Genomic DNA, 230686 nt, shown 5'->3' with positions numbered 1-230686 from the left:
GGAATCTCCAAGGGTTTCTTCTTCGTCTTCGTTGTTATTCAATTTTCAAGATGCCTTACCGCTATCCCCCCTTAGCTCTCGCTTTCGGGACAGCTCGTTTATTATATCACTTCCGGCGCAGGTTGTCAAGCGAAAAACTGTGAACTTTATATTAATTCATCGCTCCGTTTGCTTCCTGCCGCTTTCGGCGACTTATTCATTTTATCACAACCCGGCATTATTGTCAACACCTTTTTTGCGATTTTTTCAGGTTTGTCACTCTTGCTCAACAAAAAGCCAAAACATACGTCTTATACTATTGAATTTGTACATAACGATACAAATACTTTCTGTATTTTTACGTTTTACAAGCAAAAGTATGTATAAAACTGACTATGCAGCGCAAAATACTACTATCTATAAACAAGGAGGCTTCAAATTGAACAAAACAACAGGAATTTATAATTTTCTCAGGACTGCCGTTATAAGCTTAACCGTTTTGACCTTGCTTGCAGTCTGCGGACTTGTTTTTATTAATAATGAGCAGCCGGCGCTGTCACAGGTAGGCTCCAGCGGAAAGGAAGTTACCGCTATTCAGGAAAAGCTGAAGGAACGCGGACTGTTCAACGTGGGAGTGACCGGCTATTACGGAGAAGAAACTCGGAAAGCCGTACTCAGATTCCAGAAGCAGCAGGGCATTAAGCAAACCGGAGTAGCCGGACCGGCAACTCTCAAGGCGCTAGGTATCTCTATCGGCTCCATTCCCAGCGCAACCGAGGCAAATATCAATCTTCTCGCAAGAATCATCTCCGCCGAAGCCAGAGGCGAGCCTTATACCGGACAGGTAGCCGTAGGAGCGGTTATCCTCAACAGGATCGAACACCCCTCTTTTCCCGACACCCTTGCCGGAGTCATTTACCAGAACGGCGCCTTCACCGCTATAGTAGACGGACAGTTCAACGAGCCTGTTGCGGATTCGGCGTATAAAGCGGCAAGAGACGCCCTCAACGGATGGGATCCGACCGGCGGCTGTATCTACTATTATAACCCGGCCAAAACCTCCAACGCGTTCATGCATTCAAGACCTACCGTAACGGTCATCGGAAGTCACCGCTTCTGCAATTAACAAAAACCGGCAGAGCCAAAGCCCTGCCGCATACATAATAACCGCGTTTATGTTCATTCGCTGTCCACAAGATAATACTTGCGTATACGCGTTGAAAAAATCTCATACAGCAGTTTTGCGGCCGCGGCTGCTCCTATAACTGAAATGGCGGCGATAAAAAATTTAACACCCTTGCTCATATAATAACCTCCGGCTGATCGTTTGCTTAAAGCTAATACCGCCCAAAACCTGTGCGGCGCTTTATATATAGTATACATCATTTTATCAGTAAATTCAAGTAGTTAAGAAAATTTTTTGACATACGTCCAAAAAAGCTGAAGGCTGTTTCAAAAATTTTGATTTGCAAAAATAAGAAATGTATGCTATAATAATTTCCGACCAGAAATTTTTACTTATATCTTCATGTCGTTAAAACGGATCGCTTTGCGTTTGCTTTTAGGTATCCGCAAACATTTACATATTATGAGGTAATATTGCTATGTCCGAAGCCACACCAAAACAGAGCAGCTATAAAAAGCTCTTTTCAAATACTATTATATTCGCGATAGGCTCTTTCAGTTCCAAGATACTGGTGCTTCTGCTGGTAAAGGTCTATACCACCTACCTGTCTCCGCAGGAAATGGGCGTCAACGACGTTATCACCCAGATAGCGAACTGGCTTCAGCCTATCGTAACAATGACTATAAGCGAAGCGGTAATACGCTTCGGGCTTGATAAAGCCTATGATAAGAAAAAGGTCTTTACGCTGGGAAATATCGTCTGCCTCTTCGGTCTGGCTGTTCTGGCGGTTATTCTTCCGATAGTAACCGTTTCCGGAATAGCCGACAAATACCTCAGCGGATATTCCTTTCTGCTCTACGTCTACATATTCATGTCCAGCCTGAAGCTTGTCTACTCCACCTTTGTCCGTTCAATTGAAAAGGTCAAGCTTTTTGCCGTCAACGGAATACTGACGACCCTCTTTACTCTTTTCGGCACGATTCTCTTTATATGCGGATTTAAAATGGGTAATACGGGTTATCTGCTGTCCATTATAGTATCCGACTTTATATCTATTATTTTTCTGACCTTTGCGGCGAAGCTCTGGCGTTATATTGACTTTAAAAAGCCGGACCGCGAGCTTCTTCATACCATGCTGAGATATTCCGTCCCGCTCATTCCCGCCCAGCTGCTTTGGCTTATAACCAACAGCTCCGATTCGTTTATGACCACGCATTATCTCGGCTCCGAGGCAAACGGCATACTTTCCGCTTCCTACAAAATACCCAATCTTGTAGCTACGGTTTACCTGATGTTCGGACAAGCGTGGAATATGTCCGCCATCATGGAAAACGACTCCGACGACCGCAACGAATTTTACGACAATGTGTTTAAGCTCAACCAGTGCCTGCTCTATATAATGGCGGCAGGCTGTCTGCTTATAGTTCAGCCGCTTACCGGCATATGGCTAGGCGACGCGTTTCAGGATTCGGTGAAATATTCTCCGATACTTATTTATTCCTCGGTATTTTCATGCTTTACCACCTTTATGGGGTCTATTTATCTGGCTTCAAAGCAAACTAAGCGTTCGCTTGTTACAAGCCTTTTTTCCGGAATAATAAACGTCGCCCTGAATATTGTGCTTATCCCGAGAATAGGCCTTTACGGACCGGCTATCTCAACCGTCGCCAGCTACGTTACAGTTTTTATTATAAGAGCATACGATTCCAGAAAGCTTGTGCCGTTTGATCTTCACATCGGAAAGATCATTGTTAATAATATTCTGCTGATAGCAATGGTTCTGATCAACGTGTTCCAGTTTATTTACGGCTACAAGACCCTTTCGCTGATAGCGCTTCCGATCCTTTTCCTGATCGTTTTTCTCCTTAACTTCCGAACCTTATGGAAAGCCGCCGAAAGACTGCTGCCGGCAGGAATAGCGAAAAAGCTCCATCGCCTCGGCGCGAAGCGTATAACCGTCTTATGTATTGCTTTATGCGTTTTCGCAGCGATTGTATATCTGACAAACGGCATTATCTTATATCCTATTGCCGCCGCCGCGGTAATCGCCGGGCTGCTGATAAACAGAAAATCAGCGGTTTACGCGGGAATATCGCTTGTATTTCTGACAAGCTGGGGAATCTTCGGCATTGAAACGGCAGTAGCGGCCGCTTCGCTGTGCCTGCTTGTTCCGCTTGTAATATACCGCAGAAATACCGAGCTTATCGTCTGCACCGCTGCCGCAGATATTCTTCTGTTTATAATCGGAGGAATCTATCTTGCCGTTTTCTGTCTTATGATAGAGCTTCTCGCGGCAATCGTTATTTTCAGAAAACAGCTTTATCACGCGCTGGAAAAAATAATGTTTAAATAACGCCTAACGCGTCAAACAGCCATGCTGTTGATATAAATGCGGTATAAAGTCCCTGCCGAATTTTAAGCAAGGGACTGCGCGCCATCAAAAACTATACGGAGGAAATAAAAATGGCAGAACTGAAATTTGAAATCACAAAACATCTGGGAATACTTTCCGAAAACGCAAGGGGCTGGACCAAGGAGTTCAATATGGTCAGCTGGAACGACAGAGAGCCGAAATACGACCTCAGGGAATGGAGCCCCGACCACACAAGAATGGGAAAGGGTATCACGCTTACCGAGGAGGACATAGCTACTCTGAAAGCTATCCTTAACGGCGAGGAGATAGAGGACGATATAAACGAGGACGATATCCTCTGAATAGCGCCGATTTATTCTTTAATTCGGAGTAAAGCCCGCTGTAAGCTTGGCTTTTCATCGGCTGCGACGAAGCAACCGCACCAAACGCCGTCTTTTGACAGCGAAGAGCTTCTGGCTCCTCAGTCTTTCAGCAGGGGATTAATTTCCCTGCTGAAACCCTGAACGGAACCCGCCGCCTAAAAGAGGCGAACGCATTCTAAAGAAGGCGGAGGACATTGGCGCTAGGTTATATTAACCGTTTGTAAAGATTCTTTAAAATGTTAATTGATAATTGAATGTTAATACTTCGTTCAATATAGTCTGTTATAATTTACAAGAATAATATTGTGAGATCGACGTTTCTCAAATCCATATAAACGGAGGAGTATCACCTAATGGAGCAGCACGGAATAAGCAAGCTGGATTTAAAAAGAAGAAACCGAATGCAGGTTCTGAAAATCCTCAAGCAGAGAGGTCCTACTTCAAGGATCGACATTGCAGGAACCTTGGAGCTTACCAGAGCCGCGGTTACGATCATTACAAACGAAATGATCGAGCAGGGAATTATACAGGAGATCGGCGAATATAAGCACATTACGGAAAAGGCTCCGAGGGGAAGAAAAAAAATACTTATTGATATCAATCATCACTATAAATTCGCTCTCGGAGTAACCGTTGAAGAGGATATCGTAAGCGTCGGACTTTCCACTCTGGCAGGTGCGGTGCTTGACAAGCGCAATATGACTATAAACCCCTTGACAGAGCGCCAGACCATTTACGATTATATCGAACGCTCGATAAGAGAGGTGCTGGGGGATAACTGTCTTGACAAAAACTCGATCCTCGGAATAGGCTTCGGAATTTACCCGACCATGTTCACGCGTCTGGACATCGACGTCAAGGACGGCGTTCCTGATTATTCCAAAGTAAGAGCGCTGGTATCGTCCTATACCGAGCTTCCTCTGGTGTTTGACAATTCCGTTAAGGGAACCGCTATGGCTAATATAGATTTTCAGAAAACCAAAGACCCTAACCGCCAGAATATAGCCTTCCTCCAGTACGGAAACAATATGAACTTTGTAGTTACAAACCTGAACGATCCCATAATTTCCTACGACAACCGTACAAATTTTGTCGATAAGATGATAATAAATCCGACTTCCGCGGAAAAATGCAGCTGCGGCAGACGAGGATGCGCTGAAAACGAACTGACTCCAAAGGCAAATCTCCGTAAGCTGAATCTTATCTTTTCCAGCGAAAACACTCCCTTCCTTTATCAGGCGGCAAAAGGAAACCCGCAGGCAATAACCGCGGATATGGTTTACGCGGCTTATGAGAAGGGCGAAAAGCCGGTCGTGGAGATTATCGACAATTCTTTGAAGCTTACGGCTGTTCTGCTGAACAACCTGTATTTTTCGACAAATCCTCAGAAGCTGGTGCTGCACCACTTCAAATTCGGCCCCAGCGAAGCTGACTTTTTCGCCAAGCTGAAAGAGTATGTCGCCTCGATAGGAGGAACCGTCGTATCCAGCAAGATAGAGCCTTCGATCATCGAGGACAAGCACCGTTTCCTTGCCGGCTGCGCGTTGGCTATAAGAGAGCTTTTCTTTAACAAGGGCGGCTTTGACAAATAACAATTACTTTAATAAAAGGCTTCCGCAATGCATAAACTGCGGAAGCCTTCTTTAATTATTTCCGTCTGCCTTCTATTCTCTCGGCTATAAAATCCTTTACGCTTTCGGGAGCTATATCAAGCACTGCCGCAAATTCCTGATAAACCGTGTGCTCGGCGGCTTTCATAGCGTTTTCCTCCGCGGCTGTAAGATGACCTCCCCTGCTCAGTCTGTCCTCCCGTTTCAGATACAGTGATTTTATAAGAGAAATGATTTTTTCGCAGTCGTCGCTTTTCAGAACAGAGCTGAAAATAAGCTTGTTTTCGTTTCTGTCTCCGCATTCACACGGCGCAATATCCGGAATCGAATCTATAAGGGCATAAATCTCCTCTTTCGTCATAAGCCTCCGAAGTCTTTTATCCGCCGTATCGCACGGAACGTAATATATTGATTTGTCTGAATCCTCCGGCTCCAGCACGATATAATCCCGCTGAGTCTTTCCGTCAAAGCAGCGCCTGACTATTTCCTTGAACCGGCATAATCCCGCCGCATGATACATTACATATTCATTCGGTAAAAGCTCCATTTCAGCCTCGTCCTTTCCTGCTTAAGCAATGCCTGTCCGCGCCTGCGGCCGGACATTTTATCTGTACGCTCCGCCGCGCGGCATATTAATTCCATATTTATATTGTAACATATTTTAATATTTTTTGTAATAGGCTTTTTGCACAAAACGCAGACTTGCTGAATGCACATATTTACCATGAAATTCGCTTTGAGCCGTATACGCCTCACAAAAAAACAAATCCCGCAGACAAAAGCCGTCTGACTTTGTCCGCGGGATTTCATCTGAAACTACTTTTCAGTATTGAATTCCTTGTTTCTGTTCTCGATAAGCTTTTTGGTTTTTCTGGCGTGCATTTTCATAACTATCCTCTCGCACAGATCCACCAGTTTTTTTCTTAAAGGCATAAATACGTAGAAAAATTCTCCCGCATAGGTCACGACCTCTCCGTTAAAGCCCTTTTTGAACTTGTATACGCCGTAGTTGGGATGGGTTTCGTCCTTATAAAAAGGTATTCCCTGAAAATCATATATGAAATTATTGTTCTCAATCGCCCAGTTTATCATCGTCCACTGCATAAGATAGTTGGGATAGGTATTTCTGTGCTGATTGGAGGACGCGCCGTAAACATAGCAGGTCTTTCCGGCATACTGAGTAGTTACCGCTCCGGAAACGGGAATCTCCTTGCCGCTTTCCTCGTCCTTCAGATAGCACATAAACAGCCGGCAGTGCTCCTCGCCCAGTCCGTCAAGCATTTTTGCAAAATACTCCTTAGAGCGTATCGAAAAGCCGTCGCGTATGCCCGTCGCCTGCATCATAGGATAAAAATCGTCGAGAGCTTCCTTACCGCACGCTCTGCATACGACTCCCTTTCTCGAAGCCTTTCTTATCCTGTTTCTCCAGTCCGATTTGAAGGTAGCCATAACCTCGTCTGGAGTTCTGCCTTCAATATTTCTCAGCATATAGTTGTTTCTCGCCTGAATGGTGGAAAGCTCGGGAGCGTCGTAAATGTGAGTAAAGCCCATGCTTACTATCATTTCCGAAAGCTCCCTGTCCTGCTCCTCAAAGCAGGGATCCCACATAAACTGATAGCTCTTATACTTCTTTGCAAGAACCTTTATCCCCTCAAAAAGATCCTGCATGATCTCCTTATTGCTCCAATCGCACACAGGACCGTGAGGAGCGTAAAGAAACGTACAGCCGAAAATAGGTATCTTCTTGATTATGACCAGACAGGTTCCCTGAATTTTTCCGTCCCCGTCCCTTGAAATCACAGCGTCCCAGCCCCATGTGTCCTTTACCTTGGGCCAGCGCAGCGACTGCATAAAATTTCCGTACCTGCTGTTTTTGGCAAAATCCTCATATTCCTCAAGCAAGGCCTTGTCGTTCTTATTTATTATTTCCATGCTTTTGCAGATCCTCTCATAATGTAATAATCCTCAGACTTTTATTCTATAGCCTCAGGCTTCAAAAATCAATAGCTTTATTTTTCAGCTTTACCGGCTTAATTCTGCTTTTTTACAACTGCGTATTCGTCGCCGCTGCGGTAATAAGGACAGTTAAAATCAGAACAGCTTAAAAACTTCTGCATTTCGTCCTCATCAAGGTCGATATCGCATACATAACAGCCGTATTCGTCGTCATAGCCGTAATTTGCGCAGGTTTCACAGCATGAGCCCGACGCGCCCATAACAATCATTCCTCTCCTCCGCCGCGCTTTCGCTAGCAGCCGCACAAACCGCTCCGGCGCTTACAGTCCCGCCGGGGCAGCCCTTCGCTTTTGTTTTTATTCCCCCGCCGGTAAGCAGGTAGCTTCGGTATACCATATTCTTTAGCTCAGCCTCCGAAACGTCGCTTTCAAGATAAACCGAATTCCAGTGAGTCTTGTTCATATGGTAAGCCGGAACGACCCCCTTGTACGCCCTCCTGAGCATATCAGCCTCCATGGGCTCGCATTTCAGGTTTACAAAGTATTCCTTACCCGGCTTCATTATAACGGCAAACCATTTCCGGCTTTTTTGATGTCTGGCAACGACCGTTTCAAAATCCCCTTCAAACGGCATATCCGTTGCCGCTCCCGCCAGCGAACCGCAGTATTCTGTAAGCTCTGCCTTAGTCATAATCCCTCCGTCATCTTTTTGCCAGCCGTATTATGCCGAGTATGCCCAGTATTATCATTGCCGCGGCGGAAACAACCATGCACACCCATCCGGAGGTCTGAGAGCCGACAAACTCAGTCATCGTCTGATCTCCCACCAGCTTCCGCGCCGCGGAATCCATTTTCAGCCCCGACAGCAGCAGGACCGCCATAAATCTGAAATTTATAAGACACAAAAGCGCACTCAGCAGCGAAACAACGCCCTGAAACAGCACGGTAAAATTCCCCTCCCGCTTATAGCAGAGAAAGGCCAGCGCCGCGTGGACGATGCAGCTTGCGGTAAAAACCGCAAATCCGGCGGTTATGACCGACGCCTTGACGGGGCTTTCGTCCTTGACGAGAGAAGGCATAAGCGCTATGACCGCCGCCGCAAAGGCAAATGCGCATATCATTGAAACAACCGCGGCAACGCGGCTTTTCTTATCTCCCTTTTGAAGTACGTCTTTTTTTATCTGCTTCGGCATAAACGCTTCTCCTTAAATTCAATCAAAATTATATAATAACCGGAAACAATACTATAATAACATATTTTTCAGCAAAAATCAATATCAGCCTGAAAATTAAACGCCTTTTCCGGCTGAACCGCAATATGACCGGCGTGCGCCGGCTGCAAGGGCGGCAGGATAAAGCAGGAGCTTATTTATATCTCCGTCCTGATCCTCCGCCCGACGGTCATAGAGCTTTCTGTAACCTCGGTATCGTACGCTAATATCTCCACGCCTTCTCTTTCAGCTTTTTTCAGCGCCTCGGCGAATTCGGGATGGGTTTTCCTATTTGGTCTGAAGCAGTCTGCCCCGCTCATCTGAACAAGAAACAGGATACAGGCTCTGTAGCCCTCGGAAAGAGCCGAAATAAGCTCGTTTATATGCTTCACTCCTCTTTCGGTGGGCGCGTCGGGAAAAAGAGCGGTATTGTTCTCTTCCAGAGTCACTCCCTTTACCTCCAGAAGTATCTTTTCTCCCGAAGCCTCTATGTAAAAATCAATGCGCGAGGACTTATAGGAATATTCCGGCTTTATAAGCGTTACCCCGCTGAAAAGCGCCGGTATCGCCTCAAGCACAGCCCTGTTCGGCGCCTGACTGTCCATATTTATCAGACGATCCCCCTTATATACGGCAACAAGGTCATATCTGGTCTTTCTCGCCGGATTCGGACTTTTCTCGCAGACAACAGCGCTGCCCTTCAAAAGCAGCTCTTTGCACCTGCCGGTGTTTTTCACATGGCAGATCTCCTTCTCGCCGTCTATTTCAACCTCCGCGATAAATCTGTTAGGGCGGCTTATAAATCTGCCCTTCCTTATATCAGTGTAGTTCAAGGTATGACTTCCCTTCATGCTTTTTATTTATTGTAGCATAAAATACCCGATATTACAACGCCGCGGAAAAGGTATATTCCGGCAGTACGCGCCGAGCGGCGTTCCTCACAAACAAGACTCCGGTACAATATTTACAAAGTATCTATTGACATTTCACAAAAACGTGGTGTATAATGTCTTATATGCAATATGCTAAAGGCTGTGACGGAAACGTGATCCGAAGGATTTTTCAAAGAGAGCAGATGTAAGGTGTAAGTTCTGCGTCAAATCACGGGTCAGTATCATTCCCGAGCCTGCCGCTGAAAGACCTTGTCCGTAGGACGGCACGGAGTCCCGCCGTTATAGGGGTAATGAGCGGCGCGCCGTTTTGCGGAGCGCAAGCAGAGTGGTAACACGGAGAATTATCTTCGCCTCTGTCAGCCTTTGGCTGCGGGGCGGAGTTTTTTTATTATAATTTTAAGAGGGATGGTTGCAATGCTGACACTCGACAAGATCTATCACGCGAGACACGTTTTAAAGCAGGTCATAAGAGAAACCGAGGTTATTAAGGCGCCTAAAATAAATCCTAAGGCGAATGTTTATCTGAAAACCGAAAACCTTCAGATAACCGGTTCTTTTAAAGTAAGAGGAGCGTATTATAAAATTTCCCAGCTTTCCGACGAGGAAAAGGCTCACGGCGTTATTGCCTGTTCGGCGGGAAATCACGCTCAGGGCGTGGCGCTTGCCGCTACCAAAAACGGCATAAAGTCCATTATATGCCTGCCGGACGGCGCGCCTATTTCCAAGGTGGAGGCTACCAAGGGCTACGGCGCCGAGGTCTGTCTTGTCGAGGGCGTTTATGACGACGCTTACAACAGAGCCATACAGCTGAGAGATGAAAAAGGCTATACCTTTATTCACCCCTTTGACGACGAAAACGTAATAGCCGGTCAGGGAACCATCGGTCTTGAGCTTATCGATCAGCTTCCCGAGCTGGACGCCGTAGTCGTTCCCGTAGGCGGCGGCGGACTGATTTCCGGCGTTGCCTTCGCGCTGAAGTCTTTAAAGCCGGACATAAAAATATACGGCGTTCAGGCAAGCGGAGCTCCCTCAATGGTCGAATCCCTTGCCGAAAACAAAATAAAGTGTCTTGATTCCGTAGCTACTATCGCCGACGGTATCAAGGTCAAGGAGCCGGGAGAGCATACGTTTGAGTTCTGCAAGAAATACGTTGACGAGATAGTCACCGTTACCGACGACGAGGTTTCCTCCGCTATCCTTGCTCTTATCGAGCAGCACAAGCTTATAGCGGAGGGCGCGGGAGCCGTATCGGTAGCGGCGGTCATGTTCGACAAGATCCCCGTGGAAGGGAAAAACGTGGTTTGTCTTGTTTCGGGAGGAAATATCGACGTAACTATCCTGTCGAGAGTGATAAAGAGAGGTCTGCTCAAATCGGGAAGAAGCGATACCCTTACTATCCAGCTGGAGGATAAGCCCGGACAGCTCAAGGGCGTTTCAGAGATACTTGCAAATCTGGGAGGAAACGTCGTTTCGATACATCACGAAAGGGCAAGCGAGGACAGCGATATCACCGACTGCCTGCTCAGGATCGTGCTTGAAACAAGAAACTTCGAGCATATAGCAACTATAAGACAGGCGCTTACGGAAGCAGGCTTTAATATAGTAAATAAATAACGGAGGCAAGCATGGAAAACCTAACCTTTAAAATGCTCAAAACAAAAGTAGCCGAAAATAACAGCGAAGAAAAATCCGAAGGCTATACAATAGTCGTAAACGGTCAGCTCAAGCAGTTGTTCGACCGCATGATCAAGCTTGACGGAGAAAAATATCCGAATTACGCTCAGATCATCGCAAGGTGTCTTACTAACGGAATAAACTCTGTCGTAAACGATCTGAACAAATGATTCCGCAGACTTTGCGGCAGGCTGAAAAAACAATAAAGGAGTAGATATCAATGTCTGAAAAAGTTTATACCAAAAACGCGCCGGACGCGATCGGTCCGTATTCACAGGCTGTTAAAGCCGGAAATCTTGTTTTTACCTCGGGTCAGATAGCGATTAATCCCGCGACGGGAAACGTGGAAGCTAAAACCATTGAGGAGCAGACTCATCAGGTATGCAGAAATCTTGCCGCCGTTCTGGAGGCTGCCGGAACCTCTTTTGACAAAGCGGTAAAAACCGTATGCTTTTTAAAGAATATGTCCGATTTCGCCGCTTTCAACAGCGTTTACGGCGAGTATTTCACCTCCAAGCCGGCGCGCTCCTGCGTTGCGGCAAAAGAACTGCCGAAGGACGTTCTGGTGGAAGTAGAGGTCATCGCCGAGCTTTGATCGGAGCCTTTCGTTTTTAAAATCAGTGCAGGGCGGCAGCTTGCCGCCCGTTTTTTACGGTCGGGGTGAGGTTAAGCTTGATTAACGGAAATTATATAAAGAACAAGGCTGAGTCCGCAGGCAAATTTGTATCCGCCTTTGTCAAATGGGTGCTTATTTCCACAGCGGTCGGCGCCGCCGGCGGAATTGCGGGCTCGCTTTTCCATATGGCGGTAAACAAAGCGACGGAAATAAGAGAAAGCGCGCCGTGGCTTGTCTGTTTTCTGCCGCTGGGCGGTATTGTCATAGTGTTTCTCTACAAAGCCGCGAAAACCAGCGGAGACGCCGGAACAAACCTTATTATAGGCTCTATCAGGACTCATACCCACGTCCCTGTGCTTATGGCTCCGCTTATATTTATCTCAACCTGCATTACCCATCTTCTCGGCGGCTCCGCGGGACGCGAGGGAGCGGCGCTGCAGCTCGGCGGCTCCATAGGCGCCAAGGCAGGGGAGCTTCTGCACCTTGACGAAAAGGATACGGGGCTTGTTATCATGTGCGGGATGAGCAGCGTATTTTCCGCGCTTTTTGGCACCCCGCTGACCGCCTGCTTTTTTGCCATGGAGGTAATAAGCGTAGGCGTGATCTATTATGTGGGACTCGTCCCCTGTCTTGGCTCAGCCCTGGTTGCATATAAGGTCTCGCTTTTGTTCAGAGTTGAGCCTACCCGTTTCAGCATTTCGGAATACGTTCCGTCGCTTGATTTTACCTCTGTTGCGCAGGTAGGAGCGCTTTCGGCGCTCTGCGCGGCGGTAAGCATACTGTTCTGCATGACGATGAAATATACTCACGACAATCTGAACTCGCTTTTTTCAAACGCGTATATCAAAGCCCTCGCAGGCGGAATATTTATAGCGGCGCTGACTTTTATTCTCGGCACGTATGACTATAACGGCGCGGGAATGGGAGTGATCGCCGGCGCGCTGGAGCAGGGCAGCGCCGATTGGTACGATTTTATCTTCAAGATCATATTCACAGCCGTTACCATAGGCGCGGGCTTCAAGGGCGGAGAAATAGTCCCTACGATTTTTATAGGCTCCTCCTTCGGCTGCGCCGCCGCCCCTCTGCTCGGAATGGAGCCGCGGTTCGGCGCCGCTGTCGGGGTGGTCGCCCTTTTCTGCGGAGTAGTAAACTGTCCGGCGGCGGCTATTTTCCTCAGCCTTGAAATGTTCGGCTCTGAAGGGCTTCTCCTGTTCGCGGCGGCAAGCGGCGTAAGCTATATGCTCTCCGGCTATTACGGGCTTTATTCCAGTCAGAAGATCGTCTATTCAAAGGTGAAGCCTGAATATATAAACGTCAACGCCAAATAGAAGCTGCGCTTACGGATTTTTCAGTGCGTGCGTCAGCAGTTTAAAATCTGTGAAAAAAATACGAAAAGCTATTTACAAAAAACATTTTCAGTGGTATAATATAATAGTTAAAGCAGACTTGATTGTGAATTTTTTCACATATTGATTCGCCGCTTTGTAAAAAAATGTCCTGTGCGTATTGAGAGGCATGAGGGCATACGGATTTTGTACTTGTCAAAGGTTCAAAATATCGAGAAAGGAATGATTCTAAAATGGCAAGAAAAATGAAAACCATGGACGGAAACAACGCTGCTGCATGGGCTTCGTACCCGTTTACAGAAGTCGCTGCTATCTATCCGATCACACCTTCCTCAGTTATGGCTGAGGTTACGGACCAGTGGGCCGCCAAGGGTCAGACAAATATTTTCGGCACTCCCGTAAGGGTAGCTGAAATGCAGTCCGAAGCGGGCGCTTCCGGTACTGTTCACGGCTCGCTCGCGGCAGGCGCTCTTACAACCACCTATACCGCTTCACAGGGTCTTCTTCTGATGATCCCCAATATGTATAAGATCGCCGGAGAGCTTCTCCCCTGCGTAATCCATGTTTCCGCAAGATGCGTAGCTTCTCACGCGCTTAATATTTTCGGCGACCATTCCGACATTTATGCCTGCCGTCAGACCGGCTTTGCAATGCTTTGCTCCTCAAACGTTCAGGAGGTTATGGACCTGGGAACCGTAGCTCACCTTTCAACTATCAAGGGAAGAGTTCCTTTCCTTCACTTCTTCGACGGCTTCAGAACCTCTCACGAGATTCAGAAGATCGAGGTTTGGGATAAGGACGACGTTGCTTCTATGGTCGACATGGACGCCGTACAGGAATTCAGAAACAGAGCTATCAATCCTGAGCACCCGGTTCTCCGCGGCTCCGCTCAGAACGGCGACATCTTCTTCCAGGCACGCGAGGCCTGCAACCCCTACTACGACGCTATTCCCGGCGTAGTCGAGGAATACATGAACAAGGTAAACGAGAAGATCGGCACCGACTACAAGCTGTTCAACTACTACGGCGCTCCCGACGCTACTCATGTTATCGTAGCAATGGGTTCGGTATGCGATACTATCGAAGAAACAATAGATTACCTCAACGAAAAGGAAGGCACAAAGCTTGGTCTTGTCAAGGTAAGGCTTTACAGACCCTTCTGCGCCGACAAGCTTGTTGAAGCTATCCCTTCAACCTGCGAGCAGATCTCCGTTCTCGACAGAACCAAGGAGCCCGGCTCTCTCGGCGAGCCTCTTTACCTCGACGTTGTCGCCGCTCTCAAGGGCACTCAGTTCCACGATATTCCCGTAGCCTCCGGAAGATACGGTCTCGGCTCCAAGGATACTACTCCGGCTCAGATCAAGGCGGTTTACTGGAACGCTTCATGGAAGGATACCTACAAGCCGAGATTCACTATCGGAATCAAGGACGACGTTACAAATCTTTCTCTTGACGCTGAGGAAAAGCTTGACTCCGCTCCTGCCGGCACGACCGCCTGCAAATTCTGGGGACTGGGAGCCGACGGTACCGTAGGCGCCAACAAGAACTCCATCAAGATCATCGGAGATCATACCGACCTCTACGCTCAGGCATATTTTGCCTACGACTCCAAGAAGTCCGGCGGCGTAACCGTATCGCACCTGAGATTCGGCAAAACCCCTATCAAGTCCACATACCTTATCAACCAGGCTGATTTCGTCGCCTGCCATAACGAGTCGTATATTACAAAGTACGATATGGTTTCCGACATCAAGCCGGGCGGAACCTTCCTGCTCAACTGCCAGTGGACGGAGCAGGAGCTTGAAAAGCACCTCCCCGGCCAGGTAAAGAGATATATCGCTCAGAACGGCATTAAGTTCTATACAATCAACGGCGTAAAGATCGGTAAAGAGATCGGTCTTGGCAACAGGATAAACACCGTGCTTCAGTCCGCCTTCTTTAAGCTTGCCAACATCATTCCTATCGAGGACGCGGTAAAATATATGAAGGACGCCGCAACAGCCTCCTACTCAAAGAAGGGCGACGCTGTCGTAAAGATGAACCACGACGCTATCGACGCCGGCTATCAGCAGGTCGTTGAGGTCAAGGTTCCCGAGGCATGGAAAAACGCCGAGGATACCGCGATGGGTATGCCGAAGGCTAAGTGCGCCGACAAGACTCTTGAGAAATTCGTAAACGAGATCCAGATCCCCTGCAACGAGCAGAAGGGCGATTCGCTCCCCGTTTCAACCTTTGTTGATATGGCAGACGGTACGTTCCCGCAGGGTTCAGCCGCGTTTGAAAAGAGAGGAATCGCGGTTGACGTTCCTAAGTGGATTCCTGAAAACTGTATCCAGTGCAACTTCTGTTCATATGTATGTCCTCATGCGGTTATCCGTCCCTGCGTAATGACTGAGGCTGAGCTTAAAAAGGCTCCTAAGCTTGCGCAGGACAAGGCTGTTCCTATGACCGGAATGCCCGGCTACTACTTTATGGTAACAATGTCCGCTCTGGACTGCACAGGCTGCGGCTCCTGCGTAAACGTATGCCCTGGAAAGAAAGGAAATAAGGCTCTTAACCTTATGCCTCTCGAAACACAGCTTGCAGAGCAGGAAGTGTTCAATTACGCGCGCACCCTTCCCGAAAAGCCTGAGATTCTTGAAAAATTTAAGCAGACAACCGTCAAGGGCTCTCAGTTCAAGCAGCCGCTTCTCGAATTCTCGGGCGCCTGCGCGGGCTGCGGAGAAACACCCTACGCTAAGCTTGTAACACAGCTGTTCGGCGACAGAATGTATATCGCCAACGCAACCGGATGCTCTTCGATCTGGGGCGGCTCCGCGCCTTCAACTCCTTATACGACAAACAAGAACGGCAAGGGTCCGGCTTGGGCTAACTCGCTGTTTGAGGATAACGCCGAGTACGGCTACGGTATGTTCCTTGCTCAGAATACTATCAGGCAGAGAACTATCGGCAAGATTCTTGAGCTTGAAAAGACCACCAAGTCCGCTTCTCTCAAGAAGGCTATCGAGGGCTACCTCTCAACGATCGACGACGGCGCCGCTAACTCGCCTGCTACCGACGCTCTTGTAGACGCTCTCAAGAAGTCCAAGACCAAGGCTGCCGAGGAAATTCTTAAGGACGCCGATTATCTCCGCAAGAAGTCCCTCTGGGTATTCGGAGGCGACGGCTGGGCTTACGATATAGGCTTCTCAGGACTTGACCATGTTATCGCTTCCGGCGAGGACGTAAACATCTTCGTATTTGATACCGAGGTTTACTCAAATACAGGCGGACAGTCCTCCAAGTCTACTCCTACCGGAGCTATCGCTCAGTTTGCCGCGGCAGGTAAGGAAGTAAAGAAAAAGGATCTTGCCGGAATCGCTATGAGCTACGGCTATGTATACGTTGCTCACATCGCAATGGGCGCGGATTATAATCAGTGCATCAAGGCAATTTCCGAGGCTGAGGCTTATCACGGTCCTTCGCTTATCATCGCATACGCTCCGTGTATCAACCACGGCATCAAGGGCGGTATGTCCATAGCTCAGACTGAGGAGAAGAAGGCTGTAGAGTGCGGCTACTGGCACCTTTACAGATTCAATCCCGCGCTCAAGGCTGAGGGCAAGAATCCGTTTACTCTTGATTCCAAGGCTCCAAGCAAGGATTATAAGGACTTCCTTATGGGCGAGGTTCGTTATAACGCTCTTGCAAGACAGAATCCTGAAAGAGCTGAAAAGCTGTTTGATAAGGCTGTCAAGAACGCCGCGGACAGATACGATTATCTGGTTAGATACGCTAAGCTTTACAATAACGAAGAAAAGTAATCAGGGCTTTCAATATCAGAATCCTCCGTGCGAATTTGCGCGGAGGATTTTTTATATAATTTATCAATTTTACTGACAAAACCGCTTCCGTACATAAAACAAAAAGCAGGTATGTTATAAAAAATTTTCAAAACCCCCTTGACTCTCAACCTAACTTAAGGTTTATACTTGTATACATAAGGTACCTTAAATTATCAACAGGAGGCTTAAGCAATGAAGATCGGAGAGTTTGCCAGAATCTGCAATACAAAAATATCCGTACTAAGACATTACGATAAGGAAGGTCTGCTGAAGCCTGAGTATATCGACCGGTTTACAGGCTACCGATATTACTCGGCTGAGCAGGTTGAAGTGTTTTTCCGGATAGCCGCTTTAAAAAAGGCAGGCTTTTCCCTTGCGCAGATAAACGAATTTATATCTGAAAAAAGAAGCAGCCAGGAGCTGATAGAGCTGTTCAGACTGAAAAGAGCCCAGCTTTACGCGGCGCTTTCCGACCTTAAAGAAGCCGAAAAAACTTTGTTAGGAGCTGAGCTTATGATTAATGTGATTTTTATTGAAACCAACGAGGGTTTAAAGGCTAAAAGCGAAAAGGTAGACGGCAGCGAATTTAACAGCGCCTGCGAAGCAATCGAGCAGGCTGTCGTTTCACAGGATTGTCAGCGTATTTCAGAATATCGCTCATTCGGAGAGCCGGGAACAAATCAGATAGAGGCTGTCTGCGATGTTGTAAGGCTTAACGGGACGGAAACGGAGCCGAGAGAAAATACAAACCTGCCCTTTGAAGATGATCCGCTCGTTGTGGGAAAATGGGAAACCATAGGCGAATACGCCGTAAAACAGGATTTTTTCGCGGATAAATTCTGTACCGAAAGCCCGTATACCGAAGCGCCCAAGGAAATTTATTTTCTTCCGGAAGGAAAACGGTACTGGTGCTACGGCTGGACTAAAGGCAGGCTGCTTATTGACACCGGCGAAAGTACAACGGTAAACCCCTATGAAATCGAGGATTACAACGGCGATCGTTATATGTTTGTATCTCACAAATCATATAATTACCGCAGAGGAGGAAAGCCGACGGTTCTGGTGCTGCGCCAGCTTGACAATAAGGCGTATTCGGCGGAAGGTCTGGCGAAAAAAGATGATATATCAATGCCGTTTGCAGACGACAGACGAGTAATAGGCAAGTGGAAAGCTTTTGATTTCTGCCGTACAAAGGAGGAATTTTCGCCTGAACGCAAAAGCGAACAAAAGCTGCATTTCAGCGAGCTGGAATTTCTTGAAAACGGAAGCTGTATAAGCAGATACGGCGATGAAATAATAAGCGGAGATAATATGCAGGTCTGGACAAAAGGCTATGTTCTGAGAAAATGGAACAGCAGCGCCTGCGCCTATGAGATACGAACGGTAAACGGAACGGATTATCTGATTATTGAATGGAAAAGCGGCGACTACATATGGGGCGGCTTTGATACGGATTATTACGTCTTTATAAGAAGCGTCTGAAATTAAAGCAGACCTGTAACAGACCGCGCCCATACCTCTGAACCGCAACCCCCGTACCTTACATATTCTCAACAATATATACCCGTTATTTCAAACAAAATCCCTGTCATTAAAAGATTATATACAAATCCAAAAGCATATGCACAAATGTTCTACGTGGAACAATAAAAAATCGCTGCTGCCGGACGATAATCCAGAAGCAGCGTTTTATTTACATTTCATTCGGCATGAAAAAACACTTTTTCATATCTATATTTCCGTTTTCCAGAAACGGCACTCCGTCAGCTTCAAGCAGGCTGCGGTGAAGCTGCTCCCAGCCCTTTATAAGCTCGCCCTTACGGTTTACTACCCTGTACCAGGGCAGCTGCTCCGGGCAATTGCTCATCGCATAACCCACAAACCTCGCGGCGCGCGGTCTGCCCATTGCGGCAGCTATCGCTCCGTAGGTAGTTACTCTTCCCTTCGGGATAAGCGCAATGATCTCATATACTATTTGTGAAAAGGATTTTTCCTGCTCCATACTGCCGATCATTCCTCCCGAATGTAAATAAAATCCAAAGGCGGAGCAAAGACGGCGCCGCGTTATTCCGCAGAGCCGGTCATAGTCCGCCGTTGATTCCTGATTATTAGTATCCGCTGTTTTGACCGCAATTATTCGTTTGTGGTAACGGTAATGTTGGGAGCGGACGACTCTCCGTCGGAATTGGCCTTTGCCGCCTCCTCACGCTCTTTTCTTACTCTGATGAGGGTCTGCTTGATGGACTCAAGCATCTCCTTTGTAAATGGAAGATTCTGGTTCATGGGATTTATTACGAATCCGACAACATTCGGCGTCTTTTCTGTCAACGCGGCTATATCGCCGAATTTCATTGCAAAGCCCTGGTAATTCTGCTCCGTCTTGAATTTGGCAAGCTCATCCGCGTCGGTAAACACAGGGAAAAACGTTCCCTTTTCCTTGTGAGTGATAAGCAGGAATTTTGCCTGAGGCTTGTCCTCAAATTTAACGTGGTTTTCCGCGTCGGCTACAAGCTGAGTGTTTTTGTTGATGACCGCGGGAACAAGGAAGGTTCCTCTCAGCGCGGTATTGATCACCTTGTTCTGAGTTTCTGCCTTAAAGTCCTTTCTCATCTCGGCGATCGCCTCTACAAGAGCGGAATTTTCAATTACTGTTTTCTGATTTTCATTTGCCATGATTTAATACTCCTTAATTTAAATTAATTGGTTTCTTCCAAATTGGTTTCTATTATGAATTTAGGACGTTCTTTCGTTTCAAGATAGATCTTTCCGATGTATTCTCCGATAACTCCGATAGCCAGCAGCTGAAGTCCGCCCAGCGCCCAAACCGAAACGACCGTTGTAGTCCAGCCCGCGACGGTTTTGCCCATGCACCAGATCACAAAGAAATAAATCAGCATTATTATTGAAACGAGAAAGACCAGCAGACCCAGACTTGTAATCAGCCGTATCGGCTTTACGGAAAGAGAGGTTATTCCCTCTACCGCAAAGGAGATCATTTTCTTCAGCGGATACTTGGATTCGCCCGCCTGACGTTCGTTCCTTACATATGTAACTATATCGCTTTTAAAGCCTACCATGGGAACGAGTCCCCTCAGAAACAGGTTGACTTCCTTAAATTCAGAAAGAGCCTCCACCGCCCGCCTACTCATAAGGCGGTAATCGGCATGATTATAGGTTATCTCCACGCCCAGCTTCGCAAGCAGCTTATAGTACGCCTGCGCCGTTCCTCTTTTAAAGGCGGTGTCCTTTTCCCTTGAGGAACGCACTCCGTAAACTATATCGCAGCCCTCCGCGCGTTTTTCCAGAAAGCCGTCGATCGCGCCTATATCGTCCTGTAAATCCGCGTCCATTGAAATCAATATATCGGCGTAATTCTTAGCGGTCATAAGTCCGGCAAGCAGAGCGTTCTGGTGACCTTTGTTTCTTGACAGCTTCAGTCCGGTAAACATGGGATTCAGGGAGTGAAGCTTCTCAATTATTTCCCACGTTTTGTCCTTTGAGCCGTCGTCAACAAACATTACCTTGCTGTCTGAGGATATTTTTCTGTCCGAGATAAGCGCGTCCATTTTCTTCATAAGCGCTTCCGCCGTAATGGGGAGCATTTCCTCCTCGTTATAGCATGGAATAACCAGATACAAAGTTTCCATCTTCCGTTCAGTTCCTTTCAGCTGTTACTTTTAATTTGAAGCAAAGCCCGATGCAAGCTTGCGGGACATCAGCGCTAGGTTATATGTATATTAAACAATCTCTCTGTATTTTCTCTTGCTTTATCAACAAGCTCCTGAGGCGTTACGCCTATCAGCGCGGCGCCCGCTTCCGCCGTATATTCTATCATATCGCTGGTGCAGCGCTTACCTCTGTAAGGCTCGGGAGCCATATAGGGACAGTCGGTTTCAAGCAGAATCCTATCCGTCGGAACCGCGCAGAACGACTTTTTTACCTTTTTAGCGTTTTTGAACGTAAGTACGCCGGTAAAGCCCACATAAAGTCCAAGACCCACAAGCTCGCGCGCAACCTCCGGCGAGCCTGAAAAACAATGCACGACTCCCCTCGGTCTGTATTTACGCATTATCTCCAGAAAATCGGCAGTCGCGTCCCGGCAGTGAAATATAAGCGGCAGCCCATGCTTTTGCGCAAATTCAATCTGGTCGCACAGCAGTCTTATCTGAAGCTCTCTGTCGTATCCGTCGTAATGATAATCAAGACCTACCTCGCCGACGGCAACTATCTTATCCGACCGCCCTGCAAGCCCTTCAAGTATGCCGATATAGTCTTCAGGCAGCCTGTCGCAGCACTCGGGGTGAAAGCCGACGGACGTATAGTAATTCTCGTAGGTTTCAGCCATTTTTATTCCATAAAGCGCCGACTTTTCATCGGTGCAGGCATGAATAAGCAGACCTACCGCGGAGTTTTCGCCCAGAAGCATAGCGTCAAGCAGCTTATCCCTGTCCTTATCAAAGGCGCTGTCGTCGTAATGACAATGAGAATCAGCAATTCCTTTTATAAGCTATCAGCCCCTTCGTTAAATGTATACGTTGATATTATAACACACATTTCAGTTTTTGTAAAGCGTTTTTTAGTAGAAATTGCACAAAAACAATATACCCCTTTAACGCTCCCACATAACGTTTTATCTTAACGGCTCAGAAGATCGGCTGTGTATAAGCAATCGGACGAACGCAGATACCGCCCCGCGTTCGTCCGATTTACATAATTAATTTATCAGCATAGCCGCTTCAGGACAAGTCTAGCTGTCCAGCGTATAGCCGAAGCCTAATATCTGCATGGCGTTGTCCTCAGAGCCCTCAGCCATTGATATTTCAATCTCATATTCCGTATTTTCAGCCTGCATTCCGATATTGATTATCTGAGGATTGCCCCAGCCTGAGGGGGAAACAGGGTCTACGTCCAGCTCGTTATAAAGCTCTCCGTTGCAGGTTACCTTTACATGAACGGGACCGAAATTTCCCTGCTTCATTTCCTTATAGATAAGATAAACGAATTTTCCGGTAAATTTGAATTTAAGCGGCTCGTTTCCCTCGCCGGGCGAATAACTCCAGCCGTCTGTAAAGCTTGCAACGTCGGTGCCCTCTGTCCAGCTTCCGAGAGATTCAGGAGTAAGACTGGTATTCTCATAAAGGTGAGCGCCGAGCTGTCTGGGCGAATAAAAGGGTTCGGAGGGATAGACGTATTCCTCCGCCTGAACGTCCATGACCGTATCAAAATAGTAATCGACCATCTCCGCCACCAGCCTATGCCCCTCGGTATTGGGGTGCGACTGGTCGTCTGAGAAGTCCTCCCACTTCATCTGGTTGTTTTCAAACATATAGCGCAAGGCGTCGCAGTAGGAGATCATAGGCAGGCTGTAATGCTCTCCTATAGCTTTCATATAATCCTGAGCGGAATAATCCTCCGCCGTTACAGAAAACAGCAGCACTACGGCAACGTCCCTTTCAAGAAGCTCCCGCACTATGCTTTCGTAGGCGTTCTGATATTCGGCGTCCGTTCCGTCGTTTACGGCAAATTCAATAAAGCAAACGTCCGGCTCGTATTGCAGCACATCTCTTTCAAGCCGGAGTATTCCCAGCGTAGAGGGAGTTCCGCTGAGACCGGCGTTGCAATACTCAACGTTATCGCCCGTACCGAATTTCTCAGCAAAATAATCATATGTAAGCTTCGCGTAGCAATCGCTGTCGCCCGCGGTAAGACCCTCTGTAATGGAGCCGCCGAGATAAGCCACTGTCACTTTCTCGCCGGACTGAGCCTTTTTGATTTTTTCCTGCATTTTTGAAGTGTTTCCATAGGAATACATAGCCTTTCTGATCATTGCTTCATGCCATTCCTCGGGGGTTTCCGGCGTTTTCTCCGCCTCGGACACGACGGCGCCGGATTCAGCCGTGCTAACGGAGCTTCCGTCCTTTTCGCCGCAGCCTGCCAGGCAGGTAAGCGAAAGTTCTGCCGCAGCAAAAAAAGCAATTGCTTTTCTGAAATCCATAATTTCCTCCTTAAACGTTTTCAAGCCGTATATACGCAAAAAAGCATGGACAAAGCCATACTTTTTCGCATATAGTCTATAAATAATTTTAGTTCGGTACAGCAAAAAGTACGGCAAAAACCGTACCTTTTGCTATTTTATCAGTTGACAACCGCCTTTTCGGTTTCCTTATCAAAGATATGGATTCTGTTAGGATCGATAGCGATCTTGATCTCATCCTGCGGTCTTGCAGTCGAACGGGGTGAAACTCTCGCGGTAAGAGAAATACCCTCGCAGGTAAGGTACAGATAGGTTTCAGCGCCCATCATTTCAGTTACTTCAACAGTCGCGTTGATAACGCCTGTCTTGGCAGTTGAAAGGAACATCTCCTCATCGTGGAGACACTCGGGACGTACGCCGAGAACGACTTCCTGATCCACCAGCGGCTCAAGAACCTCAGGGTCAGCCTTGGACTCAGGCACTTCAACGGTATACTTAACGCCGCGGGACGTCTTTGTATCCTCAGAACCGAACTCAACCACATACTTTCCGTCTATCTTGAGCAGCTTAGCATCGATAAAGTTCATCTGAGGCGATCCGATAAAGCCTGCAACAAACTGGTTTACAGGATTGTTGTAAAGATTTGTCGGAGTGTCAATCTGCTGAATATATCCGTCCTTCATTACAACGATTCTGTCACCCATCGTCATAGCCTCTGTCTGGTCGTGGGTTACATAGATAAACGTTGTACCCAGCTTCTTATGAAGCTTTGAGATCTCGGTTCTCATCTGAGCACGGAGCTTAGCGTCAAGGTTTGACAAAGGCTCGTCAAGAAGGAATACCTGCGGCTCACGCACGATAGCTCTTCCAAGAGCAACACGCTGTCTCTGACCGCCCGAAAGAGCCTTCGGCTTTCTGTCGAGAAGGTGAGAGATGTCGAGGATTCTTGCAGCCTCCTCTACCTTTCTGGCGATTTCGTCCTTAGGAACCTTACGGAGCTTAAGACCGAACGCCATGTTCTCGAAAACCGTCATATGAGGATACAGAGCGTAGTTCTGGAAAACCATCGCGATATCTCTGTCCTTAGGAGCTATATCATTAACAAGTCTGTCGCCGATATAAAGTTCGCCTTCGCTGATCTCCTCAAGTCCGGCGATCATTCTCAGGGTCGTGGACTTACCGCATCCTGAAGGGCCAACGAGAATAATAAACTCCTTGTCCTTAATTTCGATGTTGAAGTCGGAAACCGCGATTACACCGCCTGCATACTTCTTATAAATTTCTCTTAATGATACACTTGCCATCTTTATAAGAACCTCCCTATTGAAATTTTACTAATTACCATATTAGCTATACTAATATCATAACAAATTTTTCATATGCACACAAGAGTTTTTTTCACTAAACTTTATTATAACTCTTTATAAATAATGACGAAAAATCAACAATGTTTTCCATTAAATGTAAACCAAGCCGCTATCGCGCCAAAAGTTTTTCAACATCTTTGTGCAAAATCTCCAAACACTTTCCAAGAGGCAGGTCGGGGTCAAGAGGCAGGCTTCCGATGGAAATTCTTCTAAGATAAACCACCCTGTTGCCGAGCGCCTGAAACATTCTTTTCACCTGATGAAACTTGCCTTCGTGAAGCACAAGCGTACATTCAAACGGGTCTTTGCCGCCCTTGAATTCCGCCGGCAGGCATTTTTCGTTTCCGTCAATGGTCATTCCTCCGGCAAAGGCTTCCGCATAGCCTTCTTCCCACGGCTTTTCAAGCCGCGCAAAGTAGGTCTTGGGAACATGGCTTTTCGGCGAAAGCATTTTATGCGCCAGCTCTCCGTCGTCGGTAAGCAGCACAAAGCCCTCGGTATCCTTATCCAGCCGTCCGGCGGGAAACAGTCCGCTCCGGCGGTATTCCTCAGGTATTATTTCAAGAACGGTCCTTGATCTGCCGCCCTTTGAGGAGCATACTACTCCCCGCGGCTTGTTGAGCATGATATACAGGTGTTCGCGGTAGCTTATTCTTTCTCCGTTCACACATATTTCGGCGCGGCTTTCGTCTATATGGGTATCAGGCTTTTTTACGGTCTGACCGTTTACAGAAACCATGCCCTTACGGCAAAGCTCCTTTACCATGCTGCGGGAAATATCCGGACGCTGAGAGGAAATAAATTTGTCCAGGCGCATAATATCTCCTTTTGACCTAAAGGCTTTATAAATACAAAAATAAAACAAAGCGACGCCGATCCGATGGCGGTATGCGAAACATAAAGTTTACATTTCAGATATACCAGTAATCCTACACAAAGCCGCTGACCATAACGCACGCTGTTTTTTCCGTTATAATTTTTTGAATCTGATAAAAATATTATATCACACTGCAATACAAAAGTAAAGGGCGGATAACTATAATCCGCCCATGCAAATCAGACTATTTCACTTCGGAATTTTTCAGTCCCTGAATAAAGCCGTCAAGCTCGGTGCAGCAGACGTCGCCGCCGATCAGAACTCCGTCGCATATCATAAGATTGCAGATCATGCAGTCCTTATCCTCGTGTCCGCTGTAGTTGTACACCTGATAGGTATAGACCTCCACCGTTTTTCCTTTGTATTTTTCCAGATCGAAGCCCTGCTTTTTCTGAAGCTCGTTGTATTCCTCATAAACGTCGTTGAATTCCTCGGGTATTGTTATGACCTTACATTCGGTGTATTTCTCCGAAACCGCCCAGCCCATGGATTTCAGAAAATCCTGACGCTGGGTCTCGGTTTTAAGAGTATAGACCGTCGGCTTGCCGGCCTTGCCGATGATGACCGCTATGACCACGATAACGCACAGCAGTATCGCTACGGCTCCCGCCAGCGCAGCGCAGGGCTTTTTGACTTTTACCGTTTTAACAAACATAAATTTCCCTCATTTCCGGACGCTCGTCAGCCACGTCCTGTTTTTTGTAAATATATATGCCTTGGTTTTTTGTTTGATTACACAGGACGAGCCGGAGGGATAAAAAATTTTTTCCGTAGCATATTAATTAAAGAATACGCTCAGGGAGGAACGGCTGTGAAAAATTCGGGAAAATCAAGGCTTCTGGCAATGACGGTTCTTATTCTTGTATCGGCGGCGGTCTGCGTCGCGGTGCTGTTCAACGTTCAGCTTTACGCGGTTTACGCCGTATGGAAAACTCCGAGGATCACGAAGGTAAGGGAGGATATTCTTGCCGCAAGAGGAAACATTTACGACAGAAACGGCGTGCTGCTTGCCGGAACGGATAAAAACGGAGAAAGATACTATCCCGAAAACACCGCCGTTCATATTATCGGAGCTCTCAATTCCTCCGGCGAGGCGCAGGGCGGGATAGAGCTTGCTTACGACTCTTATCTTTCCGGCGAAAACGGCTACGCGGAGCTTGAATATACCACCGTAAAGGGAGAAACGTATCTTTCCGGCGAAAGCGTCGTTCCTGCCCGAAACGGAAAAAACGTTTATCTGACCGTTGATTCGCGGCTTCAGCTTAAGGCCGAGGATATTCTGAAGAGCGCGCTCAGCGAATATGAAAGCGGCGTAGTATACGAGGACTGGGCTCCCGCCTCCGGCTCAGGAGGGGCGGTGACGGTTCTGGACACCGATACGGGCGAGGTGCTTGCGATGGCGTCCGCACCCGATTTTGAGCTTGCTGACTTTTCTGAGAATTACGATGAAATAATTGAAAACAAAAACTCTCCGCTGTTAAACAGAGCGACTCAGGGGCTGTACCGCCCCGGCTCAACGCTGAAAACCTGCACCGCCATAGCCGCCTTGTCCGAGGGAGTTATAACTCCGAGCACTTATTTTTTCTGCAAGGGATATTACGACCTGTCGGGAATGAAATTTTCCTGCATGAACGAGCACAGGTTCACAACGGTAAGAAAAGCGCTGGAGGTAAGCTGCAATATATTTTTCTACAAGACCTCTCAAAGGCTGGGGATAGACAGTCTTGTACGGTATGAAAGAATGTTCGGGCTGGGAGAAAGTCCGGACTTCGAGCTTCCCGCTTACGGGGGACGCCTTGCCTCCCCTGAGCTTTTTGAAAGCATGGGAGAAATATGGACGGAGGGGCAGCTGCTTCAGGCTGCGATAGGTCAGTCGGAAACCGCCTGCACTCCTTTGCAGATGGCTCTTATGGCTGAACAGCTCGCCAACAGAGGAGTAAGATTCTCGCCGAGTATCGTGCTGAAGATAACCGACGAAAGCGGCAATACTCTTTATTCCTCCGGCACGAGAATAGCCGCTGTCGCCGAGGACATAAACGGAGCGTACGAAACCTGCGTAGAGGGAATGACCGATTCCTCCAAATACACCTACGGAGAATACGCATTGTCGCAGCTTGGGGAGCAGACGGCGATAAAAACAGGTACGCCGCAGTCTCCCAGAGGCTACGACAGCGCGGTAATAGGATTTTATCCCGCATACAAGCCTGAAATTGCCTTTTCAGTAATTCTTGAGGGCGGAGCAAACGCAAAAAACACCGTATTCGGACTGATAACCTCCTGGTCCTAGCGCGGACGGCGCAATTCGCGATACGCTCGCAAGCTCGCTTCGGAAAGCTGTATAATACTGGCTTGACGCCGCGTTTTTTACAATTGACAATTAATTTTGCGTGTTTAAGTCCTAGCGCGGACGGCGTAATTCGCGATCCGCCCGCAAGCTCGCTTCGGAAAACTGTATAATACTGGTTTGACGCCGCGTTTTTTACAATTGACAATTAATTTTGCGTGTTTAAGTCCTGGCGCGGACGGCGCAATTCGCGATACGCTCGCAAGCTCGCTCGGAAAGCTGTATAATACTGGCTTGGCGCTGCGGTTTTTGCGTTAAAAAGTTATTTTGTTTGTTAAATCTCGGTTAAAACGGACATTGCGCTTTTTACCGAATTGATAATTATCAGAAATATATTGTGCAATATAACTAATAAACACGCAAAAAATTATTATGAATTAACGATTTTATACTTTTTTATGATTTATGCTTTGACAATTTTAAATTATGTGGTAAAATAATAATAGGTAACGTCAGACGGCTCTGCGGAATAATTGGTATTTTTTACCGAGAGCGTGCCGTACCTGTGTAAATATAACATTTCACACTGCGTTCAGGCGCAGTTCTGATAAACGAAAGGAGCAATAGGAATTATGTCGAAGATTATTGCGGTTACATCCGGTAAAGGCGGAACCGGAAAATCCTCTATCAGCGCCTGCCTCGGCTACGCTCTTGCCAAGCAGGGAAACAGAACCCTTATTATCGAGCTTGACTTCGGACTGAGATGTATGGATATCATGCTTGGAATGCAGGGGAATATAACCTACGATCTGGGAGATGTTCTGGAAGGCACCTGCGACGTTTATAAAGCTACGACGACTGTAAAGCTGGCGTCTAACCTCAGCGTGCTCTGCGCGCCTTCCGATCCGTTCGTTCAGCTCAAGGCGGAGGATATTGAGAAGATCACTTCCGAGATGAGAAAATATTTTGAGTACATAATTATCGACACCTCCGCCGGAATCAACGGCTCGGTATTCGATATCGTCACAAATTCAGACCTGATACTTATAGTTACTACTCCCGACCCCGTCTGCGTGCGCGACGCAAGAATGATGTCCGACGAGTTCTATAAGAGAGGAAATCAGAAGCAGCGCCTTATCATCAACAAGGCAAGCAGGAGGATATTTGAATTTGACGAAATGGACGATCTTGACGCTATTATTGATACGGTAGGCGTTCAGCTGCTGGGAGTTATTCCCGAGGACAGCGCGATTCCGCTGGCGACCGGCAAGGGCGCGCCGCTTTCGTCAAGCTCCATGGGCTTTTTGGCTTTCTCAGCAATTTCAAGGAGAATAAAGGGAGAGCATATACCTATTTCCATTAAAATCTGACAAGCTTCGGCTTTTTGAAAACAACTACACGAATTGGGGGGACTAAACTTGAATATTGCGCTTATCGCTCACGATTCCAAAAAGGAGCTGATGGTACAGTTCTGTATCGCCTACTGCGGAATACTGAGCAGACACAACCTATGTGCGACCGGAACCACAGCAAAAGTAGTAAGCGAGGCTACCGGACTTAAGATCCAGCGTTATTTAAGCGGATCTCAGGGCGGAGATCAGCAGATCGGAGCGAGAATATCCTGCAATGAGATTGATATACTGCTGTTTTTCAGAGACCCTCTCTCGCCGAAGCCCCACGAGCCTAACGAGTTTAACCTGTTAAGACTGTGCGACGTTCACAATATTCCGGTTGCGACGAATATCGCCACTGCCGAGGCTCTTATTCATTCCCTTGAGCGCGGCGACCTTGACTGGAGAGATATTGTCAATCCCGCAAGGTATTGAGCAGCGCTGTACGGTGAAGCTTCAACGGCTTCGCGCGCCGATTTGTCCGCGCGCAATCGCTTTTTTAAATCTGAATAATCAAATGCTATGACGGGGAGAGTAGATTTATTTTAAGCTTGTCAGCGAGGGCGGAGGGTGAAAGCGCCTATGCTTTGATAAATTGAAGGACGCCTCACGAGCACATATTTGTTTAAGGGTATGCGTAACCTCTGCGTTAAAGAGAAGATGAGCGGCTGAGTTTCGCGCTGCGCGGACTTGGCAATTAGGGTGGTATCACGATCACGGTCGTCCCTTTTTAAGGGGGCGGCTTTTTTATTTTACCCTCAATCAGATCTCCGTCACATAATAAAGGCGACAGGAATTAAATACCGGCGCTTGACGAATGGTTCTGATCAGGGTATTATATAAACTGATATATTTTTTAAAAGAAAGGATCTGAAATTATGGCTTTATCGGTACAAAGACCTAAGGGCACACAGGACGTTGTTCCTTCGGAGGTTTATAAATGGCACACTGTCGAGCATATCGTCAAGGACACGGCGGAGCAGTTCGGCTTCAGGGAGATACGTATTCCCACCTTTGAGGACACCGGTCTGTTCGTGCGTTCGGTAGGCGACACTACCGACGTGGTGCAGAAGGAAATGTACACCGTTTCAGCTACAGGCGACAGCACCTTTACGCTTCGGCCGGAGGGAACGGCGGGAACTATAAGGGCGGCTATAGAAAACGGGCTGCTGAACGAGGGCTATCCTCAGAAGCTGTTCTATATTCTCTCCTGCTTCCGTCATGAAAAGCCTCAGGCGGGACGTTTGAGAGAATTTCACCAGTTCGGCTGCGAAATGATAGGCGCGGAGGGTCCCGCCGCGGACGCCGAGCTGATCGCGCTTGCTAAGTCGGTCATAGACAGGGCGGGGCTTAAAAACGTTGCGCTTAATATCAATTCCATCGGCTGTCCCGAATGCAGGGCGAATTATCACAAGGCCTTAAAGAATTATTTTTCCCAGTATAAGGACAAGCTCTGCTCTACCTGTCAGGAAAGGCTCGAGAAAAACCCTATGAGATTACTCGACTGCAAGTCGGAGGAGGATAAGGCGCTGGCGGAAAAGGCTCCGATAATTCTGGATTATCTCTGCCCGGACTGTCAGAAGCATTTTGACGGTCTAAAAAAGAATTTAAAGCTTATGGGAATAGATTATAAGATCAACCCGAGGATTGTAAGAGGACTTGATTATTATACCCGAACCGTATTCGAGTTTATTACCGCCGATATCGGAGCGCAGGGAACAGTCTGCGGCGGCGGACGCTATGACGGTCTTATCGAAACGCTCGGAGGCAAGCCCGCTCCGGCGCTGGGCTTCGGAATGGGTCTTGAACGGCTTATTCTTACAATGCAGAAGCAGGGCTGCGAATTTATGGAGCCTAAAACCTGTGATATTTATATTGCGGCTATGGGCGAAAGAGCGGCTGAGGAATCCATGGACATAATCTCCACGCTAAGGTCGGAGGGATATTTTGTCGAATACGACCTTGTCGGCAGAGGACTGAAGGCTCAGATGAAATATGCCGACAAAATCGGCGCAAAATACGTTATGGTGCTAGGCGACAACGAGCTTGACGAAAGAAAGGCAAAGGTCAAGAATATGAAAACCGGAGAGCAGACGGAGGTAAGCCTTGGCGAAACGCTGCTTGACGATTTTGCCGTCTGCTACTACGATACGCTGATGGAGGAGGACGAAATGTTCCGCGGCTTTGTTGAAGCCTTCGTAGAAAAGGAATAGAACTTACAGAGTTAAGCCTTAAAAACAGAAAGGAAGATAAAATATGAGATGCGAGCAGTGCGGGAAGATAGCCGTCTGCGAGATAAAAACTCCGATGGAATACAGCGTCGTGCTTGAAGCGTTCGACAGAATGGTAAAGGCAGGAGAGCTGGAGATAGTGTATCAGACCTGCCCTATGGATATGATACTGCTTAGGAACGGAAAATTTTTCGCGGAAAAGCTTTTTCATCAGTTCCGCTGCACAAAGTGCGGAACGATTTACGGAATGCTTGTCAACACAAAACGCGGAGGACAAATAAAGATCAACGAAAAGGCGTTTGATCCCGCGGATTATCCCGATAAAGAAAAGGAAGATAGCGATGCTGCTGATACTGCCCGTTAGCTATGAATTTGAAACGAGCCTCAGTCCAAAAAGAGCCGCCCGTAAGATCGACGGTGAAATAGTTGAGCACTTCCCTACCGTAAACATAATGTCAACGGGCAGATTTATGAAAAAACACCGAAATGAAACGGTATTTTACGGCAGACGCTCCTCTCAGACCGAGTTTCAGATCTTTCATCATCAGGCGAAAAAACGGGACGGAGGGACTACGGGCTTTTACGGAAGGATAGAGAAAACCGAGAACGGCTCAAGAATCTCGGGAAAATTCAGAAAGCCGCTTTATACTTATATTTTCGGTGTGCTATGGACGCTGATAATAGCGTTTATCACCCTGACGCTTATTGCTCTCGGTGAAAAAACGGGAGCGGTCTGCTTTGCCGCACTCTGGGCCGCGGGAGTATTCTTTATGTTCTGGGACAACAAGAAAAAATATCTCAGGGCGTATCTTGATACTTTTCCCCCGGCGGAAAGCGGCGGCGATCCGCAAAAAATAAACTGCAAAGGAAGTAATATAAATGAAGCTTGACACAATGAAGGGTCTGAAAAGAACACATTACTGCGCCCAGGTGCCCAACGACCCGCGGGAGGTAGTAGTCTGCGGTTTTGCAGACAGGGTAAGGGATATGGGAAACCTTATTTTTATTAATCTCAGGGACAGAACGGGAATCGTTCAGCTTGCCTTCAACGACGGCACCGACAGAGCCGTTTTTGAAAAGGCGCAGACGGTCAGAAGCGAATACGTTCTTATGGCAAAGGGCAGCGTTCAGAAGCGGGAAAGCGTAAACAAAAAGCTGAAAACCGGCGAAATTGAAATTATGGTAACCGATCTGAGGATACTCTCCAGAGCTGAAACCACGCCTTTCGAGGTCACAAATTCCGACAAGGTGAACGAGGAGCTGAAGCTGAAATACCGTTACCTTGATCTCAGAAATCCGAGATTGCAGGAGAATATGATAAAGCGCCATAAGATCGCTCAGGTCACGAGAGAATATTTCTACGAAAACGGCTTTCTTGAAATTGAAACTCCTATGATGATGAAATCAACTCCTGAGGGAGCTAGGGATTATCTCGTTCCGTCGAGAGTTCACGAGGGTAAGTTCTACGCTCTTCCGCAGTCGCCTCAGATATACAAGCAGCTGCTGATGATCTCCGGCTACGACCGCTATATCCAGCTTGCGCGCTGCTTCCGGGACGAGGACCTGCGAGCCGACAGACAGCCGGAATTTACTCAGGTAGACCTTGAAATGTCCTTTGTTGACGCCGAGGATATTCAGGAATGTGTGGAGGGCTATATAGCAAGGCTTTTCAGCGAAGTTATGGGAACCGAGATCAGGCTTCCGCTTGAAAGAATGACCTTTGCCGACGCTATGAACCGCTTTGGCTCAGACAAGCCCGATACCCGCTTCGGAATGGAGCTCCAGGATATTTCCGACACGGTAAAGGATATTGATTTCGCTGTGTTCAGGACGGCGCTTGAGGAGGGCGGCTCTGTCAGAGCGATCAACGTTAAAAACGGAGCGGCGACCTACACAAGAAAAGAAATCGACAAGCTTGTTGAGCACGCCAAGGGAATAGGCGCAAAGGGTCTTGCGTATATCCGCTGGGCTGACGAGCCAAACTGTTCCTTCAAGAAGTTTCTGGGCGAGGGCGAGCTTGAGAGAATATGCTCTGCCACTGGAGCTGAAAAGGGCGACCTTGTGCTTATCTGCGCGGACAGGAACAAGGTGGTATTGCCGACATTGGGCGCAATCAGGCTTATTGCCGCAAAGAGAATGGATATTATCCCGGAGGACAGGTATAATTTCGTATGGATCACCGAAATGCCGTTTTTTGAGTACGACGAGGAAACCGATACATGGGTCGCCGCTCATCATCCGTTTACAATGCCTATGGAGGAATGTCTTGAATATCTTGACAGCGATCCTGCAAACGTGAGAGCAAAGGCATGGGACCTTGTTCTTAACGGCACGGAGCTTTCCAGCGGGTCTATGAGAATTACCGACTTTGAGCTTCAGCAGAAAATGTTCGAGGCGCTGGGAATGACCGATGAGGAAATAGAGGCGAAGTTCGGCTTCCTTGTGGACGCTTACCGCTATGCCGCTCCTCCTCACGGCGGCATGGGAATAGGTCTTGACCGGCTTGCAATGATCATGTGCAAGGCGGACAGCCTGAGGGACGTGGTAGCCTTCCCGAAGGTTCAGAACGCAAGCGAGCTTATGAGCGCCTGTCCGTCGGAGGTTGACGAAAAGCAGCTTGAAGAGCTGCATATAAAAACGGTAACTGTTGAATAGGACGTTTTCAGAGGGAGGTATTCAGATGAGCGCAGGCTGTGCGTTTTCTCCCGGGGAATACGAGCGGAACATCCTGCGGACGGTTCCGTTTTATAGGAATATGCTTTCGCTGACCGTGGCGCTGGCAAAAACGTCGGCAAACGGCGCGGTACGGTGGCTTGACGTAGGATGCGGCAGCGGAGCGCTCGGAGAAATAATACTGAACGACAGCGCTGTCACGGTTGAAAGACTGGTCATGTGCGATATTTCAGACGAAATGCTGAATATAGCCCGCGACAGACTTGAAAAAACCGAAGAAAAAACCGAGCTTGTAAAACGCTCGGCGCTGGAGCTGGATTATAACTCGGAGTTCAATGTTGTTACCTCCGTTATGGTCAGTCACTATTTTTCCGCAGAGGAAAGAAAGCTTGCGGCAGAAAACTGCTATACCGCGCTTGAAGCCGGAGGTATTTTCATAGTCTTTGAGAACAATGCTCCTGAAAATTCGGAAAACGAAAGGCTTTTTCTGGATATGTGGAAAAGCTTTCAGCTGTCGCGGGGCAAAAGCGAGGAAGCGGCAAACGCGCATTTAAAAAGATATAACAGAGAATACTTTCCCATTACTGCCAAAGAGCATACCGCTCTGCTTGAGTCCTGCGGCTTCCGCAGAGTCGAAACGGTCTGGACCTCATATATGCAGGCAGGCTTTATGGGGATAAAATAATCAGCTGAAGGCGTTTATCAGTTGCAATTGTCGCAGCAGTATGTTATAATGTATTAAATTTATCATAAGAAGCTACAAGGGCTGTATTTATGCGTCTATGAATACGGGCAGCAAAAGCGAGGTGCGGTTTATTATGGCTATAAAAGAATCCGGCGAGGATTATCTGGAAACTATTCTTATTCTTCATGAGAGAACGGGGTACGTCAGGTCTATTGATATTGCGGCGGAGCTTGGATATTCCAAGCCAAGCGTAAGCAGAGCCATGGGAATTCTCAAGGAAAACGGTTTTATTACCGTCGAGCCGGACGGTCAGATTGTTCTGACAAAGCAAGGCTATCTCAGAGCCAGAGAGGTTTACGACCGTCATCTGCTTATTGCCAGATTTCTGCGCGACGTTCTTGGCGTAAGCGAGGAAAATACCAATACCGACGCCTGCAAGATTGAACACGTCATCAGCCATGAAACGTATGAAAAGCTTAACGTGTTCGTAGACGCCTATCTTGACGGCTGATAAAGCTGACGGAAAGACGGCAGCGGCAGATATCATATAAGTATGCGCAGCGGCGCGGCTTGGCTGATCACGGGCGGCTGTTTTTCAGAGCACAGATAAAAACTTTCTAAAACCGTTTCCGCAGAATACCGGAAACGGTTTTTTGCCGCTTTGATACATGGCTTTTGTGCTGAAATAAAAAGTTAATTAATTATTTATTGCGTCAGGTTGACTTTTCCGGGCAAATGGTGTATATTATTAAGAATAATATAGTAAAAAATTTTTGGAAAAGCTAATCGATGTGGGAGGTTGTAAAATGCTTAATGAAAACAGTATGAAAGAAAAATTCGGAAAGGAAGGACTGACCTTTGACGATGTTCTTCTTATTCCCGCAGAATCGGACGTTACTCCTAATATGATAAACCTGAAAACCAGACTTGCAGGGGATATTACGCTCAACAACCCTATCATGACCTCGGCGATGGATACCGTTACGGAATCCAAAATGGCTATCGCCATTGCAAGAGAGGGCGGCATCGGAATTATTCATAAGAATATGACCATCGAGCAGCAGGTCGAGGAGGTTGACAAGGTAAAAAGATCGGAAAACGGAGTTATTGTCAATCCTTTTTCTCTCACCGGCGACAGAACCGTTGCCGAAGCCGACGAGCTTATGGGCAAGTACAAAATTTCCGGCGTACCTGTCGTTGACGAAAAGGGCAAGCTTGTAGGTATTCTTACAAACCGCGATCTGCGTTTCATTACTGATTTTGATATTAAGATTTCCGACGTTATGACCAAGGAAAATCTTGTTACGGCTCCCGTCAATACAAATCTTAAGCAGGCTCAGAAGATCCTTATGAAGCATAAGATCGAAAAGCTGCCGCTGGTAGACGATCAGGGTATGCTCAAGGGACTTATAACCATCAAGGATATTGAAAAGGCCGTTCAGTACCCCAATTCCGCAAGAGATAAAAACGGCAGGCTGCTCTGCGGCGCCGCTATCGGAGTAACCGCGGACGTGCTTGAAAGAGCCAAGGCGCTTATTGACGCTCAGGTAGACGTGCTTGTACTTGACTCCGCTCACGGACATTCCAAGAATATTATTACCTGTCTGAAGAAGGTGAAGGAAGCCTTCCCTCATATTCCGGTCATCGCGGGAAATATCGCTACAGCCGAGGCTGCCGAGGCGCTTATTGCCGCCGGAGCAGACGCTCTCAAGGTAGGAATCGGCCCGGGCTCTATCTGCACTACCCGTGTGGTAGCCGGTATCGGCGTTCCCCAGATAACCGCGGTTTACGATGTTGCCTGCGCCGCCGCGAAGCATGATATACCGGTTATCGCGGACGGAGGAATCAAGTATTCCGGCGATATAGTAAAGGCTCTTGCCGCCGGCGCGAACGTTGTAATGCTCGGCTCTCTGCTGGCAGGCTGCGAGGAGGCTCCGGGCGAAATGGAGATCTATCAGGGACGTTCCTTTAAGGTATACAGAGGAATGGGCTCGCTTGCGGCTATGCAGCAGGGCTCCAAGGACAGATATTTCCAGGAGGGAGCGAGAAAGCTTGTTCCTGAGGGCGTTGAGGGACGTGTTCCGTTCAAGGGAGCTGTTTCCGACACAATCTTCCAGCTTGTGGGAGGTATCCGTTCAGGTATGGGCTACTGCGGCTGTCCTGACATTCAGGCTCTGCATGAAAAAGCAAGGTTTGTAAGGATTACAGGCGCGGGTCTTAAGGAATCTCATCCTCACGATATTTACATAACCAAGGAAGCGCCTAACTATTCGGCGCAGATCTGATTTCATAGAAAGCAAAAGCGGACGGCATAGTTTCGTCCGCTTGTTTTATATATAAAAAACAACCTGTCTTCACATGATATACAAGTGAAAACAGGTCTGAAAGCAGAGGGAACGATAAGCCGTCCCTCTGCTGTTTTTTATATGGCAAGCGGCTCCGGCCGTTTATCTCTGTTACGAAATAAGCCAGCCAAGAACCTCGAAATTCTGAGCTCCGCCCTCGTCCACCGTAACGGTAACGGTATGCTTGGCCGACTCTTCAGACGTATAAAGCTCGCTGTTTGTGGCATAGTCGCCCCAGCCGCCTGTGAAGTCGCCGTTCACGCTTGCTACGTCCTCGCCGTCGATATTAACGGTTACGCTGCCGGTATTTCCGTCAACGGTTTTGTAATAGAGTATACCAAGGTTTTTGAATTCCATTTCAAATGTAATTGAACCGCCGGAATTGGTAGCCCAGCCGTTTGCAAAATTCCACGGAGATGAAGCCTCTGTAAAGGAGCCTTCGTCGGTTACCGTAACCGAATCGGCAGTTGTTTTGTCGGCTATAAGCGCATCGGCGTATTTATCACCCGTAGGCGACTCCGCGTCAAACGCTGACGGCTCTCCCGCGGAATCCGCGGTTTCCAGTACCTTTGAGGCAAAGCTTGTAAGCATCTGACCCAGCATTATGTGACCCTGGTCGTTGGGGTGAATGTTATCAGGAGAAATATCCTTCCATGCGATATTTCCCGCTTCTACCTCAGGAAGAACAGCGTCATGGTAGGAAATTATCGGAATATTGTAGGCAAGACCGATCTCGGAGTGAACGTTCTGTGGACAGGTTCCGTCCTCCATGGTCATTTCAACAAGCACAACAGCCGGATTATTTTCAGCGGACAGGCACTTTCTGATAAGGCTGTCTATAGTAGACTTGTAAAAATCATTGTCTACGTCGTTGATAAATTCAATAAAGATAATGTCAGGCTGAGCGTCCAGCACGTCCTTCTGAGCCCTGTGAACGCCGAGGTAGGAATCGGTCGCGCCTATTCCCGCGTTAGTAACGTCAACATAGAAGCTTACGTTCTCTTCCCACCAGGTCTTGAACTGGTTGACATACTGATTTGAAGAGGACGACGCCGACGAACCGGCGGTGATAGAATCGCCCATAAAGGTGATCTTCGTGGTTTCCTTAGGATTGTCCTTTGCGTATTTCAGCTTGGCGGCGAGCCTTGAGGTATCCCCCTCGTTAAGCACTGAACGGATAAGCATATTCTCCGTACAGCCCTGAGAAACGTCTACAGCGCCGTCGTTTACGGGCGCTTTAAGCTCTGCCGCAGAATCGCCGGAGCCGGAATCCGCAGCGCTTTCAGACGCCTGCGACTGATTAGCCGAGCTGCTTTCTTCGGTTTTTGAGCTTGAATCTGAACCGCCGCAGCCGGAAAATGACATCGCGGTCATCATCAACGCAAGTGTAAATGCAAGCTTTTTTTTCATAGAGTTTTTTCCTTTCTTTACTTTAAGGCAGCTTTTATGCCTTAAATACTTTCAGCAAAATTATTATACATCAACAAAGCCGGATTTGCAAGCGTTTTGCACAAAAAATCTGTATTTTGCATGAACATTTTTGTGAAAACGATTACTATTCTTGACAATAAAGTGTACAAGGTTTAAAATAAAAAATAGTATTATGCTTTTTAGCGGCACAATGGGCAAACCGCCCAAAACCAGCATAAACGCTTGATTTATCGGCGTATGCAACTGTGATTTCAAACGCCCCAAACAACATTTTGACGTTTTTTTGCCGTCCGCGCTTACAAAACGAATTTATGTGGAGATACGGCAGAATATACAGAGATACAGAAAAACATTGAAAACAAAGTACTTTTCCTCGCTTCTATAAACCCTTATAAGAAGTTATAAGCTGATTTCCGTCTATAAAATCAATAAAAACTAATAAGATAAATGTAGTAAAACAATAAATATGATAATCATAGATATATTAGATTATTTATGCGTTTAAATTTACTCATAGTTTTTCTATGGAAAATATTTTAAGTAAAGTGAGAATGACATGAATGGAAAATTTGTATTTTGAACTTATGAATGAAGTAGATAAAGTAGGAGTTCTAACTTTAGCACAGAGAAAAAGGTTATGGAAGGAGTTTGATAATCTTTCATTTAAAAATGCTACTTCTGGAAAATCGAAGAGAATACAGCTTGCAATAGAATGTATTAGAAAAGCTACAAATAATTGGGATGAGATAAATTTAAAAGAATCTGTTAATAATATATTACAAAATGTTGACCTAGAAAATTTTAATGATAATTATAAAGAAAAATTAGAAGAGTTTTATTCAATGTGTGAAAGGGAAGTTGCCAGGACAAATATTTTTACTATTAGCTATTTGCAACAAGCAGTTAGTCATTTTATCCAAATATTAGACGAAGATGAACCATTGATTGATCAAGATTATGGTACAATTGATCAGGATAACGATTTAGAATTTGATGAATTGGATACTTCTTATTGCACATCTATAGTTTGGAAATATCAAGACAAGCAGAATCAAGAAGAGGAAAGAAATAATAAGGAAAAAGAATTTTGGAAATGGTATGTGAAAGAAGCATCAAAAATTCAAGGTATAAAATGCAAATATGAGCCTGATATTGTAGAGTATACTAAAAGTCGTTCTCGAGAAATAATAGAATCCTTAGAAGAATTAGTAAAAAAATAAGTAGTGAATATAAATTTATTAGTTATGAGAAAAAAGATATGACTATAATATTATGTGTATTGAATTTAAATGATAATGCTGTTTGTCCAGTTTGCAAAATGAAGTCAAGTCATTTTAAAAATTTTTATGGTATGATGGATATAGGAAAAATTAAAGACTGGAAACTACAATTAAAGATTAAAGAACGGCTGTATTATTGTGAAAATTCGCAATGTAAAAAAGAAAATTTTATTCCAAATGCTCAAGTTGATTACAAAGAAAAGATAGCCAATTTTTCATATGTTGTAAGTATTCCAGAAAATAAAAAAAGAATCTGTGAGTTTTTTGATATAAATTAGGCTGAAGTTAAAATAATTAGCAGCTATATAAATAGATAAAAAAATAGTATTATGCTTTTTAGCGGCACAATGAGCAAACCGCCCAAAACCCGCATAAACGCTTGATTTATCGGAGTATGCAACTGTGATTGCAAACGCCCCAAATAGCATTTTGACGCTTTTTGCCGCCCTAACTCAATAAGACAATGTAAAACGATACGGGCAGATATATGTATAGAGGGAGAAAGCGCTCGCTGCTTTCGCTATCTTGGTTGCCACACCAGCAGGGGCAGACGCACTTGCGGGCGGCGTGCTCTGCTACTTCATACAAATGCAGGGAAAATGATAGAAAAATTCATATATAGGTGCTATAATATAAACATACAAAGTGGCAAATTTGAAGTTGGAGGACATTTATATGCAGTATTCAGTATGTAAAAAATTTGACATAGACCAAATGTGCCATCTGCGAAAAAGTGTTGGATGGAATGAATTAAAAGCAATGATGTCAAATCCCCAAATGGAAAATCTTTTCAGTATCATATGTACGGAAAACGGAAAAATGATAGGATTTTTGAATGTTGTAAGCAACAATGTGACTGATGCTTACATTCAGGATGTTATGGTTGCACCTGAATTCCAGGGAAAAGGCATAGGTACAGAGCTTATGAACAGGGCGATATCAGAAATCAAGGCAAGAGGCATCTATATGATTTCTGTAATATATGGAGAAGAAAAACTACGCTGTTTTTATGAGAAATTTGGTTTTTGCACCATGCTTTGCGGCCAGTTGGAGACCAGATTTGAACAATGACATAATGCGCAAAATTCCAGTTTGATGTGGGTTTGGGATATTCCCAACAAGCCAAAAACTCTCATTCTGTCGCGGACGAAAACGAGTGATTTTTACGGAAAGGGAACCCCTTTCCTATGCTTGCTACGGAACTTTTTGTAAAGGAACAGAAGGGAAAGGATAATCTGAACAGGTAGCAACTTGCTTTGAAATGTTACGCAGTTAATAAGACAATGTAAAACGATACGGCAGATATATGAAAAAACATAATATGCGAGCGATATAGCGCGTATATTGTAATCATTGATAAATCGTCAATTTACGGAGGCGCTTATGAAACGAGAATTAGGGATAGCAAGATGCGGTCTTGCCTGTTGTCTGTGTTCAGAAAATGTAAAATGCAACGGCTGCGGTTCAAATGAATGCCCTGATAACGACAGGTGCGAGAATAAAAGATGTTCTGTTGAAAAGGAAATCTCTCATTGCTATATGTGTCAGGAGGATTGCAGAAAGGGATTATTAAGCAAAATCAAGCCATATACCTTCACCATGTTTATAAAAAAATATGGAGAAGATAAATTGTTAGATTGTTTGGAAGAAAACGAGAAAAGAGGAGTTGTATATCATCGAGACGGCATAGACGGCGACTATGATGACTTTGATGACGCGGAGCAGCTGATGAATTTCATTTTGACGGGAACGCGGTAAATGCCATGACAAGCGGTAACATGATTATGCCGTGTTGCAATTGTGCGTATCGTTTTATTCGCGGCGCTAAAATGAAATCCGGCTTTACAGGATCAGCTTGCGCGGAGATATAAAACGATAAACATAAATATACGAAAAGTCTTAGACATTTGCTATAAACGCTTACAAAGGCTTATAAGACAATTTTCGTCTATAAAATCAATAAAAAATAACGGCGTAACGGCTGTGTAAATGGAAAGGACAGCTTTTAGGCAATACGATCGCTGCTTAAATGTCCGATAATTTTACGGGGCGAGCGCCTGCTGAGAAAGGCATGGGAAAAGTATTATGGAATCACTTGAAAATCTGAAATTTATACCGGCGGACGATAAAAGAATATCATATATGGGGAGAATAGGGTGGGAAGATAAGTCCGCTCCCCAGATCGTTTTTGCCGGAACGTCTATAACTCTTGAGTTTTTGGGAACAAGGATCTCCGCCGTCATTTTCAATCACAGATTTTACAATGTTATGGAGCTGGGAGTAATCGTTGACGGCAGGGAGTATAAGGTCGGATTTGACACAAACTATGAAAAGTTCAATCTTACGCTTGCGGAAAACCTTGCATACGGAAGGCACAGAGTAACGCTGTTCAAACGTCAGGACGCAACCCATTATTTTGACTTTTACGGTTTTGCCGTAGATGAAAATGCCGAGATACTTCCTGCCGCGCCCCGGCCTGAAAGGCGAATAGAATGCTACGGCGATTCGGTTTCAGCGGGCGCGGTATGCGAGGCGACCGACTATACCGCCAAATGCGATCCGGAAAATAACGAGGGACAATGGGACAACGCATGGCATTCCTATTCCATGATAACCGCGAGAAATCTCGGCGCGGAGATAAACAATATCGCTCAGGGGGGAATTGCGATTTTTGACGGAACCGGCTATTATCACGCTCCCGATCATATAGGAATGGAAACGGCTTATAACAAGGTCTGCTATTTCCCTGAGGCAGAGGGAGGCTTTTCGGACTGGGATTTTTCCGGCTATATCCCCCATATTGTGATTTTCGCCGTAGGTCAGAACGATCAGCATAATGAAAAAGACGGCGATCCTGACATAAGCGATCCGCTGTTCAGGGAAAAGTGGAAAAACAGATATAAGGAAATCATCAGAGATCTGAGAACAAAATATCCGGACTCGCAGTTTATACTGCTGCTTACGGTTCTTATGCATGATCCCGAGTGGGACAAGGCTGTTGACGAAATAGCCGGAGAGCTTAATGCCGAGGGTGACGCAAAGGTTTCGCATTTTATGTTTACACGCTCGGGCAAAGCGACTCCCGGTCATCCCAGACTCTCGGAGCAGTATGAAATGGCTGAGGAATTAACGGCGTACATATCAAAAATGGGCGACGCTGTATGGGGACAGAATAAATAAAGCCCGCTTTTACAGCTGCTGCAAGCCGCTGCCGCATATCTTCACAGAAAAGAATCAACGGCGGCGGTCAAGCTGTGTTTCCGCTGCTTTCAGCGCATATATCTTAATTCCGCATAAAAAACCTGAGTTTTTTTATCAAAGCTATTGACAAACCTTTTGTTTTATGTTATAATTCTCATGTTGCAAAAACGGAGAAGTCGCCTAGCCCGGTTTATGGCGCACGACTGGAACTCGTGTATGGGTTAATAGCTCATCGAGGGTTCGAATCCCTCCTTCTCCGCCAATCGTAAACCGCCTATTTACGTTAAATTCCGTAGATATGCGGTTTTGTTATCACCCGCTATTTGATAAAATGCGCCGAAATCATAAAAATTATGACACAAACGCAATATATATGCCACAAAATATGACACAAAAAAGCAGAATACTATTGACGAATTTAGTAAAATGTAATATTACAAACCTACAATAGGTTTTTGGTGAGACAACATCGGTATGTTGTCTCATTTTTTTATCGAAACAAAAAAGCCCTCCCGAACCTCGAGAGGGCTTTCGCCATATCTCACATCAAATATCCGCTTTGTTGATCCACCCAGTCACATACAGTCCGATCGGTAATTTGCCGCAATTACTCTTTTTGTTGGTAATGCGTATACGATTATTAACTACAGCATTGTCGTAAATGTAATAAGCGCCGCTCTTTTTTACGCCGGATTTGGCTGTCGCGGAAACGTACAAGGTCGTATTTTTAAGCGTTATCTGCGTGCCCTTTGTATAAGACTTAGCCGAGGTCTGCGGTTTGGCAGACGATGAGGACGAAGCTTTTTTAAATCCGTTAAAGCCGCCTTTTTTGATCGTCGTCGGGTAATCAACATAGCAGTAATCGCAATCCACGTTGCCGGATATACCGCTTACTTTTCCTTTGCTGCTGTACTGCCATATGCCGTAGCTTCCGCTGTAATTGCATTTGCTGCTGTATTCGGCTATCCACAGCGCGTAGCGTTCAGCTACATCGGCGGATATATATGTCTGCAAAGGCGAACGGCTGATATAAAGCCCTGTAAAATATCCCGCCTCCTCAAGCGAGTTACAAAAAGCTTTTACTATGCTGTCACAGAAGCTTTTGCCTTTCGCGAACTGCTTCTGTTCCTCCAAGTCAAAGAAAATCGGCATTTCAAAAGTTTTACCCTTTATCGCGGCAAGACATGATTTTGCTTCCTGCTTTGCCGCTTCAACGCTGTCCGCATAGCTGTACCAGTACGGTCCGACATTAAGTCCTGCCGCTTTAGCGTTCTTGTAGTATTCCTCGAAACGTGGGTCGATCTGCTTAGGATATGCCAAAGCGTTTCCGTAGCCGGCGCGGATTATTACAAAATCAATACCCGCCGCCTTTACTTTTTTGAAGTCTACCTCGCCCTGATAGTATGATACGTCTATTCCTTTAGTTTTCATATTTATACCTCCGTTTTACTTATTCTTATCTTCATTTTTCAACACATCTATCGCCTTTGTGATTATCTCGGGGACTGGTACTCCCATAAGTCCGGCGTTTTCGATTATGGAAAGGGTCTCGTTCGCGATAAACGCTATGCATACGCAGTCCTTGATGTACGCGGTGCCCAGAGCGATGTCCAGCCTGCAAGCCACCAGCAGGATAAGCAGTATCATCCCCTTGCGGCAAAGCCCTTTGAAGCCGGCTCTGCTTTCAAGCGCGCCGCTTTCCGACTTGCCCGATTTCTTGAACACCCCCGCTACTATCAGCCCCGTTATGTAATCGACCACCATAAAGATTATCAGCGTCGTCATTGCGCTGGTCCAGCCTCCAAACAGGGCGGCTATACCGCCCCCTATCGTTCCGACAACGGCAAGCGCCGCCGCTTTTAATTCGGTCATATTGGTTCACTCCGTTTCTTTGTGATTTTTCTTGATATATTTTCAGCCTGCGAACTGAAAATCCGGTTCAGCCCGGACTTTACAGCCGGTACTGATCATCAGCTTCATAGAGAACACCCTTTCATAGCATATTTTTAGATATAATAAAAGCGTCCCGATTGTTCGGAACGCTGATATTCGTGTTTGAAATCTGCACAAAATTATCTTTACTTATTTGTTTACATTGAGCAATTTTCAATTATCTGTTGCTTTATGTAAATATTTATGGTAAAATATCAGTATGAAAATTATAGGAGAGCTATCAATGGATTTTGTATTTTATCTTTTAATCCCTGTTTTAATTGTCTGGTATTTCACGAATTTTCTGAGCAGTTTTGATTCCGTTTAATTCAGGCATTTCTACATCAAGAAATAGGATATCGTATTTTACCGTTTTTTTATTATAAACCTGTATCAGATTTTTTCCGTTGGAATATCTGTCAATCATAAATTCAATTCCTGTTTCAAAAGAAAAACGCGTAATATATTCCTTGATTCTTTTTATTTCTGATAACTCGTCATCACATACAGCAATTTTCAATAGCATTATGATTCTCCTTATTTGCATTTTACCTAACTATTTTAGCACATATTTGATTTTAATTCAACTAGTGTAATTACCATTCAAGGCTTTAAAATTATCTTTCATTCTGTCGTTATTAATAATTGCCATGCGAATATATCAATGACGTCGGACAAGTAGACAAGGCTGTTACCGACAGAACTATCGCGCTTGACGCGCTGAAATCAAAAACAAGGGTACAGATTTTCTGCACCCTTGTTTTGTTGCTATTCCAACCAGTTATGCAAATCCATTTTGATATCATCTTTTTTGTGTACAATGTAAAAAGGACACCATAATATTTGATAGTTCTGTTGTTAGTCAATATAATACTGCGTTGGAAATTGTCCATAAGTATCGTTTATAAAAGTAAAGAATTGAACGCCGCAAAAACAACAGCATAGGCGATAATATCAAAATTATCAGTACATAACAAATCCTGTAAGTAAATCGCCATGCCGCCCGAATCAATTTGACAGTAAGTCGGATATATTAAGCAAGGCTGAGATCGCCCGCTTCGGAGCGTAATCCGCGATCCGTCTTTCTTTTTCAGCCCTATTTCCTATTGCAAGTTTGAATCAGACGGCAGGGATTTCAATTTTCCTATTAAAGCTGTCAAGCACAAGCGCGGCGACGATTCCGAACGCAGCGCAGATAAGATTTACGGCGCAGGAAACAGCGCTTACGCCAAAGCTGCGGAACGGAATAATTACAATAGTTGCAGCCGTAACTATACCGATAATACCGTGAAAAGCCATACTATAATGATTTTCTATCAGACCGCTCACCGCTTTTGCCAGTAAGACCGCCGTCAGCAGCGCGCCCGCTCCAGCAGGGATCAAAACGCCGAAATCAAAATTGCCGATCCCTGTTACCAACGGAGTATAAAGCCCCAGAGGCATAAGCAGCGTTGAAAAGCTCATTCCCGGCGCAATGACGCTCAGGGCAATGCAGAAGCCGCAGAACAGATACCATTTAAAATCAGGTATGATTGCGGCGTGGATAAGCTTAAGACCAAGAAGCATAGCAAGCACAGCCGCAAAGCAGACACTGAGCGAGATAAAGGAGCCTTTGCTTCGTCCTTTTTCTCCCGCCTCCCGAAAAAGCGACGGCAGCATTCCTCCTATCAGACCCACAAACAGGCATACGGAAGGCTCCGGATATCTGTCCAGCAGAAAGCCCAGCAGCTTTGCTACGACGACAAATCCGAAGCCGCCGCCTAAAATCAAAGGGATCAGTGTACGGAAGCGCTTTTTCAGCGTCTGAACCGGATGTGAAAGCAAGTCCATGATCGTTTTGTATACGCCGAATACAACGCACAAAACGCCGCCGGATATTCCGGGAAGCACCGCTCCCAGACCGATAAGCGCCCTGTAAAAATCTCAGCCCCGCCGCCGTCAGAATACCGATTCTATTTTCCGCGGCTTTTGCTTTACAAATACTGTTTTCCATAATATCCCCTCCTCATCAGTCTTTTTTCTCTTTTCCGGGTCATACCGTTTTTTTCTGCAGGCGGAAATTTTGCCTGAATGACCCTGCCTTTTATCCTGTCCATAAAAACGCCTCCCTGTTATTTACTGCGTTCATTATAAAAGACAGGCATAAACCAGACTTAATCCAAAGTTAAACAGGAGATAAAATATGAGGAATACAAAAAGGCGCACGCTGTCGCTTTAAGACAGCATACGCCGGTTACTGTATTTATAAGGCTCCGTTTTATTCAGACATATCCGATATCGGCGCGGCTAATGTGCCGGCAGCGGATTTCTCGGCAAACGCACGGTACTTACCGTCCTCTGAAACGATACCCCGCTCCCCAAACCGTTTCAATATAACGGGGTTCTGAGGGGTTCTTTTCGATTTTTTCCCTCAGCCTGCCGATATGTACGGCTACTGTGGCATTGTCGCCCATAGCGTCCATGCCCCAGACCTTTTCATAAAGGGTTTCCCTGTCAAAGACCAGATCCGCATTGAGCATCAAAAACAGCAGCAGCTCATATTCCTTGTTTTTCAGCCCGATCTCCTTGCCGTCCACATATACCCGACGAGTTCCTATATTGACGCTCACGCCTCCGAGAGTAATCTCCTGCGGCGCTTTTCCTCCGGTCAGCCGCTGATACTGAGCCAGATTTGCCTTTACCCGCGCCACCAGTACGCTGGGAGAAAAAGGCTTTTCGATATAATCATCCGCGCCGAGCCCAAGTCCGCGGATCTTGTCAAAATCCTCCCGTCTAGCCGTTACCATAAGAATCGGGACATCTGTTTTTTCCCTCAGCTTCCGGCAAACCTCAAAGCCGTCCAGCTCCGGCAGCATAAGGTCCAGCAGAATAAGATCGTATTCGTTTGTACAGCCCTTTGCCAGGCCGGAATTACCGTCCCCTGCTATTTCCGTCTCAAAGCCGTTGATCGCAAGATAATCTCTCTCAATAGCGGCGATGGCAGCGTCATCCTCTATGATCAGTATTTTCGCCATCTGCTTCACTTCCTTCCTCACATGGCAGACGTATTTCAATTCTCAGCCCGCCAAGCTTGCTTTTCTTTGCCTGAATACTTCCTCCGGCGCGTGTGATAATATTTTCCGCGATAGCCAGCCCCAAGCCGCTGCCCTTATGCGGATCCTTTCTGGCAGGATCGCCGCGGTAAAACGCCTCGAACAGTCGCGGCAAGGCTTCCTCCGGTACGCCGGGTCCGTCGTCATCAAAGGTCAGCATACAGTCTGAGCCTTTCTTTATAAGTTCAATACGGAGCAGACCGGTTTTCCTTTGCTTATATTTAAGGCTGTTTTCCATGATATTGGCTATTACTCTGTCCAGCTGGAGCGGGTCTGCCGTTACAGTTACAGGCGTCAATTCGGTTTCAAGGTGCAGACCATGCCGTTCATATTCCTCCTTTGCTTCCGCAGCCGCTGCCGCCGCCTTTTCGTCCAGCCGAAGCCGGACCGAATTGTCCGGACAGTCCCCGAGTTCCATTTTTGAAAACAAAAATAGCTGGGACACCATATGATCCAGATCCTGTGCCTTTGCCTTGACGGTAGTAAGGTAGCTTCTCTGCGCCTCCGGAGTTCTTGCCACACCGTCCAGCAGTCCTTCCACATACGCCTGAATCGAGGTCAGCGGAGAGCGGATATCGTGGGATATTCCGGCAAGCAGTTCCTTCCTGCTCTGCTCCTGCCGCTGTATTCTGTCAACAGATTCCTTTAAGCGTACAGCCATTTCGTTGAAATCTCCGCAAACCGGCAAAAATTCATCGTTACGGTCATATTCTATATGAAAGTCCAGATTGCCGTCGCGTATCTCATGTACGCCGTTTGTCAGAATGTCCAGCGGCTTTTCGATACTTCGGAAAACAAACCTTGTCAGGAAACGGTTTGTCAGCGCAACAGAAAGGGAAATTGCCAAAATAATCAGAACGGCAGAAACAACCAGCGCTGTCTTAAGTTCCGCATAGGAGCTTTCGCTGTTGTTGCCTCCCAGCAGATAGATTATGTACTCCTTTCCGTTTATCGTTTCACAGCCCTTATACAGGCTCCTGCCATTTTGAGATACCACTGAATTTCCTGCCAGAGCCTGTACCGCCTTCTCCAGCTCAGCGTCATTTTTATCTGTCTTTCCGAAGGAGTAGACAACAGCTTCGCCGCAAAAAACCCGCGCAGTCATTCCGTTGTTTTCCAGCAAAGCGTCCAGAAAGGACAGCTCCGTTCCTTTGCTGAGCTTATGCTCGACGGCTTCGGTAACGGCAAGGCATACCCTGTTGAAATCCTCCGTATCGCGCAGATCCAGTCCCGCTCCGCCAATTACAAAAACAAGTATAACGCCCACGCATAGCAGACCGACCAGCGCCGTTGCAATGACTGGAACGAGAATCATCAGAATATTGGATATAAACAACCTTTTACGAATCGTCACGCTCCCGCCTCCTTTCACAGATCTAAGTTTATTATAGCATACGATCCCACAGCATTCTTAAACAGGGAATAAACTGAGCAAAAAATTTGTTAAATAACTATGCCGGCGGAATCGCAATTAAGCTAAACGGCGATTACAGTGTAAGGTCAGTTTTGCCGGAGGAGAGAATACAAACACAGCCGCAGAGGGGTAAATCTCTGCGGCCGTTATTTCGGACAAATATATACCGGATCAATTCATTGCTGCCGAAAAAGCTTACTGCTTTCTTCCGATCAAAGTAAACTCTCCCGGCAGCTCCGGGTTTATCCAAGACGGGTGTTCATCAAATTTTTCTAAAGTGAATCCGTTCCGTATTACAGCATTTATAATCTCGCTTACAGTATATTTACGGTAGCTGCATAACGGAATCCGCTTTCTTAGCTCATCTTCATAGAATCTTGTATGCGCCATCTCTCCCTCAAACACTTGAGTTGAGAAATAGCTCATTGTCTTTTGCTCAAGTCCAAGCGTATCCTGTATTTTGGTATACGGATGAAAATCACTGCATATCATTTTTCCGCCATGCTTAAGCAGGGAATACATAATTTTCATAAACTGCATTATATCATGAAAATAATGCAGTACACCGCCCTCCATAAATACAACGTCATAATAATCTGCATAGACGTTCATATTGATTTCCAGAATATCGCAGACCTGATACCTGATATTGACGTTGGCGTTATCCGCAACCTCAAGGGCGTATTTTTTATTATCTTCTGAAATATCAAAGACAGTGACCTCTGCTCCCAGCAGTGCCAACGGAATCGCCTTTTTACCGCATGAACCGCATATATTAGCGACTTTAACGCCCTTATAGGAGTCAAAATACTCCGCATATTTCTTCAATTGACCCATCGGATTTTTTATATCGGCTTTTGCCCTTTCTTCCGGCTTACATTTCCGGCGCCAGAAATTATATGCATCGAATTCCCAAGCCTGCTTATTCTGTCTGCTGTATTCTACCATGCTCTTCTCCTTAAAATCCGATTTGTCATTAAGCTTAATCATAAAAAAAAGAAAGACCGCGGCGCTGCGATAAAAAAATCGTCACAAAAAATCCGAGAAAGGCGCCCGTCTTTCATGAATAGTATAGCACAGGATATGAAGCTTTGTCAATCCCTCACTAAATAACGAATTTCAGTCAGCGGCAGGGAAAAGACGGTCAAAAAGCCTTTGTTATATGGTTCCATGGGGACGGTCTGACTGCGCCGGAGTATACAATTTACAATCAGGCAAACGATATGATATTTCCGCATATGAGCGAAGGCACGGAATTTTCTCTATTATTTTTATCAGCGTATCCCTTTCAGTATTTTTATTATCCTAACGCTGTCTTATGGTTGAAATGAAAACTAAAATGTGGTATAATTTAATTTATAAGATCAATGTAACCTTTTAAGCTTTCTAAGGAGGAAATATAATGAGCGGTGTATTAGAGCAAATAAAAACCAGAAGAAGCGTTCGTAATTTTAAAAAAGATACGGTGCCTCAGGAGAGCCTTGATAAAATAATCGAAGCCGGACTGTATGCAGCAAGCGGAATGGGAACTCAGAACACTATAATCATTCAGGTTACCGATAAATCTGTAAGAGATAAAATTTCACAAATGAATTGTGAGATCGGAGGCTGGAAAGAGGGATTTGATCCGTTTTACGGCGCCCCTGCAATACTGATCGTTCTCGCCAAAAAGGATTGGGCTACCCGTGTTTATGACGGCAGCCTTGTTATGGGGAATCTTATGCTGGCAGCGCACGAGCTTGGTATCGGCAGCTGCTGGATCCACAGGGCAAAAGAAGAATTTGAAACCGCATGGGGAAAGGAGCTTCTCAGATCGCTTGGAATTGAAGAGGAATATGAGGGGATCGGGCATTGTGCACTGGGATTTACCGACGGCGATTATCCCGAAGCCAAGACAAGAAAAGAAAACAGGGTTTTCTATGTAAAGGATGCTTGACCTATGAAGCATAAAGTAAAGGTAACGGTAATTGATAAAAAACTGTATCCTGATCTGCAGCGGCAGTATTGCGCTGATCCGGATTCGGGAGAATGCCCGTGCTATAACGTCGGCGATGAATTCATTTTTGAGCGTGACGAAAGCAGGGACGATTTCTGGTGCATGGGACTGAATACTTTATCCAAAACAAGCGCTGACCCCGACACCGTTTCAGGCGGTCCGAAAAAACCGCACTGCTCTGAGGCATGGGACGCAATCGCCAGATATATTTATGCCGGATTACAGGGCGGCTCTATCATGAGAGGGTGGATGAAAGAGGAAAACACCATGATAACCTGCTGCTCGGACGGAACAAGGCCGGTTATATTTAAAATTGAACGGATAGATGAGCCGTAAAGCTTTTTCCCAAAAAACATAACAGCCGCAGAAAAGCCGCGGCTGTTATGTTTTTTATTTATCCGTTCTGCTTAATTCCTGTGCAGCAGTTGTAAAACAACAACGTTTGATATAGCTTTAAAGCTATTGATATATAGAATAATATATATTTTACATTATAAGAATTATGATGTATAATGTAAACAGAAAATAAATCAGATAAACTTTCGTTTATACCGCACAAAAAAGTCTGTAATGACTTTTTTGCAGTGCTCAACGGAAGCTGTCATATAACGGCTTTCGTCCCAGGATAAAATAATACAGCGGGTCATATGCATATCGCCGATACTTCTGAAAACCAGAGAGTCCTTATAAAAAGAACTCCATGTGTACTGCGGAACAAAGGCAATGCCCAGATTTATTTTCAGCAGATCCCGCATTATATTAGGCGAATCAACGTAGGTTGAAATATTCGGCGCAAAGCCGAATTTATCGCAGTAGTAGGAATTTATATTGTAAAGATTATGTCCTTTGCTGAGACTTATAAAGCTTTCATTTATTAAATCTTCCATAATAATATGCTCTTTATCTGCAAGCCTGTGATCAGAAGGAAGTACGATCCCTATCGGCTCTTCCATAAGCACGATCTTTGATCTCATAGGCTTGCAGGTATAATCGGCATAGATTTTCAGATCCAGCGGTATAGTTTCCTCCATATCGGTATGCTGTAAAAGCTGAAGATGAATATTAGGATATGAGGCTTGGATCTCGCTGATGATTTCAGGCAAAAGCAAAGACGTCGCCTGAACGCATATGCAAACATTGGTCAGCTGCTCGTCCTTGTAGGCGCTCAGCTCCCTCATGGCGTTGTCAAGAGCTTTAAATATCTCATTTGTGTATTTCAAAAATATTTTTCCCGCGTCATTAAGTACGATCTGCTTTCCTACGCGGTCAAAAAGCTCTGTGCCGACCTCGTTTTCAAGCCTTTTTAACGTCTGGCTCAACGAGGGCTGAGCGATAAAAAGCTGCTTGGCGGCAGCAGATATGTTTTGGGTCCTGGCAATGGTTTCAAAATATTTAAGCTGCTGAAATTCCATACATATCACTCCATTGCTATTAATGTTAATCAGTATATAGCTTACAAGCTATATTATAACATACAAAAAATCATATTGCAATATAAATTTCCGGAGGTAACGATTATGAATAAGAATGCCGAAGAACTTAACCAGACGCAACGGGATAAGATCCAAAAGCTTGAAGCCTACCGCAGAGCCAATCTTACGGCGCAAAAGGGACAGATCGTTTGTGCCGGCTCATCGCTTATGGAGATGTTTCCGATCGAAAAGCTGCTGAAAGAATCCGGCAGCGACAGGATCGTGTATAACAGAGGCATCGGCGGATATGTCACAGCCGAGCTGTTAAACGCGGTCGATGTTTGCGTCACCGACCTGATGCCGTCAAGGGTCTTTATTAATATCGGCACCAATGATCTGAGCGATTCCCGTATTCCGATGGATACAATAATGAAAAACTATGATGCCATAATCACAAAAATCGAGGAGACTGTGCCGGAGGTTGAAATATACCTTATGGCATATTATCCGGTAAATCGCGAAGCGGCTTCACCTGAAACGGCGGAATGTCTTAAAGAGAGAAATAATGATAAAATAAGCAGGGCAAACGAGCTTGTAAAGCGGCTTGCCGAAAAGCACAGCCAGCGTTACGTCGACATAAACGCAAATTTAAAGGATGAGAAAGGAAGGCTGAAAGCGGAGTATACTACTGAAGGTATTCATATCAAAGAAGAAGGTTATCGGGCAATTTTCAATGACTTTATGAAGTATATCAATGAGCCTGAATGGACTGAATAATTTAGGAGGAATAACTATGGAAAAAATGGGAAAGAAAATTGCGGCTGCGGCCGCTGCGCTGCTGCTTGCGGTAAACGCGTCGCAAATCCCCGGCTTTGTTTTTGATTCAGCGCAGACTCAGTTTACCGCATATGCCGTTGAGGCGCAAAGCGGTGAAACAATTTTTGAGGATCCGTCAGAATATCTTATTTCAAGCGCTTTAAGCGCCTGGAAATCCAAAAGCTACAGCCTTAAATATTCTGACACAGTTAAAGCGGGCGCGGAGTTTTCAGCCGATATCAGAGTTGACAATGCTGAAAATATCGGAACCTTGAAAATTCAGCTTCACCTTAACTGGAAAGAGGCCTTGTGTATCGTATCGCTTACAAAGGACGACTTTACAGACGGCGTTGCACATATTACAGCTAACACAAACGCGGCATTTACAGCAGAGGTAACTTCAATGCAGGTAAAGGCTTTCAGCTCCGACAGCGGAGAGGCAAGCGTGTATGTATCAAACGTATCGTTTAAAAACGGCGTCCCTTCAGATAACGCAAGGCTTTCTTCGCTCAACTATCAGATCGGAACAGATATGGCGATTCCCGTAAGCGATTTTTCAGCCGATAAGCTGAGCTATGACGTTACCCTTCCCTACGGACTTGCAGACGGCACAGCCGTAAGCCTGACTGGCACGGCGCAGGACATCGGCGCTGTGATCGGAAATGCTTCCTGCATTATTGAGAACGGCAAGGGCAGCTGCACGCTCAACGTTACTGCTGAATCAGGAGCGCAAAACAGCTATACGGTAGCGTTTACAGTTTCAAAGGATATAACGCTTGATTCCGCAGAGCTTGCCGATCCGGTATGCGCGTACGGAAAACCGGCTGAGGTCAGTGCGGCGGCGTCGGCTGACGGAAATTTTGAATACGAGTATCAATGGTATGTAAATTCATCTGCTTCAACTGTCGGCGGCACGAAGATCGAAGGCGCGACTTCAAAAGCTTATACTCCGCAGATGAGCGATATCGGCGGCTGGATATACTGCGTTGTAACCGCAAAGTCGCCCGTAAGCGGAACGGCGGTGACTGCGCCGTCAAGGGTCTTTGCAAGCGACAGCACGCTTGTAAAAACAGTCGTGAGAGATACGGACGGTGTAATCGACGGAACGACAAAAGCTTTGCAGGTAACAAACACCATTCCATACGCGGGTAAATTCGATACGGCAAAGCTTTCGCGGGGCGGTTATTTCAGAATCGAATACACAGGGGGAAGCGAAGCGCCTAAGCTCAATTTCAACACCTGGAACTGCGACTACAAGCCGGCTGACATTACGGCTTCAAGAACGGGCGGAGACGCGGAAAACGGCTACTGGGCTGAATATTCATACGAGGACTGTATAGCGGCATGGGGCGACGAGAATTTTACATATCTTAAAGCGCTGCGTGTTAAGTATACGGCAGACGATTATGCCGACGTCGTGATCAAGAATATTTCGTGGAACGGCTACCCTATTTCATATGGTGAGCTCGGAACGCAGGTTGACTGCTCTGTAAGCTCAAGCGCCACAACGGGCAGACTTACCTGGATATACACAAAGCACGTCGGGGGTTCATTTGATACAACAAGGCTTCGTGAGGACGGAGAATTTTATGTCGAATACAGCGGCGACTATGAAAACGCGGTTTATCTTATTGCAAGCAGCTATTCGGACGCAAACTCAACCTATGCAAAAATTCCGGCGACTGAATACGGAAAGACAGCGGCAGGTTATTACGCGAAATTCTCTGTAGCCGATATTGTAAAGAAATTCGGAAGCAATTTCAGATATTTCGATCAGCTGAGGCTTTACGCCGGAGATCCTGTTACAGACGCGGATATTCCGGTCGACGCAGGCAGCGCAAGAATCTATCTCTTTGAAGGCACAGGCGAATATGTCGACTACGTTGAAGACGTTCTGACAGTTCCATGGGAAAAGTATGAAAACAAAGAAAAAGACGGAGTGGCAATAATCGGCGCAAGTATTACTCAGAATCCTATGGTCAACGCGAAGGCTCTTGAGGGCGCGCCGTTCTATAAGCCGCTGGGCGACTGGAACGCTATTCTTGACAGAACTGACTGTGTAAACTACGGTATCGGCGGACAAACCACCGATCAGGTCGCTTCACGGTTCGACGAGGTACTGAGGTGGGATTTCAAGAAGATCATTATGCAGTGCGGCACAAATGATTTAGGTCTTGAGCCTACCGACGAGGCAGTTGTCGAAAGAATAAAGGGCAACTACAGAATAATGTTTGAAAAAGCCAAGAACAGCGGCAAAGATATTGAAATTTATGTTTTCAGCATAATGGCGTCTACGCCTGAAAACTACGAGGGCAAGCAGAACAGGATCGTTATGGTGGATCAGGCGGTAAAAGACCTTTGCGACGAATACGACTTTGCTTATTATGTCGATACATATACTCCTTTCCTTTATACAGGAGAGGAAACGCCAGAGGGCTGTACGCACCCCGGTGAAAACCATGTAAATCCCGACCTTGTTCTCGACGCTATTCATCCCAATGCCAAGGGCTACGAAATTATAGGAAATCTTCTGAAAGAGTATATAAACAAGACAAATGATTCAGACGGAACATTATCGGGTCTTTCCTACAGAACAGCCGACGACGAGGGAAAGACAACGGTAACAGGTTTTTCAAGCGGTAAAACTGACGCTGTTGTATACGATACGAAGCTTCCTTACGGCACGCCGAAGAACGCGCAGGTCAAGCTGTACGCGACCGCGTCGGACAGCGGAGCGACGGTTACGTCCGCTGACGGCGAGCTTACCGACGGATATCTTTTGCTCACGCTTAAGGACGGCAAGGCAGCCGCGTCTGTTACCGTTACCTCCAAGGACGGCGCTCAGAGCAATACCTATACGGTCAATTTCTCCGTAGGAAAATACATTTATGAAAACAGCGAGGTTCATAATGTAAGCGTTGATCTGTCTGATAATTCAAGCTGGCCGTATTGTCAGTATGACGCGTCATATAACGGAACTGTTTACGCGGGCGCTAAAATTGAATACGACCTGACGCTTGACGGAACCTTCACAGGCGAGATCTATAATGAAGCCGATTTCAACTGGGTCAATATCGGAAGCGTAATTCTGAAGCCTGATGATTTTGATTCTAACAAGGTTCATGTTACAATCACAACAGACAGAGATTACGATGGCATAAGCGGGCTTCAGATAAAATTCGGCAATACGTCAGGCTGTGATTATAAAGGTAATATCGCAATATCAAATCTTACGGTAACCAACGGACCTGACCCCGACAGCGGCAGCGAGGATAATGACAGCGATCCCGAAAGCAGCGCTGAAAGTGAAAGCAGTTCTGATAATTCATCCGATACAGATAACAACAGCTCTGAAAATGACAGCAGTTCCGCTGCCGACAGCATAGCTTCCGAATCTGACGGAAGCAGTGTAAATACGGCAGACAAAACTGACGATAAAACAAGTATGCCGTCTTCAAACGGTATGTCCTCAAATCCGCCGACAGGCGCAAAAGGCATGGCCTTGGGCGGACTGACTGCGATGGCGGCGCTTATGACGATTTTCAGAAAAAACCATAAGGATAAATAAAAACTATAATGAGAGCCTGTGCCGCTGAAATACACAGCCCCCAATTGTGCGGACAGCACAAAAAGCCCCGTATGGCAGGTAAGATTAAATTTTAAGCAACAAACTGATTTCGGTATTCCAACGGAGTCAGTTTTGCTTTTAGTTGCAACCTTTCGTGGTTGTAAAAGTAAATGTATTCATTTATGAGGAGGCTCAACTCCTCATAAGACTTGAGTTTTGTTCGGTAAATACACTCGGTTTTAAGAATTGAAAAGAAATTATCGGCTAAAGCATTGTCATATGGGTTTCCCCGTCTTGACATTGACGGCGTTATGCCATATGATTGCGTTAGCTTAAAGTACGCTTGTGAGGTATACAGAAAGCCTTGGTCACTGTGGAGTTGCAGCTCTGCGGTGACCTCTTCCTTTCTTTTGGCAGCATATAGGTTTGACAGCACTTTTCTTGACATTCTCTTATCTTTTCAGTTAAAGGCAAATCCTTTGCAGGTGTAATATCCGCTTCTTGAAACAGAGAAAAATCTACACGTTTCACTAATTGAGTACTTATTTTTATGACGATAAATCACCATAAACTTTATGCTTGTCCTCACTTCCTTCCTGTGAGCGAGAGAAAATCCCGCATCAGTTCATTTTTCATTTCCAGTGATTTTATCCTTGCTTCTTTTCGGGCGAGAATATATTTTAGCTCGGCAACCTTTTCATCTTCTGAAACAACATAATCTTTAGGCGGTCAGCCTTTTTTCTTAAGCGCTACACTTGCTTCAAGTTTTCTTTTATTCTTATAATGACGATTGATAAAATTTTTCAATTGCTTCATTACAAAACCAAACATTTCGCAAACTTGTCGATTGCTTTTACCATTCTCTTTTTGCTTTAATATTTCTTTTTCATAATCTTTTGGATATATACTAAAAAAGTGGACAAGTAAGATATAATAAAAACATCAAAATAAAAGACAAGTAGGAGGAATAAAAAATGTCAGGAAAAAGCAAACCGAAGTACACAGAGGAATTCAAGCAAACAATCGTAAATTTATATCAATCAGGGAAAACCTATTCTCAGATAAGTCAGGAATACGGAATATCGCACAGCGCCTTAGCCAACTGGATAAAGAAGTATTCAGAGGTCAAAATGGACGATAACACTATTCTTACCTCCAAGCAAATCAAGGAGCTTCAGAAACGAAACGCACAGCTTGAGGAGGAAAATCTGATATTAAAAAAAGCCATTGCGATATTCACGCCTCACTCAGACAAAGATTAAAAGCCGTTAAGCTGCTTTCCTGTGAACACAAAATCACAACACTTTGCCGTGTTCTCGGTGTAAACCGAAGTACTTACTACAAATACATAAATCACCGTGAAAGCAACCGCGAAAAGGAAAACCGCCATATACGCAAATGTATTCTTGAGCTTTATACAAGAACTAAAAAGCGTTTTGGCGCTGAAAAAATGAAAATTTGTCTTAAGCGTGATTATCGCATAAACATCAGCGCCGGCAGAGCGTACCGTCTGATGAAGAGTATGAACTTACCTAAAATGAGCACTGTTAAGCCATTTAAGCACAAATCAAAATCGGTTTCCAATGGAGAATGCAAAAATATTTTGTCTCAAAATTTCAATCAATCTGCTCCGAACAAGGCGTGGGTATGCGACTTTACGTACATAAGAGCAGCGGGAAGATTTTATTATTTATGCGTAATTCTCGATCTGTTTTCAAGGAAGGTGATCGCATACAAATTATCAAATAAAATTGATACTAAACTTGCGATAGATACCGTTAATTCGGCTGTTGCCGCAAGAGGCAAATCCATAGGTATAATATTCCACACGGACAAAGGGAGCCAATTCACATCCTCTGAATTTCGCAGACATCTGGACAATCTGAACATGATTCAGTCCTTTTCGGCAAAGGGGCATCCTTATGATAATGCTGTTATGGAATGCTTTTTCAAATACTTGAAAAAGGAAGAGGTTAATCGTAAGGCTTATTCTTCTTTTGAGGATTTAAACCTTGCTCTTTTTCAGTACATTAACGGTTTTTACAATTCGGTAAGACCTCATTCTCATAATAACGGCTTGACTCCTATTCAAGCTGAATTCAATTTTTTCTGATTTTTCTTGTCCACTTTATTGACATTGGTTCAGAATCTCTTTTTTAATTCTCTTTTCTCTTTTCTTGTCTACTTTTTTGACTATGGTCCATCGTCAAGGGTATCGTTTTTCAGCCTTAAAAATTCGTTGCCGTAAAGCGTAACGACCTTTTCCACGCTGACATAATAGGTATTGTAACCGTCCCTCTTGTGATTGAGCGTACTGTTAAAATGCAGTCTTTTCATTCTTATTCCTCCGTTATATTTATTTGCGGTTTCTATATGCCTTTTGCTGCCGCCTCCTTCAGGGCATAAAAAAAGACCGCTTTGTTTAACATCACTTTCGTGATATCAGACAAAACGGTCCTTGAAATTTTGTATACTATTTTTTATATTTACAAAGAGCATATCTGAGATTATCTTTCTCAAATATGCCTCAATCTTCTGAAATATTTAAATGTCGTGAGTTCGAATCCTTTCAGACGGTGTTTTTCGGCTTTTTTCATCTATGGTTTTTAACTTCTTTTTTTCGCCGTTTGGGTATCAAAAAAGCCCGCAGCTACGGGCTTTTTGGCACTTTCATCTATTTTGTCAGTGCTATATGGCAAGCACTGACAAAATAGATGAATGATAAAAGTGGACTAAAGGGTTCGGATTTCAGGTTTTTTGCTTTTTCTTTCTGAAATTTAGTTTTTTTATTTTATAAAGCGAATTTTGTCCAATAATATAAAATGAAAAAAGTCCGCATTTACGGAATTTGCGGCATAAAATGCAACGCAGTTTGGACCTAAGGGTTCAAACTGCGTTAGGGGTATTAACCACCTATTTTCCTTGTTTTCGCATTGCTTCAACAGCGTTATCAATGCTATCCGAAACATTAGATTTAGACCATTCAGACCAAAACTTAATTGTCGCACTATTGGGTTCGATTTTAGGTTTATCAATAAGAATTCTGCTTGGCAATAAACTTGCGTCTCCTACAGCAATTGCTTCACCGACATCAAGAATAGGTAATAAATCTGCAAAGTTTCCTATACTGTCAGGAAGTAATTTTTTTATTACATTCTGATCATCTGAGTTTGTCAATCTCATAGCAATAAAATTACTGCTTTGACTCAAAACAGTATGATTTACTTCAGAAGGTCGTTGACTGATAACTACCAATCCTACACCGTATTTTCTTCCCTCTTTTGCTATCCTTTCGAAACTATGTAAGCTTGAAACTTCAACGCTCTGCTGTGCATTTGCCGGAATATACAAATGAGCCTCGTCACAGAAAATTGCAATGGGATTAAGTTTATCTTTATCCATCCATTGTTGCACAGAAAAAATCAATCTTGCAATAAGAGAAACCATCAACGGTAAAATATCCGATGGGACTTCTGAAAAGTCTATAATTTTAACTCCTCCGGACTGGCTGGCAGGTGACATTAATTGTTTGCAAAGCTTATTCATATAATCATATTCTAACAATGATTTATCACTTGAAAACATAAAGTTCAGCCGCTTATCAGAAACTTTGGAACTAAGACGTTGAATAAATCTTGACAGTTTTCCGTTAAAGTCACCATTTTTTTCACGGCCGCCATCACCTTTTACGCGTTCTGTATTTTTACTATCTAAAAATGATAGTACATTATTTATATTATACGGAATAGGGCTATCAATCGTAATACCATCAGATAAATTAATACCTTTCTCCGATATATACTTATTCTTTTCTTCCATAACCGCCCTACTGAACATCATAGCTTGATTTGGAGCATTTGAATCGCTTCGATCTAACATCAAAGCTATCATTTCATCATAATTAAGTAGCCAGTATGGTAAAAACATAATTTCGTCAGAAAGCAAATCAGATGGTCCAGCTATCCTATAGTGTTTAATACCATCTCCAACTATAGGATTATATTCTCCGTGTATGTCAAATAAAATAGCATTGCACGACTTTAATTCAGATATTTTTTCAATTAAAGCAGCAACCGTATATGATTTACCAGAACCAGTACTGCCTACGATAACCGCATGCCTTTGAAACAGCTTGTTTCCATCAAGCCATGCAGTAGCTTCATCATTTATTGCATATCTTCCTATACACAATGGCTTTTCCATCCCAGAATCAATTCTAGAAATTGAAGCCATAAAATCTGTTAGCATCTTACTTGCAAGAATAAATGCTTCTGAGTCAATTTCAGGAACAGATTCTAAAGTTCGTTTAAATATATTTCGTTTTGTACCTTCTCTATCAAGAAATGTACCGACCAAATTGATTTTAACAATGTCAGCAGATAACATTAATTCATCTTCATCAAGATCTATTTCACTACTGAATTTTCTCATTATTTTACTAACCATACCGATTAGGATTTGTCCAGATTTTGAGGATCTAATAGCAACAAAGTGATTTACTTGTAATTTAGAGAGTTGCTCAGCATCGTCAACATGAACAATTACAATAGAGGTATCAACACTTTGAACTTTACCAAATGGTTTTTTATCTGAGAAATCTAATATGCTCATATAAGTTATCCTCCTAGTCAATTATTCTCATAAATCCATCAATAGACCAAAAACAACCATCCAAAACGGTTATTTCCTTATTAATACAGAATTCAGTAGTATTCGGCTTGTTCCCTTTTTGTATTGTAACAAAATTTTTAGCATTATTAGTTATGAGATGTGTAGCACTATCAGATAGTTGCATAGTAACAATTACAATCGGAATATTTTGCCTAATCCTCGTAATTATTTTTTCCTGTACCTGTTCATCGTTAAATCCATACCCAATACAGAGAAAAGAATTTGCTTTTTCTATCATTTTGTCTGAAATGCTTAACAAATTTCTCGGATTTCCTTTAAGTACAGCTTGAAATTTTGACAGTCCTGGAGTTATTATCTCTGGGACAAGTCCAAATGGTATCTCATTCATTAAAGGAATGTTTAAAGGAGCACCATGTATATCTCTAAACATATCTAATGATCCATGTACTTTTATTACGTTGACTATATCTTTATTAGGAAATTCATTACAATAATCTTTTAAATATAGACCAGAAAATCCCGTACAAGTTGGCAACTTTACAGAATCACAAGCATACTCAATCACTCTATCATAATTTGTTGTAATAACATTAACACATTTAGGATGTGTCTGATAGAATTTTTTGATTAAACTCCCTATAGATAAAACTTTATTAGCCAAAAATACACTTTTAAAGAGATCAAGGTCTTTTTCAGATATTAATTTCCATGTTTCTTTTCTTATATCTTCAATTATACCATCATCAAGTGATAATTTGCTTAATGCTGTTTCAAGATCTTGTCCATCATTAAGGTTTTCAACAAATTGATTCCAAGAATAATTTCTGCTATATTTTGAATCAAGTGAATTGATTAAGTGGATTCCTAAATCCCCCATACTAGGTAAACCATATGGTGCTGATCCTCCACTTCCTACTAAAATTAATGGTGGATTTGACAATGACCTTTGTATCAATTTGAAAATTTCATCTTTATTCATGACTTTAAACTCCTTTGTATTAGTGCTTGTTTTGGATACAACCCAAGATAACTACAAATTATCGGAGGTTTAATAATGAATGGTATTGTTCTTATATGTGATCAAGTTGAAAACAGAAACAATGTTGATATTACATCAACCAATTTAGAATTCACATCCCCTAAATATTTAGCTGCTTTTTCTGAAGCAGCTAAAAAAATAACTGATAACTTCTTCATATATAGGTCTCCTAGCGAGTTTATTGATAATATAGCTAAACATACAGGAGACTATGTATTTACAGCAATCTGGTCAGGAGAATTGTCTAGAAATAGGAAATTAATCCTACCTGCAATCTGCGAAGCATACGATATTATATATGTCGGAGCTGATGCATACGTTCAGGCAGTGTCCCAAGATAAAGAACTTAGTAAAATACATGCTAAACAATTTGGTATAAAGAGTGCCAAAGGTGTAGTTATCTCTCAAGGTCAGAAGTTAAATATGCTGGACACGCTAAGTTATCCTGTAGTAGTAAAACCTAATTTTGAAGGAAGTTCAATAGGTATTTCAGACAGTAACCTTGTATACACGCGTGAAGGTGCGAAAAATCTTGTAAAACAGCTACTTCCATTGTATCACAACATAATGGTTGAAGAATTTATCAAGGGAACGGAGGTAGCAATTTGCTGTGCTGGGACACCGCAGGCAATAGAGTTATGTGAAGTTGTAGCTCTTGAACTAGACGGGTCTCTTGAAATGAATGACCGTATTTGGGGTTATGAAAGCAAAAAATGTTGCAAATCGCTAGTAAACAGAAAAGTTATCACAAAGGATATCTCGGATGAAATAATCTCAGCCGCTAAGAGACTATTCTCTGGGCTCGGAAAAGTAGACTACATGCGAATAGACGGAAAAATATACAATAATGAGTTTTATCTTATTGAGTATACACCAGATTGCAGCCTACATCCAGATTGTTTTATGTTAAAAGCATTTAAACATAATAACTTATCATATGCAGATATGCTTAGTGTTTTTATCAACAGTGCAATTAATAATCTTCGGTGTAATCGACCTCCCAAAAACTAAGCATGACAATGTGCCATGGTTTACTTAGCAAGAACTCTTCCATGCAGTTACTAGGTGCTTGTCCATTTAGCCTTTTACGGAGTACAACATCATGCTCACTGTACTTTTGGGCTTGTTTTTTGTATTTTTCAGACTTATCTCTATCAAAAGTTTCGGTTGCAACAGAAAGATTAAATGAAACAACTGCAAGAAGGTGTTTATCAACTATTTGAGGTAGCATCTGCTCTAAAGACGCTATACTGGCTTTTAATGCTGGTATGTTTTGCTGCTCAAAATATACAATTACTTGATTATTACAGATAGCTGCATTTGAAAACCATCCGTTTGATGCAGAGGAAGCTTCTCTTAGTAATGTTTCTGTAGGTTCTCTATATATCCCTCTGAGTAAATCCACAACAGCTTCGTTATTGCATAGAATGTGTTTAAACCTGTTTTCGAAAAGTTGTCTAGCATCATTTATCATTTCAGTTGCCATATCTAATTTTCCTGTTATTGCATAAAGAAATGACAATGAAATTTTGGATTTTGCTGCTTGTTCTGCCATATCGTACTCTTCGAATATCTTTACACTTAATTCAATGTCTGGGATAGCTTCTAGCCTTGATTTATAAACTTCTGAAATTCTAAGCAGGTAACCGTAATGCTTGGAACCCTTTAGCTTATCTCTATTTTTTTCTATTTCATCTAGAACTATCTTTATCTCGTCGTATTGATTATTTGTTCGCATTGAAACAATCAAAAAGATATAGTAATAAATTAGACTTGAGTTATTATGTGCTTTAGCAATGTTCGATTCTACAAATTCTTTTAATTCGTGATTTTTATTACATAGATAAAGTAGCTTACAATACAGATAATTGATCTTCGTGCATTCATTTTCTGTTTCTTTGAATATGATTGGTTTTATTTGCGTCCAAACATCCCAAGCCTGCTGATAGAGTTCCAACTCACAACAAATCTCAATAATATTATAAAAAAGAAGAGTATATTCTTCTTTGATTTCTATACACTGTAATAGTTTTTCTAGGCAATTCCACACATCAACAGGGCTACTGAAGTTTCCCGCAACCATCCCAATACAATCCAGTAGGTAAGATAGATCGACGGGTAAATATAATTTAAAAATTCTTACTAATATGCATATAGTTTTCTCAACTTTCTTTGTGTTATCATTGTAGTCAACATTGCATATATTATCTTTACAAAAATCCGAGGCACATTTCGCTGCCAGAGCAATAGCTTTATTATTTTTGTTTTCTGATATATAATTCAACCACTTATCATGTGCATATCGGTGATAAAATGTATACTTTTCTTCTTCTACATTTCTAAGAATCTGTTTTTCTATTAAGGACTTAAGTGCTTTATCAATTAAGTAGTTGTTTTCCTTTGGCATAGCTAAATTATAAATAAATATAATTGTTTTATACAGAACACAACCAGAAAATATATCAACTAATGATAGAATAAACAATTCTGTATCCGAAGCAGTATTAAAGCCACTTGAGTGACTATTTGCGCTTATCTTGTTATCTTTACAGAGCAATTCATATGTCTTATCAATAAGATTCTCTATATTTATGTAATTAAGTTCATTACTCATACTTACGTAAATATCATTTATAGACAGTTCTTTATCATTCACACTTTTTGATATAGTGTTTTGCAAAATATTCATTGTAAAGCAGAAAGGTAATGAGCCTAATTTAATCGGAAGAACACTGCAATAGCTATTAAAATATTTTTCTAAGCTTGAATATTGATGTTGTGAAAAGTTAGCGTCCATGTTGTATAGGAAAAAGAAAATGCATCCATTATCCGTACAATTTTCAATTGTTTCGAGAAGATTTTGCTGTGTTGCTGAATCCATATATTGAACATCATTTAGTATTAACGCTACTTTATCCTGTGAACATACATATTTTAGATAATCGCAGCCGTAAGTCATAGCAGAAGAAGTTCCTTTTTGTAAATCTGTATATTCAATCGGTGTACCCCAAAGACGTTGTATTGTCTTTAAAGCTACTGAAAATACCCATGAGGCAGAAGGACCTTTTTCAGATAAGGATAACAGATCTTTTTCGGCATTTCTATGTCTTATAGCACGATGGTTCTTTGCAAACGTACTATAGCACATTCTCTTGTTATTGTGACGTTTGTAAGAGTCATCCAAATTACAGACAATATTATATAAATATTCTCCTTTCACCTTTATACTATCTTCGTTAATTCCTTCAGATTTAATATCTAATATATTATATGAAGCAGGTAGTCGTTCACAAACTTTTTGTACGAGGCTACGTTTTCCTACACCTACTGGTGCTTTAATTATTATTATTGTGGATTTAGAGGTACTATTAATAAAGCTGAGTATATTTTCTGTTTCTTTATCCCTGTCAAAAATTATATCCTTCACAACAAAACCTCCGATAATTTGTAGTTATCTTGGGTTGTCCTTTTTATAAAATTACACACCATAATTCTACCTATGTCATCATATTTTCAAGATTTCACCGAGAAACCATTTACACAATTCGACATTCATAGTTTTATAGTATATAATATAAATATCTAAAAAATAAAGGAGTCAACCGCAAATGTTAAATCTTACTTTACAAACTGAACTTTTCCTAAACTGCTGTAAAAACAGAAAAGCTCTTAACGATAAAACCATAAAAGCCTACAGAACCGATCTTAGGCAATTCACTGAATTTACGAACAATACGTTCACTAAAGAATCAATCTACCTGTATATTGATATGCTGCATGAACAGTTTAAGCCAAAAACGGTAAAAAGAAAAATTGCAACTGTAAAAGCTTTTACCCACTATCTTTTAATTGAAGATGTTATTGATATAAATCCTTTTGACAAAATCGAAGTTTCTTTCAAAGAACCTGTTATTCTTCCAAGAACAATTCCTTTGAACATAATTAACAGCATTCTTATCTGTGCCTACAATTTGCAGTCACAAACTAAAACTAAATATCAAAAAAAAATTACCACCCGTGATATTGCCGTGCTTGAAATACTTTTTGCAACAGGTGCAAGGGTATCTGAAATCTGCAATCTTAAGTTGTCCTCTGTAGATTTAACCAATCATACTGTAAAAATCTTTGGCAAGGGTTCTAAAGAAAGGATGATACAAATTGAAAACACTGATGTTCTGCGGGCGCTGAACAACTACTATGAACTATTTCAACCAGATATAAAAGAATGCGGTTTCTTTTTTATAAATAAACTGCATCATCGCTTGTCTGAACAGTCTGTTCGTGAAATCATCTGCAAATACACCGCTATGACAGAGTACGATATACATATCACACCTCATATGTTCCGTCATTCTTTTGCTACTCTGCTTCTGGATGAAGATGTTGATATTCGTTACATACAAAAGCTGCTTGGACACAGTTCCATTACGACCACACAAATATACACTCACGTTGCAATGGCAAAACAGAAAGAAATTTTATCGGTTAAACATCCTCGCAACAAGATAATTGTAAATGCAAAATAATACAATTATACTTGTTAATACCCATTATACACCACGCTTATGTTAAATGCAATACATTTTGCCAAATACAGAGCATTTCCCTTACGTTTTCTATAAAATTGTATAATTTACTATAATATTTTTGTAAATAATGACCATAGATTAAAACCATTTTATAAAAGATAATGCTAATTATGGTATTACCATATTTCATAACAGCAGTCTTATTTGTATTATGATGAGCCGAGATGGTTTGTTAAGGGGAAAAGATAATTTGGATAAATATAAGGATACAACGTCGATCAGCGCTGTATCCTTATAATTTTTGTTATTTATTAAGAGCGGCTTTTATCATATCGTCTGACAAGCCAAGTTCTTTTAATCTTTTTGCTATTTCCTGTTCCTTTTTTTCCATGCCTTTTTCTATACCGATCTGCTCGCCCTCACGTCTTGCATGACCTAACGCGCTGGCTTCATCGTGCAGCGCCTTTTCTCTTAATCTCGCAAGCTCCTGTATTTTCTCATCCTCGCTCATCTGGTGTATCACCATTACCGCTTTCTGTATCTCCGGCACATTTGTCTGTCTCAGCATTTCCAATTCCTCCTCGCTCTCCGCGTTTATCAGTTGAAGCCACAACTCCATGCGGTTATTCTTATTTATCTTCTTGTTTATCTTTTTAAGCTCAAAAAAGTGTATCGCGCACTTATCCGTCAGCAGCTCGTGCCTGTTTACTTCCAGTACCTTGAAGCATGAATGAAATTCAGGACATTCAAACATATTGAAGTTTATTATATTGATCGATATGCTCTGCTTCAGATCGCCGTATTCGTCGCCGCTTTTCAGATCTCCGCTGTACAGCTTAGACCAGTAATACAATACGCGGTCGTTGAAGTCAGGCTCGTTCTTTATCTGCATTTCCACATTGACCAATTTATCGTCCACCTGCATTTTCAGATCAAGCCTGCTGAATTTTCCAGTTATCGTTTCCGGCAGTATTTCGGAGTTCTGAATCACTATCTCTTTTATCGAATCATACGGCAGTTCAAGCATAGTCGATAAAAAGCTATGCAGTATATCCTCGTTTTCCGATTTTGAAAACATCGTTTTGAATATTATATCCAGCTTTGCTTTCACTATGTTTCTGTCCATTGGTATCAGCCTCCGTTACGTCTGTTTTCCGTCCTTTTTCTAACTTCATTATATCATACTATGCCAATCATTGCAAGCTTTATAAAAGTAAATTTTACTTCGGTCCCAGTGGAGCCGAAGTTAATGAAACAAGGGCACAGATAACTGTACCCTTGTTTTTGCTTTCAGCGCTAAAGTCAAGTCGGAAGCAGTGAAAAAAACCATGAAGATGTAAAGGAGGTTACTTCTTTCTTGAGGCGATAACGCCGATTGCTGACAATAAGATTATTCCCGCTGCCGCAGCCGAAGCTGCTCCGGTGTTGGGGTTAGACGTTCCGCCGGCTCCTGAGTTATTGGCATTTTCTGTTATCCCCGCCTTACTGTCGGAGCCGGCGGAATCCGTCTTTGACGTGATGTCGTTTGACGAATCGTCGGTTTTGCTTGACGAATCATCGGTCTTTGAGCTTGATTCATCGTCTGTTTTTGATGACGAATCAGCGTCTGTATCGGACGAGCTTTCGGAATCTGGCGTTGATTCTGAATCAGGAGTTGATTCTGATGAAGGCTCTGACGAGGAATCGTCCGTCTTTTCAACCAGACCCGCAACAGCCGTTTCAAGCGCTGTTTTAGCGGCTTCAATATCTGCCTTTTCAGAATCCTCCGGCAATTCCTTTGCCGCTGTCAAAGCTGTTGTCAGTTCCGCATAGCTGTCCTCGGTGTAATTGTCGGATTCAATTTTTTCAGCTTCCGCTATTGCCGCTTTCAGTTCGTCAAGCGCGATAGTTCTGTCCGTAACCGCCTTGACTACCTGTCCGACAGCATTGATATATTCCACCTTTGTTACTGCATAAACATAGTCGCTGGCGTTTGCCCATGCCCATGTATACGCTACAAGCTTCACATCATCGCCGGAGTTGATTGCATTTGTCAACGGCAATTCAATCGTAAATCCCTTTGCTCCGGCTGTCTGGGAACTGTCTGTTCCGGCAAACTTCATGTAGCTTTCCACTCCTGCGATTGCAGCCTTTGCTTCTATGCTTGCGTACTGGTTAAACGAAACATCGTCAGCGCAGTCGAACGTTATCTTGATTTTTGTCGCTCCTGCAACAGCTTCGTCCGCCGTAAATTCTCCGAGGGTGGTTTCAACGGCGTTTTTCTGAATTACAGCTATCGGCTCTCCGGGTTCTTCTACATTCTGAGGTTTCAGTTCCAAGGTACTCATTGCCGCTTTTAAATCCTCAATGGCGGCAATATATTGTGAAACTAAACCGTCAGTAATTGACTTTGCGTTTGTAATAGCCGTTTCTACTGCCGACCAGCTGTCTTTGGTATAATCCTTTTCATTCAGAGCCTCTAACTGATCGATTATTCCATTCATTTCAGTTATCTGAGCTTCAGCGCTTTTCTTCGTTACTGCCGCCTGTGCCGCCTTTAAATCTGCGCAAGCTTTATCTATTTCTTCCTGAGAAGCGCCTTCATCATAATATACTGTACTTGCGGAATTTGCCGCAGCTCTTAAATCGTTTAAATTATAATCTATATCCTTTTTCCCTTGTATAAAGTTATTTTCCTCAACCAACGCATTTTTAAGTTCAATTACATTAGTTGTTTTTAACTTTATATTATTATATGCCGTATTCAGATCTTCAAGAGCCTTATTTACTTCTGCTTGAGTATAATTATCCCAAACATTCACCCTTATCGCTGCTGAAAGAGCATTGCTTAAAGCGTTAATGCCTGTATACAGACCTCTATCTAATCCTAAACCATTTATATATGCACTGATTTCTTCTATTTTTTCATTAAGAGCTGTTTTATCAACGATTTCCTCAACATTATCGAAAGCAGCAGCTAATGAATTAGTGGCATTATTTACTTCTTCCTGTGTTGCAGACGCATTATTATACACGATCTTTGCATTTTCAAGCTCTGTTTTCAAAGCTTCGATGTTTGTATACTTAGTATCACCTATTCCCGAAAGAAAAGTTTCTACTTCATTTATTTTAGATGATAATGCAGATTTATTTACATCTGAACTTGAATCCTCTCCTAATGTCGGATCAATCATAATAACCCCGGGCCATTTTAATGATTCCATTGTAGATTTTACATTATCATTCTTTACATATGCTGTCGCTGTTGAGGGAACATTTTTGAATAACGAACTCTTAACAGTAATTGACGGCTCACTAATTGAATTAGCGTATATATATAATTGTTCTAATCCGGTACAATTATTAAATCCATACGAATCAAATTTTAGATCATCTCCGGTATATTCAATTACTGCGCATTTTAATGTTACTGTTTCTCTGCAAATATATTTAGGTATAGCCTTATATCCTTTCGGTATAATCAGCTTTTCGATCGAAAATGTTTGACTACTGGTTGTTCTGAATAATGATTGTCCTATAACGAGCGTTTCATCATCGGCTTTGTAAGTAATACCGTCAATTACTATTTCACTTGGTAATGTTACATCTGTAACGGTATTATCGAAAGTCGCTATTGTTGCTACTCCATTTTCAACCGTATAAGTAAAATTAGCAGAGTAATCTGTATTTTCCGCTATTGCAGAAAATCCAATGGAATTAACTCCGATCAGTCCCACAAGCAAAACGCCTAATGCACGTTTTAGAGCTTTTAGTTTTTTCATATTTACCCTCCCATATCATGAAAATGGCGTTTGTTATTTAATAACAAACGCCATTTTATTTTACTTTTATCCTTAAGCTATCCTATAATAGAACTCAATAATACTTGTCCCGCTGTCGTTACATTATTATTCGTCCTATCAAAAATAGCGAAACCATATTGTCCGGAATTACCGTTATCCCAATAAGCTGTTACTATTCCCAATTCAGTTGCAATAGCATTAAATGATACTATATATTCTTCTCTGCTATCAATATTATTCTTATCAATCGCGCCATATTCACCGATTACAACCGGCATATTCAGTCCGTTTGCAAAAGTAACTATTTTCTGCAATTGACCTTCCATATACTCTGTATCAGCATCCCATTCGCTTGTACCATTTTCATTTAATGCGAAATCATATGGATCATAGTAATGAACAGAAAGCATTAATCTGTTTTCAATTATAACATTGCTCGCTGTTTTATCATCTGGTTTTGCAAAACCATTAACAGTGTTATCAATGTCTGCGTTATAACCATTTAAAATCAGTATGCGATCTTGATTCTTTTTGTTTTCTCCGCCGGAATTTCTAACAGCAGTAACAAATGCCTGATTTAAGGAATTTACATTAGCAATTTCAGACGTGCTTGGTGTAGAGTTGTAATTGCCATTATTCAACTCGTTAAAGCCTTCAAAAATAAGCTTCTGATCGTAGTCTGCAAACGTATTTGCTATTGACGACCAAACTCCCGCAAATTTGTTTTGAACAGCAGTAAACTCATCGCCTGTCTTTGTAATATCAAGCCACATATCCTCAACGCCGTTTCCGCCGTCGTTATGTATGTTAACGATTACAAAAAGATTCGCAGAAATTGCCGCGTCCACTACCTGTTTTACTCTTGCCATATATGCGGAGTCGATAGTGTACGTTCCGTCGGCGTTCTCAACGATCTTGTCCATGTAGGACACAGGGATTCTTACGGTATCGAATCCTGCCGCCTTAACAGCGTCGAACATCTCCTTGCTTACAGGAAATTTGTTATTCCAGAGAGTTTCTCCGACTGTTCCGTCGCTTGTTGAATCCAGTGCGTTACCGAGATTCCAAGCCTTGCCCATCATGCCTGCAAGCTCATCAGCTGTCTTTCCGCTGACTTGTGCCGGAATAGGCGAGCGGTTATCGTAGATTTTAACTTCTGTAACTGTACAGCCGTCGAAGCATACGTTGAATTCTGTCAAATCTTTGCTTACATCAAACGTAAATGTTCTTGGTCCTGTTTCCGTTACCGGAATGAAAGAGCCTCCGATTTTAGCGCTTCCGCTGTACAATTCAGCCTGCATATAGCTTCCGTCTGCCGGAATTGAGGAGTAGTTTGCCGTTACCTCAACCGTTGGACTTCTGTAGCCTTCCAGAGAGAAGTTAAAAACATAGATACTGTCCTCGCCGCCGGAAAACCAGAAATCAGGATTGCCGGATTCCAGAGTAAGCTCGGAAGCCGTACCTTTCGTCCAATTACCTTTTATCACTGTAGCTTCAGGCGTCTTGTCATAGATTTTGATCTCCGTTACCGTACAAGCGTCAAAGCAAGCCGCAATCTGATGCGCTTCTCCGCTGATACTGTAGGAATAGGTCACAGTTGAGCCTGCCTCAGCTTCCTTATACCCATACTGCTCAACAGGAGTAAAGGTTTCATTTTCCTGCTGATAGTTTTCCGCATAGTATAAAGTCGCTTCTTTAAATGGGTTTGTTCCCAGATCGCTGTCATATGTGACCGTTACGTCGATCGTCGGATTGGTAAAGCCGTAAGCGGAGAATCCGTTCAGATAGATGTTGTACTCATTAGCGTCAACTACCATATCTGAATCAGTGCTTGTCATAGCCGAAGCCGTTCCTTTGTGCCACGAGCCTGCGATTGTTGTTTCCTGACCTTGCTTGTCGTTGAGTATTACCGAGTTGACCTTTACCGAGCCTGTTCCGAAGTTATCGGTAATGAGATTAAAGCCGTAAAAGTCCTTTCCGGTAGTCAGTGAGCTTTCAATGTCGCTCAGTTCAACCGTATCAGTGTACTCCACATTCAAAGCCGGATTATCCTGTCCGATAGACGTTTTGTTCCAGCCGCCCCATTCGCTGTCGAATGCCAGTATTCCGAAGGTTTCCGCAGGCGTTTCGACAGCTGATACATATTCGTAATTAAGTTCAATGGATTCATAACCCAAGCAGTCGCTCCGGAAAAAAGTCTCCAAAGTCTTTCCTTGCGTATATGTACCGTTGATCCCCATGTCTTTTGCGGATACGCTATCCCCAACAGCCACAGTAGCAGCCATTGCCGCAGCAGACACTATTGATAATATTTTTTTCCTGAGCATAATTACTCCTTTCGCTATAACTGCGTATACGAATATATAATAATTTCCGGAAATTTATTATCTTTTATCTTAAAATTTTTCTTTAGCGCCCTTTTTACAATATTCTATTGTCAAGCTTCAAACAGCTAAATAAAATTAACATTCTATTTTCCTCTATCAAATAATTATTTGATATAATAAGAAATACCATACACTAAATCGTTTTACGAAAAACCTTAACAGGCGTATGCTGCGCTAACACGCCAGCCGATTGACGTATTTGCGTTTTAATTTTTCCGAGGAATGGACATAAGTATTCAGAGTTATTTTTACATCTGAATGTCCTAAAAGCTCGCTTAAAGTCTTAATATCAAACTGCTTTTCCACGCACATTGTAGCGTAGGTATGGCGCAGAGCATGGAATGATATATCGGATATTTTACATACCGCAAGAATTTTCTTGAATTTATGCTGTAATGTTCTTGGCTCGGTTGGTTTTTCCTGCCGGAAAGAATAAAAATATCAGGCTTCTGCCTGAACTTTTTCAGCATTTCAATAATAAATAACGGGATGTAAACTACCCTGACAGAGCTGTCCGTTTTAGGCGTATCAATGGAGATAACGGTTTTTCCGTTGCCTAAAGAAATACGCTGAACGGTTTTGCTGACTGTAAGACAACCCCGTCTGAAATCTATGTCCTTCCATTGCAGACCGCAAAGCTCGCCTACCCGTAAACCTGTATAAAGGCAGAGCAGAACACATATATTTGTTAAACTCTGATTGTTCAAAAGGTACTTTTCAAGCCTTTTGCGTTCCCTGTCCGAAAGCGTTTTTGCTTCGGGCTTCTTTATTTTCGGAACGGTTATTCCGTCGCAGATATTTTTAAGACCGTATTCAAGCTGAGCGTATTTTGCGATAGCTCTTAACGCTTTGATAATATCCCTTGTCATGCTGACGGAAAGTCCGCCTTTTCCGTCCTTTCTGCCGGATTCCGTAAGCTTTGATATGTATTTATTAATGTAGCTTTTATCAAGCGATTCATACTTCAAATTTCCTAACGCCGGAATTATATGATCGTTTAAAAGTCTGCTGTAATTAGCATATGTAGACGGTTTAACGGTCATCTTTTTATTTTCAAGCCATTGTTCCCCAAGGAATCTTATTGTCATATTTTTCTTTCCTGAAAGCCTGAACATAGTTATTAATTCTCCTTTTCCCCTTTGTCGAATTGTAGGTTTTTACACCATATACAAAAATCGACATTTAATTAGTGCATTTTGCACAAGAATTCCGTGCCTATTTTTGGTATATTGGCAATTTACAATATTAAATTAATATGTTATACTGTAAACAGTTAAATAAAATCAATAAAAACCATAAAACGATTTATTTTACGACATCTTTCGACGGGTATCTTTTCGGATATCCGTTTTTTATTGAATTAGTTTTAACTATGTTTTAATTATATATCAACAAATTAGGCTTTTCAAGAGGAAAATTATTCCGACAGAAAAAGCCTGCCGTTACCAGCAAGCTTTTATTGTTCATTATGATCTATAAGCCACAGCAGAAGATCTTTTACAGTCATATTCCCATCTGCCAGCATTAAACCGATCTTTATTAATTCATTTTGCGTATATTTAAGAGTAACGCCGTTAAGCTCTAAGAATATCAGCATTACATGAAGTCCGATCCTTTTGTTGCCGTCTATAAAAGGGTGATTGGATATAATGGAAAATGCAAGCTGTGCAGCCTTGTGCTGAATTGTTGGATATAGATCCTCTCCGTCAAAGGTCATAAACGGTGAATTTACAGCGGAGTCAAGAATTCCTTTATCCCTAATACCGTCTATGCCTCCGGTTTTTGCAATAAGATCAGAATGTATTTTTACAATCTGTCTTTCCGTAAGCCTTATCATTTTGCAAGCTCCTTGTATGCTTCCTTGTTCTGTTCTATTATTCTATGCGACAGTTTGGTTATATCCTCATCGTCAGCTTCCTGAATTTTCTCAGCTTCTGAAAACTCCATAATAATATATCTCGGCACATTGTTTTTGAGAATTATAGCCGTCCCATTTTCATCTACAAGTCTTGCAACCTTTGAAAAGTTTTGATTTGCCTCCGATATACTGACTAAAGATTTAGTATTGATAGTCATATTAAATCCCTCCTTCCATATATATTATATACTAAAGTTAGGATAAATTCAACCTATTTTGAAAATTAATTTTCTATATTTGTCTTAACCTCGATCCCGCCCTTGAAAATTATGAGCAGCTCCGTCTTGCTTTTAACCTTAATGCATTCTACAAGCTTTCGGATTATGACGTTATCAAAAAATTCAAGCCTTAAGCTTTCATCCTTTATCATATCCATAGCCGAATCGATTTTATCCTGCGTATCGGCTGATAAACGCATTTTTTCTTTTAAGTCCTCTTTCTGTTCCTTAAGGCTTTGTTCTTCCATATAAAGCTTTGCGAATTCGCCGTCCAGCTTATCCTCGTCGCAGCCGCCGGAAGCTATAAGCCCGATCAGATCGTTTCTCGACTGATCGATTTCCTTTAAGCGGTTTTCTATCGATATTATCTCATCCTGCCCCTGATATTCCAAGACGCTGCCGATATTGGCTTTAAGTATTTCTGCTATCTCATCCCGGCAGCCGAAATACTCGTTTACCGCATTCAGAATAGCTTTTTCCAGAACTGTTTCCTTTAAAGTAGGCGAGTTAGTACAGTATCTTTTTCCGTGTTCAAGTCGGCTTATGCACCGCCATACAGCGTATCTGTTCCCGTTTGACTTCCATATCTGCCGTCTGTACGGAGTTCCGCAGCTTCCGCAGATGAGAAGCTCGGAAAGCGCATATTTGCTTGAATACTTGCCTTGTTCCGTGATTGTTTTATCCGAAATCTTCCGTTTGGAATTACGTCTTGCAAGCTCCTGCTGAACACGGTTAAAGGTATCTCTGTCTACGATTGGGGAGTGGTGGTCGGTCACAAGGTACATGGGCCTCTCTCCGTTATTTTTCATTACCTTGTGAGTGATACAGTCAACGGTAAAGGTTTTTTGCATTAAAGCGTCGCCCGCATATTTTTCATTTCTGAGTATCGACCTTACTATCTCCCTGTGCCATTCCGTATTTCCGTGAGCTGTTTTTCTTCCCGAAAGCGTCAGCTTATTGGCAATATCGGTCATGCTGAAGCCGTCAAGGAAGAGATCGTATATAGCTCTCACCGTTTCAGCTTCATCGGGAACTATCTCCGGCTTTCCGTCAGCTCCTTTTTTATACCCCAGCAGATGCTTGTACTGAAACGGAACTTTACCGTTACGGTACGCTTTTTCCTTACCCCAAGAAACGTTTTTACTTATTGATTCCGATTCCGCCTGAGCGAAGCTGCCGTACAGAGCTATCATAAATTCCGAAGTCATGGTCAGAGTATTTATGTTTTCCTTTTCAAATATTACTCCGATTCCAAGGTCTTTCAGCTGTCTGACATATTGAAGGCAGTCAACTGTATTTCGGGCGAATCTTGATATTGATTTGGTGATCACCAGATCAATTTTTTTATTTCTGCACATACGGATCATGCGGTTGAACTCCGTTCTTTTCTTTGTCTGAGTACCGCTGATCCCTTCGTCGGCAAAAATTCCGGCCAGAGTCCATTCTTTTTTTCTGTTAATCAAATCGGTGTAGTATGCGATCTGCACCTGATAGCTGTTCTGCTGTTCCTCTTGTTCTGTGCTGACACGGCAGTATGCGGCAACCCTCAGTTGACGGAACCTGTTACGGTTTTCAGCTGTCTGCGTTTTCGCAGGTATTATCTTTACATTCGGCGCTGTGTTCATCATTTTCCCTCCTAATGGTATTTTTTATTTTTATCCCATTAATAAACTCGACCTCTATAGTACAGAAACGGCTTATCAAAATCTTGTTTATACAAGACTTGAATAAGCCGATATCCAATGTATTCAGTTGATTATGATTTATAAATAAGGTTACGAGTTCCGCTGTTTTCTGCGGTTTGTCGCTGTATGTACAGCGCTCGTATTTCATTTCAGCCAGTCTGAATATCTCCGACTTGACTTTTTCAAAATCCACCTGTGGAGAATCTGTCATCCGGCTGATCTCATTCTGCTGACGTAGAATGCTTGAAGTCGGTTTATACGTGCAAATTTCATCTTTTGTATCAAGCAGATTCGGATTTGCGATTACTGAATTCATTGCAGTCAGAACCGCTCCGATTATCATCTGATCCGTCAGCCGATATTCAAATTTGAAGCAGCCTTGGTTTGAGCAGTTCCAGTATTCGCGTCCCTTGCCGTTAGTTTTTCTGAAAAGCTTTCCTCCGCATTCGGCGCAGTATGCAATCCTTCTGATTTCCTTTAAATCATCACATATCAGATTAAGCGCAGCGGCTTTCCGTACCCGTTTTTCATTTGCCTGCTTAAAAATATTTTCGTCAATTATCCGCGGATATTTATCGTTACCTAAATACTTCTCGTTTTCAATTATGCGCTTGACCATGTTTTTGTTCCATTTTTCAGAATCGGCGGTATATCTGATTTTCTCGGATTCCATCAGCTTTGCTATTTGAAGCAAGCTGCCGCCTTTCAAATATTCGCTGAAAATCGTTGATACGGCATAGACTTCTTTCGGTTCGGCGGTTATTTCTCCGTTCCTCATACAGTAGCCAAACGGGATAACTCTGTTTTTGGGCATTGATTTCACTCCTTTCAACCAATAAGGATACCACAAGGCTTTTAATATATCCAGTACCAATATCAACAAAAATGCCTTACGATTTTTTATCATAAGGCATTTCGTTATAATAGGTTTTCATAATCTCTTCCGGAGTAAACAACCCTTGCTATTGTTATGCGTTTTTTATCCTCGTCGACCCAATAAAACATGATATAATTCTGAACTATGAGCTTGCGGTATTCATGCCTCAGCGGTTTTACAGGAATATACACCGAACACTTATACGGCATATCCGTCAGCTTTTCAGCAGCTTCAATCATTTTCTCAGCCAGTCTTTCAGCGGCTTCGGGATTTTCAAGCTTTACGCCGATATATTTTGCAATGTCAACCATATCACTTTTGGCTATCGGCAAATATTCAATTGTATACATTATTCTTCTCTCGCCGCCGCTTTCATTGCACTTAAAACATCTTTTGACGAAAAGCGTTCGCCGGTTTCCGCAGCTTCACGCTCAGCTTCGGTAAGCTTGAAATATACGTCGCTTTCAAAATGCATTTTCTCAAACGCTTCCATACTCATAACTACCATATCGCCGTAACCGTTTTTGGTAAGGAAAACAGGCTGTGCGGTTTCGTGAACGGTCTTTGAAATATCGGCAAAATTGTTTCTTAAATCCGAAACAGGTCTGATCATATTCATATCCATAATCATCGCCTCCTGAATATATTTTATCACAATTACGCTAAATTGTCAATGCGGTCTATATTTTTTCTTTAAACTTCAATCCACCGATCAAGTGAAATTCCAGCTCATGCTGATTTATGACAACAATCTTATCAACAATGCTTTCAAATTCCGATTCTTCAAACTTAGTTATAGGATCATCTTGCTTTTCAAAAAAGTCGATCAGCATTTCAATCTGATCAAGCGTTTCATCCTCATCGTCGGAACGTGTAAGCTTTTTCAGCTCCGTTTGCAGTTTATTGATTTTAACTGTAAGTCCTGCGATCTGCTCAATGTATTTTGCCTCGTCCAGAAATCCCTTTGTTTTCAGCCGCGCGAGAACATGAGACTGCTCCCGAAGCTTTGCGATCTCCTTGCGGACTTCCATTACCTGAGCCTGACCGCTGAACTTTCTGAGCTTAAGATTCTGAAGAGCGGTATGTAAAGGGAGAAGTATCTCTTTGTAATTGAAATATAGCTTGTTGTATAGACGTATAAATGCTGATATTACGTTTACCTCTGAAATCTGCTTATTTGAACATCTGTCGGACTCTGTATCATGCAGCCTGCACACCCAATAATTTTTATTATTGCCGCATTTAAACTTGAATGTTGAACCGCATTCTCCGCAGTAAAGCTTTTTTGAAAATATCCGGCTGTCTTTTATTCCTTTAAATGATTTTTTATGCTCGTTTAAAATTTTCTGAACCTTATCAAAATCTTCTCTTGAAATTATAGGTTCATGTCTTTGTGAATAATAGTATTGCTCACGTTCGCCTTTGTTCAGCATTTGTCTGAACGGAAGCGTATCCGTTGTATACTTCTTCTGAAATAGCTGATCTCCGATATATTTTTCATTAGTCAGCATTAGTTTAACTGTACCCGCAGTCCAATGACATGGTTTGCCTTTCCTTTGGACGTTTAAACTGTTTAGCGTTTTAGCTATTTTTGCAGTGCCGCTGCCGTTCAGATAGCAATCAAATACCTGCCGGACTATTTCGGCTTCTTGGGAATTTAAAGCTAACTCTCCGTTTACAAGGTCGTACCCGAAAAGCGGAGTACACATTTTTATTGTGCCGTTTTCCATTCGCTTTTTTATTCCCCAACGTAAGTTCTGCGAGATCGAAGTCGATTCCTCCTGCGCAAGACCGCCCATAATGGTTATCATCATTTCATCGGTCATCTTTGCGGTATCGATATTTTCTTTTTCAAAAAATATCGTTATTCCAAGGGATTTCAGTTCTCTTACATTTTTCAGACAGTCTTTTGTATTACGGGCAAATCTGCTGATAGATTTCGTATAGATCCTGTCTATCTTACCTCTGCGGCAGTCCTTCATCATCCTCTGAAACTCGCCGCGCTTGTCCTCGCGTGTTCCCGTTATCCCTTCGTCGGCATATATGTCGATGAGCTCTTCCGCTTTTGAATCCTCAAAAAGCTGACTGTAGTACCTTGTCTGCGCCATAAAGGAATTAAGCTGATCCTCGCTGTCAGAACTTACTCTGCAATAGGCGGCGCAGCGTATTTTTGCTGTTTTTTCTTCTGTCAATGTTGGCTGTATTACCGTTACTGTTGGCATTATATCACCTCCGTTTTACTCATAAGGATACTACAAATTTTTTCAAAATGGTATCATCAAACCTGACAAATTCAAGCCGCCAATACTGTGCAGTAACGACTATAGCAATCTTCAGTATTAAGCTTATCGAGACGTTTTTTCTGCTCGTCTGTAATAATACCTGCCGAGAGCATTTTTTCAGTTATCTGTTTCAGAATTTCCGCGGCGTACTCCGCCTGACCGTATTTATTCATTATCTTCAACCCCCATGCTTATTTTCAGCGCTTCATTGACCTTATCCATTATCTCATTATCCAGAGAACCCAAGTATTTTTTCAGCCGTCTGCGGTCTAACGTCCTTATCTGCTCCGTCAGGATCATTGATTCCTTCGGCAGTACTTCCGTTCCCGAAAGAGGAACATGGACCGGAAGGCTGTTTTTCTTTTTGGAGGATATGGGTACCGTTATAACGGTAGGACTGTATTTATTTCCCGTATCGTTCTGTATAACCAGAACGGGACGTATTCCGTCCTGCTCTGAACCTATGATGGGACTCAGATCCGCATAAAATATATCTCCCCGCTTAATCAGCATTTTTATCATTTCCTTTCTTTATGCATCTGGCAAACGGACAGTACAGAACGTCGGTATCCCTGCTGTACCATACGCAGCCCTTGCATTTATGATCATCCGGTAATCTGACGCAGGGAACGTTCAGCGAAATACCTGATCCGTCGCCGGCCATAGGCTGCCAGCCGTATTCCTCTCTGCGTCTTTTATCCTTAGAAACATTACTCATTTAATCAGCTCTTTCTGTCGTTTATATAGCTTAAGCGCGGGAATTTCCCGCGTTTAAGCTATATCCGCGCCGTCCTTTATATCCGCTTTCCTTTATGAAATAAACATGATTACGGCGCGGACAAGCTTTTATCGTTTTGCCTTCGTCTGATTCGTTGCATCAGACGATTTATCGCGAAATTTATCCAATACCGGAAACGATCGACAGCTTATCGGTCTCATGGAAATCTCATCCCTCTGTGGTTCTCACAGAGCCGCCCTCATTGCTTGATTCCCCGGTCAAGGGGCGCTGTGACTGGACGGAAGTATCATTATCCTCCTGCGTTTCATCGCCGTTCCGAAAAGCTGTTTCGGATTTTGAAGCTTCATATTTACCGCAAGCGTATGGCTTCCCTGGCTGACGAGATTTTATACCGCCCGCAGGATTAAAGTATTTCCGGTACTGCTATTCTGTTTTCAAGGTTCCGTAGGAGGCTTTTTTGCCCCTCTACTTATTAAGGGAATGGGAGGAGCGTTTTGAGACCCCTATTTTAGAAATTTTTTTATTTTCTTTTTCGCCTGCTCTATTGACTTCCGTATTTGTTTGTAGGATACATTCTCGATCTCTGCTATTTTACGTTCGGTCAAACCATAGTAAAAATAGCGAATGACGCGTTTTTTCTGCTTATCGGTCAGGTTTTTCACAGCTGAATATATCCGCTCGTTCTGAAGCTTACGCATAACCTGGTTTTCCACAGTGTCATCAGCTGTAAGCTCGGCTTCATTCAAAACTCTTTCTTCTTTTTTAAGTATTCTTTTTCGTTCTCTGTCGTCATATGCGATTCGGTCATTGTACTCTGCGGCGTACAGCTCAAACTGTGCCGGAGTCATAATAATTTCTTTGGCAAACCTCGGATGCCGCTCTTTAAAATGTGGATCGTCGGTAACGATTATGTAGTTTGCACCGCAAAATCTTTCATAAACCCTGTCCAGTGAAAAATAGTAAAACCCTTTTTTACTGATGATCTCTTTAACAAGCTTCATATCAATTTTTTTAAATTCCGTCCTTTTCATTTCAATTCCTCCGTATTGATTTTCTTGTTTCGAATCAAACGAAGGCTTAAGGATATCCGGCGACAAAGCACTGCCACTTAAAAATGAGCATAAAAAAACTCCGTTCTGCCTTTAAAGCACAACAGAGTTTGAGCTAAACACGCCTTAAAAGCTTGTTTACTCTTTGGTTTTGTTGGTTGTTTTTGCTAATATTTAATTATACCACTAAGCTGTCTATATTTTTATATTAATGCCGAAATATGTGCTTAAATGGTATAAATAATTCATCTGACATTAATATAGCCTTTTAGAAATACGTTTCCGCGCAGTTTGGATATTAACTCTTATTTATTGTTATTAAGCAGAGTAAAATAATTAATAAATTCGCAGACAAAAAAAGCGGAACGCTTTTACACGTTCCGTTTTAAATTACTATATACTTCTTTCTCCTTGTATTTATATATATTCCTTTTTCTTATTAGCTTTCCCGTTTCATGGTGACAAGGGGGGTGTGTCAAAAAAAATAAGAGTAAAACAAACAATTAAGTTTGTTTTACTCTCAAATTTGTTTAATAAACGTAATTCGTATTCTACTCAGACTTATTGACGCTCCAGTAGTTATACTTAGCAACAAGTTTTGTGCCACAGACATAGCAATTTATTTTTCGTTCATATCAACATCGTTTATAAAATTTTCAATTTCCAATTTACTTAAAATAAAGGGGCTAAAATAATTTTTAGTAGCTATAATTTTTTCTTCTCTTGTATATTTAGACCATAAATCATCTTCAGATACTCGATCTAATATTTTATCCCAAATACTTTTTTCGTATTTAAACTTATGTTCAGAAATCATGTGATTTTCTAATTTTCTCCACGATTCCCAATCGCTCTTATTTGCATGTGGATCTATCTCAGCTAAAATATCCACTATTTCATTTATTATTTTCGCTATTATAGGGCTACCAGCTATATATTTGTTATCAGGATTATCATGAAATTTAGCTTCCATTAATGCTTTATGTAAGTTTAATAAATCATAATAATTAGATAATTCAAATTTTTTCATTACATCACCTATTCATTTTTCATAACTGTTAAATTAGCGTTTCTTCCATTTCTAATGGTTCCATAATAAATAATTTCGTTTGGTTGAGTTGGGTTTATATAACTCAAATTATACTCTGCACCTGGGTAAATTGTAACCGCTATTCTGTATTCACCATAATCATCACTTTTACTTCCCATAAACAATGCATTGTTTACTTCATCAGGGGCGTATAAGTAGGGTGTTAAATAAACGCGTCCTTTTTCATCAGGTAATATTTTTCCTGACTTCAAAATTTCCATTGCATTTTCTTCATTTGTATAATGATAATATGTTTTTGGAATATTTGGAACCTTAGGAAATGTAATATCCTTTTCAGCAGCATCCGCATCATCTTTAGCAATCGACTGCGAACCCATAGAAGCATACAACCACGGGGCAAGATAAGGATTGGCCTCCGAATCAATAGTTGTACTGAATTCTGACATCAAACCTGTTGGAGCTGACAACACAGGCGCTGACGATATTCCGGTTAACTCTGCTATTCCGCATCCTATCGTTGTAAGAGCAGATGCAAGTAAAGAAGTAGTATTCTCAACAGCATCTTCTACAAAATAAGATGCTTTATTTATCGTTGTAGACAAACCTTCTTGAACTGCTGGTTGACTCAATGTTGTTGCTGCCAAACTTACAATACTAGCTGCTATAAATGCACCTGCTATAATTGCGTCATCCACACCTGCTATATGTCCCGTCGGATCGCTATAGTAAATCGGATTATTAGCACAATAAGTATAAAGGTTAAGGCTAAGCGGATCTTCTAATTTACCTGCATATGAATCCCTGCTGATAAACCTACCTGTACTCGGATTGTAATACCTCGCCCTAAGGTAAACCGTACCCGTTTCGGTATCGTAATATTCACCGCAGTAACGGAACGCATTTGTATCGGAATCATCAATATTCTTTTCAACGCCAAAAGCGTCATATGTATACTTCTTAGTTACCGCACCAGTTGAATCCGTAAGATTTACAACATCCCCATGCGCATTCTGCGTATAGTAGGTGTACTCAGACTTATTGCCGTTCCAGTAGTTATACTTCGCAACAAGGTTTGTTCCTCTGATGTAACAATCTGCCTCATAGAATTGGTTGTCGATAACGTCTGCAACAATCTGCTGATTACCGTCCCAGACATGATTTATCGTCTGACCGTCAACAGTCTTTTCGTAACGTAAACCGCTTGCATTGTACTTGTAGCTTGCAGTCGTTTCACCGTCGGTAAATCCAATCAGCTGATTCAGACCGTCATATGTGTTGGTTTCAGTTTTGCCCTCGGCAGTCTTTGTGATCTGATTTCCGTTAGCGTCATATGTGTAAACCGTCCGCTTTACATTTGAAGCCGGATTTAAGTTAATAAGATTTTCGTCAGCTTCTGCGGTCTTTACTTCCTTCTGAAGCAGCGCAGTGTACTTGCCGTTGGAATCAACATAGCTGTACTCGGTTACATAGTCCTCGGTACCTTCTGCCGTCATCTTGGAACGATTGCCGTAATCGTCATATTCGTATGAATAGGTATCTGTCGTATTGCTTCCAACCTTAACAGCTTCCTCCGTCAGTCTTTTCAGACCGTCATACTCATATGACGTTGTTTCTATTATACCACTTTCACTGCGTACTTTGCAAGCGTCAGAACCGTCTAAATAATAGGAATATTCGTAGCTTGATATGTCAGTATTGCCGGATTTGTTTTCAATCTTTGTAATTCTGTTCGCCTTGTTGTAGGTATAGGTCGAAACTACGCCGTTTGCAAGGGTTTCAGACTTTTTGTTGCCGTTCTTATCGTAGGTATATGAAACCGTTTCTTCACCTGTTTCTTTTACCTTGATAAGCCTCATTTCATCGTCGTATTCATAGCTTGTATACGAATACATCAGAAGATTGTTGATTCCTACAATCTGCTGCCTCATATACTGTGAAACGCCTTCATAGAAAAAGCCTTTAAACGTTGAATAACCGTTCTTGTATTCTATTTCCTCGGTTTTTCTGCCGAGATCGTCATAAGAATATACTGTGGTCAGATCATTGCTTACCGCTTTCTTAATTCTTCCCATATTGTCATATTCATACGACTTGCTGACATTCTTGGAAGAATCCTTTGAATTTACCGTATTTGAAGTAAGCACACGATTGAGAGCGTCATAGGTGTTGGTTGTTATATTGCCGTTAGCGTCTGCGCTTGTGAGTACGTTGCCGTTCAGGTCATATGTGATCTTACCTGAATTGTAGCCTGTGCTGTCGGTTGTTTTGACAGGTCTCAGCCAGTTATCATACTCATATTCTGTGGTCAGATATGAGGTATCGTTTTCGGAGGACATACCTGTGTACATCTTAACTTGAACGCCTGCGTTGTTGTAGAAATATTTTGAAATATTCTTTTCGCCGTTTGCAGTACCGTCGCTGAGGGTTACCTTTTCAAGCAGTCCCATTGCGTTGTACTGATTTTGAGTAACGCTGTTTTTGCCTGTATCAACAGTCTGAATTGTCTTGATTACATTGCCGTTTTTGTCATACTGATTTTCTGTAACGGAGTATCTTACAGCGCCGTTTTCAGTATCAAACGGAGCGTAAGTTTTCGTCAGCTTGTTAAGCTTGCCGTACTCATATTTTGTGGTGTTTCCAAGTGCGTCGGTAACCCTTGCAAGCTGTCCGTTGGCGTAATACGCGCTTGTACGCTTGGTTTCGCCGTTGGTCTTTTCCGTTACCGCATTGCCTCTGAAATCTGCAAGAGTTTCCGTTACAACCTGCTTTTCAGCAGTTATGCAGGTAGTCTTGATTGTTTTAAGTCCGCTGCATGATTTCGATGACGAACTGTCAAGAGCAGTGTAAACGTTAAAGCCGTGATTCTTTACAAATTCATAAGCCGTTGAAGTCAGAATCTGTTTTTCGGCGACTGCTTTCCATTTAAAATATGTCGCTTTTTCACGCTGTAAACCGTCGTATTCAACAATATTTATCGTACCGTCGGGATTTGTCTTTTCGATAACATTTCCGTATGCGTCATATTTAAAGGACGTTACATTTCCAAGCGCGTCGGTCTGGGTTTTAACGCTGCCGCTTGGATAGTATGAGGTAAGAGCTCCATGACTCTTATCGGCAGAATAATTAGGGCTGTACTCGGCAGTCTTTCTGCTGAGTTTATCATATTCCGAAATCGTAATTGCAGCCGTATTTCCCGTACCGAAATCGCTTACCTTTGTTACATTGTTGAATTTATCGTATTCATATTCCTTTACAGCGTAAATATTCTTGGAAATATCAACGCTTGTTTTTTCTTTTGATACCTGAAGCTGATTGTTGTATTCATACTCAACCGAGTTTACAACAGTATTTCCGTCCTTAATAACTTTCTTTATCGGCAGTCCCTTTGCATTGCCGGAAGTTCCGTATGTGTACTCGGTCACGTTCCCTTCAGGATCGGTAATTGTGCGTACCAGACCTGCAATCGAAGCCGTTTCGCTTGCCGGATAATAGGTGTAAACTGTCATTGCATAATCAGCATAGCTCACCTGCGACAGATCATAACCGCTTGCTGCAATTGCAGCCGCATTTGAAACAGGCGAAAGACTCTGATAGCTTTTTACAACGTTGACTCCTGTTTCATCGTACTCGTTAATTACAACGTTGTTGCTCTCGTCAACCTGAACCAGCGGCATATTTTTATCGTTGTATCTTGCTAAAGTGAATGTGCCGTCGGGATTTGTGGTCTTGATTACATTTCCGTTATCATCACGCTCATACTTAGTGGTATTGCCCATGATATCGACGCTTTCCTTAATTTCATCGTACTTGTTTTCATCGTCGATCATGTTGTAGGTGATTTTGTCAACCTCGTATGTCTGACCGTCGGTTTCCACCGTATTGGTCTTGACTGCGTACTTTTCATCGTACTCATAGGTGAAGGTTTTAACGAGCTTATCGCCGTCATATTCCTTGAGACCTGTCTGCTTGAAAGCCTTGTCATAGGTGTATTCCTGCTTGAGTCCTGCGGAATTTATGAGATAATTAACTGAGCCGTTATCGTTGTAAACAATCGTGTCTGTAACCTCGTCATAGCAGTTTGTGATCTTGCAGAGCCTGCCGTTTCCGTCATACTCGTATTTTTCAGTTCCGCCGGATACGCTTGTAGCGGATACAAGCTGGAAATCGCTGTTGTAGGCATAAGTCACTGTTCTGTTACCGGAGGTATCTTCAAGCTTTGTTATACGGCTATGTTCGCTGTTTCCGTTATAGGTAATCTTATATGTTCTGCCTGTGGAATCGGTTACAATTCTCTGATTGTTATTCATTGCGGAAATTGTAAGCTTATTGCCGTTAGTGTCCTTGACCCAGTCAAGCTCTCCGTCTGCATTGAAGTGATACTGGGACTGAGCCGCGTTTGTAACAGTATATTCATCGCCGGATTTTGTCATTGTGCTGTGAGCGTTAAGACACTCAAATCCGCCGTTGCCGTCGTCTTTGAAAGTGGTGTTTGAGCCGTCGGGGAGCACAACCTGATAATAACCCTGCGCAGGAATGACAATTTTGCTCACATCGATATTGAAGTCCCAACCTATACCGAAGCTGCCCTCTTCATCGCTCATGGAGTTGTAGGTTCTGACAAAATCGGATTTAACACCGGGAGAGGCAATGCTTAAATCGGTAAAGGATTTTGTGTAGTTGCCCGTTGCAATATGAACTCCGTCGCCGATTTCCCAGCCTTTGCGGTAGAGGGTATAGTCTGGCAGGTCATAAGGACGCCACCACGGTCTGAACCAGAAGTTTTCTTCCGTAAATTCCTTTGTTACAAGGATTCCGAATTCGTAGTCAAAATTTAAACGGCGTTCCGTATTGTAGCTGCCGTCCTCGTTGTTTATATATGTTTCCGGGTTGTCCCAGAGAATTGTCTGCTTACCGCCTTCATATCCGAAGATTATGGACTGTGTACCTGAAGAGTAGATTGCCTTATCTCCCGAAAGCTCGTTGACTTCCCAGACCGGTCCTGCGAATCTAATCTGTCCTGCCGTCCATTTGCCCTCCATATCCTGAAGCGTGATATATGTCCAGTTTCCGCCAACATAGAGTCTGTCAGCGTCGTTTGTCATGAGAATCGTGTCATAGCAGTTAGCCTGACCAAAATCAAAATGCTGTCCGATTACAACCTGACCTCCGTTTAAATTCATCAGCTGTCCTGTATTTCCGCCCCAGCCGTCAGGAGACGCCGTTCTGAACACAAGATTGTTTTCTATTAAAAGCTTACCGCCGTTGATGTCGAGAGTTGCGCCGTTGCCAGACCAGAACTGCGGCATATCCGTTGTAAAGGACATACAGTCCGCCACGTAAACAGTCTGACCGTTGAGGTCAAGATTTGTGTCGTGAAGATTAAAGCTGTAGGGAAATTCACCGCCTGCAAGTACCTTCAGATTTCTTTTGAAAGCGTGATCCCAGTCTAAATCTCCTGAAGCCGAATAAGCTGCGGAAAACCATGAAACGTCGGAGCCTTCAATTGTTCCGTTGTTATCCTTGTCCATGTATTCAAAGTAATTGACAGAACGTCCGCGTTTCTGAGCGTATGTATTTATTTTTGCAAGACCTTGTTCGTAATCTTCCTTATTAACTATTACATCGCCCGTCATTTCATGGTTGTAAATATATACCCATGAATTTACGGTTCTTGCCGTATCCAGTTCGCTTTTAAAATCCGCCAGTTCCGATTCGGACGCGCCCGATTCCTCTAAAAGCTTGTAGTCGGTATCGTTGATTACTCCGTCAAGATTTATGTCAAGACTCTGAATATACTGAGAAAGCGTGTAATATTCATCGTCGGCAAGGTTTTCATAGAAAGCGCAGAAAGCGTCCAGATCAGCCTGACTGATTACGTTATCGCCGTCTGCGTCCATACTGGGATTGAAATTGCTGTCGCCCTTCGTTGCTCCAAGACAGCTTTGGACGTATGCTGAATCAGATGAATTTATAACGTCGTCGCTCCACTGATTATCGTTGTCCGCGTTGTATGTAGTATCGCCGGGAACAAGAGTTACGGTATCCCATGAATCGCCTGAACCTACGGTATATGAGCCTGTTCCGAAATCCTTAAGGTAAAACGGCAGATATCCGTCGCATTCAAACTTGACATGATACACATCAGAGCCGCCTGCGGTTATGCTGAAGCTTCCGCCGCCGAAATCCGCAACCTTCTTAGAGGCTATTTCCGCCCAGTCGCCGTTGAAAATTCGCACATAAACAGGCGTATTCAAGTTGCCCTCCGTTACCACATTTCCGGTTATGGTCAGACCGCTCGCAGCGTTTGCCGCTGCATTTCTCTGAGCCTTGTAAAAAGCGTTTGCACCGGATTCAGAGTAATCAAAGTAGTCAACTTCTCCAAGACCGTCAACCGCGTTTTCATACTCCTGTTTTAGTTTGTCTGCGTTTCCTGAAAGCTCAAGGGATTCCTTGATGTCCGCAATCGTTTCAGCATGAGCGATTCCTTGCGAGCTGCCGTCGCCGTAAATAAGCACTTGCCCGACAAACATCACGGACAGAACGCCCGAAAGCGCCCGTTGAAAAAATTTTTTCAAGTTTTCGTCCTCCTATAATGTCAATAATTTATCATTTGAATAATAAAAAGTAAATAATACCTATTATTTAATGATATAACATTATTATATATTGTAATTTAACAAAACGCAATATATTTTTACAATTTTCTGCAAGTTTGTATAAATATCTAACCGATTGCACTTATATTTGTACAAATTAACTAATATTATATAAATAAGGTTTATTCAAATAATACGTCATAACAATAATACCATGCCAAGTGTAGGCATAAGCGTAAATCCGTTCTAAAAAAGAACGGATTTTTGATTTTTATTGTGTCACTACAAAATAATATTAGAAGCTGCAACAATAATTATCACAGCTTCTAACATACAGCACTTCAAAACTTCAATAAGAAATATGTTTTTGCATAATATGATTTCATCTGTTTTTAATCAGGCTCACCAATATATAAAATGCCATTTTCTTTTTCATTTTTACTATAATCATATTCGTCAGTCATATCAATCACCTTTATGCAAATAACACCAATCTTATTTGTTTCTTTTGAATTGGTAAGCCAACCCTTAAACGAAATCTTATACTCAGTTCCCTTGTCTGTTATAATATTTCTTGTATCAGCTCCATAAGCTTTTCTGTCTTTACTACCGGACGCACTCGAAAACGGTTCATCATAGGATACAATCTCCCCGTCCAGAAAATTAAACGCTTTATCTATCTGGGTATCAATATCCGGATAAGTTTCGATAACATACTCACTAAAAAAACTCTTTATCGTTTCAGCGTCCTTGTTGATAAAACATTCCATTATTTCTGCTTGACGTTCTTTCGCAAGGTCACCCGGAGATTTGTATTCTTCAGAATTTATTTTATCCGATACACAACCAGATAACGAAATTGTAACTGTTGCCATTAATAAAACAAACACATGAAAAAAACTTTGCTTCATTATGCCACTCCTTCATTGTACCATTGTATCCAGACTGTTTTAGTTTTTTCATCAAAAATCAAGTTTTCTTTTTGTAAATCGTTATAGTATTGAACATTTTTAGGGTCGCTTATTGCATTATAAAAATCTGGATATCCACTTAAATCAACAGATACCATTATATCAGGATTCGATTCTGTATATTTCGGGTTAAAACCATACCGATTTCATTACGTAACACCCTCTCTAATACCATATATTTGATAAATCAGAAATTTTGTATTTTTCAGCCTCAATATACCATTTTTCATTTTCTTCATATATAAATATGAAAACTTCATCTAAAGGAGGATTCATAATGTAATTCGATATCTCTTTTGATTCAACATTAATTTTGTTAGAATTTCTGTACTCTTGCCAATTATCGGATTGTAGGTATGCAGATAATTTGACAGTATCAAAATCAAAACTGAAGCAATTATTAATTACATCTGCATCACATATATCCAACTCTAGTCTAACTCCATATCTGTCTGAGCCTTGACAATAGATATAATCTATGTCCTCTTTTTTAACTGTTACATTATATTCCTTAGCAATAATACTATATTCATCATATGTTATGTCTGATTTTAATTTGATTGTATAATATTCGCAGTAGCAAACTGTAAAAATTGTACATATGATTATGGAAGTAATCGCTACAATGATAAGAACTTTTTTTTTAAGCTTTTTCATCAATATACTCCCCGTATACATAATATTGTTTAGCATATCCTGATTCATGAAGAGTGTACATTTCACCATCACTTACAGTAGGGATAAAAGTGTTTGTACTTCCTTTTGCCCAGTCATAAAAATCATAGACAATGTAACGAGTCATCATTTTTATCTCACCATTCTTTTTTTGGGCTTCACAGATTAGAATACCACTACACTGACCTACCGATGCATTCCAGTTTACATCTATTACACTTTCGTATTCGTGTGCTTTTACTGTCTTACTCATTAAAATGACTGATTCTCCATCTTTCATATCAGCGCCACTCCTATATTTAATTTATCAGCGGATTATATTAATGGGAGATATGATCCCGTTTTCCATCTGGAATACTGTCCATAAAATCCGTACCGTAAAAATCATTGACAATCAAACTGCCATTTTTATACAAAAGCTCAACATATGGAGTGTATTGCAGCTTTGGAAACCTCTTTTTTGCTGATTCTATCTGCCAAGTAATTTTACCATGAAAATCAACTAAGTAAACATTATCATTATTATCAATGTCATATGGAGTTTTTATTAGTACAATTACCTGTGAATCAAGAACAAGGACAGTATCAATCTCAAACTGAAACTTTACCAGCTCGTTATTAACATACAATGCATTTTTATGTATTTTTAAAATAGGCATAGTTAACCTCCGATATCATTACAATCGTTTGTTTGTAAAGGTGCAACAAAAATTTCTTTTCAGAAGCCATATACTTTATTAGCTTACTGATTAGTCATTTTTAATTCCATTAAAGTTATTATTCCTTTACAAAGTATACATTCCTTTTGTAATTATCTGGGTCAACATCAATGTTTACTTTTGGTATCTCGTAAATGCGGCATAAGTCATCTTTTTTATTCAATAGCTGAACCCTGGGAACATAGTAATCGAAACTATGAAAAATAGGTTGTGAAATCAGTGAGTATGACAATTCTACAATTTCATATCCAAAAGTGATGATATAACTATGGTTTTTAAAGTCGAAATCATAGTTTGGAAGATCATATGAACAGTTATAGATATCCTCTAAATCATTTTCTTTTACTATTGAATAGTATACATATTCACCATTGCTAGGAATCAGATGTCCGCTGGCTATTTCCTTGTGGTCTAAATCATGATTATAACAAACAAATAGACCAATCAAAGCGATAACAAATGCAGAAGTAATGATTATTATTTTTTTCTTCTTACAATTCCCAATCATCGCCAATTTCCTTTTCGTAATATATAAAGCTATCATTGATTTTTTCTGATGTTATCTCAATCCAAGTACCACCTGTTTTCGAGCGTCTTGGATACAAATTATAATTCTTCCAGCGAGAAACTTGAATTGATGTTTCAATTGGGGGTTGCCCAATAGTTTCGTAAATCATTATTAGTTTATCAAAAGGAGATTTAGGACTATTAGAAATTTCATAATCAAATTCACTTAAATAGTTAACGTAACCATTTTTTAATGCTTCTACCGGAGTATGATTTGTGATTTTTTCTGATATTCTTTTAGCTACCGACATACCATAATCATCCTCAGTACCTCCATAAAAATCATTGACAATCAAACTGCCATTTTTATACGAAAGCTCAACATATGGAGTGTATTGCAGCTTTGGAAACCTCTTTTTTGCTGATTCTGGAGTCTTTTGAATTTATTTTAATTCAGGATTTAGCCATAATGCAATCAATTTTTTATTCTTTATTGTTGCAATTACATTATTTAAAATTTTAACGGATGTACTATTTAGTTCGTCAGTTCCTATGCATAACCATCCGGTTTTACTGTCATAAAAGGTTTGGTAAGTACATATAGGTGCAAGTCTTTTTACGTCACCGCTCTCAAAATTGCCATTTACTATTAATTTACCTACTTGACACTTAGGTATTATAAGTTCTTTTTCAGTCCAACAAGTTTTTGGATGATATCCATCTATCGAATATACAGTTTTATCATCTGAACTTATATTAATACATAAGTTTTCAAATAATAACGATACATCGGTAGGTAATTTGGGAATGGTTTGAAATGCATATTCATTACTTAAATATACTATTTTACTTTGAATTACAAAATTGGACATTTCAATAATAAACTCCATATTTAACCTCATTATTTTGAGTTAAATAAAAAATGAATAACTTGGTTTTTTCTACATTTATAACTAATTCCCAGGTGCTTATTTTCACTACGATTCCCCCCTGATTATGATATGTATAAAATATTGCTGAACCCAGACACCTACATTAATTAAAATCATTCGCAGAAAAATGAGCAAAAAAATATAATAACTCTGTAAATAATAAGGATGCTCTATACCACCTAACTTAGATTGAACTATTGAGACTTATTGCTGTCGATTAGTCAGGATATTATATATACCAATTAGAATTGAACAAAGTAATGCTATCCCATTAAGACTATAACTTAGAATCATACCGAAGCCGCTTCCTGCATTAGGTGTTCCATAATCACCATTGAAAGCCATAAATATATGAATAAAAAAATCAGTATCGTAAAATATATAACCGATTATAACAGAAAAACAAATGGTCAATATAACACCCAAACAATATATTTTTATATTATGGTTGCTTAACTTAACAAAAAAAGCTAACTGCACCGCTGCATAAATAATAAAAAAAATAAATATAGAAATAACAGAAGCTATCCCTGCTCCTAAATATGCAGTTAAATTAAACAAAAGAGCATATATGAAACTCATCAATACATATTTAACATATTTCATCATAATAATCATATCCCCTTTTGATGAAGTCTAAGTCATCCTGATTATCAATAGTATTACCAGTACTAGCGGCATATCCGCTTCCTTTATATAAGATATTTAAAGTAAATCCTGTAGCATGACCAGTACAGCCATATAGATAATTTCCTAAGTTTTCAGAATTCATAATAATATCATTATATACAAATTTGAAATTCTGAGAAAAATAACGAATAGTTGATATCGTATTATTCCAACTTTCCCGAACTTTCACATCCCAAATTCCTCCATGATTAACATTGATATAGAATTGAACATATCCGTTAAATGAAGGATAGTATATAAAGCTTTCCGCTGTATTTATCATATCTGTTATAATGTTCTTTAATGGTTCCGTATAATCTAAATAGTATACAGTATCATATTTGCCATTAATATCACTATAGATTGAAATATCATTGTTGATTTGTTCAATATTTAATATCGGAACCACACTCGGAATATAATCAAAAAACGTTTTACCATAGCCTTCTGCAGTTAAATTACAAAGCATTTTATATTCTGTATGTGCTTCAACAGGTTTGTCACCAACATAGAATCCATGATTAGCGGCAACATTAGCGATGGTCAAATATGTTATATCATCAATTTCTATAAACCACTTACCGTAAAATTCAACTTGTTCGGAAATATTCAATCCATAATTAAGCTGAAAATTTTGAATTGCCGACTGAGTTGCTCCCCCCATTGCACCATACGCCGATCCTCCCATATCCAAAAAGCCTAAATATTCCAAACATCTTTGTAATGTTGTTATTTTCAACTCTGTTTCGCTGGCGTTCTTTAAGGAAAAATTAAAATCAACGACACCACTATAAAATTCAATAAATTCTTCCCAGCTCATTTCGCTATCTTTTCCTGTAGCCGTATATATATCATATACTTCTGAAACATTGTCTTCTAAATGTAGCATATATGCATTATAAATTCTTTCTATTGACAGTTCTTTCATGACTGCTCCATTATTATTGACGGATTTTGGTTTTGGATCAAAATTATCTAACAGATTATCCCCATCCGTATCCTCTTTAGTCGGATTACTATAATAATCATACTCAGCAATAGTGGGATAGGAATAATCAAAAGGCAATCCAAAGAGATAAAGAAACGAATTAATATCAATATATCTTGTCGGCCAAACGCTTTTCAGTTCCTCTTTATCAAGCAAAGAATCTCCATCCGTATCTGCTGTTCCTAATCCAGTAGGATTTTCATCAAGCTTAACAATCTGAGGAATAAGACCTTTAAGAGCAACCCAGCAGCCGTTGTTTGTTTCTTCGTTAATCATATCAGCAATTGCAAGAAGTTTGTCTTTAAAATTTCCGCTTACGTCTGCAAATATACCTCCGGTGCCTTCATAAAGCGATTTGTATGTTGACTCATAATATGAATTTGAAATAACGGATACATTAATATCGTCATTTACAAGCAAATCGACCATTTCACTCATTGACTTAATTCCATAATTATTATTGACTTTATAATCAGCGTCTGTAACCAATACAAAAAATTTTTGAGATGATGATCTTAAATCAAGCTGTCTTGCCATTTCAAGTCCGTCTATAGCAGATTCAGGAGTATCTCCGCCGCCGCTTACAGATAACTTTGAAAGTTCTGCCTTAAATTCATCGGCTTTTTTAAACCAGTTAGAGCCATTATTCTGTTTTACATTGGTTGAATGCTGTCCATCGCAGGTAATATCTCTGTAATCGACGAGTGCGAAAGACGGACTAATTCCGGCAGTTTCAATTTCATTTACAAATGCGGTTATATTGTTCTTTACATTTGTAATATAGGAACCCATTGAGCCTGTTGTATCAATTACAAATACAATATCAACCTGTCCTTTTATTTCAACATTTGCAACGGTTGCAGCTGACCGTAATGATGAGGCAGATGAATAAGTTTGCACCATAGTCTTAACATATGGACTGTTCTCGGTCGGCAGTTCCAGTCCCATAGATTCCAGCCAGCTCATAACATCAAGGACAAAATAAATGCCTTTGGTTGAAATATCAGCGCTTAATGTTCTTGTTTCTTCATTGTAAGTTGTAGCCAACGGAGTTGTATTTTCTCCGTCATTATAGCAGATAAGGAGTCCGTTTGTCAATTTGTCACCGACATTATAATTCTTTATTTTATAATCTTCGCTTAATGTAAATGAGATACTGCCGCTTCTGATTTCAGAATCAGTTATTTCAATTACTTTTCCTACATACGAACGTTCTTCACCTTTTAAATATCCTGTATACTCGCTTATATTAATATTATTATTTACATTTCCTTTAGCTGAAACGTCAAGTGAGGAGGGTATCGCATAATTATTTTCAAACAAATCGCTGTCAAATCTGCTTTTATCAACAGATTGTTCAAAATATTCGTCACAATCAAGTACTTCGTTATCATCAGTATCAGGCTTTAACGGATTAAGACCGAGAACAATTTCGTCTCCGTCATTTACGCCGTCCTCGTCGGTATCAGGATTTAAAGGGTCGGTATTGTAAATATTAATTTCATCGCCATCAGATAATCCGTCATCATCTGTATCAGCATATTGAGAATCAGTTCCCAACTCGATCTCCTGTGAATTGGATAAACCATCACCGTCAGAATCTGCATCAGCGTCCGAAACACCTTCGGTTACCGAATCGTACTTTGTGGGATCTGTTCCTGTTATGTATGCTTCCTGATAATCGGTCAGACCATCTCCATCCGTATCGGGATTATTCAAATCTGTGCCAATCATATTCTCATAAATGTCCGGAAGCCCATCGCCGTCGCTGTCAAGAAAATCAACAGAATAGCCGTCCTCTGTTTTTGTGACAACAAAAGGCACAGATTCAACTACCTCTCCGTAATTCGTTGTAAGAGAAATTTTAAAATACCTTGTTTCAAAGTCCTCAGTAATCAGATACTGATATTCAGCAGCTCCTGAAACTGTTGCCACAGAAGTATAATTTACATTATCATCAGAAATCATTACTTCGTAATCACTGTTAGTATAGTTGGTGTACCATTCAATAGCTATGCTTCTGACTTCCTCATTATACTCTCCAAAAGCATATAGCTCAACGTCAATGTCCGATTCAGTTCCGACCAATTCAGCCATACTGCTGCTGTAGTTTGCATTAACGCTTGGGCAGTTGAATGTAATTGTATCTGCAATAATTATAACATTGTTAAGATTGAGATTCTGTGCAGTAATCTCAACATTACCGAATGGTGCATATACTAATCCGTTGAGATTTACGTTTTGGCTGTCAATTATAATATCTCCTGTTTCAGAACAAATAGCAGAATTATTCGTGTTTTTTACTTCACCGTTAAGCGTGACATTATCCAAAGCCTTAATTCCAGTACTCAGATTAATGTTGCCTGTCAGTTCAAGGTTACCCTTAACATCCATAGGATCGTTGATGTTGATATTCATTTCCATATAAACATAGTCATCAGGATATACGTCAACATTTTTGCCTGTAAAATATGTATAATTCAGCTTTTTGAAAATGTATATCATTTCTTCATTGGCTTTTTCTTTCTTAGCGCCATTGATATTCATATTCCCGCTTGCCGAAATAGTGCCGTTTGTGGCAACATTACCGTTTACGCAGAAATTCCCCGCGTTTACCGTGATAGCGCCGTCCTCGCTTGATCCCGCAAACATTGTATATGGATATCTCTCCGCGGTATCCTCTGCCATTACAGGAATTACAGGCAGCATTGCAGCTGCCATTGCTGCGGCGATCACGCCTGATAAAAGCCGCTTTGTCTTTTTAAAAAAACTGTTATTCATCCTTTTTCTCCCTTTCATAATTTTGATTTTTTGTATTACCAGCGATATTTTTAACATCGTCTATGTAATTACTTTTAATTTAACACAATAAATAATATATTTCAATATATATGGACATAGTTATATAAAATTCTGTACAATTATACAAAACATTGTATTAACATTCGGCAAACCTGACCAATATGTGCTATTTGTTCAGATTCAGGAAGTATAACCCTGTCCAAGCTCCTCCTTAATCCCCAGCGCCTGTTTCTTTTCAATTATCATACGCCTAAGCTTTTTGTCTGCGGACGTCCTGACCGATCTGTATCTTCTTATGTAATCATCTTCAATACATCGGCTTAGATTGATAAACAAGCTTAAAACCGTATTTGCCAGCATTGTGTTTTCAAAGCTTCCGCTTTCATTCAGAAAATTCTGAGCATAAACGTTTCCGTCGTCCGCCGACCTGTTAAGCCATTCCATCGCCTTTTCCTTATCTTTCTCAATATCATCCGTACCGAAAAGATAAAGCCTTCCCAGCAGAAACGAAGCCCAATTGTTTTCTTCGGCAGATAGTTCAAGTAGTTTTTTCATCAATTACCTTATGTAAATCTGCATATCCATATTTACCGTTAGTATAGTTAATTTTTAATTCTTTTTCTATACCACTTTTATCATGTATATCATCTTGAACCTCATTATGAAATTTATTCCAACTAAGTCCATCATAAAAAATTGCTATTCTCCAATCAGGTTCAAATGGATTTTTAGATAGCGTTGTAATACTACTTGTGTTTTGGCTTGAATCACTTGTTTCAGCTAAAACATAAATTTCTGTAAGCATTGGGCAAGCTAATGCAATTGCCATTATGCACGATAAAATTCTCATAGATATTTGTTTTATCTTTTTATTCATAATATATTTCCTTTCATTTTTACTTATATTAAATAATTTTCAAATCGTGTAAAATAGCATTATTTAAATTCTTTCGATATTCTATTTCTGCCATTGCAGCTTCATATTTCTCAGGGTTATTAAATATTAGTTCTAATTGCTTTTTTCTTTCAAGCGCACATTTAGACTTTCTGTTGTAATAATCATCATAGCTTTCTGTATACATATTTTTTCCTCTTGATTTTAAAATTTGTGCAACACGCTCATATTTAGTCCTGCTCTCCACAAGTTCCATAAAATCACCTTGATAATTTGTTTTGATGTAAAGCATTCCTTCGTTGTAGTGATTATTAAAATTATCTCTGCCGAAAATGTCATTTTCATCATCTATACTCAACCAGCCTCTAAATTTCCTTAAAAACATTAAGCACGATTTAAGGTCGGTTACTTCCTCAAACAGCGGCATAACAAGAGACTGAGTCATGCTCAAAGCGTAGGTTGCTTTTTTAAAAATATCCTCAGTATTATTTTGTTCATATGATATTGAGGATAACTTTTTAAACGTTTCATCTCCATGTTTTTCCGGAAATAGGTCACTGTAATAACTGGATAGATTTTTAAGCCAATTTTTATTATATGAAGCATATTTTTTTATATCAATATTAGGTCTGTAAATCGTTGCTATTCCTGCGTATATTGAAAACGCCTTATAACCGGAATTATCATCTTGCTCATTTTCTAAAGCTATAATCTGCAGGATTTCATTGTTTATCAGTCTAAGAAGATACTTGTTATTACCTTTCATTTTAACAAACCCCAGCGGTTCAAGAGCTTCTCCGAAAACCTGTTTAAAAGCCGCATTAAGCGTAAGCTTTTTTTCGCTATTTTTTAAAACAGTAATATTCTTTTTATAAAACAGCGGTAAGATATCGGAATTTGTATTCGCTTCACTGTTAAAGTCATCATATTCCGAAATCATATATTTCGGTTCAATACCTAAGACAGAAGCTGCTTCCTGCATAGCGTCCTCAACAAAAACTTCGTTCTTGTTCCAGATCTCAGAAAGCTGCTCCCACGTTTTGCCCTGCGCTAAAAGCTGTTCCCAGCGCTCCTGTCTGCCTTTGGGCGACTGTTCCTCCGGAAATACCGAACGTCCCGCAATCACCGTATCATGAATATCAGCCCCTGTATGCAGTCCGATAATCGCCCAGTCGCTGTCCACTACTTCCATACTGAAGCTGCTCGTATTCATTTCCTTCGCAGTCTGCTGAGCGTCGTCGTGAGCCTGCTTGGAGGCGCTTTTGTATACGTCGGAAGCAAGCGTTACCCAACCGCCCTCTGAAAAAGCGAGAATATACTGAACTTCCGCTTCGTCATCAGTACATTGAACAAGATTACGCTTTTTCATTAAATCGCAGAATGAGCTTATAAACTGCTCCCTGCTTCCGGTATTTTTTATTTGTACATTTGAAAAAAATCTACCCATAAATCCTCCTTATTTATCAATCATATAATTATTGTTTTTAGATATTTGTGCTTTTATAATTTAACAAATACCTATTTACGCCAATTATTTTACATATTATCACATATAATCTTACATTTCAATAGTTTTGTCGTAGATATTTATAATTTCTGCATTTTAACTAAATTTAGCAATAATACTTTGTTATTTTTTTATACATAACCCTGCTCCTCCTTAATCCCCAGCGCCTGTTTCTTTTCAATTATCATACGCCTAAGCTTTTTGTCTGCGGACATCCTGACCGATCTGTATCTTCTTATGTAATCATCTTCAATACATCGGCTTAGATTGATAAACAAGCTTAAAATCGTATTTGCCAGCATTGTGTTTTCAAAGCTTCCGCTTTGATTCAGAAAAGTCTGAGCATAAACGTTTCCGTCGTCCGTCGACCTGTTAAGCCATTCCATCGCCTTTTCCTTATCTTTCTCAATATCCTCCGTACCGAAAAGATAAAGCCTTCCCAGCAGAAACGAAGCCCAATTGTTTTCTTCGGCAGATAGTTCAAGTAGTTTTATTGCCTTTTGTGTATCATGATATTTGTTATCTTCCAAAAGTATTTTAGCTAACGAATACGAAGCATACGCCGATATATCGTCATAGGTAACCGCTTTTTCAAGCCATTCAACAGCTTTGTCAATGTCATATTTTTCTTCTTCCTGATAAAGCTTTCCGAGATAATAGCAAGCGTATCCGCTGTCCTTATCTGCCATGAGCAGATATTTCTCAGCCTTGCTCAGATCCCTGTTCACAAATTCCCCATTGAAATATATTCTGCCGAGCATAAAGCAGGAAAGGGGATCGCTGAAATCCGCGCATTCGGTCAGCATTTCAATACCCTTGTCAATATCCTGTTCAATATGTTCTCCGCTGATATATTCAAGCGCAAGAAAACGCTTGGCATTCAGATTTCCGAGCCTTACCGCTTTTTCAAGACAATCCATAGCCTTTGGCATATCTTTATCTCCGAGCAGCAGAGCCTTGCCGTATTCATATAACCCGTTTTTGTTGTTCAGCTCTGCGGAACGCTTAAAGTATTCCAAAGCCATACCCATGTCAGCCTCTGTGCCAAGACCGTTTTTGTACATCGCCCCTATTTTGTAAAAGAGGTTATCGTCCGCCTGACCGTCTGCTTCAAGCTTTAAAAATCCCGAAAGAGCCTGATTGTAATATTTCTGAGCAGTTTTTTCATCATGTTCAACATATTCGCCTTTGCTATACATCTGAGCCACAGCATATGAAGCATAAGGCTGTCCCTGTTTCGCCGATCTCATATACCAGCCGAAGGCTTCCTTAAGATTCCTTTCCGCGCCGTTGCCGTAGTAATACAAATTGGCAAGACTGTATTGCGCAAACTTGTTTCCTTCCTGAGCCGATTTTAAAAACCATTCAAACGCTTTTTCATAATTCTGTTCCGTTCCCAGACCGTAGCAGTGCATTTTGCCTATTCTGTACCAAACGTAAGAGCGCATATCAGCAGACTTCATATTCTGACCTTCGTATCTCGGCTCATAGGGGAACATGGAATCTGCGTTCGGTTCTATTACCGTAAAAGCATGAAGCGCTTCCCTGTAAAATGAAAATGATTTTTCATCATCCTTTTCTCCGAGCTTATCTGTAGAATACAGCTTTCCTAAATCGTGAATTGCCAGTATATTTCCTGAATTTGATTCTGACAGCAAAAGCTGTTCAGCCTTTTTAAAATCTTCAGGCTTCGAGCTTTTGTCATAGATGATCCTGCAGGCTTCCTTGTATTCATTGCTCCATTTTAAATAGTATTTGCTTTTCGGAGTTTTGCCAGTATCAGATGTCACTGCATTTTCAACGTTTCGATTAAAATCATATTCCATAAGATCATCAAGAGCAGAATTTACTGAAATACAATTATCGGTATCTTCATTGAAATACTCTGTCGGCTCAGGTTCTTCAATCTCAATATCAATAACAGGACTATTCATATCCAGCACAGTCTGAACGATCATGTTTTTGACGGATTTAAATTCCTTATTATCAACTAATGTCGGAAACTGAAGCTTTGCCGACGAATACACGTCGTGCTTCTGTTGCTCCATTTCACACCACAGCTTATACATTTTCTGAATAGAATCATTTTCCGCAAGCCTTGCAAAAATTGCGTTGACCGTCTGCTTGACCTCCGGCTTTAAATATCCGTATACTTTTTTGCCTTTAACATTATTAAGCTGCTTGGAAAGCTTGGATACTAAAGATAAAAGCTCCGTATCCTCAAAGGCGTTTCCTGCAATATCATTTACAAGCTTACGCATAAACTCTGCCGACTCTTTTTTCAGAAGATTTCGCAGGTCGGTCTGGCGCTGATATAAATGGTGCAGCTCGTCCTGATAGATATCGTTTGCAAAGCCGCTTCGTATTTTTTCTATTCCGCGGTTGGTGAGGAATCCCTCGCGCTCGTTGGCGGAGTACACGATTATATGCACGTGAGGATTGGTTTTCTTATCATGAAACGCGGCGTACCATCTGAGATTTTTCATTTCGATTTTCTGACTCTTTGCAATATTAGCGATCTGCCGCTTGACTAAGTCCCGCCACGCTTTTAAATTGTCATAGCCCATCGCCTGAGCGCTGTCCCTGCGCAGGGAAACGACATGAGTCCAGACGTTTCCTCCGTGAGCCGCTATTTCTTTTGCGGTCTTTTCAAGCTCGACAGGCTCGTCCGACTGCGAGAACAAACCATGCTTACCGAATTTAACAGCGCCCGGACGGTTAGCAAGATAGCTTACATAGTTTTTACGGCTTGTAAGGCGGTCCATGTTCCGGTCAAGTATTTCCGATATGAGAGCGGAAGCGTTTTTGACGGTGGGATTCTTTTGGTAGTCCTCGTATTCAAATAACTCTTTGCCGTCGGGGAAACATTTTAGCAGAGAAAAAATCAGCTCCTGCTGTTTTTTAGCGGCAGGAGCGTGTTCGTTTGTATTCGGTATCGGCGCTGAACCCTCGCGGGTCGCGATGTATTTTACATAACGGTAAAGCTGTTTTCTGTTTCCGCTGCCGCTTTTTAAATAACGGCTTGTTACGATTATTTTCGCCAGTTATATCATCTCCATTCGTTAAAGTATCAGCTGTTCTGATATTCAGCCGCGTCCTCGTAATCAATGATGCCGTTGATTTTCCTCACCTCGTTTACGCACATGGCGTGAAGACTGTTAAGCGTATCATCGTCAACCTCGTTTACAGCGGCGGTCATATGCGACAGCTTTCCAAGCTCCACGGCGACTTTAAAAAGCAAACGTGCTAGTCTCTGCTCCGTACCCTTTATCTGAGCCTTGACCGTTTCGGTTATCATAGGGGAGAGATAGTTTATGTTATCTTCCTCGCTGAGATAGCCGATGTAGAACTTAATTGCTTTCTCTATAAACTCGCTTTGCGATCTGCAATTGTCGTTTTTGTAATGGACCTCTACGTTCTTCAGCGTTTCAGGATACGCCCAAAGAGCAAATTTGACCTTATTCTCAAAACTCATATGCTACAACTCCTTTAAATATGCCGTAATTTCTTTGCTTTCTGCGGTTACAACCCCTAAATTTCAGAAAGGCTGGATTTACAACCCCTTACCATGAAACTGCCCAAGTCCCGCAAAATTGCGGTCGGCTTTGCCGTCCGCTGTGTCCGCGTCGGGGTTACAACCCCGACGTTTTAACTTGCAAGACAATTTTTCACCTCATACATATATTTTCCGCCTTTCTGAAACTCTGCGAAAAAGCCCCGAATAAGCCCTGCTTGTCCTTAAGGGTAAACTTACCCTGCCTGTGCCTATAGAATCGCACACGACGGCACACGGTTGGCGACAGGGCGGTTAAATCACGTTTTCTCACATTGTAAGCTCGTTTTTATAGCGCTGATATTCCTTTATTTCCATATCAACGACCTCACGGGCGAACTGCTCAGCGGTTTCCTCACTGTCATCGGACAGCTCATATCCTACGGCTCCACAGAAGTTGTCTATTTCCTCAGCCATCGAATCATCTGTGAAAACCTGATAAAACCAGCCCTCTGCGGTTACCGTATTGCCGTTCTTGTCCTCTCGTTCAATGCCTGTGTCACGGCATTTTGAAATATATAAGCCTCTATAATTCATACAAAATCTCCTTTACGTTTTTGGGAATCCGAACGTAAGCTGTTCGGGTTTATCGGTTATTTTCATCCGAAGGTTATGCCAAACGGAATGTAGTCCTGCGTTTTCATTTCCGCTTCACGCTCCGCAGCAACAATCTCAGACAGCGGCACACGGTGCGAACAGGGGGAGTTATCGTTCAGACTGCTTTTCTGATTCGGCAGGCGAGGGCTTCCCACGTTTTGCCGAAGGCTTCTTTGATGACATCATGTCAATAAAATCTCTAACATTCTGCGGCACGTTTTTCTGATATAACTGATCGACATATTTATCAAGCTCCGCCGCAAGCGTAGTATTCTTCTGCTCTAAATACATTTCTATTGCTGACAATTTTTCTTCATTGACTGAAACTGCAACCGATCTTTTCATAGACTCATCTCCGTTTCCATACTCAATTCCTGTATTTCTTCCTGTTCCGGCTGTAGGGTTATAGCTGAAAACAGATCCATATTCTTGCCGTATATCACTCCATAAGAGGTTGCCAGAGAGCCTTTATAGCTCAGAATTTTACTGCCGAAATCCTGTAAATCCATTTCCTCAAGCACAGATAAATCAAAATTCGTCGGCAGATTTCTCGAAAGATATTCTTTGCCGAACTCGTCTGCACTGCAGATATTTCCGACAAATCCGTAACTGTCAAGACAGTTCAGACATTCTGCCGCGTCGGATATTTCTGTGAATTCCTGACTTTCCATTACTGCTTTCAGCTTGACAAAGTCAGCATGAGAGAGCGTTGAAAGCTTTTCCGCCAGGGCGTTCAGTTCTTCAATATGATTCATGTTATCGAAGCTTTCAACTGTGATCCGCGGCAATGCAGATTGAAAATCATAGTAAACCATGTCCTGAACTCTGCCTATACCAAGATCTTTGGCAATGTCATTCAGATTTTCTTTATTGCAGGGCAAAGAAAGCCATTGTGCGAACTGCTCGGTGGATTCACTGCCTGTCGGTTTCGGCGCAATCAGCAGGCGGAAAAAACAGTTCTCAGGCTTGCCAAATTCAATATTTATGTCGGGCGTTTCGTAGTTTGACGGTACGCAATAATAACCGTGAACGAACATACCATTATCTTTGCCGTGAACAAGTCTGCCGATCTTTTCACGGTCGATCAGATCGATATATTCGTCAGGCAGCTCTCTGAGTTCTTCTACCATATCGTTTTCTATCATTGCTTCTCCGAGCTCATAGTAATCTTTGCACGGCCATACGGGAACAGAATCCAAACCGTAGGTCATCAGAAGCATATCTTCAAATTCACACTCAGGGTTTGAAGCCAACAGACTTTCCATCGCTGCTCTTTCAGGATATTCAAGCCTTTCAAAGCGTTCCGCAAACAGATTCAGCTTGTAAATATCTGCAGTAAAATCTCTGCACAGGCTCTTTGGCAAGTCCATATTTTCATGCTCGGAAATCCTGAAATCTACCACGGGATTATCCGTTCCGAGCATATCCAAAGCGTCCTCCAATTCAAAAACTGTCATGGGGAAATCCTTTGACATTCCATTTTTTAAATATATTTTCATTTATTTTACTCCTTTTCTTCAACATAGCTGATATACGGAATCTGAAGCCAGTGCGTCCATTCGCGCCCTGCAAGCTTTGTTCTTGTAACGCCTCGGAGCGTATTCATGGCTTCGATCACTTCGCCGTTGCCGATATATATACCGATGTGACCGTCCGACCAGACGGCAAGTCCGGGTACTTCCGGTATGGTATCTATCGTGCCTTTGACAGCCGCATTCGCAAACATAGCGTTTGCTCCCACGTCCATCATGCCGTTAGAACCGACCTTTATTTCTCCGCTTTTGCTGTCATACCAGCCGTACCCCTTGATGAGCCCAACACAATCCGCCGTCCTTTTGCCGAGCCAGTTTGAACGTATAAAGTCCGTATAGCTTGTGACCTCGCTGCCGAACACAGCGGCTCTGTCCTGTAAAAGCGGCTCCGTCAAAACGTTTCCGTAGGTTCCGTAAACATATCCCCAGCCGTTTTCATGAGCCTGGATCGCCCACTGAACAAGTCCCAGATTATTTTTCTTCTTTTCGTCATATTCTTCAAATTTGATTTCATTGCCGAAGCTTTTTTCATCGCCGTACTGTATCCACGGTATTTCAAACCACGAGGTCCAGCCTCCGGCTGAGATATTCTCCTTTACTATCCCGTCCTCGGCAGATTTCGCATATATCGCGTTACCGTTTCCCACAAAAATACCTATCGTATTCTCTTTTAAAACAGCTATACCCTTGGTTTGAGGAAGAGTTTCGATATTTCCTTTTACGTCCGCCGAATCGAACAGCTCCTGAACGGTCATATCGGAGATCGGATAATTATCCTCGGAAATCGTTCCGCTTTCGTGGTCGTACCATAGATACGATCTCAGCAAATTGTAATTGTCAACAGTTCTCCGGCTCAGCCATTTGTCGCAGTCTGCGGTGATATCCTGCGGATATTTTTCCTTTAGCGCCTTGTATTTTTCATCTGTCAGCAGACTGCCGTCGGTATGGGGAACACAGCCCCACTGAGTTTCATAGGCGTTTTCAGCCCAGACCGACAGGTCTATGTTGTTCTTTAAATCAAAATTCACAAACAGATACGGATTTATGCTGACGTTAACTATCACGGAATACGACCGCATAAATTCGCTGTAATCAATGCTCAGATTGTATTTGCTACCGAGATTTTCAATCAGCTTTTCATTATCGTTCTCTTTGAAAAGCGAACAGTATTCCGCAAAAAAATCCTCATCCTTGTGAACGTCGTCAAAATATGTGAGATATATTATCTGAGCTTTGACGATCATATCCTTGATTCCGAGCTTTTCCATTTCCTTTTCAATAGCCTTGCCGTCGTCCTCCATCTGTGAGAAACGCTCCTTTTGTTCCGGAGACAGACTTTGCATAAACTGACTGAAATCTATATTTCCGTATTCATCCTCCGCCTTTGTCAGCTGATGACCCATTGCCAGCAGCAGCATTACCGGAAGCAGAGCGAGCGTTATTAAAAAAGCGGCGGCAAAGCCTATAGCCTTCCTTACCTTTTTCTTTGGAAGCAAAACCGCCGCGGCTTTTTTGACCGCCGCTGCCGTTATACTCATACGCAACCCTTCTTTCCTTTGTATATATGAAAAGGACGGCTGTTTTACTTCAGCCGTCCTTTAGAGCTATATGCGGTTTTTTCTTGGAATTATAAAAATAGAGCCGATAACGCAGCACTATGGGTAATGTACTGTTTCTTTATATTATTTTCATAATTATGCTTTTAAATATTTTTTTCAATTGCCTGCGGCATGTGATAAACGGCTGCAATAGTCATTGCTATCCGGCATATACACACACTCCTCTATTTATTTCCGTTTTCAGCAATTCACTGCGAATTTCATTATAATGAATAATGTCAACTTCAGAAGGAATTTCAGTAAAAAACGGTCTTGCAAGTTTTGTAAATTCATCAAAATTCATGTTTGGAACATCTAAAGCAATATCCAAATCGCTGTCTGTTCCGCAATTCATAGTTATGGCGCTTCCGAATATAATTAATCTCTTTATTCTGCTGTCCTTCATGGCAAGTTCTATGGCCTTCTGAACGGCTTTCTGTTTAGACGGAAAAATGTATTTGAGCTCATCAGCGCCTTCGCAACGCTTCGGAAAAATATACATTGACATTCGCCTCCGTGTTCTGTTTAAATCATATCGCATTTATCTCTAAGAATCAAGCTATACATGAATTCTTCTTTCTTTTTTCAGCGGATAAAAATACAAACCGAATTTACAGCTCAATTAAGATCATCAAAGATAAACTGCACCGGAACGCGTTTTGTCATCCATACTCCGTTTTCTGAAAGATAAAATTTAAAGCCTCTGCGGTACATTTCGCCTGACCATATTATACAGATATTAAAATCAACACAGCCACATATCCGGCTCTATGTTACATTTATCTGTTAGGACATTGTTATGCCCTGATTTTCTTCGGGTTCTTCACTTTGCCGTTTTTCCTTTTCCGGCTGCTCCTGAAGTCTGAAATCTATTCCGTCTATGCATTTGTCATATACAAACCTCATTGCTTTTTCAAGCGTGTCGTTTGTATAATAATCGCAGAGAATTTCATTGAATTCTTCCAGATATTCATTAGGTACTGAAATAATTCCGCAGCCGTTCTGCATCATTATTTTATTGGCTGCAAGCATTGCCGTTCTTTTATTTCCGTCCCAGAAAAGCTGCGCTTTCATTAATCTGAACATTGTTTCTATTGCACGTTCGGTAGGATTTTCTGTTTTCTTCAGTTCTTCAAGCATAGCGTTTGCAGATTTTTCGGAAGGTACGGAGGGAACGTAGTCAGTTCCAGATATATACACAGCGCCTGTTCTGAGTTTCCCCCGCATAGGCGCGTCATCTCTTGCAACTTCCGCATGTATCCGGCATATATAGTCTAAATCCAACGGTTTGTTTATTGTATCGAAAAGCATTTGCCACGCATGTTTTAAATTCGTAATTTTCAGAATATCCTCCACATCTACTCCTGATACTTTCGATTTTTCAATAATGGCATAGGTTTGAGGAAATGTAACATTGATACCCTCAAGATTGGCTGATTTCCATATATAATCAACGATATTTCGTTTTGCTATAAATATATTTTCTTCAACTGTCAGTCTGAACTTATTTCCCATGAACATTCCTCCCCAAGCTTATTGTACTGATTATACCACATTAAATTTAAGCAAACAAGCGTACTTAAGATTTATCTTCCTCCCGCCACGCCGAACAGCTTTTCCTTGTACTCCGGCGCGTGAACCTGAAGCAGATACCTCTCGTTGCCGCAGCGATAAAGGCACAGACCCTGCTGGGGATATTTTACGAGCGAAAACTCCGACATTTCTAATTGAAGCATATCGGTATACGCTCTTGGTTCTACGTTGCCCGCGTTGAACAGAAACTGATGGATAGGAATAGCAAACAGCGGTCTAGTAAGCTCCCTGATCTCGGGCAGCAGGAAATCGTCGATATTCTGGCTTGCGATCACCATTGCAGATTCCTTTTTCCGCACTCTTTTCATGGCGTTTCTGATGTACTCGATGGCTGTCAGATTTGAAAGGAATAAATAAAGCTCGTCTATTGCCGCGGCGGTGTTCCCTTCGCCTAAAAGCTGATTTGACATATAGCTCAGAATATTGAACAAAAGAGCGTCTTTAAGCCTTTTGTTTGTGTCCATAAGACCTTTTACTCCGAAGCACAGAAACTTTGAATCCTTAACGTTAGTATGCCCGTTGAAATACTTTGCTTCAGCTCCTCTGCACATAGAATGCAGTCCCAGACAGATGTTCTGCAGTATCTCCTCTGTGTACAAACGCTTCTTTTCCTCGTCGAAAATCATGAATTCCTTTTCCGTCAGTTCATAAAGATCGGTCATTGTAGGATAATCCTCCGGCTTCAGCCTGTTGAAATCAGTGAGGTCGTCAATACCGAATCTTGCATACAATTTCATTAACATAATTTCTATCGTATCTATCTCGCTGTCAGAAAAGTCCTTGTATGCTCTGAAAAAGTCCTTTAAATATGATATATGCTGACTTAGCCTTGTTACCCTTCTGAACGCTTCCGGAGACTGTCCGTCACGCTCAGCTTCTCCGAAGGTTTTGGGTTCAAGGGGATTTATCATATATTCTCCCGACATGAAATCGAGATAGGTTCCTCCCAGATTTTCCGTCAGCTCCTTGTACTCCTGTTCAGCGTCTAAAATTATTATGCTTTTTCCGCTCTCCCTCATATTGGTAAGCAAAAGCTTCATAAGGTACGACTTTCCCTGACCGCTGTTTCCTAAAATGAGAACGTTTGCGTTTGTCTTGTCGTCGCTCCGCTTATCAAAGTCCGCCAAAATGTTTGTTCCGAACTTATCTTTTCCGATATAGAAGCCCTTTTCATCGGTTTTTCCGCTGTAATTCAGCGGATAGAGATTTGCGACCGAGCTTGCCGGAAGAACGCGTTCATACAGACTGCCGAACACATTGTATCCGAACGGCAGAGCTGAGAGCATGCCTTCTTTCTGACGTAGAATCAGTCTGTCGACAGTTATTTTTGAGCGCGTAAGCTCCATTAGTATATCCGACTGAAGCTCCTTAAGCTTGTCCTCGCTTACCGCTTTCAGTTCGATAAACACGGCGCAGTGCAGCAGCGGTTCCTTGTTTCGGCGCATATCGGCAATAAGCTGAACAACGTCCTGTAAATTGCTTTCCGCGGCAATCGATTCCGTTACGTCGTTTACAGTCGACATAAGCTTGTTTCTTCTTGCGGCGTGCTGAATTATCTGCCTTTGCTCGGCGCTGTCCACAAGGCGGTTATATATTCTTAAAGTAACCGAGCTTCTGTCGGCAAGATGGGCGAGGATAGCCTGTTCTTCGGTGGTAGGCGGCCATTCTCTGACCGCCCACACGCATTTATACGAATTGCCGCAAATAAAATGGTCGGTAAAAAAACGGACCGTGCCGGGAACGACGCGGTCAAAAAACTCCTGTATTCTGATTTCCTCCGCCTGTTCCGGAGTCATCGCTCTTTTTTTAAACGGCATACGGCTTCTCCTTATCCTGTATCGGCTCAATATATTTTTCTCCCTCCGCGTCCTCGATTTTATCTCCGTTCATAGAGACGTCAAAGTAAATAGCCAGCATTCTCTTTATATCCTCCTTATTCATTCTTCTGACGTCAAAGCCATGCTCCGATATTATTTTGGAAGCGCGGTTTATCTGCTGAAATATCTGCGATTCCTTTTTGTCCTTTGTTCTTACGCAGAACATAAACTGTCTTGCGGTAGACATTTCAAGCTGAATGTCGTCTAAAAACTCCATGTCCTGTTCCAGCAGCTTTATGACAGCGGGATTTTCTTCGCAGTCTATCCTGTTTCTGATATTGATCTTGTTGCCGTCGAAGCATTCGCAGCTGTCAAGACAGATTATTTCAAGCTCCGGTATCATGCTCAGCAGCGTCATAAGGCGGCGTATCTTCGTATCAATATTTTCATTTGACAATACGGATATATTGGTGGGCTGAACGCTGAAAAAGGACAGCTCGCCTTTTTCCGTTTTCAGTCCGTATCTGCCGAAGCCTTTCAGTCCGAACAGGCTTTGCGTTGATTTTTTGTTTTTCATCTTGTTACCTCCAGTAATATATCTGCTGCGCCGTTACAAAAAAGCGGAAGGCGCAGACTATATAGTCCATGACCGTGGTTTCTTCAAGTCTTATTGATAAAAACGCAAACACAGCCGTTACCGCAAAGGGCAGAAAGGTCCAGAGCTGAGTCAGCAAAACCACGGACAGTATCAGTCCGAGGCATATGATAAGGAAATCCCTTATACTCCACAGCCACAGCCTTGATCCGGCTTTCATATTCTGGGGATAGATATATGTTTTTTTCATACTTTCTCCTTTCGGGTATTAAAAAATCCGCTGCAAATCAGCGGATTTTTAATTCTTCAATGTCATCAAACATAAACTGAAGCTTATCTGTTCTTTTGCGGATATGATAATGACCGCAGTACCATTTTTTATAGTCTGTAATTTCTTCAATATGATCCAGCCATATCTCTGTGCTTGTATCAACCGTTTTCTGATTTACACAGCTTAGAAAAGCCTCCGCAGGCTGATATTTTAACGGACAGGTATGACTAAGAACAATATCTATAGGATTGTCTTTCAGTACAGCCTCTGTTTTTCTTTTTATTTCTTCCGACGGCTGCTCGTCATCCCACCAGCCGTATCCCTTCATAAGCCTGTATCCCTTATCTACGCTGTAAGCTCCGCCTATTACGAGACATTTCAGTCCGTCCAGGTCATATATTTCTCCGTCGGCTGCAAACAGCAGATTCGGATACTTGCTTTCTTTGTATACAATTCCGCCGTTCCATATTATCTGCTCATAGTCCGGCAGCTTCTGAGGACGCATTTCATGGTTTCCGTGAATACAAAAAAGTGTAACAGGAAGCTTGGAAAGAATATATTTTAACCGTCCGTCGCTTTCGTTACCGTAATAATTTATTCCGGCGTCGCCAAGTATAACGATAACGTCCTCGGCCGTCGTATCGGCTAACCTGCAAAACTCCTTTATTCTCCTAAAATCTCCGTGCGTATCTCCGGTTATATATATCATCCGTCATCCCTCCTGATTACACAGTATATCACCGGAATCTGGCAAAGTCAACTTAAATCACGCAAGCTTTTTCGCTACGAACTGACCCGCCCTTACGGCGGTATTCACAGTGTGGGAAACGCTCGTCATATTGACTCTTACGCTTGTATCCAGTCCGAAATGCTGAGCGATCCTCGGAACCTCGTTTGCCGAAAGCATTATTCCAAGTCCTAAAAGCCTGTTGGTCTGCCATGTAAGAAGTCCCAAAAACAGCAGACTGGTCTGTAAAAACGCAGTCAGACACAAAGCGAAAATCTGCTTGCACCAGCTGCTGAAGCCGTCCGCGTATCCTCTGGGAACGGAAAACATATACAGACTTCCCACTGCTATCTGACACAGCAGTATTCCGCCTCTTTTTATATTGGCAAAAAACAGCTTTAGAACGCAGTAGGCAAGGGCGATAACCGTCAGTATTCCAAGCAGTCCTGATAAACCTATCGTAGAGTGCAGCACTATTGTCGCCGTAGCTCCGAGATCGCCCTTGTTCGCCCCTATAAACGAGCCGAGAAGATCGCCTGAGAATGTGCTCTGAAGCGTTATGCAGAATTTATACAGCTCCACAGGAAGCTGAGTAAACAGCATTACAGCCATAAAGCCTTTAAGAACGTTAAGGCACGTTCCCTGAATATTCGCCCGTCCCGTCTGATATTCGATCGCCGTATCAAACACAGCGACAACAAGCCCGACTGCAAACAGCGCCCAGCCGAACAGGGAAAAAAGCTTAAGGAAGGCTTCCACCCATGCAAGCGAAAAGATTCCCGCGCCCATTCCGTTTATCATTCCGAACAGATCGGCAACCGCTCCGTATATAGTATCGTACATCCATTCAAGCATAACGTCCCAGACAGCCGAGGAGATCGCCGAACCTACCGATTCCACCACCCCGAACAGCTTTTCTCCTACCCATTCCACAGCGTCGCCTATCCATTCAAACATTGCCGTTTTCCTTTCCGATCAAACTGATCTGTTCGTATTTTTTCCTCTGATGATTTTTTAAAACAGTAAAAGCGGCGCCGTCTGCGTATCCGTATCAGCGAATACCTTTTAGATATCCTGTATATTCCGCGCCGTTTTCTCTTTGCATTCATTTTCATCCTCCGTATATATGAAAATACCGCCGGATTATCCGACGGTATTCCTTATTTTATTATAACGTTATCTTTGCCGATCAGCTGCCCGTATCTGAAGCATTCTGTGCAGTGATCGTTTATAATTCCGCAGGCCTGTAAATGGGAATAAACCGTTATTGAGCCGAGATATTTAAAGCCTCTTTTTTTCAGGTCAACGCTTATTCTGTCTGACAGCTCGTTGCTTGCCGGAACGCCTTCGTCCGCATGAGCCTTATACACAATTGTCTTGTTATCCGAAAAACCCCACAGATATTTATCAAAGGAGCCGAATTCCTGTCTGATTTTCAAAAACATATTTGCATTATTGATAATGGCTCTGATTTTTCTCTCCGACCTTATCATATCCGGCGTATTCAGAATATCGTTAATCTGAGTTTCTCCGTAAAGCGCTGTTTTTTCATAATCAAAGTTATCAAAACACCTTCGGAATATCTCCCGCTTTTTCAGCATTAACGACCAGTTTAATCCGCACTGCATGACTTCCATCATCAGAAATTCAAATTGTTTTCTGTCGTCATGAACAGGCTCGCCCCATTCCTCGTCGTGGTATTTCTGCATAAGACCGTTGTCCCGACACCATCCGCACCTTTTAGCATTTTCCATAAATCTCAGCCTTCCGCTTTATCCATAAAGCTTTGTATAACGTTCATAATTTCGTTCAGTCTGCTTTCTCCTATGCCCTTTATCCGTCCTATAGCGGCTTTCAGCTCGTCATAATCGACAGCCTTTGATTCCTCGTCCCTTTTGCCCGATACATATATGCTCGTCAGAAGCTTCTGAAGCTGTTCTCTGTCCATTTTCTTTACAGAGCGGTAGGTTTCACGGTCAAGGGTATATTCGTCCGGCATTTTAATTCTCCTTTGTACAATTTCTCAAGCCATATTATTTTACATTATACCATAATAAAATCCGGTTTTCAACTTTTAATAAGATAAAGGTTAGAGCTTCTTCCGCCGCTTGTCCTGTACCTTTCCCTGCGTTCTATGAGCCCTGCTTTTTCCAAGTCGTTCAGCGCCCTGAATACCGTTGACCTTGAAACGCTCAGATCCTCCGATATAGTTTTAACGGAGGGAAAACACTTCTTTTTTCTTCCCGCGCGGTTGGACAGGTACATATACACAGCCACCGCCCTGTGAGGCAGATCGTATTCGTATATCTCTCTTGAAAACCTCAAGCGTTATGCGCCTCCCGTCTTTGGCAGCTTTTTTCTCAGCATATCCTCATAGCTTACCGCCTGATCCTCCGGAGCCTCGATTTTCTTTTTGGCGTATTTAAGCTCCGCCGCCCGCGTCAAAGTCTCCTTTTTCATATATGTGACCGTTCTTGAGCCTTTATCCTCAAGGCTGTACGGTTCTTCAAAGCTGATACCCCACTTGAAAAACAGCTTCAGGGGAGATATCATGGGGTGAGTTCCCGTTTTCATAACAATGAACTGTCCTTTGGGCATACTTTTAAGCTCGTCCGTTGTCATTAACGGTCTGCCGATCATCTGCAGCGACTGGCTTTTATCTTTGCCGTGCGAAACAGAACCGCTTAATACCGTCTGTTCTCCCAATGATCTGGACAGAATTTCCGCAGACTGTGAATTGGGCGCAAAGCCTCCGAATATAGTTAATTGCGTGTTGTCGGTTATGATCTCCTGTCCCTCTCTGCCGTAATTCTTATCGAGCTGCGCAAAGGACTGAATAATCGCAACAATGCTTATCCGTCTTGAACGGCTTGCGGAGAACATCGCTTCAGCTCCCTCTATCTTAGGGAAAGTGCCGAACTCATCGCAGTAGAACATAACGCGGTTTTTAAGCTTGCCTCCGTTTTCATCGGCGATCACAAGAATTTCCCTGTAAAGCTGCTGGATCAGCAATAAAACCATGAAATATTTCGACTGATCCTCTTCCGGCAGTATAATGAATATCGCCGATTTCTCGGAGCAAAAACGTTCCGCGTCGATCGCCGTGCCGAAGCACAGAATCTGCTCCATTTCCGAGTCGATAAAGCTGTTGAGTCTTGACAGCGCCGTGGACATGATCGACATCATCGCCTGATCCGCGGAATGAAGGGCGGAGCCTGCAAGCCATTTTGCCTTGTGTTCGTCAGGCAGCTTTTCCATCAATACCTTGAAGCCGTTTTTCGGCTTTTGTTTTCCGGCGCTCTCTATAGGCTTTAACAGGTCCTGAATAAGCTTGAACACGGAAACGATATGCCTTTCGTTTTTATCCCCAAATTCAGCAAGCAAAAGAATGACAGAAGCGAGAAGTCCCTCAGCCGCGTCGTAGAAAAACGCGTTCTGACCCATTGCGGAGGAATCGGCGCCGCCTATGCTGATAATGGTTTTGGCTGTGATCTTTGCGTATTTTTCAGCCTTTGCCTTTGCGGACAGATCTTTTTTGTCCTTTAGATAAACGTCCATGTATTTGTTGACAAGGTGCAGCATATTGTTCTCGTCGCTTCGTGTAGGATTACGGAGATCGATAACGGAAACGTTGTAGCCGTAGTACTTCGAAGCGATAGTTCCGTAGTTTCGAACAACGTCTGCTTTTGTGTCTGTGCTGACAAAAGACATACCGCTTGCGCAGGCTAGCTCTATATTCGGATATAAAAAGTATGCGGTCTTGCCCACTCCGGCAGCGCCTATCATCATGGTATGAACGTCGCCCTCGTCCACAAGCGCGACAGTCTTTTTTCCTTTTGTTCTGCAGCCGACTACAGTACCCTGAACAACATCTCCGTTGGAGCCGTGCGGTAAACTCTCGCCCTTACGCCATTTCTCAGGCTCAAATGGGACTTTGGTATATGTCTTTTTTACCTCTGCTTTTGTTGCAAATCTCGCTGTGCCGTACTGGCCGTTTCCTACAGTTTTATTCTTTATTCCATTGAGGGAATAATTGTTGGAACAGTAAGCTAAAATCATCATGACTGCGAACACCGCAAGCATGACTATAATTCCGATTATCTGAGTCTGATTCATATAGCCCTCCTATCCGAACCCGAAGCTTATCGCCTCGGATATTTCTTCCCGCGCTTCTTCCTGCGAGATCACAGAAGCGGACATTTCCTGTTCCGTTTCACAGCGTACAGCGCAGTCCGCAAGCTGAAACAGCAGCTTTGAGGTCTGTATGATTTCCTCCTTGGTACGGGATTGATTATACCGCAGATCACGAGTTACCGCCTTATATGCGTTTTTCAGATCATCCTGCTTGGAAGTCGTTTTACCCTTGTCGGAATATGCCCGGTATTCATTAAACAGCTTGCTTTTGAGCCTGTCAAACATGGCGTTTTCGTTCTTTCCGCCGATAAAGAACGCCGAGGCCGCAAGCGCGTACTCGGCTAAACACCGATACTGTCCGTTTCGGAGCGTCTTAGAAAGCCTGTCGATAATACGGTCCGGACTGCACCTGAAATACCGCAGCTCTGACAAAGTTTCATAATAGATTTCTTTTCTTCTGTGAGGAACAGCCGCAAGAGCTTCAACGCCGTTTTCAGCTTTAAGACATTCGTTCCAGTCTTTAAACTCCGGCAATTTCCTTGATATATCCGTATAACCCTTTTCCTTTAATATATCCGTAAGCCTTTCCGCAGCGTCGATCCCGCCCTCGTCGTTGTCGGTGCAGATAATAATCTCAGATATATGCTTATGAGTTTCCAGAGCTGTAATAACGGCGTTTTCATACACGCCGTTCATGGCGATATACGAGTGATCCTGCCAGTTTTCGGGATTCAAAGTAAGATAGCTTAACATATCGATCGGAGCTTCAAAAACATACAATTTTTTATCGCTGCCAAAGTGCGCAAAGCTGTATTTTGTGTCTGATCCCTCCACAGTCTGCCGGAACGACTTCCCGAAAGTCGCTGTCCCACGTTTGTGAGCCTGTCTTGGAACTCCCTTTTCATCAACTCCCACAAACACAGCGTTGTGATGCTCCTTATCCTCATAAAGCGTATGCCGTTTTGCAAAGTACGAGATAATGTCAGGAGCAATAAACCGCTGTTTTATGAGGTAGGCGAACACTCTGCGCATATTGCCGTTTGCTTCGGGCAATTTGAATTCTTTCGGTTTTTCCTCCCGCACAGCCGCTTTAGGCGGACTGTGGGACAGGGGAGTAACCGTGCGACCTAACAGCTCCTGAACCGCGGTCTGAAAATCCATGCCGTAAAAATACCGCATGAACCTTACTGCTCCGCCGCCCACCTGATTTTTATGGTCGAACCATTTTGATCCGTTTATAGTAATACTGTCGTGCTTGCCGCTGCCGTCGTAGTAAACGAGCTTGTGTTCCCGCCCCGCCGATTCCAGCTTTTCTCCTCTCAGCCTCAGAAAATCGGCTAAATCTACGCTGTTCGCGGCAATTTTTTGTTCTTCTGTAAATGGGATATACGGCATTTTCCACCTCCTGAAAAAGAAAAGCAGCCCTGCGGCCGCCTTTCCTTATTTTTTGATTTTCTTTACACGCGTTCATCTCAGCAGAGAGACTATAAGCTTTGCTCCGAGCTTCATCGCAGATATTCCGATATTTTTTGCTACGACTGTTCCAAACTCTCCGATCAACTCGTCTAATTTCTGAGAGCCTTCCTTATCAGCGTACTTATCAAACAGCTTATTGAATCTGTCTATGACGTCGCCGTACTCGGAGCTTAAGTACAGTGATCGGTCCAGTTCCTGTGTAAATTTATCGTACAGCTCGTCTGATATATCCACCCCTTTCACCTCCGACACTACAATACCACACTATCCGCCAAATAGCTATATCATAACCCAACAATCTTCCGCGGCATTTTTTCCCGCTTTTATTGCATATCGGATATACCTTTTCCCTTCATTTTTACATTCCGACGATAGACCAGACGTAAAGCGGAGCGGTCAGTGAAAACAGCAGACAGCCGAAAATTATTGCCGGAGCCGTCCATTCGAACTGACCGTGCTTGCGGTAGTCCATGTACGCCAAAGAAAGCTTGGCAAAGAGCAGAATTGCCAGAACTACGTCTATCACAGGGAATACGACGTTGTTAACGATCGATTTTATCTGACTTTTTGCAGAGTACCATGTACTCTGCACAGCGCCTGCGACATCTCCGTCGGCGTATGCCGTTATACAGCAGAATACAGTCAGCAAGCATACGGAAATTAAAAGCGCGGTTATTTTCTTCTTTTTCATTTTTCCTCCATTCAGAACATTGAAAGCTGCAGATTTTCTTCCGGTTCTGCCATAGCCGCTTTTTCAGCGGTCCGTCTGAAGCTTTTAAGGTAATTGTCTGTATTTTCAAATCTGCGCATCGTTATGAGATCGTCTTCAGCTATTGCAGTATGCAGAGCTTTCGGGTAATTAATTACAACTAAAATATTCATATCTTTTATCTGGCGGTCGGACAGTTCCCTGATCCTTTCACGGAGATACAGCAGATTCTCATCCTGTTCCATGATCTCCAGAGAACTTCTTGCGTTTTCCCGTATTTCATCGGCTCTCGCCATATAGTCCCGATCTGTTTCCGGCGGCGTCTTGCAAAAATATATCTGAGGATAATCCTTTTCAGACATACCGCTTTCAATTTTATGCTTGAAATACAGAATATGATTTCTTACAAGATTCATATTGACTCCGTCTGAATAAGACGGATCGGAGCCGCCGTGTTCCTTTAAATACTCCCAGCGTTTAAAGGATTTCTCAAGCTCTGCAGCATAGTCCGTCTTTTTTTCTTTTCTGCTCATGTCATACCTCTGTAAGCTTTCCCGTCAGCACAGTTCTGGAGGTTCCCTCCGCTCCGGTACAGGTGGACAGTGAAATAAACTTATCTTTTTCAGATACGCCGATATTTTTCCAAATAAAAGAGTTTTCTTTCAGACCGTCAAGCCAGACGGATATATCTTTTGTCACGTCGTAAAAGCCGCTGTAGCATTCCAGCTGTGAAAGCGAAAAAAAGTCAATACGGAACACGCTGTCCGAAACAGTCAGCCAGCCGACGGCGCGAGCTTCAAAATAGCTCTCGTCCGTAAAATTAATTACATCTGCAAACATAGAACCGTTACGCATATTGTGACCGTAGAGAATATTTATTCCGTCTGAAAACTCCCGCGCGCATCTGCCGTCAAGAAAAACGGACCCCGAATACAAATAGCCGCCGTCATACGCCCTATGCAGGTAATAATCGTTATCTCCCGAATACATGACGGGATAGTTTATGCCCGTATCAGGAATATAAAGCCAGCCTATGGAACCGTCAAAATTGCAGCAAACCTCACGAACCTGTTCTGTCAGCTCCCGCTTTTTATCCTCCGGCAAACGCGCGGAATTGTCAGACTCGTCAGTTATTTCCGCACGATCGGGCATACGCTCGTCAAACACGGCAATGTCGGGCATAAACGGCTTAAGCCTTCTGTAACTCAGCTTCTGGGCAAGATCGTTGCGAAACATTAAATATACGCCTCCCGAAATTAAAACGGCAGCTGTAATAGCTGCCGCCGTTCTCATTATTTTAGTTTTCTTCATAAAGCTCAGTCCTTGTCAATAAAGTCGGGACACTCCGACGCTTTCCTTATTTCTTCCGTCCTTATTCTCTCAAGCTCTTTTCTTTTTCGTATTTTACAGCTTACGAGCATAGCGCAAAGACTTAACAGTCCTCCGGCTATCATAAGCCATGCGGCGGTATTGCTTCGGCTGTCGCCGGTATGAGGAGTATCCTGCGGTATCTCTTTCTGTTCAGCCTCGTCAATCATAACGATCAGCGGATTGCCGTTTTCAGATACGGCGGTCGTTTCAGCGCCGTCAACCGTGACCGTACCGTCATTAAGGACTTCAAAGCAAATATCCGTCGCCAAAATATATCCCTCCGGAGCGGCGGTTTCTTTCAGAATATATTTTCCGGCGGAAAGCTTTGCGACAATATGATTAGTTCCGTCGGAAGTCCATTCGTCCACAACTGTTCCCTTATCATCCAGCAGCTGCATTTGCGCGCCTTTAAGCTCGTTTCCGTCCGCGTCCCGCTTGGATATTTCCACAGTTACAGGCTTATATTCAATTTCGATTCTGATAATCTCATCATTTTCTGAAACTGTCGCAGGGTAGCTTTCATCGCTTAAAATATATCCGTCGGGCGCTGAAAGTTCTCTGATAACATACTCGCCAAAGGGAATGTCGGCAAAAGAAAAACAGCCCTTGTCGTCCGACTTGGCTGTCATTAACGCGTTTTCTTCCGTAAATTCTGTGCAGTCCATTGCAAACAGACCGAACAGAGCGTTTTCAAGAGGGTCGCCGCTTTCGTTTGTCTTGATACCTTCTATTTTTCCACGCTTAAGGCGATTCTCAAATGTTCCGCAGTCGATTGAAACCGTCTGAATATCCTGTCCCTGATATTCAAATGTTACAAGGTATTTTTCGCCGTTCAGGACGTAATGCTCGTCTGTGCCGATTTCCTGAACGTAATATTTTCCGAACGGAAGCTGAACGTCAAATTTTGCGGTCATATTCTCATCAAGGCTGATTTCAGAAATCAGTCCGTCGGCAGGAATAACCGTACCGTCGGCGGCGGTCAGAGCCTCTGCGGCAAACAGTCCGAAGCGGACGTTTGTATACTCGTCTGAATTGCCGATATTAAACAGCCCGTCCTGTTCCATAAGCTTGGAAAGCGTTATTTCTACGCCCTGATATTCATTGAAAAATTCCGCGTTTACCGTATCTCTTATCTCGACTTCCTGTCCCGCATAGGTAAGCTCGATAAATTGCGATTCGCCGTTAAGAACATATCCGTCGGGAGCCTGAATTTCCTTTATTTCATACTTTCCGAGATAGAGCGGATCGGTTTCAGCATAGCCGTTTTCATCTGTTGCGATTTCAGCTACAATGTCGCCTGCGTTTGCTCTTACCGTTCCGTCGGCCGTTATTATGTCCTCGCCTGCAATTATCTGAAATACCGCGCCGGAAAGCTTTCCGTCTGAAAATATCGGAGTGTAGGTCGTAAGGTTTTCTATAGCATTTCCGTTTTCATCTGTATATGCAGATGATGAAACTGCCGCGCTTGCAAAGGTATCTCCTGTTTTCTGAACGCTGATTTTTCCCTTTTGAGCCTTGTTGAATTTTTCAACCGTTATAACCTCTTCCTTACCGTCGACCGTAAAGGGAACGGCTTCACTGCCGAGAAAATATCCCTCCGCCGTCTGTACCTCATGAAGCTCGTAATCTCCGTATACAAGCTCGTTTGGGAGCGTTAACGTTCCGCTTTCGTCAGTATAGAATACGTCAAGGATCATTTCCGTCGGATAGTTTATTTTCTGTTCAACATAACGGGAATTTTTACAGTCCCAAACCTTAAAGCCGATACCCGAAACGGGGATCAGATTGCCTGTTTCAGCGTCCTTTTTTACGATCCTGACGTAGGAGGTCAGCACGGCGTCGTTGATCAGGTAGAAATATTCCTTTTCGTTTTCGCTGATAATTACGTCAAAATCCTCTATCCATTCTGTGTTTTCCCAGCCCTTGGTCTGATGAACCGTATATGTCCCGTAGGGCAGCGTTTTTGTAGCTGCAAAGCCGTTTTCATCGCATACAAGATAATCTCTTTCAGAATCCTTTGCGCTTTCATAGCTTCCTGACGATTTAAGGTAAACCTCGAATTCCGCTCCTGCTTCGGGAGTTTCAATTTGTGTTGTGCCATCGTCAGAATGCTTGATAATTGAGATTTTGCCTTTGATAACATCTTCGGTTACATTTACTGAAATATGATTGCTTTCAATGGTGTAATTTTCAGCTTCTGCACCGATTGAATAGACAGTCGGATCAAGCCTGTACCCCTCCGACGGGCTTATTTCCTGAATAGTATAATTTCCGCAGACATATTCCCTTGTTTTGAAATATCCCTTTTCGTCGGTAGTATAGGTATTGATCAGTTCTCCGTCCCTGTACAGTCCGTAGACCGCTCCCGCAAGGCTTGCATTGCCCTGTGGATCGCCGTTCTCGGAATCCTTTTTTATTACCTCGGCGGTAAATTTCTTAAGAGCGTTTTTAAATGTTTTTGAAACTGTCGCGTCGGCTGTCAAGGTCGCTGTCTGGTCTGCCGGAACAACATATTTAACGGGTACGTTTTTCTCGGAAATGGTATAAGCGATCTTTTTATTATCCTTATCATATACGGGAATATCGGAAAGAACTGCCGTACCCTCGCCGTTGGTGGTAACAGTATAGGTTTTGCCGCCGCCGGAAATCGTAAAGGTCCTGCCGCCGTTTTCTCCGTCCTCCGACTGCTTGTTTATTTTTATAGCTCCTGTCTTTAACGTATTGGAGAATGAAACGGAAGCTGTTTTGCCCGCCGAAACCGTAACCTTTTTCGTCTGCTGTTTCTCATAACGGGCAGGTACGACCTCGGTTACGGTATATTCTCCCGCCGCAAGATCGGGTATATTTATTTTACCGTTCCTGTCCGTTTTTACCTTATACGTTTTTCCGTTTCCTAAGACGATAAATTCAATATCCGCTACTATACCGTCCTCGGAGGTCTTGATAATTTCGAGCGTTCCGTTTTCTACGCCCTTGACCGCCGCGTAGTATTTTCTCGGATCGGCTTTTAGCTCCGCTAACGTCTGCTTTGAATCGCTTGTAAGCGTCAGGAATCCGGTCAGCTCTCCCGATTCCTTAACGTTGTTCTGAGTCAGAGTAACCACAGCGGTCTTTCCGCTGTCCGCCTTTATTTTTAAAGCGTTTCCCGATTTTGATATAACGGAGCCGTCTGTGACTGCCGCGTCAAAGTCTGATAGAACATTGTTTTTATCGGTAAAAGTATATGTTCCGTCAGAATCTGATTTGACCGCCGTAATCTGAGCCGCCGCTTTGGAACGGCTGCCGAATGAAACAGATTTTGAATGAGCCTTTATCAATGATTCGTAATTATAGTAGTATCGGCTTACCTCTGCTGCTGCATAATCGCTTTCAAAGTTAGACAAGGCATTTTCAACAGAGGTATAGCCGTTGCTTATTCTGTTAAAGTCAACATCTCTTTGACCTACTAAAACCTCCCACACCAAAAGCTGTGTTGCCGTGTAACGGTAATATGATTCTAACGTATCAAGTTTACCTGTATATGCATAAAGAAAAACCCTGCCTATCAGACTTTGTATTTCAGTTGCGTCTAATACTGGATTTCTTACTTGCTGTAAATATTTATTAGCGGCATCTTCATTAAACATATCTCCGCTTGCAACGGATTTTCCGGGCTCCATACAGTATACAGCCCTCATGCTGTCGGCTGTGTGTATCATACACCAGTAATCTTCGGCGCGGACCGTATATCCGTCGCCTATGGTTATATCCTTTTTTGTAGCAAGCGCGTCGGCGTTTTCTATCTGCACTTTTGTTTCCGCCGCAAACGCTGTGAACGCTGCGGGAAGCATGGTCAATATGATTGCGATTACCGATAAAATCGATATTCCTTTTTTCAATACATTCTTCATATACGATTTCCTTTCTTAAACATAAAAAAGACCGATGTTTTTACCATCGGTCTTTACGCTTATTTTATTTCATTTTACCACATTAAATATATCCAATATTTATCTCCGTCCTTTTCCCAATATACATTAATGTATAAATATTGTGATATTTCTTCATCTGATACCCCATCATTTGACCACTCCCTATAAATTCTGCCTAATTCCGAATCCACATAATTTTTTATTAATGGAACAGTATCGTTTATTGCAGTATTTATCGGAGGATTAAACGAATATTCACTCCATACATCAACGTATCCGCTTAATATATTAGTTCCTGCCATACCGTAAGACTTAGCAGCCTGTTTGATATATCCGTTTATCTCTGATATATCTGCCTGTGAAAGTCCCTGCGGCTCAGGAGCTTCTGTCGGTTTTGGCTTTGGCTTTTCGGTTTTCTTTGCAGTTGTGGTTTTCTTCTGCGTTTGGCTTGGCTTCTCGGTTTTCTGCGAAGCTGTCGTATTCTGACTTTGCGGCTGAGTTTGACCGCCGTTATTTCCTCCCGCTTGATAATTGCCGTTATTATCCTGTTCGTTACCGTACCGCGGCGCTTGGGTAGTTACGTCGGTCTTCTTGCTGCTCTTTTTGGTACCGCTTTTCTTTTCCGTACTTTTCGCCGTACTTTCAGACGTGGTTTTTACCGTTGTTTTTGCTGATGTTTTGGATGTTGTTTTTACAGCGGTCGTCTTAACTGACGAAGCCGTTGATACGGGCGCGGTCGTTACCGTTGAGGCAGCCGAAGCCGATTCGGTTTTTCCCGCCTGAAGCTCAGCTCCGTCCGGTTCTGTTTTTCCGCAGCCTGACAGCGCAAGTCCGCATATTATCAATACCGCCAATGTCCTTTTCATAATTGTCACACCCCGTGTATATATTTCAGCCTTTGCTGTTAAATCCAGCATACCACACTGCCGCGCGGATATCTACCGTTTACGGAAAAATTCTACCTGTCAGACAAACCGAGCAAGGGTTTTTACAGCATAACCAATAAAAGCTTACGTTTAAAAAATACCATAATTATTGGTATTTGTCAACATCTTTACATAATGATCGTCAAGCCGTCCTCCTGCAGGGAAGGCGATTCCTCCAGCTCTAATACGGGCTGTGCCAGAGCCGCAAGGTATTTGACGATCTGGGGGGAGGTCAAAGAGCGGCTGTCCCAGCCGTCGTTTGTAAGCTCGTTGCCTGAAATATACAGCGTACCGCGAACAAGGACTCCGCCTATGACTCTGTTGGGTTCATAATCATAAAGCAGAAATTCTTCGTTGCACCATGCGACCGCGTCGTTGTCAGGCTCGAAATATATCGGTTCAATACGCCCTCCCACCACTGACTGCATTGCCTGAAGCTCGCGTCTGATCTCAGCGACATAGGGCGCTTTTACAGCCTCCGCGACGACTATTCTCATCATATCCAGATGATCTGTCCGTAATATATCAAAGTCTATCGGTCTGAAGCCCACGCTGTCGCAGAAGTAAAAGCCCATGTCCTTTCCGCCGCAGACCTCTATCACATTGCTTACCGACATGGCTTCTCCGCAGTAGCCGGGCGGCAATTTATCCGAATTGCAAAGCGCAAAGACTTCTTCAAGATTTCCGCAGTTTACGGTACCGCCGTATACCTGACGGTAGTTTTCAGCCTTTACACCTCCGTGCGATTGTGTGTAATCGTAGTCCATAAACGCAAGCTTGTTTTCGTCCTTTTCATGGTCTATCTGAAATATCCTTATCTTCATCTGCGGAGCCTCCATATACTCGAGCCGTTTCACCGCCCACTTCGGAAGCTGCTCTCTGTCCGCGATGCCTATGAATTCCCCGCGGCGCAAAGAAGCTCTGTCCCCGTCGATGAGATAGTTACCGAACACCAGTCCGCCGGGTTTTTCCGGATCGCATCCGCAGCCGTCAGCGGCGTAGAAATACTGGTATTCCGGCTTTCTGTATTCCTCTGTCAGAAGCTCCGGCTTTATTATCATCAGCTTATTCGTATAGTCCTGCGGTTCATCTGAATGAACGCATTGCTTGCTGCCGAGAAGCCCTAACCGGGCATATTTTTCACGGACCTGCTCGGTAAAGCCGTTAAGCACGGCAGGGTGACAGTCGGAGCAGTATTCTATCGTTTCTTTTTGAGATATATGGCTTGGAATCACAGACTTCGCCCACGCCTTATTATCCTCCGAGAACCTGCCGTCGTTAGCGTTGTTTCTGATACTTGCCGCAAGTACCCACATGGCGCGGTCGTATCCGAATCTTGCAATTACGCTCTCCGCTCCCGAATCGCTTAAGCTGTATCCGTCGAAGCTTTCGGAAGCCGCTTTGTCAATCTCCTTGCAGCAGCGTATATTTTCTATACGGCTTTCACGCCATAGTTCGGTTTCCTCGCATATTTTTGCCTCTTCATAGGATTTTCTGTACAGAAATCTCATAATTTATCCGTCCTTTCTTTAAAACAAATTGTCTGAGCCTAAGTCCTTCGCGCATATACCGCGGATGGGACAGCCGGCGCAGTCGTCGTATTCATCGCAGACCGCCTGCTTTTCCGCCTCCGTAAGCTCTTTGTGAAGCAGGGTGAAAACGACTCCGTCCTCGTTCTTTTCAAGCTCCGCCGTCACGGGAAACCCATTCTCATCATAGAGACCGTCAAATCTGGATATTCCGTTTTCAGTCATCGCCTGCGTCATTAATACTTTTTTCATTTAAAATACCTCCCGTATTTTCGTCAAACATTGAAAGCTGAAGCGCGTTTCTTTCCGTTTGCCTGTAGTTTGAGATAAACAGCTCGCTGTACATACAGCCGCCTTCGTACCTTTGAGCAAGATTGTTAAGCCTTGATATTTCCTCAATATATATGCCCGGTCGGTCCCACAGCTTCCTGATTTCAGGGCAGTCGTTATACGATACCAAAAACTTTCCCTTGATTTTCAGAAGCGTATCTCTGAGTCTGATATGATCCTCCTTTTTAAAGCCGACGTCCTTGTAGTAGTTCTCCGTGGAAAAGTACGGGGGATCGCAGTAAAAAAAGCTGACGGAGCGGTCGTAATGCCTTATCAGCCCTTCAAAATCCTTATTCTCGATCACAACCTTCTGCAATCTTCTCGCCGCCATATCTATCTGCGGAAAATCCGCCCACATGGAATGAGGCTGACTGCCGAAGCTGTCAAGACCGCTTGCATAGCTGTACCGTATCAGCTGATAGAACTTAGCCGCCCTGTCAGCGTCGCGGAATCTGCCGAACAGTCCTTTCTTATGAAGAGCCGCGATCCAATTAAAGTCCTCGCGGGAATTAAGGACGTACCTGAGCTTGTATTTAAGCTTATTCGGTTTATCCCTGACGCAGCGGTACAGATTTGCAAGGTTTGAGTTATAGTCGTTCCAGACCTCGAAATCCATGCCCGGCGGTTTATGAAACAGTACCCAGCCTGCCCCTCCGAAAACCTCGATATATTTCTCATAGTAAAGCGGAAACCTTGAGAGAATCTCGTCCCTCAGCGCCTTTTTGCCGCCTACCCACGACATGAAACTGTCCATTTTACTCCTATCCGCCGTTAAAGCCAATGACAGAAGTTAAGCCGTTTTGCCGATTACAGAATCTTTTCTGTCATTGGCAAAACGGCTTGTCCTCGCGCGGACGGCGCAATTTGCGCTATAGCTTTATTATCGCATACTTTTCAATCCGCGCCTTTTGTTTTGATTCAAAAATCAAATGTCATTTTTAAGGTTATTTAATTCTTTGTTAAGTCTTTCGATTTCTCTGTCGGCGTTTTTTGCCGATACCAGAAGGCATCCGACAGTAAGCCCCGCTGTTCCTCCTATCGCCAGACCTATGAATAAATTAAGCATTATTTCATCTCCATTCCAAGCTCTTGAGTTTGTTCGATAAAATCGGCGAACGTAACGATTTCACCCATAAAGTTCGGCTCCGTATCCTCGGTCAGAGGTATGAATCCCTTTTCTCCCAGATCAAGCGGTTCTTTGGTTACGACCGAACCGCCGCGATTAACGGCAACTCTCTTTTCTATTGAACAGAAATGTGATCCGTCGTCCGATGTTCGTAGCTGAAAGCAGTGCAAACCTTTGGGAATATCAGCGTCTGTTATTCTGTCGTTGGTAAACAGCGCAGTCTGTCCGAATAGTTCTATAAGCTCGAATTCGTCCTGACTGAAATCAATATACCCTGTTCCGGCTGCGTTTAGGATAAGTCCGTAATCCTCAAGATCGACATCCATAACTTCTGCGGCAAATTCAAGTCGTTCCTTTTCGCTTTCGGGAAAATAATCTCTTATTCGCTCACCGTCATAATACTGATACCTTCCGCAGTTCATGCCGATATCCTCATCCGCCCACTCATGGTTGATTTTAATTTCGGGAAACATTTCCGCCAGCCTTTGTATGACAGGATGCGGCGCTGACCACGCCGTAAGAAATATTATCTCATTATCAGCTCTTTGCCGGGCATTATTATCAAACCCGTAAGCATTCCATTTTGTTCCCCAGTTGGCTATACACCAGTCGTACCAGTTGTTTTTGCCGTAGAGCTTAAATTCCTCCCGACTGAGACCACCCCGATAAATATTTTCAGGGATAGGAATGATCTTTTCAAAATCGATCGTTCCTATCCCTGATTCATTTTTGACTGCGTCCATAACACGTTTTACCGTATCGGGATCGCCTGTAATCTTTATTCGGTTTGTTACATGATTTGGCATTTTACTCTCCTTTTTGAGCCTCCGCTTTCAGCGTCAGCCCATCTCCATATCAAGATTTTCTTCTTCATTGACAGACGTGATCTCCACATATTCTCCGATAATACACAGCGCCTTGTCATAGCTGCTGCAAGAGGTGATACGGCTGCACATTTCCTTTGCCTCATCTGCCATTCCGTTTCTTTTCAAGGTACGTGAAGCTATTCCCATAAGGTTAAATATGTTTCCGTTCTGACCTATGAGGGGACATTCAGGCTTTTTCTGTTTTTGTTCTATATCATGAGCAAAACCGCCAAGTTTGTTAGGAACATAATCGGAAAGCCATGTGCCGCCGAACTGCTCGTGAGTCTGCAATCTCCACATTGCAAGCCTGCCGACATTAAGCTGAACGTCGTCAAACGGAAACAGCAGACAGGTAAGATTTCCGTTATTAAAGCTATATACCTTTTCAAATCGACTTTCATTCTGCAATATTCCGCTTTCCGTTAACATATCGTTTATGCCGTCGACCCATTCTTTCAGGTCGCCGCCGCAGCCCTGCAGAACAAGCCCCTCGCTGTCGTTCATTTTTCTCAGATCGTGTAAAGATACGCTCTTGATTTCCATTAATGCAAAAACTCCTTCCCATAATATTTTTTCAGCAGACCTATGACAAACAACTGACCCTTGCCTGTGACGTAGGTCTGCCGATAGGTTTTTGTCATTGCGGAGGTTTTAAAAGCCGACTCCTTCACTTTAAAATATCCTCTGTCTATATATTTCTGATAGGGGAGATTGTCGGTCATAAGGATACCCATTCCTCTGAGAACGGCGTACAGCCTGTTTCTGCCAATAGGAATTCTTTCTGCTCTCGCAAGCTTTGCCATTTCGTTCATATCGATGAGATTATCGGTATTTGAAACCTGATTTGCAAACTCCACCAACGGTTTGTCATGCCGGATACGCTCGTTGAGCTGATCAATACAGCGGAACTGAAGCTTGAAAAGCTCCTTTATCGGTTCTTCACAAAAAGACAGGTAATTGTCAACGAACATATCCGCATTACCCACATAGCCGCCTGTTTGATTGATTTGAGGCAAGATCTTATCAAAAATCCACGACTCAAATTCCGCAGCTCTCGGCAGGTTGCTGTGTGCGACAAGTCTGTAAACATCGCCCTCAGGAATAAAAATCATCTTAATGCTCTTGCTTGGAGACTGCGGATGAGGTAGGTCGTGTTTCACGCCCCACCTGCAATGCCGCCTTATTGCGTCCTTTGTGTTGCTGTAGCCCAATGCAGAAGCCACATCCTTTCCGCAGAACATGATTCTGCCGTTATCTTCATTTAAAATTCTGAGTGAACCAAATTCCTCATTTTTAAAAATCTTGACCATATTATTCATGTTTCTCATCCTCCTTTTCAAGCTCTAATATATTCCTTGCTATCGCTTCCGCTACAGGTACGGACACGGCGTTTCCCGCCTGCTTGTAGAGCTGCGCGTCGGACATTCCGGCTGCTTTGACTTTATTGAACTGCTCGTCCGTAAACCCCTGCAATCGCCAAGCCTCAATAGGCATGAGCCTGCGGATAAGTCCGTTGTAAATTACGCCGTGCCTGTCTGTCACGGTAAGCGTGAACATCGGTTCGTTAGATTCTTTTACCCGTCTGCCTAGCTGCCTTGTACGCGGCTTAAAGGGATTCAATATTGCTCTCGGTTCTTCCATAACCATAACTCCGGATTTTTCTCCTTTATGGCTGCCTATTCCGCTGTCCTGACGTGTGGTTATGCATCTGGCAAGCTCCGTCACCTTAGGATCGGGATTCATATCTATGCACATAGCGTAATACCCCTGATTACAGCTTGTTGTCAGCGTGTGTGCTACATCGTGACCTACCCGACCTCGCCTTGAGTTAAGATTCGGATATGCAAGATCGATACTATCACCCGGCAATGCTGTCTGATATCCCGACTTGGTCTTTACCTTTATGGGAAGCCCTAAGATCTCATAAAGTCCCGTTTTTCCGCCGAAGCCTCCCGCCGTTCCCGTAAGCGTTATGCTCAGTCCGTCGGTGGAGTAGACTCGGCAGCCCTCCCGTCCGGGTATGCGCTGTACAATAGCTTTTGGATTTGCGTCGGTGAAAGACAGTACTTTTCCGGAGCGTTTTTCTCTAAGAAATCCGATAATGAACACTCTCTTTCGGGATTGGGCGACTCCAAAATTTGCGCTGTTAAGCACCTGCCATGTGACATCGTACCCCAGTTCATCCAACGTACCGAGGATGACCGCAAACGTCCTGCCCCCGTCATGCGATAGGAGACCGGGTACGTTTTCAAGCAGCAGATATTTAGGTTTTTTAACGGCAGCGATTCTGGCAATTTCAAAGAACAGCGTTCCTCTCGCGTCGTTAAATCCTCCCCGTTTTCCAGCGATTGAAAAGCTCTGGCAAGGGAAGCCTGCGCAAATAAGGTCGAAATCGGGCAATTCATTTGGGTCGATTTTTCTCGCGTCGTCAAAGTACATCTCTCCTTTCGTATCGTACATTGTTTCGTATGCTTTTTTAGCGTACTTGTCGATCTCGCACCAGCCTATGATCTCAAAGCCTCCCGCTTTCTCAAGTCCTGAACGGAATCCTCCGATTCCTGAAAATACGTCAAATACTCTTATTATGTTATTTTCCTTTCTGTTAAGGGCAATAAAAAAACCGCTATGATCTCTCATAACGGCTTAATGCTCTATTGGTTTTGGCTTATATGGTTCTGCGGTCCTCATCTCAAACGCCCCCTTTCATATTGACAGGTTTATTCCAGCTTCCTACATTGACATATCCATTTCGGCTTCCTCGGACAGACTCTCCGTTTCTTCCTGCTGAATTTTATGAAAACAGTCCTCGCCGGGTATCAGCGAAAGGGAACGTCCGTTATCCCATTTCATTAGAATATTACCCGCGTCATCCACTGCTTTTACCGTTCCCACAGCGCCTGACGGAATCGGCTGTGGATCGTTTTCCATGCTGTCAAGGCAGATCCTTGTGCCTTCAGGGTATCTCTGTCTGAGTATTTCAACCTTGTTCTGATCATATATCATCATATTTCCTCCGTATAGTTTCTTTTTTAATAGTATATTAGTCCATTGGTATCACGACCCTTCAATATTCCTGTAATATTCCTTCATACCGCATTCAATACAGTCCTTTGCAAACTGCTCCGCCTCCCGCATACTGTTTTCAAGCAGCTCATAATTCACAGCCGCAGAAAATTCGTCCAGCTTTTCTTTTTCCGATCCGTCTGTGAAAACCTCGATCCTGAACCCTTCGCACATAATGTCCGTACCGTTTTCAGCTTCCCTTATCAGGCTTTGGTCGGGAGTTATTTTTACATAATAGTCCTTATACTGCATATTCAGCCGCCTCCTATAGTCATCTGAAAGTCGTCGTTCAAATTCTCGTCAATTTCATGCTGAATCGAGTTTTCCAGAGCGGTCTGCAAACAGCTTTCGTCAAGACCGTATTCTCTGTAGCCCTGCAGGATAATATCGTAATACTGCCGGGCAGGAGGAGATATCTCTCCGTTATTCATAAGATACGCCATGCCCTCGTATTTTTTGCCGCCAAGCTCAAACGTCATTTTTTCCTGTCTGTACTGCCGGGGGTAGCCTTCGTATCGGTTCAGAGCGGTAATATCGCTTTCTTCAAGCTCCCAGATCACAACGGGAACGCTCGCACCCTTTTTCGGCACGATAGTGGCGTAGCTTCTGAATTCCAATTCATGATCCTTGATCACTGATGTTCCCACGGCTTTGGAATTGGGACATCTATACGCCATCTGTTCAGAATTGATATTTGAGCCGTAGGCTATATACAATTGTTTTTGTTCCATAAGAGCTCCTTTCTACATTGCCATTTCAAATTCCTCGCCTTCGCTTTCCGACTGCTCCGGTTCTTCATCACAGCTCTGCTCATTTTCAGCGCTACGCTTCTGACGAAGCCTTTCCCTTGCGGCTATACCGTCCTCCGGATGCCTCCACGCTATATCTCCGGCAAGGCGCTTTAACAGGTGAGCTCGGCAGTTTTTGAATTCGTCCCCTATGAGTCCGAGATTCAGAAGCCATACCCGAAAGCTGTAACGCATATTGTCGCTGCCGCTTACTTTAGGGGAGCAGAACTTTCTTGTAACCGCCGCGTTGCTTATTGCCAGAGCCAGAACTATCTGGCTTCTGATCTCTCCGGCATGAAGGCTTGCGTTGCAGCATCTGATCTCATAATGACCGTGCTGAAAGTAGCTATGAAGATTGAGCGCTCTGTATCTTGTTTCTGAGTAATAGGTATTCTCCTCCGACATATTTCCGTTATACCACAGCATTTTTATTTCCTCGATCGTATCCGGCTTTCGTTTATTTAGTTTTTCCACAAAACTTCTGTCGATTTTCTTGCAGTACCACTCTCGGACTGACGAGACCTGCAATGCTTCCCACAGGTAATCCTCCTTGCTTGAGAAGATATTTACAAGATTTCTAAGCTGCCGGGGCGTGTAATCGTCCGCTGAGATATGGATATGCGTTCCGCATTTATACGCGGGTCCGGTAATTCCTCCGGCATGCCGCAAAGCCCTGATCACCTCCTGCAGCAGAGGTATATCCTCATACTCCAGCACAGGAGAATTAAGCTCCACACTGTAGGCTCTGGAAGCCGCTGCGCCGCTTCGGGTAGTGCAGATTATACTGGAATCTGATACGAATGACCAGTTCCTGCCTTTACTGTCGCTTACGTTATATTTATCGTAACCCCCACCGTAATGGGATACCTGTCCGCCGAGCGTCTTTGCCGCCGCTTTTGCTGCCTGACATCTGGTCAGTCCCGTCATTTCTATTTCGATTCCGAAATTCCGTCTTTTGATACCGTCAAAGTTTCCTGACAAATTTTCACCTCCCTTATCCGCAAAAAGACCGCTTTCCCTTTACATTTTAAGATTCATTTCTGGTTCTTCATTCCGGCTGATTTCCATTTCCTCCTCCGTCTGCAGCGACCAGCTTGCTCCGTTATTAAAGAAGCTGACGCAAATATTACCCAGTTTTCCGGTTTCAATCTCACGCTGCTCCAGACCTTCGCCCCAGCCGTCGCTTGCCTGACCTTTAAGATAACCTCTCAGCTCTTCAAGCTCGCTGTCCGTAAGCTCTCCGGAAATCTGACAATCAAAAATTCCCATAAGCTCTCCGTTTACCTCTCCGACGGACGGAAACGCTGAATAGACCTTTTCGCATACGGACGTTTCTTTGTCATAGTACGCCATAAGTCCGCGGCGTTCTTCCTCCGGTAATGAAAACTCCTGAATGAATTCATTGATCTCGTCCGCACAGCCGACGGCGAATTCACAGGAAATCTCGTCGCAATCCTCATTAATAACTACCAGCGGACAGTAAAGCTTCAGAGAATGCGTCGGCTTGGCTTCCGCCTTAACAGACTGTCCGATCATCTCCGCGGACTGAATATCGTCTCTTTCACGGAGCATTTCTATGACTGCCTGCATGATATTGCTTCTGAGATCGTCGGTTATTATTTTCGTCAGGACCTCTTCAGGCTCAAAACGGATTTCTCCGCAGCGCGTCTTTTCGGCGATATACGCTGCGATCTCCTTAAGCCTTTCGTGTATTCTCCTTTCAGCTTCGGTCAGCTCGTTGTTTTCGATCAATGCTCTTGCGTTGGGAATGAACTGCGACTTTCGGGCGTATTTTGCGCCCTCGGAATCGACAAGTATTCCGTCGCCGCTTTCGCTGTCAACAAAAAGAACGCAATGGGCAATGTCGTTTATATCAATGCGCATCAGCTTATGATACCTGGCGATCCAGTAATTATCGTCAAGGGTATCGTTTTTCAGCCTTAAAAATTCATTGCCGTAAAGCGTAACGACCTTTTCCACGCTGACGTAATAGGTATTGTAACCGTCCCTCTTGTGATTGAGCGTACTGTTAAAATGCAGTCTTTTCATTCTTATTCCTCCGTTATATTTATTTGCGGTTTCTATATGCCTTTTGCTGTCGCCTCCTTCAGGGCATAAAAAAAGACCGCTTTGTTTAACATCACTTTCGTGATATCAGACAAAACGGTCCTTGAAATTTTGTATACTATTTTTTATATTTACAAAGAGCATATCTGAGATTATCTTTCTCAAATATGCCTCAATCTTCTGAAATATTTAAATGTCGTGAGTTCGAATCCTTTCAGACGGTGTTTTTCGGCTTTTTTCATCTATGGTTTTTAACTTCTTTTTTTCGCCGTTTGGGTATCAAAAAAGCCCGCAGCTACGGGCTTTTTGGCACTTTCATCTATTTTGTCAGTGCTATATGGTGCGGATAACAGGAGTTGAACCTGCACCGAGTTTCCCCGACTGGCACCTGAGGGTAGGGTAACGATAGTGCAAAGTAATTCCCGACTTATTTGACGTACAGCAGAGTTACTGAAGTTTTCCCCATTTGCGAATACAGAATCCGGAATAAAGAGAAGCTTTTAATATATATGTGACAGATAAAGCATAAATATTCAGATCTTCTGAATACATAGCTCCGAGCTGATTTGCAGCAAAAGCATATTCAAACCAACTGCCGCGGAAAAAAGATGAAATAAAGTACGGGCACACAATAAATACAAAAGATATGAAAAAGGTGAATACCGTATTTTTTGCAAAAATGCTGACTGCACAAATAAATAATGCCGCAGCTGCGCATGAAAATGATTTGATAACAGCGTCATTCATATAATATTGCTTTAATGAATCGCCAGAAAACGCTTTGTATCCCATCAAGTTTTTGATGTCAAGATCAGAATGATCCGCCTTTATGTGCAGTACAAATGTTACATATTGAACCATGTACAAAGCTAAAGCAACTGCAAACGCCAATACTATGACCATAATGAGCTTTGATATGCACACATAATTTTTTCCGTATTTTGACGTTAGCAGCATGGCAGCAGCTTCAGATTGATACTCGCTGTCAAATACAGGTATTATCAAGCAGATAATTGTCAGCGCGACAATATAATTAAATCCCGAATTAGTGAAAAAATCTATCCACGGGGTATCATAAAAGAATACTCCTTCGCCGATCTCATCAAAATAGCTGCACTTCTGCATCAGATATTCAATTGTTGAAAGTTCTGCCAGAGCTCTATTGAAATCGGAATTATGCGCTTCAAATTCATCAAGTAAAATCGTATTTTGCTTGTACGCAGTTATCATGTTTTCATGCTCGTTTATAGTCTGATTTATTTCATAATACCTGTTCAAAATTATATTGCGTTTTTCCTCAGTATATTCGCCTTCAAGCTGTTTCATATAATTTATATATATCTCATCGGAATATTCATGCTCAAAATTTCTGGGAACTAATATTAATAATATCTGCATTAAAACAGCGGCAATGATTATAAGGGATCTTTTTGAATATATTAATTTTCTAAATTCATAAAGTATAATTTTCATTTTTTCTCACCAGCCATACCGCCTTCGTCAAAAAAGTACATATATACATCTTCAAGAGTTGGCTGCGCTGCAACAGCATTTTCAAATGGTTTTACGTCAGACACAATGTGCAGGCTTACTTCTTCTCCGTGCTTGATTATGTTTGCATTGGAATTTAACAGAACATATTCTTCAGCTTCATTTATATCTGAAGGTTTATTCCATACCTTTCCTACTATATGCTCTTCAACCTGCGAAGTGCTTCCGGAAAGTATAAGCTTGCCCGACTTCAAAAGTATTACATTATCCGCAATCGTTTCAACATCTGAAACTATATGCGTTGCTATTATAATTATTTTATTTCTTCCGATTCGGCTCAATATATTTCTGAACCTCATGCGCTCTTTAGGATCAAGACCGGCTGTAGGTTCGTCAAGAATAAGCACCTTCGGATCATTTAGAAGAGAAACGGCAATGCCTAGACGACGTTTCATTCCTCCTGAATATTCACCGTATTTTCTGTTGGAGTCTGACGAAAGATTTACAAATTCAAGAAGCTCATCTATTCTGCTTTCCGGACCTGCAATGCCTTTTAAAACAGAGAAATATTTCATTAGATCATATCCTGTGAATGACGGATAAAAGCCCGGATTCTGAGGTAAATATCCTAATATGCCGCGAAATTTTGCTCCCATTTTTACAGTATCTTCATTATCAAGCGTGATATTTCCGCTGCTTGGCTTGGTTAATCCTGCAAGAATATTCATAAGAGTACTTTTTCCCGCACCGTTCGGTCCAAGAAGCGCCTGTATACCGTCTGTCAGTGTAATGTTAAAATCATCAAGCGCAATTTTGGTTTTATATTTCTTTGAAATGTTATTAAATACAAGCTTCATATCGTCACCTCTTTCGATTTACCATATTTTCTTAATGCAACAGCAAGGCAAGTCAACATTATAACAGCAGAAATAAGCAAAACAAGAAAAAGTCTGCTTATCTGGAAACCGAAAATATCAATATAGTCAAATGTCCTGAAATAACTTTTTATGTTTAAAAGTCCTTGCGGCAGAAAGCATCTTAAACTGTTGTAAATTTTATATTCTGACGCTAAGGCGCTTGCGTTTTCAGTTGTATATATGAAATAATAAGTAATTATTATTAAAGGAATTATTCCGGCAGATAAGGAAACAGCATATGACACAAACTGTTTACGGCATAAAACCGACACCATAGCTGTAATTGCCGCGATCATAATATAAAACAATAGTTTACACAAAAATTTTATCAAAAAATAAATACCTGTTGAAATCAAATACGGACAAAATTCAAATTCGGGAAAGCTTTGCAAGGGCAGTGACAGATCATTTACATCAAAGAATATTTTTCCGAATATAATCTGGATCAAAGCTGTAAAAACTGTTATTGCTGTTACAACAACTGAAACTGAAGCAAATTGTTTTATAAATAAACTGCGCTGTCCGTTAAGTGAAGAATGGATCATTTTATATGCGCCGCATGAAATATCCATTGTGAACATCCTTACAGCCAACATTACAACAAATGCAATCATTGCATATTCCCATATGGTATTATCGAAGAAAAGCTGCACACCTTCAATATTACCTGTGTCTTTAAACTTTAGATCAATAGTTCTGTTGTATTTTTCTATAACAAGCTCATTGGATTTTATAACAGATGTGTTAGGATCAGTCTTGCTCTTTTCCTCCGATATATTATACAATGCATCCTCTACAAGCTGACGGCGGTTATTCGGAAATTTTTGATAAATATAGCTTGCATTGCTGTATGCGTTGCTGTAAATAATATAGTCCTCCATAATGTTTTTGCCGTATTTACCCGGCTTTTCAAACGCCGAATCTCCCAGTTCATTAATTTGAATTTGCAGCAGTTCAAATTGGCTGTATAAATCAATCAAAATTTCTTCGTCTGGCATTTTACTGTTGTTTATATCCGCCAATAATTCTTCATACGCATTATTCGATGAGTTTCTGCTCTTTAATGCATTTACCGCAAAAACTGAAAAAAAAACGAATACAACTAACATACAAATATATGTAAACGGCGAAGAGAATAATTTTTTTATTTCATATAACACGCTTACTCTTCCTCCATTTCAATTGTTTTATATTCGGTGGAATTATCTTCGAAAATAAAAATAAGTTTCTCCGTACTATTAATGATAAAAACAAAGCCCATGCCGCTGGTGGATACAATATTGAGATATTCCGAATTAATATATTCTTTACCATCTGAAAACGTATACTTCAAATCAAGCTTTGTTGATTTCTTGTTTTTAATATCATATTGATAGCAATCTTTTGTTACATAGCTTTGATAATATATTCTATTATCAGTTACATAATAATTAACATAGCAATCGTCTAATAATTTTGCGGATCCTGAGCCGTCAGCTTTTGCTGTATAAAGAATAGGTATTTCGTTTTCATATTTTACATAATAAATATATCCATTTTTAGCGCGAACCTGACCTACCTTATCTGCAATCTTTTCAGTTTTTCCACTCTCAATCTTGTATATATAAAGCTCCAGATTTTCTGTAGTAAAATAAAGATAACCGTCAGCAGCACAAAATCCCATACAAAGACTATCCGATATAGTTGCAGGGGCAGTAATTTCCTTTGTATCAGTGTTATATGTAAAATAATAAGTCGGGCAAACAATATACAACAAATTGTTATGTCTTACCAAAGCGGTTATTACGCTTTTATTATCAGGATAAATCTCAGCTTCGTACTCCGTATAATAATCATTAGTCAATATTACAGTCTGATCATTACCGCTGAAAAACATTACTTTGTTGCCGTCTATGTAGTATATTCCATTAGAAACGGCAACAGGAGAAATTATATCCTGATAGCTTATACAGCCCGGAGAAGTAATTTCATCGTGGGCGCATCCCGGAATTTGACATACATACTGTACACGGCCGCTTTGCAGATTGATTTTAGTATTTGGAATACTGAAATTATAAAAGTAATTTGAATCAACCGTAGTAGTTAGGTTCATAATATTGTATGGTTTGTCATCATAATCAAAATCATCTAAGTTGATATTTAATTGACTGTCCTTAATTTTTTGTTCGGTATTTGATAGATCTACATAATCTCCTTTGCTTTGATTACAACCACATAATGTTATAAAAATAAAAGAACTTATGATACATATTGCTTTTTTAAATGAATGCATAGTATTAACTCCTTCGGTTTATATTGAGGTCAGCCAGCAATTTGCTTATATTAGACCCTTATTCAACTCTTTTCCGTCAGCTATTTCTTAAATATCCTTATTCGTTATATGAAAATCTTTTCATTTATAATACAATCCAGTCCCTAAAATGCTTGTGAACATTCTGTAAATATTCTGTCGAAAAACAGCTTAACGAACCTCCATTGGATATTTATTTGTATTTGACTCCTTTAATTTAAGAGATTTGAACTCTGATCTTAGGCGTTGAATATGAAGTTAAATCTTCACTTTTATCTGCTGGTATAGCAATTGCTTGAAATGTATGCAAGCCTGAATCTGGGATATAGTTATTTGGAATACAATATTGATATGTTCTGCTTCCGTTTAAACAATTCACCTCATAAGAGTAGTTTCCATCAAAAATATCCACTAACATTCCATCACATAAAACTAAAATATAATATGAAATTTCCTTTTTATCTCCACTGTTAAACTTAACATACAAATTTTTATTTTCATTAGTAAGAAGTACGTCATTATAAAAATGAGTTTCTAGCGCCCTATTGTCATTATCTTTTACAGTTAATTCACCTATATCTATTCCATAATATTCTTCTTTTTTAGGTATATTAATATAGAAATTGGAATTTGAATTTGAATTTTTCAAATTATCATCTATAGAATGTGCGCTATTTAATATTGTATACGAAATTTCTCCGCTATATGATCCTAAACCACGTTCAGGAATATCCTCGGGGAAATAAACACACACTATTGTTATTATATTTACATCATATGAACAATTAAAGCTTACATCTGTCAAATTATCATTGGCAACTTCCACAAATATATCGTTAAATATTTTATATTTATCATTATTGTTTATACAAAATTCAATTGGCTTTCCATCTGCTAAAATCCACATACGCATGGGTGCATATTCTGTATACATACTTTTATCCGTAGTTACATTAGTCAAAACCTTTATGTTTACTAGTTCATTTTTATTAATTTCTATTTTGTTCTCAAGTGGAGTATATGAACTATTATTATAAAAAGCATTTAATGATGTATTAAATGTGAAATCTTTATTTAATTCTGTAGTATTTTCAAATGAACTATAATCAATTGTACTATTTAATAACGATTCATTATTGTTAATCTCACTATTTTTCTTATTAAAGCAACCTGTTAACATCACTGTTAATATCATACCAATTAATATAATTTTACTTATACGCATTTTTAACCAACCCCAAAAATTTACAATAATTAGAAAACAAAAAGGATTCAACTATGATATATGAATAATAAGCTGAACCCTTTGATAATATTAATTAGAAAGCACGATTACACTCTTGCGAAGAAGTGCCATAAGCAGACGATGAGGTTGTAGTCTTTGAATTACAATAAGAGTATGCTCCGGAATAAGATGCATCCTTATATGCCTTAACACTATTGGCCGTACCGGAATTTGAAATTGGAGTAGATGAATTTGAAGTTGTTAATGTTCCAGTAATATTGAAATATGTTTTTAATGAAGAACCTGTCGAGATATCTGATACAACGCCATAATAATAAACATTTACTCCACCAGCAGGCTGATAGTAATCAGTATATACTCTTGAACGAATATTAACTGTACCTCCTGTACAACCAGTGGTAGTTTTATTTGTTGTGCCTTTGTAAGTAATTGCGCTTGCGTTCATACTTCCCATACCAACAGCCATAGTAGTCGTTGCCATGACAATGGCAATCAGCCTTTTAAACGTTTTTTTCATTTAAATGTCCTTTCCGATTGATTTTATCAATCATAAAAATATTTATCTTACACATTTAACTTGTAGAAAATGTGTTTGATATTTAGTCCTTTTTCGCTTAAAGCATCGCCTTAATATTTTTCGTTTCTGATTCGTATAGATTATAAAAGCTTTCAACTGTGCGTAATAATTATTATACAATAAAATATTTTATAAAGTCCATTTAACTGTTTATTGCTTAGCATATTAAATAAATTTTGTCAATTGATAAAAAGACAAAATTAGGCAAAATTATTTGTGCATTATGCACTGATTTCATGTCGAATTTTGTAGATAACGCAAAAACTAATAACACCAACTGGTTTTTCCTTAATCTTTTTAATCTTATGGCGTAAATATATTTAACTTTTGGTCTCACATATTAAGAGGAGTTAGGATACAAATGGTTATAATTTTCCCTTTTACTATTTGATTTAAAAAACGTAAAATAAGTTTTTCTATTTAGTTTATATAGTATTATGAGTATTTTAACTTTAAGGTTATTAAATTTCTGACGCTATCTTGACAATCGCACATTCCATGTTAAAATAAAAATAGAATGACAGGGTTCTGTTTAAAATGACAATTAAATATCAAACGCCAATTACATAAACATATTTCAAAGAGCATAAGGCTCGTACATATTTAGGCACGCTTCAGACGGAAAAGCTTCCGCCTTTAGTTGTGGTTAAGTATGTGCGGGCTTTTTCTGTTTGACGGTACATAAAATTTCGTTAAAGCGCCGCATAACGTTCTTGTGAGCGCCGCACGCGGCAGGTAGGATAAAATAACGGAAGCTTGAAAATCAAATATTTATTAACAAAGGAGGCTGACTGAATGAAAGAACTAAAAACCAAAACCTGCGAGGAAATCATGACCACCGTATACAAGCCTATCGAATTTGCAGTTGACGGTTTAATTGCGCAAGGTCTTTACATTCTGGCAGGAGCGCCGAAAGTCGGGAAATCGTGGTTAGCTTTAGACCTTTGTCTGAGCATAGCAAAAGGAGAAAAAGTGTTAGGTCGGACGGTTTCTCAGGGCAAAACGCTGTACCTTTGCCTTGAGGACAGCTATGAACGAATACAAAAGCGGCTTTATGAAATTACAGACGAACCGACAGAAAAGCTTTTCTTTGCGGTCATGGCGGAAACAATCGGAAACGGTCTTGTAATCCAGATCGAAAGGTTCAAGTCGGAGCACGCTGATTTGAAACTTGTTGTAATCGACACGCTGCAAAAGGTTCGCGGGTCAACGGAAAACAGCTACGGCTCGGACTATAAGGAACTGTCTGTTTTGAAAGGTCTTGCCGATAAACTGAGGATTACCGTTTTACTTGTTCACCACACACGAAAATGTAAAGACAACGATCCTTTCAATATGATTTCCGGCAGCGCTGGTATAAGCGGCTGCGTTGACGGAAGCCTTGTACTCATAGAAACAAAGCGCGGCAGCAGAACCGCCAGGCTCTACTGCGTCGGACGCGACATTGAAAATCATGAGCTAAACCTTGCATTTGAAAGTAACCGTTGGACAGTCACCGATGAGGAATCTCCTCCGCCAAGCAAAGACAACATTTTCCTCGCCGCTGTTTACGTATTCATCAAGGACGCTGGTCATTTCGAGGGAACTGCAACTGAGTTGATTGAAGCTTTAAAAACTGTTTCAAATGAGAATTTTCATTCCAACCGAGTTACAAGAGATTTGGTTCAGAACGGTTACAAACTGAAGCAATGCGGTATTGATTTCTGTTGCGGCCGAAATCATTCGGGAAGAAAAATTATTCTTGATTACTGTTCCGCGCGTGACGGCAGTGACAGTAAAAACGGCAGCGGAGTTACTGTCACGAAACAGCTTATAGAAGTGTTGCAAAGTCAGTAACAACTTTGTCTATTGTGCGTGTCAGTAGAATTTGAAATATATTTTTACTGTCACGCTTAACGGTTACCGTCACGCAGATTTACGAGCCAAATCCGCCCGAATTTGCCCTCCCAAATTCAATCGGGAATATATCGGCATGAAGTATAAAAACGCCGCACAAGCCAACGCGGAGCGTTTGCGGGCGGATGAATAAAATTAATACAGAGGCGGTGCAATATGTGCCGCTGGTAATTTACACAAATGGAGGAATTTGAATTACTTCAAAAACTCAAATATTTACTTGCTAGTTAAAGGTCAGGGGTCAAAGCCCCCGGACCGTTACAGCGGACGAGCAAAGCCCGCCGCGGAAACGCCCTAAATACGTCGTTTGTACAAGAGGATCGTGCAGTATTCCAACGGCTGTCTTATGGGGCCGGAAATAGGATTTTAGTTGAATTCAGGCGTCACAGATACCGAAAAGCGCGTAAAATCGGCATTTATTCAGGGGTCGAAGCATAGAAAGGAGCAGATTTATGGCAAAGAAAAGAATGGCTGTGTATTTTCAGCCGGAAACAATTAAGAAGATCGAACAGGAGTACCGCGGGGACAACTGTTCATCGAAAACGGAGTTTATCGAGAAAGCCGTTAAGTTCTACATCGGCTATCTCAACGAGGAAGATAACATAAACTATCTCTCTCCTATGATAACCGAAACGGTCAAGGCGCAGATAAAGGGTACGGAACAGAGACTTGCACGTTTGCTTTTCAAGGTCGCTGTGGAGCTTGGAAAGCTTTCGCATATGACCGCCGCTGTAAACGAGGTTGACGATGAAACACTGGACAAGCTTCACGCTATGTGCGTAAACGAGGTTCGAAGAATAAACGGCATTATTGATTACGAGGACGCTGCGGAGTATCAGAACAGCTAAATGGAAAGGAAAAGTTAAAATGGATAATTTAAAATTCACAGGCAGAAAAGGATTGACGTTAATTTTCAGGAGAGCGATAGGATGGCGAAAAGAAAAGATCCCCCTAAAATCAATATGGTCGTCGTTACATACAACGGCGACAGAAAATTATTTAATTCGTTTATGGAGTCAATGATTCTGGACTATTTAAATTCAGGAAGTATGCCCAAACGCTCCGGCTCCAATTTTATTGATAAGGTAGAAAATTATTCGAAAACAGCGTAATTGCTGGACTTTAAAGGTCTTGTGTGGTAGTGTCTGTCGTAAAGGCGGGCACACCCTGCGAGCCTGCCGGAAAAATCGGATTGGAGGAAAAATTTATGAGAGCATGGCTGTACTATCGATTATCTCGCGACGAGGACGAGGAGATGAATTCGCTTAATAATCAGCGGCAAATTTTAATTGATTATGCAGAGCAAAACGGATATGACATCATAGGCGAGAGCTTCGACGACAACGTTTCCGGAATGACTTTTAACCGAAAAGGTCTGGGAGAACTCGAAATCGCTGTCGACGAGGGTAAAATAGATGTGGTTCTTGTCAAGGATTTATCAAGACTCGGACGGCATCGTACTCAAACGGAGCTGTTCATTGACCATCTGCGGCAGAATAATGTCAGGGTATATTCCGTAACCGAGGGTATCGATTCAACCAATGAGAACGACGATTTAATGATCGGCTTCAAGCAAATATTTAATGATTTTTACGCTAAAGACATAAGCAAAAAGGTTAAGGCCGGTATGCGGCAGAAGCAGAAAAACAAAGGTCTTGTACTTACTTTACCGCTCGGTTATCGTTTGGATAAAAACACAAACGAGGTGGTAATCGACGAGGAAACAGCTTGGATTGTGCGTGATGTATTCAAGCTTTACGTCGGCGGCTACGGCTTGACAACGATTGCTAAAAAGCTGAACGCGGACGGTATTCGATCGCCGGATTACTATTTTAACAGAAAGCTTGCCGACTGGAAACCGGATATTTCCAAAAGATATTTATGGGCACAGACTTCCGTTAAAAGAACGCTTTCTAATGAACTATACATTGGAACTCTGGTCAATCACAAAACTGTAACCTCTAAAATCTACAAAACAAAAACCTTTATTCCGCCAGAAGAACAGTATCGGCATGAGAATTTCTGCGAGCCTATAATTGATATAGCTACTTGGAATCAGACTCAGTTTTTACTGGAACAGCGTTCAAAAATCAATCCGCGCTCAAAAAACGGCAGGAGGCTTCACCGGTATGCGGGACTGATAAAATGCGCCGACTGCGGAGCCGGATTCACAGCCCGCAGACGAAAATGGCGTGGGAACGAATACGTTGAATACACCTGCAGCAGCAATCATCGCTACGGCAAACAATATTGCACTCCGCATACAGTCAGAGAAAGTCAGCTTGACGAACTTGTGGAAAACGAAGTGAAATCACTAAGAGATAACATCTTATCTGAGAGCGATAAGTACGATAAAATCGTCAGGGATTGGCTCAGGAAGAAACCATTATATGAACAGCAGATTCAAACTAATACCGATAAAATACTAACTCTTAAACAACAAATCGAAGATTTAATCATAGAGCGTATCGGCGATAGGGAACACGCTGCAGTCTACAACTGTATGATCGCTAAGCGTGAGGAAGAAATTGCATCCCTTGAAAAAAAGACAGCGGAGCTTAAAGAATATGACAAGGTCTGTAAACAGCGAAAAGAACAGCTTAATAATACCACTCAAATACTTGATGAAATACTGTCCAAGGGTACGATATCTGACGTCAATCTTAGAATGCTGGTAAAGAAGATAACTATTCACCAGAACGAGGACAAAAGCCTTGACGTTAACTTTGAGATGAACGGAGATTTTTGCGGCAGCACAAGTGTTTTTTGAAACTGATGAATCCAAAACTGCATAATTTAAAGGCTGTAAGCTCTTATTTGCTTACAGCCTTTTTTGTCGTTGGTGCGGATAACAGGAGTTGAACCTGCACCGAGTTTCCCCGACTGGCACCTGAAGCCAGCGCGTCTGCCTATTCCGCCATATCCGCACATATTATGAATCTGAAATTTTTACTCAGCTCAGATTCAAAACCGAGATGGACTTTTACAAGTTGTTCCACAAAATATGCTGTAATGAACAGCGAAACCATTTTTTACACAGACGTAACTCTACCTGAAGCCAGCGCGTCTGCCTATTCCGCCATATCCGCATACATGAACTTGATTTTTTTACGGCTTAAATTCAAAACGTTGAAACCATCTCATAATCAACATAAACTATTATATCACACTTCCGCTAAATTGTCAAGCACTTTTTTGCACGGCAACAGCACTTACTTTTTGGGGAAAAGAGAATATCCATATTATCCTTACTATATGAGCTAATGTTATCATTTTTATCGGCGTTGACAACACTCGCTAAGTGACTGTGAATACAATATCTTCCGACTCAAATTATAAGCGATTTTGATTTAAAAAGCAATAGACTTTTATGTTAACCGTTTAAATCTTTCGCAACTCCCACAGACTAATTACGCTTCTGACAAACGGTAAGCTGAACAGTTAGCTTGCCGACATTGACAGACATGCACAGGGACGCTTTGAAACGCTTACAGAGCAGATGAAACAGGCACAGGGTATCACGGAGCAGCTAAAGGCGGAAAACGCCTTAGAATGGACAGGAAGAATGAATAACATACGGGCGTGTGAGAGGGAGATTGTAAATAACGAACTAATTTATAACTAATGTAACGCTTATGAGCACAGAGGCAGAGCAGGTAGGAAGATTATCTTACCTGCTCTGCTTTTGATGTTAGGAATAGGCTTTTATGTCTCTAAAAGCGTTACCTTTTTCTTTCGATAATCTCTCGGTGAAAGCCCTGTTTTTTCCTTAAAACGCTTTCCGAAATGGCTGATTTGCCGAAAGCCTACTCTGTCGGCTATAGTTCCTATCGGCTCATCAGAGTTTTTCAGCAGTTCGGCTGCCTTAGAAAGCCTGTATTCTGTTAGATATCTGTAAGGGGTTGTCTGCATACTTGCCTTAAAACACCGCAGACATTCCGATTTGCTGACATTTGCACTCTTTGACAGCCTATCAAGAGAAATATCTTCTTCGTAATGTTCGCTTATATACCGTAAAAATTTTTGCATACGAACACCCATAACGATATCGATGTTTTTGCTTGGTACTTGAATATTTTTGCATACTTCAAGCCAAAGTGTGGAGAGCAGACAAAGCGCTTGATAGACATAAAATTCGGTTTTTCTGTTTTCAAGGTCTGCAAGGCGGGAAAGGGCAGATAAAATAGATTTGCACCAATCCATTTCTTTCGGAAAGCAACATATCGGTAATTCATCTTTGCCTGCAATGCGTTCAACAAAAGCAGATGCGGGACTACCGAAATAAAATTTAAGAAAATAATCGGGGAAAATAAAACTATTGTAGTGACAGGAAGAAGTCTTTTTATTAACAAGATGTATCACATTTTTATTGATAAAAATACCGCTGCCTTTATTTATCTGTACTGATGTATCTAATGTTTTTATTTCGATTTCACCGTCAAGAACATAAATGAATTGTAAATCCTCATGCCAGTGCATAACCTGAAAGCCGGGATTTCTCGGATAGCTTTGGTCGTTAATAACATCAAGCACAAGGTAGGGAAAATCCGAATCAGCCTTTAAATTAACCGAGTTTATATAATCCTTTTTTGCGTCTCCCATTTCGACACACCTCTTTTGGATATATTATGATGATTTTAGGCGATATTTTAATATTATAACGTCTCAAATTATGATATTATTATATTACAAGTCAATCGCTAAGTCAAGACAGGAGGTGCAAACGTGTATTTTCAATATGATGAAAGCGCAATCGAATATTTAAAGCAAAAGGATAAACGTCTTGCAAAAGTGATTAACAAAGTCGGAAAGATTGAACGTGAAGTGGATAACGATTTGTTTTCTTCGGTTGTACATCACATCATCGGTCAGCAGATTTCTACAAAAGCGCAGGCGACAATCTGGCAGAGAATGCAAGATGATTTTAGCGCTGTGAATGCCGATACCATTCTTGCCGCCGGAATAGATCGCTTACAGTCTCTTGGAATGACTTTTAAAAAAGCAGAGTATATTACGGATTTTGCTGTTAAAGTAAAAATCGGTGCTTTTGATTTACAGGGCATTTGGAATAAATCTGACGATGAGGCAATAACCGAATTGACAGGGTTAAAAGGAATCGGCGTCTGGACTGCCGAAATGATTTTGCTTTTTTGTATGCAGCGTCCGAATGTTTTCAGCTACGGAGATTTAGCGATTCTGCGTGGTATGCGTATGGTGTATCACCATAGGAAAATTGACCGAAAGCTATTTGACAAATACCGCAGAAGATTAAGCCCCTATTGCAGTGTGGCAAGCCTGTACTTTTGGGCGGTGGCAGGCGGTGCGATTCCCGAAATGAAAGACTACGCCCCTAAAAAGGAGAACAAGAAAAGTGGACAAAAAGGAAAAGCTGCAAGCAATTCAAAATCGGGACAAGTCTTATGACGGTAAGTTTATTTTTGGTGTGAAAACAACAAAAATAGTATGCCGGCCGGGCTGCCCCGCAAGGATACCATTGGAAAAGAATATTGTATTTTTTGATACGATGGAAGAAGCAATAGAAAAGGGATACCGTCCTTGTAAAAGATGTAAACCGGAACTTGTCACCCAAACACAGCAGGAGGAAATGTAAATGAGTAATATCATCGTATTATTTGAGGTAACTGTAAAAAACGGAAGAATGGAAGATTATTTGAAAATGGCGGGCTCACTGAAAGACAGCCTTGCAAAAGCGGAAGGATTTATTCGATCCGAGCGTTTTTCTTCCCTTGCTACAGAGGGGAAATTACTTAGTATGTCAATATGGGAAAATGAAGAATGCGTTTCAAAATGGCGCAATCTTGCCGCACACCGTATGGCGCAAAAGCACGGGAGAATGAATGATTTTGCAGATTACAAAATCACAGTTGTAACGCCTGTCCGCATCTATACAATTACCGACAGAACGCAAGCGCCTGCGGACTCTGATGAATATTTGGAGGTATAAACTTATGACCTATACATATCATTACAACTCGCCTTTGGGCGGTATTACACTCTCCAGTAACGGAACAGAACTCACAGGGCTTTGGTTTGACGGACAGAAATATTTTGGAGATACGCTCGAAGAAAAATACGAGGAAAAAGGTTTGCCGATATTTGAACAGTCTGCCCGTTGGCTGGATATTTACTTTAACGGTAAAGCGCCTGATTTTACGCCGCCGCTGTACATGCAGACAACACCGTTTCGTAAAGCGGTATGGGAAATTATGCTGACCATTCCCTTTGGAAAAACAATGACCTACGGCGAGATTGCGGAAATAATAGCGAAACAGAAAGGACTTTCTAAAATGTCCGCACAGGCTGTCGGCGGCGCTGTGGGACATAATTCCATTTCCCTTATTATTCCATGCCATCGTGTTGTCGGTACAAACGGAAGCTTAACAGGATATGCCGGCGGCATTGAGAAAAAGGTGCAGCTGCTTACACTGGAAAATGCAGATATGTCCTCGTTTTTTGTGCCAAAGAAAGGGACAGCGTTATAACTTCATCAAATACAGTAACAATACAAAAATCCGTAAGGAAAAAACGCATACTAAGCAGCTTTCAGCTACGATAAGACCCAACCAAACTAAATAACAAAAAAGACCCGGCTATGGGTCTTAAAACATTTATAATTTTTTACACTGACATGACGAAACCTGAAGCCAGCGCGTCTGCCTATTCCGCCATATCCGCATATAAATTTAAAATAAAATCATCTCGAATTTTCTTTCAAGACACCGAATCTTCAAAGAAAATTCGAGCGATTTATACAAGGACAAACTATTGCCTGCCCCAGTTAACTAAGTGAATCAGCATTGTGTCCCGCCATGATAAGCTTCATAAAGCGTTTGTTCTTTGACAAAGCCCTTATTAGCACAACGCCTAAAACCGATACGCATACAAATTCGCCCAACGCAACCCCCGCCGCGCTTGCAAAGAACGGCAGATTCGCTACAAACTTCAGCTCCGCTCCCACAAATACCGCGTTAAACAATACTGGGAAAAGCGAAACCGCAAACAGATTCAATCTGTTTCTGCATACATATATCAGCGCCACGGAGATAATCGTTGCAGCCGTTCCCACAACCGTGTCGATCAAACCTACAGTGCTGAACAGATTAGCTATAAAGCACCCGATAGACATCGACAGGATATAATCCTTGTTGAAAAAGCACAGAAGCACCAGCGCTTCAGATACCCTGAACTGAACCTGTCCGTAGGCAAGTCCGCCTCCGACAAGGGTTATAACTACATAAATTGCCGCAACAACGCCTATATTGGTAATACGGCGCGAATTAAAAATCTCCATACAGATTTCTCCTTGTTTTTATTTTCGAGTGGTGGTCTAGGTTACACTCGTATTATATTTTCTCGGAAAGTTCCGCTGAAAAACAGCCTGAGCTTTAAATCAAGCCTTCCCTACAGAGCCGAACAGCTCCATCTTTTCCTTTACTGTCGCCTTGATAGCCTCAAATCCCGGAGCCAGAAGCTTTCTCGGGTCGAAGCCCTTGCCCTGCAGATCCTTGCCCGCTTCTACATACTCTCTTGTAGCGGCGGCAAAAGCAAGCTGACACTCAGTGTTTACGTTGATCTTTGCAACGCCGAGCGAAATAGCCTTTTTGATCATGTCGGCAGGAATTCCTGTGCCGCCGTGAAGAACCAGAGGCATATCTCCTACCTTCTCCTTGACTGCCGCCAGAGTTTCAAAGGAAAGTCCGGCCCAGTTCTCAGGATATTTGCCGTGAATATTACCGATTCCGGCAGCGAGCATCGTAACGCCCAGATCAGCGATCATCTTGCACTCGTCAGGATCAGCGCACTCGCCGGCTCCGATAACTCCGTCCTCTTCTCCGCCGATTGAGCCGACCTCGGCCTCAAGCGATATACCTAAAACGTCACAGGTGTTTACAAGAGCTGTTGTCTTTGCAATGTTTTCTTCAATAGGATAATGAGAGCCGTCAAACATGATAGATGAGAATCCGGCATTTATGCAGGCCTTTGCGCCCTCGAAAGAGCCGTGGTCAAGGTGAAGAGCGACTGGAACCGTAATGTTAAGCTCCTCCAGCATTCCGTTCACCATGCCTACTACAGTCTTGTAGCCGCACATATATTTTCCGGCGCCCTCGGATACTCCGAGAATTACAGGTGATTTAAGCTCCTCAGCGGTAAGCAGTATTGCCTTTGTCCACTCAAGATTGTTGATGTTGAACTGACCTACAGCGTAGTGTCCCTCAACAGCCTTAGCCATCATTTCCTTAGTTGAAACCAACATATTAAACACCCTTTCGTTTTGCTTTTTGAAACAACAAATATATTATACTATCTTTGCTCCGGAATTGCAACGGATTTTTCTGAAATTAACAATATAGCGGCTGTATTTTAACATTTTGCACACATTCAATTTTCGTACATTTTTATTACCTTAAGCGCTACCTCGTTTTTCGTTATCCGAAGATCCATTGCCTGCTTCTCAAGATATCTGTGCGCCTGCTGCTCCGTAAAGCTGAGATACTGCATAAGCGCAAGCTTCGCTCTGTTGACGTTTCTTATTTCCTCCAGCTTTTTGTGAAGCTTTATATTCTCATGCTGTATGCCCAGCATACGCCTTCTTGAGGCGTTTACGAATTTCATCATCTGAAAAAACAGCTGCCTGCTCAGAGGCTTGGGAATAACCATAACTCCCATATCCTCCACCCGCTCGCTTACCGCGTCGGCGGTTTCAGCCTTTACTATCATTATGCAGCTCGCCATAGACGATTCCGTAAAAAGCTCCGCCAGCTCGTTTCCGTATTCGTCAGACAAGGGACAATTTATAATAACCGCGTCATAGTTGTTTTCCGCCGCGATCCGCCTTGCCTCTATTCCTGAACCGACTACCGACTGTCCGCAGGCAGGAAACGCCTCCCTGACCATGCTTACTATAGCCGCGGTAGCCTTTTCACTGCTTGAAACGACAAGAACCCTGTCCATATCGGCGCACCTCCTCCCGCTTTAAAACGATAACCTTTATTATCCGCAGACCCTTGCCTGCTATGTATTTCCCGTTTTCCGGCGCGGCTTTAAAGCGTGTAGAAATATTTCACCGACTCATATATCTCCTTGTCCTGAGCGTTCATGTAATCGCTCCAATCGCTTTTCTTCATTGAAATATAGCTTTCAAGCACTCTCTCCGGAAGATGCTCCCTGAGAAATTCGCTGTCCTCCGCGCGTTTTACCGCCTCTTCAAGCGAGCAAGGCAGCTTTTCAAAACCGGCAAGCGTTTCATTATCCGCCTTATGAAGATCAAAATCCGCCGGCTCGCAGAGCTCCTCCGAGTCCTCAAGCCCTTTCATACAGGCATAGATAAGCAGACCCAGAGCAAAATAAGGATTGCAGGTATTGTCCGCCGAGCGCAGGATTATCTCATTCTCCTCGCTTTCCTTTGCGGGCGCTCTCATAAGCTGGGCATAGTTCTTATGAGTCCAGGTAACGTATTTAGGCGCAAGATGCTCGCCCAGCCTTGAATATGAATTTGTGATGCTGTTCATAAACAGCGTCATGGCGGGGATCTCGCGCAGCGCTCCCGCCATCATGCTCCTGGCGTCAGACGAAAAATCGCCTTTCGTGCTGAAGATATTTTTTCCGTTCTTAATGCAGGAAAGATATATATGCAGTCCGCTTCCGCACTTGTCAGGCAGAGGCTTGGGCATAAACGAGGCGAACATACCGTTTCTCGCCGCTATAGATTTTACCATGTTTTTAAAGGTAACAAGGTTATCCGCCGCGTTGAGAGCGTTTGAATACTGGAAATCTATCTCGTTCTGTCCCGGCCCCGCCTCGTGACGGGAGCTTTCAGGAACAATATCCATCTGCTCCATCGTAAGGCATATATCCCTTCTCAGATTTTCTCCTCTGTCGGCAGGGGCAACGTCGCAGTATCCGGCATAATCGTGGGGTATTTTGGTCGGCATACCGTTTTCGTCGGTTTCAAATACATAGAACTCGCATGAAGTTCCTATCTGAAAAATATATCCCTTGTATCTCGCGTAGTCCATAGCCGTTTTAAGGAAAAACCGTCCGTCTCCATCGAAAGGAGTTCCGTCGCTGTTCTTTATATTGCAGAAAAATCTTACGACCCTGCCCTGCTGAGGCCTCCACGGCAGCAGAGAAAGAGTGTCGGGATCCGGATACAGCAGCAGATCCCCCTCGGTTACGTTCATAAAGCCTGCCACCTTTGAAGCGTCAAAGGCAAGTCCCGAAGCGAAAACCTTAGGAAGATCGCTGGATATGATCGAAATGTTTTTCAGACAGCCGAAAATATCGCAGAACATCAGCTTTACAAACTTAACGTCGTTTTCCTCAACAAACTGCAGAACCTCTTTTTCCGTGTATTTCATTTACTTATCCTCCTGTTCCCGAGTCCGCCTTTATCAGACTTCAGCTTCTGACCCGCAAAGCAGACCCCGTCCGCTCTGACCGTTCCCTTCTATATGCATACCCGAGGCGCTTACGACCGCCACCGGATTTCCCATCTCGTCTGTAATGTTTATCTCATAATAGCACGTCCGTTTTCCGTCCTTCAGAAGCCTGCTTTCCCCGTAAAGTACATTCCCCTTGGGAGAGCCCATATAGCTTATCTGGCTTACGGTAGTAACGGTGGCAGGCTGCTCGAAATTGGCAGCGACGGCGAAAACAAAGTCCGCGAGAGTAAATATAGCGCCGCCCATAACGTGCCCCGTCGCGTTCATATGCCGCTCGTCAAGCTTCAGACTGCACTTGGCATACCTTTTATCTACAGCTACGATATCTATCCCCGTAGTTATCATAGCGTATCTGTCCTTGATAAAAAATTCCTTCGCTTTTTTGATTTTATCCATAACATTCCCTCATTATCCGTCCGCATAAACGCACGGCGGCATCATCATAAAAGAGGTTACACCGGACGCGTCCGGTATAGCCTCTTATTATTATACAACATTTAATTAGGCGTGTAAAGCTGTTTATACGGATTTTTTGTATCCGGAGTAAGAACATAGAATTTTTCTTTCATTACCTTTTCCTTATCTATTCCGAACTTTCCGCAATATTCCTCGATATAATCCTCGATCTCCGCAAGATCCTCCCCGGAGGCCTCCGCCGCCTTTACCTGAGCCGGAAGATCCTTGGGAAGAGTATTGGTTCTGAGGAATATCTTTCCTCCGTGCATTCCCGTTCCGCAGAAATTTCCCACCGGGATTTCTTCCTCAAAGCCCAGACCGAGAACTATTATATAGCCCCCCGCCTGATACTCTCCCAGGAACGAGCCGGCCTTTCCGCCGATAACAAGCACCGGAATATGATCCATATATGATTTCATGTGGATTCCGGCTCTGTAGCCCGCGCTGTCGCGCACATATATTTTTCCGCCTCTCATGGCGTAGCCGGTAGCGTCGCCCGAAGAGCCGAAAACCGTAATTGTTCCGTTATTCATCGTATCGCCCGTAGCGTCCTGAGCGTTTCCGTAAACGGTAATATCGCAGCCGTCAAGATAAGCCCCCAAGGCGTTTCCCGGAGTACCGTTTATAATAATATCCCCGGCTGTTCTTCCCGAAGCGATATATCTCTGTCCCAGACAGTTTTCAATAACGACAGGCTCATCGGTACAGGCCTTGAGCTTGTCGTTAAGCTCCTTGAAATGCATTAAACCTGCTGTGATCTTCATAATTTATCCCCCTTATCCTTAACCTACCTCGCCAGAAATTCCGCGCGCTTTTTCTTGGAAAACGCCATCAGCTGAGGCTTGCGCTTAATCAGCTCGAAATCAACGGAATCAAGCGGCGTTTTCTTTTTGATAAGACTGGTATATATACCCGCTCTTGCGATATCGCCTATCATTATGTATCCGACAAGCCTGTTGTCCCTGTAGAAAAGCTTCTTATAATTTCTGCCGCTCTTTTCAGTATAAATATCTCCCTCGTAGCTTCCGGCGGTAATCATATGGTAGCCGAACATTCCCATAGCGTTCATCGGGATCGCATTGTCGTAAAGCTTTTCTCCTCCGGCGATATTTATACCCGCCGTTTCTCCCTGCATATAAGCGTTGGGCAGCAGCGCGAGGATTCTGTCCTGACCGACTGAAATATCATATGATTCGGTACAGTCCCCTGCGGCATAAATATCCCGAATGCTGGTTTCGCATTTTTCGTTGGTGACTATTCCTCTGTTTACCTCCGCTCCTGCCTCCTTCAGCAGAGAAACGTTGGGCCGCACGCCTACCGCAAGCACCAGCAGATCGAAGCCGATCTCCTTTCCGCTTTTAAGCACAGCCTTGTTCTTTTCAAATTTCGTCGCGCTGTCCCCGAGGCAGAACCTTACTCCGCGCTCCTCGATAAAGCTTTGTACCAGAGCGGCGCCCTCCTGATCGAGAACCGAAGGCAGTATCCTGTCCGCCATATCCACAACGGTGATTTCCCCTACTCTGTCGGCAATTCCCTCTACGCATTTAAGACCGATAAGTCCCGCTCCGATAACAAGAACCCTGCTGTCCTTATTCAGACTGGCTTCAAGCGCGTGAGCGTCGTCAAGAGTCATAAAGGTAAATTTGTTTTCGACCTTTTCAAGTCCCTCCATCGGCGGAACAAAGGGCGAAGAGCCGGTGGCGTTAAGCAGCTTGTCGTAACTAACCGTTTCGCCCGAATCAAGCGTTACGGTTTTCTTTTCGGCGTCTATTTTAGTTACAGTCCTGCCGAGCAGCGTTTTTACGTTATTGTCCTTGTAAAAGCTGTCCGGACGGTATTTCATTCTCTGCTCGTCGGTCTTTCCCCACAGCAGATAGGAAATAAGCGGACGGGAATAGGTGTGATACGGCTCGCTTGCAATAAGCACTATCTCCGAAGCCTTATCAACGCTTCTTATTCCCTCCACACTGCCTATTGCTCCGGCTGAGTTTCCGATAATAACAAATTTGCTCATTACTTCCGCTCCCCCTTATCTTTCCTCAAAAACTATGGCCTTGTTGGGACAGCCGGCTACGCAGGCGGGCTGACCGTTCGCGTTTTTAACGCAAAGCTCGCACTTCTGGATCGCGTGACCGTCGTCGTCCGGCATAATAGCGCCGTAGGGACAGGAAAGAATACAGGTAAAGCAGCCCACGCATTTATCCTTGTCAACCTCGATAACTCCGTCCTTTACGGAAAGAGCGCCTGTAATGCAGCCCTTTACGCACAGCGGCTCCTCGCAGTGACGGCACTGTACCGCGAAGGCTATGCCGTCCTTTTCCTCGATCTGGATACGGGGATTTATTTTAACGTTTTTCAGAGCCTTGACCATATCGTCCTTGCCTGAGTTAGCGTATGCGCAGTTATACTCGCACAGGTGACAGCCAAGACACCACTTTTCATTTACATAAACTCGTTTCATACTACGAACCCAACCTCACTCTCAATTCACCGCGCGGCTGCGGAATTTCTGCCCTCGCAAGGCAAAACCCCTGTTTCATATTCAGCCGTCTGCGTTTAAATAATTATCATATCCGCCCGCGGCGTTTCCCGCTATTCTCCGGCGTGCTTGATTCCCAGAATGGAAAGCTCCTTTTCAGTCAGTCCGATTCCTCTCAGCATAAGTCTGTTTCCCTTAAGGGCTTCGATAGAGTTGATACCCATTCCGCCCATAATTTCCTTGATCTCATGATCCCAGGCCTTTACAAGGTTTACAAGACGCTTGTAGCCTATCTCCGGATTAAGGCGTCTTACAAGGTCCTCTCTCTGAGTCGCGATTCCCCAGTTGCATTTGCCTGTCTGGCAGGTTCTGCAAAGATGACAGCCAAGCGCCAGAACCGCCGCCGTTGCAATATAAACCGCGTCCGCTCCCAGAGCGATGGCTTTTACAACGTCCGCTGAGGAGCGTATAGAGCCTCCTACTACGACCGAAACGTTATCCCTGATACCCTCGTCCCTCAGACGCTGGTCTACAGACGCAAGGGCAAGCTCGATCGGGATACCTACATTGTCCCTGATCCTTGTGGGAGCTGCTCCCGTACCGCCTCTGAAGCCGTCGATAGCGATAATATCAGCGCCGCTTCTCGCTATACCGGAGGCGATCGCCGCAACGTTGTGAACCGCCGCGATCTTTACGATAACCGGCTTTTCATAGTTGGAAGCCTCCTTGAGCGAATAAACAAGCTGCCTCAGATCCTCAATGGAGTAAATATCATGGTGAGGAGCGGGCGAGATCGCGTCCGAGCCCTCGGGTATCATTCTTGTCTTGGAAATATCCTCGGAAACCTTGATTCCCGGCAGATGTCCGCCGATACCGGGCTTCGCTCCCTGTCCCATTTTTATTTCGATGGCCGCTCCCGCCTTCAGATAATCCTTGGATACGCCGAAGCGTCCGGAAGCTACCTGTACTATCGTGTTGGGTCCGTACTTGTAAAAGTCGGGGTGAAGTCCGCCCTCGCCGGTATTGTAAAGGATACCAAGCTCCTCCGCCGCTCTCGCAAGGCTTTCATGGGCGTTGTAGCTGATAGAGCCGTAGGACATTGCCGAAAACATGACCGGCGTTGAAAGCTCTATCTGCGGTGAAAGATTGTTTACCAGCCTGCCCTTGTCGTCACGCTCTATCTTCTTCGGCTTCGCTCCCAGAAAGACCTTTGTTTCCATAGGCTCTCTGAGCGGGTCGATAGGAGGATTGGTTACCTGCGAAGCGTTAAGCAGTATCTTGTCCCAGTAAACGGGATAATTTTTCGGGTTGCCCATTGAAGACAGCAGCACGCCGCCCGAGCCCGCCTGACGGTATATCTCTGAAATCGTTTCTCCCGTCCAGTTTGAATTATGCTTGAACGTGTGGTCTGTATGAACTATTTTGAGCGCTCTTGTAGGACAAAGCGACACGCACCTGTGACAGTTCACGCACTTAGAATCGTCCGAAACCATTCTGTCCGTTTCTTCGTCATAGGAATGAGCGCAGTTAGCGCACTGCCTTTCACATACGCGGCAGCCGATACATTTATTATAATCCCTTACGATCTCGTATTCGGGATACAGAAAATCTACAGCCATTGAAATACCATCCCTTCTTATACATTACTTTCCGTAGCTGTCAAGCATGGCGATTACAGGTTCTCCGCCCTTGGGAGTCCATATCCTGTCCAGCTCCGGCTCGATGACTCTGACGGCGCACTCCTCGCTTGCCATGTAAACTCTGTCGTCCTTTTCTCCGATAACCATTGACCTGAGCTTCAGCCTGTCGTTAAGAGCCATAAGTCCGCCCTCGAAGCCGAGGATTATGGAAAACGGACCTGTAATCAGCAGACTTGAAAACGCGTTTCTCAGATACCTCGCCCTTTCCTTGTCCTCGTCGCTCATTCTGTCGATCGTGGACCAGAACGGCGCGGCGATAACCTCGGCGCACTCTTCAAGGGTAAGCTTTTGTTTTCTCAGCAGATAGTCGATAATATATGTAATTACCTCGGTGTCAGTCTGCAATGTACATTTATAGCCGTACATCTCAATATTTCTTCTGTTTGCGTCGTAGCTGGAGATCTCTCCGTTATGGACGATCGAATAGTCGAGCATAGCAAACGGATGAGCGCCGCCCCACCAGCCGGGCGTATTGGTCGGATACCTTCCGTGGGCAGTCCACGAATAGCCTTCGTATTCGTCAAGCCTGAAATACTCTCCCACGTCCTCCGGAAAGCCTACCGCCTTGAATACTCCCATATTCTTTCCGCACGAAAAAACATACGCCCCGTCTATATTGGCGTTGATATTGATAACGCACCTTGTAACAAATTCCTTTTCGTCAAGATGAGAATCCTTTAGCTTTGTAGGCAGGGGAGCCACAAAATATCTCCAGATAAGAGGCTCCGCCGTAATCTTATCGCTTTTTCTCACCGGTATCTTTGAAAGGTTTATAATATCAAAATGCCTGTCAAGAAACCTCTCGCATTCTTCCCTCGATTTATTTGAGTCGTAAAAAACATGAAAAGCGTAATAATCGGCGTACTGCGGATAAATTCCGTATCCGGCGAAACCGCCTCCCAGACCGTTTGAACGGTCGTGCATCGTTGCAATGGATTTTACGATCTCAGAGCCGTTTATATTCTTTCCGCTCCTTGAAATTACTCCGGATATCGCACAGCCTGACGGAATCCTGATCTCACCCTCGCGCAGCATACAAATTCCTCCTTATAAATTAAAATCTTCTGTATCCCCCCGGATACCGCGTTTCCCAAACCCACCTGAAATATTCTTCCAGACGCAAAAAAACGTCCATTAAACAGGCGCAGACCGCCTGTAAAATGAACGTCTTTGTTCCGCAGAAATTATTTTATCATAAATATCAGATCTTGTCAACCCTTTTTTGCATGGCAACAGCTCTGTTCATTCAATTTTGTATAATTTAACTCATAAATCAGTATTAAAGCACAGCATTTTTGAAAGTTTGCAACAATCAACTTTCAAAAGCTGAAAAGTTATATGCCATTTATTACATTTACAGCGTTATATATGGTCTTCTTTCAACAAGCATTTCCTTAGAAAATCCCTCTACATACAGCAATTCCAGATCATTTACAAAATACTGTATGTTCGTTCTGAGTTCGACTATATCCTCCGCCAGCTCGATATCAATAAGCAGACCCTCTGAAAGCTCCTGCGCCGAGGCGGTATTTATATTGACTATTTTCATCAGCGGAGCGGCGGTAGTTGTCGTGCGTGAGGTTGTTTTAACCGTTGTAGCAACCGAAACGGCACCTGATGATCTTTTAGCGGTTGTTACTGTTTCGGAAGTCTCTGCAGTCGTACTCGGTGCCTGAGTAGTTACAGATGTCGCAGGGATATAATCTTTATCCGCTACATACAGATATCCTTTAAGCTTTTCAAGCGTGGCTTCTCCTATTCCGTCTATTTCAAGCAGCATATCAAGATCGTGTATCACGCCCACCGCGCCACGGTAATCCAGAATCTTCCGCGCCGTAACCTCCCCTATGCCGTCAATTTGCATAAGCTGTTCGGCACTAACAAGATTTATGTCCGCCGGAAAGCTGTAGACCATTTCCGTCTGGGTTTCAGTCTGCGTCTGCGTTTCAGCGGCGTACGACGTTTCCGCCGAAGCCGTTTCGGAAGCGGTTTTCTTCGACGAAGACGAACGTGCCTCGGTCTTTGAGGAGCCCCGCGTTTCCTCCGGCAGGCTCTGAGTCGTATAAACCGTAACCTGCGAGCTGTAATTAAACTGCACCGGCTCGTTTTCCTCACCGCCGGAATTATTAATAAAAAACGCCGCTGCGGCAGCAGTTATAATAGCTGTAACGCAAACGGCGGTGAAAATCGGTATACCCTTGGATTTTATCTTGGGAAAGCTTTTCTTATCAATGTCGGAATCTTTTTTGTCATTTCCCTGCAAGATGTTCACCTCACAGACAGGATATGTCGAAAAATGTCGTTTTCATATCTGAATGATAGCATAATCCCGTATCTGAATCAAGAAACATCCGCATTCTTTTACAAATTGTTTACATTTCTGACTCCAGTATCAGACGTATGTACTCAGCCTTCCTCCTTACCGCTTACTTTATAAGCGCTTCCGGCAGGCTGCCGTCAGTAAATTTCAAAATGCTTTTCCGCACGGTAAAAAACAGGAATAATATCAAGCGGCGCCGCGCACTCTATCAGGCTTCCGCCCTCATAGGTCTTTTTGGTGTGCGCCTCCGTCCATCTTGCGCCCTTCGGCAGATATACCCTTCTTCTGTCAGCTCCGGCTTCCATGACCGGAGCCACCAGTATATCCGGTCCGAACATATACTCGTCCTCCGTTTCCCAAGCCCTGCTGTCCGAGCTGAAATCAAAGAACAAAGGCCTCATTACCGGTTCTCCCTTTTCGCTTGCCCTGTCCATGCACTCTCTTATATAAGGGCGCAGACGCTCCCTGATAAAAAGATATTTCTTCAATATCCCGTAATTATCCTCTCCGAAGCTCCACACCTCGTTGTCCTGTCCGGAGGTCAGCTGCCGGACGCCGTTTATGTATTCCTCCTCCCTCTCGTACCACGGAGATCTTTCTCCGTGCATACGGAATACCGGACAGAACGCTCCCCATTCAAACCAGCGCACAAGCAGTTCCTTGAACTCCCCGTCTGAAATATCGCCGCCCAAAAAGCCGCCGATATCGGAGGTCCACCAGGGGATTCCCGCTATTCCCATGTTAAGCCCTGCCTGAAGCTGCTCTCTCATCGCCCTGAACGAAGAATGAATATCTCCAGACCAGGTAAGGACTCCGTACTTCTGGCTTCCCGCCCAGGCGCAGCGCACAAGGCTGAGGATGTCCTTTTCGCCCTCCGCCTTCAGCCCGTCGTAAAAGCCCTTGGCATACAGCTTGGGGTAGATATTGGTACACTGCAAAGCTGGACCGGCATAATAGCGGTAGTTGTCAAAGTCATACGGACCGTATTCCGGCTCCGCCTCGTCCAGCCAGAAGCAGCGTATACCGTATCTGTAATAGTTATCCCTGCATTTTTCCCACACAAAGCTTCTCGCCCCGGGATTTGTTGCGTCATAGAAAACAGTGTTTCCCATCCACGTCATATGCAGATTATTTCCCCTGTCGGCGCTGACAAGATAGCCCTTATCAGCCATTTCCCCGTAATTCTCGCTTTTCTCGTCAATGGTTGGCCATACAGACACTACCGTTTCAATGCCAAGCTCCTTAAGCTCCCTTACCATTCCCTCAGGGTCCGGCCAGTCTCTCGGCTCAAACTTAAAGTCGCCCTGCCTGGTCCAGTGGAAAAAGTCTATTACTATCGCGTCCATCGGAAGCCCTCTGCGCTTATGCTCCCTCGCCACCGCCAGAAGCTCCTCCTGAGTGCGGTATCTCAGCTTGCACTGCCAGTAGCCAAGCCCGTATTCAGGCATTCTCGGAGCTCTTCCTGCCGCCGCCGTATAATTCTCCTCTATTTCAGCCGGAGTATCTCCTGCGGTTATAAAATAGTCAAGCTTTTTGGCGCTTTTGGCATACCACTCCGTCTTGTTTGTGCCGAACACCGCCGAGCCTACCGCCGGATTGTTCCACAAAAAGCCGTAGCCTCTGCTGGAAAGCATAAACGGAACGCTTGCCTGACTGTTTCTGTGGCACAGCTCCAACGCCGCGCCCTTCTTATTCAGGTTTTTCTCCTGATACTGCCCCATTCCGTAGATTCTCTCGTTATCAAACGCCTCGAATCTCGCGTAAAGCTCATAATCAGTAGTTCCCGGGATACATTTGAGCTCCTTCGCCTCTATTCTCAGCGGAACGCAGTAACGGTTTATACGGTTTCTGTCCCGGCGGTATTCCTCGGTCAGCAGCTCTCCCCGCTGATTGTAAAAGCTTATTTTCCCCTCATAATCTACCTTTACGGTAATTTTTCCGTTGGTCAGATAATAATTCTTACCGGTCTGGTGATAAGCGGAGTATTCCTCTCCCCTGTACCACGGATCAGTAGTATCCACCGTTTCACAGCGTATTTCGGCTCTGCGCTCCGCCGGCTTTTCCGAAAGAGCCCAATCGTTTGCGTCCATCTCCGGTTCCCTTGTCATCCTTACTCTTACAGAGCTTTCACCCCACGGTTCTATCCACACCCGCGAGGTTCCCGATCTTATCACAAGCCTGTTATCCTCAGTATATACCCTCATAAGCATTCCGCGGCACAAGCCGCCCCTCCGTTTCATTATTATTCCGCAGCGCGGACGGACCTCTGAGCGATCCGGTAATTTTATTTTACTTCATATCCGCGGCTATTGCAATAGGCTTAATCGTTTAAGCTTTTATTTTTTCACAAAAGATCTGCATTTGCAGAAACTCGTTTTGTTTTCTCCTTAGTTCTGTTCTTTTTTATATTTATTTTTCTTTATTTCTGAGAATATCTATCGCCTTTTTCAGCGGCGAGGGAACAGGTATCCCCATCAGTCCGGCGTTTTCGGTTATTGAAAGCGTTTCGTTGACAATAAAAGCGATACATACCGCGTTTTTCAGATACTCCGTTCCCATCAGCCTGTCCAGCCGGCAGGAAACCAGCAGTATCAGCAGCGCCGTTCCCTTGCGGCAAAGTCCCTTGAAGCCCGCCTTGCTTTCCAGCGCCCCGCTCTGAGATTTCAGCGATTTCTTGAAAACTCCCGCGACTATAATTCCTGTTATGTAGTCTATCGCCATAAAAATTATCAGCGTCGTCATAGCGCTGGTCCAGCCGCCGAAAAGCTCGGCTATTGCCGACCCTGCCAGTCCCGCCGCTGCCATGACCCTATGCCTTACACTGTCCACAGGCACCGTTCTCCCCTGCGGCAGTTCTGACCGACTGCCATGTACGCTTCCGCCGTTTTCCGATAATTCAATTTGAAATCCACAGCCTTTCTTCCTTTCTTATAATATAGATTCAGCTTTGTTTATACACATTTACGACCCTTTTCAGATTTTTCGGAGCGTTTTGCTCCGCCGCCTTATCCGCTCATATTCCTGCGCCTCCTTATCCTGATTACTTGTATCCGCGCCGCCTGCCGCCGTTTTAAATACGGCAAGGGTATACGCGCTGTTTTCCTTTGACTTTTTACTGTACATTTCACTGTACTGTAAGCTATTGACTTATCAAAGGATAAATGGTATAACATATACAGAAAAGCTTTTGTGTCAACTAAATGTTGAAATACTAGCTTTCTCTGACTGTTTTTTCTCAGCCCGCTTTCTTGTTCTATCAACCCTTCGTTGTCTTTATTATAACCTATTTTTATGTATTTGTCAACAGTTTGTTGTACAAAATATTGTTTTTGGCACTTTGCACAAAATCAGACAACTAAATGTCGACGCTCTTGACAAGACAACATTCCGTTGATATAATGATATTACAGCTCCTGAATAATTGAAGGAGAGTATATCTGAAAGACGAGAGGAGGACGGTCTGCGGCAGCCGGATCAATGCGGCAGACAGACAGTATGTTTAACGAAAGGCTTAGAAAGCTGAGAAACGAAAAAAAGGTATCTCAGCAGACGGTTGCCGGCTATCTGGGAATAACCAAGCAGGCCTACAGTCTTTACGAGCTTGGCAAGAGAGAGCCGGATCTTGAAACGCTTGTGAAGCTGGGCGAATACTTCGGCGTTTCAACCGACTATATTCTGAGGGGAGAGGAAAGCTCTCCTGCGGCGGACGACGACAGCATAAAATTCGCCCTGTTCGGAACTACCGATATAGACGACGAGGTTCTGGCAGAGGTAAGGCACTACGCTAAGATAGCGCGGAAAATGAGAGAGGAAAAAAACGAAAACTAAAAAGGAGAGGGTACGGCAGATGACAAGCGCTGAGCTTTACCGTTTTGCGGACGGACGGAATATTCTGACTATCGACGGCAGACTAAACAAGGCTCGGTCCTTGTCGCTTATGGACGGAGCAAGAAACTGCGCGATAGTAATGGACAGCTCGAAAATATCCACCTCCGCCGAAGAAACTGTAATTCTGGCGCATGAGGTCGGTCACTGTGAAACCGGAGCGTTCTATGACGAAAACTCTCTTGAGCTCAGGTCAAGGTGCGAATACCGCGCGGACAAATGGGCGATAAAAATGCTCATTCCCAAGGAAAGCCTTGCCGAGGCTCTGGAGAACGGCGCTACCGAGCTATGGCAGCTTGCGGAGTATTTCGGAGTCACCGAGGATTTCATGCTGAAAGCCTGCAGGCTCTACGGGCTTATAACCTAGCTCCTGCGGCGCAGGCTGCTTCGTCGCAGCCGATGAAAATCCACGCTCACATCCGGGCTTTGCTCCGAATTAAATATAACCTTCCGGCGGATAACGGCATAAAAACAGACAGGCGATTCATTTTCAGAACTGCCTGTCTGTTTTTTCACAAAGGGTTTTCTTTGTCCGTTTAGCCGCGCTTGAAGATGAAACCAGCCGCTTCAGGGTGTACTTCCCCATTGTACGACCTCTAACTTAAAATATTTTTCATCAAAGCCCTGCTTTTTTATTTCTTCTTTTATAATTTCCATTGCTTCCTCATTGCTGAATTCTATTTCCAGCAGGTTGTCGTCTTTGTTATACCAAGCGGAACTATAATCCATATATCTTGATCTGATTACGTAATTGTAAAATGAAACAAGCTCATATTCCGTCGGTATCCTGGGCTTATCCTCATTATAATTCTTGATATAAAAACGCATACAGACAAAAAAGAGCAGGATATTTACTAAAATCAGCGCGAAAAGCAATATATTTTTCACACCCGCTTTACGCATATCGGATCCCTCCTTACGGTCAGACTTCTTTCAGGCTTTCGGTTATAATACGATCCAGTCCGGGATATTTTTCAGCAAATCCGTCGGACATACTGACCGTTAAAAGCGCAAGCCTTGATTTGTCCTGCGATTTTAAAACTACCATAAAGCCGTTTTCAACAAAAGAGTGAAGATTATAGTTCGCAATTGAATAAACCGAGTAGTCGGGTATATTATTTCCAGGCTGATCTCCTCCCCGAAATTCGCGCACCAGAATACCTTCCGTATCAAGTCCCAGAGAAGCGAGATACTCCGAGGAAAAAATTTTAGAATAGCTTATACCTTGATAGGGACAGTCCGCAACCGCTAAATTTACATAAAACTCTCCCCTTTTTAAGATCTGAATACTGTTGTCGTTCCTTACGCATATTATTTTATCCTCATAGCTGTATTCAGAGCTTCCGTCGTTATTAAGGTAATAGTTCTTCATATCCTCTGCAAGACTGCTGCTGTCCGTCCACGAATCCGCCCACTGCCGGGGAACAGAAAAGGAAAACTGCTCAAGACCGATACTGTAAAGCGGCAGGCTCTGAGTTTCAAGATATATATCAAAATCCGTTCTTTCCTTCGGACGCGCGGAAAGAATGATATACAGCAATTGCAGCAGCGCAAGGACAGCAAGGATAATTATGACTGCTGTTTTAGGCAGTTTTTTGGCAGTTATCATTTATGTCACACTCCATCAGAAAACCTCGCGGTAGAATTACTGATTTTAAAATACATTACTCTATTTTTAACTAATCCTACATTTATATTATACTGATATATTTTCCAAAGTCAACGTTTTTCGACCAAATATATATAATTCGGTAAAGCTTACCAAATCTAAAAATTATATTTGTAAAATATACACAATTTACCGTCCTGCTTCTCCCCAGCTCTTCTGATATAAAAAGCGCGGAAAGCGCACTCTCAGCCTTCCGCGCCTTTTATTGTCTATTTTCCGCCTGCGTCTCCGGATATACGCTGTCCGAAACGATCCGCGGTTTGAGCAGACCGCGCTAGGGACGCCGTCCGAGTCAGGAAAAGCATATTATTGATTATCGTTACCGACTTCCACCAGTTTGCCGCCGTTTCATATTCCCTGTATTCCGTCCACCACTGCCACGGTACGCTGTATGAACCGTCGGAAAGCTGACTGTTTATTATAAATCCGCACTCAGCCTCCGCGGCTTCCCTGCTGTCCTCAAAAAAGATACTGTCGGACGAGCTTATGAACGCTGATGGAAGAGTAACGTATTCCTTGCCCCACTTTTCAGTGTCCTTACAGATATTAAGCGATACCTGCTCTTTAAGTATGCCTATAAGTTTTTCCATAGCGAAAAGGTCGGTCTTTCCTGCCTCCGAGCAGTATTCGTAAAGCCTGATAAAGCAGGAAATAACATGGGAATCGTCCATCGGCAGATTCGACAGCAGCCAGTCGCAGGCCTGTCCGGCAATTTCACACGCCTTTTTATACAATCCGCTGTTTTTGTCTGCAAACCTGATAATAAATCCGGCTAAGCAGGCAGTGGGATTATACTTAAATTCTCCGCCGTTATTTCCGTATTCCCACCAGCAGGCGTGAGGATAATCGTTGTTTGTGAGAATAACATTGCGCCACTGATTATGCTCCTGTGAAAAATCCGAGCCGCTGTCAAGATAGCGAAGAATACCCTGAATCACAGCATGACCGCCGTCGGTAAAGCCGATACCGCGAAGGATCTCCGTCGCCTGCCAGGTCTGTATCGGAGATGAATACGGATTCCAGCAGTCCGCTTCAAGTCCGTGTCCGAAGCCGCCGTCGTCATTCTGATAATATGAAAGCGCCGTAAGAACCTCCTCCCGCGGACCGTTTTCAAAGTGATACCTCCAGCAAGCCAGCTCGATCGGTCTGGCGTTCCGATAAATGAATTTTCTTGCGTTTTCAAATACGTCTGCGTATTTCTTTTTCATTATTAAATCCTCCCTTTCTCTTTGCAAGCTTAGCCTCTGATGAATTTTATCATGTTCTTTTCAGTCGCAAAGGGGTTGAGCTGAAGGATACGCTCCCTTATTCTGCTCTCGGCTGATTCCGGCTCAATATCCGAGGCGGCTTCGGTAAATTCCCGTCCCCAGAAGCTTTCAACGGTGCAGAAGGCGGTGCTGCTCCAGCCGTAGGCTTCTCCTGCCTTGTTCAGCTTCCGTGCATTGCCGCACATCGTTATGTACATTTTCATCTGCAACGACGTGAGCGCCCGGTCAAAACGGCTTTTGTCCTCCTTTGAAAAACCGCCCAGCCGCTTTATCTCATGAACCGGAGCGTATCCCATTTCCTTTATCACGCTGTAAATACGCTTTTCAAAGGCGCTGATCTTTCCGTCGGCATACTCGCCGTCCAAAGTTTTTTTCCCTCTGCGGACAGCGTAGAAATACGGATACCATTCCTTTGTTATATAGCCGCTGGAATTGAAAAACAGCTTTGAATAGGCTATATCGCCGCGCTCGTCAAGCGCCCTCATCCGCCACTCCCAGGGGTCGGTCTCGGGGTCGCCGGTATGCCATTTTACGGGGGAATCAATATTCTCCTGTTCCTCCCATGAGTAGGGTATAAGCGCAAATATACTCTTTGAACTGCCGCCGCCCATTGTAAAGCCGCATTTTAAAAGCTCCGTGCAGAAATCCGAAAAATTATTTATCATTATATCCGCCCCCTCCTCCGGCTTCCTTTGCGTCCGCTTCAATTATACCGCAAATAAAAGCGGACGTATTGTAAAAATGCGACATCATACTCTTTGAGCCGCATATTTTTTCAGCTGAGAGGGAGTCATGGCGGAAAACCGCCTGAAATCCCTGAGAAGATGAGACTGATCGGTATAACCGTACTTTAAAACCGCATCCTGAACACAAAGCCATAATAATTACAGAAGTAATGGTTTTAGACTTTTTCATCCTATATTTGCTTCAAATACTATTTTTGCAGAGCCGTTTTTCTACTCACTTCTGCAAAAATAATTATACTATAATCGCCTTTAAGAATCATTATCTTGCAGCAATAATTCACAAAATCTGTTCCGCTGCTTTCACCAGATAAAATACATTTTCGTTCTGCTGTTTTTATAATTAAAGCATATTATTTAAGATTCATAAAAACCCTCATCTGATTTTCACCTCTGTTGCCCCATGTATAGTAGGGAATTGCCTTTGCGGTGCAGAAAGCTTCACGGGGCGGTTCTTCGGAGTACAAATATTCGGAATATTCGCTTCTTACAGCTTCCGCTGAAATTGAAACAGTACCGCCAAGAAGATCGCCGTCATATTTTGATATCTCTGTTCTTCCGTTTGCCGCAAGCGAAAGACTGAGTACATCTCCGTTATTGTCACAGCCTTCAAAGCAGTAAATCAGAGGACCTCTGCGAATAGCTGCCATGCCTGTTACCGCAGGGATTTTTGCAGATGGGTATATATAATGAACGGAAGAATCAAGAGCAAGAGTAATTATATCCCCTTTGCTGACATTTATATAGATATATCCTTTATCAGGAGTTTTACAAAGCTCTGCGTCGTTTTTGCTTATAGAAAATTTACTGCTCCACGCGGGGATTCTTACAGCAAGCCTGCCGCTGCCGCTTAAAATTTTATACTTCACTGTAAATTCATAGGGATATCCTGTTGAACAGTGAAGCTTCATACCGTTTGAAAAATCCACTTCTCCCGCCGCGTAAAGGTGACAGAAGCAAGTATCGGCATTTTCTCCATAGGCGTATTTTCCAAAAGAGGTGATAAGCCTTGCGGCGTTCGGCGGACAGCAGGCGCACGCATACCAACCGGGACGAGAGGGAAGGTCATGCTTGTGGGTAGGCGATACTCCCGATATACCCGGCACACACTCCAAAGGATTCACATAGAAAAAACGCTTTCCGTCAAGCTGCATACCGGCCAGCACTGTGTTATAAAACGCTTTTTCCATAATGTCGGCATATTCGCCGTTTATCTCGTTTTCAAGCATTTTTGAAGCAAAAAACATAAGTCCAATCGATGCGCAGGTTTCGCAGTAGGCTGTGTCGGGCGGCAGGTCATAATCCACGCTGAACGCTTCGCCGATAAAAGTTGAGCCGATACCGCCCGTTATATACATACGTTTTTGAGTAATATTTTCCCACAGTCTGCGGCAGGCGGAAAAAAGCTCCCTATCGTCCTTTTCTGAAGCAAGATCAGCCATACCCGTGTAAAGATAAACCGCCCGTACGGCGTGACCGTTTGCTTCAGAAAGCTCTCTCACTGGTTTTTCGCTTTGCCTGTAAGCATTATCGGCCGGATCGCTGTTCCAAACGCTCCAGTCGCGTTTTTTTGCCTCATTTGCGTAAAAATAAGTGTCAGTTCCACGGGTGTTGATAAAATATTCCGCAAGCTCCAGACAACGCTTATCTTTTGTAAGACGGTACATTTTCATGAGGGCAAGCTCGATTTCCGGGTGTCCGGGAAACCCGCCGCATTTGTCGGTTATAAACCGCTTGTAAATATGCTCTGTGTTTTTCAGCATTACTTTTAAAAGCTTGTCTTTGCCTGTCGCTTCATAATAAGCGCAGGCTGCCTCCATCATATGTCCCGCGCAATAAAGCTCGTGAGCTTCAAGCAGGTTTGTCCAGCGTTTTTCTTTATCTTTTATAGTAAAATATGTGTTAAGATAGCCGTCCTCGTCCTGAGCCTGCGCAATGATGTCGATAAGCTCGTCCGCGTCATGTTCAAGCTTTTCAGAGGGAAAGAGGCTTATGGAATAAGCCGCCGCTTCAAGCCATTTTGCAGCGTCGCTGTCCTGAAATACCATTCCGTAAAAGCCGTCGCCGGTGTTCTCTCCGCGCAGAGCTTTTCCCGCGTTTATAAAATTCTGCACAACATGACTTTTTTCGGTGTTATCAGCCTTATCCCAAAGAACGTCGTACTGATAGGGTATAACGGTATCTTTTATAAGCCGCTGATATTTTCCAATAAAGCCTTCGGATTTATATGCCTTTATATCTGTCTGCGTCTGAATTTTCATAAAATAAACCTGCCTTTCGCGTTTAAAATAATATCTTTACAATTTTTGTGAAGAGACGTTTTTCTTTAATGAACAGTATAGCACGGTAAGCACGGTTTCGTCAACGGGTAGTGAAATAATTAAAAAAACATAAAGCTCGGCAGATTTTCTTAAGAAGCTGGTTAAAGCTTTCCCGTTTCCAATGAGAGAGCTCCGGGCATACAACGGAACGGGGCTGACAGCGCGGCTTGCCCGCAAATATTCATTCCATCATATTCTTTGAGGAAAGCGTAACGTATCATTGACAAGCGAACGATAGTTAGCCACGGCTTTTTGCTATTGTCCTTGATAAATAGGGGCTTTTATGCTATACTTGAATTGTTGCATTTAAATCGAAGCAAAGTCTGATTTGGCCCGCTTAAAATCAGGCGCGGAACACCATTGCACAGATTATAACTTTTTTGAGGAGGCTTTGTAATGAGCAAATCTATATGGCTTTTCTTTGATATAGGTTCAACGCTGATTGACGAAACCGAATGCTACAACCACCGTATTCGTGACGCTATTGAGGGAACAGACATTACCTTTGAGCAGTTCAACGAGAAACGCATATTCTTTGCAAAACAGAATCTCAAAAGTGACGTCGAAGCAATCAAATTTTTCGGACTGACTAAAACTTCTTGGCATACGGAGGATATGAAGCCTTATCCCGAAGCCGAAAACGTCCTTAAAACATTATCGGAACAAGGATACAATATAGGTATAATTGCAAATCAATCTTTAGGTACTCAGTCCCGTCTTGAAAGCTGGGGGCTTATGAAATACATACGACTTGTTGCAGCGTCTGCCGAGGAAGGCGTCGCAAAGCCCGACAAGGAGATTTTTCTCAGAGCGTTAAGCCGCGCGGAGTGTCCGCCCGAAAATTCTTTTATGATAGGCGACAGGCTTGACAATGACATCGAGCCTGCAAAAAGGCTTGGAATGAAAACCATATGGGTAAAACAAGGCTTCAACGCATATCAGCAGCCGGTAAATGAATTTCAGCAGGCGGATTATGCTGTGGAAGGATTGCGGGATATTTTAGAGGTACTATTATGACAAAACCCGAAATGATAATTTTTGACTACGGGCATACGCTTTTATACGAGCCTGATTGGAACTCTGACCGTGGTAACGCAGAGCTTTTAAAATATGCTACAAAAAATTCCCATAATTGCACTGTTGAGGATATTAGAAAAGCCGCAGAGCTTATTTATGGCAAGCATGTCGCTAAAGTGCGTGAGTACGGATATGAAATCAGTGGGCAGGCTGCAAATAAAACGCTTTATGACTATCTCGGTATAGAGTTTTCTCTTTCTCCGTCAGAAATGGAAACTGTGTTCTGGGACAGCGCGTCAGTAGGCGCAATTATGCCCGATGCTGACAGAATGATTGATTATCTTAATGAAAAAGATATCAAGACGGCAGTTATCAGCAATCTTTCATGGTCGGGCGAAGCCCTCACAAAGCGGTTAAACCGGTTGCTGCCGAACAATAAATTTGAATTTGTTATGACTTCAAGTGATTATTTTATCCGTAAGCCCAATTCGATTTTGTTTGAGATTGCACTCAAAAAAGCAGGACTTTCAGCAAACAAGGTATGGTTTTGCGGTGACAGCGTGTATGCCGATGTAGATGGCGCATATAGTGTAGGAATGTTCCCTGTTCTGTATGAAGGTTCTACTGCTGAAGAAAACCCTTCTGTTCGTGACAATGCGGAAATGAATATAGATTTTGAATATCTGCATATTCACGATTGGAGAGAAATGATTGAAGTTTTGGAGAAACTATAATGGTTGAAAGTAATATCATTGACAAGGTATATGCTCTCATCACTGCATATCACGAAGGAAAGCTCGGCGGAGAGAAAATGCCCGAAGATGAAAATCCTGCACTTGATAAAGGCTCAAAGGATAAATTTAACGGGTTTTCAGCCCGACCTTATTGAACAAACTCGGCTACCGAACCAAAGCAGGCTCTAAAGTCAATGCTTCAGCCACAAAGCTTTTCCCCAAAAACCCATCTACTGTGTTGCTGATTAAAATGTGTATAACTATTTTTACGAAAACGGCAAAGGTTATGCGAGAAGCTTTCCGCTTTTGGCGTTCAGCACAGTTTATCTGCGTACAACAAGACAGACCAAGAGAGATTTGAAAATGTAGATAGTACCTCTATTTCACTGGAATTTGTGCAGATTATGTCCGCAAAACCTGTTTCTGAATGGATTTTTTGTCGGCAGACACGAGGGCTTTATTCCGAGTCAACATATGGACAGATAAACAAAACATATTAGATGATATAGCCAGGAAGTACAACAGACCGCATCACAAGACCAATGCTTTGCTCTCAGGACTTATTTACTGTCTTTTCTGCGGTAAGCGGCTCAGAGTAGTTTCCGAATCTAACCGCTGGACAAATGACAAGCCAGAATTTAAGTGTGTCTGCGCCAACTACCGCGAAAACAAAGGTACTTTCCAAGCTGTTGACGGCGTACTGCTTGATAAATTTGTAGTAAAGCAATCATCTAATCATTCTGATAAAGTCAGTTAATACTTTACAAAACTTCAGATATTTCTAGTAATTTTTAAAATAATCAGAAATTAACATAATTGAAAAAAGAAAGCGCAGCATAAAACGGCATTTTCCAATCAGGTAAAAAATATGCGTAATGCAAGCGACAACCTGATACGCTTTATTCAGGAAAATGTAAAAGACCTGTTGACAAGTTGCGTGAGGTTAGTGTTCTCTGCCTGAAAAGTTAGAGGACAGCAAGCGTAATCAGATGTATACTGTCCGAAATATTGAAGAAACAAAAGAAAGGCTGTTGTCCTTCGGTAAATACGCAAAGGACGCACAGCCGGATGCGCTGGTAACGCTGATACAATCCTTTGTGGAGCGTATCTATATCGTCGACAAAAACGATGAGTGTTACTGCCGTATCTTTATTAAAAGTTGCACTAAAGAGGACTATAACGAGTTCTTTCGGGTAATCGGATACATATCTAGTGCAAAAGAAAACTGTGCTATCACATCTCAATTGCCTTTGTGTGATTCATATAAGTGTTGCAAATACCACATGATACTTGCAATTCCACTTCGTATATGCTAACCAACAAACCATTCCTTATATAATAACTTTGTTTGCAAACAATTAAGCATGAGAATGACAGAAGTCATGTATTCATACTGTTTTATGTCTGTAATTTTGGTAAAACGTTTCTTAACGCTTAATACAATCATAGCCAAAAACGTTTATTAAATAACCTCAAAAATTGCTTTAAACAAACTATAGCAACTTTTTTCATATAAATATAAATTATTTAAAGCTGACCATATACGGCTCTGAACATCAAGACTTTCTACTGTACTGTTTTTCATAACTAACAGTAAAATGCGTTCTGATATATCAACTATCTTACTTAAATAGCTTCTAATAAGCTTCCATTCCTTTTGAGGAATAAAACCTAACTCTTTTAAATAGCGAAATCTAGTAATCATGCACAACTTATGTTCTTTTATTAAAAATGCCGCTCTAACGTCGCTTAAAAATACTGATTTCATTTTACTGCAACTTTGAATTGCTTTATAAATATTCAAACCAAAAACTCCGTTATTTATTTCTGAAATATATTGATGATCTTCAGAACTATTACGGCTGCTTAAATAATCACAAATTCTATCATAAATATGTATAATATCCAAGTTATAATTATCCATGTTGGGACAAAACTCAAAAGTAACTATTGAAGACTTTAGCCATGCCTTTTGTATATATTCATACGATACTTCTAAAGCCTTTGGTTTACCTTGATAAATAGATAAAATATACACGCTGTTATGTTCATCATTATATCCGTAAATTAAACTTTCGTGAAAGTAATTAATTTTCTGATATGCTTGTAATCCTGGGATATAGTATTCATTCAATTTAATTTCCATATATCGTTTTTGCTGTATTCCTGCTACTATATAATTCCACAATCCATTATACCACTTTTTCAATGTATTATAATTATCATAAGAACATTTAAGAAAAGGATTTATATAATAATTTTTATAATCCTTTCTAATAAAATCTGTGTAATCCATACTACACTCATCATTTGGATTAAATTTAATTTGAATAAAATTATTGCATAACCATTTATAATATTGATTATTAAGCAAACAAGAAACACAGCCAATTTTCGTATTGTTTCTAGGATATATCCCCAAATTACCACATTTACAAATTAGTCTCCATAATATCCCATCAAATGAACCATAAACTGCTATATCATCTTCACTAATGCAAAGTTTTATCCACGTTATTAATTTATAACTATCATTACCATCAATCTTATGATATTCCCCATTTGTTATAGCGAACATTTCTCCGCTGCAATATCTTCCAAATACAAAACTCATAGAAGGATAATAATTTAATTTATCTTTGGAATTATTTTGATCGACAAAAAATAATAAGCAATCCCAGCGATTAGTATACTGCTGATGTTCTATATGAAACACCGCTGTATCATTTACATTATTAACTTTTCTAAAAAAAGCTCTTGCGGAGGAAATGTTAAAACTTCTTCTATAAAACTTAACAGTATTATTTTCGACACAAAGACCTGACTTTCGAATATAGAAATCCCATTTACTTTTATCATAATCTTTAATATATATACTAGCAATACAGTCACTATTTGTAAATTCGTTATTTATTATCGTATCAATAAACAAATATTCTGGATATGTCCTTATAAACGGACTTGTATTTATAGGCAATTTTTCACTTCCCATTTTTAATACACCACCTTTTTGTAATAATATTAAATAACGGTCATGACACATAGTCATGACCGTTATTTGCTACCAACTTTTTAGAAAGCTGTTCCTGAGCCGCGAGCAAATCTGGCCACATCGTTTGATGGTACATACCAACCATTGCTAAAAGTATTAAATTTAGAAGGCTGCTGCTGCTTATTACTCTCTGTACTATAAAGTGTAGGCTTTTCACTTGCTGACTTACGGATTTTCACAAGTTTAACTTTATTCATTTATTTTCACCTCCTGTGACAATAATTATTTATAGTAGAATAAACCATAGCTAATCTGTATGGTTTACTCATACTCATGTATAGACTATAATAAAAGCAATGACTGAAATCACATAATTATCCTTAGAACAAAAGTCTTATGTATATGTCATCCATGCTCTCACTACAGCGTTCATTTTTTCAACATTTTTTCAAATTGATCTGCTATGTCGATACATTGTTTCTGAGTATATCAACACGCATTTTAAACCCATGGCTAAAGCTCTTTCAATGTTTTCACTAACAATAATTAAATTTATCTATAAATCATGTTTCTCTATAGATTTTTTTGTAAAATTTCATGTGATTAAATAGATTAACCTATATTTATATTATACTACAAAAAATAATAAAGTCAATAGTTTTTTGCGATAAATGTCTAAAATTGTTGACTTTATCAAAAAACTGATGTATAATAAAAGTAATTATAAAAGATAGGAGGAATCATAATGTCAAAAATAAAGTCAGATATTGTTATTATAGATACAGGAATAGCTCCCAAATGTATTGAAAATATTGAGGGAAGATACAATTGTTTGAATAAAGGAAACGATGTCTCCGATACATTTGGTCATGGAACAGCAATATATGATATAATAAAACAAAATGCACCTAAAAGCAAAATATTTATCATTAAGGCATTTAATAGCTTAGATACTGATTTTAACTATTATATTGACGCTTTAGAATTTGTTTATAATTATATTGAATGTAAAATTATAAACATAAGTTCAGGCTTGAAATGCGCTGATAATCTTGACAAATTGAACAATATAATAACTGAAATAACTAAAAACGGTACATTAATTATAAGTCCTTTTAATAATGAAGGTTTTATGTCGTATCCAGCTTGTATGACTCAGGTTATAGGCGTAGATATTAATGAAAATATATCTAATTTAATTATTTCTAATAGCAATATTATAGACATTACTATGCCTAAGAATTTTTATAGAGTACAATGGATTGATAATAAACAGATGATTGTTTCAGGTACCAGTTATGCTGCCGCTTATGTTTCCGCATTAATTTATAATAACATCTGCAATTTGCCTTATTCAATAAAAAATAAAAAAGACCTTTTTGATATTCTCGCTAGTAAAAGTCAATTAGTAGATGAAAAAAGATCTGGCTATTTCAATAAAAAAAATTTTTTAGATGGTGTGAAAAAAGCAGTTACATTTCCAATGAATAAAGAGATGCACTCTGTTTTACGTTTTTCGGAAATGTTAAAATTTGAAATTTCGCATTTTTATGATAGTAAATATTGTGGAAATGTAGGTAAACCTTTAGCTGACCTAATTGATAATTTTAGTTATGAGGGTACTAAATATGTAGAAAATATCGAAAATATAAATTGGGAAGAAGATTTCGATATGCTAATTTTAGGTCATGTTAACATTATAAGCAAATTACTGAAAAAGGATTTATTAAAAGAGTATATAAATAAAGCATTAGAACATAACAAGAAAATTTATTGCTTCGACAGACCACACCGTACTTTTTATGATGACTTCGGCAATCTTATTTATAATAATTACCAAGTATTTTTTCCAACTGTAGGTAAGGAAGCAGTTCCTATAGAAAATAGAGGAAAACTATTTGTTAGCAATAAACCAATTGTTGGTGTATTTGGCACCTCATCAAAACAAGGAAAATTTACTTTGCAACTTCAACTAAGAAAAAAGTTTATTGAAATTGGTTACAAAGTTGGCCAAATAGGCTCTGAACCTACTTCCTGTTTATTTGGATTTGATTATCAATTTGCATATGGATATAATTCCTCTGTTGATATTTATAACTATGAATTTATTCAAGCAATAAACCAAGCTATTCATAATATCGAAAGTTCTAATGCAGATTTAATAATAGTAGGGGGACAATCATCTCTTATCCCTTATGATTATTACTTAACTTCAAATTTATCTTTAGAAAGCAATAATTTCTTTATGTCTGTGTTGCCTGACATCACCATACTCTTAGTAAATTTAAATGATGATATTGACTATATAAAAAGGACATGTCTTTATGCCGAAAGCTTTAACAGTCGAGTTGTCGCAATTGTAGTTTTCCCTATGGAAAAATCATTAACCGATTTTTGCAATTTAATTACAAGGCCCTCATCTGAAATAACTCTAAAAAACTATATTAACAAATTAAAACAAAACTTTGATCAATCAATTTACATTTTAGGTAATGAACACGATTTGATGTTCTTAACTCAAACAATTTTAGATAGTCTTGCTGCAACGGAGGATTAATTATGAAAGAAAAAATTGTTGAATTGCTTTCGCAAATAGGAATTGCAACATCTAATAATGGAAATATAGTTAACTTAGACTCCATAAATTTTATAAGATTAATTGTTTCATTAGAGCAAGAATTTTTAATAACAATTGAAGATGAATACTTTCGTATAGATTACTTTTTGAATATTGACTCAATTGTTTTTATTGTAGAGAAGCATTTACAATCTAAAAATAAGGAATGATAAGATGTTATTTAAGAAAAAAACTAATTTAAACTGTTCCAAAGCGCATGGAATAGTTAATAATATTATTTATACTTTAAGCAAAATCAGACAGTATAAAAAATCCGTATTTTATATTGTTATTATTTGCTCTATTACAACAGCTTCGGCAACGTATATGTGGAGTTTTTTTAGTAAGCTGATTATAGATATTATAACATATCAATCTTCAACTGAATCAAAGAATATTAACTCATTACTTGTTTTGTTAACAATTATTTTCGTTTTAGAACTTACTTTATCTATCTTCAATGTTATTGGATCAACCAAAATGAATTTAGGTTTTTCCTATGTTCGTCAAAAAATGCTCCAAGAAGAAATAAAAAAGTCCTTAAATATTAATTACGAAATGCTTGAAAATCCAGAAATGCTTGACAAAATGGAAAAAGCCGAACAAGCGACTATAAGCAATAATACAGGCATAATCGGAATGATGAGTGCAACTTTTTTCTTTCTCACAAATATTATTTTATTAATTATAACCGCTTCTGTAATGGCTTATTTTAATTTATGGATTATAGTTGGAATAATTTTCATCTCTTTTCTGCAGTATTTATATTATATATATGCCGCTAAGAAGGATAAAATTGAAACATGGGATAAACTTGCGACCGTATGGCGAAAAGAGAATTATTTAATGCATATAACACAGGATTTTTCTTATGCCAAGGATATACGTCTGTTTAATATGAAGAATTGGCTATTGGATAAATATCGTTCTATTCTCAAATTTAAATATAAGAAGGTATGTAATAGCAAAAATATTTGGATTTCTAATTCTATTTTTGTTTCTATAATGTCAATAATTCAAAATATAATTGTTTATAGTTATCTAATTTATTGTGTAATATACAATGATCTGTCAATTAGCAATTTTACGCTTTATATAGGTACAATTGGCGTCTTTTCATCATCTGTAAAGCAAATATTTAATAATATTGGAGCATTTAAGCAACGTTCAATGGAAATGAATGACTTTCGTTCATATATTGAAATAAACGATGATGATAATGAGGATAGTTGCTTACCAATTCCTAATTCTGATGAATATATTATTGAATTTAAAAATGTTAGCTTTAAATATACCGGACAAAAAGTATTTACATTAAAGAATATTAATATTACAATAAATTCAAAAGAAAAACTTGCCATTGTAGGACTTAACGGTGCTGGAAAAACAACATTTGTTAAACTTCTTGTACGACTTTATGATGTTACTAAAGGGGAAATACTCATAAATGGTATAAATATAAAAAAATATAAACGCAAAGAATATTATAAGCTATTTTCTCCTGTTTTTCAAAACATAGAGATATTCGCTTTCCCATTGTCAGAAAATATATCTATGTCCACGCCAGAAAATACAGACTCGCAAAAAGCATACGATAAGATAGTGAAATCCGGCTTAAAGGAAAAAGTTGACAGCTTAGAAAAAGGAATTACTTCAGAAATGCTTAACGTAGTACACAAAGATGGTGTAATATTATCTGGTGGCGAATGTCAAAAGGTTGCACTTGCTCGTGCATTATATAAAGATTCACCAATTATTATCCTTGATGAACCTACATCTGCCCTTGATCCTATTGCCGAACATAAACTGTATACTAATTTTAATAGTTTAACAGAAAATAAAAGTGTTATATATATTTCTCACCGGCTATCTTCAATACAGTTTTGCAATAAAATTGCTTTATTTAATGATGGTATGATTACAGAATATGGTTCTCATCAAGAACTTATGAGCTTAAAAGGACAATATTATAATATGTTTATGCTTCAAGCTCAATACTATAATAATGACAATAATTCTTATGCAGAGGAGACATTAACAAATGAATAAAACAAAAATATTTCAAGTAATGCATACTTTAAAATATATATTTTTTATTATATGGAATAATCGTAGATCCTATTTTTATTTATGGTTATTAAAAATAATATTTGATATATTTTTACTGTTTATATCATTAAATTTCCTACCTCTGATTATTGATGATTTAATAAAAGATGTTTCAATAAAAATTATTTTTGTAAAAGCAATAATATTTACAGCAATCGAAGGATTATCTTATTTAATCAGTAATATATTGACTTTACAATTAGAAAAATATAATACTTATTTTGACAATAAATTTTTAGAAATGATAAGTAAAAAATCAATGGAAATTGATTATCAAGATACTGAAAATAAAATGATATTAGATCAAATAGAAAAGGCTAAACAAGGAATTTTCGAGTATTCCGGAGGTATGCATGGTATAAGTCAGCATTTTTTTAACATTATATCCAATATAACAAAAACTTTTATTGCCATATCAGTTATTGCATCAAAAGCTCCGTTAATATTGTTAATTATAAGTATGCTTTTAATAATAACCAGCTATTATAATTATAAAATTAACATTACAGAAGCATCCGCATATGAAGATATGTCAAAAACCGCTCGCATTTTTACATATTTTTTATATCAAATGATATGCTTTGAAAATGGGAAAGACATACGTTTGTATAGTGCCGAAGAAATGATGTTGGAAAAAGGATCTAAAATTATAAATGAACGCTTTTCAATAATCGAAAAGCAAAGTTCAATTTTTTTAAAATATAATATAAAAACAACAATCTCAAATTCTTTAAAAAATAGTATTATTTATTTATATTTAGGCTGGCTTGTAATAACTGAACAACTTACTATAGGACTTTTTATTAAAGCAATAAATGCTGGATCCACATTATTTTCGTCAAGTCAATTAATAATAATGGATTTGCAAGAAATAATAAAAAAAACAGGATATATTTCGGAGTTTATTAACTATATGAGTATACCATCTGTAAATCATAATGGATCAAGAAAAATAAAAAATATACCAAATCATGAAATTGAATTTAAAAATGTAAGTTTCAAATATCCTAACACTGAGTTATATGTATTAAAAAATATATCAATCAAAATTTACGCTAGAGACAAAATATCAATCGTAGGGTTAAATGGAGCCGGTAAAACTACATTTATTAAATTACTATGCGGTTTATATAAACCAAGCAGCGGAGATATTTTACTTGATGGAGTTAATATAAATGAATACGATTATCAAGAATATATTAGTTTATTCTCTGTCGTTTTTCAGGATTTTAAACTTTTTGCTTTTTCAATAAAAGAAAACATTGCTCAAAACAATTACGACGATATAACCGAAGTAATTAACAAAGTTGGCTTACGCCAAAAGATTGATGCTCTTTTATTTGGTGAAAATACAACTATTTACAAACAATTTGATGAAAATGGAATAGAACCATCTGGTGGCGAACAACAAAAAATTGCAATAGCAAGAGCTTTACATAAAAATTCACCAATGGTAATATTAGATGAGCCAACTGCAGCCCTTGACCCAGTTGCCGAAAATGAAGTTTATGCACATTTTAATAAATTGACTCAAAACAAAACAACATTATATATATCACATAGGCTTTCAAGTTGTCAATTTTGTGATAAAATTTTTGTTTTTTCTGAAAAAACCATAAAAGAAATCGGAACGCACGAAGAACTTATAAAAAGATCTGATAGCATATACTATAAAATGTTTAATGCACAGGCGCAATACTATAAAATTTAAATAACTGTACACTTTCTTATTAAATAGTACGCAATTCCTCCAGTAAACATAAAAATCGTGTTTATAATTCATTTTCAAAATCTGTGTAATCACCAAATAGCGTACAAAAATAAAATAGAAAAACCTATAACCAGACCGTCGGTACTCCCGGCGCTCTTATCTACAATTAATGAAAATAAGTTCTGTTGTCAAAACAAAAAACGTTATTCCAGTTCTGTAATTGCACAAAATAATAAGATAAGCATAGATTTGACTACTGCCCTGATGACATACGCCCCACTTTTGGTGATATGTCTCATCACTAGTTACAGCATTTTGAACAGACTGTCAGCAATTCTAAATACACATTTTGCTGTGGTCACCATCTGATAATAAAAACTCAATAGCATTTGTTGTATAAATCGACTTTACGATCTCTTAAACTAAGAATTGAACTTTCCATTTAGAACCAACAGGACATCTATCTCTACCTTACCTTTATCCGTTCCGTACTCGCTTTTCACATTTTCCAATACCGATTTGGAGATAATGCGTGTTCAGTATTTTTGGAAAATGAAAAATAAGAAAACGAAACAACAGTCGATAAAAATATAATAATTTTTTTCATATTTTTTCAACTAATATAGAAATTAAAATTATTAATAAGTCATAAAATAAATTTTATTATGCTCATCATACATCGTACTTGATTATTAAATCGGATTCAGTGTACATATATGAACAAAAAAATAAACCAATAAAAAATTAATTTGCTCTAAAGTTATATCTGAAATAAAACAATTTAACTTTTTTATAATTTGTATTATTATGTCTCAATATATCAATACTATGCCCAATTTATCTTATTCATTATAATATTACATATATTATGTTTCTGATGTTTTGGCGGCGAAGTCCGTCACCTCTGACAATTCGGACAGTATACGCTGCTCCTGCCGCCGATCACAGCGCGGACAAGCGTTCCGCCGCAGCTCGGACAAGACCCGTCAGCGTGACCGTATACCTGCAGAAAAGGGGTATTGCGATAATCCTTTCCCTTGCCCTCAAGGTATTTCTCTGCTGTTATACTGTTCTTTTCAATAAAATATTCAAGCCGACGGGGGATAGCGGCGGCAAGCCGTTCCCATTCCTCCTCTTTCAGGCTGTTTGCCGGACGTGCCGGACAAATCCCTGCCGAATACAGAATCTCATCGGAATAGATATTTCCTATACCCGCAATCACGCTTTGGTCGAGCAGACACTCCTTTATCGCTCGTCTGCGCTTCCCGAAGCGCGCTTTCAGATATCCGGCATTTAATTGGGCGTCAAAGGGCTCGGCGCCCAATTTATCAATTCCGCTGTATATATCCGTTTCACCGTTCTTGACAAGCCACAAGCGGCCGAAGCGGCGTGTGTCGGAAAAGCGCAGTTCATTGCCGTTGCTCAAATGAAAGATAACGTGCGTATGCTTTTCAGCAGAAAGATCAGGCGGCGTAACAAGCAGACAGCCCGTCATTCTGAGATGAAGTATCGCTCTGTCCCCGCTGTTCATATTGACGATCAAAAACTTTCCTCTGCGCGACATCGACAAAAAAGTCTGTCCTGTAAGCTGTCTGCAGAATTCTTCGGCAGTCGGATAAGCTATAACCTCCGGCTTGTCTGCCGTTATGCTGACGATCTCAAGTCCTTTCAGCTGAGGCTCAAGCACCCGTCTTACTGTTTCAACCTCCGGTAATTCAGGCATTTTTCACACCGCCCCTTGCTGCTGATTTTTTAATTTCTGAATGATAGAAGTAATTGACGATAACAGGCGGCGCGTCAAACGGTCTTGTCATACTGTCGTCATTGGTTACATAGTCAAGACCGATTCGGGAGGCGTACTCCTTCAGCTCTCCGTCGAGCGCTTGCCAGTAGCCGCGGTCATTCCGGTTGTAAACAGTCTGATAAAGAGGTAAAAGCCGCGGATATTTGTCGGCGATATAATCCATAATTACCGCCTTATAGCCGCCCCTCAGATTCAGATTTTCCAGCCAAATCAGATTGCAGTGCTCCTTTGCCCGTTCAATGATAGCCTTCACATCGGTTATTACGGGAAATATAGGAGAAATAAAACAGGTAGTGCGTACGCCCGCCCTATGAAATTCTTTCATTGCGTTAAGTCTGCGTTCTATGGATACCGCCTTATCCATATCGTCTTTGAAGCTCTCGTCCAGCGTATTGACCGACCACGACACACGGGCGTCGGGAAATGAGCCGATCAGCTCCAGATCACGCAGTATCAGATCCGATTTTGTGGCAATACTGAGCTTCGCGCCGCTGCCCTTCAACTGCTCAAGCAAAGCCCTCGTCCGTCCGTATTCTTCTTCCTGCGGATTGTACGGATCTGTGACCGAGCCGATAAACAGCTCCTTGCCGTTATACTTCCGCGGATTTTTTATCTCATTCCAATACTTAACGTCAAGAAACGTTCCCCATTCCTCGCTGTGTCCTGTAAATCGCTTCATAAAGGAAGCATAGCAGTATTTGCAGGCGTGAGTGCAGCCGACGTACGGATTAACCGAATATTCGCAGACAGGCAGGTTTGATTTTGATAAAATACTTTTAACCTGGATTCGTTCTATTTTTAATTCCGGCATAGCTCTGACCTTTTCTGAATGATTTTTGCGCTCCCTGCATAACCGTATCGGTGGGTTCAAGTCCGCCGAGCAGCAGGGGAGAGGCTGGATCATGATACTTATAATTTTCAAACGCCCTGCGCGAACTTTTGTTTGCGTAGCAGTATTTACAGCCGTTCATACAGGTATCGTATGCTCCGATGTCACGGCTTTCAATACAATGACAGCCCTGCCGCGTACCCTTGTGCTTCAGGTTCTTGAATTCTATACCGTTTGCCTTTCCGAGAATGTCAAGCGTCATGCAGCCGGACTTGTTAATACCGTAACGGGTATAATCCCCGTTTGTGCCGCAGGTCTGTATAGCAATACCGTATTTTTCCGCAATCCCGCCAAGTCCCTCGGCAAGTTTTTCCTTGTCCCGCTCGGTCAGCGGGATAAGCTCCGGCATATTCGTTTTCAGCTTTTTATACATTTCTACAAAGCTGAAAATACAGCGGTCGATATACGGCGCAAGCACGCCAGCCATATGCTCAAAGGTTTGCAGATGCGTTTCAACCGTATATTTTTCAGTAAGCAAAACAGGGTCATACCGCCATGCGACCCTCTTTCTGCCGACCTGCTCCGACAGGCTGACAAGCGTATGCATACTTTCCTCGATCGGCGGAACGCCCGGCTCAATATCCTTGCCGTAGGCGGTGATGGTGTAATGAAAATATGTATTGAAACGGTCTGTGATTTCATGCAGCCCCGATAAAATCGGCTTGTAATTTTTTGAACAGAACACAACGCAGTCAACCTTACCGGGGTCCAGCTCATAACGATTTACCTTGTTCGGAAAAAGCGGATTGCGGGTTAAAACATAGCCCTCCTTAAATCTGTTGAGCAGCCATTCGGTATAATACTGTACGGTATCCGTTCTTCCGCCTGTATTGATAATCATTCAGCCGCCTCCTTCCTACGGTCTTTTTTGGCTGTTATCCGAAATGTCAGATCTGTCATGCTTATCATTAAAACAATAAAAACCGCAAGATATACAGGAAGTATCTTAAAGCCGATCAAATTGCCGATAAGCCCGAACAGCGGAGGGATAAACGTGGAGCCGACATAAGCGCTCGCCATTTGGATACCGATAATCGCTCCGGAATTTTCCGCCCCGAAATTACTCGGTGTTGAATGAATAATGCAGGGATATATCGGCGCGCAGCCAAATCCGATAATTATAAAGCCGGCAAGCGAAACAGTCGGATTCGCTACAGGAAGCAGCAGGGAAATAATCCCGCAGGACAGAACGCAGGTACCGAGAATAATCATCCTTCTGTCGCCCAGCTTATTCATTATAAAGCCGCTGAGAAATCTGCCGGCGGTTATCCCTATGTAAAACAATGAGGCAAACCCCGCCGCCTGCTCTGTTGTTATGCCCTTGACCTCAACAAGATAGGTGCTCGCCCAGTACATTGCGGTTGCTTCCGCCGCGCAGTATGCGAAAAAGCCGGTCAAAAGAGTCGGGACTCCCCTGATCTTCAGCGCGCCGGTCAATCCGATACCTCCGGCGTCAGCCTGAATATCCTGCTTGTTGACTTTCCAGACAGGGAGAGTGACAAGAAGAAGCAGCCCTATGCCAAGCTGAATGAACGCAACGATACGGTATCCGTTATTCCAGGAGGAATTAGTTAAAGCATAGCTCATGACAAACGGACTTACTATCGTTCCTACACCCCAGAAGCAGTGCAGCCAGCTCATGTGCCTTGACGTATAATGGAGAGCGACATAGTTATTCAGCGCGGCGTCGATCGCTCCGGCGCCAAGACCATAGGGAACGGCAAATATCATTATCTGCCAGAACTGATCCGCGCAGGAAAAGCCGAACAAGGCAACCGCCGTAAGAAATACGCTGATCACGGTTACCATACGAGTGCCGAGCTTCCTGGTCAGCTTGTCAGAAAAAAGACTTGATACAATCGTTCCCCCTGATATTACCATAGATACGATTCCCATAAAGGATATCGGAACATTCAGGTCACCGTGCATAACGGGCCACCCCGAGCCGAGAAGCGAGTCAGGAAGCCCCAGACTGATAAACGCAATATAAATAAGCGCAAGTAAAAACGAGTACATTTCTATTTTCCCTCCGAAAAGCGGCTCAACCGCCGTTTTGTGTAATATTACAGAGTATTCGCCCGCCTGTATTGACGATCACTCCCGTATGCTTTCAAGCCTTTTTTTCATACATTGAGAAAAAAGCTCTGTAAGACGTACCAGCTCGGCGATATCCTCCTCGGGCAATTCGCTCATAGCGTCTATTTCCGCATTGGCGGCAGGCGGTATAATATTTTTTGCATATTCAATTCCCGATTCCGTAAAGCGGACGATTTTATTCCTTCGGTCTGTTTCGGATTCGGTCAGCGATACATAACCATGTTTCAGAAACTTTTTGATGATAGCGCTGACTGTCTGTTTTGTCGCGGACAGCCGTTCGCAAATCTCAGACTGTAAGCAGCCCTCCGGCGCAAACCAAATTATGTCCAGTACAAACAGCTCCTTTGCAGTCAAGCCGTGCTTCCTTGCGCACATTTCATACGCGGCATACTGTAAATCCCGCAATTTGCAGTATTGGTTGACATACGCCCTTATATCTTCACGTTCCAAAGCAGCACCTCCATCAAAAATCAGACAGTCTAATATTTGACTTTATTGTAGCATAAGCGCCTTTTATTGTCAAGCAGTTTCGAATAAAATTATGCGGAAGTCTGATTTTGTTTACAAATAAATCCGGCGTTTCACAAGGATTTTCCAGCGGAATACCCCGAGCAGAAGCCGCCTGAAACCGCTTTCAGCCGCCGGATTTTCCGTTTTTATCGCGGTATGCCGCCTTTTCAAATATCTCGTAAATATCCCGGTAGCCTTTCTTTAGCCTTACAGGCCTTAGCTCGCCGTCGGTAAAGCAATGCGCTGAAACGGCGGCGGCAGACGGCTTGCCGGCGGACGCATTGAAAATCTCATATGAAAGGCTGAATCTACAGCCGTTGAAGCTTTCTATACGGCACCGTATTTCAAAGCGGTCCCCGAATCTGAGTGGATATTTATATTCGCAGCCCGCCGAGAGCGCCGGAATCATAAGACCCCTTTTTTCAATCTCGGGAAAGCTTATTCCCATCTGCCCCAGCAGATCGATCCTCGCTTCCTCAAGCCAGCGGATATAATTTGAGTGATGCACAATATTCATTCTGTCCGTTTCATAGTAATAAACCTCACGTGAATATGGTCTGAACTCCATGCTTTTCTCCTTTCCTTGATTACAAGTGTGACTAAAATAATTCCATAGCTGTTTACCTTACCGTAACGGCGCAGGTCATTTCCTTATCAATTATAGGTCATCAGCTTTCAAAAGTCAATAAAATCGGGCAGACTGTCTGTTGCAGTCCGCCCGATTCCGCGTATATTTTTTCAGCCAGCCGTAATTTTTTACTTGGAAAGCTTCATTGCTCTCATGGCGTTTATAATGGCGATTACCGAAACGCCGACGTCGGCGAAAACTGCTTCCCACATATTAGCCATTCCGAGCGCTCCGAGCAAAAGCACCGCCAGCTTTACTCCCAAGGCAAAAACGATATTCTGCCTTACTATTCTGAGCGTTTTTCTTGAAATATCTATCGCCTTGGCTATCTTGCGGGGATCATCGTCCATAAGAACGACGTCTGCCGCTTCGATCGCCGCGTCGGAGCCCATAGCCCCCATTGCGATCCCTATATCCGCTCTTGAAAGCACCGGCGCGTCGTTTATTCCGTCGCCCACAAAAACCAGCCTGCCCTTGGCGCTTTTCTCCTTCAAAAGCTTTTCAACCTCCTCTACCTTGCCGGCGGGCAGAAGCTGAGTGCAGACCTGATCAATCCCGAGCTTACCGGCGGTATCCTCTCCCGTTTCCTTTGAATCTCCTGTAAGCATGACCGTTTTGGATATTCCCTTTGCTTTCAGATCGGCTACCGCCTGAGCCGAGGTTTCCTTTATTTCGTCGGATATAACCAGATGACCTGCATATTCTCCGTCAACGGCAACATGAACCGTAGTGCCGGTATGATGACACGGACGCCAGCTTACTCCTATCTCATCCATAAGCTTTCCGTTTCCGGCGCAGACCTCCGCGCCGTCTATTACTGCCTTTACTCCTTTTCCGGAAAGCTCCTGCGACGAGGCTATCCTATCTCTGTCTATATCCTTTCCGTAAGCCTCGGTTATCGACTTTGCTATGGGGTGGACAGAATAGCTTTCAGCATAGGCGGCAAGTTCTATAAGCCTGCTTTCGGATATATCATCCGAATGAACCGCGGTTACGTTGAAAACGCCTTTTGTTAGCGTTCCGGTTTTGTCGAATACAACTATTTCCGCCGCGGCAAGCGCCTCGAGGTAATTTCCTCCCTTTACAAGTATCCCGCTTCGGCTCGCTCCTCCTATTCCGCCGAAAAAGCTGAGCGGTACGGAAATAACCAGCGCGCAGGGACAGGAAATAACCAGGAAAATAAGCGCCCTGTGTATCCATTCCGACCAGTTTCCTCCCGTTATAAGCGGCGGAACCGCCGCCAGCAGCAGCGCGGCTATTACAACTACGGGAGTATATACCCTTGCAAATTTAGAAATAAAATTTTCTGCCCTCGCTTTTTTTGACGACGCGTTTTCAACAAGATCCAGGATTTTGGCTACCGTCGATTCGCCGAACGGCTTAGTTACCCTAACCTTTATAAGTCCGCTTTGATTTATACATCCGCTTATTACGTCGCTGCCCTCGTAAATTGTTTTGGGAACGCTCTCCCCTGTAAGCGCGGAAGTGTCCGCCGTAGACTTTCCCTCGGTTACGATACCGTCCAGAGGGATCTTTTCCCCCGGCTTGACTATAATAATATCTCCGACGGCGATCTCCTCCGGGTCTGTCTGAACCAGCTGACCGTCCTTTTCAATGTTGGCGTAATCGGGGCGTATATCCATAAGGCTTGCGATAGATTTTCTGGACTTTCCTACCGCGCAGCTCTGGAACAGCTCGCCTATCTGGTAAAACAGCATTACCGCGACTGCCTCAGGGTACTCTCCGGTAGCCAGCGCTCCTACCGTAGCAAGAGCCATCAGAAAATTTTCGTCGAATACCTGTCCGTGAATTATGTTTCTTACCGCTCTCCATAAAACGTCCCAGCCTATAACCGCATACGGCGCCGCATATACCGCAAGGCTTTTCCAGCCCTCAAAAGGGAAGAGCCTTGCCGCCGCCAGCAGAACCGCGCTGACGATAATTCTTATTAGCGTTTTCTTTTGCTTTCCGGTCATATATCTTACGCTCAAGCCGGCAGACGTCTGTCCGCCTCATGAGCGTTTCCCCCTTTCTTCTTTTTTAGCGAGCGATTATTTCAGGACGATCACGCAGTCCGGCTCGATCTTCCTGCAAAGCTTTACCGCTTTCTTTACGATCTCGTCAAAGCTGCCGTCGTCAGCAGTCAGAGTCATTTTCTGCGACATAAAGCTGACGGTGCAGTCCTGAACCCCCTCAAGCTTTTTGATTCCGTTCTCCATCTTCTGCGCGCAGTTGGCACAGTCAAGATTTTCAAGTCTGAATACCTTTTTCATAAAGATTCACCCTTTCCGTATGGCTTGCAGACTGCCGAGCAGCAAATACGGCAATCGTTTTTATATATCCTATTCCTCAACGTGCTCCATTCCCGTTTCGATTATGCTTCTTACATGGTCGTCCGAAAGAGAGTAAAAGACTATCTTTCCTTCCTTTCTGAATCTTACCAGCTTGTTGTTTTTAAGCACCCTCAGCTGATGAGAAACGGCGGTCTGGCTCAGTCCCAGAAGCTGAGCCATATCGTTTACGCACAGCTCCGACTCAAAAAGAGCGTAAAGTATCCGTATCCGCGTAGTATCTCCGAATACCTTGAAAAGCTCCGCCAGATCGTATAAAATTTCGTCAGGCGGCATTTTCTCCGTAACCTTATCCACAACGTCCTGATGCAGACATAAGAAATCTTCCCTCTGCTGTTCATTCATTTTTCCGCACGCAAAGCACTTCGCTTTTACCGTGCGCTCACCTCCTTTTCATTATTTGTTTTATCAGTTTTTTTATAACCTATGATATGTCTTGCTCAGTTTTTCTGATATAGGCAAAAGCCTGTTCTCCACGGCATTGTCTTTTTGAATTTTCATATGTTCATCTGTTCATATATTACTATATAATATACCGTTTGTCAATAGCCTTGCCGTACAGCTGTGTGAATTTTCTGTTAATTTTAAAATTGCCGCAATATCAGAACCCGAACAGGCTGAAAGGAATACAATATAGTATGTCATTGCATAATGACGCACTATATCAGAAACCTGTATTTACAGATCATTTAAAGCTTTTCTCAGCGAATGGTTATTCGGCTGATCTGTGAACACAGGTTTGACACATCTGAAAGGAATAAGGTGTATGAACGGAGTTTTACTGGCTCTGGGCGGAACAGGCTTTACGTTTGCTATGACTATGCTCGGAGCGGCTATGGTTTTTTTCTTTAAAAACATCAGATCCTCAGACAGGATACAACGGGTTTTTCTTGGCTTTGCGGCGGGAGTTATGATAGCGGCGTCGGTCTGGTCCCTGCTTATTCCGTCAATCGACAAAGCAGAGGAGCTGGGGCTTATCGGCTGGGTGCCGGCGGCGGGCGGCTTTGCTGCCGGAATACTGTTTCTGATGGGGCTTGATAAGCTTCTTCCTTATTTTCACCCGGGGCTGGACCGCCCGGACGGAGTAAAGCAGGGACTTAAACGAACCGCCCTTCTTATTTTCGCCATTACGCTGCACAATATCCCCGAGGGTATGGCGGTAGGTCTTGCTTTTGCTCTTGCGGCTGACGGAAACAATCAGGAGCTTCTGGCGTCGGCGATGGCTCTCGCTCTGGGCATAGGTATCCAGAATCTTCCCGAGGGCGCCGCGATCGCCCTTCCTATAAGACAAAGCGGCTCGGGGCGGTTAAAGGCATTTCTCTGCGGCTCGATGTCCGGCATCGTCGAACCGATATTCGGAGTTCTCACCGTACTTATTGCAGGGCAGATAACGGCGCTGCTTCCGTGGCTGCTTGCCTTTGCAGCCGGAGCGATGCTTTATGTAGTGGTAGAAGAACTTATTCCTGAGGCGCACTTGGAAGCAGGACATCTGGGAACTATAGGCGTAATGGTCGGATTCATAATAATGATGATACTTGACGTAGCTCTCGGCTGATTTTAATAAGTCTTAGCGCGGACAAAAAGCAAAACGGACAATGCCTGAAATAAGCAGACATTGTCCGTTTATCATATCCGCCGTGAAAAACAAAAACGGCAAATACGTATCATTCTGTTGTCTGACAACTAATCACCGCTTGAACGCAGCTGACGTCAGGCAGTTCTTTACGTTTTACAGCGGACAGCGGTATTCCAGAGAATAAACCGTAACCGAGCCTGATGTGGCTCCGGCGTGAACGTTGTCAAGCAGCCCGCTGAAATTGCTGGAACCGAACGCTGCCGTGCAGTTTGCGTACGAATACTTGGCATAGCTGCGGCCGTTTACCGTTCCGGTCTCGCTGGCGGTGACCTTAGCCCACTCGCTTCCGCCGGACCAGCTTTGCAGGATCAGCTCTACCGCGTCTCCCGAATATTCTATATAGAAATATCCGTCCGAAGTAATTATTCCCGGGTTAAAGCTTCCTCCGTTCTTGGCGGTCATTACTGAAACCGCCTGTCCCCAGTTTGAGGCGGAAGCCGTTCCGGAGAAAAGCACCTCGGTATCATACTGTCCCGTTTGGGAAGAATCGTCCCCGCTTCCGGAGCTGTCGTCCGTCGAGCCTCCCGTATAAACTGTGCAGGTTACCGACGTCTGAGCAATACCGTTAGCGCCGTTAAACAAGGTTTCTCCCCATGAAGTCAGGCTTTGCCCCGCCCAGTCGTTCGATATGTCCAGATATGAAACGTCCGAACTGTTGCCTTTCCATGACCAGCCGAGATAGCCTACGTTTTTCTGCGTACAGTAGCTCATTACGGTAGCTTCGTCAACATCGCCGCCGGTGTGCTTGTGTCCGAATTCTCCTATCACTACCGGAACGCCTATTCCCAGGGCATTATTGATATTAGCCTTTACCGATGACGAGCTTCCTCCGGCGTATTCATACATATGTATGGAAAATACCGTATTTGAATCCTCGTCGGCATTGAACACCTCATTGCCGTAATTCTTGATCGAATCGGCATACTGTCCCCAGCCGGCGCAGTCTACCATGAGCATATTTTCTATTCCGCCGTTTCTCAGACTGGTTATCGCGCTCTTATAGCCGTTTGCCCATGCCGAGCCGTTCCATGAGCCGTACCATTCGTTTGCGATATTTACAATAACGTATTCCTTGTTGCTGTTAAGTATCTGCTTCATTTCAAGCCAGTAGCTGACCGCCTTGTTCAGGTCGGATACTTCGTCGCTTCCCGTCGCGTCGTGTATCTCCAGCACGCATACAAGCTGATTTGATTTGCACATATTTATGATGTTCTGAAGCTCTGACGCCGTAGTCTTGGTATACTCCTCTCCGTCGGATATTACTACCCTGACGGTATTTGCTCCTTTGTTGGCAATTGCCGATAGGGAAACCGAGGTCTGAGAAGTAAACCAGGCGTGAGGAACGTTTACTCCTCTCATAACAAACGCGTTTCCGTTGGCGTCTCTTATCGTAGTTCCGCTTACATAAAATCCTGAAGCCGTCGCTTCCGCCGACGGGCTGTACGCCCATCCGAAAATTATTGCCGCTGTAAGAATGACCGCGGTCAGTAATCTTGCCGCTCTGCCGGCTCTTGTTTTTTCGCTTACCATAAAAGCTCCTTCCTGTTTAATGTTATAATACCGGTATTTACGAATATTGTTAACACCTTTATTTTATATTCAAAAAACGGTAAAGTCAATGTGTTAAACGTTTAAGATTTTAATATTCGTATGAATAAACAACCTTTCGTTACTTTTATTGTATATTTTCACAAAACCAGTAATAGAAATATGTCGCTTTTTGTCCAAAGCTATTTCCGCTCAATATGTCCGCAGGCAGATAATTCGTCCTTGACTTATAAATTCATTGCAAAACAAAAAGAAGTTACACAGGCATCAGAAATCGGCGGGAGCGATGCCCTCGCTTCAAAATGACGTTCTATGTAACGGCTTTGAAAGAAATTATCAATATCGTTTTCAGTAACCCTTCATCAGCAGAAATCAACAAGTTTTTTGACTTAAACGATGTCTGGTTTTATGTTTTTAAGCATTGTAATCATAAACTATAAATCGAATTTCCAGAACTCAATATCATTGTAAACAAAATCTTCCTTGCGGCTTTCGGAAAACTTTTCAACAGGATAGCCTTTAGGTACAAGCTCTATATATCGTGAGGTTTCCGTTCGTCCGTCGACTCCGTCTTTGGCGAGCGTCGGTCGGGCAAAGCGAAAACAATTCTTTGTCATATAGTTTCTGTAATACTTTTTATCAAATCCCTGCCCGTTATAATCGGCAGCAGGATTTTCAAAAACAGGCTCATCCGCTAACAAAAGCTCACGCAGACGGGGCAAAGACACATACTCGCCGTCCATGTCTTTGAGATATAAACGCCACGTCGGGTCAAGCATAATGCGCCTGCCTGACGGCAACAAACAATCCACAACAACATGGCAATCGTCAAAGGGTTCTTCATAAGGCATACATGTAATATGCTGTGCCTTAACACCGTTCAGGCGTAACAGCGAAGCCAAAAGAATTGCAAGACCTCGGCAGTTGGTTTTATTATCATTGCGTTCACAAAATTCAATCAGCTCTGTAATAGCGCTACCTTTGCCGGATCCGCCCGTTCCGTTGTGCCCGAAATGGTCGCAAACGAAATCAAGAAGTTTAAAAACCATTTCATCACTTGAATTGTCAAGCCCTTTTATGTAATCCTGATAGTTGTATTTTTCTAAAATTTTCGGGACTTCGCCGCCTAAGACAAATTCTGCTGAACTGCCATATTTGTTATCTTTATCATAATCAGCATACTCTTTTAATATTTCAAGACGCGTTTTTTCACTGTTGGGTACAATAACCTGAGTCGGCGCATATTTATACGGCGCGTCCTCCGGTGTATCGCTTAATTTAACATATTTAACCGGCGTCTCTTTACCATATTGAGTATAAAAGCCTTCAAGATTGCCGTCAACATATTTAACATGATAAATCATACGATAATATTCATCGTTGATTTCATAGCAAAGATAACCGTCCTTTTCATAAACGCAGTTAGGCTCAAAATTATAATACCCGGTTGATATAAAAGACATTTTCATTCGCAGGGGCGTTTCATCAAAAATATTAACAGTTTCACCCATTTCTTCTTTATACCATTTGCCGACTAGTCGTTTATTCATTTAATTATTCCCCCTCTTATTCTTTGATTCGGATATGCTCTCATACTATCCGTTCCTGAATTCCGATGAGTTAATTATACCATATTTATTCACTGCATTCAATAAGATTTTTTACTGTTTCGGTCGCTCTATCGCGGATATTATTCATACGCTGTACTAAAAACGTTTAGTTTTTTACTCTGAGTGTTTCATTCACGCTATTTTTCACAAGCCGAAAAACCATATTTATAAATTTACGCAAAATAAGAGTTAAATCTTCCTTTTGTCAGCAAGTTCGTATACAAAACCTTTTTTCATTGTAAATTCTTTTCCATTATGTAATCCTCAAAAAATATTGATTTTCCTGCAATTCCAATTAATCCGGCTGATTACAAAGCAAAATGGAGAAGTTACTTCCCGTAGCCTCTCCATTTTGCGGTCCTTTTCAGATTATGAATTTTTTAGCCTTGTTTACAATACTACGGTCATTCTCATAAGCAAGCACCTGTCCTGCTCTGCCGATCTCCACCCATTTGATCTCAGCTATTTCCTCCTCCTGAGGTACAAAGTCCGTATTTTTAGCCTTTGCGATAAAATAAACTACGATCTTCTGAGTGTCCTTGCGCGGAGAATATGATACTATCTCACGGAAAGTAGGATCCAGATTCACATCGATTCCGGTTTCCTCCATTATCTCCCGCCTGGCAGTTTCAGTTTCGGTTTCATTTCCTTCGACGTGTCCTTTCGGGAAAGACCAATGCCCGCTGTTGACGTGCTTTATAAGCAGTATTTCCGTGTTGCCGTGATACTTTCGGTAAACAATAGCGCCACAGGATTTTTCATGCAGCATTGTCAGGTTCCTTTCTATAGTTTCCGCAGAATAAATCCACACGAATTAATATTCTGCCATCCATTAATATAATTATAGCACATTCAATTTCATTTGTCTATAGTTTGAAAGAAAACCCTTTGATTTTTATGCATAATGCACAAAACGCTGTGCAGAGCCATGTCTGAACGTTTTATTTTTTCTTTGAAGCTCCTTTCACAGTCTTTGTATTCTTTTTGCCTTTTCTGAAATGAACTACCGTTACAGCTGCAAATACTGCAAGCATAACCGCCAGAACTACAGCGTATATGCCCGATATCCTTTCGTTTCTTAGCAGCCTCGCCGCGGCGGAAACGGAGCTTTCGGCCTCGGAAACAAAGTCAAGCGAGTTTACCGCCCTATGTGTTACATAATAGGAATAAACCATAAGAACGCCGCTTGCCGCGACAACCGCGTCGAGCAGAATAAGCAGTCCGCCTATGGAATAGCTTCTGCGAGGCGCGTTCTTTCGTTTAATGAAGATCAGCGCCATAATAATGAATATTACGCTTTCGCTCAGCGCTGTAAAAAGAGGAATGTAATCCGCAATTTTTCCCGTCGCCGCCAGAACCGCGCTTACCGCTCTTTTAAGAGTAATACTCTGAACAGAAACGTTTCCCGCGGCGTCGCTTGCCTCTAGAGTAACCTTTGCCTCGGCGCTGTCAAGGTCTACGGAAAAGCTGAAGCCTCCCTCATCGTCAAGCGCGGTTTCTTCACCGTTTACGGTAAGCCTTGTTCCGCTTTTTACCTTGCCGGAAATCACAACGCTTGCCGCGTCAAAGGTTTTTCCGTCAAGGTCCTCATACAGAATGATCTCAGGGGGATATGCGTCGTAAAGGATCTCCTTTGATACGCGGTAAAAAATGTTATCATCGCTTTCAAACTCGGCGTAAAGCGAGTTTGTCCCTTCCGCAAGAGTAACTCCCATCGAGTCGCTTCCGGTAATCCTGTATTCCCCCGACTGGTTTTCATTGAGAGATATTTTCAGAACCCTTTCCGAGGAAACATTGTATTCAAGGACCGCCTGCGCCGACGACGTGATCTCATCGGTCGAAAGCACAAGCTTTTCGCCCTTTTCAAGATCGACCGTTTTTGTTTTAGGCTCAGAAAGTATGCCGTTATCCCTGTAATAGAGATTGACCTCCAGCGTTTTAGTTTCAAACGGAAAGCTGAACTCATAATCGGTCTGTCCCCCTGTTATCTCCGCGCTGAAAACCGGCTCTGACTTATTATCGTCCGCAAAGGCGGAGATAAAATAGCTGTCAAAGCTCCAATCGGAAAATTCCTCCCAATCGAGATAGCAGCTGCCGTTTGTTTTATCCACATAAAGCTTGTAATCGGAAATTTTCTCGGGTGTTCCAGTATTGCTGAAGCTGAAAGTATCGCTTTCCGCCGAATCAAAAAATTCCGCCGAGCCGTTGTCGTAGGTGACGCTGAGTATAAGCTTATAGCTGTCGAAGCTTGTGAGAGATGAAAGGTCTATATCCAGCTTTACGTTCTCTCCCGCTTTCCCGCTTCCGCTTGCAAGCTCCTTGCGTCCGCTGCCCTCAGTATCGGCAGCGGCATATATCTCATATCTGTATGAAATATCCTCGCTGCCCTTTTTCGCGGAAAATGAAACCGACGCTGTATTCCCTCTGATTTCATCTACCGTAAAGCTCTGGATCCACAGGCCTTCCTCTCCCTCAACTATCGAGAACTCAAGCTTTGTATTGGATTTCTTATCGTATTCTACCTGCCATTCTCCCTTTTCCGCGTCTATGAGCTTATATGTGCTCCAGGTATCTCCATGTGCCGATTCAATCTTATCGGCGCCGGAATCCTCCGTATACCTTTTGCCTGAGGGAGAAATAAAGGTTATATCAGGCTTTTCCCTGTCATAAGTAAACATTACCGTAAGATCGCCGCTTTTTTCAAGCTCTGTCAGCGCCGCCGTTTTACTTTCCGCGGACGCGGTAAGCGCCGCGGCAGGCATCAGCAAGCATAGCATAATTACGGCAAAAATAAATTTAAGCTTCGATTTCATAATATACGACCATACTCCTTTATAGGAATAATTCTCCTTTTATATGCTCAGAGCGGTATTACCCGAGCGATCCCTTGGTGCTTCCGCATTTTCCGTTCTTATCTATGTAGTAAACCTTTCCGGAAGTCTTTCCGCCGCTATCCTGGCTCTTGATTCCAAGCACCAGCTCAGGATCGCCGTTGTTTTTGAAATAGCAGCCAAACACTACCGAGCCTTCATTTTTATATTCCGCGCTGAAAAGCCACCACTTTATATCGAACTTTCCTGTTCCCGTAAACATAACGCCTATAAATCTTGAATGAGCGTCCAATTCGCCGGTTCCCGTTATTTCCAAAGACGCGTTGTCCACATTCCATTTCAGTCCGGCTGAAAGCTTGGCATTCAGCCCGGAAACCTCGGCTGAATCAAGTCCAAGCATTGTATTGGTATAGTTAAAGGTTCCGAGATTTATCTCCGCGTTCATAAGCTCTATTTCTTTCAGGAAGGTAAGCTTCGCCTTGGCATTGAACGAAAACGGAGATACTCCCGCCTCAAAGGAAGTATCGGGAAGCTCAAGCAGACTGACATCGCCCACAAAGGATTCAAGCTCGGGGAAATAATCCGAAACCTTTCCGCAGGCTATTGAAAGGGAGCCCGCAAGCTTGATCTTGGCAAAGCTGTTGCTTTCCACCGCTTCCTTTATATCCTTGGCGCCAAGAGAGAAATCGCTGTAGGTAACGGGCACAGGTCCCCATTGTCCCTTGAAGGATTTATCAAGGTGAAGAACGAAGGAGTCAAGCGTCCAGTCCTTCCATTCAAGGTCCGCTCCTACTCCCGTATCAAGAAACGCGATCTTGACCATTGCGCCGATAGCATAGTTGTTCTCGATAGTATCTATATCCACCTTGAACTTATTCATGTCAAGGTAAACAGGAGCGCCGAACATATTGTACTGACTGTAATTCTCATTACCGTCATCAAAACCTGTTTTCAGAATAATGCCGATATTTCTGTCGCTTATTACTCCCTTGCCTTCAAAATTAAATTTGAAAAGGTCGCCGTCCTTATCCTTGAATATATTGTCCTGATAGGGAAGCACGGTCTTTCCGTTTGAATAGGCAAGCACGATCTGATTGGGATAAAGCCTTACGGCAGGACTTGTCACGCTTACAAGCTGATAAATCTTCAGTATGCCTATCCGTATATCGTCAACCGTGTAATCCGAATAATCGTACCTGCCGCTCTGGTCGTTGTAAAGCTTGAATTCGCCCAGCGCAGGCAGCTCAAAGCCTATTCCGAGCTCCGCGAACGATTTGCCCAGACCTTGGGCGACCGCCTTGTCAAACGAAATGTAGGAGCCTTTATAATCGGTAACGTAGACTGAGCCGTCCTGCTCCGTATTTCCCGAAATTCTCACATCTCCCTTGAAGTTAAGCCAGCCGTTCATTTTTACCGCGCCGGAAAGGGTTACCGAACCGTCGCCGTTATCCGTTTTCTGTACCGACGTAAACACATACGGACCGAACTCTGTCTTTTTTTCGCTTCCCTGAACTATTACGGAAAAGCCCTGCGAAATAACCGCCTTTTTACCGTTTACGGTAATTTCAACATCGTAGGTTCCGACTGCTATGCTTGCGGGGATCGTAAGCTCGTAGGTGTTCTGATCCTTAAAGGTAAGAGGAATATCGTAATCAAGATTTCCGTTCAGCTTAAGCTTAGCGGAGTATTCTTCCTTGAAGCCTGTGCCGACAAGCCTTGCGTCAACCTCTCCTAAGCCTTTATATATGTATTTAACGTTAAGTCCGCTAACCGAGATTCCGCTGCATACCGAAACAGGATCACCATCGCCGTCAGTTTCGTCGTCGCCGCTGTCAGACACCAGACTGTAAAGCTTGGCGTCCCTTACATTTTCATCCGCCAGGCTTACCTCCAGGGTTCTGTCAGACATCGTAAGCGTATCCACAGCGGTATAGGTTATTTCATACTGATTTGCAAGCTGACCGTGAAGCATATCGTAGAAGGAGTTAAGGCTCGAGCTGTCTGAAACGTACACGAAATCTCCGCTGCACGCGTTTGCAATATTATTGAGATATTCCGTATCCACCTCGCTGCCGAGACCGAGCGTATAAACCGTTATTCCCTTCCGCAGACAAACCGAGCCCAGCTCCGACACTATTTCGCTGTAATCCCGTGGATTATTGTCGCAGCCGTCCGTCATAAGAATAACGATATTGTTGGCGCCGCTGTCAGCCTCAAAGCCGTCAAGACGATCCTTAAGCGCCGAGAACATATTGGTGCCGCCCATGCTGTACATTTCGTCTGCGGCTTCCTTAAGCTCCTCGTCGGACGTGCCGAAGGGATAGCTGCTTTGTACAGCGTCGTCAAAGGTCGCAAGCGAAAGCCTTTCGTTGGGGTTTTTATCGTCGATAAATGTTTTGACGGCATTTTTCAGGTCGTCCATACTGCCGCCCATGCTTCCCGAAACATCGCAGAGAAGCAGGATATTCGAGCCTGAATATTCAATTTTGCGAATTTCAAAATCCTCGATATCAAGACCGCAGTCCGCAACGCTCAGCTTAGACTTAAGCGCTTCCGCCGAATCGCTGTACGCGCTTGCGATCTGTACCCTGGCTGTCACCGTTTCAAAGCTGTTGGTATTGATTTTCCCGATATTTACCGCGCTCTTTATCTTGCTGACATAATCGGTCATAGTCCGCGAAAAGCTTTCGCCAACGCTGTTTTCTTCCTGCGAATCACCGTCCGAAGCCGTACCTCCCGGATCAAGTATTCCGCTTACGTTGATCGTCTGGGAATTATCTATTACCTCGTCTACATACTGGGTGACATTTTTTATATTTTCCGATTCCTCGGCGCTGTCGTTGTTTATTACGCTTATTATCTGCGACATCGGCTTGGCGTAATTATCGTCGCCGCAGTCCTGGCTATTATAAATAGCCTGATTGATATTTTCGTCAGAGGCGGTTTCGTTGCCGAAATAATCGTTTATCTTGGCGATCTCAAGATAAACCTTTGACCGGTCCGTTCCCGCCTCATTCTCAGCCCTCTGTTCAAGCTCGTTCTTTAGCCTTGAAAGAACAGGCTCCTCCGTCTGGGCTTCAACCGAATTTATCCTTTTCTGCAAAGCCTTCTTTTCCTGCTTTGACATATCCTCCGTATACCTGTCATATATTTTGTCAAGCTGCTCCTTAACGCTTTCAGCGTCCTTCTTGTCAGCGATCAGGTAGCCAGCGGGAAAATCCTTTTCATCCACAGTTCCGTTCATATAAAGCTCAGAGGCTATCATAAGCTCGTCATAAGTCGCGCCTCCGTCAAGGGCTTCGGCTATTTTGTCAAAATCGCCCGACAACGCGTTGGTTTTAAGCCTTGCAAGCCTTACCGATTTCAGAGAAAACAGTTCCTCCTTCTGTTCCTCCAGCTTTTCAAACCTTTTGCTCAGCCGCGAAATCTCCGAACTGTCAGGAGCGTTCCCTGAGCCGTAAGCGCTGTAAAGCTTTTCCGCCTCTGCCACATATTCTGCGCACTCGCTTATATCTCCGTCCTTTTCCGCCTGTTCAAAATCTTCGGCAATAGATTTACATATTGCCGCTTCAATATCCTCCTGGGAGGGCACAGAGCCTGAATCGGCAGAGCTTACCGAGCTGTAGCCGTAATCCTCAGGATTTCTGCCGTTCTCCTCAAGATATGCCGACATACCCGCGTCCGAAGCGTTAAATCCGAATTTTGCCTTTACAAGCTGAAACTCGTTTTTTATTCTGTCCGCAAAATCCTGTATGCCGGACAAACGCTGATATATCCCGCAGGCGCGCTCCAGATCGCCCGACAGCGCATACAGCCTTGCCGTCAGAAGCGAACATTCGCCGTCGTAGCTATACTCCTTACTGTACTGACCGATCGTTTCCATCGCCTGGTCGTAAGCCCCGTTGTAAGCAAAGGCGTTTGCAAGCGCAATGGTTTCGTCCTTGCCAAGCTTGTTTTCATAAGCCTCCACAGTACCGGCGTTTAACGCGCCGTACCCTGAAAGTCCTCCGCAGACGGCAGTCAGCAGCGCCGCGCACACAAGCGGTCCCGCTCTGAAAGCCTTCCGCTTTACAAGCAGCAGCCATACAACTATCACCGCCGGAGCAAAGCCTATTCCGAACTGAAGAAAGATATTCATTGCATATTACCTCTTTCCTTCATATTTTTCAAGCTAATTATAGCATAAATCCAATAAATGTGCAATCGTATTTTCATCAGAAATCACAGGCTGTGAACAAAAGCGCCGGAGCGATATCGTGCCGCGCTCCGGCGTTTACTATCCTCTGTATTCAGGCTATTCAAACACGCTGCATTTTTTCGCAGTTGCCTTTATACCGTTCTCTCCGTTGATCAGCGCCTCTCCCCAGTCAGACGAGAGCACGGAGCCGTCCCACTCCGAAGCGATATCGAGGTATTCTACTCCTCCGCCGTTGCCCTTCCACGACCAGCCTATATAGCCTATATCGTTTTCAACGCAGTATTCCATCAAAAACGCTTCGTCTACATCTCCGTCCGAATGAGTGTAGCCGAATTCTCCCACGCAGACGCAAAGCCCCTGATCCGTTACGCCCTCAAGATTTTTCTTTATTGACGACTCGCTTCCGCCCGCGCTGCCGTACATATGAATGGAAAACATGGTGTTCCTGTCAGGGTCGGACTCAAAAACTTCTTTTCCGTAATCGGCAATGCTTTTGCCGTACTGACCCCAGCCGGCCGCGTCCACCATTATGGTGTTCCTGATCCCCGCCTCGCGTATTTTCGGTATAACGCTTACATATCCGTCCCGCCAAAGCCTGCCGTCCCATTGACCGACCCATTCGTTGGCGATATTGAGAATAACGTAATCCTCGTTTCCGATAAGCGCGTCCTTCATTTCGATCCAGTAATCCGCCGCTTTTTCAAGATAATCCGCGTCGTCCATGCCGGTGCCGTCGTGAACCTCTACAACGGCGATCATTTCCCGCTCCCTGCACTGGTCGATAAGCGTCTTTATTGAATCCAGGCTGTCCTTTTCCCACTGCTGACCGTCGGATAAAACCAGTCTTACCACATTGGAGCCGGTTCCGGCTATTGCCGGGATCGCGATAATATTCTGATCCTTGAACCATGTATGCGCATGGTTTATTCCGCGCATTACAAACTCGTTTCCGTTGGCGTCAAGCAGCTTGGTTCCGTCAACCTTAAAGCCGTACTGTCCCGCCGACGACGATACCGGCGTCTGAGTTTCAGAAGACGACGAATCACTGCCGGAACAGCCTGTCATAGAAATAACTATTGCCAGAGGCAGCAGCATTGCAAGTAATTTTTTCATAACCGTATCCTTTCCGTTTAAAGCCGCCTGAAACCCGACACAGCTCCGTGCGCAGAATCCTCATAAGACATTTAAGCATTTTGCATAGCTGTAATGGTTTTGGCAGACCCGAAATCTATATATTCAGTATACAGTTTTTATGCTCAAAGTCAAGACATCATTTATAAATTTTAATAATGATTCCTTTGATACGGTTTCAGCCCGCGCTGTCGTCTATAGATCAAACAAAATACTATTGACAAAAAAGAAAAACCATGCTATAATAAAAATACACCAAATAAGTATACTAAAATATTCAGTGAAAGGATGATAAATATGGCAGTATTAAAGGTAACCGATTCGGATTTCGGCAAACGGGTACTCAGCAATCCCAGAACGGTAGTCGCCGACGTGAGCACCGACTGGTGTCCCTCCTGCAAACTGATGGAACCGGTTTTTAAAGAAGCTTCGGATAAGCACGGAGAGCTTGATTTCGTTTCAATAAACGCCTCTGATTCTCCCGAAACCGCCGCTGCCTATAAGGTTGAATATGTTCCGACCCTGTTGGTTTTCAAAAACGGCGAATGTGTAAAAAAATCTGTCGGGGCTATGGATAAAGCGGAGCTTGAGGAATTTTTATCGGAGCTGTAAATAAAGCGCGGTTTATCAAATCAGCCGACAGTTAAAATCAACATATTTTTGAAACTCTCTTTGCACTAAATATGCGCATAGGGAGTTTTTTACTGCTCACAAAGCTTGAAAGCCAAAAACATTCGGCTCAGCTTGTAAGTTAATCGTTTTCGACGAAAATAAACAGGGATTTTTGTGAAAAGTGACATAATGACGGAAATTCGTAAAAACTGCACAAAAATATTCAAAAAGCCCTTGAAATTCAGAGAATAATAATGTATAATTATTTACATGACTTATGTATATATGGTATATGTTTTTTTTAAAAATAGTCGGCTCCATATATTACTTAATCGTTTGAAAAGAATATGGCTGCCGGTTTTGGAAAGTGTATTCTGCGGCTTTTTGCCGTATTAATTATTGTAGGAGGTTATGTTATGAATGAAAAATCCCTGAATACATTTAAGGGAACCATCGTTCAGGAAAGACAGCTAAAAGAGATCATCGCCAAGCATCACGACCAGCCGGGCGGGCTGATGCCTATTCTCCAGGAGGCTCAGGGCATCTACGGTTACCTGCCGATCGAGGTTCAGACTATGATCGCCGACGGACTTGGCATTTCCCTTTCAGAGGTATACGGAGTAGCCACTTTTTATTCCCAGTTTTCCCTCACTCCCAAGGGTGAGAACAGGATCAGCGTTTGTCTGGGTACCGCCTGCTATGTAAAGGGCTCTGATAAGATCCTTGAGGCGGTTGAAAAAAGACTCGGGATCAAAGCGGGCGAATGTACTCCCGACGGATTATTTTCCATTGAGTCCTGCCGCTGCGTAGGCGCCTGCGGACTGGCTCCGGTAATGATGGTAAACGACGACGTTTACGGCAAAGTTACCCCCGACCAGGTAGATTCTATCATTGATTCCTATCTGACCAAAAAAGGAGGTTCCAAAAAGAAATGACAATTGAAGAATTAAACAAAATAAAAAAAGAATTTTCCGACCTTGTCAAGGTCAGAAAGCTTGTTGCCGAGGAAGGCGAAAAGCTTGCTAAGAAGACCGGCTACCGCAAGCAGATCCTTGTATGCGGAGGTACAGGCTGTACGTCGTCCGGAAGCAAAAAGGTAATCGAGGCTCTTGAAGACGAGCTTAAAAAGCAGGGTCTGGAAAAGGAAGTCCTTGTAGTTAAGACAGGCTGCTTCGGTCTTTGCGCGCTGGGTCCTATTCTCATCGTTTATCCCGAAGGCGCGTTCTATTCGCAGGCTACTCCTGAAGGAGTTATACGCATTGTGGACGAGCACATTAAAAAGGGAAATATAGTAAAGGAGCTGCTCTATAAGGAAACCGTTCATACGGACGGCTCGATAATCTCGCTTTCCGAAACAAACTTCTACAAAAAGCAGCTGAGAATCGCGCTGCGCAACTGCGGAGTAATAAATCCGGAGGACATCAGAGAATACATAGCTACCGACGGTTATCAGGCGCTTGCAAAGGTTCTGACCAAGATGACTCCCGACGACGTTATTCAGGAGCTTCTTGATTCGGGTCTGAGAGGAAGAGGCGGCGCCGGCTTCCCGACAGGAAGGAAATGGGCGTTTGCCAAGGCTTCAGAGGGCGATATAAAATATGTATGCTGCAATGCCGACGAGGGCGATCCGGGCGCGTTCATGGACCGTTCTATCCTTGAGGGCGACCCGCACGCCATTATTGAGGCTATGGCTATCGCAGGATATACTATCGGCGCGAAGCAGGGCTATATTTACGTCCGCGCGGAATACCCCATCGCCGTTGAAAGACTGGACATCGCTATAGAGCAGGCAAGAGAATACGGTCTGCTGGGCGAAAAGATCCTCGGCACGGATTTCTCCTTTGATATAGAAATTCGTCTTGGCGCGGGAGCTTTCGTGTGCGGAGAAGAAACCGCTCTTATGACCTCCATAGAGGGACAGAGAGGCGAGCCTCGTCCCCGTCCTCCTTTCCCTGCCGTAAAGGGTCTTTTCGGAAAGCCTACCGTTCTCAACAACGTTGAAACCTATTCAAATATTCCTCAGATAATACGCAAGGGCGCGAAATGGTATTCGTCTATGGGTACCGAAACCTCCAAGGGCACAAAGGTTTTCGCCCTCGGCGGAAAGATCACCAACGTAGGTCTGGTTGAAATTCCTATGGGCACTACCCTCCGCGAGATTGTAGAGGAGATCGGCGGCGGAATACCGGGAGGAAAGAAATTCAAGGCGGCTCAGACGGGCGGCCCTTCAGGAGGCTGTATTCCGGCCTGTCATATCGACACCCCGATCGACTACGAGCATCTGACTGCGCTCGGCTCGATGATGGGTTCGGGCGGACTTATCATAATGGACGAGGATACCTGTATGGTGGACATCTCCAAGTTCTACCTCAACTTTACCGTAGACGAGTCCTGCGGAAAATGCACTCCCTGCCGTATCGGAACCAGAAGACTGCTTCAGTTCCTTGAAAAGATTACCTCAGGTGACGGCGAGCCGGAGGATCTGGACAAGATAGAGGAGCTTGCAAACCACATGAAATCTTCCTCTCTCTGCGCTCTCGGTCAGTCAGCTCCAAACCCTGTGCTTTCAACGATCAATTATTTCAGGGACGAGTATATTGCGCACATCAAGGATAAGCATTGTCCTGCCGGCGTGTGCAAGAGTCTGCTTCACTATGAAATTGATCCGGGGCTTTGCAAGGGCTGTACGCTTTGCGCGAGAAACTGTCCTGTGGACGCGATAGAGGGTACTGTAAAGCAGCCTCACAAGATAGACAAAACCAAGTGCATAAAGTGCGGACTGTGCGAAAAGAACTGCAAGTTCGGCGCGGTGCTTAAGAAGTAGTTGAGGAGGTTACATTTTAAAATGGAAAAAACACAAATGGTTCATCTGAAGGTGAACGGAATTCCTGTTGAAGTTCCTGCCGGCTCTACTATTCTGCAGGCCGCCAAGGCAGTTAATATTGAAATTCCGTCCCTTTGCTATCTTAAAGATATAAACTGCATAGGCGCCTGCCGCGTATGCGTTGTTGAAATAGTGGGAAGAAGAGGTCTTGTGGCTTCCTGCGTATATCCGGTGGAGGAGGGAATGGAGGTTCTCACCAACACGCCGAAGGTAAGAGCTTCAAGAAAGACCACCATCGAGCTTATCCTCTCCAGCCATCATAAGAAATGCCTTTCCTGCGTAAGAGGAAACAACTGCGAGCTTCAGAAGCTTGCCTTCGACTATGGCGTTGACGAGGACAGATTCAAGGGCGACGACGTTATCTATCCAATTGACGACGCTTCACCCTATATCGTAAGGGATAACAACAAATGTATCCAGTGCATGAGATGCGTTGCGGCCTGCAAGAACGTACAGAGCGTTTCCTGTATCGGACCTATCAAAAGAGGCTTTAACGTACACGTAGGCTGCGCTTTTGAAAAGAGCCTTAACGATTCTCCCTGCGTAGGCTGCGGACAGTGCATAGTTGCCTGCCCCGTAGGAGCTCTCAATGAAAAAAGCAATATCGACGAGGTTTGGGACGCTATTTCCAATCCTGATAAAAAGGTGGTATTCTTTACCGCTCCGTCAATCAGAGCGACCCTCGGAGAAAGCTTCGGAATGCCTATAGGCACAAACGTAGAGGGCAAAATGGTAGCTGCAATCAGACGTCTCGGCGTTGACAAGGTATTCAATATGGACGTTACCGCAGACCTTACGATTATGGAGGAAGCCCACGAGCTTATCGAGCGTATAACAAAGAAGAAAACCCTTCCTATGTTTACCTCCTGCTGTCCGGGCTGGATAAAGTTCTGCGAGCATTATTATCCCGAGTTCCTGCCGCACCTTTCAAGCTGCAAATCTCCGCAGCAGATGTTCGGAGCGGTTCTGAAGAGCTATTACTGCCAGAAGAACGGAATCAACCCCAAGGATCTGTACGTTGTAAGCATTATACCCTGTACCGCGAAGAAATTCGAGGTAACAAGAGAAGAACTGCGCACCTTTGATTTTGACGACGTTGACGTTGCTCTTACAACGAGAGAGCTTGCAAAAATGATAAAGGGCGCCGGCATAAATTTTGTTGATATGGACGACGAGGTATTTGACAATCCGTTTGAAATCGCTTCCGGAGGAGCCGCGATATTCGGCGCAACGGGAGGAGTTATGGAGGCCGCTCTCCGCACTGCCGCATTTATGCTTGACGGAAACGCGAAGAAGGTCGAGTTCAAGGAAGTAAGAGGCACCAAGGATATCAAGGAGGCCACCTATAAGATCGCCGGCATGGAAGTAAACGTAGCGGTTGCCTCGGGTCTGGCAAACGCAAGAAAGATAATTGAAATGGTTCAGTCGGGCGAAAAGAATTACCATATGGTAGAAATCATGGCGTGCCCGGGAGGCTGTATCAACGGCGGAGGTCAGCCTGTTCAGAGCGACTCGGTACGAAACTACAAGGAGCTCAAAGCTACCAGAGCAAAAGCGCTTTATGACGCCGACAGCTCCATGAAGCTAAGAAAATCCCACGAAAGCCCTGTTGTAAAGCTTCTTTACGACGAGTATTTCGACGCGCCTGGAAAGCCCAGAGCGCATAAGCTTCTCCATACGACATACGTCAAGAGGGGAACACATCAGTAATATAAGCAAAGTCAGCTCAGGCTGCCGCATGGATATAAACGTGCGGCAGCCTGTTTTCTGTCTCAAGGCAGCAATTTCAGGTCTTAAATCCTTGCTGTGACGGCAAAACGGCGAACCTTGTTCCTTTCAAACTGTATATATAAGAAAAAACTATTGACAACAGTGATTCCATGTGTTATTATATAAAAAAGCATAGTAATTTTATAGGATTAATATGATTATTTAAGGAGAGAATAAAATGGAATTTCTGAAATACCGGTTTCAGGTAAAGCTCAGCGGGCGAATGTGCCGTTTTCCGAATAAAACAAACGCGCCGGCTTAGAATAATAACAGATTTGTCCGATAACGGCAGCTTATCGGAAGATACTGAGAAAAGAGGTAATAAAGAATGAGCAAGATCAGCGAAAGAAATCTTCACTTTGAAACCAGACAGCTTCATGTTGGACAGGAACAGGCGGATCCGGCTACAGACGCAAGAGCCGTTCCCATATACGCTTCAACATCTTACGTTTTTCACGACAGCGCTCACGCGGAGGCAAGATTCAATCTTACCGACGCAGGAAATATTTACGGAAGACTGACAAATCCTACTCAGGACGTTTTTGAAAAGCGCATAGCCTCTCTTGAGGGAGGTGTAGCCGCTTTGGCGGTCGCTTCCGGAGCCGCGGCTATCTCATATACTATCCAGAATCTGGCTCACGCCGGAGATCATATAGTTGCCGCCAGAACAATTTACGGCGGAACCTACAATCTGCTTGCCCACACCCTGCCGGAATACGGGATAACCGCGACGTTTGTAGACCCGGACGAGGAAGGAGCCTTTGAAAACGCCATACAGGAAAACACAAAGGCAATATATATCGAAAGTCTGGGAAATCCCAATTCAAATCTCATTGATATAAGAAAGGTCGCCGATACGGCTCACGCGTATAAAATCCCGCTGGTGGTGGACAGCACCTTTGCAACTCCGTTTCTCCTCAGACCTATCGAGTACGGAGCGGATATTGTCATTCATTCCGCCACGAAATTTATCGGCGGTCACGGAACGGCTATCGGCGGAGTTATTATCGACAGCGGCAACTTCGACTGGGAAGCAAGCGGAAAGTTCCCGTCAATTACAGAGCCTAATCCAAGCTATCATGGCGTTTCATTTACAAAGGCTGCCGGAAAAGCCGCGTTTATAACAAAAATAAGAGCGGTGCTGCTGAGAGATACGGGAGCGACCCTCTCGCCCTTTCATGCGTTTATTTTCCTTCAGGGTCTTGAAACGCTTTCGCTGAGAGTAGAAAGGCATATCGAAAATACAAAAAGAATTGTTGAATTTCTCTCCAGCCACCCAAAGGTTGAAAAAGTAAATCACCCCTCCCTTCCCGACAGCAGATACAAAAAGCTTTACGATGAGTATTTCCCTAACGGCGGAGGCTCCATCTTCACATTTGAGATCAAGGGCGGCGCTGCCGAGGCAAAGAAGTTCATCGACAAGCTTCAGATTTTCTCTCTGCTTGCAAACGTTGCCGACGTTAAATCTCTCGCGATACATCCCGCTACCACTACTCATTCCCAGCTGAGCGAGGCGGAGCTTGCAGAGCAGGGCATAAAGCCCAATACCATAAGACTGTCTATAGGAACAGAGCATATAGACGATCTGATCTATGATTTGCAGGAAGCCTTTGATTCAATATAACCTAGCGTCTATGTCCCCGCCTTCTAAAGAAGGCGGGGACATATCAGTCTTTCAGCAGGGGAATTAATCCCCAACTGAAACCCTGAGGAGCTAGAAGCTCTTCGCTGTCAAAAGACAGCGTTTGGCGCAGTTGCTTCGTCGCAGCCGATGAAAAGCCAGGCTTACATCGGGCTTTGCTCCGAATTAAATTTTTTGGTCACAGTAAAACGAACAGCCTCCGTCGGAAAAACGGAGGCTGTTCATTTTATATCATAGTTTTTCGCCTGTCGGGCATTTATATACGACGGCTGACAATTTCCCTGTCAGTCAAATATCTTCTAACGCCTTCAGCTTGGCTATTCTTTGTTCATGCCTTTCCTCGCCGGAATACTCGGTTTCCACAAAAGCGTCTACAAGGTCAAGCGCCGTGCCCTCTCCTACAACCCTTGCTCCGAAGCAGAGAACGTTAGCGTCGTTATGCTCTCTGGTCAGTCTTGCGGAAAAGACTTCCGAACAGCAGGCCGCCCGTATTCCCTTTATCTTGTTAGCCGCTATCGACATTCCTACGCCTGTTCCGCAGATAAGCACGCCCAGATCACATTCGCCGCTCAGAACCTTGCCGCATACCGCCTTTGCCGCGTCGGGATAGTCGCATTTTTCATTTATACCGCAGCCGGTATCCACATACTCGATACCTTTTTCTTTCAAATGCTCGATCACCGCCAGCTTCAGCCCGGGAGCGGCATGGTCGTTTCCGATAGCAATTTTCATAAGTTTTTCCTCCGTAAAATCTATTATCATTTTGAACGTTCGGCATTTTCCGGCTATACGTCCGATTCTATAAAATGCCTGTCGTAAAGCTTCCAGTATTTGCGGTAAACCCTGTCCTCGCATCCGTCAAGATTCAGCTGATACATTCTGAAAGTAACCAAGAAATTCTTAGGCTGCCACTGCTCCTCATAAGAATACTGATATTTCATTCCCAGATTTCTCATAACTCCTCCGCTGCGCGGATTGCTGACGTCATGGGTTGCTGTAATATACGGAACAGAATCCTTTTTAAGCTGCTCCACAACCGCCCTTCCCGCTTCCGTAACGATTCCCCTATGCCAGTATTCCCTGCGAAGCGCATAGCCGAAATCAAAGCTGTCGTCGGTATCTGTTTTAATATAGCCGATAGGATAATTATCTTCTTTTAGGCAGACCGCATAATAATAGGCGCTGTCCTTTTTGTATTCGGCTGAGATCCGATCTTCATAAAAGGCTTTCGCTTCTTCCATGCTTTTCAAAGGAAACCAGGGCAGAAACCTGTTTACTTCCTCATCCCTGAGCAGAAGATAGAGCGCTTCAATATCTTCTTTAGTAAATTTTCTCAATATCAGTCTTTCCGTTTTCAGCTCAGGCGTATTCATATCCGATTCCTCCGTAAAATATTCCTCTGAGTCAGGTTTCTTACTCACAGTCATAAGCAGACAGGACAAGAGGTAAGCGCATTGATCCCTGAGGCACAGGCACTATCGGTGCGCCTTGTCCTTTTCGGCTTTTGTTTCCTGCAAATAGCTTGCCATAAGCTTATCAGGCGGCGCCTCATACTGAGGCGCGTTCATAAACGCCGCGCAGAGCGAGCTTGCTTTCTGAAGCCTGTCCGCCGCGGGAGCAAGTATTACGTTTTCACTGCCGGCAAAATACGTTTTCTTGATCTCGGCGCAGTGATCTCCCGTAAGCATGATTTTCTCCGACGTGTCAAGCGCCGCGAAAAACTCCTCCTCGCCGGCAACCCTGTCCTCCGCAAGACGGACAAGCTTTCCTCTGTCGGAAAAATAATCTCCGGCATAAACCACCTTGGGACGAGCCTTCATAACGGGAATTATACGCCCCTGAAACGCCAGACAGTTATAGGCAAGAGCTTCAAGCGTGGAAATTCCGGCGCACCTTATACCCGGCGCTCCCATGCATATTCCCTTTACCGCCGCGATTCCGATCCTCAGACCCGTATACGAGCCGGGACCGTTCGCGACCGCAATACCGTCAATATCCTTCCAGCCTAGTTCACAGCCGCTCATTACCTCCTTTACCATAGGCAGAATGACCTGCGAATGGGTAAGCTTGGTGTAGAGAATTTTCTCGCATAGAATCTTATCACCGCTCATAACGGCACAGGACGCGACCTTTCCCGACGTGTCAATTCCCAATATCGTCAAAACGCTCATCTCCGGCAATAATAAATTTTCTAGTATTTTCGTCTATCCTCTGTATCTCGATAACCACCGGATTCTCCGGCAGGGCGCTTTCAATGTTCTCGCTCCACTCAACTGCAAGCACCGCGTCCTCGTCCATATAATCATAAAAGCCAGTGGTTTCCAGATCCGCGTATGAGGTTATCCTGTACATATCAAAATGACACAGCGACGTCCCCTTGCCCCGGTATTCGTTCACTAGCGCAAAGGTAGGCGAGGTCACCTCGTCCCCCAGACCCATTCCTATGGATATTCCTCTGGTAATAGTAGTCTTTCCCGCGCCCAGTCCGCCTTTAAACGCAACGCAGTCGCCGCCTCTGAGCCGCGAGCCTATTTTTTCCCCGAGCTTTATTGTTTCCTCGGGAGAAGCCGTAATAATTTCAATAGAGTTTTTCATACTTTCCTCTTTATCAGGCAGGTTAAAAACCTACAGCTTTATTTTATAAAGCCCGTGCCTGTTGCAGTAAGCAAAGACAGCGCACGAACCGCGCATTTTAAATCTCGCCCCGGGATTCTGCTCCGGGTACAGCTTTACAATGCAGACGTCTGAATCGGTAACGCAGGCGATGAATGAAATATAATGATCCTTTTCCATGGGGTGTTCAAGGGTTATATAATGCTCATATTCGATCTGCTCGGCTGAAATAAAATGACTGCTGTCCCGCTCCTCCGGCTCCAGAGGAGGAAGGGTTATACCGCAGCAGGAAAAGGAGCCTTCTCCGCAGGAAAATATTATATTTCCGCACATAGGACATACATAAAATCTGCCCTTAAGCATATTAGCGGATCTGTTTGAGTTTTCCGACCATTCCCCCGCGAGCAGCTCCGCTACGGAAACCTGAAGCTCACGGGCAAGCGGCTCTATCATGGTTATATCCGGCAGTCCCCTGCCTGTCTCCCATTTTGAAACGGTCTTGTCGCTTACCATAAGCCTTTGGGCAAGCTGCTTTTGCGTAAGGCTCTTTCTTTCCCTCAGGTCTTTTATCGTTTTTCCTGAAATGTAATTCATAACGCGCTCTCCTTAAAACATTGTATTTTAAGTATATGGCATTACCGTGATTTTTTCAACCTACGCTCCGCAGAGTCAGGACTCTTTGTTCATAAAGTAATAGTTAAGCAGCAGATCCACCATTCTTCCGTAAGACTTCTTTCCGTCCTCCACGCCGTTAAGCCGCAGGGAAGCCTCCATCGCCTTATCTGAAACCTCAGCCACTGTCTTGCTTGAAATAAGACCTTCGTCGCTTTCCTGAACCGACTGCCAGTATCCCGAGTTGCCGTTAATATCGGCAATTACTCCTGCGTCAAGCTTTGAATATGCCTTAGCCTCCGTTTCGTCGCCGCAGTTTTCACTTATCTGACCCAAAACATATTTAAGCGCGTTAAGATAGCCGCTGTACCTGTATTCAATATTATCGCTCCGCGAGCAGGCGAGAAACGCGATAAAGCTGGCTTCATCCTCCAGTATAAAGCCTTTTGTATGCGCAAGCTCATGGCAGACGGTATCAGGAAGATTTGAAGCGTACATTTCATCGTTGTAATTTGCCTCCATAGTAAAAGGAAAATATATCCCCATCAGATACTGCTGGCTCATAAAATAAGAATACATTACCGGCTTCGGAGTTACATAATAGCCGGAAAGCCCTGAATAGTCCTCTCCCAGCTTTTTCATCGCCTTCTCAGCGGTTTCGTCAAGATCGGCGGTCAGAACAAAGCTGCCGTTTTCATCTCTCTGAACCCGCGCCGACAGTTCGTTGGTCTGCTCGGTAAGATAATCGCAAAGCTCTGTAAGCTGAGCGGCGGTGTACTTCTCCTGAGGAATACCGTAGGTCTGCGCAAAAGCTGAGCAATGATAAAGAATAAAGCAGTTAAGCGTTTCCGTAACCGCTATAAAGGCGATTATCCACAGATATGTAAAAGCGTATATCCTACCGATCCTCCTTCTCTTTCCCTTTTTCGCTATCAGCAGCACGGCCAGCAGAATGAGAGAAGCCGGTATTCCTATGACCGCCGCCCATATAAGTATTTCTCCGAAGGAAAAGGGGAAAAGGGAGGTAAAACGCCCGTAGGTATTGGTCCATACAGGGAAAATATATGCTCTGTACCAATCGCAGAACGACGTCGAAATCCATGCTGTCACATTAAGAACTATACATAAAGCAAAAAGTCCCAATAATATCCATGTCGGTTTTTTTACTGATTTTATGGATTTCATTTCTGACCGTTTTCCCGTCGGGAAAAACGCTCCTCCTTTCAATATTCTGACCGCCTGATTTTATTTCCGTCCCAAAGCAGACGGCTCTGTATAAAAACAACGCCTTGCAGTTAATAATGTACCATAAACACGCGCTTTTGTCAAGGAAACCGCCGATGTCGGCACGCTTTTCGGCAAAGCCGACCTGAACGAAACCAAGCGGTCACGCTCCGTCCCCTGCCAAGCCGAACATCTGCTGCAGGAACGATCCGCAACCGCTCTATTTATCAATATATCAGCTTCCGGCAATACATCGGACAAAGTATGCAAAGCCGCCGCTTATTAGATTAAAGCAGCTCCGGCGGTTTATCCTCCTCTGTCCGAATACCGCGCTTAAAACAGCCCGTAAATGTTTCCGTCGTTGTCAACGTCGATCCTGTTGGCGGCAGGAACCTTAGGCAGACCGGGCATTGTCATGATATCGCCTGTGTAAGCCACCACAAAGCCCGCTCCCGACGACAGCTTCAGATCCCTTACGGTAATACTGAAATTCTCAGGTCTGCCCAGCTTTGCAGGATCGTCCGACAGCGAATACTGAGTCTTTGCAACGCATACCGGTATATCTCCGAAGCCCAGCTCCTCGATCTGAGCAATGGCCTTTTCAGCCTGAGCGGTGTAAACCACTCCGTCGGCGCGGTAGATCTCTCCTGCCAGAATATCGAGCTTTTCCTTTATCGGCAGCTTCTCGTCGTAAATCGGCTTGAAATCCGCCGCACAGCGTTCAATGGTATCGCAGACCTTTTCGGCAAGCTCCGTTCCGCCTTCGCCGCCCTTTGCGAAAATTTCCGCAAGCGAAAACTCTACGCCCATTTCACGGCAGGTTTCCTCGATCACGGCGATCTCCGCCTCCGTATCCGACTGGAAACGGTTTATTGCTACTACTACCGGAACTCCGAACTTGCGCATATTTTCAATATGGGTCCTAAGATTGACTATACCCTTTCTCAGCGCTCCGACGTTTTCCTCTGTAAGCTCGTTTCTGGCAGCTCCGCCGTTGTATTTAAGCGCCCTTATCGTAGCGACAAGCACTACGCAGCTTGGCTTTAATCCGGCAAAACGGCACTTTATATCAAAGAATTTTTCCGCTCCCAGATCCGAACCGAAGCCCGCTTCGGTTATGCAGTAATCCGCCAGCTTCAGTCCCAGCTTTGTCGCCCGTACTGAATTACAGCCGTGAGCAATATTCGCAAACGGACCGCCGTGCATTATCGCGGGAGTATTTTCAAGCGTCTGAACCAGATTAGGCTTCAGAGCGTCCTTGAGCAGAGCCGCCATTGCGCCGCAGCCGTTCAGCTCCTTTGCGTAAACAGGCTTGTTGTCATAGGTATATCCCACAAGTATTCTTTCAAGTCTTGCCTTCAGATCGGACAGATCGGAGGCAAGGCACAGAATCGCCATGATCTCCGACGCAACGGTAATCTGGAAGCCGTCCTCACGGGGAATACCGTTTACCTTAGAGCCTAAGCCGATGACTATATTTCTCAGCGATCTGTCGTTCATATCAAGACAGCGCTTGAACAAAATTCTCCTCGGGTCTATATTGAGAGGATTGCCCTGCTGCATAGAATTATCTATAAGCGCGCAGAGAAGATTATTTGCGGCAGTAATAGCGTGCATATCCCCCGTAAAGTGAAGATTGATATCCTCCATAGGAACCACCTGAGCGTAGCCTCCTCCGGCGGCGCCTCCCTTGATACCGAAAACAGGTCCCAGCGACGGCTCTCTCAACGCAAGGATCGCCTTTTTGCCGATCTTCGCCATAGACTGTGCAAGCCCTACGGAAACGGTCGTCTTGCCCTCTCCCGCCGGAGTGGGGTTGATAGCGGTCACAAGTATAAGCTTTCCGTCCTCTTTATCCTTCAGCTTGGTAAACAGCTCTTCGGAAAGCTTTGCCTTGTAATGACCGTAGGATTCCAGATAGTCCTCGGAAATCCCCAGCTCAGCGGCAATCTCCGTTATTTTCTTCATTTTCGCCTGCTTTGCGATCTCAATATCTGACAGCATTTAAGAACACCCTTTCAAAAATTACTCATATATATAACAGCATAATCCATGTGCTTTTTATTATATCACATTTCCGGTCTTTTTTCCAGTGGATTTTATAAATTTTTACCGCTGCGCTTGTTAAACCAAATGCGATAATTTACAAATATATAATGAAAATAGGATTTTTATGAGTTATAATTAGTTTGTAGCTTATCGGTCCGGAGGTATTTTCCGGTTTATAAAGACTGTACCTGACGATTTTCAGCGGTACTGTCTTGAATAATTTATTAAGGTGGTAAGAAATAATGGGAGGATTTTTCGGTGCGGTTACAAAGAGCCGCTGCGGCTGTGCGGATAACACAGATTCTTCAAACTGCGTATACGACGTTTTTTACGGGACGGATTACCATTCTCACCTGGGAACAAGGCGCGCCGGTATGGTAATGTACGGCGAAAAGGGCTTTGACAGAGCGATTCACAATATAGAAAACTCGCCGTTCAGAACTAAATTTGCCGACGATGTAAACTCTATGAGCGGAACGATGGGAATAGGCTGTATTTCCGATTACGAGCCTCAGCCCCTGATGGTTCGCTCGCATCTCGGCACCTACGCCATTACTACTGTAGGAAAGATAAACAATACTGACGAGCTTCTTGATCTTGTGTATAAAAACGGCCACACTCACTTTCTGGAAATGAGCGGAGGGGAGGTCAACGCTACCGAGCTGATCGCCGCCGTTATAAACCAAAAGGATTCGATCGTGGAGGGAATACGCTACGTTCAGGAAATTGTCAACGGCTCAATGACACTGCTGCTTATGACAAGCAAGGGTATTTACGCCGCAAGGGACAAGCTTGGAAGAACTCCCGTAGCCCTCGGACAGAAGGATACCGGCTGGTGTATATCCTTCGAGTCCTTCGCGTACCTGAATCTGGGTTATACTCATCTGAGAGAGCTCGGACCCGCCGAGATAGTCTTTGTTTCTCCTGAGGGAGTTGAAACCGTATCAAAGCCGCAGAAGAAAATGAAAATCTGTTCGTTTTTATGGGTCTATTACGGCTATCCATGCTCCTCCTATGAGGGAGTAAGCGTTGAGCAGATGAGATATAACTGCGGCGCTATGCTGGCGCAAAGGGATAACGTTTCCCCCGATCTCGTCGCCGGAGTTCCCGACTCCGGAACGGCTCATGCCATCGGTTATTCCAATTATTCAAAAATACCTTTCGCCCGTCCGTTTATAAAGTATACTCCTACCTGGCCGCGTTCCTTTATGCCGCCTAATCAGTCGCAGCGAAACCGCATTGCAAAAATGAAGCTTATACCTGTGGATTCGCTTATAAAGGACAAAAGCCTGCTGCTTATAGACGATTCCATAGTAAGAGGAACACAGCTGAGAGAAACCACCGAATTTCTCTATAACAGCGGAGCAAGGGAGGTACATATCCGTCCCGCCTGTCCGCCGCTGCTTTTCGGCTGCAAATATCTCAATTTCTCCCGTTCCTCCTCTGAGATGGACCTTATCGCAAAGCGCGTTATTGCCAGACGCGAGGGAGAAAACGTTTCTCAGGAGGTACTGATGGACTACGCCGATCCGAACAGCCGCAACTATCAGGAAATGCTTGAGGATATAAGAAAAGAACTGAATTTCACCAGCCTGCGCTATCACCGTCTTGACGATATGATAAAGTCAATTGGAATAGACCCGGACTGTCTGTGTACCTACTGCTGGAACGGAAAGGAATAGCTCTGATTTACGCCGCGGACTGCCTGATTCGGCAAAACAAGATATAAAAAGGACGATCTGCGGTCGTCCTTTTTTATTGCTGTCCCGTCAATAGGCAGGAGGGCTGCCCGCTTCAAGTCAGAACGCGCTTGAGCTCCGTTTCAGCATGATCATCAACCTTGACAAAAACGGGGTTTGCATATATAATATTTATATGTATATTTGAAGCGCTGAACGCTGAAAAAGGAATGATTTTATATAATGAATAACGGTAACAATAACGGCGATAAAAAGGACTCTTTAAGATCCGGAAATATCATGGGCGTCGCCGCTATAATAGTTGTAGGCGTTTTTGTCCTGTGCGTTATATTCGTGCTTGCCAAGGGCTTGTTCAAAAGCAATTCGTCAACGGTTCCGGACGGGCTTTATACGGGAACGGTTTCACCTGAAGCGTCGGCGGCTCAGACGGAAGTATCCGCCGAATCAAAGAATGCTTCCGAGGCCGGAGCTCAGAATAGCGACTCCCAAGCCGATTCTCAGTCAGAAGCAGATACTTCCGAGGCTTCCGAAAGCTCCGAAAGCACAGACGACAGCAGTATTGCCGAGGCTTCTGAGGAAAAAGCCTATATCACCGAATACGCTTATCTGCGTACCGAGCCGAATAAGGACGCGGAGCAGATAGTCTGTATGTCGCCTAATATAGAGGTAACGGTGCTGGAAAGGGATATTGACGGTTACTGCCTCATCACCTTCATGAATATTGACGGTCAGCTGACGGGATATGTTTACGAGGGTTATCTGTCGGATACTCCGATATATTAAACGCCGCCGGATCGTCTCCGGTCAGGGCATATTCTTAAAATTACTGCAATAAAACGGGCGGATCACTGCGCCCGTTATTTTTTAACTCGGAGCAAAGCCCGATGTAAGCTTGGCTTTTCATCGGCTGCGACGGGGCAGCCTCACCGCAGTAGCTTTAGCTCCGTAGGCGTTCAGCGGGGGCATCGGTGAATAGTTTATAAAGAGGACAGCCCTCAGCGACCGTTCGGAAATCCGCCGGACAGTCATCGCCGGGTAATGTCTTGATACTGATATAAAAACGGGTGGTAGATTTGGGACAGTTGCAGGAAAGAACAGTCACGCTTGAAAACGGTCAGCGGCTTTCGTATACACTTGACCGCGGCAAACGTAAAAATTTATACATATGCATTAAAGAGGGCAGGGTTCTGGTAAAGTTGCCGGAGCATTGCGAAGCAGCCCGAGCTGAGGAGTTTCTCAGGCTGAAATCCGGCTGGATAATAAAAAATCTTCAGAAGCCCCGCACCTTAGACGCAGGCTTTACCGGCTTCGGCGAGGGGGACAGTATTTTTCTGGCAGGACGGCGTTTTTTTATTTCCCTTGTGCGCAGCGACAGGTATTTCAAGCCTTTTTTTGAAAACGATACGCTTAAAATATCTGTGAATAACGGATATACCGAGGACTATGTAAAAGCTCAGGCGGAACGTGCCGCCGAAGAAAAAGCGACGGAAATTATCCTTGAAAGAGTCGGATATCTGACTTCGGCAACCGGACTTTATCCGGCAAGCGTCTGCGTAAAGCGTCTGAAAAGCAGCTGGGGAAGATGCTCCTCCGACAGAAAAATATCTATTAATTTAAATACCGCTTATCTGGATATGGAGTGCATAGATTATGTTATCATTCATGAGCTTTGTCATCTCGTCCACATGAATCACAGCAGGGATTTCTGGAATCTGGTCGGACGGTACTGCCCTGAATGGAAAAGGATAAGGGAAAAAATGAGAAAATAATTGCCTTAAACTGAATAAACCGCTTTGGGTCAGTCAATCATTACATCAGCGGACAGACAAGGTTACAATTTGTAATATACCGCTTCAGCTTCGGATTTACGAACAATGGAAATCAAACTCCCTGTTTATGGGGGCTCTTTGTGCGAAATGGCTAAAAGCATTTGTGCAAAACGCAGAAGAGGTTCAAAAGCTGTTGCCATTTTGTAACCTTTGTGATATTATTATTTTAGTTTCCGCTGTATATGCAACAGCAAATGCTGATGAAAGGATGACCTGAGATGACGACACCGCTGAAAAGAATACCGGCTTTTATCTGCGCCTTATGCATGATACTTACCCTGCTTGCCGATTTAGGTACTACGAAGGCTCTCGCCTATGACGAGCAGACGGTTGAGATAACCAAGGACGGACAGGTCGTCGATACGTTTCAGGGCGTAGACGCGGAATATGTTACCTACACAAGCAATACCGGCTATTACTGCTGCGCAGGCTATGTATCAAGGTTTTATTCAGAGATATACGGCGTAACGGTTTACAATATAAATATGGTGGACGACAAACCGTCGGTTTCAATGTACGGTCACAGCGCGGAGCTTAAAGCCGTAAAAAATCCTCTGCCGGGGGATATTATGCAGAATAAGGACTACAGTCATGTCGCTGTCGTCAAGGAAGTAAACGGCAGCGAGGTTACGCTAATAGAGCAGAACTACAAATGGACAGACTATGCAACCGGAAAGCTCGTTACCAGAATAAACAGAAAATGCACCGTCTCTGAAAACTATTACTACAGGCTTTATATCGACGGCGAGGAGCAGAAGCTTGACCAGTCCGCCCCCTCGATATCCGGCGCCAAGGCTTCAAAAATATCGGCAGACGGATATACCGTTTCCGCCAACGTTACCGATAATACCGAGGTTTCTTATGTAAAGTTCGGAACATACCCCAAATCCAAGGGCAAAAGCGCCTTAAAATGGAGTACGGTTTACAATCCGTCCAGATATGTTTCTTCCGCCGTAAAAACCTCAGATTTCGGAGATCTTGACGATACCTACGTTACAATAATCAGAGCGTACGATAAATACGGAAATATGTCTTCAAAGACGCTCAGCGCCTATATCGACACCACGCCGCCTAAAATATCCAACGTAAAAATATCGGGAATAACCGCCAAGGGCTATACCGTTACCTGCACGGTTTCTGACAGCTCGGGAATAGAAAACGTTAAATTTCCTACCTGGACCGCAAAGAATTCAACGGACGATCTTGAAAGCGGCTGGGCATCGGGAACGGCTTACGACGGAGCTGTAAACGGATCAAAGGCTTCGTTCTATGTAAGCACAGCGGATCACAACAACGAAACAGGCGAATATACTACCCGTATATACGCCTACGATACATACGGAAACAAATCCCGCAAAACAGTAACAGTCAAAATCTCTCCGGCGACGGGAATTTCTCTGAACGTTCAGAGCATTACAATTGAAAAGGGACAAAGCGCCAGACTTGAGCACACCCTTAAAGGGTCCGATGTGACGGACGAGGTAACCTGGTCGTCAAGCAATAAAAACACCGCCTCCGTATCGGGCGGAAATGTGGTAGGTAAGAACGCCGGCACCGCGACTATAACGGCTGAAACCTCCGGCGGCAAAACGGCAAAATGCAGCGTAACGGTAACCGAGGATATTGCTGATATGACCTTTGAGAAAATTGACGATCAGTATTATACCGGAAGCGCTTTGAAGCCTGAAATAACTGTTAAAAACGGCAGCAGAAAGCTGGTTAAGGGCATAGACTATACCGCGGTTTATTCAGCTAACGTAAAGACAGGAACCGCCCAGGTGACCGTAAAGGGCAAGGGTCTTTACAGCGGAACCAAAAAGCTTACCTTTAAAATCTGTCCGTCACAGCTTAAAAACGCAAAGGTTTCAAAGACCGGAGGAAATTACATAAGCCTTACCTGGAGCAAATACAACGGAGCAAGCGGCTATTACGTCTATAGATACGACCCTTACGCAAAGACATATAAAAGAATAGCGGACGTTAAAACAAATTCCTACAAGGATTCAAAGCTTGCCTCCTGCGCGTCCTACAAATACAAGGTAAGAGCCTATTACAGCAAGGATAAAACCGTATATTACGGCAAGGCTACAGAAGCTATAAGCGCCGTTACAAATCCGCTTAAAACCAAGGCTTCAGCTGTAAGCTCCGGCAGCGGCATAAAGGTAAAATGGAATATGCAGAAAAATTCGTCCGGATATCAGATATATATTTCCAAAACCGGCAAGGACGGTTCTTTCTCTCTGGCAAAAACAATAACCGAGCCTGCGGCGGTTTCGCAGAAAATATCCTCCTATTCAGGCTGGAATTACATAAAAGTAAGAGCTTTTAAAAATGTCGGAGGCAAAAGGCAGTACGGAATATGCTCCGACGTAATAAAAATCAGGGTATGAAGCCTGTATAATGATCCGTTAATAAAAATACCGCGCCGCCCCTTTTCGGGAGCGGCGCGGTATCGCGTTTTTTAGCGGGTCTTTCCTCTATGGCTTTTCACTGTTCTGACCGTGCATGGCTTCCTCGGCCATTACCTGCTCTTCGGTCTGGGCGGGAAGATAGGTAAGCGGCTTTTTGCCCTGGCTGTGCTTGTCGCTCTTTTTTACGGGAGCAAGCTTTGCCTCAAACCAGAAGGTAGAGCCCTTTCCTTCCTCCGACTGTACTCCGAAAGCAAAGCCGTGCCTTTTCAGTATCTCCTTGCAGATCGAAAGTCCGAGTCCCGTACCAATAACGTCGCGCTTATACTTTGAATCGCGGTAATAACGGTCGAATATCAGCGGCAGCAGCTCCTTTGAAATTCCCCTGCCGTTGTCGATTATCTCTATTCTTACGCAGGAAGGCTTGTTGACCTGCTTTATGCGTATACGTTTGTCGTCGCCGCTGTAATTTACAGCATTGTTTATAAAATTGTACAGAACCTGATCCAGCTTTTCAATATCGGCTCTTATGATCCTGTCCTCATCTTCAATAAACTGAATGTCGTAGCCGTCGTTTTCTATCAGCAGAGTATAGCGGGTAAGCACGTCGCGTATCTTCTCATGCACCGAAAAATCAGACAGCTCAAGCTCCGTATTTCCGCTTTCAAGCTTGGACAGCTCAAGAATATTGTTTACAAGGCTGGAAAGCCTGTCCGCCTCGTCTATAATGATCTGAACGTGCTCGTTCCGCTTCTGCGGATTGTCTCCCGACAGATCCCTTATCATTTCCGCATATGCCTTCACCATGGTAAGCGGCGTTCTCAGATCGTGAGATATGTTGGCAATAAGGTCTTTTCTCAGGTCGGAAACCTTCTGAATCTCGTTCTTTGCATTGTCAAGCACCTTGGAAAGCTCTTCGATCTCCTTGTAGCCTCCCGCTTTGAATTCAACCGAATAATCTCCGGCGCCGAATTTCTTGGCGGTCTTTGTTATTTCAACTATCGGACGGGAAAGCCTTTTGGAAATATACATCGTAACGATAAACGCAAGCTCAAAAAGAATTATTGTAATATAGATAAGCTGCTCCCTGATTATATTGACCGTCGAATCAATAGGCGCGACCGAGCTTTCAATAAAAAGATACAGCGGAGCTTCCGAGCCTTCGCTCTGTATATCGGTACAGAAAAATATTTCCTTGCTTTTGAAATGCTCGTTCTGATGGATCTTGGTGATATATTTTTCACCGGAGCTGTTATATTCATTTTTCAGCTTAAACAGAAACATTCCGAAATTGTTCTGCAGGTCGTTGCTGAAATATGAAAAGCTTCCGATATTGTTTTCCAGCAGCTCCACGTTTCCAAAATCGTCGAGGACGACTACGCACAGGCTGTTGTCAAACGCAAGCTGCCTTGAAATATCCTGAATATCATCGCTGTCATAATTGCGTACTATCCTTACAGCCGCCTTCTGAACGTCCCTTATTTTGGCGGATTCGTAATAGCTGTCAAGGAAATAATACTGAAACAGCCAGATAAGCACCAGAATAAATACGGTAAAGAATATAAAATACATCCATACATACGAACGCAGCGAACGTTTCCCCTCGATCGCAAGCTTTCTGGCCTTTACCTTTTCTTTGATTTCACTGAATTTTTTCAAACTTATAGCCCATTCCTCTCAGCGTAACGATCAGATTGCGGTAAGGACCCAGACTGTTCCTGAGCATTTTTATGTGAGTATCGACCGTCCTGTCGTCGCCGTAAAAATCAAAGCCCCACACCTCTTCCAGAAGCTTTTCTCTCGAAAGCGCGATATTCATATTCTTAACCAGATAGAAAAGCAGGTCGTATTCCTTAGGCGTCATTGAAACGCGCTCTCCGTCAATAGTCACCTCTCTGGCGGTAAAATTAATGCAAAGCCCCTTGTAGGTAATAACGTCCTCGGTTCTCTGCGACGCCTTCACCCTGTTCATAACGGCGCGCACTCTAGCCATCAGCTCCTTGGGAGAAAAGGGCTTGACAACGTAATCGTCCACTCCGATCTCAAAGCCGAAGAGCTTGTCGTATTCCTCGCCTCTCGCGGAAAGCATAATCACCGGAATTTCCTTTATCTTTTTTATTTCCTTGCAGGCGGAATAGCCGTCCAGCTTAGGCATCATAATATCCATTATGATAATATCAAAATCCTCTTTTTTCACTCTGTCAACGGCGTCCATTCCGTCCTCAGACTGAACCACCTCAAAGCCGTTGAACTCGGCATATTCCCTGATAATTTCCCGTATCCTCGGTTCGTCGTCTACAACCAGCATTCTCGGCATATTAAAACCTCCTCATATTCAGGCAATACCTTTCTGACCCGGTCAGACGGCTTCGCGCAGTATCGCCTTGCTTTCATATTCGTTTTCTATATAATAACTTTATTATGTGTAGATATTGTGAAAATTTGCGGAATTTTCAGGACAGCACAGAATTTAGCCGTCCTGCGCCTTTTCCTTTCGGTAATTATTGTAGCACAGCGTTTTGCCGGTGTCAAGGCAAAACTGCGACATATGTCAAAAAATCATCTTGACATACGAGCCTAAAAGTGATACTATATTTTTGTGAAGAACAGATAAAAAGAAAGGATGGTCGCTTATGACAGAAAATAAAAGGGAAGCTCCGGCTCAGGATATGACCAAAAGATATACCCTGGGCGAAGAGATTTTTAATTCCGTTTCTCACGGAACCGGAGGACTGCTGGCGATTGCGGGAACCGTTGTGCTTATCGTTTTCGCGGCGATATATTCCAACGCGTGGGGCGTTGTCAGCTCGGCAGTTTACGGCGCAAGCATGATAATTCTTTATACGATGTCAACGCTGTATCACGCTATTACAAACCGCAAGGCCAAAAAGTTTTTCAGAATAATGGACCATAACACCATTTTTCTGCTTATAGCGGGAACCTATACGCCGATAACCCTTGTTCCGCTGAGAGGTTCGCTTGGCTGGGCGCTTTTCGGCGTTGTGTGGGGCGCGGCAATACTGGGGATCGTGCTTAATTCGATAAACCTTGAAAAATTCAGTAAACCGTCGCTTGTCTGCTATATAGCAATGGGCTGGGTCATTGTATTTGCGGTAAAGCCGATGATCGAAGCTGTCGATAAAATCCCGCTGATCTTTCTCTTGGTGGGCGGAATTTTTTACACGGTAGGAATTATATTTTACGCCTTAAAGAAAATAAAATACTTTCATTCGATATGGCATCTTTTTACTATAGGAGGAACCGTCTTTCACTATTTTGCAATTCTCCTGATAATAATGAACGACTAAATGAAATTAACCGGATACTTTCCTCAAATGACGGAAAGCATCCGGTTTTTTCATGCTTATTTTTTTCCTCTTTTTTTATTATTCTTAAAAATCCGTCCGGCTGAGCCTTCGGTTTCTGAAACAGTCTGAGATTTTTTTACGCTGTCCTCCGATGTCTGACTGCGGCTTATTACTTTAACGCCGTCCTCTTCAGAGGCGGCTTCCTTTTCTTCCGTCTGAGCCCCCGCGCCGCAGCAAGCCGCCTGAGAACCGGCGCCGCCGCTGCCGTATCCTTTTTTGGTATTCAGATAGACTACCGCTTCCCGAAGCAGGCAGTACAGCACAGAGCATATAGGGACGCTTATAAACATTCCGACTATTCCTCCGACAGCTCCGCCTATGGTAACGGCGAAAAGCACCCAGAGAGAGGGAAGTCCTACCGACTGTCCCACAACTTTAGGATAGATAAGGTTTCCCTCTATCTGCTGCAGAATAAGCATAAAGACCACGAACCATACGGCCTGCATGAAATCGGTGACCATTATGAGAAACGCTCCGACGGCAACTCCGATAAACGCTCCGACAATAGGAATAAAGGCAGTCACCGCTACGAGGATTCCTATAGTCACTGCGTTAGGGAATTTCAGTATGGACATTCCTATACAGCACAGAGATCCAAGTATAAAAGCTTCCGTACACTGTCCTGAAAGAAATTTTGAAAATGTGCTTTTCGACATATTGCATATATGACACAGCAGTTCCGCCGCTCTTTTCGGAAAAAAAGCCATGGTTATCCTGTAAAGCTGATTTTTCAGCTTTTCCTTCTGAAGCAGCATATATACCGCGAAAAAGATTCCGATAAAGAAGTTTACAACGGTGGATATCATCGACGACGCCACGCTTACGGTGGAGTTTACCGTTTTGAGTATCAGAACTCCGTCCTGAAAAATCTCCTGAAGCTTTTGGGTGACGACCTCCCTGCTGATATTCATTTCATCAAGCCAGCGGTTCAGCTGCTTTGAATCCTGAAATCTCCGGCTCATGTCCTTGATAAAGTCCGGAATATCCTCCGAAAGTCTGGTAAATGTCGCTATTAGCTCCGGAATTATCAGGTAAAGCACCAGAACTATAACGCCGAAAAAGATTATAAGCGTCAGGATAAGAGAAACGGGACGTTTGATCTTTCCGGCTACTCTGCGGTAGCTGTTGTTCTTGTCGGGGCGGAACATCGTACGCTCAATCGCGCTCATGGGTACGTTCAAAATAAGCGCAAGCACCACTCCGATGACGAAAGGCGAAAGTATCCTCATTCCCCAGCCCAGGAGATGGAATATTTTTTCGTAATTGAAAAGCGCCCAGAACAGCACGACTCCTATTACTACCAGCAGAACGTGCTCCTTGAATTTATCAGTTTTTTTCAACAGGATACCCCCTCGGCTGAAAAAGGCGACACAAAGCCGCCTTCAGTTATTCCGACAAATCAATTTCCATAATAGGCTCAAGCACGTCGGCGCCTGCCGGAACCATGGGAAGAACGTTGACGTCCTTATTTATACGGCAGTCGACAAGACATGGCTTTCCGCAGGAAAGCGCCTTTTCAAGCATAGGCTTTATATCGGACTTTTTCTCAATAAGAACGCTTTCGATACCGAACGCGCCGGCAAGCTTGATAAGGTCGGCGCCTCTGTCAATATCAGTCTGAGAAAACCTTTTACCATAGAAAAGCCTCTGCCACTGACGAACCATTCCAAGAACGTTATTTTCAAAAACTAGCTCTATAACCGGAATACGGTGCTTCGCAAGCGAAGAAAGCTCGTTGCAGTTCATGAAAAAGCTTCCGTCTCCGGCGATGTTGATAACGGGTCTGTCAGGATTGCCGCACTTGGAGCCAATCGCCGCGCCGAGCCCGTAGCCCATCGTTCCAAGTCCTCCGCTTGAAGCAAAGGAACGCGGCTTTCTGAAATTGTAATACTGCGCCGCCCACATCTGGTGCTGTCCTACCTCGGTGGCAATAATAGCTTCTCCGTTCGTAAGCCTGTCAAGCTCCTCTATAACGTCCTGAGGCAGAACCTCGTCCTCGCTTTCTATCGGAACCATTTTAAGCGCGTATTTGTTTTTCCATTCGGCTGTTTCCGACATCCATTCGGAATGCTTCATATCGGGAAGTATTTCGTTGAGCTTTGAAAGCACATACTTGAGATCTCCGGTAACGTAAGCGTCTACGCTGATATTTTTGCCTATTTCCGCGGGGTCGATCTCTATATGTATGATCTTGGTGTTCTTTGCAAAGGTCCCCGCGTTGCACAAAACCCTGTCGGAAAATCTGGAGCCAAGAACTATAAGCAGGTCGCACCTTCCCAGCGCCATAGCGGAGGCTTTTGTTCCGTGCATTCCAAGCATACCTGTATACGCGGGCTTTGTATTGTCAAAGGCGCACTGCCCCATCAGGGAAAGAGAGACCGGAGCGTCGCACTTATCGGCAAATACCGCAAATTCGTCAACAGCGTCGCAGGAAACCACTCCGCCTCCGGCGTATATCATCGGTCTTTCGGCTGCTTTAATAAGCTCGGCGGCGGCTTCTATCTGAGCGTTTATATTTTCCGGATTGTGGTTGACAATTTTTTTCGGCACAGCTCTGACATATTCGCACTTCGCCGCGGTAACGTCCTTGGGAACGTCGATCAGAACCGGTCCCTTTCTGCCTTCATTTGCGATATAGAAAGCCTCGCGGATAGTGTCCGCCAGCCTGGTTACGTCCTTTACAATATAATTATGCTTCGTGATCGGCATTGTTATACCGCATATATCCACCTCCTGAAAGCTGTCAAGCCCGAGAAGGGAGGTCGCGACGTTTCCGGTTATAGCTACCATAGGAATAGAATCCATATATGCGGTGGCGATTCCGGTAACAAGGTTTGTAGCGCCGGGTCCCGAAGTAGCGATCACAACGCCCGTTCTGCCTGTGGTACGGGAATAGCCGTCGGCCGCATGGCAGGCAGCCTGTTCATGAGCGGTAATGACGTGCTTTATTTTATCGGAATACATATAAAGCGAATCGTAAATATTCAGGACGGATCCTCCGGGATAACCGAATACGGTATCAACTCCCTGTTCAAGCAGACATTCAATTATAATATCAGCACCTGTCAATAACATAATATGCCCCCATTTTTCAATTCAAGATTAACCTTAATTATACTATATCCCGCGTATTTTGTCAACTCGCATATACGCCGTAAGCTCGTTTTTTAAAGGGAAATTATTTCTGACCGCCGACCCCCTGACCGTCTCTGCTGCTTTTACCGGTCTGTTACACATAAAGAACGCCCCGGGAGAAAAACCCCGGGGCGCGCCGCCCTGCCGGCTACACAATTATATTTTTTCTTACCGTTTCCAGCTCGTCAAGGAACATTTTATCTATGTTTGAAAGCCTGTAATTATTCTGATAAATAAGAAGGTCCTTATTGGTCTTTTTCACGCCGCCGCATACCCGCTGAACAAGCCCGTATCTTTTCAGCACCGCCCTGGGCAGAGGCGATACCCACATAAAAGCTTCAGGGACAGAGCTTAGTATGTCAAACTGGCTTCCCCTTTCATAAACGTATATGTGACGCTTGCTGCTGTGGATCTCCGTATCCCTTTTCTGATAGGCGGACGAAATATTCGGAACGATATTATCTCCGTGAAGCACCTCGATATATCTTCCCAGCATTTCCTCCGTTATATCCGGCAAGCCCGCAAGCGGACTCCTTTCGCTCATAAGAATAACGTAATCGTATGTCCATATCTCCTGAGCTTTAAGGTTTTTCTCCTCCAGTACCGAAATGAAAAACGCCTCGTAGTTCAGCGGATACCTGATTATTCCCATATTGTATTCACACTCGACAACGGCGTTTATGGCGTCCATCGAATTTGTTTCCTTGAATTTTATATCCATTCGTTCGGTTTTATCGACTTTATTAAGAAACTCGGTAAAAGCGTAGGTTATATAGCTTGCCCTGGGAAGAAGCAGCTGGAAATCCACAGAGTTTTCCGGATTCTCTTTATACAGAGCTTCCATTTTATCCATCTGGACAAGAATGGCTTTTGCATACTGTAAAAATTCCTTGCCTTTTTCAGTAGCCACAACACCCTTGGCGGAACGCTTGAAGATAGGTATTCCTACCTCCCTCTCCATTTCCTTGATAGCCTTGGACAGATTAGGCTGTCCCATATAAAGAGCGGCCGCCGCCTTTGTTATAGAGCCGAGCCGCTCAACCTCCACCATGTAACGAAGATGTGTCAGATTCATTGTCAACGCCCTCTTTTTTATGTTATGAAAGTTTTCACATATGCAAGTATGCATGGTTATGATTATATTATACATGGCTTCGACAAGATTGTCAATAAATTAACAAGCATTTCTGAAAGTTTGACATTTTGAACAATTTTCGGGCGGCTGAATTTACGTAATTATAAAAAGCTACAGCAGAAGATACCCGAGAGCAAGCAGCAGCTTAACGTCCGAGCCCTGCTTATATAATATGTAGATGAGCAGACCGATCATCGCCTTTTCCTCGTCTATTTTTATTCCGCCGATATTGAAAAGCTCTCCTTTGTGAGGAGCGGAGGCATTCCCCCCCGTAAGGCCGCCGATAAGGCTGCGGATAGGATCGGGCCGGCTTTTGGCGGCGGCTTTCCGCGGGGAAGGCGGAGGCGGCGCGTGAGGAGCTGAATTCGCCTCTGCCGACTTATTTTCTCCGTTTACAATACTTCGGGAACGCTTCTGCATTTCCCGCACCCGTTTTACAGCCTCCTCCTGCATGGTGGAAAAGTCCTTTGAGCTATAGTAATCCAAATAAATCTCCCCCCAAAAGTCCGCTTTCCTTTAATGCGGGATAAACGGCAAAAAGCTTGAATATTTTAACCAGCCGGTCTATTTTTGCCTGATTCTCCTCCTTAAGCAGCGGCTTCAG

The 230686-nt window shown here is 43.1% G+C and carries 210 protein-coding genes, 2 tRNA genes, 2 pseudogenes and 1 other annotated feature (1 of these 215 running past the window's edge); of the genes and pseudogenes, 62 read left to right on the top strand and 152 right to left on the bottom strand.

Annotated elements, in window-relative coordinates; all coding sequences use genetic code 11:
- Window positions 1-478 precede the first annotated feature (478 nt).
- Entirely contained in the window at window positions 479-1105 is a 627-nt protein-coding gene (gene sleB, locus EIH25_RS09290; RefSeq protein WP_243113176.1) for a spore cortex-lytic enzyme, read from the top strand.
- Between the two features lie 53 nt (window positions 1106-1158).
- Here sleB and EIH25_RS12680 read toward each other — a convergent pair whose 3' ends face one another.
- Window positions 1159-1284, bottom strand: coding sequence for a hypothetical protein (locus EIH25_RS12680; RefSeq protein WP_279254437.1), 126 nt, complete (start codon window positions 1282-1284; stop codon window positions 1159-1161).
- A gap of 299 nt (window positions 1285-1583) precedes the next feature.
- On the opposite strand from EIH25_RS12680, the gene EIH25_RS09285 reads away from it, so the two are divergent.
- From EIH25_RS09285 to EIH25_RS09275, 3 genes are all read left to right on the top strand, one after another.
- Window positions 1584-3458 carry a polysaccharide biosynthesis C-terminal domain-containing protein gene (locus EIH25_RS09285; RefSeq protein ID WP_124100792.1) on the top strand — a complete coding sequence of 625 codons (1875 nt, stop codon included), beginning with the start codon at window positions 1584-1586 and terminating at the stop codon, window positions 3456-3458.
- Window positions 3459-3568: 110 nt separating this feature from the next.
- On the top strand, window positions 3569-3820 hold the full coding sequence (locus tag EIH25_RS09280) for a YdbC family protein (protein WP_124100791.1): 252 nt from the start codon (window positions 3569-3571) through the stop codon (window positions 3818-3820).
- Between the two features lie 374 nt (window positions 3821-4194).
- Window positions 4195-5433: an ROK family protein gene (locus tag EIH25_RS09275; protein WP_124100790.1), complete on the top strand. Its 1239-nt coding sequence runs from the start codon at window positions 4195-4197 to the stop codon at window positions 5431-5433.
- A 55-nt stretch (window positions 5434-5488) separates the two neighbouring features.
- On the opposite strand, the gene EIH25_RS09270 is transcribed toward EIH25_RS09275, so the two are convergent.
- The 6 genes from EIH25_RS09270 to sfsA form a co-directional block, all read right to left on the bottom strand.
- Window positions 5489-5998 (bottom strand): CarD family transcriptional regulator, encoded by a 510-nt coding sequence (locus EIH25_RS09270; RefSeq protein WP_124100789.1) that lies wholly within the window; start codon window positions 5996-5998, stop codon window positions 5489-5491.
- Window positions 5999-6267: 269 nt separating this feature from the next.
- Complete coding sequence (locus EIH25_RS09265) at window positions 6268-7383, bottom strand: peptidoglycan bridge formation glycyltransferase FemA/FemB family protein (RefSeq protein ID WP_124100788.1); 1116 nt, start codon at window positions 7381-7383, stop codon at window positions 6268-6270.
- A 98-nt stretch (window positions 7384-7481) separates the two neighbouring features.
- Window positions 7482-7676, bottom strand: coding sequence for a DUF6472 family protein (locus tag EIH25_RS09260; protein WP_347561942.1), 195 nt, complete (start codon window positions 7674-7676; stop codon window positions 7482-7484).
- Window positions 7642-8097, bottom strand: coding sequence for an MmcQ/YjbR family DNA-binding protein (locus EIH25_RS09255; protein WP_124100787.1), 456 nt, complete (start codon window positions 8095-8097; stop codon window positions 7642-7644). The genes EIH25_RS09260 and EIH25_RS09255 overlap by 35 nt, the downstream gene beginning before the upstream one ends.
- 10 nt (window positions 8098-8107) lie before the next feature.
- Complete coding sequence (locus tag EIH25_RS09250) at window positions 8108-8599, bottom strand: hypothetical protein (RefSeq protein ID WP_124100786.1); 492 nt, start codon at window positions 8597-8599, stop codon at window positions 8108-8110.
- Between the two features lie 176 nt (window positions 8600-8775).
- On the bottom strand, window positions 8776-9450 hold the full coding sequence (gene sfsA / locus EIH25_RS09245; RefSeq protein ID WP_124100785.1) for a DNA/RNA nuclease SfsA: 675 nt from the start codon (window positions 9448-9450) through the stop codon (window positions 8776-8778).
- A gap of 474 nt (window positions 9451-9924) precedes the next feature.
- Between sfsA and ilvA the strand changes: the two genes are divergently transcribed.
- The 6 genes from ilvA (at window position 9925) to EIH25_RS09215 (ending at window position 18452) form a co-directional block, all read left to right on the top strand.
- Window positions 9925-11124 carry a threonine ammonia-lyase gene (gene ilvA / locus EIH25_RS09240; protein ID WP_124100784.1) on the top strand — a complete coding sequence of 400 codons (1200 nt, stop codon included), beginning with the start codon at window positions 9925-9927 and terminating at the stop codon, window positions 11122-11124.
- Between the two features lie 11 nt (window positions 11125-11135).
- A complete protein-coding gene (locus EIH25_RS09235; protein ID WP_124100783.1) occupies window positions 11136-11354 on the top strand; it encodes a hypothetical protein in 219 nt (72 codons plus the stop codon).
- 50 nt (window positions 11355-11404) lie between these two features.
- The gene (locus EIH25_RS09230) at window positions 11405-11779 is read left to right on the top strand and encodes a RidA family protein (RefSeq protein WP_124100782.1); all 375 of its coding nucleotides are present in this window, start codon (window positions 11405-11407) and stop codon (window positions 11777-11779) included.
- A gap of 77 nt (window positions 11780-11856) precedes the next feature.
- On the top strand, window positions 11857-13128 hold the full coding sequence (locus EIH25_RS09225; protein ID WP_243113137.1) for a chloride channel protein: 1272 nt from the start codon (window positions 11857-11859) through the stop codon (window positions 13126-13128).
- 251 nt (window positions 13129-13379) lie between these two features.
- Window positions 13380-16949, top strand: a complete 3570-nt coding sequence (nifJ, locus tag EIH25_RS09220; RefSeq protein WP_124100781.1) for a pyruvate:ferredoxin (flavodoxin) oxidoreductase — start codon at window positions 13380-13382, stop codon at window positions 16947-16949.
- Between the two features lie 213 nt (window positions 16950-17162).
- Entirely contained in the window at window positions 17163-18452 is a 1290-nt protein-coding gene (locus tag EIH25_RS09215) for a helix-turn-helix domain-containing protein (protein ID WP_124100780.1), read from the top strand.
- Between the two features lie 211 nt (window positions 18453-18663).
- Here the strand turns inward: EIH25_RS09215 and EIH25_RS09210 are convergent, their stop codons facing one another.
- The 8 genes from EIH25_RS09210 to EIH25_RS09175 all read right to left on the bottom strand — a co-directional run bounded on the left by EIH25_RS09210 (window position 18664) and on the right by EIH25_RS09175 (window position 25843).
- The gene (locus EIH25_RS09210) at window positions 18664-18984 is read right to left on the bottom strand and encodes an MGMT family protein (protein WP_243113135.1); all 321 of its coding nucleotides are present in this window, start codon (window positions 18982-18984) and stop codon (window positions 18664-18666) included.
- A 119-nt stretch (window positions 18985-19103) separates the two neighbouring features.
- Window positions 19104-19643 carry an SseB family protein gene (locus tag EIH25_RS09205; RefSeq protein WP_124100778.1) on the bottom strand — a complete coding sequence of 180 codons (540 nt, stop codon included), beginning with the start codon at window positions 19641-19643 and terminating at the stop codon, window positions 19104-19106.
- A 23-nt stretch (window positions 19644-19666) separates the two neighbouring features.
- The gene (locus EIH25_RS09200; protein ID WP_124100777.1) at window positions 19667-20617 is read right to left on the bottom strand and encodes a glycosyltransferase family 2 protein; all 951 of its coding nucleotides are present in this window, start codon (window positions 20615-20617) and stop codon (window positions 19667-19669) included.
- A gap of 74 nt (window positions 20618-20691) precedes the next feature.
- Complete coding sequence (locus EIH25_RS09195; RefSeq protein WP_124100776.1) at window positions 20692-21465, bottom strand: TatD family hydrolase; 774 nt, start codon at window positions 21463-21465, stop codon at window positions 20692-20694.
- Window positions 21466-21717: 252 nt separating this feature from the next.
- Window positions 21718-22965, bottom strand: coding sequence for an SGNH/GDSL hydrolase family protein (locus tag EIH25_RS09190; RefSeq protein WP_124100775.1), 1248 nt, complete (start codon window positions 22963-22965; stop codon window positions 21718-21720).
- A gap of 140 nt (window positions 22966-23105) precedes the next feature.
- On the bottom strand, window positions 23106-24248 hold the full coding sequence (gene ugpC / locus EIH25_RS09185; protein WP_124100774.1) for a sn-glycerol-3-phosphate ABC transporter ATP-binding protein UgpC: 1143 nt from the start codon (window positions 24246-24248) through the stop codon (window positions 23106-23108).
- 172 nt (window positions 24249-24420) lie between these two features.
- Window positions 24421-25128, bottom strand: a complete 708-nt coding sequence (locus tag EIH25_RS09180) for a pseudouridine synthase (RefSeq protein ID WP_124100773.1) — start codon at window positions 25126-25128, stop codon at window positions 24421-24423.
- A 244-nt stretch (window positions 25129-25372) separates the two neighbouring features.
- Window positions 25373-25843 carry a DUF4830 domain-containing protein gene (locus tag EIH25_RS09175; RefSeq protein WP_124100772.1) on the bottom strand — a complete coding sequence of 157 codons (471 nt, stop codon included), beginning with the start codon at window positions 25841-25843 and terminating at the stop codon, window positions 25373-25375.
- Between the two features lie 156 nt (window positions 25844-25999).
- Between EIH25_RS09175 and EIH25_RS09170 the strand changes: the two genes are divergently transcribed.
- The 10 genes from EIH25_RS09170 to guaB all read left to right on the top strand — a co-directional run bounded on the left by EIH25_RS09170 (window position 26000) and on the right by guaB (window position 36737).
- A complete protein-coding gene (locus tag EIH25_RS09170; RefSeq protein WP_124100771.1) occupies window positions 26000-27475 on the top strand; it encodes a penicillin-binding transpeptidase domain-containing protein in 1476 nt (491 codons plus the stop codon).
- 629 nt (window positions 27476-28104) lie between these two features.
- A complete protein-coding gene (locus tag EIH25_RS09165) occupies window positions 28105-28842 on the top strand; it encodes a P-loop NTPase (protein WP_124100770.1) in 738 nt (245 codons plus the stop codon).
- A gap of 48 nt (window positions 28843-28890) precedes the next feature.
- On the top strand, window positions 28891-29298 hold the full coding sequence (locus EIH25_RS09160; protein WP_124100769.1) for a methylglyoxal synthase: 408 nt from the start codon (window positions 28891-28893) through the stop codon (window positions 29296-29298).
- Window positions 29299-29376: 78 nt separating this feature from the next.
- Window positions 29377-29594: a binding site (T-box leader), on the top strand.
- Between the two features lie 147 nt (window positions 29595-29741).
- The gene (hisS, locus tag EIH25_RS09155; RefSeq protein WP_124100768.1) at window positions 29742-31076 is read left to right on the top strand and encodes a histidine--tRNA ligase; all 1335 of its coding nucleotides are present in this window, start codon (window positions 29742-29744) and stop codon (window positions 31074-31076) included.
- A 43-nt stretch (window positions 31077-31119) separates the two neighbouring features.
- Window positions 31120-31458: a hypothetical protein gene (locus EIH25_RS09150; RefSeq protein ID WP_124100767.1), complete on the top strand. Its 339-nt coding sequence runs from the start codon at window positions 31120-31122 to the stop codon at window positions 31456-31458.
- Complete coding sequence (locus EIH25_RS09145) at window positions 31436-31984, top strand: hypothetical protein (protein WP_124100766.1); 549 nt, start codon at window positions 31436-31438, stop codon at window positions 31982-31984. The genes EIH25_RS09150 and EIH25_RS09145 overlap by 23 nt, the downstream gene beginning before the upstream one ends.
- On the top strand, window positions 31974-33749 hold the full coding sequence (aspS, locus tag EIH25_RS09140) for an aspartate--tRNA ligase (protein ID WP_243113134.1): 1776 nt from the start codon (window positions 31974-31976) through the stop codon (window positions 33747-33749). Before EIH25_RS09145 ends, aspS begins: the two co-directional genes overlap by 11 nt.
- A 25-nt stretch (window positions 33750-33774) precedes the next feature.
- Window positions 33775-34452 (top strand): class I SAM-dependent methyltransferase, encoded by a 678-nt coding sequence (locus EIH25_RS09135; RefSeq protein ID WP_124100765.1) that lies wholly within the window; start codon window positions 33775-33777, stop codon window positions 34450-34452.
- 133 nt (window positions 34453-34585) lie between these two features.
- Window positions 34586-34963, top strand: a complete 378-nt coding sequence (locus EIH25_RS09130; protein ID WP_124100764.1) for a metal-dependent transcriptional regulator — start codon at window positions 34586-34588, stop codon at window positions 34961-34963.
- A gap of 295 nt (window positions 34964-35258) precedes the next feature.
- Window positions 35259-36737 (top strand): IMP dehydrogenase, encoded by a 1479-nt coding sequence (guaB, locus tag EIH25_RS09125; protein ID WP_124100763.1) that lies wholly within the window; start codon window positions 35259-35261, stop codon window positions 36735-36737.
- Window positions 36738-36908: 171 nt separating this feature from the next.
- Here the strand turns inward: guaB and EIH25_RS09120 are convergent, their stop codons facing one another.
- Window positions 36909-38207 (bottom strand): SGNH/GDSL hydrolase family protein, encoded by a 1299-nt coding sequence (locus EIH25_RS09120; protein ID WP_124100762.1) that lies wholly within the window; start codon window positions 38205-38207, stop codon window positions 36909-36911.
- Between the two features lie 581 nt (window positions 38208-38788).
- Between EIH25_RS09120 and EIH25_RS09115 the strand changes: the two genes are divergently transcribed.
- From EIH25_RS09115 to EIH25_RS09090, 6 genes are all read left to right on the top strand, one after another.
- Window positions 38789-39448 (top strand): Imm5 family immunity protein, encoded by a 660-nt coding sequence (locus tag EIH25_RS09115; RefSeq protein WP_124100761.1) that lies wholly within the window; start codon window positions 38789-38791, stop codon window positions 39446-39448.
- A 38-nt stretch (window positions 39449-39486) separates the two neighbouring features.
- Complete coding sequence (locus EIH25_RS09110) at window positions 39487-39786, top strand: hypothetical protein (protein WP_124100760.1); 300 nt, start codon at window positions 39487-39489, stop codon at window positions 39784-39786.
- 397 nt (window positions 39787-40183) lie between these two features.
- Window positions 40184-40579 carry a GNAT family N-acetyltransferase gene (locus tag EIH25_RS09105; RefSeq protein WP_206425700.1) on the top strand — a complete coding sequence of 132 codons (396 nt, stop codon included), beginning with the start codon at window positions 40184-40186 and terminating at the stop codon, window positions 40577-40579.
- A gap of 312 nt (window positions 40580-40891) precedes the next feature.
- Entirely contained in the window at window positions 40892-41266 is a 375-nt protein-coding gene (locus EIH25_RS09100; protein ID WP_124100759.1) for a DUF3795 domain-containing protein, read from the top strand.
- A 327-nt stretch (window positions 41267-41593) separates the two neighbouring features.
- Window positions 41594-42688: an electron transporter RnfD gene (locus tag EIH25_RS09095; protein ID WP_124100758.1), complete on the top strand. Its 1095-nt coding sequence runs from the start codon at window positions 41594-41596 to the stop codon at window positions 42686-42688.
- 190 nt (window positions 42689-42878) lie between these two features.
- Window positions 42879-42971: transfer RNA gene (locus tag EIH25_RS09090), tRNA-Ser, on the top strand.
- Between the two features lie 284 nt (window positions 42972-43255).
- Here EIH25_RS09090 and EIH25_RS09085 read toward each other — a convergent pair.
- The 8 genes from EIH25_RS09085 to EIH25_RS09055 all read right to left on the bottom strand — a co-directional run bounded on the left by EIH25_RS09085 (window position 43256) and on the right by EIH25_RS09055 (window position 50137).
- Window positions 43256-44140, bottom strand: a complete 885-nt coding sequence (locus EIH25_RS09085) for a glycoside hydrolase family 25 protein (RefSeq protein ID WP_124100757.1) — start codon at window positions 44138-44140, stop codon at window positions 43256-43258.
- 15 nt (window positions 44141-44155) lie between these two features.
- Entirely contained in the window at window positions 44156-44581 is a 426-nt protein-coding gene (locus EIH25_RS09080; protein WP_124098368.1) for a phage holin family protein, read from the bottom strand.
- Between the two features lie 337 nt (window positions 44582-44918).
- Window positions 44919-45167, bottom strand: a complete 249-nt coding sequence (locus tag EIH25_RS09075; RefSeq protein ID WP_164489209.1) for a response regulator — start codon at window positions 45165-45167, stop codon at window positions 44919-44921.
- A 593-nt stretch (window positions 45168-45760) separates the two neighbouring features.
- Window positions 45761-46540, bottom strand: a complete 780-nt coding sequence (locus tag EIH25_RS09070) for a DUF368 domain-containing protein (protein ID WP_279254444.1) — start codon at window positions 46538-46540, stop codon at window positions 45761-45763.
- A gap of 74 nt (window positions 46541-46614) precedes the next feature.
- Window positions 46615-46737: a hypothetical protein gene (locus EIH25_RS12675; RefSeq protein ID WP_279254436.1), complete on the bottom strand. Its 123-nt coding sequence runs from the start codon at window positions 46735-46737 to the stop codon at window positions 46615-46617.
- 231 nt (window positions 46738-46968) lie between these two features.
- On the bottom strand, window positions 46969-47655 hold the full coding sequence (locus tag EIH25_RS09065) for a response regulator transcription factor (RefSeq protein ID WP_124100754.1): 687 nt from the start codon (window positions 47653-47655) through the stop codon (window positions 46969-46971).
- Window positions 47627-49087 (bottom strand): HAMP domain-containing sensor histidine kinase, encoded by a 1461-nt coding sequence (locus tag EIH25_RS09060; RefSeq protein ID WP_243113130.1) that lies wholly within the window; start codon window positions 49085-49087, stop codon window positions 47627-47629. The genes EIH25_RS09065 and EIH25_RS09060 overlap by 29 nt, the downstream gene beginning before the upstream one ends.
- Window positions 49088-49342: 255 nt before the next feature.
- Window positions 49343-50137: a class I SAM-dependent methyltransferase gene (locus tag EIH25_RS09055; protein WP_243113128.1), complete on the bottom strand. Its 795-nt coding sequence runs from the start codon at window positions 50135-50137 to the stop codon at window positions 49343-49345.
- Window positions 50138-50549: 412 nt separating this feature from the next.
- Between EIH25_RS09055 and EIH25_RS09050 the strand changes: the two genes are divergently transcribed.
- On the top strand, window positions 50550-51083 hold the full coding sequence (locus tag EIH25_RS09050; RefSeq protein ID WP_124100753.1) for a nitroreductase: 534 nt from the start codon (window positions 50550-50552) through the stop codon (window positions 51081-51083).
- Between the two features lie 3 nt (window positions 51084-51086).
- Complete coding sequence (locus EIH25_RS09045; RefSeq protein ID WP_124100752.1) at window positions 51087-51479, top strand: TIGR04076 family protein; 393 nt, start codon at window positions 51087-51089, stop codon at window positions 51477-51479.
- A 194-nt stretch (window positions 51480-51673) separates the two neighbouring features.
- Here EIH25_RS09045 and EIH25_RS09040 read toward each other — a convergent pair whose 3' ends face one another.
- Complete coding sequence (locus tag EIH25_RS09040; protein ID WP_124100751.1) at window positions 51674-52555, bottom strand: LysR family transcriptional regulator; 882 nt, start codon at window positions 52553-52555, stop codon at window positions 51674-51676.
- Window positions 52556-52660: 105 nt separating this feature from the next.
- Here EIH25_RS09040 and EIH25_RS09035 point away from each other — a divergent pair, with 105 nt between their 5' ends.
- The 3 genes from EIH25_RS09035 to EIH25_RS09020 all read left to right on the top strand — a co-directional run bounded on the left by EIH25_RS09035 (window position 52661) and on the right by EIH25_RS09020 (window position 59052).
- Window positions 52661-53332 carry a GDSL-type esterase/lipase family protein gene (locus tag EIH25_RS09035; RefSeq protein WP_124100750.1) on the top strand — a complete coding sequence of 224 codons (672 nt, stop codon included), beginning with the start codon at window positions 52661-52663 and terminating at the stop codon, window positions 53330-53332.
- Between the two features lie 16 nt (window positions 53333-53348).
- Window positions 53349-56939 (top strand): GDSL-type esterase/lipase family protein, encoded by a 3591-nt coding sequence (locus tag EIH25_RS09030; protein ID WP_164489208.1) that lies wholly within the window; start codon window positions 53349-53351, stop codon window positions 56937-56939.
- A gap of 974 nt (window positions 56940-57913) precedes the next feature.
- Window positions 57914-59052, top strand: a protein-coding gene (locus tag EIH25_RS09020) for an IS3 family transposase (RefSeq protein ID WP_124100747.1) whose coding sequence is annotated in 2 segments (ribosomal slippage) — window positions 57914-58166 and window positions 58166-59052 — 1140 coding nt in all. Because the reading frame shifts where the segments join, the coding sequence is not laid out codon by codon here.
- An 80-nt stretch (window positions 59053-59132) separates the two neighbouring features.
- Here the strand turns inward: EIH25_RS09020 and EIH25_RS12455 are convergent.
- From EIH25_RS12455 to EIH25_RS09010, 3 genes are all read right to left on the bottom strand, one after another.
- Window positions 59133-59276, bottom strand: a complete 144-nt coding sequence (locus EIH25_RS12455) for a hypothetical protein (RefSeq protein WP_164489207.1) — start codon at window positions 59274-59276, stop codon at window positions 59133-59135.
- Between the two features lie 576 nt (window positions 59277-59852).
- Entirely contained in the window at window positions 59853-61550 is a 1698-nt protein-coding gene (locus EIH25_RS09015) for a helicase HerA-like domain-containing protein (RefSeq protein WP_124100746.1), read from the bottom strand.
- Window positions 61551-61563: 13 nt separating this feature from the next.
- Window positions 61564-62550: an SIR2 family protein gene (locus tag EIH25_RS09010; RefSeq protein WP_124100745.1), complete on the bottom strand. Its 987-nt coding sequence runs from the start codon at window positions 62548-62550 to the stop codon at window positions 61564-61566.
- A gap of 75 nt (window positions 62551-62625) precedes the next feature.
- Between EIH25_RS09010 and EIH25_RS09005 the strand changes: the two genes are divergently transcribed.
- Window positions 62626-63621 (top strand): hypothetical protein, encoded by a 996-nt coding sequence (locus EIH25_RS09005; protein WP_124100744.1) that lies wholly within the window; start codon window positions 62626-62628, stop codon window positions 63619-63621.
- Here EIH25_RS09005 and EIH25_RS09000 read toward each other — a convergent pair.
- Window positions 63584-66037, bottom strand: coding sequence for a hypothetical protein (locus EIH25_RS09000; protein WP_124100743.1), 2454 nt, complete (start codon window positions 66035-66037; stop codon window positions 63584-63586). The two genes, EIH25_RS09005 and EIH25_RS09000, sit on opposite strands and share 38 nt — an antisense overlap.
- 181 nt (window positions 66038-66218) lie before the next feature.
- Here EIH25_RS09000 and EIH25_RS08995 point away from each other — a divergent pair, with 181 nt between their 5' ends.
- Complete coding sequence (locus EIH25_RS08995) at window positions 66219-67136, top strand: tyrosine-type recombinase/integrase (RefSeq protein WP_124100742.1); 918 nt, start codon at window positions 66219-66221, stop codon at window positions 67134-67136.
- A 307-nt stretch (window positions 67137-67443) separates the two neighbouring features.
- Here the strand turns inward: EIH25_RS08995 and EIH25_RS08990 are convergent, their stop codons facing one another.
- The 72 genes and pseudogenes from EIH25_RS08990 to EIH25_RS08640 form a co-directional block, all read right to left on the bottom strand.
- Window positions 67444-68265, bottom strand: a complete 822-nt coding sequence (locus EIH25_RS08990) for an Rpn family recombination-promoting nuclease/putative transposase (protein WP_124100741.1) — start codon at window positions 68263-68265, stop codon at window positions 67444-67446.
- Between the two features lie 220 nt (window positions 68266-68485).
- A complete protein-coding gene (locus EIH25_RS08985; protein ID WP_124100740.1) occupies window positions 68486-70900 on the bottom strand; it encodes an FIVAR domain-containing protein in 2415 nt (804 codons plus the stop codon).
- 77 nt (window positions 70901-70977) lie between these two features.
- On the bottom strand, window positions 70978-73248 hold the full coding sequence (locus tag EIH25_RS08980; protein WP_124100739.1) for a glycoside hydrolase family 5 protein: 2271 nt from the start codon (window positions 73246-73248) through the stop codon (window positions 70978-70980).
- Window positions 73249-73482: 234 nt separating this feature from the next.
- A pseudogene (locus EIH25_RS12710) lies at window positions 73483-74396 on the bottom strand (site-specific integrase).
- Window positions 74397-74764: 368 nt separating this feature from the next.
- Window positions 74765-75145, bottom strand: a complete 381-nt coding sequence (locus EIH25_RS08970) for a type II toxin-antitoxin system death-on-curing family toxin (RefSeq protein ID WP_124100737.1) — start codon at window positions 75143-75145, stop codon at window positions 74765-74767.
- Complete coding sequence (locus tag EIH25_RS08965) at window positions 75142-75384, bottom strand: type II toxin-antitoxin system Phd/YefM family antitoxin (protein ID WP_124100736.1); 243 nt, start codon at window positions 75382-75384, stop codon at window positions 75142-75144. The genes EIH25_RS08970 and EIH25_RS08965 overlap by 4 nt, the downstream gene beginning before the upstream one ends.
- Before the next feature lie 65 nt (window positions 75385-75449).
- Window positions 75450-77072 carry a recombinase family protein gene (locus tag EIH25_RS08960; protein ID WP_124100735.1) on the bottom strand — a complete coding sequence of 541 codons (1623 nt, stop codon included), beginning with the start codon at window positions 77070-77072 and terminating at the stop codon, window positions 75450-75452.
- A complete protein-coding gene (locus EIH25_RS08955) occupies window positions 77017-77943 on the bottom strand; it encodes a recombinase family protein (protein ID WP_164489206.1) in 927 nt (308 codons plus the stop codon). The genes EIH25_RS08960 and EIH25_RS08955 overlap by 56 nt, the downstream gene beginning before the upstream one ends.
- A gap of 104 nt (window positions 77944-78047) precedes the next feature.
- Window positions 78048-78356, bottom strand: a complete 309-nt coding sequence (locus EIH25_RS08950; RefSeq protein WP_124100733.1) for a type II toxin-antitoxin system RelE/ParE family toxin — start codon at window positions 78354-78356, stop codon at window positions 78048-78050.
- A complete protein-coding gene (locus tag EIH25_RS08945) occupies window positions 78356-78631 on the bottom strand; it encodes a type II toxin-antitoxin system Phd/YefM family antitoxin (RefSeq protein ID WP_279254435.1) in 276 nt (91 codons plus the stop codon). The genes EIH25_RS08950 and EIH25_RS08945 overlap by 1 nt, the downstream gene beginning before the upstream one ends.
- Before the next feature lie 55 nt (window positions 78632-78686).
- Window positions 78687-80228, bottom strand: a complete 1542-nt coding sequence (locus EIH25_RS08940; RefSeq protein WP_124100732.1) for a recombinase family protein — start codon at window positions 80226-80228, stop codon at window positions 78687-78689.
- Window positions 80229-80299: 71 nt separating this feature from the next.
- A complete protein-coding gene (locus EIH25_RS12450) occupies window positions 80300-80461 on the bottom strand; it encodes a hypothetical protein (RefSeq protein WP_164489205.1) in 162 nt (53 codons plus the stop codon).
- Complete coding sequence (locus EIH25_RS08935) at window positions 80454-80801, bottom strand: type II toxin-antitoxin system PemK/MazF family toxin (RefSeq protein WP_124100731.1); 348 nt, start codon at window positions 80799-80801, stop codon at window positions 80454-80456. Before EIH25_RS08935 ends, EIH25_RS12450 begins: the two co-directional genes overlap by 8 nt.
- A complete protein-coding gene (locus tag EIH25_RS08930; RefSeq protein WP_124099477.1) occupies window positions 80791-81006 on the bottom strand; it encodes a hypothetical protein in 216 nt (71 codons plus the stop codon). Before EIH25_RS08930 ends, EIH25_RS08935 begins: the two co-directional genes overlap by 11 nt.
- Window positions 81007-81530: 524 nt before the next feature.
- A complete protein-coding gene (locus tag EIH25_RS08925; RefSeq protein ID WP_124100730.1) occupies window positions 81531-82058 on the bottom strand; it encodes a sigma factor-like helix-turn-helix DNA-binding protein in 528 nt (175 codons plus the stop codon).
- 637 nt (window positions 82059-82695) lie between these two features.
- A complete protein-coding gene (locus EIH25_RS08920; protein WP_124100729.1) occupies window positions 82696-83106 on the bottom strand; it encodes a hypothetical protein in 411 nt (136 codons plus the stop codon).
- An 8-nt stretch (window positions 83107-83114) separates the two neighbouring features.
- Window positions 83115-89702, bottom strand: coding sequence for an RHS repeat-associated core domain-containing protein (locus EIH25_RS08915; RefSeq protein ID WP_124100728.1), 6588 nt, complete (start codon window positions 89700-89702; stop codon window positions 83115-83117).
- Window positions 89703-90115: 413 nt separating this feature from the next.
- The gene (locus tag EIH25_RS08910) at window positions 90116-90634 is read right to left on the bottom strand and encodes a DUF5104 domain-containing protein (RefSeq protein ID WP_124100727.1); all 519 of its coding nucleotides are present in this window, start codon (window positions 90632-90634) and stop codon (window positions 90116-90118) included.
- Window positions 90635-90859: 225 nt separating this feature from the next.
- Complete coding sequence (locus EIH25_RS08905; RefSeq protein WP_124100726.1) at window positions 90860-91351, bottom strand: hypothetical protein; 492 nt, start codon at window positions 91349-91351, stop codon at window positions 90860-90862.
- Window positions 91338-91649, bottom strand: coding sequence for a hypothetical protein (locus tag EIH25_RS08900; protein WP_124100725.1), 312 nt, complete (start codon window positions 91647-91649; stop codon window positions 91338-91340). The genes EIH25_RS08905 and EIH25_RS08900 overlap by 14 nt, the downstream gene beginning before the upstream one ends.
- 40 nt (window positions 91650-91689) lie before the next feature.
- A complete protein-coding gene (locus tag EIH25_RS08895) occupies window positions 91690-92028 on the bottom strand; it encodes a hypothetical protein (protein ID WP_124100724.1) in 339 nt (112 codons plus the stop codon).
- Between the two features lie 118 nt (window positions 92029-92146).
- The gene (locus EIH25_RS08890; RefSeq protein ID WP_124100723.1) at window positions 92147-92596 is read right to left on the bottom strand and encodes a hypothetical protein; all 450 of its coding nucleotides are present in this window, start codon (window positions 92594-92596) and stop codon (window positions 92147-92149) included.
- Window positions 92580-92906 (bottom strand): hypothetical protein, encoded by a 327-nt coding sequence (locus tag EIH25_RS08885; protein WP_124100722.1) that lies wholly within the window; start codon window positions 92904-92906, stop codon window positions 92580-92582. Before EIH25_RS08885 ends, EIH25_RS08890 begins: the two co-directional genes overlap by 17 nt.
- A 132-nt stretch (window positions 92907-93038) precedes the next feature.
- Window positions 93039-93485, bottom strand: a complete 447-nt coding sequence (locus tag EIH25_RS08880) for a hypothetical protein (protein ID WP_124100721.1) — start codon at window positions 93483-93485, stop codon at window positions 93039-93041.
- 246 nt (window positions 93486-93731) lie between these two features.
- Window positions 93732-94136, bottom strand: coding sequence for a hypothetical protein (locus EIH25_RS08875; protein ID WP_124100720.1), 405 nt, complete (start codon window positions 94134-94136; stop codon window positions 93732-93734).
- Window positions 94120-97965: a polymorphic toxin type 44 domain-containing protein gene (locus EIH25_RS08870; protein ID WP_164489204.1), complete on the bottom strand. Its 3846-nt coding sequence runs from the start codon at window positions 97963-97965 to the stop codon at window positions 94120-94122. The genes EIH25_RS08875 and EIH25_RS08870 overlap by 17 nt, the downstream gene beginning before the upstream one ends.
- 201 nt (window positions 97966-98166) lie before the next feature.
- Entirely contained in the window at window positions 98167-98541 is a 375-nt protein-coding gene (locus tag EIH25_RS08865) for an SEL1-like repeat protein (RefSeq protein WP_124100718.1), read from the bottom strand.
- Window positions 98525-98863, bottom strand: coding sequence for a hypothetical protein (locus EIH25_RS08860; protein ID WP_124100717.1), 339 nt, complete (start codon window positions 98861-98863; stop codon window positions 98525-98527). Before EIH25_RS08860 ends, EIH25_RS08865 begins: the two co-directional genes overlap by 17 nt.
- 28 nt (window positions 98864-98891) lie before the next feature.
- Window positions 98892-100073 (bottom strand): hypothetical protein, encoded by a 1182-nt coding sequence (locus EIH25_RS08855; RefSeq protein ID WP_124100716.1) that lies wholly within the window; start codon window positions 100071-100073, stop codon window positions 98892-98894.
- Between the two features lie 446 nt (window positions 100074-100519).
- Window positions 100520-103420, bottom strand: coding sequence for a MobP3 family relaxase (gene mobP3, locus EIH25_RS08850; protein ID WP_243113174.1), 2901 nt, complete (start codon window positions 103418-103420; stop codon window positions 100520-100522).
- A 38-nt stretch (window positions 103421-103458) separates the two neighbouring features.
- Complete coding sequence (locus EIH25_RS08845) at window positions 103459-103863, bottom strand: hypothetical protein (RefSeq protein WP_124100714.1); 405 nt, start codon at window positions 103861-103863, stop codon at window positions 103459-103461.
- 348 nt (window positions 103864-104211) lie between these two features.
- The gene (locus EIH25_RS08840) at window positions 104212-104478 is read right to left on the bottom strand and encodes a hypothetical protein (RefSeq protein ID WP_124100713.1); all 267 of its coding nucleotides are present in this window, start codon (window positions 104476-104478) and stop codon (window positions 104212-104214) included.
- Window positions 104479-104646: 168 nt separating this feature from the next.
- Window positions 104647-104883: a DUF6103 family protein gene (locus EIH25_RS08835; protein ID WP_124100712.1), complete on the bottom strand. Its 237-nt coding sequence runs from the start codon at window positions 104881-104883 to the stop codon at window positions 104647-104649.
- Window positions 104880-106037: an antirestriction protein ArdA gene (locus EIH25_RS08830; protein WP_124100711.1), complete on the bottom strand. Its 1158-nt coding sequence runs from the start codon at window positions 106035-106037 to the stop codon at window positions 104880-104882. Before EIH25_RS08830 ends, EIH25_RS08835 begins: the two co-directional genes overlap by 4 nt.
- 5 nt (window positions 106038-106042) lie before the next feature.
- Window positions 106043-107608 carry a hypothetical protein gene (locus tag EIH25_RS08825; RefSeq protein WP_124100710.1) on the bottom strand — a complete coding sequence of 522 codons (1566 nt, stop codon included), beginning with the start codon at window positions 107606-107608 and terminating at the stop codon, window positions 106043-106045.
- A 220-nt stretch (window positions 107609-107828) separates the two neighbouring features.
- Entirely contained in the window at window positions 107829-108176 is a 348-nt protein-coding gene (locus EIH25_RS08820; RefSeq protein WP_124100709.1) for a nucleotidyltransferase domain-containing protein, read from the bottom strand.
- 278 nt (window positions 108177-108454) lie between these two features.
- On the bottom strand, window positions 108455-109183 hold the full coding sequence (locus tag EIH25_RS08815) for a Fic family protein (protein WP_164489203.1): 729 nt from the start codon (window positions 109181-109183) through the stop codon (window positions 108455-108457).
- A 71-nt stretch (window positions 109184-109254) separates the two neighbouring features.
- Window positions 109255-111078 (bottom strand): DUF87 domain-containing protein, encoded by a 1824-nt coding sequence (locus EIH25_RS08810; protein WP_124100707.1) that lies wholly within the window; start codon window positions 111076-111078, stop codon window positions 109255-109257.
- Window positions 111068-111655 carry a hypothetical protein gene (locus EIH25_RS08805; protein WP_124100706.1) on the bottom strand — a complete coding sequence of 196 codons (588 nt, stop codon included), beginning with the start codon at window positions 111653-111655 and terminating at the stop codon, window positions 111068-111070. The genes EIH25_RS08810 and EIH25_RS08805 overlap by 11 nt, the downstream gene beginning before the upstream one ends.
- Before the next feature lie 4 nt (window positions 111656-111659).
- Window positions 111660-111923 carry a hypothetical protein gene (locus EIH25_RS08800; RefSeq protein WP_124100705.1) on the bottom strand — a complete coding sequence of 88 codons (264 nt, stop codon included), beginning with the start codon at window positions 111921-111923 and terminating at the stop codon, window positions 111660-111662.
- A 37-nt stretch (window positions 111924-111960) separates the two neighbouring features.
- Window positions 111961-112653 carry a metallophosphoesterase gene (locus EIH25_RS08795; RefSeq protein ID WP_124100704.1) on the bottom strand — a complete coding sequence of 231 codons (693 nt, stop codon included), beginning with the start codon at window positions 112651-112653 and terminating at the stop codon, window positions 111961-111963.
- Between the two features lie 57 nt (window positions 112654-112710).
- Window positions 112711-113628: a conjugal transfer protein TrbL family protein gene (locus tag EIH25_RS08790; RefSeq protein WP_243113126.1), complete on the bottom strand. Its 918-nt coding sequence runs from the start codon at window positions 113626-113628 to the stop codon at window positions 112711-112713.
- A gap of 203 nt (window positions 113629-113831) precedes the next feature.
- Window positions 113832-114425: a DNA-3-methyladenine glycosylase I gene (locus EIH25_RS08785; protein ID WP_124100703.1), complete on the bottom strand. Its 594-nt coding sequence runs from the start codon at window positions 114423-114425 to the stop codon at window positions 113832-113834.
- 5 nt (window positions 114426-114430) lie between these two features.
- A complete protein-coding gene (locus EIH25_RS08780) occupies window positions 114431-114670 on the bottom strand; it encodes a hypothetical protein (protein ID WP_124100702.1) in 240 nt (79 codons plus the stop codon).
- A 68-nt stretch (window positions 114671-114738) separates the two neighbouring features.
- The gene (locus tag EIH25_RS08775; protein ID WP_124100701.1) at window positions 114739-114996 is read right to left on the bottom strand and encodes a helix-turn-helix domain-containing protein; all 258 of its coding nucleotides are present in this window, start codon (window positions 114994-114996) and stop codon (window positions 114739-114741) included.
- A gap of 3 nt (window positions 114997-114999) precedes the next feature.
- On the bottom strand, window positions 115000-116787 hold the full coding sequence (locus EIH25_RS08770) for a type IV secretory system conjugative DNA transfer family protein (protein WP_124100700.1): 1788 nt from the start codon (window positions 116785-116787) through the stop codon (window positions 115000-115002).
- Window positions 116788-116796: 9 nt separating this feature from the next.
- The gene (locus EIH25_RS08765; RefSeq protein ID WP_124100699.1) at window positions 116797-118200 is read right to left on the bottom strand and encodes a toprim domain-containing protein; all 1404 of its coding nucleotides are present in this window, start codon (window positions 118198-118200) and stop codon (window positions 116797-116799) included.
- A 72-nt stretch (window positions 118201-118272) separates the two neighbouring features.
- Window positions 118273-118515, bottom strand: coding sequence for a hypothetical protein (locus EIH25_RS08760; protein WP_124100698.1), 243 nt, complete (start codon window positions 118513-118515; stop codon window positions 118273-118275).
- A 124-nt stretch (window positions 118516-118639) separates the two neighbouring features.
- Window positions 118640-118972 carry a DUF3852 domain-containing protein gene (locus EIH25_RS08755; RefSeq protein WP_124100697.1) on the bottom strand — a complete coding sequence of 111 codons (333 nt, stop codon included), beginning with the start codon at window positions 118970-118972 and terminating at the stop codon, window positions 118640-118642.
- Between the two features lie 11 nt (window positions 118973-118983).
- Window positions 118984-119523 carry a hypothetical protein gene (locus tag EIH25_RS08750; RefSeq protein ID WP_124100696.1) on the bottom strand — a complete coding sequence of 180 codons (540 nt, stop codon included), beginning with the start codon at window positions 119521-119523 and terminating at the stop codon, window positions 118984-118986.
- Between the two features lies 1 nt (window position 119524).
- On the bottom strand, window positions 119525-120301 hold the full coding sequence (locus tag EIH25_RS08745; RefSeq protein ID WP_124100695.1) for a class B sortase: 777 nt from the start codon (window positions 120299-120301) through the stop codon (window positions 119525-119527).
- Window positions 120302-120306: 5 nt separating this feature from the next.
- The gene (locus tag EIH25_RS08740; protein ID WP_124100694.1) at window positions 120307-124251 is read right to left on the bottom strand and encodes a SpaA isopeptide-forming pilin-related protein; all 3945 of its coding nucleotides are present in this window, start codon (window positions 124249-124251) and stop codon (window positions 120307-120309) included.
- Window positions 124252-124325: 74 nt separating this feature from the next.
- On the bottom strand, window positions 124326-125138 hold the full coding sequence (locus EIH25_RS08735; protein ID WP_124100693.1) for a hypothetical protein: 813 nt from the start codon (window positions 125136-125138) through the stop codon (window positions 124326-124328).
- A 188-nt stretch (window positions 125139-125326) separates the two neighbouring features.
- The gene (locus EIH25_RS08730) at window positions 125327-126709 is read right to left on the bottom strand and encodes a DUF3849 domain-containing protein (protein ID WP_124100692.1); all 1383 of its coding nucleotides are present in this window, start codon (window positions 126707-126709) and stop codon (window positions 125327-125329) included.
- Window positions 126710-126727: 18 nt separating this feature from the next.
- Entirely contained in the window at window positions 126728-126979 is a 252-nt protein-coding gene (locus EIH25_RS08725) for a hypothetical protein (protein ID WP_124100691.1), read from the bottom strand.
- Window positions 126945-127799 (bottom strand): DNA adenine methylase, encoded by an 855-nt coding sequence (locus EIH25_RS08720; protein WP_124101312.1) that lies wholly within the window; start codon window positions 127797-127799, stop codon window positions 126945-126947. Before EIH25_RS08720 ends, EIH25_RS08725 begins: the two co-directional genes overlap by 35 nt.
- 183 nt (window positions 127800-127982) lie before the next feature.
- A complete protein-coding gene (locus EIH25_RS08715) occupies window positions 127983-128123 on the bottom strand; it encodes a DUF3789 domain-containing protein (protein ID WP_124100690.1) in 141 nt (46 codons plus the stop codon).
- Window positions 128123-128989 carry an LPD28 domain-containing protein gene (locus EIH25_RS12445; protein ID WP_164489202.1) on the bottom strand — a complete coding sequence of 289 codons (867 nt, stop codon included), beginning with the start codon at window positions 128987-128989 and terminating at the stop codon, window positions 128123-128125. Before EIH25_RS12445 ends, EIH25_RS08715 begins: the two co-directional genes overlap by 1 nt.
- 33 nt (window positions 128990-129022) lie before the next feature.
- Window positions 129023-129592 carry a hypothetical protein gene (locus EIH25_RS08705; RefSeq protein ID WP_124100689.1) on the bottom strand — a complete coding sequence of 190 codons (570 nt, stop codon included), beginning with the start codon at window positions 129590-129592 and terminating at the stop codon, window positions 129023-129025.
- Complete coding sequence (locus EIH25_RS08700; RefSeq protein ID WP_164489201.1) at window positions 129592-130368, bottom strand: phage antirepressor KilAC domain-containing protein; 777 nt, start codon at window positions 130366-130368, stop codon at window positions 129592-129594. The genes EIH25_RS08705 and EIH25_RS08700 overlap by 1 nt, the downstream gene beginning before the upstream one ends.
- Window positions 130361-131686: a DNA (cytosine-5-)-methyltransferase gene (gene dcm / locus EIH25_RS08695; RefSeq protein WP_164489200.1), complete on the bottom strand. Its 1326-nt coding sequence runs from the start codon at window positions 131684-131686 to the stop codon at window positions 130361-130363. The genes EIH25_RS08700 and dcm overlap by 8 nt, the downstream gene beginning before the upstream one ends.
- Before the next feature lie 93 nt (window positions 131687-131779).
- Entirely contained in the window at window positions 131780-132055 is a 276-nt protein-coding gene (locus EIH25_RS08690; protein ID WP_124100685.1) for a DUF4314 domain-containing protein, read from the bottom strand.
- A 48-nt stretch (window positions 132056-132103) separates the two neighbouring features.
- Window positions 132104-132364 (bottom strand): hypothetical protein, encoded by a 261-nt coding sequence (locus EIH25_RS08685; protein ID WP_124100683.1) that lies wholly within the window; start codon window positions 132362-132364, stop codon window positions 132104-132106.
- Between the two features lie 2 nt (window positions 132365-132366).
- On the bottom strand, window positions 132367-132843 hold the full coding sequence (locus EIH25_RS08680) for a gamma-glutamylcyclotransferase family protein (protein WP_124100681.1): 477 nt from the start codon (window positions 132841-132843) through the stop codon (window positions 132367-132369).
- 12 nt (window positions 132844-132855) lie between these two features.
- Complete coding sequence (locus EIH25_RS08675) at window positions 132856-133881, bottom strand: amidoligase family protein (protein ID WP_124100679.1); 1026 nt, start codon at window positions 133879-133881, stop codon at window positions 132856-132858.
- Between the two features lie 39 nt (window positions 133882-133920).
- Window positions 133921-134949: a DUF6329 domain-containing protein gene (locus EIH25_RS08670; protein WP_124100677.1), complete on the bottom strand. Its 1029-nt coding sequence runs from the start codon at window positions 134947-134949 to the stop codon at window positions 133921-133923.
- A gap of 465 nt (window positions 134950-135414) precedes the next feature.
- Window positions 135415-136293, bottom strand: coding sequence for a hypothetical protein (locus EIH25_RS08665; protein ID WP_124100675.1), 879 nt, complete (start codon window positions 136291-136293; stop codon window positions 135415-135417).
- A gap of 143 nt (window positions 136294-136436) precedes the next feature.
- Window positions 136437-137315: an ABC transporter ATP-binding protein gene (locus tag EIH25_RS08660; protein WP_124100673.1), complete on the bottom strand. Its 879-nt coding sequence runs from the start codon at window positions 137313-137315 to the stop codon at window positions 136437-136439.
- Window positions 137312-138535, bottom strand: a complete 1224-nt coding sequence (locus EIH25_RS08655) for a hypothetical protein (protein WP_124100671.1) — start codon at window positions 138533-138535, stop codon at window positions 137312-137314. Before EIH25_RS08655 ends, EIH25_RS08660 begins: the two co-directional genes overlap by 4 nt.
- Before the next feature lie 2 nt (window positions 138536-138537).
- A complete protein-coding gene (locus tag EIH25_RS08650; protein WP_124100669.1) occupies window positions 138538-139647 on the bottom strand; it encodes a DUF5050 domain-containing protein in 1110 nt (369 codons plus the stop codon).
- Window positions 139648-139882: 235 nt separating this feature from the next.
- Window positions 139883-140890 carry a hypothetical protein gene (locus EIH25_RS08645; protein ID WP_124100667.1) on the bottom strand — a complete coding sequence of 336 codons (1008 nt, stop codon included), beginning with the start codon at window positions 140888-140890 and terminating at the stop codon, window positions 139883-139885.
- A gap of 94 nt (window positions 140891-140984) precedes the next feature.
- Entirely contained in the window at window positions 140985-141428 is a 444-nt protein-coding gene (locus tag EIH25_RS08640; protein ID WP_124100665.1) for a hypothetical protein, read from the bottom strand.
- A gap of 855 nt (window positions 141429-142283) precedes the next feature.
- On the opposite strand from EIH25_RS08640, the gene EIH25_RS08635 reads away from it, so the two are divergent.
- The 4 genes from EIH25_RS08635 (at window position 142284) to EIH25_RS08620 (ending at window position 146154) form a co-directional block, all read left to right on the top strand.
- Window positions 142284-143324, top strand: a complete 1041-nt coding sequence (locus tag EIH25_RS08635; protein ID WP_124100663.1) for an AAA family ATPase — start codon at window positions 142284-142286, stop codon at window positions 143322-143324.
- A 512-nt stretch (window positions 143325-143836) separates the two neighbouring features.
- Window positions 143837-144232 carry a hypothetical protein gene (locus EIH25_RS08630; protein WP_124100661.1) on the top strand — a complete coding sequence of 132 codons (396 nt, stop codon included), beginning with the start codon at window positions 143837-143839 and terminating at the stop codon, window positions 144230-144232.
- Window positions 144233-144313: 81 nt separating this feature from the next.
- Window positions 144314-144496, top strand: a complete 183-nt coding sequence (locus EIH25_RS08625; RefSeq protein WP_124100659.1) for a hypothetical protein — start codon at window positions 144314-144316, stop codon at window positions 144494-144496.
- A gap of 95 nt (window positions 144497-144591) precedes the next feature.
- Window positions 144592-146154 carry a recombinase family protein gene (locus tag EIH25_RS08620; protein WP_124100657.1) on the top strand — a complete coding sequence of 521 codons (1563 nt, stop codon included), beginning with the start codon at window positions 144592-144594 and terminating at the stop codon, window positions 146152-146154.
- Between the two features lie 70 nt (window positions 146155-146224).
- Here the strand turns inward: EIH25_RS08620 and EIH25_RS08615 are convergent.
- A tRNA-Leu gene (locus tag EIH25_RS08615) sits at window positions 146225-146311 on the bottom strand.
- A gap of 473 nt (window positions 146312-146784) precedes the next feature.
- Here EIH25_RS08615 and EIH25_RS08610 point away from each other — a divergent pair.
- Window positions 146785-147009: pseudogene (locus EIH25_RS08610) on the top strand (TnpV protein); the annotation flags it as partial.
- Window positions 147010-147089: 80 nt separating this feature from the next.
- Here EIH25_RS08610 and EIH25_RS08605 read toward each other — a convergent pair.
- On the bottom strand, window positions 147090-147986 hold the full coding sequence (locus EIH25_RS08605) for an AraC family transcriptional regulator (RefSeq protein ID WP_124100655.1): 897 nt from the start codon (window positions 147984-147986) through the stop codon (window positions 147090-147092).
- Window positions 147987-148109: 123 nt separating this feature from the next.
- On the opposite strand from EIH25_RS08605, the gene EIH25_RS08600 reads away from it, so the two are divergent.
- The 4 genes from EIH25_RS08600 to EIH25_RS08585 are packed head-to-tail and all read left to right on the top strand — an operon-like array spanning window position 148110 to window position 149887.
- A complete protein-coding gene (locus EIH25_RS08600) occupies window positions 148110-148808 on the top strand; it encodes a DNA-3-methyladenine glycosylase (RefSeq protein WP_124100653.1) in 699 nt (232 codons plus the stop codon).
- Window positions 148756-148995: an Ada metal-binding domain-containing protein gene (locus tag EIH25_RS08595; protein ID WP_124100651.1), complete on the top strand. Its 240-nt coding sequence runs from the start codon at window positions 148756-148758 to the stop codon at window positions 148993-148995. The genes EIH25_RS08600 and EIH25_RS08595 overlap by 53 nt, the downstream gene beginning before the upstream one ends.
- Window positions 148996-149349, top strand: coding sequence for an antibiotic biosynthesis monooxygenase (locus EIH25_RS08590; protein WP_124100649.1), 354 nt, complete (start codon window positions 148996-148998; stop codon window positions 149347-149349).
- A 4-nt stretch (window positions 149350-149353) separates the two neighbouring features.
- Window positions 149354-149887 carry a methylated-DNA--[protein]-cysteine S-methyltransferase gene (locus EIH25_RS08585; RefSeq protein WP_124100647.1) on the top strand — a complete coding sequence of 178 codons (534 nt, stop codon included), beginning with the start codon at window positions 149354-149356 and terminating at the stop codon, window positions 149885-149887.
- Window positions 149888-150183: 296 nt separating this feature from the next.
- On the opposite strand, the gene EIH25_RS08580 is transcribed toward EIH25_RS08585, so the two are convergent.
- The 13 genes from EIH25_RS08580 to EIH25_RS08520 form a co-directional block, all read right to left on the bottom strand.
- The gene (locus tag EIH25_RS08580) at window positions 150184-150696 is read right to left on the bottom strand and encodes a QueT transporter family protein (protein WP_124100645.1); all 513 of its coding nucleotides are present in this window, start codon (window positions 150694-150696) and stop codon (window positions 150184-150186) included.
- A gap of 99 nt (window positions 150697-150795) precedes the next feature.
- On the bottom strand, window positions 150796-151659 hold the full coding sequence (gene fba / locus EIH25_RS08575) for a class II fructose-1,6-bisphosphate aldolase (RefSeq protein ID WP_124100643.1): 864 nt from the start codon (window positions 151657-151659) through the stop codon (window positions 150796-150798).
- A 125-nt stretch (window positions 151660-151784) separates the two neighbouring features.
- A complete protein-coding gene (locus tag EIH25_RS08570; RefSeq protein WP_124100641.1) occupies window positions 151785-152357 on the bottom strand; it encodes an ANTAR domain-containing protein in 573 nt (190 codons plus the stop codon).
- A gap of 89 nt (window positions 152358-152446) precedes the next feature.
- Window positions 152447-153763, bottom strand: a complete 1317-nt coding sequence (locus tag EIH25_RS08565; RefSeq protein ID WP_124100639.1) for a glutamine synthetase family protein — start codon at window positions 153761-153763, stop codon at window positions 152447-152449.
- A gap of 33 nt (window positions 153764-153796) precedes the next feature.
- Window positions 153797-154243 carry a PaaI family thioesterase gene (locus tag EIH25_RS08560; protein WP_124100637.1) on the bottom strand — a complete coding sequence of 149 codons (447 nt, stop codon included), beginning with the start codon at window positions 154241-154243 and terminating at the stop codon, window positions 153797-153799.
- 101 nt (window positions 154244-154344) lie between these two features.
- Complete coding sequence (locus EIH25_RS08555) at window positions 154345-155067, bottom strand: glutamate synthase (RefSeq protein WP_124100634.1); 723 nt, start codon at window positions 155065-155067, stop codon at window positions 154345-154347.
- A gap of 23 nt (window positions 155068-155090) precedes the next feature.
- On the bottom strand, window positions 155091-156317 hold the full coding sequence (locus tag EIH25_RS08550) for an FAD-dependent oxidoreductase (RefSeq protein WP_124100632.1): 1227 nt from the start codon (window positions 156315-156317) through the stop codon (window positions 155091-155093).
- Window positions 156318-156332: 15 nt separating this feature from the next.
- Window positions 156333-156764 carry a 4Fe-4S dicluster domain-containing protein gene (locus EIH25_RS08545; protein WP_124100630.1) on the bottom strand — a complete coding sequence of 144 codons (432 nt, stop codon included), beginning with the start codon at window positions 156762-156764 and terminating at the stop codon, window positions 156333-156335.
- Between the two features lie 131 nt (window positions 156765-156895).
- Window positions 156896-158401 (bottom strand): glutamate synthase-related protein, encoded by a 1506-nt coding sequence (locus EIH25_RS08540; RefSeq protein WP_124100627.1) that lies wholly within the window; start codon window positions 158399-158401, stop codon window positions 156896-156898.
- 24 nt (window positions 158402-158425) lie between these two features.
- Window positions 158426-159517, bottom strand: a complete 1092-nt coding sequence (locus EIH25_RS08535) for a glutamine amidotransferase family protein (RefSeq protein WP_124100625.1) — start codon at window positions 159515-159517, stop codon at window positions 158426-158428.
- A 319-nt stretch (window positions 159518-159836) separates the two neighbouring features.
- Entirely contained in the window at window positions 159837-160745 is a 909-nt protein-coding gene (locus tag EIH25_RS08530; RefSeq protein ID WP_124100623.1) for a helix-hairpin-helix domain-containing protein, read from the bottom strand.
- A gap of 194 nt (window positions 160746-160939) precedes the next feature.
- Window positions 160940-163024: a TIM-barrel domain-containing protein gene (locus EIH25_RS08525; protein ID WP_347561941.1), complete on the bottom strand. Its 2085-nt coding sequence runs from the start codon at window positions 163022-163024 to the stop codon at window positions 160940-160942.
- A 187-nt stretch (window positions 163025-163211) separates the two neighbouring features.
- Window positions 163212-163631 carry a phage holin family protein gene (locus tag EIH25_RS08520; protein WP_347561940.1) on the bottom strand — a complete coding sequence of 140 codons (420 nt, stop codon included), beginning with the start codon at window positions 163629-163631 and terminating at the stop codon, window positions 163212-163214.
- Window positions 163632-164297: 666 nt separating this feature from the next.
- Between EIH25_RS08520 and EIH25_RS08515 the strand changes: the two genes are divergently transcribed.
- Both EIH25_RS08515 and EIH25_RS08510 read left to right on the top strand, forming a co-directional pair.
- Window positions 164298-164630, top strand: a complete 333-nt coding sequence (locus EIH25_RS08515; protein WP_206425699.1) for a helix-turn-helix transcriptional regulator — start codon at window positions 164298-164300, stop codon at window positions 164628-164630.
- 19 nt (window positions 164631-164649) lie between these two features.
- Window positions 164650-165054, top strand: coding sequence for an ImmA/IrrE family metallo-endopeptidase (locus tag EIH25_RS08510; RefSeq protein WP_124100619.1), 405 nt, complete (start codon window positions 164650-164652; stop codon window positions 165052-165054).
- Window positions 165055-165254: 200 nt separating this feature from the next.
- Here the strand turns inward: EIH25_RS08510 and EIH25_RS08505 are convergent, their stop codons facing one another.
- From EIH25_RS08505 to EIH25_RS08485, 5 genes are all read right to left on the bottom strand, one after another.
- The gene (locus EIH25_RS08505; protein WP_124100617.1) at window positions 165255-165590 is read right to left on the bottom strand and encodes a hypothetical protein; all 336 of its coding nucleotides are present in this window, start codon (window positions 165588-165590) and stop codon (window positions 165255-165257) included.
- 19 nt (window positions 165591-165609) lie between these two features.
- On the bottom strand, window positions 165610-166296 hold the full coding sequence (locus EIH25_RS08500; protein ID WP_124100615.1) for a hypothetical protein: 687 nt from the start codon (window positions 166294-166296) through the stop codon (window positions 165610-165612).
- Between the two features lie 269 nt (window positions 166297-166565).
- A complete protein-coding gene (locus EIH25_RS08495) occupies window positions 166566-167564 on the bottom strand; it encodes a hypothetical protein (RefSeq protein WP_206425698.1) in 999 nt (332 codons plus the stop codon).
- Window positions 167565-167593: 29 nt separating this feature from the next.
- On the bottom strand, window positions 167594-168289 hold the full coding sequence (locus tag EIH25_RS08490) for a hypothetical protein (protein ID WP_124100613.1): 696 nt from the start codon (window positions 168287-168289) through the stop codon (window positions 167594-167596).
- Window positions 168290-168720: 431 nt separating this feature from the next.
- Window positions 168721-170628, bottom strand: a complete 1908-nt coding sequence (locus tag EIH25_RS08485) for a beta-L-arabinofuranosidase domain-containing protein (RefSeq protein WP_124100611.1) — start codon at window positions 170626-170628, stop codon at window positions 168721-168723.
- A 456-nt stretch (window positions 170629-171084) separates the two neighbouring features.
- On the opposite strand from EIH25_RS08485, the gene EIH25_RS08480 reads away from it, so the two are divergent.
- Genes EIH25_RS08480 through EIH25_RS12440 form a run of 3 tightly spaced genes read left to right on the top strand, consistent with a single transcriptional unit; the run spans window position 171085 to window position 172594 of the window.
- Window positions 171085-171705: an HAD family hydrolase gene (locus tag EIH25_RS08480; RefSeq protein ID WP_124100609.1), complete on the top strand. Its 621-nt coding sequence runs from the start codon at window positions 171085-171087 to the stop codon at window positions 171703-171705.
- The gene (locus EIH25_RS08475; RefSeq protein ID WP_124100607.1) at window positions 171702-172439 is read left to right on the top strand and encodes an HAD family hydrolase; all 738 of its coding nucleotides are present in this window, start codon (window positions 171702-171704) and stop codon (window positions 172437-172439) included. Before EIH25_RS08480 ends, EIH25_RS08475 begins: the two co-directional genes overlap by 4 nt.
- Complete coding sequence (locus EIH25_RS12440) at window positions 172439-172594, top strand: hypothetical protein (RefSeq protein WP_164489199.1); 156 nt, start codon at window positions 172439-172441, stop codon at window positions 172592-172594. Before EIH25_RS08475 ends, EIH25_RS12440 begins: the two co-directional genes overlap by 1 nt.
- Window positions 172595-173901: 1307 nt before the next feature.
- Here the strand turns inward: EIH25_RS12440 and EIH25_RS08470 are convergent.
- Window positions 173902-175431, bottom strand: coding sequence for a hypothetical protein (locus EIH25_RS08470; RefSeq protein WP_124100605.1), 1530 nt, complete (start codon window positions 175429-175431; stop codon window positions 173902-173904).
- A gap of 80 nt (window positions 175432-175511) precedes the next feature.
- Window positions 175512-175688 carry a hypothetical protein gene (locus EIH25_RS12435; protein WP_164489198.1) on the bottom strand — a complete coding sequence of 59 codons (177 nt, stop codon included), beginning with the start codon at window positions 175686-175688 and terminating at the stop codon, window positions 175512-175514.
- Window positions 175689-176176: 488 nt separating this feature from the next.
- Here EIH25_RS12435 and EIH25_RS08465 point away from each other — a divergent pair, with 488 nt between their 5' ends.
- From EIH25_RS08465 to EIH25_RS08450, 4 genes are read left to right on the top strand one after another with little or no spacing between them, the layout of a single operon-like run.
- Window positions 176177-177988 (top strand): DUF1611 domain-containing protein, encoded by a 1812-nt coding sequence (locus EIH25_RS08465; protein ID WP_124100603.1) that lies wholly within the window; start codon window positions 176177-176179, stop codon window positions 177986-177988.
- Window positions 177989-177990: 2 nt separating this feature from the next.
- Complete coding sequence (locus tag EIH25_RS08460) at window positions 177991-178218, top strand: hypothetical protein (protein WP_124100601.1); 228 nt, start codon at window positions 177991-177993, stop codon at window positions 178216-178218.
- A gap of 4 nt (window positions 178219-178222) precedes the next feature.
- Window positions 178223-180097: an ABC transporter ATP-binding protein gene (locus EIH25_RS08455; RefSeq protein ID WP_124100599.1), complete on the top strand. Its 1875-nt coding sequence runs from the start codon at window positions 178223-178225 to the stop codon at window positions 180095-180097.
- Entirely contained in the window at window positions 180090-181868 is a 1779-nt protein-coding gene (locus EIH25_RS08450) for an ABC transporter ATP-binding protein (RefSeq protein WP_124100597.1), read from the top strand. Before EIH25_RS08455 ends, EIH25_RS08450 begins: the two co-directional genes overlap by 8 nt.
- 898 nt (window positions 181869-182766) lie before the next feature.
- Here the strand turns inward: EIH25_RS08450 and mutM are convergent.
- From mutM to EIH25_RS08405, 9 genes are all read right to left on the bottom strand, one after another.
- Window positions 182767-183591, bottom strand: a complete 825-nt coding sequence (gene mutM, locus EIH25_RS08445) for a DNA-formamidopyrimidine glycosylase (protein ID WP_124100595.1) — start codon at window positions 183589-183591, stop codon at window positions 182767-182769.
- Window positions 183584-184483, bottom strand: a complete 900-nt coding sequence (locus tag EIH25_RS08440) for a radical SAM mobile pair protein B (RefSeq protein WP_124100593.1) — start codon at window positions 184481-184483, stop codon at window positions 183584-183586. The genes mutM and EIH25_RS08440 overlap by 8 nt, the downstream gene beginning before the upstream one ends.
- The gene (locus EIH25_RS08435; protein ID WP_124100591.1) at window positions 184449-185402 is read right to left on the bottom strand and encodes a DUF1848 domain-containing protein; all 954 of its coding nucleotides are present in this window, start codon (window positions 185400-185402) and stop codon (window positions 184449-184451) included. Before EIH25_RS08435 ends, EIH25_RS08440 begins: the two co-directional genes overlap by 35 nt.
- Entirely contained in the window at window positions 185399-186577 is a 1179-nt protein-coding gene (locus EIH25_RS08430) for an MFS transporter (RefSeq protein WP_124100589.1), read from the bottom strand. Before EIH25_RS08430 ends, EIH25_RS08435 begins: the two co-directional genes overlap by 4 nt.
- A gap of 78 nt (window positions 186578-186655) precedes the next feature.
- Window positions 186656-187108, bottom strand: a complete 453-nt coding sequence (locus EIH25_RS08425) for a MarR family transcriptional regulator (RefSeq protein WP_124100587.1) — start codon at window positions 187106-187108, stop codon at window positions 186656-186658.
- Between the two features lie 184 nt (window positions 187109-187292).
- On the bottom strand, window positions 187293-187736 hold the full coding sequence (locus EIH25_RS08420) for a thioesterase family protein (RefSeq protein WP_124100585.1): 444 nt from the start codon (window positions 187734-187736) through the stop codon (window positions 187293-187295).
- Window positions 187737-187924: 188 nt separating this feature from the next.
- A complete protein-coding gene (locus EIH25_RS08415; RefSeq protein ID WP_124100583.1) occupies window positions 187925-189772 on the bottom strand; it encodes a heavy metal translocating P-type ATPase in 1848 nt (615 codons plus the stop codon).
- A gap of 75 nt (window positions 189773-189847) precedes the next feature.
- The gene (locus EIH25_RS08410) at window positions 189848-190069 is read right to left on the bottom strand and encodes a heavy metal-associated domain-containing protein (protein ID WP_124100581.1); all 222 of its coding nucleotides are present in this window, start codon (window positions 190067-190069) and stop codon (window positions 189848-189850) included.
- Between the two features lie 69 nt (window positions 190070-190138).
- On the bottom strand, window positions 190139-190492 hold the full coding sequence (locus EIH25_RS08405; protein WP_124100579.1) for a metalloregulator ArsR/SmtB family transcription factor: 354 nt from the start codon (window positions 190490-190492) through the stop codon (window positions 190139-190141).
- 421 nt (window positions 190493-190913) lie between these two features.
- Here EIH25_RS08405 and EIH25_RS08400 point away from each other — a divergent pair, with 421 nt between their 5' ends.
- Window positions 190914-191702, top strand: a complete 789-nt coding sequence (locus EIH25_RS08400) for a ZIP family metal transporter (RefSeq protein WP_124100577.1) — start codon at window positions 190914-190916, stop codon at window positions 191700-191702.
- Between the two features lie 174 nt (window positions 191703-191876).
- Here the strand turns inward: EIH25_RS08400 and EIH25_RS08395 are convergent, their stop codons facing one another.
- The 6 genes from EIH25_RS08395 to EIH25_RS08370 form a co-directional block, all read right to left on the bottom strand.
- Window positions 191877-193313, bottom strand: a complete 1437-nt coding sequence (locus EIH25_RS08395) for a cellulase family glycosylhydrolase (protein WP_124100575.1) — start codon at window positions 193311-193313, stop codon at window positions 191877-191879.
- Between the two features lie 452 nt (window positions 193314-193765).
- Window positions 193766-194881, bottom strand: coding sequence for a transglutaminase-like domain-containing protein (locus EIH25_RS08390; RefSeq protein WP_124100573.1), 1116 nt, complete (start codon window positions 194879-194881; stop codon window positions 193766-193768).
- A gap of 424 nt (window positions 194882-195305) precedes the next feature.
- Entirely contained in the window at window positions 195306-195710 is a 405-nt protein-coding gene (locus tag EIH25_RS08385; protein WP_124100571.1) for an NUDIX domain-containing protein, read from the bottom strand.
- A gap of 172 nt (window positions 195711-195882) precedes the next feature.
- On the bottom strand, window positions 195883-197754 hold the full coding sequence (locus EIH25_RS08380) for a hypothetical protein (RefSeq protein ID WP_124100569.1): 1872 nt from the start codon (window positions 197752-197754) through the stop codon (window positions 195883-195885).
- A 58-nt stretch (window positions 197755-197812) separates the two neighbouring features.
- The gene (locus EIH25_RS08375) at window positions 197813-201910 is read right to left on the bottom strand and encodes a vWA domain-containing protein (RefSeq protein WP_124100567.1); all 4098 of its coding nucleotides are present in this window, start codon (window positions 201908-201910) and stop codon (window positions 197813-197815) included.
- Between the two features lie 156 nt (window positions 201911-202066).
- Window positions 202067-203083, bottom strand: coding sequence for a glycoside hydrolase family 5 protein (locus EIH25_RS08370; protein ID WP_124100565.1), 1017 nt, complete (start codon window positions 203081-203083; stop codon window positions 202067-202069).
- A 315-nt stretch (window positions 203084-203398) separates the two neighbouring features.
- Here EIH25_RS08370 and EIH25_RS08365 point away from each other — a divergent pair, with 315 nt between their 5' ends.
- The 5 genes from EIH25_RS08365 to EIH25_RS08345 all read left to right on the top strand — a co-directional run bounded on the left by EIH25_RS08365 (window position 203399) and on the right by EIH25_RS08345 (window position 209991).
- Window positions 203399-203713, top strand: coding sequence for a thioredoxin family protein (locus tag EIH25_RS08365; RefSeq protein WP_164489197.1), 315 nt, complete (start codon window positions 203399-203401; stop codon window positions 203711-203713).
- 416 nt (window positions 203714-204129) lie between these two features.
- Window positions 204130-204648, top strand: a complete 519-nt coding sequence (nuoE, locus tag EIH25_RS08360; RefSeq protein WP_124100561.1) for an NADH-quinone oxidoreductase subunit NuoE — start codon at window positions 204130-204132, stop codon at window positions 204646-204648.
- The gene (gene nuoF / locus EIH25_RS08355; RefSeq protein WP_124100558.1) at window positions 204645-206537 is read left to right on the top strand and encodes an NADH-quinone oxidoreductase subunit NuoF; all 1893 of its coding nucleotides are present in this window, start codon (window positions 204645-204647) and stop codon (window positions 206535-206537) included. Before nuoE ends, nuoF begins: the two co-directional genes overlap by 4 nt.
- 21 nt (window positions 206538-206558) lie before the next feature.
- The gene (locus EIH25_RS08350; protein WP_124100556.1) at window positions 206559-208307 is read left to right on the top strand and encodes an NADH-dependent [FeFe] hydrogenase, group A6; all 1749 of its coding nucleotides are present in this window, start codon (window positions 206559-206561) and stop codon (window positions 208305-208307) included.
- A 388-nt stretch (window positions 208308-208695) separates the two neighbouring features.
- Entirely contained in the window at window positions 208696-209991 is a 1296-nt protein-coding gene (locus tag EIH25_RS08345) for an O-acetylhomoserine aminocarboxypropyltransferase/cysteine synthase family protein (RefSeq protein ID WP_124100554.1), read from the top strand.
- Between the two features lie 306 nt (window positions 209992-210297).
- Here the strand turns inward: EIH25_RS08345 and rpiB are convergent, their stop codons facing one another.
- From rpiB to EIH25_RS08310, 7 genes are all read right to left on the bottom strand, one after another.
- Window positions 210298-210741, bottom strand: coding sequence for a ribose 5-phosphate isomerase B (gene rpiB / locus EIH25_RS08340; RefSeq protein ID WP_124100552.1), 444 nt, complete (start codon window positions 210739-210741; stop codon window positions 210298-210300).
- Between the two features lie 53 nt (window positions 210742-210794).
- A complete protein-coding gene (locus EIH25_RS08335; protein WP_124100550.1) occupies window positions 210795-211382 on the bottom strand; it encodes a GNAT family N-acetyltransferase in 588 nt (195 codons plus the stop codon).
- Window positions 211383-211484: 102 nt separating this feature from the next.
- Entirely contained in the window at window positions 211485-212171 is a 687-nt protein-coding gene (gene tsaB, locus EIH25_RS08330) for a tRNA (adenosine(37)-N6)-threonylcarbamoyltransferase complex dimerization subunit type 1 TsaB (protein ID WP_124100548.1), read from the bottom strand.
- A complete protein-coding gene (gene tsaE / locus EIH25_RS08325; protein WP_206425697.1) occupies window positions 212152-212604 on the bottom strand; it encodes a tRNA (adenosine(37)-N6)-threonylcarbamoyltransferase complex ATPase subunit type 1 TsaE in 453 nt (150 codons plus the stop codon). The genes tsaB and tsaE overlap by 20 nt, the downstream gene beginning before the upstream one ends.
- A gap of 30 nt (window positions 212605-212634) precedes the next feature.
- Window positions 212635-213216: a helix-turn-helix domain-containing protein gene (locus EIH25_RS08320; protein ID WP_124100546.1), complete on the bottom strand. Its 582-nt coding sequence runs from the start codon at window positions 213214-213216 to the stop codon at window positions 212635-212637.
- Between the two features lie 75 nt (window positions 213217-213291).
- The gene (locus tag EIH25_RS08315; RefSeq protein ID WP_124100544.1) at window positions 213292-214461 is read right to left on the bottom strand and encodes a DUF3810 domain-containing protein; all 1170 of its coding nucleotides are present in this window, start codon (window positions 214459-214461) and stop codon (window positions 213292-213294) included.
- 330 nt (window positions 214462-214791) lie between these two features.
- Window positions 214792-216462, bottom strand: coding sequence for a formate--tetrahydrofolate ligase (locus EIH25_RS08310; protein WP_124100542.1), 1671 nt, complete (start codon window positions 216460-216462; stop codon window positions 214792-214794).
- A 287-nt stretch (window positions 216463-216749) separates the two neighbouring features.
- Between EIH25_RS08310 and EIH25_RS08305 the strand changes: the two genes are divergently transcribed.
- The 4 genes from EIH25_RS08305 (at window position 216750) to EIH25_RS08290 (ending at window position 222426) form a co-directional block, all read left to right on the top strand.
- Complete coding sequence (locus EIH25_RS08305; RefSeq protein WP_124100540.1) at window positions 216750-218189, top strand: amidophosphoribosyltransferase; 1440 nt, start codon at window positions 216750-216752, stop codon at window positions 218187-218189.
- Window positions 218190-218429: 240 nt separating this feature from the next.
- The gene (locus tag EIH25_RS08300; RefSeq protein ID WP_124100538.1) at window positions 218430-218990 is read left to right on the top strand and encodes an SH3 domain-containing protein; all 561 of its coding nucleotides are present in this window, start codon (window positions 218430-218432) and stop codon (window positions 218988-218990) included.
- Window positions 218991-219280: 290 nt separating this feature from the next.
- The gene (locus EIH25_RS08295) at window positions 219281-219976 is read left to right on the top strand and encodes a SprT family zinc-dependent metalloprotease (RefSeq protein WP_164489196.1); all 696 of its coding nucleotides are present in this window, start codon (window positions 219281-219283) and stop codon (window positions 219974-219976) included.
- A gap of 278 nt (window positions 219977-220254) precedes the next feature.
- Window positions 220255-222426 (top strand): GBS Bsp-like repeat-containing protein, encoded by a 2172-nt coding sequence (locus EIH25_RS08290; protein ID WP_124100533.1) that lies wholly within the window; start codon window positions 220255-220257, stop codon window positions 222424-222426.
- An 87-nt stretch (window positions 222427-222513) separates the two neighbouring features.
- Here EIH25_RS08290 and EIH25_RS08285 read toward each other — a convergent pair whose 3' ends face one another.
- A complete protein-coding gene (locus tag EIH25_RS08285; protein WP_243113124.1) occupies window positions 222514-224103 on the bottom strand; it encodes a HAMP domain-containing sensor histidine kinase in 1590 nt (529 codons plus the stop codon).
- Window positions 224087-224761 (bottom strand): response regulator transcription factor, encoded by a 675-nt coding sequence (locus tag EIH25_RS08280; protein WP_124100532.1) that lies wholly within the window; start codon window positions 224759-224761, stop codon window positions 224087-224089. Before EIH25_RS08280 ends, EIH25_RS08285 begins: the two co-directional genes overlap by 17 nt.
- A 316-nt stretch (window positions 224762-225077) precedes the next feature.
- Between EIH25_RS08280 and EIH25_RS08275 the strand changes: the two genes are divergently transcribed.
- Entirely contained in the window at window positions 225078-225752 is a 675-nt protein-coding gene (locus EIH25_RS08275; protein ID WP_206425696.1) for a hemolysin III family protein, read from the top strand.
- A 56-nt stretch (window positions 225753-225808) separates the two neighbouring features.
- Here the strand turns inward: EIH25_RS08275 and EIH25_RS08270 are convergent, their stop codons facing one another.
- From EIH25_RS08270 to EIH25_RS08250, 5 genes are all read right to left on the bottom strand, one after another.
- Window positions 225809-227152 (bottom strand): AI-2E family transporter, encoded by a 1344-nt coding sequence (locus EIH25_RS08270; protein WP_124100531.1) that lies wholly within the window; start codon window positions 227150-227152, stop codon window positions 225809-225811.
- A gap of 46 nt (window positions 227153-227198) precedes the next feature.
- Window positions 227199-228887, bottom strand: a complete 1689-nt coding sequence (gene ilvB / locus EIH25_RS08265; RefSeq protein WP_124100530.1) for a biosynthetic-type acetolactate synthase large subunit — start codon at window positions 228885-228887, stop codon at window positions 227199-227201.
- A gap of 208 nt (window positions 228888-229095) precedes the next feature.
- The gene (locus EIH25_RS08260) at window positions 229096-230022 is read right to left on the bottom strand and encodes a LysR family transcriptional regulator (RefSeq protein WP_124100529.1); all 927 of its coding nucleotides are present in this window, start codon (window positions 230020-230022) and stop codon (window positions 229096-229098) included.
- 171 nt (window positions 230023-230193) lie between these two features.
- Window positions 230194-230568, bottom strand: coding sequence for a hypothetical protein (locus EIH25_RS08255; protein ID WP_124100528.1), 375 nt, complete (start codon window positions 230566-230568; stop codon window positions 230194-230196).
- Window positions 230555-230686: the final stretch of a hypothetical protein gene (locus tag EIH25_RS08250; protein ID WP_124100527.1), read on the bottom strand. 465 nt of this gene lie beyond the right edge of the window; only the last 132 of its 597 coding nucleotides appear in the window; the start codon falls outside the window, past its right edge; the stop codon is at window positions 230555-230557. The genes EIH25_RS08255 and EIH25_RS08250 overlap by 14 nt, the downstream gene beginning before the upstream one ends.

It is taken from the genome of Ruminococcus sp. Marseille-P6503 (assembly GCF_900604945.1).
Lineage (GTDB): Bacteria > Bacillota > Clostridia > Oscillospirales > Ruminococcaceae > FB2012.
This window is presented reverse-complemented; position numbering and strand designations above follow the sequence as displayed.

Excerpts from the sequence above, each read along its gene's own strand:
- EIH25_RS08560 (WP_124100637.1), bottom strand. The coding sequence starts at position 154,243 with ATGGATAAAATCAAAAAAGCGAAGGAATTTTTTATCAAGGACAGATAC.
- EIH25_RS08605 (WP_124100655.1), bottom strand. The coding sequence starts at position 147,986 with ATGGGAGACGCAAAAAAGGATTATATAAACTCGGTTAATTTAAAGGCT.
- EIH25_RS09180 (WP_124100773.1), bottom strand. The coding sequence starts at position 25,128 with ATGCGCCTGGACAAATTTATTTCCTCTCAGCGTCCGGATATTTCCCGC.
- EIH25_RS08345 (WP_124100554.1), top strand. The coding sequence starts at position 208,696 with ATGAGCAAGATCAGCGAAAGAAATCTTCACTTTGAAACCAGACAGCTT.
- EIH25_RS08385 (WP_124100571.1), bottom strand. The coding sequence starts at position 195,710 with ATGCTGCATGAAAAATCCTGTGGCGCTATTGTTTACCGAAAGTATCAC.
- EIH25_RS08405 (WP_124100579.1), bottom strand. The coding sequence starts at position 190,492 with ATGAATGAACAGCAGAGGGAAGATTTCTTATGTCTGCATCAGGACGTT.
- dcm (WP_164489200.1), bottom strand. The coding sequence starts at position 131,686 with ATGAGAGATCATAGCGGTTTTTTTATTGCCCTTAACAGAAAGGAAAAT.
- EIH25_RS08805 (WP_124100706.1), bottom strand. The coding sequence starts at position 111,655 with ATGAAAAACAAAAAATCAACGCAAAGCCTGTTCGGACTGAAAGGCTTC.
- EIH25_RS09165 (WP_124100770.1), top strand. The coding sequence starts at position 28,105 with ATGTCGAAGATTATTGCGGTTACATCCGGTAAAGGCGGAACCGGAAAA.
- EIH25_RS08475 (WP_124100607.1), top strand. The coding sequence starts at position 171,702 with ATGACAAAACCCGAAATGATAATTTTTGACTACGGGCATACGCTTTTA.
- EIH25_RS08540 (WP_124100627.1), bottom strand. The coding sequence starts at position 158,401 with ATGGCTGTAGATTTTCTGTATCCCGAATACGAGATCGTAAGGGATTAT.
- EIH25_RS08370 (WP_124100565.1), bottom strand. The coding sequence starts at position 203,083 with ATGAAAAAATTACTTGCAATGCTGCTGCCTCTGGCAATAGTTATTTCT.
- EIH25_RS08410 (WP_124100581.1), bottom strand. The coding sequence starts at position 190,069 with ATGAAAAAGGTATTCAGACTTGAAAATCTTGACTGTGCCAACTGCGCG.
- EIH25_RS12455 (WP_164489207.1), bottom strand. The coding sequence starts at position 59,276 with ATGAAAAGACTGCATTTTAACAGTACGCTCAATCACAAGAGGGACGGT.
- EIH25_RS08435 (WP_124100591.1), bottom strand. The coding sequence starts at position 185,402 with ATGATTATCAATACAGGCGGAAGAACGGATACCGTACAGTATTATACC.
- EIH25_RS09255 (WP_124100787.1), bottom strand. The coding sequence starts at position 8,097 with ATGACTAAGGCAGAGCTTACAGAATACTGCGGTTCGCTGGCGGGAGCG.
- EIH25_RS09045 (WP_124100752.1), top strand. The coding sequence starts at position 51,087 with ATGAAGCATAAAGTAAAGGTAACGGTAATTGATAAAAAACTGTATCCT.
- EIH25_RS08730 (WP_124100692.1), bottom strand. The coding sequence starts at position 126,709 with ATGAGATTTCTGTACAGAAAATCCTATGAAGAGGCAAAAATATGCGAG.
- EIH25_RS09285 (WP_124100792.1), top strand. The coding sequence starts at position 1,584 with ATGTCCGAAGCCACACCAAAACAGAGCAGCTATAAAAAGCTCTTTTCA.
- EIH25_RS09275 (WP_124100790.1), top strand. The coding sequence starts at position 4,195 with ATGGAGCAGCACGGAATAAGCAAGCTGGATTTAAAAAGAAGAAACCGA.
- EIH25_RS08700 (WP_164489201.1), bottom strand. The coding sequence starts at position 130,368 with ATGAATAATATGGTCAAGATTTTTAAAAATGAGGAATTTGGTTCACTC.
- EIH25_RS09015 (WP_124100746.1), bottom strand. The coding sequence starts at position 61,550 with ATGAGCATATTAGATTTCTCAGATAAAAAACCATTTGGTAAAGTTCAA.
- EIH25_RS08565 (WP_124100639.1), bottom strand. The coding sequence starts at position 153,763 with ATGAAATACACGGAAAAAGAGGTTCTGCAGTTTGTTGAGGAAAACGAC.
- EIH25_RS08505 (WP_124100617.1), bottom strand. The coding sequence starts at position 165,590 with ATGCGTAAAGCGGGTGTGAAAAATATATTGCTTTTCGCGCTGATTTTA.
- EIH25_RS09230 (WP_124100782.1), top strand. The coding sequence starts at position 11,405 with ATGTCTGAAAAAGTTTATACCAAAAACGCGCCGGACGCGATCGGTCCG.
- EIH25_RS08495 (WP_206425698.1), bottom strand. The coding sequence starts at position 167,564 with ATGAAAAAGAAATACGCAGACGTATTTGAAAACGCAAGAAAATTCATT.
- EIH25_RS08685 (WP_124100683.1), bottom strand. The coding sequence starts at position 132,364 with ATGCAGTATAAGGACTATTATGTAAAAATAACTCCCGACCAAAGCCTG.
- EIH25_RS08825 (WP_124100710.1), bottom strand. The coding sequence starts at position 107,608 with ATGAGTATAACGGCAGCGGCGGTCAAAAAAGCCGCGGCGGTTTTGCTT.
- EIH25_RS09010 (WP_124100745.1), bottom strand. The coding sequence starts at position 62,550 with ATGAATAAAGATGAAATTTTCAAATTGATACAAAGGTCATTGTCAAAT.
- EIH25_RS08885 (WP_124100722.1), bottom strand. The coding sequence starts at position 92,906 with ATGTCGGTAGCTAAAAGAATATCAGAAAAAATCACAAATCATACTCCG.
- EIH25_RS09120 (WP_124100762.1), bottom strand. The coding sequence starts at position 38,207 with ATGAAAAAAAAGCTTGCATTTACACTTGCGTTGATGATGACCGCGATG.
- EIH25_RS08715 (WP_124100690.1), bottom strand. The coding sequence starts at position 128,123 with ATGCTTAATTTATTCATAGGTCTGGCGATAGGAGGAACAGCGGGGCTT.
- EIH25_RS09075 (WP_164489209.1), bottom strand. The coding sequence starts at position 45,167 with ATGCTATTGAAAATTGCTGTATGTGATGACGAGTTATCAGAAATAAAA.
- EIH25_RS08460 (WP_124100601.1), top strand. The coding sequence starts at position 177,991 with ATGAAAGAAAAAATTGTTGAATTGCTTTCGCAAATAGGAATTGCAACA.
- EIH25_RS08800 (WP_124100705.1), bottom strand. The coding sequence starts at position 111,923 with ATGAAAAAAACATATATCTATCCCCAGAATATGAAAGCCGGATCAAGG.
- EIH25_RS08305 (WP_124100540.1), top strand. The coding sequence starts at position 216,750 with ATGGGAGGATTTTTCGGTGCGGTTACAAAGAGCCGCTGCGGCTGTGCG.
- EIH25_RS08585 (WP_124100647.1), top strand. The coding sequence starts at position 149,354 with ATGACCTATACATATCATTACAACTCGCCTTTGGGCGGTATTACACTC.
- EIH25_RS12675 (WP_279254436.1), bottom strand. The coding sequence starts at position 46,737 with ATGGACAGGATAAAAGGCAGGGTCATTCAGGCAAAATTTCCGCCTGCA.
- EIH25_RS08725 (WP_124100691.1), bottom strand. The coding sequence starts at position 126,979 with ATGAAAAAAGTATTAATGACGCAGGCGATGACTGAAAACGGAATATCC.
- EIH25_RS08985 (WP_124100740.1), bottom strand. The coding sequence starts at position 70,900 with ATGAAAAAACTAAAAGCTCTAAAACGTGCATTAGGCGTTTTGCTTGTG.
- EIH25_RS08420 (WP_124100585.1), bottom strand. The coding sequence starts at position 187,736 with ATGGAGTTCAGACCATATTCACGTGAGGTTTATTACTATGAAACGGAC.
- EIH25_RS08865 (WP_124100718.1), bottom strand. The coding sequence starts at position 98,541 with ATGAAAAAACTACTTGAACTATCTGCCGAAGAAAACAATTGGGCTTCG.
- EIH25_RS08510 (WP_124100619.1), top strand. The coding sequence starts at position 164,650 with ATGACAAGCGCTGAGCTTTACCGTTTTGCGGACGGACGGAATATTCTG.
- EIH25_RS08945 (WP_279254435.1), bottom strand. The coding sequence starts at position 78,631 with ATGGATATGAATATGATCAGACCTGTTTCGGATTTAAGAAACAATTTT.
- EIH25_RS08795 (WP_124100704.1), bottom strand. The coding sequence starts at position 112,653 with ATGATATATATAACCGGAGATACGCACGGAGATTTTAGGAGAATAAAG.
- EIH25_RS08415 (WP_124100583.1), bottom strand. The coding sequence starts at position 189,772 with ATGACCGGAAAGCAAAAGAAAACGCTAATAAGAATTATCGTCAGCGCG.
- EIH25_RS12445 (WP_164489202.1), bottom strand. The coding sequence starts at position 128,989 with ATGCCAAATCATGTAACAAACCGAATAAAGATTACAGGCGATCCCGAT.
- EIH25_RS08335 (WP_124100550.1), bottom strand. The coding sequence starts at position 211,382 with ATGAATACGCCTGAGCTGAAAACGGAAAGACTGATATTGAGAAAATTT.
- EIH25_RS09190 (WP_124100775.1), bottom strand. The coding sequence starts at position 22,965 with ATGGATTTCAGAAAAGCAATTGCTTTTTTTGCTGCGGCAGAACTTTCG.
- EIH25_RS08930 (WP_124099477.1), bottom strand. The coding sequence starts at position 81,006 with ATGAGTAATGTTTCTAAGGATAAAAGACGCAGAGAGGAATACGGCTGG.
- EIH25_RS09270 (WP_124100789.1), bottom strand. The coding sequence starts at position 5,998 with ATGGAGCTTTTACCGAATGAATATGTAATGTATCATGCGGCGGGATTA.
- EIH25_RS08275 (WP_206425696.1), top strand. The coding sequence starts at position 225,078 with ATGACAGAAAATAAAAGGGAAGCTCCGGCTCAGGATATGACCAAAAGA.
- EIH25_RS08910 (WP_124100727.1), bottom strand. The coding sequence starts at position 90,634 with ATGAAGCAAAGTTTTTTTCATGTGTTTGTTTTATTAATGGCAACAGTT.
- EIH25_RS08895 (WP_124100724.1), bottom strand. The coding sequence starts at position 92,028 with ATGCCTATTTTAAAAATACATAAAAATGCATTGTATGTTAATAACGAG.
- EIH25_RS08990 (WP_124100741.1), bottom strand. The coding sequence starts at position 68,265 with ATGGACAGAAACATAGTGAAAGCAAAGCTGGATATAATATTCAAAACG.
- EIH25_RS08770 (WP_124100700.1), bottom strand. The coding sequence starts at position 116,787 with ATGAATCAGACTCAGATAATCGGAATTATAGTCATGCTTGCGGTGTTC.
- EIH25_RS09065 (WP_124100754.1), bottom strand. The coding sequence starts at position 47,655 with ATGGCGAAAATACTGATCATAGAGGATGACGCTGCCATCGCCGCTATT.
- EIH25_RS08745 (WP_124100695.1), bottom strand. The coding sequence starts at position 120,301 with ATGAAGAAAACTAAAATAATGAGAACGGCGGCAGCTATTACAGCTGCC.
- EIH25_RS08380 (WP_124100569.1), bottom strand. The coding sequence starts at position 197,754 with ATGAAATCGAAGCTTAAATTTATTTTTGCCGTAATTATGCTATGCTTG.
- EIH25_RS08820 (WP_124100709.1), bottom strand. The coding sequence starts at position 108,176 with ATGTCAATGTATATTTTTCCGAAGCGTTGCGAAGGCGCTGATGAGCTC.
- EIH25_RS08785 (WP_124100703.1), bottom strand. The coding sequence starts at position 114,425 with ATGGAAAATGCTAAAAGGTGCGGATGGTGTCGGGACAACGGTCTTATG.
- EIH25_RS09085 (WP_124100757.1), bottom strand. The coding sequence starts at position 44,140 with ATGAAAACTAAAGGAATAGACGTATCATACTATCAGGGCGAGGTAGAC.
- fba (WP_124100643.1), bottom strand. The coding sequence starts at position 151,659 with ATGTTGGTTTCAACTAAGGAAATGATGGCTAAGGCTGTTGAGGGACAC.
- tsaE (WP_206425697.1), bottom strand. The coding sequence starts at position 212,604 with ATGAAAAACTCTATTGAAATTATTACGGCTTCTCCCGAGGAAACAATA.
- EIH25_RS08890 (WP_124100723.1), bottom strand. The coding sequence starts at position 92,596 with ATGATTGGGAATTGTAAGAAGAAAAAAATAATAATCATTACTTCTGCA.
- EIH25_RS09200 (WP_124100777.1), bottom strand. The coding sequence starts at position 20,617 with ATGGAAACTTTGTATCTGGTTATTCCATGCTATAACGAGGAGGAAATG.
- EIH25_RS08740 (WP_124100694.1), bottom strand. The coding sequence starts at position 124,251 with ATGAAGAATGTATTGAAAAAAGGAATATCGATTTTATCGGTAATCGCA.
- EIH25_RS09130 (WP_124100764.1), top strand. The coding sequence starts at position 34,586 with ATGGCTATAAAAGAATCCGGCGAGGATTATCTGGAAACTATTCTTATT.
- EIH25_RS08545 (WP_124100630.1), bottom strand. The coding sequence starts at position 156,764 with ATGAAACGAGTTTATGTAAATGAAAAGTGGTGTCTTGGCTGTCACCTG.
- guaB (WP_124100763.1), top strand. The coding sequence starts at position 35,259 with ATGCTTAATGAAAACAGTATGAAAGAAAAATTCGGAAAGGAAGGACTG.
- EIH25_RS08630 (WP_124100661.1), top strand. The coding sequence starts at position 143,837 with ATGGCAAAGAAAAGAATGGCTGTGTATTTTCAGCCGGAAACAATTAAG.
- nuoF (WP_124100558.1), top strand. The coding sequence starts at position 204,645 with ATGACAATTGAAGAATTAAACAAAATAAAAAAAGAATTTTCCGACCTT.
- EIH25_RS08320 (WP_124100546.1), bottom strand. The coding sequence starts at position 213,216 with ATGAATTACATTTCAGGAAAAACGATAAAAGACCTGAGGGAAAGAAAG.
- EIH25_RS08960 (WP_124100735.1), bottom strand. The coding sequence starts at position 77,072 with ATGATGAACACAGCGCCGAATGTAAAGATAATACCTGCGAAAACGCAG.
- EIH25_RS08750 (WP_124100696.1), bottom strand. The coding sequence starts at position 119,523 with ATGAGCAGAAAAGAAAAAAAGACGGACTATGCTGCAGAGCTTGAGAAA.
- EIH25_RS08300 (WP_124100538.1), top strand. The coding sequence starts at position 218,430 with ATGAATAACGGTAACAATAACGGCGATAAAAAGGACTCTTTAAGATCC.
- EIH25_RS09110 (WP_124100760.1), top strand. The coding sequence starts at position 39,487 with ATGACTATAATATTATGTGTATTGAATTTAAATGATAATGCTGTTTGT.
- EIH25_RS08880 (WP_124100721.1), bottom strand. The coding sequence starts at position 93,485 with ATGGAGTTTATTATTGAAATGTCCAATTTTGTAATTCAAAGTAAAATA.
- EIH25_RS08455 (WP_124100599.1), top strand. The coding sequence starts at position 178,223 with ATGTTATTTAAGAAAAAAACTAATTTAAACTGTTCCAAAGCGCATGGA.
- EIH25_RS08440 (WP_124100593.1), bottom strand. The coding sequence starts at position 184,483 with ATGCCGGAATTAAAAATAGAACGAATCCAGGTTAAAAGTATTTTATCA.
- EIH25_RS12680 (WP_279254437.1), bottom strand. The coding sequence starts at position 1,284 with ATGAGCAAGGGTGTTAAATTTTTTATCGCCGCCATTTCAGTTATAGGA.
- EIH25_RS09150 (WP_124100767.1), top strand. The coding sequence starts at position 31,120 with ATGAGATGCGAGCAGTGCGGGAAGATAGCCGTCTGCGAGATAAAAACT.
- EIH25_RS08660 (WP_124100673.1), bottom strand. The coding sequence starts at position 137,315 with ATGAAGCTTGTATTTAATAACATTTCAAAGAAATATAAAACCAAAATT.
- EIH25_RS09265 (WP_124100788.1), bottom strand. The coding sequence starts at position 7,383 with ATGGAAATAATAAATAAGAACGACAAGGCCTTGCTTGAGGAATATGAG.
- EIH25_RS08535 (WP_124100625.1), bottom strand. The coding sequence starts at position 159,517 with ATGCTGCGCGAGGGTGAGATCAGGATTCCGTCAGGCTGTGCGATATCC.
- EIH25_RS08350 (WP_124100556.1), top strand. The coding sequence starts at position 206,559 with ATGGAAAAAACACAAATGGTTCATCTGAAGGTGAACGGAATTCCTGTT.
- EIH25_RS08480 (WP_124100609.1), top strand. The coding sequence starts at position 171,085 with ATGAGCAAATCTATATGGCTTTTCTTTGATATAGGTTCAACGCTGATT.
- EIH25_RS08470 (WP_124100605.1), bottom strand. The coding sequence starts at position 175,431 with ATGGGAAGTGAAAAATTGCCTATAAATACAAGTCCGTTTATAAGGACA.
- EIH25_RS08705 (WP_124100689.1), bottom strand. The coding sequence starts at position 129,592 with ATGGAAATCAAGAGCGTATCTTTACACGATCTGAGAAAAATGAACGAC.
- EIH25_RS08845 (WP_124100714.1), bottom strand. The coding sequence starts at position 103,863 with ATGAGTTTTGAGAATAAGGTCAAATTTGCTCTTTGGGCGTATCCTGAA.
- EIH25_RS08925 (WP_124100730.1), bottom strand. The coding sequence starts at position 82,058 with ATGAAAAGGACGGAATTTAAAAAAATTGATATGAAGCTTGTTAAAGAG.
- EIH25_RS08765 (WP_124100699.1), bottom strand. The coding sequence starts at position 118,200 with ATGCCGTATATCCCATTTACAGAAGAACAAAAAATTGCCGCGAACAGC.
- EIH25_RS08555 (WP_124100634.1), bottom strand. The coding sequence starts at position 155,067 with ATGAAGATCACAGCAGGTTTAATGCATTTCAAGGAGCTTAACGACAAG.
- EIH25_RS08690 (WP_124100685.1), bottom strand. The coding sequence starts at position 132,055 with ATGATGATATATGATCAGAACAAGGTTGAAATACTCAGACAGAGATAC.
- EIH25_RS08430 (WP_124100589.1), bottom strand. The coding sequence starts at position 186,577 with ATGTACTCGTTTTTACTTGCGCTTATTTATATTGCGTTTATCAGTCTG.
- EIH25_RS09280 (WP_124100791.1), top strand. The coding sequence starts at position 3,569 with ATGGCAGAACTGAAATTTGAAATCACAAAACATCTGGGAATACTTTCC.
- EIH25_RS09050 (WP_124100753.1), top strand. The coding sequence starts at position 50,550 with ATGAGCGGTGTATTAGAGCAAATAAAAACCAGAAGAAGCGTTCGTAAT.
- EIH25_RS12450 (WP_164489205.1), bottom strand. The coding sequence starts at position 80,461 with ATGAATAAATACGGTCAGGCGGAGTACGCCGCGGAAATTCTGAAACAG.
- EIH25_RS08390 (WP_124100573.1), bottom strand. The coding sequence starts at position 194,881 with ATGAATAAACGACTAGTCGGCAAATGGTATAAAGAAGAAATGGGTGAA.
- EIH25_RS08995 (WP_124100742.1), top strand. The coding sequence starts at position 66,219 with ATGTTAAATCTTACTTTACAAACTGAACTTTTCCTAAACTGCTGTAAA.
- EIH25_RS08665 (WP_124100675.1), bottom strand. The coding sequence starts at position 136,293 with ATGAAACAGCTTGAAGGCGAATATACTGAGGAAAAACGCAATATAATT.
- EIH25_RS08970 (WP_124100737.1), bottom strand. The coding sequence starts at position 75,145 with ATGATAAGGCTTACGGAAAGACAGATTGTAAAAATACATTCTGATCTT.
- EIH25_RS09260 (WP_347561942.1), bottom strand. The coding sequence starts at position 7,676 with ATGATTGTTATGGGCGCGTCGGGCTCATGCTGTGAAACCTGCGCAAAT.
- EIH25_RS08625 (WP_124100659.1), top strand. The coding sequence starts at position 144,314 with ATGGCGAAAAGAAAAGATCCCCCTAAAATCAATATGGTCGTCGTTACA.
- ugpC (WP_124100774.1), bottom strand. The coding sequence starts at position 24,248 with ATGGCAAGTGTATCATTAAGAGAAATTTATAAGAAGTATGCAGGCGGT.
- EIH25_RS08920 (WP_124100729.1), bottom strand. The coding sequence starts at position 83,106 with ATGAAAAAATTTGAATTATCTAATTATTATGATTTATTAAACTTACAT.
- EIH25_RS08940 (WP_124100732.1), bottom strand. The coding sequence starts at position 80,228 with ATGCCAACAGTAACGGTAATACAGCCAACATTGACAGAAGAAAAAACA.
- EIH25_RS08980 (WP_124100739.1), bottom strand. The coding sequence starts at position 73,248 with ATGCTCAGGAAAAAAATATTATCAATAGTGTCTGCTGCGGCAATGGCT.
- EIH25_RS09040 (WP_124100751.1), bottom strand. The coding sequence starts at position 52,555 with ATGGAATTTCAGCAGCTTAAATATTTTGAAACCATTGCCAGGACCCAA.
- EIH25_RS09175 (WP_124100772.1), bottom strand. The coding sequence starts at position 25,843 with ATGTTTGTTAAAACGGTAAAAGTCAAAAAGCCCTGCGCTGCGCTGGCG.
- EIH25_RS09235 (WP_124100783.1), top strand. The coding sequence starts at position 11,136 with ATGGAAAACCTAACCTTTAAAATGCTCAAAACAAAAGTAGCCGAAAAT.
- EIH25_RS09210 (WP_243113135.1), bottom strand. The coding sequence starts at position 18,984 with ATGATCGGCAGTATGGAGCAGGAAAAATCCTTTTCACAAATAGTATAT.
- EIH25_RS08905 (WP_124100726.1), bottom strand. The coding sequence starts at position 91,351 with ATGAAAAAGCTTAAAAAAAAAGTTCTTATCATTGTAGCGATTACTTCC.
- EIH25_RS09205 (WP_124100778.1), bottom strand. The coding sequence starts at position 19,643 with ATGGCAAATGAAAATCAGAAAACAGTAATTGAAAATTCCGCTCTTGTA.
- rpiB (WP_124100552.1), bottom strand. The coding sequence starts at position 210,741 with ATGAAAATTGCTATCGGAAACGACCATGCCGCTCCCGGGCTGAAGCTG.
- EIH25_RS08650 (WP_124100669.1), bottom strand. The coding sequence starts at position 139,647 with ATGCATTCATTTAAAAAAGCAATATGTATCATAAGTTCTTTTATTTTT.
- nuoE (WP_124100561.1), top strand. The coding sequence starts at position 204,130 with ATGAATGAAAAATCCCTGAATACATTTAAGGGAACCATCGTTCAGGAA.
- EIH25_RS08680 (WP_124100681.1), bottom strand. The coding sequence starts at position 132,843 with ATGGAACAAAAACAATTGTATATAGCCTACGGCTCAAATATCAATTCT.
- EIH25_RS08640 (WP_124100665.1), bottom strand. The coding sequence starts at position 141,428 with ATGAAAAAAACGTTTAAAAGGCTGATTGCCATTGTCATGGCAACGACT.
- EIH25_RS08900 (WP_124100725.1), bottom strand. The coding sequence starts at position 91,649 with ATGAAAGATGGAGAATCAGTCATTTTAATGAGTAAGACAGTAAAAGCA.
- aspS (WP_243113134.1), top strand. The coding sequence starts at position 31,974 with ATGAAGCTTGACACAATGAAGGGTCTGAAAAGAACACATTACTGCGCC.
- EIH25_RS08395 (WP_124100575.1), bottom strand. The coding sequence starts at position 193,313 with ATGGTAAGCGAAAAAACAAGAGCCGGCAGAGCGGCAAGATTACTGACC.
- EIH25_RS09105 (WP_206425700.1), top strand. The coding sequence starts at position 40,184 with ATGCAGTATTCAGTATGTAAAAAATTTGACATAGACCAAATGTGCCAT.
- EIH25_RS08635 (WP_124100663.1), top strand. The coding sequence starts at position 142,284 with ATGAAAGAACTAAAAACCAAAACCTGCGAGGAAATCATGACCACCGTA.
- EIH25_RS09030 (WP_164489208.1), top strand. The coding sequence starts at position 53,349 with ATGGAAAAAATGGGAAAGAAAATTGCGGCTGCGGCCGCTGCGCTGCTG.
- EIH25_RS08515 (WP_206425699.1), top strand. The coding sequence starts at position 164,298 with ATGTTTAACGAAAGGCTTAGAAAGCTGAGAAACGAAAAAAAGGTATCT.
- EIH25_RS08815 (WP_164489203.1), bottom strand. The coding sequence starts at position 109,183 with ATGGGAAATAAGTTCAGACTGACAGTTGAAGAAAATATATTTATAGCA.
- EIH25_RS08550 (WP_124100632.1), bottom strand. The coding sequence starts at position 156,317 with ATGAGCAAATTTGTTATTATCGGAAACTCAGCCGGAGCAATAGGCAGT.
- EIH25_RS08570 (WP_124100641.1), bottom strand. The coding sequence starts at position 152,357 with ATGGACAGGGTTCTTGTCGTTTCAAGCAGTGAAAAGGCTACCGCGGCT.
- EIH25_RS08465 (WP_124100603.1), top strand. The coding sequence starts at position 176,177 with ATGTCAAAAATAAAGTCAGATATTGTTATTATAGATACAGGAATAGCT.
- EIH25_RS08590 (WP_124100649.1), top strand. The coding sequence starts at position 148,996 with ATGAGTAATATCATCGTATTATTTGAGGTAACTGTAAAAAACGGAAGA.
- EIH25_RS08860 (WP_124100717.1), bottom strand. The coding sequence starts at position 98,863 with ATGAATAAAAAGATAAAACAAATATCTATGAGAATTTTATCGTGCATA.
- EIH25_RS08580 (WP_124100645.1), bottom strand. The coding sequence starts at position 150,696 with ATGGAGATTTTTAATTCGCGCCGTATTACCAATATAGGCGTTGTTGCG.
- EIH25_RS08310 (WP_124100542.1), bottom strand. The coding sequence starts at position 216,462 with ATGCTGTCAGATATTGAGATCGCAAAGCAGGCGAAAATGAAGAAAATA.
- EIH25_RS08720 (WP_124101312.1), bottom strand. The coding sequence starts at position 127,799 with ATGTCGTGGGTAGGCGGCAAAAAGGCGCTGAGGGACGAGATTCTCTCA.
- mutM (WP_124100595.1), bottom strand. The coding sequence starts at position 183,591 with ATGCCTGAATTACCGGAGGTTGAAACAGTAAGACGGGTGCTTGAGCCT.
- EIH25_RS08965 (WP_124100736.1), bottom strand. The coding sequence starts at position 75,384 with ATGACTATCAATACTAAATCTTTAGTCAGTATATCGGAGGCAAATCAA.
- EIH25_RS12435 (WP_164489198.1), bottom strand. The coding sequence starts at position 175,688 with ATGAATAAAGTTAAACTTGTGAAAATCCGTAAGTCAGCAAGTGAAAAG.
- hisS (WP_124100768.1), top strand. The coding sequence starts at position 29,742 with ATGGCTTTATCGGTACAAAGACCTAAGGGCACACAGGACGTTGTTCCT.
- EIH25_RS12440 (WP_164489199.1), top strand. The coding sequence starts at position 172,439 with ATGGTTGAAAGTAATATCATTGACAAGGTATATGCTCTCATCACTGCA.
- EIH25_RS08670 (WP_124100677.1), bottom strand. The coding sequence starts at position 134,949 with ATGAAAAGACTGCATTTTAACAGTACGCTCAATCACAAGAGGGACGGT.
- EIH25_RS08450 (WP_124100597.1), top strand. The coding sequence starts at position 180,090 with ATGAATAAAACAAAAATATTTCAAGTAATGCATACTTTAAAATATATA.
- EIH25_RS09215 (WP_124100780.1), top strand. The coding sequence starts at position 17,163 with ATGAAGATCGGAGAGTTTGCCAGAATCTGCAATACAAAAATATCCGTA.
- EIH25_RS09055 (WP_243113128.1), bottom strand. The coding sequence starts at position 50,137 with ATGATTAAGCTTAATGACAAATCGGATTTTAAGGAGAAGAGCATGGTA.
- EIH25_RS09005 (WP_124100744.1), top strand. The coding sequence starts at position 62,626 with ATGAATGGTATTGTTCTTATATGTGATCAAGTTGAAAACAGAAACAAT.
- EIH25_RS08830 (WP_124100711.1), bottom strand. The coding sequence starts at position 106,037 with ATGAAAATATATTTAAAAAATGGAATGTCAAAGGATTTCCCCATGACA.
- EIH25_RS08400 (WP_124100577.1), top strand. The coding sequence starts at position 190,914 with ATGAACGGAGTTTTACTGGCTCTGGGCGGAACAGGCTTTACGTTTGCT.
- EIH25_RS09135 (WP_124100765.1), top strand. The coding sequence starts at position 33,775 with ATGAGCGCAGGCTGTGCGTTTTCTCCCGGGGAATACGAGCGGAACATC.
- EIH25_RS08840 (WP_124100713.1), bottom strand. The coding sequence starts at position 104,478 with ATGAATTATAGAGGCTTATATATTTCAAAATGCCGTGACACAGGCATT.
- EIH25_RS08375 (WP_124100567.1), bottom strand. The coding sequence starts at position 201,910 with ATGAATATCTTTCTTCAGTTCGGAATAGGCTTTGCTCCGGCGGTGATA.
- EIH25_RS08870 (WP_164489204.1), bottom strand. The coding sequence starts at position 97,965 with ATGAATAACAGTTTTTTTAAAAAGACAAAGCGGCTTTTATCAGGCGTG.
- EIH25_RS08260 (WP_124100529.1), bottom strand. The coding sequence starts at position 230,022 with ATGAATCTGACACATCTTCGTTACATGGTGGAGGTTGAGCGGCTCGGC.
- EIH25_RS09100 (WP_124100759.1), top strand. The coding sequence starts at position 40,892 with ATGAAACGAGAATTAGGGATAGCAAGATGCGGTCTTGCCTGTTGTCTG.
- ilvA (WP_124100784.1), top strand. The coding sequence starts at position 9,925 with ATGCTGACACTCGACAAGATCTATCACGCGAGACACGTTTTAAAGCAG.
- EIH25_RS09250 (WP_124100786.1), bottom strand. The coding sequence starts at position 8,599 with ATGCCGAAGCAGATAAAAAAAGACGTACTTCAAAAGGGAGATAAGAAA.
- EIH25_RS08935 (WP_124100731.1), bottom strand. The coding sequence starts at position 80,801 with ATGCTGATTAAGCGGGGAGATATATTTTATGCGGATCTGAGTCCCATC.
- EIH25_RS08485 (WP_124100611.1), bottom strand. The coding sequence starts at position 170,628 with ATGAAAATTCAGACGCAGACAGATATAAAGGCATATAAATCCGAAGGC.
- EIH25_RS08500 (WP_124100615.1), bottom strand. The coding sequence starts at position 166,296 with ATGATAACTGCCAAAAAACTGCCTAAAACAGCAGTCATAATTATCCTT.
- EIH25_RS08735 (WP_124100693.1), bottom strand. The coding sequence starts at position 125,138 with ATGAAAAGGACATTGGCGGTATTGATAATATGCGGACTTGCGCTGTCA.
- EIH25_RS09145 (WP_124100766.1), top strand. The coding sequence starts at position 31,436 with ATGCTGCTGATACTGCCCGTTAGCTATGAATTTGAAACGAGCCTCAGT.
- EIH25_RS08280 (WP_124100532.1), bottom strand. The coding sequence starts at position 224,761 with ATGCCGAGAATGCTGGTTGTAGACGACGAACCGAGGATACGGGAAATT.
- EIH25_RS09035 (WP_124100750.1), top strand. The coding sequence starts at position 52,661 with ATGAATAAGAATGCCGAAGAACTTAACCAGACGCAACGGGATAAGATC.
- EIH25_RS08835 (WP_124100712.1), bottom strand. The coding sequence starts at position 104,883 with ATGAAAAGATCGGTTGCAGTTTCAGTCAATGAAGAAAAATTGTCAGCA.
- EIH25_RS08645 (WP_124100667.1), bottom strand. The coding sequence starts at position 140,890 with ATGCGTATAAGTAAAATTATATTAATTGGTATGATATTAACAGTGATG.
- EIH25_RS08790 (WP_243113126.1), bottom strand. The coding sequence starts at position 113,628 with ATGTTTGAATGGATAGGCGACGCTGTGGAATGGGTAGGAGAAAAGCTG.
- EIH25_RS09095 (WP_124100758.1), top strand. The coding sequence starts at position 41,594 with ATGGAATCACTTGAAAATCTGAAATTTATACCGGCGGACGATAAAAGA.
- EIH25_RS08490 (WP_124100613.1), bottom strand. The coding sequence starts at position 168,289 with ATGATAAATAATTTTTCGGATTTCTGCACGGAGCTTTTAAAATGCGGC.
- EIH25_RS08955 (WP_164489206.1), bottom strand. The coding sequence starts at position 77,943 with ATGCCCAAAAACAGAGTTATCCCGTTTGGCTACTGTATGAGGAACGGA.
- EIH25_RS08365 (WP_164489197.1), top strand. The coding sequence starts at position 203,399 with ATGGCAGTATTAAAGGTAACCGATTCGGATTTCGGCAAACGGGTACTC.
- EIH25_RS08755 (WP_124100697.1), bottom strand. The coding sequence starts at position 118,972 with ATGAAAAAGAAGAAAATAACCGCGCTTTTAATTTCCGTATGCTTGCTG.
- EIH25_RS08810 (WP_124100707.1), bottom strand. The coding sequence starts at position 111,078 with ATGCCGTTTAAAAAAAGAGCGATGACTCCGGAACAGGCGGAGGAAATC.
- EIH25_RS08780 (WP_124100702.1), bottom strand. The coding sequence starts at position 114,670 with ATGCCGGACGAATATACCCTTGACCGTGAAACCTACCGCTCTGTAAAG.
- EIH25_RS08855 (WP_124100716.1), bottom strand. The coding sequence starts at position 100,073 with ATGGAAGTAGTGGACAGCGACTGGGCGATTATCGGACTGCATACAGGG.
- EIH25_RS08875 (WP_124100720.1), bottom strand. The coding sequence starts at position 94,136 with ATGATGAAATATGTTAAATATGTATTGATGAGTTTCATATATGCTCTT.
- EIH25_RS08290 (WP_124100533.1), top strand. The coding sequence starts at position 220,255 with ATGACGACACCGCTGAAAAGAATACCGGCTTTTATCTGCGCCTTATGC.
- ilvB (WP_124100530.1), bottom strand. The coding sequence starts at position 228,887 with ATGTTATTGACAGGTGCTGATATTATAATTGAATGTCTGCTTGAACAG.
- EIH25_RS09080 (WP_124098368.1), bottom strand. The coding sequence starts at position 44,581 with ATGACCGAATTAAAAGCGGCGGCGCTTGCCGTTGTCGGAACGATAGGG.
- EIH25_RS08620 (WP_124100657.1), top strand. The coding sequence starts at position 144,592 with ATGAGAGCATGGCTGTACTATCGATTATCTCGCGACGAGGACGAGGAG.
- EIH25_RS08950 (WP_124100733.1), bottom strand. The coding sequence starts at position 78,356 with ATGTATACAATTGAATATTTGCCGATAGCCAAAAGTGATATGGTTGAC.
- EIH25_RS09115 (WP_124100761.1), top strand. The coding sequence starts at position 38,789 with ATGGAAAATTTGTATTTTGAACTTATGAATGAAGTAGATAAAGTAGGA.
- nifJ (WP_124100781.1), top strand. The coding sequence starts at position 13,380 with ATGGCAAGAAAAATGAAAACCATGGACGGAAACAACGCTGCTGCATGG.